Genomic DNA, 225,573 nt, shown 5'->3' with positions numbered 1-225,573 from the left:
ATGTCTTGAAGTATTCAGTCATTCCACCACGCCTGCCTGCCAAATCTCTCTGGGCCGCAAGTCTCGTGAGCGGTGTACCGGCTGTGTTGTGGGTATGAAACACTACGTCACACGGTCCCCAGATTTCCGTCGCAGCCAAGCGTGCGCCGGCGGCTAAGGCCTGCAATCCCAGGTTCTCCGCATCGGGATCGGCCCAGAGCACTAGTACGCGCACTCTTTTTCTATCTTCCATCTGCTGCTCCCGCTGCGGTTTCTGGATTTAGTTGACTGAAATTTTTACGATCTTGTCCCGCGGGGTGCAAAATACCGCCGCTTAAAGCCACTAAACGTACATTCCTGGATTCCCAAACTAGAAATGAGACCATCCCAAAGTAAAACCAAACAATAGACCCGAACTGGGTTATAAGAGCAACCGTAAACAACGCTGGAACGACAGCTAGCAGACTTATAGCGGGCGCCATAGAAGTACGGCGAACGACCCGCCAGATTAGCCATCCACAACCGTATAGAGCCATTGCTGCTATCAAATAGCCAAAACTCACGCCAAGAAGAACGAAGGTACTATCAATCGACTTGAACCCTTGGAAATAGAACTCCCCTTGGGATGGCTCTGTGTATCCTGACGCCAAACCGAGCGGATTCATCGATGGAATCAGATCTATAAGCGTGACTCTGTAGTCAGCAGATATGGTCGCGCCGCGGCCCTCTTTGGCAAACACGGCAAGGATCTGAGGAACCGCAAACCACGCGACCCCGCCGAGGACCAACACAAGCGCAACTTTGCCCCGTGTCCGCTCCCGCTCGGCATAGAACAGCAGCGACAAAACCACGGCTAAGACTGCACTCAACATTCCAGATCGACTAAAGGAAACGACAGTACCTGCCAACAATACCGTTACCATCATGGCGCGATAGCCCGCCCGAATATCACACGCCAGAACGATAGGGATAGCCATCGCCAACGAACAACCCAATGCAATAGAGTGTCCAAATGCCCACTCTGCACGAACAATCCCACCGCGCTCTTGTTCATGGCCCCAAGCCAAGAACTGAGTATTGTCAATCACCCAGCTGTAATACGGGTTCCAGTCCAGCGAAAACTCGATGATTGCACATGCTGCCGCAGCGGTGAATACTATGGCAATCGCCCTGTAGGTGAATTGAACACCAGCGCGCTGGAGCAGCAGTCGACCAACCACGAACGATAGCAGCCATTGAGTCATAACGTTTGTCACATCACCTGGGCGAGACAAACCCACAATCCCGCACACAAGACATATCGCGCAGATAAGAAGAACGCCAATGTCGATACCGGATAGTTTCCATGGATTCTTTGCGAACGCACCCCCAAGTACTAGCAACCCAGCCAGTGAACTGGCAGGTAGATAGAACGGATTGTCTACTCCTACCCAGAAGGGCACGAAGCAACTTATAGTAAGCCACAGCACCATAGCGAATTTAGGGTGCAGCACGGATAGTGAGAATAATCCAACAGCAACAATCAGCACCAGGGCCGCAAGCTGTCCCAAAAATATTGGCACAGCGAAGGTCAAGATCAACACAGCGGCGACGACAAAAATTAGGAACCGCGTCTCTCGCCGACTCTGAACCCGGCGCGACGTTCCCAAGATGTTCATTTCCCGACCGCCGAACTGACCCGAAGAATTTCGCGTGAGTAGAACATGAACCGTTTGTAGTTCGGGTCTGAATTGAAGTTCTCACGTCTTACAACGGCACGTACACCGTGCGCAATAGCTCTTGTGAGCATGCCGACAGCGAAGACGTACTTCCAACCGATGTTCTGAATCCGAGAACTCGCAATATCCGACTTGTAAAGTTCGTAAAGATTCACCATCCACTCAGTACCAGGCGCCTTGTCTGCCACACTACTGCTTTTTCCGAGCCCATGAACGCCAGAACTTTCGGACGACAGCACGACACGGAGTCCAGATCGCCTAACTCGCATGCAAAACTCGACGTCTTCCGCGTACATGAACCATCGTTCGGTTAACCCATTCTCCCTCGTCCACACTGCACGCGGCACCGCCATACAAGCACCCGAGACCCACTCGACGTCCGTCGAGGAAAAGTGATCCCGCCGCAAGACATATAGTCCTCGAAACAAACTGTGTTGAGGAAGAACTCTAGATAGACCCGAATAGTGGCAAAAGATCCGCCACAATGACGGCTGCATACCCGCTTCGCGTACCGAAAGGTTGAGCTCAGGATGCTCTAGCAGCGGCGCGACAACACCGATCTGAGTTGATTCTTTCAGGGTACTATCCAGACTCATGATGCTATCAATGCCCACAATGGCGTCCGGATTCAGGAGAACGATTGTGTCACCCAGCGCTGCCTTTGCCCCGATGTTTACCGCCTTTGCGAATCCCAGGTTGACCACACTCTGTATCAAGAGAACAGAAGGGTAGGTCTTCTTGATATGGTCGGCAGTGCCATCGTGAGATGCATTGTCAACAACGATTATCTGGAACTCACTCGCATCAACCAATGGTTTGAGACTTTCGCTCAGAAGATCTCGACTGTTGTAGGTGACCATCACGACAGAGATGCACCGCTTGGTCGAACTTTCGTTCTCGACTACTGGATATCCAACGTGATTCTCGGTCACGACCTTCTCCCGTCAAAAATTTGGAGAACGCTTGAGCGCCGGGGGGCGACAGCCAACGATGAAACCTCGTGGAGAACCTGAGCCTGATAGCGTTCTACTCCAAAGCGTTCCGCGGCGCTACTGTAGCTATTTTCCGCCATTCGCAATGCCGAGCTCCAGTTATCAATTAATCGAGACACCGCTGTTGCCAGTTCCTTTGCGTTCCCAGGCTGACAAAGGGTGCCGGTCTCGCCGTCAGTCACTATTTCCGACAGTCCTTGAACTCGTGATGCAATCAAGGGTCGGTTCGCAAGCTGGGCCTCAACGGCAACATTTCCAAAAGGTTCGGCAAGTGATGGCACCAGCACGATATCAGCGTCCGCAAGCTTAGCTCGGGCGTCCTTGACGTACCCGGCAAAATGGACTCTACCTGCAAGGTCAGGTCGCGCAGCGCGTTCCCTGAGATCTGCGTCGAACCATTCGTAGCCTGGATAGAAATCGCCATACAGCGTTATAGAGACGTCATATTGTTGAGATATGAGGAGGGCAACGGCTTCCAATGCAATATCGGTACCCTTTCTCGGCGACAAACGACCGACGAGTGCCAGCCTGAAGTGTCCGCCCTCAGGTGCTGCCGACGGGGGTTTTTTGTCATCGTGAGGAATTCCGTTATACACCACTTTCGCACGTTTCTCTAGGCGCGGAAGCGACGTTACAATCACCTCGCGGGACGCCCTACTGTTCACAATGATCGTTCGGCAGAGAGTCAGAGGAAGAAGTAGTGCATACCTTACCGTTCTCTGGTTCGATTGTTCAGCCTCATGGACATGACATATAACCGGGGTTCCGGCTAAAAGTTCCGATAGAAACCAAACTGGAGTAGTCAATGTGTTTGCGTATACAACATTTGGCCTGATTTTCCGAAGAATCCGAAATATCTTGAATGCTGCTACAACACTCTTGAGTATATATACGGGGATTCCCGTGATACTCAGAAGCGATTTTCTGCTTACTGGAAAATCAAAAATCTGTACTGATGCGCCGCGAGCTACTATTCGACTCTCCAGTGGACCCGTTGCGGGGAGCACAACACGCACCGTATGACCGTCAGCTACTAGGGCTTCGACGGTCTCTAATAGCTGGAGATCGGATCCATATAGGTCAGGAGAAGGGTGCGAAATTAATACAGACATGGATGCCTTCATCTCAACGCGCTTTCAAGAGTTTCGCAGGAACCCCACCATAGATAGAGTTGTCCGCGTATCTACCAGCCGTCACGACAGCCCCGGCTGCAATGATACAGCCATCTCCAATTGTCGCTCCATCGAGGATCGTGACACGTGCACCAATCCAGCACCCTCTTCCAATTACGATGCCGCTATGACTAACTCCCTGTTCTCGAATGGGTACATCGAGAGAACTTGCGATATGGTTCTCGGAGTGGAATGAACAAAAGTTTCCGATAATGGTGTCATCGCCGATTTCAATCCCACCAGCACACCCGTAAAAGGAATCGGTACCCAATCCCACGTTGTTTCCAGCAATCAGTCCGCGTCCTAGGTATTTTAGGCTGCCCACGCATTCGATTCGAGTGTACTTGCCGACGGTGGAATTTCTTCCCAGCCGAACTCCATCAGTGGACATTGCGTCGATGTATGCCCCGTCAGCGAACGAGACGCCCTGATGTACGAAGATCTTGCTTTTTGCCCGCAACTTAACGTTTCGTCCGACGAAAGGCGCTGCCGTGGCCCGCCTGAATCGAATTACTCCTCGAACACCCATAATCACTCGGCGGACGAGTTCTCGAAGGAGATAGTCGGATCCTATCCTAGGGTCGACCGTGTACTCTTCGCCTTTAACCTTGGTGATTATTCGACTAGTAAGGCGTTCTGAGATCGTCATGCGTATTGACCGCCACTACTCATTGCCGCAGAGGCCAACGCGGCTTCATATTTCCGACATATGTCCCCCCATGAATAAGATGTCTTCGCCCTTTCGATCGCCGATGCCCCTAGGACTTTCTGTTTCTCGCTGTCTGCAAGCAGCGCGAGTATCGACTTGGCAATTTCGGCGGGGTTTGGCGGGCAGAAGATTCCCGTTGTCCCCATAACTTCTCTGTTATACACGGTATCTCTTGCGACGATCGGCGCACCACACGTCATCGCCTGAACAAGGGCCGGGTTGGTGCCACCCACGCTATGGCCATGGAAATATGCACCGGCGTTGCTCCAAAGAGAGAAGAGTTTACGGTCATCGCTCAAATGGCCGAGCCAATGCACCCGTGGAGACGCTTCAGCGAGCTGGCGGACTCGATCCTCTAATACGCCGCCATAGCCAGAACTTCCGACAATCACGACATCGTGCGTGAGGCTGATAACTTCAGCCGCTGAGATGAACTCTGCAACAGTGTTTTCAGGTACAAACCGTGCAACCATGAGCGCGTAGCTTCCTGGTTTGTAACCGCCAATATCGTTTCGCTCGGCCGGCACGTCACCGCCATATGGAATAAACAGGCCTTCGCGATCAAACTCTTTATGCCATCGACGCTTTATTTCGAGTGAGTCACAGATTATTTCGTCCGCGAACCGTCCTGTAAGCCTCGCACCATTGTAAAATACTTTTTTTGCAGACGGGCCCCACTTCTCGCGCTCCCACTCCATACCGTCGACATTGACAATGGTGCGGATACTCCGGGCTTTGAGGGCCGGGAGGAAGTAGCCATTTGCCACATTCAATATTAGTGCAACGTCGGGACGAATCCATGCAGCGTGCGCACTCGCGGTAAGTCCACTGGACAGAGTAGATAGCGATTTTGACTCAACACCCGGGGTGATTATTGATCGTACACGTGTGTCAAGGGACGGGTCGTCAGTTCTGGTTGCGCCCTTTCTGCCGTACACCGACACCTCCCATCCCTGTTGAGCTAGGTGAGGTGCAAGACGCCGGACGAGCGTCTCGAACCCGCCATAGTAACTTGGATAGCCACGAGTCCCGATTATGGCAACGCTTTTCGAGGTCATTCTTGTACCTTCATGCTGTTGAAGCCTGGGTTTGGCCAGCTGAAACTGGGCGAGCCGATGGATACGTAGCACTGTTCAGTAAGCGCCGTCGCTTCCTGCGACTGCCTTCACCGTTTTCATAATTATCAGGAGGTCGCCCACCATTGACCAATTCTCAACATAAGAGAGATCGAGCCGCACTGTTTCCTCCCAAGATAGGTCGGATCTACCGCTAACCTGCCACAAGCCGGTGATTCCTGGCTTTACGAGCAGTCGACGACGCACTTCGCCGTCGTATGTTTCTACTTCACGACGAAGCGGCGGCCGCGGGCCCACCACACTCATCTCGCGCCTCAAAACGTTGAAGAATTGTGGCAACTCATCGACACTAAAACGCCGCATGAACTTTCCGACCTTCGTGACCCTCGGGTCATCACGCATCTTGAACAGAACTCCGCCTTCGCTCTCGTTCTGGGCGAGCAAGGACGTTACCTGCCTGTCGGCGTTCTGAACCATGCTGCGAAACTTAATCATCGCGAAGGGCTTACCATCAATGCCCATACGTTCCGATAGGTAGAAGACTGGGCCACGGCTCGTCAGCTTAACGGCGAGTGCGGTAACCAGCAGGATCGGTGAAATCACTAGCAAGACGGCCAACGCGAATACGATGTCAAAGGCAGTCTTGCTGAAGCGCTTCGCTCCGTTGTATTGCGGCTTCTCGACATGGATCAAGGGAAATCCGGCTACCGGTCGCATAACCAATCGCGGGCCTGCCACATCGACGACACCGGGGGCGACCACGAGATCAACGCTCTTCTTCTCCAGGTCCCAGATCATTTTGCGAATGCCCTTGGTACCGAGATGTTCTGTGGCCGTCACGGCGACCGTGTCCGCTCCGGAGATCTCGATGGCCTCGACGACGCTGTACTCGTCACCCAGTACTGGAATCTCAGACCCATCGAGGAAGACTGCGTCCCGGTCCGGTTCGTATCCAGGCAAGCACATGCCGACCACGCTGTACCCAGCAGCTGGTGAGCGCTCAAACTGTTTGGCCATCGACACCGCCGCCTTGCGGCTTCCCACGATCAAGACCGCGGTTTGATACTTGCCATTACTGCGCTGCTTGGAGACGCCCTTACGCCAGAGCCAGCGACTGGTCAACAGTCCCACCAGACCGACTGGAAGGGCGATTGCGAGATACAGCCTCGCGATGTCGACCTTGAAAAGCAGCGAGAGGATTGCGATAACGCCGAACAGACGGAAGGTCGCAGAGACGATGCGGCGGTACTCCTCAGCGCCGTTTCCGATGACACGTGGCGAACGCGTCCGAAAGATTGAGAGAAACGCGATCCAGAGGAGAGCCAATGCCAGCGAGACGCCGGAGTAGCCAGCAAACGCTTTGGCGCCGTCGACCTGAAGCTCACCGAAGCGGATGAACTGAGCAGCCGCAACCGCGCCAATCACGACAACTACATCAGTGACCCTGAGCCTGTCGACGTATTGACGCTCCCACACCCGTCGCGAAGTAAGTTGGTTGTCTCTCTCCGCGGGCTTCTGGGCCTTGTCAGTACGACCCCCGCGTGGAGTCTGCTGCACCGTTCCGATGGTTGCCACCAGCCCCCTCCTCACTTCTGCCTTTGAGCTTGTGTCGACTGCCTCTGGTCCATGAACTGTGGTCACGACACGTCGTCACTGACATGAGGGACCCGGTTGCAACTTCGTCGCGGCTCAAGCATTCAAATTTTCGCATGCCATCTGGAAAGCGACTCGCCGAGTGGGTCACATCACAAAATGATTACACCGACCCAGTTTGTTTACCACACTCACGATCGACCCGTGGGGTTGCGCATGAGAGTTCCCGCGACGGAGTGAATCGACAATCATTCGACCTTTGTTGCCGATCGATGGGGTGACCCCTACTTCTTTGTCGAATCTAACTGCGTTGCAGCTGATCTCTGCGTTCACATCACAGTCAGTTGCTACCCGCCCGGAGCAGTAACACAAGCGAAACATTCATTCGTGATTGGTTTTATGAAGTGTAAACATAATTTCACGAAGGTCAATCCCACGGACGCTCTGACGGGATCAATCGGTGATTTTCCCCGGTTTGATACGGCTTCACAAACTCGAGGAAAGAAATCTGTAGTTCAGTTGAATGACCGCAATAATCGGTGCGGCTGCCTGCGCGCACAATTGCCTGTGTCCTGCCGAATCAGTCACTGAGACTGGTTACGGACGGCCCAACCCGCGATAGGTCCAACCAGCCGCCCGCCATTCCTCCGGGTCGAGGCAGTTGCGGCCGTCGATCAGGGTTTTGGCCCGAACCACTCCATCGAGGTCCGCAGGCTTCAGCGCCTTGAACTCTTTCCACTCGGTGAGCACCAAGACGACGTCCGCGCCCTGACACGCGTCGAGCGCCGACGTGCTGTAGCCGAGCGTCGGAAAGAGGGCCCGCGAGTTGTCCATGGCCTTCGGGTCATAGACATTCACGGCAGCGCCCTGAAGCTGGATCTGACCAGCGACATTGAGAGCAGGCGAGTCACGGACATCGTCGGAGTCTGGCTTGAACGCGGCACCCAGGACGCCGACGCGAGCACCGAGCAGCGAGCCGCATGCTTCCCTGGCCAACTCCACCATCCGGGTTCGTCGGCGCATGTTAATGCTGTCGACCTCGCGAAGGAACGTCAACGCCTGGTCCGCGCCCAGCTCGCCCGCACGGGCCATGAACGCACGGATGTCCTTGGGGAGGCAGCCACCACCGAACCCGATACCTGCGTTCAAGAACTTGCGCCCGATACGGTCGTCATGACCGATCGCGTCGGCCAGGATCTTCACATCCGCGCCGGACGCCTCACAGACCTCGGCGATGGCGTTGATGAACGATATCTTGGTTGCCAGGAATGCGTTGGCGGAGGCCTTGACCAGCTCGGCTGTCGCCAGATCGGTCACCAGGAATGGGATGTTCTCGTCGAGGAGCTGCGCGTAAACCTCACGGGCGAGCGCTTCCGCACGACCTGGCCTGTCACGATCTACCCCCAGAACCAGTCTGTCGGGATGCAGGGTGTCCTGGACGGCAAAGCCCTCGCGCAGGAATTCCGGGTTCCAGGCGATCTCGACATCATCACCCGCAGGCGCGAGCTCGCGAGCAAGCTGTCCCAACCGGGCAGCGGTACCGACGGGGACGGTTGACTTGCCGAAGACGACGGCCGGCTTGGTGAGCAACGGGGCGAGGGTCTCGATGACGGAGTCGACATAGATCATGTCGGCCGCGAATTCGCCCTTTTTCTGTGGCGTTCCTACGCCTAGGAAGTGGACGTCAGCGAACTCCGCGGCCTCTTCGTAGGAAGAAGTGAACCGGAGACGTCCTGCTGCGATGTTCCGCTGAAGAACCTCTTCGAGCCCAGGCTCGTAGAACGGGACCTCGCCCGCTTCGAGCTTCGCGAGTTTGGCCGGGTCGACGTCCACGCCAAGCACCTTGTGGCCCAACTCGGCCATACAGGCAGCGTGAGTCGCACCAAGGTACCCGGTTCCAAACACTGTCACGTTCGTCATAGCCATTCCTTACTGATAGGCGCGACCGCGCAGAACTAGCTACATATCCGGAACACCGACTGCCAACACATACGTTTGAGCCCCGCCAGGCTCGGTGTGCTTGCGCCCATGGATCCCACAGCAACTTCACTACACGGGCGGGCACGGTCTGTGACGAGAACATGGACGTGTGGCTAATTTGCGCGGTCGAGACGACGAAATCGGTTATGAAGAATCATCACGATCAAAACAGTGGACATCCTTCGGCTCACGTCTGAAAATGGGCTTTCCAACCGGAAGAGGTGACACCGTGTCCGATGCTCAGTTCAACCAGATCGATGACGAGGTCCGTACCCTCGTTCGGCTCTGCGGGTACTCACCAGAGCGTGCACGCGCAGAACTCGCTGCTCTGTCCTACCGCGAGAAGGCCGGGTTGATCCCCGCCGCCCACGCGCTCCGAATCCTCGTACGAACTGCGAGTGCCCCCGACGAGCCCGAGGCACTCGCAACAAACCGTCAGCGGTGGCGCGAGATCCTTCGGGATTCAGAGAACTGGTCCGAGCCGCTCGCTGCCTGACTCTGTTCTCGGGTGACCTGCCCACTGTCGGCAGCGCCACCTCCTAGATTGGCCGAAGTTCGCCGCCAAGCTCGCATGTATTCTGCGGCAATGCCTCGCGTCTCCCTCACCCAGCTGACTGCAGCACTTCGCGAGTCTTGGGGCCCGGACACCTGTGCGCCCGAGGACGTCAGCTCCTGGACCGAGGCAAACCCGTCGCGCGGCCAGTGCGCGACCACCGCAATCGTTGTCCATGACTACTTCGGCGGCGACCTCGTTCGCGGCGAGGTGCACGTCGGTGGTGTGCAGGTCGACTACCACTGGTGGAACCTGTTACCCGATGGAACGGATATTGATCTGACCCGTACCCAATTCTCCTCGGATGAAAAGGTGACAGGCCGCGTTGTCATCCCCCGCCCAACAGGGGCGACTCGGCTCGATCGCGAGTACGCCTTCCTCGCGAACCGCGTCGCGACGAAGATTTCGTAGCTCTTTCTGGGATGAGCGTTGAACTACCCTCCCGGTTCCGGGGTCACCAACACGTTTGCTCCGGTGCTCGAAAAGAGTCACGCCGAATCTGACTAAGCCCGATCGTGTTGCTCCCTGCGTGCCGTCAGGGTCTCCGTTCTGGTGCGCCCATCGGCTGCAACGGGTCCTCAGGGTGTCGAGAACTTGGATCCGGGAGCTTCCAAACGATTTGCCCATCGGCGGAGATCTCGGGAGTCGGTTCCACTCGATCGCATTCAGGAATCTGACGGCTCTTCAACAAGTCGACCCACTTGTTGTAGTTCGGATTACGAACCGCACCTTCCGCCCTCTCGGTCCGCCGCTCACGTGAGACGTCGGCGATTCGGATGGATGGGTCACCGCTTTCGTTGCTACTTGTCGTTTCGAGAACGCGGAACCCGTTCCTGAACTTTCCCGTCAGCCTGCTCTTCAGACGGAGTTTTTCCCGCGTCCAACTGAACGCATTGAGGATCTTGTGCCCCAAGGTCAACGTGTTGTGGCGAGGATCTTCCCTGCACAGCTGCAGATTCTCGACGATCGAACTGTCGTTGATTCTCATCCCGCGCAATTTCGCTTCGTTGAGCATCCACAGGAGCGTGCGATCCGAGAATTTACTTTCGGAATATCCGCCCCCGATATCACTGTGTACGCCGTCGAACCACACCTGTTTCAGATCGTCGTGTTTCTTACCCTTCTGCGACCATACGGCAGGCGTGTATGCCCGACGACGCTCATGCAGAGCGAGTGCTTGCCGCGCTGTGTGCACCCGTATCGAACTCGGCATCGCGACGCAATGGAATCGATGTTTGCGCCTGGTTATTCCTGGAATCCCCAGTGCACCAACGGTATCGAATACTCCTAGAAATTCGACCGTAACCTTATCGAAGGGGTGACAATTTTCTCGGAACTTCTGGACCAGTTCCTCGGCAGGCAAGTCGATCTCGCCAGGATGCGCTCGTCCGCGGTAGACGCTGATCGCCTCGCGAAGCTTGTTCTTCCCCACCCCCTCAGGGGTAAGCAAACCGATGGTGTCGATCATTCCCACAAGGCTCCGCGCTGTGTAGGCACCTCGACTGAAACCGAAGATGAAAATTTCGTCACCCGGCAAGTAATTGAGGGCGAGAAAACGATAGGCCCCGATCAGCGAAATGTTGAGACCGAGCCCCAGGGCGCCACCCAACCCGCGTTCCATGACAGTCGCGCCGGTGCCAACTCCCGCGGTGTAGTGAACAACCTGAATCGGCTTTCCTTGCGTGGGCCTCGTGTCGATCGCACGGGCAATCTTCTCGATGTTGGAGACGTCTCGGTCGTCGGACCGCTTCCAGGTGCCATCGCAGCACACGATCAATCGCTTGCTGGTGTCGCCGAGTGACTCAGCCATAGTGCCTCCACCCATTCCCTTTACGCGCGTACTCGGCAACCCCGGTCAGCGATACCGATCACCGACGCGAGGCCAAACCCGACTGCGTAGAAAATGTGGATGAACGCGCTTCGGGCTCACCGGTTGGACACGGTCCCAGACCGGTTCGTATCCGATCTCGGACGCTGTACAGCAACAACAGATCTCACATCATGGAGCTGGGCAACTCTTCGCCGCAGCATCTCGGCTATTCATTAGACGCTCCGCTTTGGAAGATGGCAATCAAGGTTAGACGGGCAAACAATGTCGGCCGGTGCCCCTTGATCAGCTCGAGCAGACACGCGTGCTTCGGTATTTGCCCGGGGTGAGACCGAACTCCCTGGTGAACGCCTGATGAAGCCCGATGGTGCTGCCATAGCCGACTGCCCGGGCGATTCTCTCCAGCGAATCGGTACTGCTCTCGAGGAGCCTCCGCGTTTCCAGCAGCCTCCGATCACGCAAGTACACGGCCGGAGTGCGGCCGATCGTCGTCGTGAACTCACGCGCAAACGTCGACTGCGGCAATCCACTCAACTCAGCGAGAGAGCGCACGGTCCACGGCTTGGCGTAGTCCATATTCATCGTGATCAACGCCCTACCAAGCCGCGGGTGACGCAGCGCCCTCCCAACATGAGCGTCGACGTCGTCGTTCAGCGCAAGCCGCAGTCCGAGCAGATATGCGAGCTCGAACGATCGAAGCTGCACAGTCTCCGTCCCATTCCCCGGAGCATCCGTTTCAGCGAGGATTCCGCGCAGAAGGTGTCCGAGCAACGGCTGCTCGACAACCCGATCGCGCCGTACGATCATCACATCGGGCAACATCCGATACAGCAGGTATTCCGCGGACACGTCGTAATCGAGCCCGCCACAGAGCATTCGGCCGATCTGCGGAGTAGAATGATCACCCAGCGTGAGAGCGGCCGTCGTGCCGGGGCCACGTGCTGGAAGCAGATCGCTGATGTTCACCGCCGTCGAAGTTGCTTCGCCGGAAACGATATGGGCTGCACCACGCGGAAAGATCGCCAAGTCTCCCGCGGCGAGGTGATGCTGAGCATCGGCTCCGAGCGAGACCACGGCGTTGCCATCGAGCATGTAGTGGATCAAGGCACGCGGTTCTTGCGTGCCTCGCAATGCCCAGCCCTGATGCAGACGGCAGTCCGAGTGGTACACCCCGCGAAGCCGCAAAGGCGAGAGAATCGAACTCAGAACATCCGCACCAGCGTCGTTGACTTCCGACATGAGTGAAAATCATAACACCCAGGATGATTCCTTCATTGTTTCAACGCTAGCGGTACGCCACCGTTGCACTATGACTACACAGAGCACCATCCAAGTCGCGGTCCTGGGATCGACCGGTGCCCAGGGCGCCGCAATCGCCACAGCGCTCGACAACGCCGGCGTCGCAACCCGCCGCATCTCACGTTCCGGCAGTGACTCGTGGGCCGCGGACTTCCACGACACCGATGCCTTGACGGCATCGCTCGCCGGCATCGATGTCGCGGTCTTCACTCAGCCACTCGACTACTCCACGGCGGCAAACCGTTTCGCGCACAATGTCACTGACGCTGCAGCCGCTGCCGGTGTCCGGCGCATCGTCTTCAACACCAACATCCGAATCCCCGATGAAATCACGGACGCTTCCGGATTCGAAACACGACGCGCGGCACGAGCGGCGCTCGAGGCAGGCACAGTCCCGGTGACGATCGTCGAACCTGCTGTGTACCTCGACAACCTCCTGGCACCCGGAGTTCTGACCCCCTCCCCGGCCGGATACGTACTCCGGTACCCAATTCCCAACGATCTTCCTATTTCCTGGCTCGCCTCAGCGGATCTCGGCCGTACCGTCGTCGCCGCATGCCAGCATGGAGAAGGCGGACAGGTCCTTCGACCTGGCCTGACATCATTGACGCCTGCGGACTTGGCCGGTGAAATCGGAGACGCGATCGGTGCCGCCGTGCGCTTCGAATCACTCGACCCGGCGCTCTTCGAGAGCGGCCTCGCTCACGTCGCGGGCCCAGCGGCCGCAGCTGGGGTTGCATCGATCTATCGCTGGCTCAACGACAATCCCGCCAGCACGGTCATGGCAACACCGACCGAGCAACCGGACTGGATGCCCGTGCCGACCGCTGTCTCGGCATGGGCGGCAGAATTTCTCCAGCCTGCCGTTTCACGAGTCTGAACCGTCTGTCAGGCGCCGGATCACAGCGTCAGCAGTCGGCCGGTCGACTGAGTCATGCCCAGGTGTTCGTGGCTACTCCTCGCACATGTAGTCAGCGGCCGAAACGACCCGTCACGGTCTGGGGCGCCCTTCCACGCCAAGCCACCACGGCAGCACGTGATTGTCGAGCCACGCCCCAGACCGCCGGCGAGCGCCTGAAGCAGGTACCTCAGACCCCTCCAACATGAAGACGATTGTCAGCCTCGCCACGAACGTCGCCGCAAACCTGACGTGATCGCCTCCAGGTGGGAAATGTTAGAGGTGGCTGTGCGGAGCGACGGTGATTCCGCTCGATCGCAAGCACGAATCTGACGGACTCAGACGTTGTCGCCACCATCTGGGCATGGGCGGCCGCATTCCTTCCCCCCTCCCCGGCAAGCATCCCACCTACGGATGATCCACTTTTTCCTGAATACAGAATTTGATGTACCGTTGGTGCATGGACCTCCTGACTCGCGTTTCGGTGCTGTCGAGATTCGGCCACGCGCTGTCCGACGAAACCCGAACCCAAGTGCTGCTGGCGCTGAAAGACGAGCCCAGGTATCCGGCCGAACTCGCCGACGCACTGGGTGTGACGCGTCAGAAATTGTCGAACCACCTCGCCTGCCTGCGCGGCTGCGGCTTGGTCGTTGCCGTGCCGGAAGGTCGACGCACTCGATACGAGCTGGCGGACAACAACATCGGTCAAGCATTGGACGATCTTCTGAAAGTTGTTCTGGCCGTCGATCCGACCTGCTGCCCGGCATCGACGGCCGAGGACTGCTGCTGATGTCCGCCGAACCGAGTACACAGTCGATGTCGAATTCGCCCTCAGCCGAGCGACGCGCTGTGCTGTCCAAGCGCATTCGCTGGTTCGTCGCGGCGACGATTCTCTACAACGCGATCGAAGCAGCCATCGCCATCACCGAAGGTGCTCGGGTCTCGTCCACCGCGCTGGTCGGGTTCGGTCTGGATTCGATCATCGAAGTGTCCTCGGCAGCGGCCGTGGCATGGCAATTCTCGGCCAAAGATCCCGAGAGACGCGAGAAGGTCGCCCTACGAATCATCGCGTTCTCATTCTTCGGCCTGGCTGCGTACGTCACCGTCGACGCACTGCGTGGACTGTTCGGTCTCACCGCCGCTGAGCATTCGACAATAGGAATCGCGCTCGCTGCAGTCAGTTTGGCGATCATGCCCACGCTGTCGTGGGCCCAACGGCGGGCCGGACGCGAGTTGGGTTCCGTCACCACCGTAGCCGACTCCAAACAGACCTTGCTGTGCACCTACCTGTCGGCGGTTCTCCTCATCGGATTGCTCCTCAACAGTCTTTTCGGTTGGTCGTGGGCCGACCCCGTAGCTGCCCTCGTCATTGCCGGTCTGGCCACGAAAGAGGGACTGAACGCTTGGAAGGGTGACACGTGCTGCGCACCGATACCCGCGCCTGGCGAGTCAGATGGGCACCGCTGCGACTGCTGCGTTTCGTAGTGTCCACCAACGATATCCGAATACACTCCCTCGAACCAGACTTGCTTCAGTTCGCCGTGTAGCTCGATGTTCTGCGACCAGACCGACGGCTCCCAGACTACTTCTCTGAGAATGGGCTATGTCGTCGGCGGAGCAGGAATTCGCCATCTCATCAGGGTTTGCGGGCGAGTATCGATTGCATGTCGTGGGTCTCGAGGAGTTGTTGGTAGTTTGCGTCGGGCATCGCGTTGATCAGTAACCGTCCACTGATGTCCGCTTTGATGTATTCGACGGCGAGGAGGCCTGTGACTGGGTTGGTGGTCAGAACTGCTTCCGCAGGTGAGCGGTCGCCGAATTCGGCCACCACGGTGTCGATATCGTCGGCGACGGCCACAGCGAGGCGCCGACCGGACAGCCTCAGTCGTGCGCTCGCTCCGCATTCGGAGAGGTCGTAGACCTTCGGGCCGCGCAAAGTGCGTGGTCCGTAGATCGCGACATGTGTATCGACGCCGCGTCTCGCTGCTTTCTCCAGGCAAGGCCCCAGAGCGTCGATTTCTTCGTCCCAGATTCCGGCGAATAATTGTGTGTGCGCGGCATCGATGACGCGTAGAAATGCGTCGAGGATCGATTCTCGGGTGTAGAGCGACCACACCAGACCAGCGCGGTCGCCGGCGGGTAGTGCATCGAGTTCGCCGATCGCTGCCGCGACATCGGCCTCATATCGTGCCGCTAGCCCGGTCAACAGGTCGCGGTGTGGGACAGCGCCGTACAGAACAGGCTCTGACCTGTTCACCACAACCGCACCCTTGGTCTCGAGGCGGGCGAGAGTCTCGTACACCTTGGACGGCGGCATACCTGCTCGCTTGCTGACTTCGCTGCCGTTCATCGGAGACTGCCCTACCAAAGCGGTGTACGCCTTGGCTTCGTACGGGGAAAAGCCGAGCCGCACCAACGCCGACTGCAGTTTCGATGTCGGTGTTTCGATCACAGATGCACTCTAGCTCGTTTGCCGATTCATTCACTACCCTGGTAGTAATGGTGTTAACTACCGGAGTAGTGAATCGGGGAACGATGCAGACACGCATTCCATCCGGATCACCGTGGGAACCGCCCACCACGCATCCGCCCGGTAGCCACATGACCCTGACCATGAACCCGATCAGCCCCACCGGGACACACCACGCGTACCGGAAACCCGGGCTTCTTCACTCGCGACAAAGACTGGAGCGTCAGCATGACTACTTGGTATTTGAACCGAGAATTGCGTACCGAGGCCGGCGCAGTGCGATGGTCCACCTTCGGTACCGGTGAGCCCATTGTCCTACTTCACGGAACACCGTCCTCGTCGCTGATCTGGAAAGACATCGCACACGGTTTGGCCCTGACCCGGCAGGTGTATGTCTGGGACATGCTCGGGTTCGGGCAATCCGACAAGAATGTAGGCCAGAATGTCGGGTTGGCGAAGCAAGCCGAGATCTTCGTTGAACTGCTCGACGAATGGGGCCTACGGAGCCCCAGCGTGGTGGCCCACGATGTCGGGGGTGCTGTCGCACTCCGAGCAACCCTGTTGGGAGGAAGGGATTTTCGTGATCTCACACTGGTCAACGCGGTCAGCGTCGACAGCTGGTCTTCCGGGGGATTCTTCAGCGCGGTAAAGAACAACACTGCAGCGTTCTCGGCGCTCCCCGAGTACGCACACAGGGCATTGGTGAGCAGCAAGATCAGCGACGGAAGTTATGTCGGCCTCAGCGCAGGTGTCCTCGATACGTTCGTCGACCCATGGACCGGGAGTGCGGGTCAGGGTGCCTTCTACCGGCAGTACGAGCACGCCGACGAAACCGACACTGACGAGTTCCAAGAACGACTGGGTGATCTCACTGCCCCGACAACGATCCTGTGGGGCCGACATGATCGATGGCTCGACGCCGACTATGCGCTGAGAGTCCGTGATCGACTGCCTCATACCGATTTTCACTGGATCGAAGACAGCGGGCATATGGTGCAGCATGATGCCCCCGCTCTGCTTCTCGCGCACCTACTGGCGCCGCCGGGCTTTCCAGCGCAATTACAGTCGCGAGATAAATGATCGCTGATGCAGTGCGCACCAAGGCATTCGTGGGGATTCCGAGCGTTGTCGTGGCGTTGAATCCTGTCGTACGGTCGAGGACGACGAGCTTCGCCGCTGCCGCAGTGAGGCTGGTTCGGACGCAGTTCTGGCGAGCAGTGAAAGTCGGTCACCGCGTTGGTGTGAACGCGGGGGCGAGCGTTGCCATGGCCAGCTCGAACGCGGCGTCGACGCGGTCGACGTCGCCCGTCGCAACGAGGTCGAGGTGCAGTCCTCTGAGAACCGCCAACACCAGGGTTGCTGCGTGGCGCGCAACAGCGGGATCGAGTCCTTCGCCGATCAAGGGGGCCTCGATCTGCGGCAGCCAGTCGGTGACGATCGAGTCGGTGAACCACCGATACTGCTCGGGGTGATGGGAGGCCAAGCCGAACAACTCGAACATCACCCGGAACTGCCGACCCTGCGCAGGGTCCAGCCATCGCCGCCACAGGGTGCGCAGTGTCTCCACTGGGGTTGAACCCACGAGCTCGGGGTCTTCGCGAAGGGTGGCGAGCAGGTCCTCGTTGATGGCGCGAGTGATCTCCTCGACGAGCGCTTCCTTCGACCCGAACTGACGTACCACCGTCGCGATGGTCACCCCCATCGCTGAGGCCAGGGGCCGCAGCGTGAGATCCGAGACGCCGCGGTCGAGAACGTAGCGGGTGGCGGCGGCCACCAATTCCGGTCGACGGTGTGCCCAGCGGGCGGCGCGGCCGTCGACCGACGCGTTGGGCTCGTCGTCTCCTCGATCCATACGGTCACTCTAACGATGGATATATCCGAATCTACCGATTGCCAAATCGACCGATCCGTGTAGATTGACGGGCATGTCCAATCGCCACGTCGTCCTTGTTCACGGCACCTGGGGCCGGGGTACCCCCACATGGTGGGGCTCTGCCTCGCAGGCCTTCACCGACCGCGGGTTCACCGTCCACACTCCGACCCTGCGTCACCACGAACTCCCCCGCGAAGAAGGTGCGCCACTGATCGCGGGCCTCAGTCTGCTGGACTACACCGACGACCTGGTCGAGCTGTGCCGATCCCTGGATTCCCCGCCGCTGGTGGCCGGGCTCTCGATGGGCGGACTGCTGGTGCAGTTGGTCGCAGCGCGCACCCCGACCGCAGGTGTCGTCGCCGTAGCGCCGGCGCCTGCGGCAGGTATCTTCGCTGTTTACCCGAGCATGATTCGCCTGTTCGGGACCCATTTCCTCCACCCCAGTGCGCCATGGCGGCGACCGCTGATGCCCACCATGACCCGCTTCAAGGTCATCGCACAGCACCAGCCGCCCGAGCACGTCCGCGAACTCTTCGACGACGCAGTCGCCGAATCGGGCCGAGCGTACTGCGAGATGAGCTTTCCTTATCTGGACCGGCATCACGCGGCAACCGTCGACTTCGCCGCAGTCACCGCCCCTGTACTCGTGATCGGAGCCGAACAAGACAGGGCCGTGAACGCGAGAATCCCCCGCGCTACCGCACGGCGATACTCCGACGCGGACCATGTCGAGATCCCAGGAGCCGATCATGCACTGTTCGACCGCCCGTTCCTCGATCTGACCATGACCGCTATCGACAACTGGATGACCGAAAGGGCGGTCTACGCCTGAACACCGGTCCGACAACGCTCTGGGCGACCTCACAGAGCGGAGCATCGTCAAGTGCAGCGATGTCGACCGGCGTACCGGTCAGAGCTTCAGGGTGCGAGCGTGCCGTTCCGGCGTGGGGTTCGGTCGGCCGGCTCTGTACCCCACCGGCTCGCCAGGCCAATGTTGCGGGGTAGTTCAGGGCGTTTGTTCAGTGTTCATCTGTCGGTTGCTCTTTGGATGCTTGCCGGGACTGCGAAAGTCGATGGGCCGGGTGAGACTGCAGTCATGCCGCCGACACCCGACACCCTGCGCGAGCGCGATCGGATGCTCGCGTTCGCCGTCCAGTGGATGCCCTACGGCGGCGGCGACGACGAAGACATCATGATCGCGTTCGGGATCCCGTCGGAGACGTATTTCCGCAGGCTGAGGCACCTGTTAGCCGGCCCGGGACGGCCCGTCGACCTCGACGCGCAGACCGTGGAAGCGTTGCTTCGGCTGTGCCGTGGCCGCCTCGAACACAGCGCAGCATCCGTCGGCCGCCCACAGGTCGGGCAATGACCACCGCGCGCGCAGTGGGCACTGCCACGGCGTCAGCGCAGTTCATCACGTATTCACTTGGGATGGAACACTCTTCACGTTCCGATGACCGGAAGATGAACGCATCCAGCACGAAGCCAACGTCATCGACCGCATCACGGAGAGGGCCCGACAGCTCCGATCGTGCGCAGGCGCAGATCTTCGCTGCGATGTTGACCGCTGAAATCGACGCCGTCTCAGCGCTCGTCGACGAAGCCGAACTACTCGCCCACAAAGCCAGGCGAGTCGGCCAAGGCACCGCCCGGCTCTGGCACAACGAAGAAGCCCGTTCGCAGCGAAAGATGTTGTACGAGCTGCACCGCCAACTCGACGCCCTCCACACGCGGTTTCCCGATGTCGCGGGGTAGGCACCGACGGCACGACCCCGAGACAGCGCAGGACCCCCTGTTGACCTCACCCCGAGCAGAGCGCATGGTTGAACTCATGACGACCACCACCGAACACGAGCACATCGACGCCGTCCGTGATCGCCTCGAAGCCCTGTTTCCCGACGTGCCGCGGTCAGTCATAGATGAGACCATCGCCGCAGAGCACGCCCGCTTCGACGGCAACTCCATCCGCGACTTCGTCCCATTGTTCGTCGAGCGCAAAGCCCGCAAAGCCCTCCAGACCCACTAGCGGCCCGGGACAGTCCGCAGAGACCCGCCGGTTCAGGCCGAAGGAACACCCTAGTGAAGCCACGAACTCTGCCCGTGCTCGGCAGCAAAATGAGCTTCACGGATGCGGGCTCCGGTCCACTCGTACTCTTTCTGCACGGCAATCCCACCTCGTCCTACCTTTGGCGCAACATCGCGCCCGCCGTCGCAGCACATGGCTACCGAACGATCGCGGTCGATCTGATCGGAATGGGAGCTTCAGGCGCGTCCAATCGAGGCTATCGTTTGGTCGATCACCTCGCCTACCTCGAAACTTTTCTCGACGCGCTCGCGGTCAACGAGCTCACGCTCGTCGGTCACGACTGGGGAGGCGTCCTGGCGCTTGCCCTCGCTCGGTCGCGACCCGATCAGGTGCGCGGGGTCTCGATCCTCGAGGCACACATCCACCCGATCGACAGTTGGTCGGATCTCCCCCAACCGGATCAGGAGATGTTCTCGAGACTTAGGGCCGAGGGTTCAGGAGAGCAGGCGGTCCTGGAGGACAACATTTTCGTCGAAGTCGTTCTCCCCTCTGGCATCGTTCGCAGCCTGAGCCAAGAGGATCACGATCGTTACCGAGCACCCTTCCAAGATCCCGCGTCTCGTGCGCCCATTCTGCAGTGGGTGCGCGAGATCCCCATCGCGGGTAACCCGCCTGACGTCGCCCACGTGATCCGCGAGAACCTCGATGTCTTCCGCGACCCCGATATGCCCACGCTCCTGATACACGGCACGCCAGGCGCCCTCATCGGCCCCGCCGAGATCGCATGGTGCTCCGCTCATGGCCAGAGCATGACGTTCGCAGCCGTCGGAGCCGGAACTCACTTCCTCCCCGAAGATCGCCCGAGCGAGATCGTGACCGCTCTCGCAAGTTGGCTCACCGCCGTCTCCTAAGTCCATCGTCAAGGGACCGAGCGCGACAAGCGTCGTCGCGGACCCGCGCACCGTTCGGGGTTGCAAAGGAAGCACTCGAGTTTCACGCATCTCGCGAACCGCGTCGCCGCAAAGATCTCATAGCTGACCCCGATGGTAGGCCTCAACTGCGTGGGTATTTTCGGACCGTGGATCAGAACCCAAGATGCTGGCCAACTCGCCAGAATCAAAGCCGGTCGGTAGCTCACATACCGCCACTGGCGTCGAAGGCTGAATCGTGGCGAGAACGACGCAGACCCTGACTTCGACGGTCGAGTAGTGCGCCGACGGTCTTACGTCCCAGTACATTTGGCCTTCGTTATTCGTCGATGACGGCACGGCACTAGCCGTTGACCGCTCGACGTGTTGCGCGAACTGGGACTTTTCTACGTAACCACCAGCCACACCACTACGCCACCCACGTTCCAAAACTCACCGGGATTGTTCTGTGCCGCGGCAAAGACCTCACCAGCCTGCGCACCGGTGAGTTGACCGGACGTCCCAGCAGGCGGATTCGGCGCGAGGAATTCCGAAGGGTCTGGGCCGGGCCAAACCGGTAGGTCAGCAGCACGTGCGTCGGTGTCGACGAGAGCCGGCTGCGTGACAGTCACCCGGACTGGGAGTTGATTACGTCGGCCATTCGAGATCGCGCCGTCACTGCCAGAAACACTGGCAACTACCGCGGCGTTCGTCGTCTCAGCCACTTCACTCCCCCCGGCGGTGCCGCAGCCCGCCGCAACCCTCTCTGCCAGGATCAAGTGAGACACTTACAGCAAACGAAGTGCACACCCTGAGGGCATGACTGGAGCATCACCGATGAGCAGCGCGAAGCCCGTACCGCCGGACAAGTCGATCGACCCCGCACCGAAAGCAACCCGCCGTACTTTCACCACCGAGTACCGCAACAAGATCATCGACGAATACCGCGCAGCCCCGTTCGGCGAGAAATCGGCGGTTCTACGCCGCGAAGGCCTCTACCAGTCGCAGCTGCGTGAATGGTCCGCTACCCGAGACAACACCACGCCTGCAGACACGACTGAGCGACGTAAAGACAAGAGTCGCAATACTATCGACGCAGCCGACCGCAAAGAATTCGACCGACTCAGCAGACGTAACGCGCACCTCGAGAAGCAGCTGACGCAGACGGAGGCCGCGCTGGAGATCATGGGAAAACTGCATGTGCTCTTGGAGTCGATCTCCGAGAGCACGGGCACACCGATGCCGCCGACCACGCCCTTGACACCACCTTCGACGAACTCCGTGCCGCCTCGGTCCCGACGAGAACGGCGTGCACGCTGATCGGTCGCTCCCGCGCCACCCACTACCGCCGCCGGCAACCACCTGTTCTGGGCCCCAAGCAACGCCGCAGCGTCCCCGACAACGGGCAGGCACTCACGGCCGCTGAACGCGCACAGGTGTTGGCGGTGATCAACTCCGACAGCAATGCTGACCTCGCGATCTGTCAGATATACGCCCGCGAACTCGACGAAGGAAACTACTGGTGCTCAACCTCGACGATGTACCGCATCGCCTCCGCTGCCGGGCAGAACCGTGAACGACGACGCCTGGCCACACACCCGCCGAAGGTCAAACCCGAACTCCTCGCAAACGGACCCTCGCAGGTCTGGTCCTGGGACATCACCAAGCTACGAGGACCATCCAAGGGCGTCTGGTTCCACTTGTACGTCCTGATCGACATCTACTCCCGCTACACCCCGTCCTGGATCGTCTCATCCCACGAAAGCGCTGATCTAGCTGAAGAATTCATCGCCGAAGCTATCGAACGCAACGGCGCGACACCACACACCGTCCATGCCGATCGCGGAGCGTCGATGACCTCGGGTCTCGTGTCGGAACTACTGACGTTTCTCGGAGTCGTCCGATCCCATTCACGACCCAGAGTGTCCAACGACAATCCGTTCTCCGAAGCCCAGTTCAAAACGTTGAAGTATCTGCATGACTTTCCGAAATCGTTTGCCACCCTTGATGATGCCCGAACTTTCCTGGAGGGATTCTTCAACGAGTACAACCACATTCATCACCACTCCGGCATCGGATGGCATACCCCGGCATCGGTACACTTCGGGACCGCGGAGGCGATCGACGAAGCCCGCCAGATCACACTCACCGCAGCATTCGCCGCCAACCCTGCCCGATTCTCGACTCGGCCGACACCACCGAAGATCCCGCACGTCGTCTACATCAACGAACCAGCACTCGAAATCCAGATCAACTGAACGCCCGGTGTCTCACTTGACTTGATTTATTCCGCAACTGCACACGCAATAACGGCGAACGCAAGGCTTATCGGTGATTGACGGTTATGCACTCTGACTCCTTGATCGGGGCGGAGGATTCTACGTTTGCTCGCGACGTTACGGACGAACGGAGTGCTAGGGGCTGAGAAGGCGCGCGCGTTCGTGGATCAGTAGACAGCCGGATCCCAGAAGTAAAGATTCGAGGCGAACGCTCCGACCACACCCGATGGGGCTTTGAGATTATGCTTTCACGCCCTGCGAATCTAGCTGGTACACAGACGTCCATCCGTGGAACGAGACGCAATGGATGTTCTCGGTTCCATAGGGGCTGAACGTCACTTTGTGCGTGCCGTTCCAGGCATCAAGCTCCCACGGGAGTGCAAAGTCGTCACTGCACGGATATTCGCGGAGACCTATGTCTTGCGCGGCAGCAGTTGGAGCGCACACTGCACCCAGTCCGATAGCCAAAGCACATGCAGCAATTATTGTCTTGCTCTTCATAGAACCTCCGGTGACGACTACCTGGCATGTCCCCAGTGAACGGAGCCATCTCGTTTTAGAGTCTTGTTGCCCATGAGCTGGGCGGATAGGACGATGGAGAACATGGCTGGACGGAAACGCAACTCTGCCGAGGACATCGTGCGCAAGCTGCGCCGTGCCGACGAACTCACTGCTGCGGGCAAGACGCAGGAGGAGATCGCGGCGGAGCTCGAGGTGTCGGCGGCGACGTTGTACAACTGGCGGCGTCAGTACGGCGGGATGGACACCGATGCCGCGAAGGAACTCAAAGAGTTGCGCGAGCAGAACGGCAAGCTCAAACGCCTCCTCGCCGAGGCCGAGCTCGAAAAGGACGCACTGCGGGAGGTAGCGAAGGGAAAATTCTGAGCCCAGCCGCCAAGCGCCGCGCCGTCGACATGCTCGTGGACACGATGAGTGTGTCGAAACGTCTGGCGTGCAAAGCTGTTGGGCTTGCCCGCTCCACCTATGCACGTACTCCGATTGCCGAAACACCTGCGGACCCCGACGCTGCTCTGAGGGCCGCGTTGCGGAAATACGCAGGCTCGCATCCACTGCACGGCTTTCGTCGCGCCTGGGCGCATCTGAGGCACGACCAGGGCGTGGCGGTGAACAAGAAGAAGGTGCACCGGCTCTGGAAGGAGGAGGGTCTGCAGGTTCGGATCTACCATCCGCGCAAACGCGCCGGCGTCAGTTCCTGCCCGCAGATCGAAGCCGATGCACCGAAAGTGGTGTGGGCTCTGGACTTCCAGTTCGATTCGACCGTCGATGGGAAGGCGATCAAGATCGCGTCGATGATCGACGAACACACCCGGCAGTCCCTGTTGAACATTGTGGAGCGTTCGAGCACCGCGCAGCGGCTGACCGACGAGCTCGACAAGACGTTCGCGCTGTGGGGTGGGCCGCCGTTGGTGCTGCGGATGGACAACGGTCCGGAGTTCATTTCCCATGTGCTGCAGCAGTTCTGCCGCGATCGGGTCGGCATCTCCTACATCCCGCCGGGGACGCCGTGGAACAACGGACATATCGAATCGTTCAACAACCGGTTACGGAAGGAGTGCCTGAACCGCAATCACTGGACGAGCCTGCTCGAAGCGAGGGTGGTGATCGAGGACTTCAAAGACGACCACAACCATCGACACCGGCACTCATCACTGGGCTACCTCACGCCGTCCTGGGGGTCCCTCCCGCTTGCGGGGGCGTACGCTGCCCACTGCACCCACAGCCACCAACCGGTCGAGGGTTGCGAGATCGACTGAAATCAATCACACCGTGGCTCTAGAACACGGTGGCCCGACTATCGGGGACCAGCCATACCTACTGATTGCCTATAGAAAGCATGCAGTGCAGCGTTACTAGAGGAGGCGCTTCCCCACAGTGGACTACTGGGTCCCCACGGCTCCGCCAGATCTTCGCAGAGACTCTCTCTGGACACGTGTCCAATGGACAACCTGAAGCCAGGCTTGGGCGCGTTTGTCGGCCACGATGCGTTGGCGGACGGTCAGGGCGACGCCGACGATCAGGGCTACCCAGGCTTGAGCGGGCATCAGGGGCGTTACTTCCAGGTGGTGGGGGTTGGCCGCCCCTGTGCCGTTGAGTGCGGCACCGGGGCGAGTGCTCAGGCGTGAGGTTCCGCGTACGAGGTCGCCTTCGATGTAGGTGAACCCGCCTCCGCGGCCGTCGCGGAGTGCGAAGCGGTAGTCCGCTGCGCCCCAGACGATAACGAAGTGCCCGGCCTCGGTGAGGGTGCCGAGTAGGGTCTCGGTCTGCGCCGTTGGAGAGGAACGCAACCCGAGACGAGGGCGGGTAGTACCGGTTAAGGATATCGATCAGAGCTTCGACGCTACTGCACCTCGAGAGCGTTGCCGGTGGGCCGGAGCGCAGCGGAGTTCGGTGCGCGGGACGCCTGCGGGGTGGCAACCTCCCACCTGTGGAGTGCGTAAGGATCTCAATGCGGGAAGCAACATGCAGGCGGCCTCGACTACGAACGTCTCAAGTCCCAGACCTTGTTCGGCCTCGCGAATGCATCTCCTCTGAGCAGGCGTTGGACGCACCAGTTAGCGGGTGATTCGCTCGATCCGACCGTGCGCTATCGCGACGCGGCATCTACCATTGGCCGCAGAGCACGGAAACCCGGGCGAGGTCGGTACGTAGACGCGCAGTCTGTGCGATGACCACCGCATCACGAGCGCCGGTCTTGCCTTCGCCGGCAAAAGCGCCAGTCATACTGTGGACGACCCGGCCAGGCACATACCGCACCTGCTGGCGGTGCGAGTTCAGCACGCCACGGAGCAAGGCCGACTCGGGCGCGGTCATGTCAATCGCCCACACCACTGACTCGACATCTGCGACTCGTTCGAGCAGTGTCTCGATCTCTGCATGGTCGTTGCGAACTCGGCGTGACCACAGCACAACACCGCTGTCGTCGACTGCGGCGGCGTGATGTGCGTGGCGTCCGACATCGATTCCAACCCAAACCTTTTCGACCATATGCACTCCCTTTCGGACACGTGGGGCTCGTCAGGGCTGTTTCGCCGGCACACCTTTACACAGCGACATAGTTCGCGAACACATCTCAATCAGCGGCCGAAACGACCCGTCACAGTCCGGGGTGGCCTTCCACGCGAAGCCACCGGGGCAGCAGGTGATTGTCGAGCCACGCCCCGAACCGCCGACGAGCGCCCGAAGTGGGTACCTCAGGCCCCTCCAACGTAAGGATCTCAATGCGGGAAGCAAGATCAAGTCCCTGCAACTAGACTGGTCATCTCATCCCGACAAGGAACTCGCCCCTGCTGGGGCCTCGAACACCATCCTGAACTCGGTCACCTGGTAGTTCGCCCGCTTGAACGCCGCGGCCATGGGCTTGTTGGGCACGTCCGTGGTCGCGGTGATGCGAGTGGCGCCATCGGCTGCGTGAACGCGGGTGATCTCGCGGAGAATGTCGTCCACGTAGCGGTGACCACGCTGTTCGGGCACTACTCCGAGGTATCCGACGTTGCGGTGGTAGGGCGTCGCGGACGGGATCGCGAAGCCGACCAGCGTCCCGTCCACGGTCTCCGCCAGCCGCCACCACGATCGTTCGCCGGGGCACGACCGGTAGAACTCGAGATCGTCCCGGGCCTGGCTGACAATGTCCGTGGCCGCGATGCCTCGTTGTGTGGCGACGTCCAGGCTGCCGACAGCGACCCTCTGGAACACCGCGAGGAACTCCTCATCGGAGGCGGGGCGGAAAACCAGACGCTCGGACGGGTCGGGTACACCGGCCGCAGGCGTCCACTCGAAACGCAGTCGCTCGATGATCTCGGTCAGTCCGGCCGCCTGGGCCGCCTCGCGACGCCAGGACACGGCTTCTGCGACGGCGACATCCGCATCCTGCCCAGCGGTCGGCACGACCAGTACATACTCCGGCTTCGCGTGGAACTCGTTGTGCGCCCGCGACATGAGTTCGGCGGCAAGCGCAGCACGATTCGGCACGTCAGCCACTACGTGCAAGAAATCAAGGGCGAGCGGACGTTCGCTGTCCTCACGCCCCCACCACAGGGCACGCGCGACGATCCTGGAGCCGTCAACGGCGAACCAGCTCCATTCCGGACGAAGCCGTCCGGCCGCCACGTCTTCCTGGAACGCGTCAGCGTCGACGAACCCGACCGGATCGTCTACCGCGAACCCCACGGGTTCTTCCAGCTCGGCCCGTGTCGCGGGTCGGATCAGCACCAATACTTCCCTTCATGACGCTCTATAGACGACTGGTTCCGACATAGAGATCGGGACTTGGCGACGAGTACGCGCCGGTCCCAGCCGAACGGTTCACGCCCAACTGTCTGACATCTCGCCAAACTACCGCGCGGTTCGTTCGTTCTCGTAGCAATTCCTCCTCTATGACGACGAAACTGAGCCCTCACCGAGTACGCCACCGCCGTCGTCGCCAAGCACGGTCTCGCTCGGACCGCTCTCCAACCGTAGAGGCAATGCCGGCGCTGTTTTCGGTCAACCTCGCGATTTCACGCTGGTAGACGAGCACGGGATGTCAGAACGACAGAACGCGATGGAATCGATGGTGACACTAGCGACCGGCGAGAACGTCGACCAGCTTGGTCGACATCACCTGATCCCATCCTCGCGCAAAAGCATTGCGGGCCATCATCTGACGCTTGTCCTCGACGTCGAAGCCTGTGTGAGTGACCGTCAGTCGTGTCCCGCGCCCATGCGCATGCACCTCCCACGTCACAGTCCACCGAGCCGGAGGCGACGCACGCAGATCCATCCAACTCCAGGTCATTGCTTCGTTCGGAGTCACTGCCACGACTTCGCACGCGATCTCGGCTGATTCACTCCTCGGGACAGACAGGAGAAAGTGCGTTCCAACGACCGCGCCCACGAACCCGGTCGATGGCATCAGCCAGCGCGCGAGCAGAGCCGAGTCGGTGACCGCTCGCCACACGACGTCGGTGGCGTAGGGGTAGAACCGACCGACTTCGACCCTCGACGGATCAGGTTCGCGACCGGGTTCGGTGCACATCTATTTGTCCGCGCTGCCGTCGTACTTCGTCTTCAATTCCACTGCCAGTTCGGCATTGTCGAGCTCCATCCGTTGGACGTAGTCGACCGCATCCCCTACCGACTTCAAGTTGGATACCTCCTCATCAGGAATGCTCACGCCGTACTTGTCTTCGAGTTGCACAGCAATCTCCACCATCGACAGCGAGTCGATGTCCAGGTCGTCGACGAACGACTTCTCAAGGGTCACCTCAGCGGCATCGATGCCGGTCACCTCCTCGATGATTTCGGCGATACCCGCGATGACCTGTTCTTCTGCGATTGCCATGTGTAGTTCACTCTCGTTTATGGGACCAGGTCCGACTGAATGGCGACTGAGACTCGAAGCCTCTTCATGAGACACACTTGTCTCATGAAGAGAGGTTATCAGCTCACTTCGGGTCCCGATAGACTTGCGGCGTGACCAGACGGCCCGCACTACGCGATCACGTCGCGACGATGATCATGTCGCGTGCGGCAGCAGTACTTGCAGAGCGCGGTGACGGTGTCAGCATGGCTGACATCGCGAAAGCAGCCGATGTCGGACGGGCAACCATCTATCGGTACTTTCCGACCCGCGATGCCCTGATCACCGCGATGGGTGAGGCCGCACTCGAAGACCTCGGGGCCCGCGTCGCCGAAGCAGGTCTCGAATCCGTCCCTGTCGCAGAAGCGATTGCGCGGATCACCCGAGCATTCATCGGAAGCGGACAGTACGCAGCGCTGGTGCGTGGACAGCGCGGCGGATGCCTGGATAGCGCCGAGATCAATCGTCGAATTTCCGATCCGATCCGCGAGCTGCTTCAGCGAGGCATCGACAGCGGTGTCCTGCGGAAGGACATGTCGGCCGAGGTGATGCTGACACTGTCGGGCGGTCTGCTGCAGGCTGGAATGACGTTGGCTACCAGCATCGGTGGCGAGCAAGCCAGCGCAGCGATCACGACGGTGCTACTCGACGGCGTCCGCAGTCGGTCGGCCGATTGAGGCACAGACGGGGTCACCCGTCCGACGGGTGCTCGCTCATGCAGAAGGTCCACATTCCGTCCTCGCGAACAAGTGAAAGGGTGACAGTGGACAGCGGACCAGTGCCGATCGCCATGGTGACCGGCACAGTCGCCACGTCACCGGTGACCGTTGGGACGCCGATGTCGTCCACGACTGTCTCCAGCGTCGGCGGCACCGCGACTTCACGTTGCGCTGAGGAGCACGACGTCGCATTCAGTTCGTCCACATCACCAGCGTTGTAGGCGTCGAAGTAGCGCCTCACAGTATCTGGGATCGCCTCGATCTCGGCAGCGATGCGCTCCGGACTCGACGTGGCCGTGGGCACGTTCTCCGCGCAGCCGACGATGCCGAATGATGCTGCAGCGCAGACAGCGATCAACAACACCCGCCTGTATTCGCCGCTCAGCACCACGCCAACACTACTCGTGACCCGACTCCACGCCAGACGATCCCGCCGCTCTGACACACGACCGACCGTCAAAGTCCTGTCTGATCGACTCCGTACTGTGCTTGCTCGTAGGTGAAGCCTTCGTACACCAGCTGGTCGATCAGGCCCTGTCGCGAGAATGACGTGTAATCCAGATAGCCTTCCGCTGACTTCGCAGCCTGCTCGTTCCAGTCCGGCGCTACGTAATCCACGGCAAAGGTCGCATCCTCTGTCGAATAGTCCTCGAATTCCAGCTGTTCGATCAGCCCCTGACGTGAGAATGACGTGTATTCCAGATAGCTGTTCGCAGATCTCACTGCGTTCCTTTGCCCACCTGTCATGCCGGACTGCGGGGCGGCCGGTTCCACGGGTTGGGCAGTCACGGGCGGTGCCGGCGCAGCCGTTTCGATGCTTACCGGCGGTGGTGCAGGTGCGAGAGAAGCAGTCGCCGTTGTGGATGGAACCGTCGTTGTCGACGTGACCGGAGCTCGTTCCGGCGTTGCTCGCACCGTCGTTTCCTGCACCGCCGCAACATCGGACGCGTCATCTCCGGAAGTCAACGCACCGATGATTCCGATGAGCACCAGGACTCCGACGAGACCGCCGACTACCCACGGCCACTTCTTACTCGGCTGCCCGCCGGACTGTTGACCGTTCGGAGTCTGCGCCGAATACGGCGGCGGCTGCAGCGACGACGTCCATTGCTGCCCGTCCCACCACCGGAGTTGCCCGGAGCCTTCCGGGTCTGCATGCCATCCTGCGGGCATCGTCATGGGCGTTCCTTGCTCTCGACTGCAGTGGCTACCGACGCCCGGTGGGTGTCCGGTCTGCAATTCATACCACCTGGTTGGTCTGCAGTTTCGAGGAATCGGCGCGATCGAGACGGACTCGACCATTCTTGTCGGTAGGCGGTTGTACATTCCCTGGCATGCAGAAGTTGGGGGACTTCACCACAGCGCACACGCTGTCCGACCAGGACATCGTGACCGGCCTCGCGCACATCCACACTGCCGAGACGCAGCTCGCCGCATCACGACTGGCGATGCTCACCGAAGCAGATCGGCGAGGACTCGCACTGCAACTCGGGCACTCCTCCATCAAACGCTGGTACGCCAAAGCGGTGCGGCTCCCCGAGGGGAACATCGCCCACCAGATGGCACTCGGAAAGTGGCTGTGGCACAACCCCACCGTCGCCGAAGCCCTCACCGACGGCACTATCCACTACCTGCACGTCAAAGCCATCGCCGACGGGATCGCCACCGTTCTCGCGGCCGACCCCACCCTCACCGAGTCCAGGCAGACGGACATTATCGCGGTACTGCTGGACGTCGCCACCCGCGGCCTCGCCAAAGACGTGCACGACCGCGGCCAAGAACTGGCCCAGCACGCCGCCAACGACGCCCGAGCCCGCCACGAGGCCGAACGGCAGCGCAGGGAGCAGGAGCGCCGCGAGGAAGAACGGCGTAAGTCCGAGCGAAGCAACAGCCCCGACGACTCCGTGGACGATGAAAATTCCGACGACAAAGATTCCGACCACGAACATCCCGGCCTGCACGATGACACCCGCCGACACGACACACCGCAGCCCCCGCCGCCGCTGCCGGTATCCGAGAACAGGGCCCTCAACCGACTCGGCATCTACCCACTGGCCAACGGCCGCAGCAAGATCGAAGGCAACCTCGACAAACTGACCGTCGAGAAGCTCAAAACTGCCCTGTCACCGCTGACCGCGCCCAAACCCGCACCCGACGGCACCCGTGACCCGCGCACACCGGACAGACGCAACGCCGACGGCCTCAGCGAACTCCTCGACCGCTACTTGCACGCCCGAACAGGCACCGGATCGGGCGGAGTCAATGTCAACTTGACCGTGTCACTTGCCGACCTGCTGAAGAAACCTACCGACGCGGAGAATGCTAGCCGTCACAACGCAACTCAGCGGCACGATCGTCCGAGTCCCAGTGACAGTGACTGGCCGTTCTGGCTGGACTGGACCGGGCCCATCAGCCACAAACTCGCCGAATTCCTCTCCTGCGACGCCGACCTCACACCGGTGATCGTGGACCACCACGGAGTCCCCCTCGCACTCGGCCGCAGCTTTCGGCTCGCATCCAACTCTCTACGCGAGGCGGTCATCATCCGTGACCGCTGTTGCGTGATGTGCGGGCGCCCAGCACAATGGTGCCAAGTCCACCACGTCATCTACTGGAACGACGATGGCCCAACGAATCTGAACAACCTCGCCCTCGTGTGCACCGAATGCCACCGCGACATACACAACACCGGCTGGAAACTCGCCATGGGCGACGACGGGCACCCGTACGCCATTCCGCCCGCGGAAGTCGACCCCGAGCGTCGACCCGTCGCTAGCTACCACCGGAGACGAAAACACTCCGCCTAGCCTCGGCCGAGGCGCCGCGCTCGAAGCGCCGGATCACCACATCGAAGGCCAGCATGACTACAGGATGCGGCTCAGAAACTGCTGCGTGCGTGGATTCTTGGGGTTGTCGAAGAACTCGTTGGGCGGCGCTTCCTCGACGCTCTTTGCCGTCGCTCATGAAGACGACTCGATCGGCGGCCCGCCTTCGCGAAGCCCATCTCGTGGCTCACCACAACCATCGTCATGCCTCGTTGCTCAAGGAAGCCCCAGTGCGACCGCGAGTGCCTGGTTCAGCTTGATCACGGTAGCGGGCGAGAGTGCTCCCGCAAGCCTGCTCGTGGCAATCTCGTCGTCGAACAGCTGAATGAGGTCATCGGCCAGAATCGATCCGACGAGCGGGTCAGCAGCCCCAAGTGGAACAGCAGTCGGGATCCCAGGTTTCGGCGTAGTGGTCACCCGTGCCGCGAGGACGGTGTTCAGGGCGCGATTGCGAACATTGTTGGAGACCACTACCCACGGCTTCTCGCCGTGCCCCATATCGAACCAATAGATCTGCCCTCGAAGCGCAGTCGTCATTCGCCGTAGGCCCGATCGACACGCTCGGCGTAGCGATCGCGCCGGGCGCGCTGCTCGCCAAGCGCGTCCGCCTGGTCCTTGGCGAGCGCGGCGTAGCCGGTTTCGAGCGCCTTCTCGCGAAGTGATTCCGCACCTGCACGCAGCAACGCACGCACGATCCCTGATTCGGAATTGTCACGGACAGTGATGTGATTCTGCTGCGCCCACTCGCGCAGGATGGCTGATTCGAGGCGGTCCGGGTCTGAAAACACGGCCACCTCGGCTTGGTCGTCACTGTCCAGCGTGACAGGTAAACGCTTCACATCCATAGTTCACATTGTGACTCACTTTCTGGATCATGGCAATGATCCCCTTTGGCGCCTTCCGTTCGGATGTTCGATGTCAAAGCCGCGCTCACACCTCCGGCGGATCGTATTCCCCGTACAACCCACGGCGCTCGCCTCGGAGGAAGGCTTGATGCTCGGCGTCTGCTCGGGACCGTAGGTCTGCGCGTCGTTGCTCTTCCAGATCATGGCGGACCTGCCGCTGCATTCTGCTGTCGTGGATCAACCACACTGCGATGGCGATAATCACGACCGCGAGAATCAACACCCAGAATCGCACCAGCACGCCCACGAGCAGCAGAATTCCCAACCCGACGCCGATTGCCGCCATGCCGTTGCTCGCGCACCAACGTCGTCGCCCACCACCCTGGTAGGAGCCGTCGTCGATGGTGCTGCCGCCCATGAATCAACGATACCGCCACAAACCGGACACGGGGTCGAGCCTTCACTGTTGTCTGTAACAGGGTGTTGCACTAACGTAAGTGAGACAACCTGTCCAATGTAGATGTTTGGGCGATCGTCTCGCTCGGAAGGACCTCGTCACCATGACTACGAGCACAACACGAATCGCGTACGAGCAGACCCTGCAGACGCTCTCCACCGCCTCGGTGCACAAGCATTTCGACGCTTTCGTCGACATCCCGTGGGATGACCCCGACTACGCGGTGATTGCCGACGACCCACGCTGGGTCCTGCCTATATTCGACCCGCTCGGCTCCACCACGTGGTACCGATCGCTGCCTTTGCAGCGGCAGATCGAGATCGGCATGTACACGCAGGCCAACACCATGAAAGTCGGTCTGCAGTTCGAGCAGATCCTCATCAGCGGCCTCATGCACTACGCGCTGTCACTGCCGAACAATTCACCGGAGTTTCGCTACTCCACGCACGAAGCGACCGAGGAGTGCCACCACACCCAGATGTTCCAGGAGCTGGTCAACCGCATCGGTATCGACGTTGCCGGCGGACCGCGCTGGTTCCGGAAACTCGCGCCGATCATGCCCCTGGCCGCTTCCCCGCTTCCCTTCGGATTCTTCGTCGGAGTTCTCGCCGGCGAGGAACCGATCGACCATGTTCAGAAGACCATGCTGCGCAGCGGACACGAGCGTCACCCACTGGTCACCCGCATCATGCAAATTCACGTGGCCGAGGAAGCACGGCACATCGGTTTCGCGCACCAATATCTGCAGTACAAAGCACCCAAGCTGAGTGCGCGTCAGCGGGCCATCATGGGCGTCGCAACCCCGATCGTCATGCGCGTATTGTGCGATGCCATCCTCAAACCTTCTCGAAAGATGCAGCGCGACCTGGACATTCCCAAAGAGGTCGTCGACGAGGTGTGGTGGGACGGCGAGCATTCGAGCAAGGTTCTGCGCGACATGTTCGGTGACGTGCGCATGCTCTGCACCGACCTCGGACTGATGAATCGCTTCTCGCGTCGAGTGTGGAAGGCAATGCGTATCGACGGTCGGCCTTCGCGCTATCGCAGCGAACCTGCCACCCGGGCTTCCTGACCTGGCGCGGCGCTAGGAGTAGATGACCGGATCGCTCGGTCGAATCTCGATGCCTGCGTGCTTGGCCACCCCGTCCAGCACTTGCCAGATAGACAGATTCAAGAACTCGGCCAGCTGCTGCTCGTCGATGGTCCGTTCGGGGCTGGCGAGCCACCTGTTGACGCTGTGGTCGATCAGTCCGATCAACCCGAATGCCACAGTTTCGGCCAGTGCCGGATCGGCGTTCCGGGCGCGGAGATTCATATCGAGCACGGCCGCAACCTTGACCGCCACAGCGGTTTTCGCACCGGTCACCGTCCGCGATCCTGTAGTCCGGCGACTCGCCGAGCCGATGCCCAGAAACAGGTGCAACTGCGGAAACTCGACCACCCAACTCAGGTAGCTGTCCACTCCGTCGGCGACGGCTTCTCCGATGGTTCCCATCGGGTCCATGGCCAGGCGGTCGAGCAGAATCCCCAGAATCCGAATGCGTAGTTGCTCATCGAGATCAGAACGATCTTCGAACACTCGATACACCACGGACCGTGGAACGCCGGCCCGTCGCGCAATCGTCGCAACCCCGACGTCGGGGCCCTCCTCGCCGACGACAGCGACGGCGGCGTCGAGAATTCTCACGCGGCGCTCCGCCTTGTGATCCGCCCATCGCACGGTACGTCCGTCTACCGCGGACGCGGGCTGATCACGTTGGTTGGCCATGGCGAACACGATAGTCAGCAGTCGAAATGCTGGACTGTGCGAGACACAGTGTCTAAGGTATCTGCAGCGGCGCAGCCTTTCCGCTCCTCACCTCGCCCCAGCGGCCGATCAGGTGGGACACGCTTATCGGAGACCGACGGGAAACGAATGAAACGAACACGTTCCGTGCTCACCTGTGTGCTCGCCGCGACGATGTTGGCGTCGATAGCAGCTCCTGCGTCCGCACTTCCCCCGGACGGTGGAGACTCCGGACGGCAGTGGACCGCCACCGCCGACGCTCCCCCGACGCATCCGGGCGTCGCCGTCGAGTGGGACGTCCCCATCACCATGTCCGACGGCACCGTCCTCAAAGCGAATGTCTATCGCCCAGCCGACCATTCAGGCGCACCTATTGCCGAACCCACTCCGGTCGTGCTGAACATGACCCCGTACACCAAGCTTGTCGGCGCCATCGCATCACAAGTCATAGACACACCAGGCGTCAGCGACACCCTCGACATGCTCGCCCGCGCGCTCAACCTGGGCGGCACACCACTCAGCGGCCTGGGCGACCTACTGTCTGCGGTACCCGGAGGGGCACTGCGGTCCTTCGCAGTCGACGGCGATCTGGTGCGAAACGGATACACCCAAGTAGTCGTCGACGTGCGCGGCACCGGCTTTTCGCAGGGCGTGTGGAACGTGCTGCAGGAACGCGAACAGCTCGACACCGTCGAAACCATCGACTGGGTCAGTCGCCAACCCTGGTCCGACGGAAACGTAGGCATGTCGGGTATCTCGTACTCGGCTATCAACCAGGTCCAAGCAGCCTCGGCCAACACGCCTGCACTCAAAGCGATTCTTCCCGTCGAAGCGGGCGGAGACCTCCTGCGCGACGTCATCGCCCCGGGGGGCGGCGTCGGAATCGGGTTCCTTCTGCCGTGGTTGACCGCAGTCAATGCCCTCAAGCTCGTCCCGGACGTGCAATCCCTCGCACACGGCACGTTCGATCAACAGTGGCTACGGAGTCGACTCGAGCACCCCGCCGTCTTCTTCGACCTGCTCATCGCAGCACTGGTCACCGAATCGATCGACACCGTGCCCCCGGAACTCGAGGCCGTTCTCACCGAGGACTCCTCCATACGAACCGATCTCGTATCGCATCCAGAGAACATCGGCGTCCCGACCATGCTGTACGGAGGCTGGCACGACATCTTCACCAACAGCCAACCCCGGATGTACAACGCCATTCCACTGCCACCCGGGCACAAGCAACTGATCATGGGCGACACGTACCACCTGAACCCGGCTGCCCAGTTCGGAACACCAGGTGCACCACCACGTCTCGACGTCCTGCAGCGCGCGTGGTTCGACCACTGGCTCAAAGGAATCGACAACGGAATCGACAGCTACGGCCCGGTCACTGTCAAGCAGCAGGGCGGACCGTGGGCGAGCTTGCCCACCTTCCCTCGTCCCGGCATGACGTATCAGCGGATGTACCTCGACTCCCAATCGAGTGGCACGAGCCCTCATTCGGTACACGACGGCAGCCTTCTGACCGACACCCGCAGCGCCGGCACACTGACCGTCGCACCGGGACTGGCGACGCTGTGCTCACAGGACAGCGCACAGGGATTGGCGGGTATCACCGCGCTTCTGGACGCCTGCGGCAAGGACAGCCGCATCGCCGAACATTCGGCCCTGACATTCACCAGCGCACCGACCGACACGGCCACCCAGATCTCCGGGCCCGTCAACGTGCACCTCGAAACGATGCTCGACACCACCGACGGCTACTGGACCGCCACGCTCAACGACGTTGCACCCGACGGCACTTCCACCGCTCTCACCTCAGGACAGCTCGCAGCCTCGGTCCGCAAGACCGATGATGCCCGCAGCACCAGGTTGCCGAACGGTGACTACGTAGATCCGTTCCACCTGCTCACACTGTCCGACCGCCAGGCCGTCGTCCCCGGCCAGATCACCACGCTCGATGTCGGCCTCACCGCAACCGACGCCGTACTCCAACCAGGACACAGGCTTCGAGTGGACATCTTCGCCGGCAACTTCCCCAAGGGTCTGATCCCGCGTCCCTTGCTCAACGAATCACAATTGGCCCCACAACATCTCGTCCTCGATCCCCAGCGGCCGAGTTTCGTCACCGTGCCGACCGACGTCCCCCTCTCCTGAGGCTCGCTCCACCCGGCCGCGTCACTCCGCTGCAGCGATGAGTGCGCGGAGGGCGGCGAGTTCGGCGGCCAACGCAGCACGCCCGGGGGCGGTGATGGCAATCCATGTCTTCGGACGGCCCTTCCCCGTTGCCCGGGTGGTGGTGATCAGGCCTGCCTCCTCGAGCACCTTGAGGTGCCGGTTGAGGTTGCCGTCGGTGAGATGAAGCGTGTCGCGCAGAATGCCGAATTCCATCGACACTCCACTGTCGAGCAGGGCCACGATTCCCAACCGCGTGCGCTGGTGCACTGTGTCATCGAGCCCGACCGTCGGGTGCAATTCCTCGCTCATGCGTGAATGGTGTCATCGCGGATCAGTTCGACGAAAACCGCAACCGCAGCCACAAGACCGACGACGAGCGCGACGAGCGCGTATCCGACGTCGAGGTCGGCCAGTGCAACCGCGGTCGCAGACACAAGCGACGCAACCGCGACCAATGCCGTGGTGATCGACCGCCAAACCAGCGCGAAGATACCCAGACCGATACCGAGCACGAGCCATGGGCCGACTGCCGCCACCGGGCCGCCCAGGATCCAGACCAGAGCCATGGTCGCCACCAGCATCACCGCGCCGGTCAGCAAGACGACAACTCCGAGTTTGACCGGCGGTTGCACGCGGCGGGTAGCGAAGAACCATCCCGACGCGATGGCGGTTGCGGGTGCCATCACTGCCCAGTACAAACCGCTTCTGCTCTCACCCAGCACGATTGCCGCCGGAACTGCAGCAAGCACGGCCACCGCCACACAGAGCAGCGGAAACCACACCGGCGAGGACATTCTGCGCCCCTGATTCGACCACGTTTCGATATCACCGACCAGCTGCCGAGCCTCGTCAGCGCTGGAGTTACTTTGCGATGCAGAGTTCATGCAATCAACTTTGCATCGCAAAGTCACTGCTGTCAATGCGCGGCTCAGGCGTAGTCGTAATCGTCGAGCGGGAAACTGCTTGCCTGGCGGTACGTGCTGAGCGTGGAACTCGGCCGGAGCAGCGTCGCTTCACCGTGCTGGTTGAAGTAGTAGCTGTTGGCCGTCGAACATTGCCCGAGAGCGAAGACCGAGTCACCGACCTTCGCCGTCATCCGATCCAGGAAGTCGTCGTTGGCGTGGTGGGTGACCTCGAAGACCGTTGCGTTGCGTCCCTTCATCGCAGTGAACAGTCGGTCGATGTGCCTCATCTGGGACTCGATGGTCGTGAAGTACGACAGTCCGGAGTAGGAATACGGACTGTTGAGGGAGATGAGGTTGGGAAACTCCGGAATTGCGACTCCCTCGTAGGCCTGAAATCTGTTCTCACGCCACCAAGTACCAAGGTTGCGTCCGCCACGACCGATGATCTCGATCGCCGGGAAGTTGACGTCCCACAGGTTGAATCCGGTGGCCAACACCAACACGTCGATGTCGCGTCGGGTGCCGTCGGCGGTACGTATTCCGTCGGCGTCGACGCTCACGATCGACGAGGTCTGCAGGCTCACATGCTTTTTCGTGAACGTTCGGTAGTAATCGTTGGAGAAGGTCGGGCGCTTGCATCCGAAGGAGTAGTCCGGGGTCAACTTTCGGCGAAGCTCTCGATCCCGCACCTGACGGGAAAGATGGGCCCGGCACCAGAGTTCGCCCAGCTTGTTCACCAGCGGCAACTGTTTGTAGTGCAGTACGCCGGAGACCATCATCATCTCCAGAATGGATGTGCCGATCATCCGTACGAGTCGCTGCGTCAACGGCAGTGCTGCAAACGTTTTCTGCACGACGGTAGGGATGGAGACGTCGGGTTTCGGACTGACCCAGATCGGCGTGCGTTGAAAGACAGTGAGTTCGGTGGCTTTCTCGGCGATCTCGGGGATGAGTTGGACTGCGGTGGCGCCGGTACCGATGATCGCGGCGCGCTTGCCGGTCAGATCGTAGGTGTCGTCCCAGTCGGTGGTGTGGATGACTTTGCCGGCGAAGGTATCGATGCCGTCGACGTCGGGCACCTTCGGCTGGGACAGGAACCCGGTGGCAGTGAAGAGGTACTTCGCGGTCAGCTGCTCACCGCCGCGGCACCGCACGGTCCAGTGTGCGTCGCCTTCGTCCCATTCAGCGCCGTCCACGACGGTGTCGAAGCGCATGAGCCGACGCAGGCCGTATTTCTCGGCGACGTGACATGCATACTTCTTGAGCTCTGCGCCCGGCGCGAAGAGCCGCGACCAGTACGGATTGGGCTCGAAAGAATACGAGTACGTGGACGAAGGGATGTCGACGGCCAGTCCTGGGTACCGGTTGACGTGCCAGGTTCCGCCCAAATCCGACTCTCGTTCGAGGATGAGCAGGTTGTGGTAGCCGAGCCGGTTGAGCTCAATTGCGGCGCCCATTCCGCCGAATCCGGCGCCGATGATGATGGCGTCATAGTCCGTGACCATGAACATCTCCTAAAGATCGAGGTGGGCGTACCGGTCGGGTGTTCGATGTCGCGAGCAATCTCGGCCACCACCTACACGTCAGTATCTGACGTCACTTTCGGAACCGTATGTCAGTTTCGTGTGCGATGCAATAGGCTGAGCCCATGACAGTGGGTTCACCTCTGACTCGTGCCGAGCGGAAGAAGCAGGAGTTGCGACGGGAAATCGTCGAAGCTGCCTTCGAGTGCTTCACGGAGCGTGGCTATCACGCCACCGGGATCGCCGACATCGCCGCGCGACTCGGCATCGGCCACGGCACGTTCTACCGGTACTACGAGAACAAGCGCGACATCGTCGACCACGTCATCACCGATCTCTTCGAACGAGTCGTTGCGTCGCTGACAGCGGAGAACGCCCCCGACGCCGCGAGCAGCCTGGCCGACTACCGTCGCCAGACGGCACGAATCGGCGACGCCCTCACATCGGTCTTCGGCTCGGATCCGAGGATCGCACGCTTCCTCGTCCTCGAAGCCGCCGGTATCGACGCCGACATGCGCGAACGGGTGTTGGATTTCCACGAAGTCGCTGTTGGACTGACTGCCGCGTACCTCGTACACGGCGTCGAGATCGGCTATCTACGAACCGATCTCGACATCGACTCCACTGCCCGAGCCATCAACGGCATGATCCTCTCCGGGGTTCTCGCCGCATTGCGCGACCCCGACCCGGCAACGCAGGAGCGCATGGGCACCGCCATCAGACGGGTCATGTACGACGGGATCTCCGCGCGAGCGTGACGATCAGTCCTCCGATGCGGAATTCTTGCGCCTGCTAGCGGTGAAGCGCGCCTTCTTCTGCCGGTTGCCGCATGTGTTCATATCGCACCATTTGCGGGTTCGACTTTGGCTGGTGTCGAAGAAGGCGGCTCGGCAGGTCGGCGATGCGCACAAAGCCAATCTCCCATCTCGTTCGCCCGCGATGATGCTGATCGCGTCGGCGGCAATGACGCTCAGGGCATCCACGACGCCGTCGGGCCCTGACCTGAGCTGCCAGCGCCGACCGCTCTCGGGTGTCAGGATCGCCGCGGCCCGACCCTGACTGCTGCAGTCATTGATGACGCGGACGGCCGTTGCGGGGAGAAGCTCTTCGGTCGCGGCCGCCGTCGCGGCGGCGTGAATCGATTCCCTCAGTTCCCGAGCATGCTCGAGCTGTTCAGCGGTGCAGGACTCGACGGTAAGGCCAAACACGGCCAGCCAATCGACGAGTCGCTGCGGCGTCGGGATGCGTTCGACAGCGTCGCCACGACGCTCGGTCAGAGTCGCCGTGAAGCTCGTCGCCAGCACGGTACCGAGGCGAAAGTCGGGGTGGCGAGCATCCATGGAACCACCTTAGCCGGTTGCCAGGAGCGCAAGGACCTGTTAGAACCGTCTTAGATGGTTCTAACGAAGGAATGTGAATCCCATGACCGCCGATGTATACCCATTCGAAGCCCATGCACCTGACGCTGACCTCGACGATCTTCGCGCGCGACTAGCCGCGGCGCGGCTGCCGGAAGCCGAGACGGTCTCCTCGGCCGAGCCCGGCCCTCGCCGATGGGAACAGGGAGTTCCTCTCGCCGACCTCGTCGATGTCGTGAACTACTGGCGCACCGAGTACGACTGGCGGTCTTTCGAAGAGCGCCTCAACCGGATCGGCCAGTTCCGCACGGTTATCGACGGTCTGGGAATTCACTTCTTGCACTGCCGATCCGGGCGCGCAGATGCCACTCCTCTGATCTTGACGCACGGCTGGCCGGGCAGCATTGTCGAGTTCACCGATCTTGTGGACGAACTGGCGAATCCGACAGACACGGACGCGCCGGCCTTTCACGTCGTGGTCCCGTCGCTACCGGGCTTCGGTTACAGCGACAAGCCGACCACGACCGGATGGGGAACCGAGAAGATTGCGGCCGCGTGGGTGGAACTGATGGGAAGGCTCGGATACAGCACGTTCGTAGCCCACGGTGGCGACTGGGGCGGTGTGATCACGACGATCCTCGGTGGCAGGTTCCCGGAGCACGTTCTCGGCATCCACACCACGCTTGCCCAGGCGCCCCCTGGGTTGTCGACGGACGGACTGACGGTGGCCGAGCGCGAATGGACCGAGGAATCCCGCGAGTTCTGGCACCATCGCGCGGCGTATGCGAAACAGCAGGCGACCGGGCCGCAGACCATCGGCTATTCGCTCGTCGACTCACCCGTCGGGCTTCTCGCCTGGATCCTCGACAAATTCGCGGAGTGGACAGACACCGAAGACAGCCCGTTCGAAGCGATTTCGATAGACCGCATCCTCGACAACGTCACCCTGTACTGGCTGACGCGGACCGGCGCGTCGTCGGCGCGAATCTACTACGAGAGCCACAACTCACTCGATCCCGAACTTCGGGTCGACGTCCCGTCGGCAGTAACCGTATTCCCACGCGACATCGAGAAGTACCCGCGCGCTTGGGCGCAGGAGCGATTCCGACAGATCGTCCGATGGAGGACACCGGAAACCGGAGGACACTTCCCGTCGCTGGAGGTTCCCGAGTTCTTCGTCCAGGATCTGCGGGAAGGCCTCGCGGCGGTGCTTGAACGGTGAGACGTGGAACGGATTCCGTCCGAATGCGCTGTGCTGTAACGAATACAGCTCGACAAGAACCTCCGAGTGCTGACACCATGGCGTCATGGGCCTTACCGTCTCCGTACTTGCCGATAGACCCGACCTCGCCGACGCCCTGTGGAGCATGCCGAACTCGTGGCCCACATTCATGACGCGAGATCCCATCGCGAGGATGTACTACACACCCGACGTCGTCGAACTCTTCGCCGACTACGTACTCGTATGCCAGGACGAGACGGGCACCGTCGTCGGGAAGGCATATTCGATCCCGTTCCATCTCCCCGACGGAGACGAGCTGCCGATCGACGGCTGGGACGGCGCTATTCGACGCGGCATCAGCACCAGGCTCACCGGCAGTGCGCCGAACACCGTCAGCGCGCTCGAAATCGCTGTGGCACCAGAGGCGCAACGGCGTGGACTGTCGTCGGCGCTGCTCGTCGCACTCAGAGAGAACACGCGCAGGCTCGGTTTCGACGAACTTATCGCTCCGCTGCGGCCCAACGGCAAGACCGACATCAACGAACCGATGAGCACCTACGCGTACCGAACACGGTCCGATGGGCTACCCACCGACCCGTGGCTGCGCGTGCACGTGCGCGCCGGGGGACGCATCGACAGCGTCGCTCCTCGATCGATGGTCATCCCCGGAACTCTCGACGAGTGGAGAAGCTGGACCGGCCTGCCGTTCGACAGATCCGGCCCGGTAGAGGTTCCGGGAGCCCTCACGCCGGTGCTCAGCGACCTCGCGCAGGGAACGGCGGTGTACGTCGAGCCGAACGTGTGGGTTCGTCACCGGGCATCGATCTGATAGTTCGATGCCCGGCCACAAGGTATTCGCCTCTACCAGAACATAGTTGGACGGGAGTCGGTCAGGTAGTTGCCTCGGCAGCGAGTCGGCTCAGTGTGGTGTCCAGCTGATCCGGCGTGACCAGCGGAAACTTCACCTTCTCGAGCAGTTTCTTGTCGGTGACCTTCGACCAATCGTAGGTGTGCCGGACCAACGTCTCATTGGGGCCCTGAGACTCCAACTCCCACAGCCATTCCCACCCGGGAGGCTCGGTGCCGGCAGGCGCCGTCTTCCAGGCCAGCAGCTTGTCCTTCGCATAGCCGGACACGTGGTTGTCGGTTTGGTACTCACCACCCATGTGGTCACCCTGCATGTTCATCGTGAACACTTCGCCGACCTTCTGGATGCGATCGGCGTGGTCCACACCTCGGATGAACCCGGACCCGTCGAGTGATTGGTGTCGCTCCGGATTGGAAAGAACGTCGAAGACTGCGTCTACGGGCGCCTCGATGGTTCGTTCTACGGTGACCTTCGTGGAATCGCTCATAACTCCACCCTGCCTGTACTTTGCCGAGTCGGCAACGTTGCGGCCAAAATATCGGGTCCAGTAGCAACCCAGCGATAGTGACCGCGTCAAGCTCTCCGTCGTTGCGCGCACCCTGGCGGAAGCGAAGAACTGATCGTTGGGGCGCGGCCGGTAGTTGATTTCGCGCCGTCGAGGGGTCAAGGTGAATTCAGCCGAGACACCCGACACCGATGGGGACAAAATTCCATGTCATCCATCGCCGAGCCCAGGGACATGTCGATGTCGAACAACAGCACAGACGACGGGTCGGGCAGCTCCAACGAAGAGTTCAATTCGCGGCGCCGCGGCGAAAGTCCAGAGCAATCGTTGGATCGAAACTGGATGAGTCTGCTCCAAGAACTCCGAGTGGTCCAGACCGGCATTCAACTGTTGACCGGGTTTCTACTCATTCTCCCGTTCCAAGCCAGATTCGCCATACTTCCCACCTACGACAAGGCGATCTACATGGTCGCGGTTCTTTCTTCGGTGACCGCAACAATATTGTTGACCTCTCCAGTCGCCATGCACCGACTGCTGTTTCGGCAACATGCACTCGCAGACTTGGTCTCTGCGGCGCACCGGGCCGCCCTGGTGGGGTTGATGTTGCTCGGCGTCGCGCTCACCTGTGTTGTCGTGTTGATTACCGATGTCGTCATCGGACCGGTAGCGGCGACCATAGTGGGAAGCGCGGCAGTGTCCGGCTTCTTCGGAGTCTGGGTGATCCATCCGTTGCTGCTGCGTCGCCGTAGGTCCGCAACCGCCGAGAAAGACCTGCACAACCACTCGGGTGACGCCAACGGTTAGGCTACCCTCGTGAAAAGTGGACGGTCTTCCAAGAAACCCGTGGTGTTGGCTGCGTCGATGGCTGCGTTCGTCGCGATATTGACCGGTTGCGGCCAAACCACGCCCGATACCGACCAGACAGCTGGAAGCGACGAATCGACCTCGAGAACGGTCCAGCATGCGTTCGGTGAGACGACCGTTCCCTCGGACCCACAACGAGTTGCGATCCTCGACGGGGACCGCACCCTCGAAGCTGCCGTCGCCCTCGGCGTCGACCCCATCGCCGCAGTCAAGCCGCCGCTGACGGGCGATTACTCTCCGGCTGTCCTCGACGAGCTCGACACCGAGCCCACAGACATCGGTACCACTGATGCAGCGGTCAACATCGAAGCGCTCCTGGCAACCGAACCTGACCTGATCATCATGCGCACGACCGTCGAGGACAGCCGCGCAGTCTACGAGCAACTTCAGTCCATCGCCCCCACCGTCGTCGTCGAATACACCGACGCAGGCTGGAAAGACACCCTCCACCAAGTCGCAGACTTTCTCAACGAATCCGATCTCGCAGACAGCCTGATCAGTGACTACGACGCCGAAGTGGCGCGCGTACGCGAGACCCTCGATACCGACGGGGTGACCTTGACCGTGGCCAGGGTTCGCACCGACTCCGTGCGCTACATGACCCAGAACGGATCATTTCCCTACTCGGTACTCGCCGATCTCGGCTACCGCGCTCCCGCGCAACAAGATCCAGGATCTGCAGAGGTATCGACGGTCGACGTCAGTCCAGAACTCATCGACGTCCTCGCTGCCGATCGACTGATTCTGCTCACCGACGCCGGTACAGACGACGCCGCCTCCGCGCTACAGCAGAACCCCTTGTTCGCGGGCCTTGGAACCGAGGTCACCGTGCTGCCGTCCAAGGACTACCTCTTCGGGAGTGTTCTCACCGCACATCGTCTGATCGACACGCTCTCCGAACAATGACTGGCATCCGTGCCCCCGGTTGTGCAGCGATCTCTCGCGCAAGTGGTGAATCGCTGCGCGGGACCGCTGCCGTGGCGGCCGGTTGGCTGCTGGTCGAACACCCGGGACCGTGGGGTGCAGCACCCTACCTCTCGGATGGGCCACTCGGTGAGGTCGGCGTCGAACTGCAGCGACGATGCGCGCCACTACGAGTCCGCCTTCAGCTGATACGAGATCCGCACCGACCACGGACCGATACTTCCGAACGTCGAGCATTCTTGGTGCACTCCGGACGCATCGGGCCCTGGATCACCCGTCACCACTATCGATATCCGAACGAGCTCCTCGATCTCGATATCGCCTCCGCAGTAGCCGATACCCTGCCAGAGTCCGGTGAACCGGTTCTCCAGCCTCTGTACCTGGTGTGTACGCATGGAAAGAAGGACCCGTGTTGTGCAGTGTTCGGGCGCCCGATCGTCCGTGCTTTGGCCGACTCGCGCTCGCAGGTCTTCGAATCCACGCATGTGGGTGGTGACCGCTTCGCCGGCGGAATGGTCGCCCTACCCGACGGCAGCTACTACGGCCATCTCGAGCCGAGCACCGCCGAAGAAATCATCGAACGACACGGCGCCGGCCACCTGACGCTGAACCATTACCGTGGTCGGTGCACCGACACTCCTGCGGTTCAGGTCGCTGAGCACGGCGTACGAACCTTGCGAACGCTCACCGGAATAGGCGATGTGCTCCCCCGAGGAACGACATCGGCCGACCAAGACACCGCAGTGGTATTCGAGACGCCCGGCGCAGCCGTCACAGTCCATGTGACACCCGCGCCACAATCGGCGCGAAAAACTACCTGTAATGCGGCCGAACCACACTCCGCCGACCACGGCAAAATCACGTCCATCCACATCAGCAGTCTCGATTGACGATCCGACGTCCACGCTCGGGCGGTGCTGTTCGACGCCGGCAACGAACAGCGCCTATCCGGGTCACACTCGATACTTGAGCTGCGGTTGGCCACTGTCGAACTGCGCGCGGAGGTCAAGGGCCGACCTGTAGGTGGGCTCGAATTCAGGAGCGAGATTCTCCACCGACTCGAACAGTTCGATCGATCGTGTGAGCAAGGGCAACGAGCCATCTGGGCTTGCCAGCCAGTGGGCCTTGACAGCAAGTGCCGCGGCTAGCCTTGCCGTGAACAGACCCGAGTGTTCCGCTTCAGCCTCCTCGATCGTATCGACCGCGGCGTCGAGAAGCGCGAGAGCCCGAGTCTCGTAGCCGAGTTCCTTTGTGCAGTGAGCTATCCGAATCTTGGAATCACACCGCATCTTGCACGCCAATAGAGTTGACCCGCCAGTGTCGAGCGTCCGCAACTCATCCACTGCCCGCTGAAATGCATCGATTGCTTCTGTGTAGCCAGCGGGACTCAACGAGGACATGCGCGCGGCGCCCAGGCTGCACAAGGCGCTCGATAGGTTTATCCGAAACCGATGTGCATCGGTTCGACAAAGCCTCCAATAGATCGCAACCGATTCCTGTGATGCTTCTACTGCGTCCTCAGACGATATCCGCGCTGAAACCAGACTGAATGAATAGTTCAGGAGCGCCTGCGCAAGAGCAATATCGAAGATTCCGGCGTAACTATCCGCGTAGTTCCGCGCGATTTCGACTGCATCCTGGGCGTACGCCACCTCACCCTCGCGGCGGTCAGGGAGCCTTCTAGCCAGAACAACGCGACACTGCAACGACTCGAGGTAATCACTGATATCGAAAACCTCGCCTGATTGGGCCAGACTTCGATTCATCGAGATGACATCTTCGAGTTCTTCGAAAAGCGATTCGCCTTCGTGCCCATGGTTAGTCAGAGCCCGCACCCGCAGCGTACGAACGCGCGCCAGGGCTCCCGCTTCTTGTTCGGACTCCGTTTGCGGCCGACGTGTCAGAAGGTCCAACGCCTCGTTTATCGCTGAGATCCCACCGTCGATGTCACCGTCGTCGATGTCCAGCCAGCCACGGGTGGCTCGAACCATCGCCAGGCGTCCCACCATGTTCTCACCGACATCGGCGTACAGCGCGCGATATCCGGACTCGGACTTTTCGAGGTACGAACGCGCATCGCTGTAACGGCCGCGCTCGTACAACGCCTTTCCGACGTTCATTGCGGCCTGCGCAGCGCGCTCCCTTACGGAGACCGTCGAGTTTTCGGCGCACAGCACCTCGTACAGATCGAATGCCTCCTTCACCGATTCCAACGCGGCTCCAGAATCTCCCGCAACTCTGGAAGCCATGTGCAGGTCATCGAGCGCAAGCGCCAGTTCGTGCAGGTCTCCGCTTTGCCGAGCACTCGACACCGTGTTTCCGGCTACTGCCGCTCGCGTCACCAGCATTCGATGCCCAATGAGTGTCGACAGCATCGCGATGGTGGTCTCACTGATTTCGACCTCGCCGCCCGCAACAGCCTGAGCCACCGCACGATCCACATCGATGGGTCTCTGAGTGAGAATTGCTGTGCGGACGGCATCCGGAAGGTTTTCGCCTACAGCGGAATGCAGCAGATTCGACACAGCACCAGCAAGGTGCGGGAATGTGACAGAAGCAGGAATCAGCACTGCCAACGCTCGGGCAACCGCCGTTTTCGGCAAGCCAGGATGCGCCGACATCGAGTCGATGACGCTCGAGTCGATCGATCCGCACACCGCGTGCTGCAACGACGGCGGTTCGATGTGACCGACAAACTCAGTATCAGCGGCTCCGGGGTAGAGACGACGTATCCAACGCGCCAGTTCGTACCGCCTTTCGAGGCGTGCGTCCGCCAGTTCCGGCACTAGGCGGAGCAGATCCACCGCGGCAAGTTCCGAATGTGCACCGAACAACGTCAACGACCCGATACACGCCATAGCCGTCGCAGGATCGATCGACGGCGAGAAGCCAGGTCCACCGGCACGCCACGCGGCGGCTTCACTGCTGAGCAGCGCACCACCAATCGATTTCCGATCTGCACTGATATCACCCAGTATTGAAGCCACCACGGTTTCGTTGATGGACCTGAAGGTGCACGGCGCGGCCAATTCAGGGAGCGGCGCTTCCTGAATATTCAGTTTCGCCCGTAAGTCAGCGTGAGCCCTGCGTATCCGCCGGACGACGTCGGCATCGCCGTCGCAGATCGAGAGGGTATGAGAAGCGGCCGTTTCGAGAAGCAGTCGACCCTGCGTGTCGACCGACGCGCGTAGGTGTTCGATCATGGCCTCGGTGCGAATTTCGATGATCAGTCGGATCTTTCGACCAGAAGAGCGCGCCAGGTCGTTGATGAGCGAGTTCAGCTCGGGTCGAGGAAATGTCAGATCGACTACTAGCGCGACAGACTTATCGAGAGCGTTCGCGTCACCGACAATGGATGCTTCTGTTCCCGGACGGACTCGGAGTACCGCCAAGTCCGTCCTCTGCGCCGCCCACTCGATCGTCAAGCGAGTTTTTCCGGTACCGGTGCTGCCTTTGAGGAACAAGATGGGCGCCGACAGTTCGTCGTCTGCCCACGCACTCAGCGTCGCCCGGTCCTCTCGATGGTCGATGAACTCGATGACGCGGTTGTCAGCTGCGAGCAGAGACGACGGCCGACGGTCGACCGGCCTGGTCGGCATCGGCAGTGTGTCGGTGACTTTCGCCAGACGTTGTTTGGCCTCGCTCCGAGCTGCGTATTTTCGTTGAAACCACCAGTTGATCCACGGAACGAACACAGCGATCACCGTGCCAACGGCAGCAAAGATCCAGGAATACGCTCCAGCCCAACCGGTCTGAGACAACACGACGAATCCCAATCCCGCTAGCGCCGAGTGGGTAGCCACAGCCGCCCCCAGCCATGACCGACTGAGAATCCACCGAAGCGCCACCCGGATTTCGCTGGAATTCATGAGACCCCCCTCCCCCAATATTGCCGGCAACGGTACCCTGAGAGTGGACCTATCGGCCAGCGGTGCTTACGGACCGCAGACCGGTATTACTCGTCGACCCGGTTCATATCGAAGATCACCGGATCTGTACGCGGTGGGTGAGGCCACGTCCACCTCGATCTCACGATCCGTCAAGTCGCCGAAGTACTCGAGCATCCGATCGATCGCCGTCCGCTCCCCCTCGGATTCGATCAGGGCGTGCCTTCCTCGGACGGTTCACGTGAGTGTTCTCGTCCGGCACAACAAAGCCACCGCCGTTGGTGTTCAGCGCGTTGTGTAACCGCCGTTGGCGAAGATCGTCTGTCCGGTGATCCACCAACCCTCGCTTGCGAGGAAACGGACGATCGGTGCGATGTCCTCGATCTGCGTCAACTGGTTCTTCAACGCCTGCGACTTGTGAAACTCGACGCGCTCGGGCGTTTCCTGGCCGTAGAAAAACGGGGTGTCCATCGGACCGGGCGCGATGTTGTTGACCGAAATCCCGCGCACACCGAACTCTTTTGCCGCAGCGCGGGTGAAATGCTCCACCGGGCTCTTGCCGCCCGCGTAGGTGGAGTACCCGTCGGTCAACGCCGCAAGGAGGGCCGTGACGATCGTGATCACTTTGCCGTCGTCGTTGATTCGTTTGCCTGCTTCCTGAATGAAGAAGTAGGCAGCCTTGCTGTTGATACCGAACATGGAGTCGTACTCGTCTTCCGTCGTCTCGACGATCGGCTTGCGTAGGACCTTGCCGACGGTGTTGACGGCGATATCGACGCCACCGAAGGCGTCGACAGCCGTGTCGAACAGCTTCACGATGTTCGCTGGACGCGTGAGATCTCCTTGGAACTTCACGGCCTCGACTCCGGCTGCCCGCGCGGCATCGACTGTCCGGTCGGCGTCGGCCTCGGTGCTGTCGCTGTTGTAGTGCACTGCAACGTTGACGCCCTCCTCGGCAAGTCTTGTGCTGATCAGACCACCGAGGTTTTTCGCCCCCGCAGCTACGACCGCTGATTTGCCCTGTAGCGAGTGTGTCATCTGAATCTCCTGTCGCGTTGGTGTCGATCTCGAAACCAACGGTAGGGTCATCAATCACAATTGAAAAACACAAATACTGCGTGCTTGCACAACCAATGCTTGTGGAAGGAAATCGATGACGCTTCAGCCGACCCCGCAGCTCGACCTCCGTCGTCTGCGTCAGTTCGTTGCCGTCGCCGATACCGGGTCGCTGACTGCCGCCGCGGCAATGCTGTTCGTTTCACAACAGGCAATGAGCAGCGCCATGCGTCAGCTGGAGAAGGACGTGGGGGTACGACTGCTCGAGCGACACGGTCGTGCCACCGTCTTGACCGCGGCCGGCCACGAACTCCGTCAAGGCGCGTCGATGCTCCTCGCTGCTGCCGATGCATTGGGTGCGTCGACTCGACGGGCAGCACTGGGTGAGGCGCCCCCGTTCGTTGTCGGACACACTCCTGCAATCACATCCGAAGAAGCATTCAGCAAGATCGAACCGATACGCGCATCGATGCCAGAGAGATCGGTGACTGTCCGGCAGACGTTCCCGGACCAAATACACGACGCACTCGTGGACGGGACCGTCGATGTCGTGTTGCGACGCGGAGTCATGACACCACCCGACCTGGCCACGGCCATTCTCCATTACGACCCACTGAATCTCGCTGTCGATTCGAAGCACGTCCTCGCGGGACACACGGACATCTCACTCCCGGACATCGCCGACTGGCCACTGGCGGTATGGGCACCACCCGGGAACTCCTTCTACACCGACTTCCTCGTCTCTGCCTGCAGACGTGCGGGTTTCGAGCCAACGCTGAGTGTGAACATCATTCAGGGAACACCGCCGGTGACGGCCGTCGTCGGAACAGACCGAGTCGCGCTCGTCACTGCGCATGCAGGCCCCGCATTGAACGGTCAAGTTCGGGTATTGAACCTCGCGGACGCGCCGCGTGTGCCCGTTCAGGCAGTGTGGCTGCCACACACCATCTCCCACGCCCGGACTGCACTGCTCGAAGCCGGGAAGCCGTGACTACTCGGGTAGGAGCACGCCAAACTGGTACGGTGCCTTCGTGTCCGAGGATCGACGAGAGTTTCTACGCCGCAAATATCTCTCACTTGGCTTGGGCGAATTGGCCGCGGCAGTGGTGTTTGTTGTGGTCGCGTTCACCGTCGCGATTCCTCGGCTTGTCGGCGCCGACGATCAGGCGGCGTTGTGGTCGGCACTCGTACCGTTGTCGGTAGTACTGGTACAGGGAGGCGCGTACTGGCTATCGGCCCGCGCCTGGGTTGCGCGTGCCTCGATGCCGACATCGTTGGCCACGCTCTACCGCGCTTTTCGGATCGTCGATGTCGGCCTACTGGGAGCCGGCCTCGTCGGAATCGTTCTCTTCCTGCCAGATAGCCGCGGTGCGACGTTGTTCGTCGTCTTCATATGGCTTTTCGGCGTGATCGAGTACGTCAACTACTTCGTGTTTCGTCTCTCCTATCCTCTCCGACAACTGCCCTCGCGACTCACGCAATGGCGCACGCCCCGACTCGTCCAAGACCTGAGGTCAGCGGGGCCCTGGCAGACGGGGCCGTAGACCGCTACGACGACCATTTCAGCCTCGTGACCGAATGCAGTCGCCGCTATGCGGTCCGAGAGACCTGGCGATCAGGGCCCCTCGGCTGCCGCTGCCCATCGGTCAGAGATCCAGCTAGAGCGTGTTGACCCAGCCAATCTTGTCCGTAGAGAAGGAGAATGCCTTCTCGAACAGGAGCACGTACATTCCGGGCGTGTTGCCAGTGGGAGCATCGAAGCAGACAGCGCCGGTACTCGTTCCGCCATGGTCCTAGCGGAACACGCGCAGTCGAGGAGTGATTCGAAGTATGACTCGGACTCCGCCAACTAGGACGTGACTGCTCTTACATTCGCTGTAAGCGCCGACGGCCGCGGCGAGGCGGAGTTTCTTGTCGGTAGTGGGTTGTAGCTTTCCTGGCATGCAGAAGTTGGGGGACTTCCAGAGCGCACACACGCTCTCCGATCAGGAGCTCGTGTCCACACTCGCGCACATCCACACCACCGAATCCTCCCTCGCCGCATCGAAACTGGCGATACTCGCCGAATCCGACCGCCGCGGCCTCGCCCTGAAACTCGGCTACTCCTCCGTCGCCTACTGGCACGCAAAATCCACCCGAACCCGCGAAGCCCAGTCCACCCACCAGATCCGCCTCGGCTACTGGCTCACCGACCACCCCACCGTCGCCGACGCCCTGACCGACGCCACCATCCACCACGCACACGCCAGCGCCATCGCCGACGGCCACACCCTCATCCACACCGCAGACCCCACCCTCGACAACACCGCCCTCGACGCCCACATCGCGACCCTCCTCGACGTCGCCACCCGCTCCCTGGCCTCCACCGTCACCACACGCGCCCGCGAACTCGCCCACACCGCCGCAGCCGACGCCCAAGCCCGCCACGACGCCGCCCGACGCGAAGCCGCAGCACGGCAAGCACGCGAAGAAGCCGCCCGACGCGCCGCGGAAGAGGAAGCCCAACGTCGCGGCACACCTGATCCCGCACCACGCCCCGATGACACCGGAGATCCCGCTCCGGGCGGCGATCCCGCGCTGGATCTGCCTGACGGTCCCCGCCCACCAGCAGCATCAGAGAACCCCGCCTTGAACGTCCTGAAGATCTTCCAACTTCCCGACGGACGGAGCCGCGTCGAAGGCAACCTCGACACCCTCACCGCCGAGAAACTCCGCACCGCCCTCTCCCCACTGACCGCACCGACACCCGGACCCGGCGGGGCCCTCGACCCACGCACCCCCGCCCGCCGCAATGCCGATGGTCTCGCTGACATCCTCGACCGCCACCTCGCCGGCGGACGCGGGTCACCCTTCACCGCACCCGCGCGGGTCAACCTGATCGTCCACCTCGCCGACCTCCTGAAACGCCCCTGCAGTCACCACACCGCGGGGGAAGGCAGTCCATTGGATGGGGAGTGGCCGTTTCAGATGGAATGGACCGGACCGATCTCCGGGCACCTCGCCGAACTCCTGACCTGCGATGCCGATATGACGCCGATCATCGTCGACGGCGCCGGAGTGCCCCTGGCGATGGGCCGAACAATGCGCCTCGCCCCACCCGAACTGCGGAACGCGGTCATCGCGAGGGATCGATGTTGCGTCATGTGCGGACGACCCGCAGGCTGGTGCCAAGTCCACCACCTCGTGTACTGGACCGACGGAGGACCAACCGATCTGACCAACTCGGCGTTGGTCTGCGGGCGATGCCACCGCTCCATCCACCACGGAGACTGGGAACTCGTCCTCGGCGACGACGGACACCCACAGGCCATCCCACCTGCCACCATCGACCCACACCGACAACCCATCCCCAGCTACCACCGCCGACGACAACGCACCGCCTGACCGCAGGGGCACCTCGCCCATGCCGAGATCGAAGCTACGCACCCCCAACCAGCAACAACGACGCACAACTTCGATCTCGGCGTGGTCCGACAAAACAGGATTGACGCCAGGCCCTAACAATCGGTCAAAAGTGCTGTTCAGCTCCGGGTTACGCACCTTCACCGAACCTCGGGCTTCCCGGTCCTGCCCTCCCGACCGGCAGCGTTCGAACGGCGGTTCTGTCGACTCGCACCGGCGACCACCGATGTAACGTCAACCATCACGTTAACGACCTACTGGACATCGACGCCGAGGGAAGGCCAGCCATGCCAGCAGGCACTACGTCCGCACACGGGTTCGTCGATGCTTGATCACGAGGTAGTCGAGGCGACACGTCCGTCGCGATGGTGGACTTGGTTGACCGCGATTACAGCGTTGCTAGAGCGTGTCTCTTAAATTGGGTCCGTTTTCGTTTTCATCGCCGGGCGGTGGTTGTGGTTGCGGGAGTGCAGAACTGCCGCGCACAGGACAACGCCCCCGAGGAATGTCATGGCGTACTTGTCATATCGAGTGGCCACACCACGCCACTGTTTGAGCCGCCCGAAGCCACGCTCGACGGTGTTGCGGTGCTTGTACATCGTCGGATCGAAACCCGGTGGACGACCACCGGCGGACCCCTTGTCGGCCCGTCGCTGCTTCTGGTCGCTGCGCTCGGGAATGGTGTGTTTGATCTTGCGGCGACGCAGTTCGGTGCGGGTACTGGGATGGGTGTACGCCTTGTCGGCGAGCAATCGGTAGTCCTGGTCCCCACCGGCAGCTCGGTGGGCATCGAGCAACGGCACCAACTGTGGATTGTCCCCGGCTTGCCCACCGGTCAGCAGCATCGTCACCGGCGAGCACGTCAGGTCGGTCAGTGCATGGATCTTCGTGGTGAATCCTCCGCGAGATCGACCCAACGCGTGGTCAGCGGGTTCGTCGACGGATTTCTTGTAATTCGACAAGGCCCCCTGTGAGAGTGTCGGCTCGCGCACCGGCCGCATGCTGATGCGCCCGGACGCTGGTCGAGTCGATCGAGAGCACCGCCCCGATATCGCCGTCGAGTTCTTCCGGGTCGAGACCGAACACCTCGGCCACCGCGGCAAGCATCTCGTCGTAGGTGCCATCGAAGGACCATCGGTGGTGGCGTTTCCACACCGTCTGCCACGGACCGAAGTCCTCCGGCAGATCTCGCCACGGACACCCGGTACGGAATCGGTATGCGATGCCCTCCAGAATTCGCCGGTGCTCGGCGAACCGCCGCCCACGTTTTCCCACGTCGGTGGGTATCACTGGCTCGACGATCTCCCAGAACTCGTCACTGATCACTCCCACGCGCGTCATCGAAATATCATCGCTGACAGCACCTCTCAAATTTGGGAGACACGCTCTAGACCCTTGGCTCCCGCCCGTGCCACGAGCATCCGGTCGATTCGTTGTCACCGTCACCGATGGATCCTTCCTCTTCAGGCGCTGCTCGCTGTTGCTCGCGCACAGCACCATTGGTCGCCCTTGTGGGACGACACCGTCTCCGAAAAATTGTGTACAACTATCTTGGCACTCGCCGAGCGAGAGTGCTAATTTTGTTATCGCACAGTGATGAGGAGCAGCCCGCCACAGGGGCGGGCGCATCTTGAAGCAGGAGGTGGTTGCTGTGCTTCGTTTCGATTCGACCGATTCGGCCCAGAGCGAGACCGTGGTGTGGCCCGACGCTCCCGATCGTGAGCAGTGGTGGCGACGCACACTCGGCATCGACAGCGGAGTGCAGGAGTTCGATACGGCGGACTTCCTCGAGCAACAGCAGGAAGTGCCGCTCGACGACGACCTGTACCCGGCCACTCCACACGCCTCGCCGGCGGCTGCTTAGCCGATACGCGGTCTGTTACCGGGACGGAAGCGGTTGCGGCGCAGCGGGTCCGTCGTAGCGCGCGATCGGCCGGATGATCTTACTGTCGTGTGACTGTTCGACGATATTGGCGCACCACCCGACCATGCGGCTGCATGCGAAGGTCGGCGTGAACATCGATCGTGGAATGCCACACAGTTCCATCAGGACACCGGCGTAGTACTCGACGTTCGCGTACAGCTTCCGATCCGGTTTCAGATCGGCCAGAGCAGCAGCGATGACCTTTTCGACCTGGACAGCCTTGTCGATCAGCTCGCCGCCCAGCTCCTGCGCGGTGTCGCGCAGCATCACCGACCGAGGATCCTCGGTGCGGTAAACCGGGTGTCCGAATCCCATGATCCGTTCGCCTGCGGCGATTTTGGCGCGAGCCCACGAATCGGCGGATTCGAGGTCGGCGATCTGGTCCAGGCCTTCGAGTGCCCTGTCCGGCGCCCCACCATGCAGTGGACCGGCGAAGGCTCCGATCGCTGCGCACACCGCGGATGCCACATCGGACCCTGTCGACGCGACCACTCGCGCCGTGAACGTCGACGCATTGAACCCGTGATCGATGGTCGCAGTCAGGTAGCGATCGATAGCGCGAGCGCGATCGTCCGCGGGTACGTCACCGGTGATCATGAACAGCCAGTTCTGAGCTGTCGTCAGATCCTCCCGCGGCTCGATCGGTTCCAGGCCTGCCCGAATCCGATACACAGCTGCCAAGATGGTCGGTGTCATCGCGCACAGTCGTAGGGTGATCGACCGCGTGTCCGACTCCGACGATTCGTAGAGCGGTAGCGAATCGAGCAGACCGGACAACACCGTCCGCAATGCGAAGAGCGGTTGCTGCGGCCCTGTTCGAGCAACCGTTGCGACGGCCGCTCGTACGTCGTCCGGCAGTGTCCGCAGCGGTTCGATCGTCTTCATGAACTCCGTGCGCTCGGCCCGACCCGGGAGATGCCCCTCGACCATGAGGAACCATGCGTCCTCGAAGGTCAGGGCTCGCGCGATGTCGATCGCCGAGTACTGGCGGTAGTGGTAGAAACCTTCGTCACCTCGCACGTCACCGATCGACGTAGTGGTGACGACGACGTTGTGCAGCCCTCGCGGGGCATCGAGAACGCTCATGACAGGACTCCTTTGTGCTGGTCAACCCCTACGATCCGCGCTAACATTGATTTTTGTCAATGTTGATTGGATCAATATGAACGACGGTCGAGATCTACTCACGACAGCACAGGCCGCGGCGCGGTTGGGCGTCAAGCCCGAGACGGTGTACGCCTACGTCAGCCGGGGCATGCTGACCAGCACTCGCCTGCCCGGCGTGCGAGGAAGCATGTTCGACGTCGACGAGGTGGAATCTCTCGCCGGACGTGACACCGCGCGTCGAACCGATATCGGTGCAGTGGAACGCATTCGGACTCGAACCACATTGCTCGATCACGACACCCTCTACTACCGAGGACGCGACGCCGTCGAGCTCAGCTCTCGTACTTTCGAGTCCATCGCCCAGTTCATATGGACGGGCGACCTCGATGACGATGTTCAATTCACTGCGGATCCTGTCGTCGTGCAGCGATGCCAAGGAGCGATAGCACTGATGGCGCCGGACTGCCGGTCGATCGACCGAATACGCATTGCCGTCGACATCGCCGCGACGTATCGGCCGATGCGATTCGACATCGGCGCGAAGTCGGTGATCGTAGAAGCCGGACATCTCTTGGCGACGATTGGTGCATCGCTCGGCGCATCTTCGACGGAACAGTCAGTGGCAAAGCTGATTTGGGACGGCTTGCAGTCCGAGACGTCGGATTCTCGAGGACTGGTGATACTCCAGGCCGGGCTGAACCTGATGGCCGATCATGGACTTGCCGCGTCGACCCTCGCCGTTCGAGTAGCCGCCAGTACGCGTGCACATCTTTATTCTGTCCTCTCGGCAGGACTCGGATGCATCGACGGCCCTCTTCATGGTTCCGCCGCCGAGCCTGCGTATCGGTTCCTGATGGCTGCACGCGAGGATCCGATTGCTGCTCTGGCGCAACAGCTCAGGTCTGGAACCCGAGTCCCTGGATTCGGGCACGTCATCTACACCGATCGTGACCCCCGTGCCGAAGAACTGCTTCGGCTGCTCCGGGACCCCGCCCTCGGCGCCGACCCCGCAGTAATTGCGGCGTCGGACGTCGTGATCGAGGAGATGAGCGACCGATTCGATACCTTTCCGAATTCAGATTTCGCCCTTGCCACGTTCACCTGTGCGTACGGATTACGTCCCGACGCGCCAGAGGCTATATTCGCGATCGCTCGTATCGTGGGATGGACCGCACACGCACTGGAGGAATACGACGAGGAGCCCCTGCGCTTCCGAGTGCCGGGGATCTACACGGGTATTCGTCCAGTGAGCTGAATCCGATGGTGACTCCAAGGCCCCTTGACCTCGAGTAAAGTTGAGGTCCTACTGTCGCTCCCATGTCGACACAACGAGCAATGCAACCGCCCGAAAATCAACCCCTCGGCTTCTGGACTGTGCGCGCCGGGGAGGCCATTGGTGCGCGCACTCGTGGCGCACTACGCGATATCGGTCTCTCGCAGCCCGAATGGTGGCTTCTGCATCAAGTCTCCCTCGATCCGGAGGGCGTCGACCGCGACGCCACCATCGAGAAGATCGGCCACAACTCCACTCCCGAAGCGATTGTGGAGGCAATCGATTCTGCGATTGCGAAAGGGTGGGTGCAGCAGACTGATTCGCAGCTGAAGTCGACCAGCCTGGGCTCCGAACTCTTCGAACGGGCAGCCGCACTGCAACAGGATCTACAAGCAGAACGCATGCAGGAAATCAGCAAGGATGACTTCGCGACGACCATTCGAGTGCTGCAGCGGACGATCGACAATGTCGGCGGCGAGGCGTGGCATTGGTAGCGAAGTCTGTGAACGCAACGAGCGCCACGCTGGTACCGACAATCACACCCACGGAACTCGCCGCTCCCACCAGGGGAATGTCGCAGGGGCCGAAACTTCGACGGTCGCATCGCGATAGCGCTCGTCGAGTTCGGTGACAGCGACTCGCAACCGATGAGCATGCCGACCGTCACGGCGCATGAGTCGTTCCAGTCGGTCGCGAGCGCCATCGCCGAAGAAGTGCCCATCGCACATGGGACAGCCAGTGAACCCGAGCAGTAGCGGCACCCCATTGTCGAACGGGGATCTCGATCCGACGCGTACTCGCCGCTCGACCGATTCGACGCGCTGACGCCACTGTGCGAGATAGTGCAGTGCCCAACCATCTTTCCGCGCCCGACGCGGTCGATTGGGGTTCACCGGACAGAAAGGGTCGTCGCCCTCTCATCGAGAAGTGTCATAGTGTTCGCCATGTCGGAGGCGGGGCCGGTGAGTGGATCGGCAATTCGGTTTCACTGTACCTCGATCTGTGAGGCTGACAACTCTCCAATTCGCACTTATGCAGGCAAAAGCGCCGTCATCGTCTGCATAAGTGCGAACTCGAGCGGCAGTCGAGGGCTACGGTGAAACCCATGGTTTCTGCATCCGCAGCCGGCACGATCGCCTTCGTACTCTTCGTTGCAGCTCTGGTGTCGATCACCCGTGATCCCATTCTGGGATCTGTCGCCAAGGTTGCGTGGGCGTTCGTTGCATTCGTCCTGCCGATCGTCGGGCCGATCCTCTGGTTCGCAGTGGGGAAGCGTTACCCGTACGGAGCCGACGGCGGCAATCGAGGGCGGTTGCTCGCCACCGAGGAACGCGGATGAACAGGTCGACCGACCAGCCCGGTGTACTGGGTAGCCGAGGACTCTCCAGAGTCTCTCGACATCGAAGCGTCAGGGCCGCCGCATGAAACCAGAACAGAGGACGAGGCCAAGCGCGTCGCGCACATGCTGCTGCGCAGGCGGACGCGAAGCACCCTCACTGTGACCTTCGAGCCCGTGGACGGTGAGCCGTACGTGGTCAGCGTGCTCGACCAGGACGGTTGGCGCTAGTCGCCACCCTGCTGTGACTCCGGAGTGGGATCACTTAAGTCGATTCTTCAACGAGAGCAGATGTGATCGGCTCAGTTCTTCGGCCCTCGATTCGTCGTGGTTCGCGATGGCATCGGCCAGCTGAACGTGGGCATCGTGATCGCTGTCGCTGCCGAATTCCTGATGTATGCGCAACATTTCGATCATCGACTGCCGCACACGCGGGGTGAAACTGTCGAAGAGTTCATCGAGGATGGGGTTCTGCGCGGCTGCGACGACGTAGCGATGAAAGGCGATGTCGGCGTCGACGTGTTCTTCGATCGCCGATCGTCGTATCTGCCGTTCGGCCAGGGCACGCTTTATTCGCTTCAAATCCGTAGCCGACCGACGCTGGGCCGCCAGCCCTGCCGCCGCCGTTTCGATTGCGTTGCGCGCTTCGATCACCGCGATGATGTCAGCACGCTGCAGCACAGTGTCCCAATCGTCACGAACATCGAGGGCCGCTACGAACACTCCCGCCCCTTGGCGAGTAGTGAGCACGCCACGCCCGGCCAGCTGGCGGATTGCCTCGCGGACAGTCGATCGCCCGACACCCAGCTGAGGCGCAAGCGTGGTCTCACCTGGGAGTTTCTCCCCGAGATTCCACTCTCCAGACGTGATGCGACCGAGCAACAACTCTGCCGCCTGGTCTGCCATCGTGACTCGTTGTATGCCCACAACCAACACCTTACTTCTCTACTTGTCTGAGGAGTTCTGCTACCGTCTAGTCATACCCACCATCGGGCTACATCATCTCAGCCGAGACGGCGAGGCCCAGCAGAAGCAAGGACAAGTCATGACCTCCGCATCGTCGCACCGCGTGTCTTCACCCGCCGGCCCAGTGCCCGAGCATGCGCCGACCTGGAACCGGCAGCGCCACTCCCAGATGCCGTCGCACCGCTACTCCGACGTCTACTCCCGCGTCGAGGTTCCCCTCACCGACCGCGTGTGGCCGACTCGTCGCCTCACCCAAGCCCCACTCTGGGTACCGGTCGACCTGCGAGACGGCAATCAGGCCCTCGCTGAGCCGATGGACCCACCACGCAAGCGACGGTTCTTCGAGCTGATGGTTCGAATGGGCTACAAGGAGATCGAAGTCGGATATCCTTCTGCATCGCAGACCGACTACGACTTCGTCCGCCTCATCGCCGACAGCGACATCGCACCCGACGACGTGACGATCGTCGTATTCACCCCTGCCCGCCGCGACCTGATCGAACGAACCGTCGCGTCCATACGCGGCATCACCAATCCCGTCGTCATCCACATGTACACCGCCACCGCGCCGACCTGGCGAGATGTGGTCCTGGGGCACGATCGAGCCGACCTTCAGGACCTCATCGTCGCGGGCGGACGAGACGTACTGAAATATGCGGGCGACTTGCCCAATGTCCGCTTCGAATTCTCACCCGAGGTCTTCAATCTCACCGAGCCCGACTACGTATTGACGATCTGCGACGCCATGACGGACTTATGGGACGCCAGCCCGGAGCGTCCGGTGATCCTCAACCTGCCGGCAACCGTCGAGATCGCCACGCCGAATGTGTACGCCGATCAAATCGAGTACATGCACCGCAACTTGTCTCGCCGCGACAGCGTCATCCTGTCCGTGCATCCGCACAACGACCGTGGCACCGGGATCGCGTGCGCCGAACTTGCCGTCCTGGCAGGCGCCCAGCGAGTGGAAGGCTGCATCTTCGGGAACGGCGAGCGCACCGGGAACGTGGACATCGCCACTCTCGCGCTCAACCTGCACGCACAGGGTATCGACCCGATGATCGACTTCTCCGACATCGACGAGATCCGACGAACCGTCGAGTACTGCAACCGAATCGAGATTCACCCGCGTCATCCGTACGTCGGAGACCTCGTTCACACCGCGTTCAGTGGCACCCATCAGGACGCGATCAAGAAGGGGTTTGCCGAGCACCGGGCTCGCGCCGCCGCAGAGGGTCGATCCGAACGGCAGCTGGAATGGCGAGTGCCGTACCTGCCCATCGATCCGGCAGACATCGGTCGAAGCTACGACGCCGTCATCCGGATCAATTCCCAATCGGGCAAAGGTGGCATCGCGTACCTGCTCGAGTCCGAGTACGGCATCGAACTGCCACGGCGCTTTCAAATCGACTTCGCCAGGCACGTTCAGAATCACACTGACGACACCGGCACCGAAGTGGCCGCAGGAGATCTGTGGGGGATCTTCCAACGAACATACTTGCCGCACAGCGACATCGCGCGCACGGTCTCGCTCGCAGGTTACGACACATCCGAGGCGGCCGGTCGGATTCGCACGGACCTGACACTGAAGGTCGACGACGCCGAAGTGGCCAGTGCGCATGTCGGTGTCGGGCCCGTAGAAGCACTGACAGACGCCCTCGCCGCGCACGGCACCCATGTCGACGTTCTCAGCCTCCATCAAACCAGCGTCGATACCGGCAACGACAGCGACGCATTGACCTTGCTGGAATACCGCGTCGGTAACGTCGTTCGATGGGCCGCGGGACAGGAACGCTCCGTCCTGGCCGCAAGCATGGCTGCGGTCGTCAATGCTGCGAATACCGTGCGACACGCGAACCAACGGGACACCGCCGATCTCACTCGCTGATCGGAGAGCTGCGCAATCGGTTCAGCTTCGTTCCTGGTGCCGCCTGAGGAGGTGGGATTGCTGCGGCCAGAACCTGCAACGCAGTCTCATCTCCAGCGAGCGCGAGTCGAGCCGATCCCACTGCGTCGACGACCGAGATACGCCCTGCAACAAGGGAAGCCAGCGTACCGGAATCGGTGGTGATCACTGCGTCGGCCCGACCGAGAGCAGGTCCCGTCGTCACAGACGTTGCCTTGTCCGCCACCGTCACGTGCGCAATGTCGCCGTCGATGTGAAATTCGTAGATTGCATCGACGTCCACTGTAGAGCCCGCATTCAGTAGTCTCGCCAGAACGGCGAGACTCCATTCCGGCGTGAAACCTTGACCGTCTTGGCGCTGCGGATCGAGCTGATGGCGAGCACCCCACACAGCCAGCGGGACAAGAGCATCCGCGAGTTCCCATCCGACCGAAGTCAGCTCGTAGACGGTCGATGCGGCCGGCGGAGGAAGCACTCGACGAACCACTACGCCGTCGGCTTCGAGCTGCTTGATCCGTACCGCGAGCAGGCTGGTACCGATCCCGTGCAACGACGAGGCCAAGTCTGAGTACCGCTTCGGGCCGCCCATGAGGTCGCGCACGATGAGCAGCGTCCAGCGCTCACCTACCGCGTCGAGAGCGCTGGCCAGTCCGCAGAACTGGTTGTAGTCGCGTCGGGACATGGACGCCATGATATCAGTGCACATACAAAACTAGAGCCTCTCTACTCCTTTTTTGATTGATTACTTCTAAATCTTATGTACTATCAATTCAAGTCCGTGAGACCCCAAGGAGTGCAGCATGAACGTCCTCATCGTCGGCGCAAGCGGCTACAACGGGGCTCGCGTTGCGAGGCGGTTGACCGAGCAAGGGCATCGAGTTCGCGGGTTGGTCCGCGATCGAAGTCGGGCCCCGCTCGACCTCGATGAGGTTGTAATTGGGGATGTTTCGACCGGTGCAGGACTCACCGAAGCGCTCGCTGACATAGACGTCGCGTACTACTTCGTGCACTCACTCGATGCCACCGACCAAGATGACCGCGACTTCGCTGCAGCCGGCCACTTCGTGACTGCCGCACGGGCTACCAAGCTCGCACGGGGCGTATTTTTCACGACGCTCACTGCGCCCGCCGGTGTCGAGCCTCCGCGATACCAGAACAACAGAATCATGGTCGAGAACGAACTGCTCGACGGTATCCCGGGAATGACAGCGGTGCGTGCCGGAATGGTTCTCGGCGCCCGGTCTCGTGGCATGCGTCCATATTTGCAGCTGATTCAGCGTGCCCCGGTCATCCCGATGGGACCCTGGCGCCATCACCGAATGGCCGTCGTCGACATCGACACCACAACGGACTGCTTGGTCGAGGCCGGTACCTCGGATCAGCCACTCGGCCGGATCGTCGACATGCCTGCCTCGGCCGAACCCACCCACGAAGAGCTGATCCGCGCAATCATGAAAGCGCTGGGCACCTACCGGCCGATTGTGCGTTTGTCGTGGAGCAATCCCACATTCGATGCACTTCTCACTTCACTGTTCACCGAAGACTCGTTCCACTTCAGCCGCCACTTGGCGAGCATCAACCGCTATGACTACGTGGTGGACAAGGCTCGTTCAGCGCCATTCAGCCACATCACGGCTCTTCCGCTCGACGACGCACTGCAGTTGGCTGTATCAGTCGACACTCGCCGCTGACGCTAATGTCGATGGATGACGTGTTCCCCGGTCACCCGCTGGTCGTGCATAGCGACTCTGCTCGCGTTCTGCGTGACCGGATGCGGAGCTCCGACCGAGCCTTCCCCCGAGGAAGTCGAGATCGGCACCGCGTACAGCTATGAGATGTACACCCATTGTGGCGCGCTGGAGGCGAAGTTCGCGGGTGAGTACTGGGAGGTGGATCCGCCCCATGCTCGCCAGACCAATTCCTCGACAAGCTGGGACGATCCATACCAAGAGGGCACTATGACGCGCCTGTCGGAGACTGCGGCAGTGTTCGAGGCCGAGGGGACACAGAAGCACTTTCGACTGCGCCCAGAAGCGGAGGGATTCCTCCAAATCTGTTCTTGATCAGACTAATTGGAGATTTTGGACAGGTCAGCGGTGAACTTGCTGCGAGCTCACGAACTTGTGCGCCTCCTCTACCAGGGTGAACCACAAGTCAGCTGTCGAACGCGGGCTCGCCAACAGAGCGATTTCTGCCCATTCACGCATGGTGCGTCTGCCCATCGTGACTTGTTCTGCGGCTCCCTCACTGGCTAGCTCGACGATGCGGGCGTGCGGCAGTTTGACGATGAGGGCCCCATCGAATCCAACGAACGCAAACACCTTCCCGCGGCATCGCAGAGCGGGGCTACGGAACATCGTGCCCACGTCTGCGTCCAGATTGTGAGCGCGACAGTGCTCGAGTAGATCGTCGATCGACGGCCGAGGCTCCATGAATACAGTCTTCCACTGCGTGGGGAAAAGGGTGCACATCTCGGTGACCGAATGTCTCATTCGGTCACTACCCGAGCTGAACGCGCACCTCCCAGCCCAGGCACAAGTTGCAACCTGCGCGCTCGCTGCAACCTGCGCAGCAAACCAGCCGACCCCCCAGTGACCGAATGAGTCATTCGGTCACTACCCGAGCTGAACTCCCCCGCTATCCTCGACGCATGGACGCTCCCACGATCGACCTACGTCGCCCCGCGCTCGTAGTCGTCGACGTACAAGCCGGGTTCGACGACTCCGAGTTCTGGGGTCCGCGCGACAACCCAGCCTGCGAGAGCAATATCGAAGCGCTCGTGAACTTTTGGCGAATGAACTCCTGGCCTATTGTGTTCGTCCAGCACGACTCCGACAACGCGCTCTCTCCATTGTCGCCGTCGAGCCAAGGGCACGCATTCAAGGATGTCATCGAAGGTGCACCGGATCTGTTGGTTCGCAAACGAGTCAACTCCAGCTTCTATGGCACACCGGATCTCGACGCATGGCTGCGCGCCGAGGGCATCGGCCAAATAGTGATCTGCGGAATCACGACCAATCACTGTTGCGAAACCACAGCGCGAATGGCCGGAAACCTCGGCTATGACACGTACTTCGCGATCGACGCCACGCACACCTTCGATCGTCTCGCCCCCGACGGAACGACCGTACCCGCGGCAACCCTGTCGTCCATCACCGCGACGAACCTACATGGGGAGTTCGCGACGGTGGTCAGCACGGCCGGCCTGCTCGCGGACTGAACTGCTGTGCACGACGAGCGGCCTGACTCCACCATCGAATATCGCACCCGATTTCCAGTCGACGACACCGAACTCTCACAGCTTCACCACGATGCGTTCGGTGGACACTATGAACTTGTCTCGTGGCGTTCCCAGTTGGAGCGGGATAGCAAGTCGTGGGTTGGAGCGTTCACTGACGGAAGGCTCTGCGGGTTCGTGCATGCGGTATGGGACGGAGGTCGGCACGCGTTTCTACTCGACACGGCAGTCGACCCACGACTACAACGAAAAGGCGTAGGTAGCACTCTGGTGTCCACCCTGGTCACGGATTTGCGTTCAGCCGGGATCGAATGGTTGCACGTCGACTACGAACCACACCTGACGCAGTTCTACACCGTCGCATGCGGTTTCTCGCCGACAAGTGCGGGGCTGTTGCGGTTGTAGGAACCTCAGTAACCATGCCGATTCACGGGCACGGACGTGTTCTGATCACAACCGATGAGCCATTTCCGGTTCTTTCGCAGGTTCAGACCAGATTCATCGCTGCGGCCAGCATGTCCTCATATGTAGCACCATGCGTCCGTTGCCTTCCAGGCGGAATCAGCAAATACACCGCCGCGCCCGTCAGTACAACCAGTGGCGAGTCAACACAGCGCCACGACCATCGCTGCTGTTCCAAGACCCGCATCGTCCTGTACCACCACGACGCACCAGCTACCACCATCAGACCCATGAGTAGCAGTCCTGTCAGCATCTCGTCCGGCGCGGTCATACCCGACAGAGTGGCAGGAACGTCGTACCGCATTGCCAGCAATCCGAGTACGGACATCGCCGTCATCGTCAGCGTTCCGAGCCCGGGTGGACGGGGTATCCCACTTTCAGCGCGACCCATGCAACCACAGTACTGATACCTTTCGGTATGAGTTTCATCAAGGACAACGTCCCAGCCCGACGCGTGGCGCAGTTCCTCGGCCTCGTAGGGATCGCCGTCGGAATTGTCGCCGTGTCCGCGATGTTCACCACCGCGCCGATCAATCCGCTGATCGCGATTGCGTCGTTCGTTCCGCTGTTTCTCGTGGTCACCGGCCTAGGCCTGCTGGTGTCCCTGGTTTTTCGACGCTGGATCCTGTTGACGGTCTCGGTTGTCGTCGTAGGCGTCGCGACGGTGGTTGTCGCACCCCTGTACGTGGCCAACAGCGATACCGTCGACGGACCGTCGCTACGAATCATGCAGGCCAACCTGTTGTTCGGCGCTGCAGATCCCGCCAGCTTGATCGAGACCGTGCGTGAACGCGACGTCGATGTCCTCACAGTCCAGGAACTCACAGAAACGCTTGCGACGAAACTCGAAGACCGCGGACTCGAACAGCTGTTGCAGTATCAATACATGATTCCTGACGAACGCGGCGGCGGTGGTGCAGGAATCTACAGCCGCTACCCGCTGACCGACACCAGAGAGCTCGACGGTTATGGACCGACCAATCTGGTTGCCACCGTGGGGTTCACGACGCCATTCACCCTCGTCGCAGTGCATCCTGGCCCGGCCGTTGTCACCCCACCCGACATATGGACCCGAGAGCTCGACAATCTGCGCCACCAGCTGGCCGCGTTCGCTGCTACCGACAGCCCCGTCGTCGTCAGTGGAGACTTCAACACCACCTATCTTCACAAGCAATTCCGCGATCTACTCGACGCCGGGTACACCGATGCGGCCGACCAACTGGGTTCCGGCATCGTACCGACGTACCCGGCGGACAAGCAGTTCCCCGCCATCATCGGAATCGACCACGTGCTCACCAAGGACGCCCGTGCGCAGTCCTTGGAGCGCGTGACGATCGAAGGTTCCGACCACCACGGTCTGATCGTCGACGTCGCGATCGGATAGCCGCGCGCAGAATTGCCAGATGCGCGGCCAGTTGCTAGCAATCCGGCGCGCACCTGGCAATTAGGTGCGCATCTGTGGTTCGCAACCGGACAGAACGTCGATACCGGCGGCGGCCAACGCCTCGAGGGCGGCGTTGTGTGCACTCAGCGATGTCCCAGCGCATCCGTCCGACCTCACTGTCACGCGATAGCCGAGGCGGTGCGCGCCCCGGGCAGCCAGATCGACGCCGAACTCGGTGACCAAGCCGTCGACGACGATGTGCTCGATACCGCTCAGTTGCAACTGAAGATGAAGGTCCGGATTGCTCCAGATATCTCGATCATGTTTAGTTGCAACGAGATCCCCGGGCTCAGGCAGCATAGTGAGGTGAAAGCGCGATCCTTCACTGTCAGGATCGGAGCGTATCGAATCGCTCGTGTCCAAGCTCAGATAGCGGGTGCACACCACCAGCGATCCTCGCGCCCGGTACTCCTCACGAATGCCGTGTGCCCGACCGAGAACGTCGGGATCGTGCCCGAGCGCGATGATCCAGGGTTGAAAGTCGACCTCGAGCAGTGCTGTCTTCGAGCCGATCATGTCAGTAACGGGTACCGATTGCGGACGGCGCATTGTTCAGGATATCGAGGTCCTCGGCGGTGAGCACCAGCTGTGCGGCAGAGAGATTGGCGTCGAGATGTCGGATCTTGGTGGTGCCCGGGATCGGGATGATGTGCGGCCCCTGAGCAAGAACCCACGCCAATGCGATTGCGGCGGATGTGGTCTCGTGTCTCCGCGCCACTTCCGCAACGGCCTCGACGATAGCTTGATTCTGTTGCGCCGCTGCACCGTTGAACCTGGGCAGAGTGGACCGAAAATCGGAGGACGAGAGATTCTCGGTGTCCAACTCGCCCGTCAGGAATCCGCGACCAAGTGGAGAGAACGCAACGAATACAGCGTCGTGGGCGCGTGACCACTCGACGATGTTCCCGTCTTCGGATGCGTCGGGAGTGGTTCCCTGTCCCAACGCATCTCGGGTCCACACCGACAGCTCGGACTGCACAGCCGCAACCGGATGGATGGCATGAGCTGTGTCGGCTTGGGCGATAGTGACCTCGCTGAGCCCGAGTGCTCGAACCTTGCCTGCTTCGACGAGTTCCGACAGGGCTCCCCACGACTCCTCGATGGGCACCTGCTCGTCGACGCGGTGCAAGTAGTACAGATCGATCGTGTCGATTCCGAGCCGACGAAGGCTGTCGTCGCAGGCCTGACGGAGATGCTCCGGACGACCGTTACGCGTGACCGTCGGCGTGCCGTCGACGATGGATCCGATGAGTCCCCCCTTCGTTGCGACGATCACGTCCGCGCCGGCCAAAGCTTGTCCGACGACGGTCTCGTTCTCCCCGGCGGCATAGGCGTCGCTGGTGTCGAAGAAGTCGATACCGGATTCCAGCGCGTGCGCAAGTACCTGCGATCCTGCGCGGGACGATTCGGGATTGACGGTCGAGTAGGCCCAGTTGATGCCCATGCAGCCGAAACCGACAGCAGTGACGTCACGATCGAGCGCGGGAATCCTACGAGTTGGGTGTGTCATTGCAGCTCCTGGTCCTGTTCGTCTATCGCGGTTCCATTGCAGTCGAGGCCACGCGAAATCAGATCTTCGTAGTGGGAAATCTTCGCTTCCAGGGCGTCACTGGCCTCGGTCAGAAGCCGTTGGCGTTCGGCTATACGCTCGCGATGTCTGGAGAGAAGTTCGATCCTCGACTGATGAGTGCCCGCACCGCCGTCGACGAGTGTGGCGAATTCGCGCATATCGGCCGTCGGCATGCCCGTCGATCGAAGTCGCGACAGCAATTGCACCAATGCAACCATTCGGGGTGTGAACATCCGACGGCCGTCGGACGCGCGAGCAATGCCGGGAATCAGTCCCTCGCGCTCGTACCACCGCAGCGTGTCCTGGCTGAGCCCCGAGCAGGCAGCCATCTCGGCGATTCCGATGCCGTCGTCGATGGCGGTGTTAGCTATCCGTGCACTCATGACAGCGACGCTACGTCTTCGAGTGCACTCCAAGACAAGCCATAACTTCACAACAGCGGAGTGGTCTACATCACCCCGCCTCGAGTGATCAGTCGACCTGAGTTCGCCCGCTCTACGCTCGTCCGATCGCGAGCGCGACGTTGTGTCCCCCGAACCCGATGGACGTGCTCAGGGCATAGTCGATCCTCTGATCTCTGCGCTCGGATACGACGTCGAGATCGATTGCTGGATCCTGGTTTTCGAGGTTCAGCGTGGGCGGGATCTGCGATTCGCGGATGGTCAGCATCGTGAGTATCGCTTCGAGTGCACCGACCGCGCCGATGGAATGGCCGAGCGCAGATTTAGGCGCATACACCGACGCATGCGGGGTGACGGCTGCGATGGCCGTCGCTTCCGACACGTCGCCGATCGGGGTAGCCGTCGCATGGGCATTGACGTGGCCGATGTCGCCGTCGGTGAGGCCAGCTGTGCCGATCGCCTTGCGCATGGCCTTCCGAATTCCGTTGCCCTGTGGGTCCGGTGCCACGATGTGGTAACCGTCGGAGGTGATCCCGGCGCCCAGGAGTCGGCCATGAATGCGTGCTCCGCGTGCGCGGGCGTGGTCCTCCGATTCGATGATCAGCAGAGCCCCGGCTTCACCGAAGACGAACCCGTCGCGGTCACGGTCGAACGGCCGCGATGCGCGACTCGGTTCGTCATTGCGCGTGCTCATCGCTCGCATCATCGAGAAGCTGGCGATCGGTACTGCGTCGATGTGCCCTTCGACGCCACCTGCGATCACGACGTCCGCCTCGTCGGTTTCGATCAGTCTCCAGGCATGCGCAAGTGCCTCCGAGCCGGAGGAGCACGCCGACACCGGTGTGAATACACCCGCTTTGGCACCCACTTCCAGTCCGATGTGAGCGGCCGGCCCGTTGGGCATCACCATCGGTACCGACAGCGGCGAGACTGTGCGGTAGCCGCCGGTCCGCATGGCGTCGACCGCGCCGATCAGAGCATCACCGCCGCCCAACCCGGTACCGACCGCGACGGCCAACCGATCCGGATCCATGTCGTCGAGTCCGGCACCCGCCCACAGTCTGCGTCCGAGGACGACCGCCAACTGTTCGACGAACGACATTCGGCGTTGCTCGACTCTGGTCAGCGATGCCCCAACCGAACACTGAAGTACACCACCGATCCGGACCGGCAAGTTGTACTCCGCGACGAAGCTGTGGGTGAGCGGGCCGATGCCGCTGTGGCCCTGAAGCAAACGCTCCCAGGTCTGGTCGGCGCCGTCCGCAAGTGCTGTGGTTGCCGTATAGCCGGTGATGACCGCAGATCGCGACCGAGTTTGTGTAGCGACCGTTTCACTCATGATGTTCATGAGTACATGTAGCGACCGGTACAGTCAAGCGAATGGCACGCCCACTCGACCACGACAAGAGAGCAGAACTCCTTGGCGAAGTCTGCGACTACATCGGTTCGCATGGCCTGGACGACCTGACGTTGCGGCCCCTCGCAGCCGCGCTGGGCACCAGTTCGCGGATGCTGATCTACTACTTCGAGTCCCGAGAGAATCTGATCGTGCAGGCGCTGACCAGCCAGCGACCGGCGTTCTCGGATATGTTCGGCGACGTCGAGGATGCACCGGCATTCGAGAGTCGACTCGGCGAACTGTGGCGTTCCATGACGGTCGGCGAGGATTCGGTCAGCTCGCGAATTCTGATGCAGGTGGTCGGAATCGCGTCGATCAAGACCGGGGTGCTGGGGGAGTTCGCCGGTGCGACCGTCGCGTCGTTGAACGAAGCGCTGTCCGCCGCGTTCGAGCGATGCGGATTCGGCGACGAGCAATCTGCCATGCAGGCAACACTTCTGGGGGCCGGATTCCGAGGGTTGCTGCTCGATCGGTTCGTCACGGGGGATGCCGACCGCACCGACGCGGCGGCCGCGACGTTGTTCAGAAGTAGCGTGAGTCGTTGACTATTGTTCGGCGTGCCTCGACGCCGAAATGGGGTGGGCCGGATACTCGCGAAGGACGATCGACGTGCTGACCGGCCCCAGGCGTCCGATGGCGTCGATCACTGTCTCCAAATTCTCGGGAGTGGCGGTATGGACGTCGAGAACGAAGCAGTCTTCACCGGTCACGCGATAAATGCGGTGGATCTCCGGACGAGACCCGAATAATTCCAGCGCAGCAGCGATCTGCCCGTGCGTTGTCCGCAGCCTGATGACAGCATGCGTACCCAGTCCCAAACGAGCAGGCGACACACTCGCGGCATAGCCGGAAATATATCCGGCGTCTTCGAGCTTCCGGAGTCTTGCCGATGCGGCTGGCTGCGACAGGTGGACGTGCTCTGCGAGCGCGGTCATCGTGATCCTGCCGTCGAGTTGCATCACGTGAATAATCTCGTGATCCACAGCGTCCAAGGAATCCAAAGCGTTTCACTCCCTCGACTTATGGAACAACTGTTCTCAACCCTACAACCGCCATGTTTTGCCATCAGGTGCCACAGTGAGAGCCGTATGCCGCAACTAAACGAAGGAAATCAATGCGCAGAGTGATGGTACCGGGCCTCGGCGGTTCAGATGAATCACATTGGCAATCCCACTGGGAATCGGAAGGCGAGGCGTGGACGCGCATCGAACCCGCCTCCTGGGATGCGCCGGATGTCGATGATTGGACCGAGGCGCTGCACCGGTCCGTCGGAGATACGGTGCCGATCCTCGTTGCCCACAGCCTCGGCTGTCTGGCGGCCGTCAAGTGGAGCCACCTGCACAACCAGCGCGTGGCCGGACTGTTTCTCGTAGCCCCACCGGACCCGCATGGCGACATCTTTCCAGCCATCGCCGCACAGTTCGGTGACGACCTCGACGAACCCATACCTGTTCCAACACTTGTCGTTACCAGCTCCGACGACCCCTATTGCGCGCCAGAGCGTGCTCAGTACTTCGCGGTCCGATGGGGTGCGGCACACGTCGACGTTGGGTTGCATGGCCATCTCAACTCTGCCAGCGGACTCGATGGCTGGACTGAAGGACGAAATCTGTTCACTGCATTCGCGGCCGGAATAGCACAGTGATCCCATACCGCCCGACGAGTTCGCACTTGTGCAGGCCGATCGACGGCTTTCGTCTGCACAAGTGCGAACTCGGCCGCACCTACCGGACAGGTGCGGTCAGCGGATCCGGCGCGCGGCGCCCACGACCTTCGTCGCTCACGGTTGCGAGGCCTTCACGGGCCCAGTACTCGAACCCGCCGATGAGTTCTCGGACGTTCGTATAGCCCAGGTTTGCCAGGATGAGGGCGCCGCGCGTGCTGCCGTTGCATCCCGGGCCCCAGCAGTAGACGACGATGGGCGAGTCCCGGTCACCCGCGAACTCCGAAATTCGCTTGTCGAGGTCAGCGTTCGGGATGTGCACAGCCCCGGGGATACGGCCCTGACTCCACGACGCCTCGGAGCGGGTATCGATGACTGTTACGGGAGCACCGGCGGCTCGGTCGGCGGCGAGGTCCGCCGGGTCGATCTCGTACGCAAGTTTCGCGGCGAAGAACTCGGCCGCCGACAGTGATGGCTTCATGCCGATCATTAGACAGCTCGCCCGAACTGAAGAGAACTACTAATCCACGGAAAGAACCACACTTCTGCAGCACATTCCACGGTATGTTCTCACCCGTGCAGTCGAAACCACGGTTGGACCTCGATTCGACCGATCACGCCATCATCGAGCTCCTGCAGCAGGACGGGCGCGCCAGTGTCGCGCAACTCGCGCGCGCAATCAGTATGTCGCCCAGTGCAACAGCCGATCGGGTTCGACGACTCACCGACGGCGGCGTAATCACGGGTTACTCCGTCACCGTCGATCCCGAAGCGCTCGGGTACACCGTCACCGCGTTCGTGCGGTTGGCCTACCCGACGGGCAACTACAAGCCGTTCCACGATCTGGCCGACTCGCTTCCCGAAGTCATCGAGGCACATCACGTCACCGGCGCGGACTGCTTCATCATCAAAGTGCTGGCACGGTCGATGCGCGACCTCGAACGAATTACCGGACGGCTCGCCACGCTCGGTGGCATCACGACCAACGTCGTCTACTCGAGCCCGGTTCCATCCAGGCACATAACCCCGGCCTGACCAGCCGATCTTTCCAGATCAGTGGCGCGTGCCACATGTTCCCCACGACGTGATGCTGACGGCAAACGGGTCACTCCGTGTGGACAACTTACTCGCCGGTAACCGATGCTCGCTTGCGTCGCCGCACTCGTGGCCGACGCAACTCGTCGGGCGAGGGTGGAATCATGAGCATGAACCGTCGAAATTTTGTCAGGGCGGCTGGAATCGCAGGAACAGCTGCCGCTGCATCACTTCTCGGCAGTACCGCTCACCGCGCTGCTGCGGCACCGGTTCTCGACTCGATGTACGCGCAGTTCGTGCCCGAAATCTACGGCGCGGTTCCGTCCGCACCGGACCACTCGGACGCCATCGTGGTGGGGTCCGGGTTCGGTGCGGCCATCACCGCACGCCGTTTGGCTGACGCGGGCGTGACGGTCACCATCGTCGAACGCGGATCACGTTGGCCCAGTCACCCGTTCCGGCAGGTCTTCGCCAACGACTTCATGCCAGACGGTCGCGCATTCTGGCGAAGCCCAGGCCTCGCACCACTGACGGGCCTGCCCACCGTTCCCACCGACTCGTTCGGCGGAGTCTTCGATGTGTCCGAACACGGATCCATCGACGTGTGGCGAGCCGCAGGTGTGGGCGGTGGGTCGCTTGTCTTCACCGGCGTCATGATCGCCCCGGAACGCCGCTACTTCGACGCTGTGTTCGGGTCCACGCTGTCCTACGACGAACTGTCCTCGGTGTACTACCCCCGAGTGCGATCCGAACTGCGATTGTCCGCCATGCCGGACGACGTCTACGCTTCCGCTCCGTTCACGCACTCGAGGGTGTGGGACGCGCAGGTCCGCCGCGCCGGGTACACCCCGTCCCGCATCGACGGAATCTGGAACTGGGACACCGTCCGCGCGGAACTGAACGGCAGATCGCGACCATCGGCCATCCTGGGCGAATCCAATCTCGGGAATTCCAATGGCGCAAAGTTCGATCTGACGCAGAACTACCTGGCAGCGGCGGAAGCGACCGGTCGATGCACGATCCATCCTCGCCACGAGGTCACCACCGTCACGCAGGAGCCGAACGGAAGGTACGCCCTGACCGTGTCCATCCTCGCGGCCGACGCCTCGGTGATCGATCGACGCACCATCACCTGCGACAGGCTGTTCCTCGGCGCAGGTTCCATGGGCACTTCCGAGCTGTTGGTTCGCGCTCGCGACACCGGGTCGTTGCCGAACCTCGACGAGCACATCGGCGAAGGCTGGGGCACCAACGGTGACGCAGCTCTGGTGCGCGGCATGAGTCCAGAGGGCGTCGGCGTCGTACAGGGCTCCCCCTCGGCGACGCGCATCACGGACGAGTCGGGTACGCCGCTGACATTGGAGAATTGGTACGTACCCGGCTCCCCCGTCGACCTATCTCTCCTCGGTTCACTCGGCATGGTTCTCGACCCCACTCGTGGCCGGTTCGTCTACGACCGAGCATCCGACGCTGTCAATCTCGAGTGGCCGGACCAAGGCAACCGATACGTCGAGGAAGCGCTCCGAGCGGTGCACAACACGATCGCCGAACGGTCGAACATCGGCACTGGATATCCGCCATTGGGTGTGCGGGATGTCAACGCGACGTTCACCGCTCATCCGCTGGGTGGCGTCGTACTGGGGAAGGCGACCGACGGATACGGCCGGGTGAACGGTTACGACGGCTTGTACGTCGTCGACGGTTCACTTGTGCCCGGCAGCACCGGGATCGTCAATCCGTCGCTGACCATCAGTGCATTGGCCGAGCGCAACGTCGAAGCAGTGCTACGAGCGCGCGGCTGACACGCTGCTCGTCACGGAGTCCAACATCGCGAATGCGGCCCGGAGCTGACCACGCGCGGCGTCGATCTCGTCGACGTTTCCAGCGAAGTGGTGCAGCAGCGCCCGCTGGAAGATGCCATCGAGAAGGATGTAGGCCGACGCCCGGTCCATTGTCGGCGTAGTTCCCAGGAGATCGCAGTAGCGAACGACCACGCGCCAGATCATGTCCTCGCGACGCGCTTCGATGTCGAGAACGTCGGTGCGGAACAAGCCGTCGAACAGGGCCTGGTTCCGCAGGTCGTACCACAATCGGTGTATTCCAGCGTCCGCGACCAGCGTGCCGAAGTACTTCTCGGAGAAGTCGGAGAACAGGTGCTCGGCGTCGACAGCGCTTGCGACCACCTCGTCGTAGCGGGTGACGCAGATGGCTTCGTATTGACGCACCGCATGGGTGATGAGGTCGAGCTTGTCGGTGAAGTAGTAATGCAGCACGCCGTGTGAATACTCGGAATTCTGCGCGATCTCCCGGAGCGATGTGCGTGCATATCCGAGTTCGGCGAGCGTGTGCAGCGTCGCCTCCGCCAGCTCGGTCCGTTTGGCCTCGAACTTGTTGCGGGCACGCTCTTCGATTCGTGCGCGCGGATCGGCAGTCTGCGTCATTGTCCGTGTCCTTTCCGCGCGCTCGTCGTAGGTCAGTGTAAGCCCGACGTCATATTTTCAAACTTTGGGCAGTCGTCAAGAAAAATCTTGACGTCTGTACAGATTCTCCCATAGTGTGATCGGCAGCACACCTCGGGAGCGCGGACGTACACCCTCCCGAAGAAGGTGCCCCGGTTCCAACCCACCTCGGTCCGCCGTGCTGGCAGACCGTTCACGAGAGGACCTTTCCATGCCAACCGACAAGCGCGTCGTCGTTTATGGGGCGTCGGGATACACCGGTCGACTGATCTGTGAATACCTGCGGGAGTACAACATCCCATTCCTTGCCGCCGGCCGTAACCATGGCCGAGTGAAGGGCATCCTCGACGCGGTACCCGGGATCGACACCGTCGAATACGAGGTCGACGAGGTCGAACACACCAAAGATGCTCTGGTGGAAGCATTCCGAGGTGCAGACGTCGTTCTCAACACCGTAGGCCCGTTCTCTCGATTCGGGCACGAAGTGGTCGAGGCATGCCTCGAGATCGGTGCGCACTACACCGACACGACCGGCGAGCAGGACTGGATGATCGACGCCGAGAAGAAATACGGCGCGGACTTTGCCTCCCGAAACATCGTGCTCACACCAGGTTTGGCCCAGATGTACAGCATCGGGGAGATCGCTGCGAACATCTGTCTCGAGACACCCGGTTTGGACACGCTCGATATCGAGGTCTTCTGGAAAGGCCATCCGACTGTCGCGTCGACCAACACCATCCTCACCAACGCCGCATTCTCCAAGGCCTTCTACCTCGAGCAGAACGAGTACGTCGAGTGGCCGGTCGACGACGGGGTCTTCCAGGTCGTGGTGCCCGGTCAGCACGAACTCGGCCTAGCGCTGCCGTGGGGCGGGACGTCCCACCCTGTGTGGTTCAAGAACGATCCGCGGGTCGCGAATGCCAAGGCCTACGGCGGAGTGATCAACAAGCCGCTGATGCTGGCTGTGCCCCAAATCATCTCTGCTGCACTGGCACAGATGGAAGGCAAGTCGGATGCCGAGAAGTACCAGATCATCGACACAGTGTCGGCCTCGGTCCGTAGCGAGACTCCGCCTCGCGAGAACCCGCGGATCAACACCTCGCTCGATTCGGTGTACGCGTCGGGACCGCTCGGACGGGTGCACACGGTCATCCACGGCAACTGCAACTACAAGCAGACCGCGCTGCTCAACGCATTCGCGGCTGCGCACCTGCTGCAGGGGCCACCGAAGAAGGTCGGATTCGCGTCCAGCTGCCAGGCATTCGGTCATCGAGAACTACTCGGCGTGCTGCGCGCGTTCGGACTTGTACTCGACCCCATCGTCACCGCGCACAGCTGAGGACAGGGCCGATGAGGCTGTCCGACTACCTCGACAAAGGGGTATCCCTGGGCCGAGATGCACCGTGTCTCACCATCGATGACCGAACTCGAAGCTATGGGGAGGTATACGACGACACGGTCAGAATCGCCAGCGCACTGCAACACACCGGGATCGATACAGGCGACCGTGTGGCGGTGTTGTCCGCCAACGATCCGCTCGCGCTGACGTGCGTCTTCGCGATCTCGCGAGCAGGTGCCGTGTGGTGCCCGATCAATCCGCGCAACGAGGCAGACGAGAACCGGCAACTGTTCGACTTGTTCGGTTGCCGATTCCTGTTCTTCCAGAGCGCTTTTGCCGAACTCGTTGCTCGCATCCGCGACCAATTGCCGCAACTCGAATGGATCGTATGTCTCGACGGGGAGGTGCCCGGCGCACTGTCCTACGAGCAGTGGCTCACCGAGCAGGGATCCGGCTCGGTCGTCGACCGACGGCCTGCCGATGGGCTGTGCATGATCGCCGGAACCGGTGGCACCACCGGCAGACCGAAGGGTGTGCGCCTGACCGAGGAGAACATGATGACCTCCACGGCGACGGCGTTGATGAGCTATCCCTTCGGCGAACGTCCTCAGTATCTAGCGCTCGCGCCGCTGACTCATTCGGCGGGAGTGCTGACATTCCCCGTTCTCAGCCTCGGGGGTCATGTGGTCGTCATGCCTGCCCCCGACGTCGGGAAGTTTCTGTCCCTGATCGAACAGCACGGCATCACACACGCATTTCTTCCTCCGACGGTCATCTACGGTGTCCTCGACCATCCAGATCTCGACGGAACGGATCTGTCGTCGTTGCGATGCCTCTGGTACGGCGCTGCACCGATGTCGCCGACGCGGCTCGAGGAGGCACTGACCCGAATCGGGCCCGTTCTCGGACAGCTTTTCGGACAGACCGAGGCACCCAACATGATCGCCACGCTCGCACCGGCCGATCACTTCCGCAGCGACGGCTCCATCGCCGTCGAGCGGCTGACCTCGGCCGGCAAGCCGACACCACTGACGACGGTCGCGATCATGAACGACGAGGGTGCGCTGCTCGGGCGCGGCGAACGCGGCGAAATCGTCGTCCGCGGCCCTCTGGTGATGCAGGGGTACCACGAGAATCCCGACGCGACAGCCGAAGTGGGCGCGCATGGCTGGCACCATACCGGTGATATCGGTTATCTCGACGACGACGGCTATCTCTACGTCGTCGACCGGGCAAAGGACATGATCATCACGGGTGGCTTCAACGTCTACTCGGCCGAGGTGGAACAGGCGTTGTTGTCTCACCCCTCGGTCAAGGAAAGTGCCGTCGTCGGGCTACCCGACGCCAAGTGGGGAGAACGGGTCACCGCCGCCGTTCTTCTTCGTCCCGGACGCGAAGCGTCGACCGAGGAACTGATCGACTTCGTGAAAGCGCGAATTGGAAGCATCAAGGCGCCCAAACAGATTCAGATATGGATCGACCTTCCCCGGTCGAAGGTCGGGAAGGTCCTCAAGACCGAAGTGCGCACCACCATGTCACTCTCCGCATCATCGAAAGGAAGCACACCATGACCGAGTTCGAGGGCAAGCGAGTATTCGTCACCGGCTCCGGCGCCGGCATCGGAAAAGCCATCTCCAAGATGTTCATCGAGCGTGGTGCACGCGTCGTCGTCAGCGATGTCGACGAGGGAGCGGCAGCCAAGGCCGCCGAGGAGATCGGTGCCGCGGGCGTCGCGAACTGTGACGTCTCCGACGAGGCCCAGGTACAGGCCGCCGTCGCGCAGGCCGTGGAGGTTCTGGGCGGACTCGACATCGTCGTGAACAACGCCGGTATCGAAATCTCGTCGCCGTTGCTGCAGCAGTCGACGGAGAGCTTCGACAAGATCTATGCGGTGAACGTGAAGGGCCCGTTCCTGGTTATGAAGGCCGCGATCGGTCCGCTGGTCGAGTCGAAGGGCAACATCGTCAACATCGCCTCGCTCGCCGGCGTCGGCGGTAGCCCGCTACTCGGTTCCTATTGCGCCACAAAGGCTGCAGTCATCCAGCTCACGCGTGTCGCGGCCATCGAGATGCGGGCCTCGGGAGTCCGGGTGAACGCCGTATGCCCCGGCTTCGCCGACACTGCAATGGTCGATCGACTGGTCCCGGACTTCGAAGCCGCTACGCAGATGCCGTTCGGCGATCTCGTCGCCGCCAAACAGGGACGGTTGGGAACACCCGAGGACATCGCGGAAGTGACGCTGTTCCTCGCGTCGAACGACAAAGCGTCGTGGATCACCGGAAGCCACTACATTCTCGACGGGGGCTTGTCGGCGTCGCTCGTCTAGGGTCCTCACTCACCCGCGAACAACGGTGACAGGAAACGACGTTCGTAGCGCCTGATGCATCCCGTGGTCCGGGCAAACCGGAATGCCTCGATGCAGTCCGGGTCGACGGCGGAGTCCTGTCGGTACTTCTCGTAAGCCGCAAGTGAGTCGAAGGTGAACAGCGCGAACGCTTCGTCGCTGTCACCTTCGCTCGGCAGGAAGTAGCCGTGATGTCGGCCGCCGAACCGCTCGACGAGAGGAATCCATCGACGTCCGTACTCGCGGAAGTCGTCGAGTCGATCGGGGTCGATCTCGTACCGCAGGTGTATGGAGATCATCGTTCATCCTTCGGCAGGTAGTGCAGTGGGCTGGTAGTGCCATTCTGACGGATCCGACGGTGCAATCGATATCCAGTTCCTCAGACGTGGTCCGAACCCCCGTCGGCACGAACGCCAGCAAGACAGTCCCGGCCCACCGGCCGAGCGCTTGGCCATCACCGTCTCGGCCCCGGTCGGGATGGGTGGGCGCCGCACAGTCGTCACCACCCACTTACTACGCCCCTCGCAAGGGCGCCAGCGCCTGTGACCACGCCACCACCTGGCCCAGCATTTTGGTCAGGGTCGACTGATGGTGACTACCCGGGGCGACAGTCCCGTTGTCGTCGAAGTCGTCGAACAGAGACAACGCAACTTGGTCTCGAACGCCGGCCAAGTGCAACTCCGCGGTGACGAGACGGAGCTGTTCGACTGCGCGGGTGCCGCCTGTGGTCCCGTAGCCGACGAATCCGACGGATTTGTCACGCCATTCGTGGTACAGGTAGTCGATTGCATTCTTCAGCACTCCCGGAGGACCGTGATTGTATTCAGGGGTGACAAAGATGTACCCGTCGTAGGAGTCGATCGCAGCGGACCAGCGAATCGTGTGCTGGCCCAGATACTCCCGGCTCATCGCCGCCGCCACCGGCTCATCGAGATGAGGTAGGTCGAACTCCGTGAGGTCGACCAGCTCGTACGTGGCATCGCCTCGCTGCATAGCAACTCGATGAACCCACTGGGCTACCGCCTTGCTCTTTCGGCCTGGCCGAGTGCTGCCGGTGATGATCCCGATGCGGGTCATATCATGCTCCTTCGTACCTGCGTAGGTTGAGATTTCATTGCTTCTTTTCGTTGTTCGAGGGCCAGCCAGACCGCCGCTCCCAGCGCAACCGTCGCAGTCGCGGCGAGCCACCAGAACGCTGCACGAAACGCGTGGAGCGGAATCGTCTCGGCAACTCCATCATTCATGAGGATCGATACCAACAGTGCGCTACCGAGTGCACCTCCGACGCGCGAAAATACATTTACTTGCACACTGGCGTCGGCGATCTCGTGTGTGCGGACTGCCGCCAGCGCCGCCGACACTCCCGGGGATCCTGCCAGCGCCAATCCAACTCCCCGGGCGACCTGCAGAAATTCGAGCAGCACCAGATTCGGCGTCTCGGGCAGTAAGACCATAGGAACGGTTCCAGCGACAGTCACTGCGAGCCCGGTCGCTGCAACCAGACCGCCGCCGAATCGATCACTGAGCCAACCAGCGGGTGGAAACGTCACCGCAGCAGCGAGGCTGAACGCCATCAACAGAAGTCCCGCATCCACGATCCCTACGCCCAGTTGAATCTGGAAGTACAGCGGCATCACGATCAGCCCGCCGAACAGTGCCGCACCCGCGAAGAAGACTTCCATGGACGCTGCCGCGAATCGCCTGTTGCCCAGTAACCTCAGATCGACGAGGGTTCCGTTGCCGTGTAGCGACCGCCATCCGAATGCGCTCAGCGCGACCACACCCAAAACAAGCAGAATCCACGGGAAGCTGCCATCGCCGACTGTGCTGATGCAGTAAACAGTTAGGGGAAGTCCCAACGTGACCAGCGCCAAGGACACCAGATCAAGAGAACCTGCGGCTTCACGCCGCCCCGGTGGAAGTAGACGCACGGCCAGCACAGTTCCGAGCGCGCCGATCGGCACGTTGATCAAGAACAGCCATTGCCACGACAAGGCAGAAATGAGCAGCGCACCCAACAACGGACCGAAGGCCGGTGCCACAATCGCCGGCACCGTCGAGATGGCGATGACCCGCCCCATGCGCGCCTTGCCCGCCACCTGACCGAGAATCGTCATACCCGCGGGTATCAGCAGGCCGCCTGCCAGTCCCTGCAGAACCCGTGCCACGATCAACATCTCGATGTTCGGCGAAGCAGCACACAGCATGGACGTGACGGTGAACGCCACTAGCGCCCAAATCCACAGGCTCCCTGCGCCGTATCGTCGGCTGAGCCAGCCGGAGATCGGCAACGACGCGGCCAACGCGAGCAAATAGCCGCTGTGTATCCACTGCACCCGCGTCAGAGATGCGCCGACGCTGTCGCCGATGGCGTGCAGTCCGAGATTGACCAAAGAGGTGTCCAGGCCTGCCATCAGAGACCCGAAGGCGAGCAGAACCGCCATCCGCCACACGTTCGGATGAGTCTCTTCGGACTCGTTCTCGTCGATCGCCATCCAGCTCCCCCTCGAAAGTCGTTGGACTCCCAACGGTAGCCGATAGTCGTTGGAATGCCAACGGCTTGGTTAGTATTGCCCGGTGACCGACCCACTGTTGCCACCGAGCGTCGACCTTCCGGCTCGCCTCCTACGGCAGACCTCGCTGCTGCTCAATCACGCGTCTGCCCGTGCCAATCGCATCGTCTCGCAACACTTCGACGGCCCGGGTGGCCGAATGCACTACGCGATCCTGGCGGGCCTCAGTGAGTTCGGAGCAGTAGGCCAGGCGGAGATGTGTGATCGCCTCGGTATCGATCGCGGAGACGCCGTTGCGGCTCTGACCGCGTTGCAAGCCAGCGGATACGTGCAACGAACTCCCGACCCAGGCGATCGTCGACGCAACATCGTCGACATCACCCACGCGGGCGAGGAGAGGCTCGGAGACTTGGACTCCATGGTCGATGCCGCCCAAGACGAACTTGTCGCTCCGCTATCGACCGAAGAGCGACAGCAGCTCAACAGGCTTCTACGTCGCTTGATCGAACGCCCTGGAGTGACCTGACGACAGCGTCACCCTCACCGGCCGGAACAGAGGCGGCTCCGCCGCCCACCTCGTCAGTTCGCTAGCTCGTCAGTTCGTTAGCCTTTGATAGGGTCGGCCGCCATGGGGGACACCAGTTCTGAATTCACGACGACTCGACGAAAATCGGACTTCCGCCGAGCCCGCATCGTCGCCGTCGCAGCCGCAGTCATCGGGATCCTCGCAGCCATCTCGATTCCCTTGTTGCCGGTACACCAGACCGAGGCCCGCATGTCGTGGCCGGAAGGCAACTCGGTCCAAGCGGTCACAGCGCCGCTGGTCTCCTACACACCGACGGCCTTCGATATGACGATTCCCTGTTCCGCCATCGGGGAGTTGGCAACCACGGGTGGCGGCGTCGTGGTGTCGACCGCTCCGATCGGTGCAGCAGAACCGGATCGATGGGCGTTGTCCGCACGCGTGCAGGCCGATCGGTTCGAAGTTGTCGCACGCAATACTGTTCTGTTGTCCACTCAGATCGACCCCGACGCCGGGTGCGCAGTCACGGTATCCTCCACGCCCAGACAGACGACCGTCGCAGTGACCGGTACTGCGGGTAGCGACACCGAGCAGGTGCTCGAGCAGGATCTGCGCCCCCAGATGGTCGGGGTGTTCTCAGATCTATCCGGCGCCGCTACACCGGAGGGCCTGCGCGTCGACGCGACCCTGGATACCCGTTTCACTACGTCACCGACGGCCGTCAAGCTAGTGGCGATGATCGCCGCCGTTGTCGCGACGGCGATCGCCCTGCTTGCACTGCACCGCCTCGACTCCGCCGACGGTCGTCGCGCGCGCAGATTCCTTCCATCGTCGTGGTGGAGTTTCACCGTGAAAGATGCTGTCGTAGTCGGCGTTCTCGCACTCTGGCATGTCATCGGCGCCAACACGTCCGACGACGGCTACCAGCTCGGCATGGCACGAGCCGCCGGTGAAGCCGGCTACATGTCCAACTACTTCCGATGGTTCGGAGTGCCGGAATCTCCCTTCGGCACACCGTTCTACGACGTCCTGGCCCTGATGACTCATGTGTCGACGGCGAGCGTCTGGATGCGGCTTCCAGCGCTCGCGGCCGGCATCCTTACGTGGTGGCTGATCAGCCGAGAGGTCGCTCCTCGTCTGGGCGCAGCAGTTCGGCGCTCGTCGTTGCCGCTGTGGACCGCCGCGTTCGTGTTCCTCGCGTTCTGGCTCCCCTTCAACAACGGCCTGCGACCGGAACCGATCGTTGCTGCCGGGGTTCTATTGACCTGGTGTTCGGTCGAACGGGCCATCGCGACCCGACGTCTGCTTCCCGCGGCCGCCGCTATCGTCATCGGCGCGGTCACCGTGACGGCGGGCCCATCCGGCATCATCTGCTTCGCTGCTCTGATCGCCGGAGCGCGGCCGATAGCCCGAATACTCGCCGATCGAGCTCGTATCACCGGATACCCCGCACTCCTGCTACCGATGCTCTCCGCCGGCCTGGTCATCCTGGTCGCCGCGTTCGCCGATCAGACATTGGCGGCTGTCCGTGAAATGCAACGGGTTCACGTCATTTCGCCCAGCGAGCCGTGGTTCAACGAGTATCTGCGGTACCAGTGGCTATTCCAGGACGCGGTCGACGGCTCGCTCGGGCGCCGATTTGCTGTCTTCACCATGATCCTGTGCCTGGCAACTGTCGCGTTGACGATTCTTCGGCGCGGCGGCCAGATCCCGGGTACCGCGCGGGGACCGGTTGCCCGGATCGTCGGGATCACCGTCGGTGCGATGGTGTTGATGATGTTCGTCCCGACGAAATGGACGCACCACTTCGGAATCTACGCGGGCCTCGCTGCATCTCTGGCTGTTGCTGCGGCAATAGCAGTCGGACCGATGGTCCTTCGATCACGTCGAAACCGTGCATTGTTCGCCGCGGCGGTGGTAGCCGCCGTATCCGTTTCCTTCGTCGGAAGAAACGGATGGTGGTACGTATCGGCTTTCGGCGTTCCGTGGCGAGACAAGGCACCATCCATTGCAGGACATGGATTTGCCGTCGCACTACTCGCTGTCGCAGGGCTGTTGCTCGCGGTTGCCGCGTGGCACCACATTCATCCGGTTGCCTCGAAACGCACGGACACGCCGTCTCGCATCTGGCACGTACCGGTTCTGACAGTGGCGGCCGCGGCGATGGTCGTCTTCGAGATACTGTCGCTGGCCAAGGGAGCGGTGTCGCAGTATCCGGCGTACTCGGTCGCCCGTTCCAACATCGACGCCCTTGCCGGTTCGCCGTGTGGCCTCGCACAGGATGTTCTGCTGGAGACGGACGCCAACGAGTCCATGTTGCAACCGATGTCGGCAAACCCCGCCGATGCACTCTCGACTCCCGGTGGGTCTGGGTTCACACCCAACGGAGTCGCCGACGATCTGACACCCGATGAAGAGGATGTCGCGTCGGGAACGGCGAACAGCGTCGACCGCACCAACGCGGACCAGAGCACTCCGGGTGGCACGGCCGGAACCGGTGGCGGCACCGGCGGAGAAGGCATCAATGGCAGCACTGTCGCCCTTCCGTTCGGATTGAACCCGGCGTCCACGCCGGTCATGGGAAGCGTCGGCGCTCAGGATGCGGCCACGGCAACGTCCGACTGGTATCGCCTCCCCGATCCCGATTCCGACGGTTCTCGCGGTGACATCGTCTCGATCGCAGCGGCCGGACGCATTCGGTCTGTCGATGCTGACGGAATCGAGACGTACGGGCAAAAGCTCGAAGTCGAGTACGGCACGACGTCTTCCGACGGCAGTGTCTCCCTCCTCGGGTCCGCCGTTCCCATCGACATCGGCCCTACTCCGTCGTGGCGCAATCTTCGAGTACCACTGGCAGATTTGCCTGTTGAGGCGGACGCGGTCCGTATCGTGGCCGCCGACTACGACATTCGCGGCGAACAGTGGGTCGCGTTCACTCCACCGCGGGTCCCTGTCACGCGCACACTTCAGGACGTCGTCGGCCGCGAATCCACAATCCTGCTGGATTGGGCAGTCGGTCTCAACTTCCCGTGCCAGCATCAAATGCTGCACGCCAACGGTGCTGCGGAAGTCCCCGAGTACCGAATCTCCCCCGATCGACCGCTCGCGGTGGTCACCGGGTTGTGGCAGGACCACTACGGCGGCGGGCCGCTCGGCTGGACGCAATTGCTGCTGGGCGCGCGGACGATACCGTCGTATCTGGCCGACGACTGGGACCAGGACTGGGGATCGATCGAGCAGTTCGTGGCGATCGACAAATCGGCACGACCAGCAGAACTGCAGCTCAGCACCGAAACTCGATCCGGACTATGGACGCCAGGACCGATCAACATCACCTCATGAGCCAATACGGTACCGATCGGTATTGATTTTCGGGCCGGTCACCGCCACAGTGGACGCGTGACCAGTACCCGTTGGAACCACAACATCCACTACCACCGTCTGATCCTCGATGCAGTCCCCGCCGCCGCACGGACTGCTCTCGATGTCGGAACGGGAAACGGACTGCTGGCTGCAGAACTGCACCAGAACATCCCCGTCGTGACGGCCATCGACGCCGATGCCGAGGTGCTCGACTCAGCTCGGCAAGAAGACTCCGGAGTCGAGTGGGTACTCGGGGACGTTCTCACGTACCCGTTCGAGCCGGAATCGTTCGATGCCGTCGTGTCCGTGGCAACGCTTCACCACTTCCCTAACCTCGCCCAGGCCCTGAGTAGGCTTGCGAACCTGACGGCCCCGGGGGGAGTGCTGGCCGCCGTCGGCCTGGCACGAAGTACTCGCCCAACCGATTTCATCCGCGACGTCGTCGGCGTTGTCGAACATCGGCGACACAAGCGCCGGTTCGGAGAATGGGTCCACACGGCACCCGTCGTGTGGCCGCCCCCGCACAGCTACACCGAGGTGCGCCGCGCTGCATCTGCGGTTCTCCCCGGCGTGATCTGGACGCGGTTGGCGATGTGGCGCTACGCCCTTGTATGGAACAAGCCGACGGCCAAGTCGCTAACCGAGGACTTTCGCTGACCAAGGTTCGGCAGCGAACTGACGCCGAAACTCGGTCGGCGTGACGCCCATGAGACGACGGAAGTGATGGCGCAGGAGCGGAGCCGAACCGAATCCGCTCCTCGCAGCAACTTCCTCGATCGACCACGAATTCAGTTCCAGCAGTTCCTGAGCTCGTGCAACGCGTCGTTGAGTCAGCCAACCATGCGGTGTGACACCGACTTCGGTCGAGAAGCGTCGCATCAGGGTTCGCGTTGAGACACCTGCAACGCGCGCCAGATCCGTGATGCTCAGCGGATCGGTCAGGTGATCGTCGATCCAGTCGATGACCTCTTGAAGGTTGTGATCCGGTCCGAGACCCACTGGGGTGTCGACGAATTGGCGCTGATCGCCACGACGATGAGCGGGCACCACCATGCGACGTGCAATTCTGTTCGCGACGGCCGGCCCGTGGGCCGTCCGTATCAGATGGAGGCAGGCGTCGATTCCAGCGGCAGTACCCGCGCTGGAAACGATCGGACCATCCTGGTGATAGAGCAGGTCGGCGTCGACGACAACGCTCGGGTGGCTGTCGGCGAGGTGAGCCGCATGACGCCAGTGGGTGGCGACACGCCGTCCGTCGAGAACACCGGAGTGAGCCAGGGTGAACACTCCAGTGCATACCGACAGCAGTCGCGCCCCTCGTTCGTGTGCGCTACGCACGGCCCGAAGAACCGCATCCGAGGGAGGCCGATCGAGCGGCGCGGAGGGTAGCGCCACCAGGTCGGCATCGTCTGCCGCGGAGAGGGGCAACGACGCGACGACGGCAGTTCCCGTGCCCGAGGCCAAGGGAGTCTCCGGGTCTTCCGTGCAGACTCGAAAGTCGAAGGCAGGCACCCCGTCGTCCGTGCGATCCACACCGAAGATTTCGGTGAGTACACCGAGCTCGAACACAGCGACAGGTTCCAGCAGGATCACGGCGACGGTCTGCAGCACGCGCTCAATAGTGTCCCGGTGGCGGGATCTTGTCTATAGGTGTCATATTTGCCAATCGTGTCGGGTGGTCGGTTCGAGCATCCTGGTCCCATGACGAACCACGATCTCTCTCCGGAAATACCTGAATCGATGTTCGCGTGGCTCACCGACGGTCGCGGAACAGACGCCCTTCGACGGACCGCTATGGCTGTGCCCTTCCCTGGCGAGCACGAGATTCTCCTTCGGATGCGTGCATGGTCACTCAACTATCGCGATCTCCTCGTCATCAACGGTGAGGACGGATGGAGGCCGTCACGTCCCGTCGTACCCTTGTCCGACGGCGTCGGTGTCGTCGTAGCGCGCGGGGACGGTGTGACAAGGTTCGATCTCGGCGATCGGGTTTCGCCGATGTTCCTGCCGCACTGGCAGAACGGTGAGCTCAACGATGAGAAGTACGTCTTGCCCGTCGGTGGTCCGGTCAACCGCGGCGTGCTTGCGGAATACGTTGTCGTCCACGAGGACGAGGCATCCGAACCGCCGCGAACACTGACCACAGCAGAGGCGGCGACACTGCCCGTCGCAGCTCTCACCGCCTGGCACGCGGTGGTGGTCCGAGGGCAGGTCGAGGCTGGGCAGACCGTGCTTGTGCACGGCACCGGAGGCGTCGCACTCCACGCGATCCAATTGGCCACAGCCCTCGGCGCCCGCGTGGCTGTGACTTCGAGCAGCGAGAAGAAGCTGGCACAGGTACGAGCGCTCGGGGCCGAGCACACGGTCGACTATCGACTCGACGACGTTGCGCAGAGCGTTCTGGACTGGACCGGCGGGCGCGGCGTCGACCATGTGGTCGAGACCGTCGGTGGGGAGAATCTCAACGTGTCTCTGAAGTCGGTTCGAGTCGGCGGCAGCATCAGTTTCATCGGTTTGATAGCCGGCCTGTCGGCGTCGATCAACACCTACGACTTCGTGACCCGCAATGTCACGATCCACGGAATCGAGACGGGTTCACGCGAGATGTACGAGCAGCTGGCAACTTTCGTCGACGAGCACGGTATTCGGCCCGTGGTCGATTCCGTGTCCCTTGCGACTTCCGAGACCGAGGTTGCAGAAGCCTTCCGCCGGTTGGAGAGCGGTGGGGCGTTCGGAAAGCTGGTGTTGTTTGATGCGTGATTATCCCGCCCGCCTGTTTCAGGGCCTGTTGTTCGAGGGGAATCCTGTCCAACGAAGTTCGGAGGGAAGATGACTCATATCGTTGAACATCACCAATCCTGGCGGTAGGCCGGGCCGGTGTTCGATGACAGTGAGCGCAGCGTTGGCGCTGTCGAGGCCGAGCCAACGCGCGTGGGGTGCGTCGAGAGCGTCCCGCAGAAGCCACGCAATGGGGTACGCATGAGTGATCAAGAGTTCGTGGACGTCTCCCTGGTCACCTTGGTCGGCGCCCGAGCCGAATCGTGAGATCAGGCTTTGGGACGTCGCATACCCGGCGGCCGCTTCCGCCGCGTCATACCCGTCGAAAAACGGCACCCAGGTCGGCGGCGTCTCGTCGGCGGTAGGCACATATGGGATGTGATCGATGAGTTCGGTAGCCTCCGCGATCAGCACTCCGTGGGCAAGACGAGCACTGAGTTCATGAGCAGTAGCGGCGGCGCGAGCAAGTGGGGAGTGCCAGACCGTAGCAAGGGGCACGTGCGCGAGGCGTTCTCCGAGGAGCCGCGCTTGTTCTCGACCGATGTCGGTCAGATCCCCGAAGGCATCTGCGTCGCCATGTCGGGCAATGTAGAGATATCTCGTTGCCATGAGTGCCTTTCGAGTTGAATGTCGTCAGCGTGACGTGATGGCGATATGCCCGGTGAAGCCGTCGATGGTGATGGAGTCGGCGTCACGGAGTCGACTTGTGGCGTCCGCGACGCCGAGGATCGCAGGTATGCCGTGCTCACGGGCAACGATCGCGGCGTGGGAGAGGGCACCCCCGGTCTCGGTGATCACGCCCGCTGCGATGCGAAACAACGGCGTCCAGGCTGGGTCTGTGAACGAGCACACGAGAATATCGCCAGGCCGGACTCGGGAAAAGTCGGAGGGGCCATGCAAGATTCGTGGCGTGCCAGTCGCGATTCCTGCACTGCCTGGGGTTCCCACCAAGCCAGGTCGTTCTGCCCCGAATGCGCTGGCACGAAGCGGCGGAAGCGCGGCAGTGATCGGTCGAGCTTGAAGAATCCACATCTTTCCGTCGTCGTCCACTGCCCATTCGATGTCCTGCGCGCACCCGAGCACATTCGCGACCGCGATTCCAAGTGCCCCGAGCTCGGCTGCGGCGCTCTCACTGAGCGCCGGAATCAGCTGTTCCTCCGAAGCAACAGATGTGGTCGAAAGCTTCCCGCCGCGACTGTCGGTTCGCGTCGCTTTGCCACCGATCGATCGCGTGATAGCACCATTCGGCGCGATCACATATGTGTCAGGCGTGACAGCTCCGTCCACGACGCTGGATCCAAGCCCCCACGAGGCCTCGATCCTGATGCTCTCATTCGGGTGCACAGGCGTGAACATCACTCCCGCCGCTTCTGCATCGATCAAACGTTGTACCAGGACTGCCATTTCAGCATCCGGTGCAGATGAGTGGTTCCAATAGCTTGCCGCCCGTGCCGATCCGAGCGATCCTCGACAAGCTCGAATCGCCTCCACTACAGCATGATTGCCGTGCACACCGAGGAAGCTGTCGTACTGGCCTGCAGCCGAGCTTTCAGCGCCGTCCTCATTCGAGGCAGAGGACCGCACTGCCACGACCGGACTACCGAGCGCGGCGAGGTACCCCACGACTGCATCGAGAAGCGGCTCGTGATCATGATGGACGACGAACCCGTCCGGCACCGGAATTCCCTGTCGCATAAGCATCGCGAGCGTCGCAGCTTTGGCTCCGCAGGTTGGCGACACCGCGTCTATCAGTGGTGTGATCACTTCATTTCCTCAACATTTTGTTGACATCACTGTGGCGATGTTGCCATGATGGTCGAGTGAAAGGCAAGCACAACCCGAACCAGGCGCCGAATGGCGAAGAGAATCAGATGGACCGCGAGCGGCACGCGCATCAACAGCTTCTCGCCGCTGGTGCCCATGCAATCGACGCTCGCCCATGGCGCCCTGCACCCATTCCGATCTCGGATGTCGATTTCGTGCACTTCGCGATGTGGAAGTCAGCGGAACTGGGTGACGAGGAACTGCTCAGTGCCCTTGCTCTGATGCCTGCAGCTCGGGCGGAAATCGACGCCGTCGAAGCGGGCCTGCTGTTCGTGGCACGTTCGGCTGGGCTTACCTGGACTCAGATCGCCGACGCGATGGGCTTCCGATCCAGACAAGCATGTCAACAACACTACGAGCGGCTTGCCGCCAAAGGAACCGACAAGCCATGACTCTGCAGTCGAGTACAGATTTGCTGGTCCTACACGCCGTTCGGCTACTGGGATTCGCCGACGCAGCAGCGACTGCCGGGTTCTACGATCTCGACCCCCAGGACACGACACGGATTCTTCTCGAAGGCGCAGGCAGCGGATGGCTGCAGTACCTCGATTTTGACGGGCTTGCCGGGTGGTCGTTGACCGACGAAGGTCGGCTGGAGAACGAACGTCGCCTCGCCGACGAACGCAAGGTCGCCGACCCCGATGACGAGATAGGGGCGTCGTACAAGGCCTTCTTGCCTCTGAACGCAAGACTTGTACGAGCCTGCACGGACTGGCAGCTCGGGCCCACCGCGGACGGTGCGCTGCGATCGACCGACCACCGCGACGCGGACTGGGACGACCGTATCCTCGACGAGCTTTCCGATCTGTATGCCGCGCTCGTCCCGATCGTCGGTCGACTTACCGGTGTGTTGAACCGCTTCCGCGGCTATGACATTCGTTTCTGCACAGCACTTCAACGAGCACACCATGGGCATCGCGACTGGGTAGACAAGACCGACGTCGACTCCTGCCACAAGGTCTGGTTCCAACTGCACGAGGACCTGCTTGCCACTCAAGGAATCGATCGCCGAACCGAACACTGAATCGGCACACGAGAAGGAGCGGGAGGAGTGCTGAGAATGCCAGACCAATCGACTCGCCGACTCGTCAGATGGCAGCGTTACTTGGAACTCGCAGTCCGCTACCTACGACAAGCACATGACATTTCTCGATCGTGTTCTCTTTCAGGACACCAGATCTTGGATCTGTAGGGGCGACGGCTACTCGAAGGGACGAACGGTCTAAAGCACGAACAGCATTCATGAGCACAGCGGCTCCGCCGCCAGTGGCACGGTTAAGTGCATTCCAACGCACTTTTTCGTGCCACTGCGGCGGAGCCGCAGGAGATTCAGCGTCCCACACTCACTGCCATCCCCATGTAGAACACCATGAATGTCAGAAGAATCCACCCGGCGCCCTGCCAGATCGGCCACGCTCCGCCCTTGCGCCACACCCGATAGGTCTGTACGAACGCGCCGATCCCGCCTGCAAGCAGGAGCGCCGGAGGAATGGTGACGAGAATTGTTCGCTCAGGATCTGCGCATGCCACAAATGCCGCGTCATCGCATGCGCCCGCATTCGTACCCCACGCCGCCCACATGATGCATGCCACCAGTATCGCCACGGCCGCGACAATCACTCCGACGGTGTATCGCGCGGCGTTTCGGAAGGCATCGGGATCATGCCACCGCTTTTCGATGTCGTTCGTCATGGATTGGCCTCACTGTCCTCTGGGTCGATCTCGTGCCGCCACGACTCGCTCAGATCTTTCGGCAACCGCGCGCTACATCCAGGTGACCCGTGTAGACCTGCACTTACCCAGGTGGCGCACCGGGCAAACGAGGCTCGAGCTCTTTTCGCGCACCATCACTCACTGAGCGATCTCCCCGGAAGTCCACGGATGCCGTATGTTTCGAGTGCTGCACACCGACCGAAGCGTCAAATGCCCTGCAAACCGGACGATTCGGCCAAACTACCGCCTCCGTGAACGAAGGAACCACCATGACCACCGTGTTCGCCACAGTCGCACTCGTCTTCGGTGTGGTGCGCCTTGCGCTCTTCGTCGCCTTGCATGTCGTGAAGAGCGAATACAACATCGTCGAACACGCCGTCAGCGACTATGCCGTCGGTCCCACTCGGACGTTGAGTTCGACCATGACCTGGGTCACTGCGGGCCTCTGGGGCGCTCTTGCACTCGCCGTGATCACGGGATTCCCCGACTGGGACGATCGCACCAAGGTCGCCATCTTCCTGGTCGTCCTCGCCTCCATCTTCGTCGTGCTTCCGTTCCTGCCCACCGACCTGGAGGGGCAGAAATCCACCGCCGTCGGTCGACTTCACTATGTGGCCGCGATCGCCTGGTTCGCACTCAGCTACGCGTGCATGAGCAACTTCGTGAACCTGCTGCGCCCGATCACCGACGAACCGCTGGGATCGATACTCGTCGTCGTCTCATGGATAGCACTCGTCTCGCTCGTTGCGCTCGTCGCAGCCCTCGTCGTTCGTCCGCTGCGGCGCTATGCGTTCGGCATCTCCGAGCGAATCTTCATCCTCTCGGTCAACGTCTTCTACATCACAGTCGCAGTCGGCCTTCTGATTCGCCAGTCCTGACATTCAAACGACGTACTAGTACGGAATGCTAGCGTGGGGGAATGGCAGGCAAAGACCGGGCTGGTCGACGCGAATCCATCCTCGCCGCGGCGTCGTCGATCGCGGATAGCGACGGTCTCGACGCCGTCACCGTTCGAGCTACCGCCGACAAAGCAGGTGTCGGAGTCGGCACCCTTCGGCACTATTTCCCTACCCAGAAAGAGCTGTTCGACGCCATCGTCGCACGGCGGGTCGACACGATAATCGACGATTCCGTCGTGCTCGACACCTCCGCGTCACTGGATGCTCGCATCTGAGCATGGTCGCGCAGTTCTTGCCTGCTGATCTCGACGAGTATGCGGCACTTCGTCTCTGGTTCACCGCGTATTCCTCCGCACTGGGGCCCAGCCCTGCCGAGTCCAACCAAAGATTGCTGGCCGCCGCGGCAACCAGATCACACGAGCACATGCGTCGATGGCTGACGCATTTCGTGGAAGAAGACCTCCTGGATGCGGACTCGGTAGACGACGTTGCAAACACCGCCATAGCACTGACTGTGGGTATCGCAATGGAGGCGCTCACACCCGGGTCGCCTGCCACAGTGCCCGATGGACGACGGCTGCTCGCCCGGCACTTCGCGGGCGTTCTCGGAAGCCATCGCGGATGAGCAGCGACCGACGAAGTGCGCGCCTACGCAGGACTGCGCTCGAGGCTCCCGGGCTTCGGACTCTCCGACGGCCGGCGACGGACGCCGGTCCGGCATTCGACCTTGCCTACACACGCACCGGCCCGAGGTCTGCGGTTCCCGTCGTCGTACTACCGGGCGGGCCAGGTCTGGCATCAGTTCTGCCTTACCGCCGGTTCCGCGCGCGAGCGAGAAAGCTCGGCATCGACACCCTCATGATCGAACATCGGGGAATCGGACTCTCTCGCAGCGACATCGACGGGAACGATCTCCCGGTCGCTGCGATCACAGTCGAGGCCGTGATCAGCGACATCGCCGCCATCCTCGACCACGAGGAGATCGACGCCGCCGTGGTCTACGGTTCGTCCTACGGAACCTATCTGGCGTGCGGTTTCGGGATCACGCACCCGAATCGTGTGGCGGGCTTGGTGCTCGACTCGACGGTGATGTCGGCACACGATCACCACGTCGTGCGGGCGCACGCGCGGTCACTGCTGTGGGACGGAGACGAACCGGCGCTTGCGGACTGCGCTCGGATGCTCCGCGACCTCGTCGACGGCGGCGTCGACCAGGACGAAGCATGCGATGTCGTGCGAAAAGTCTACGAATTCGGAGGACCAGCACTACTGCGCCGACTCCTCGCCCTCGCTCGTACCGGCGACGCACGACGCACCTGGACGTTCGTCGCACAACTCGGTCGCAGCGAAGCCGCCGACGACACAGCCATGCCCTACTGGATGGAATTCGGTCCGGTCAGCGCAATCGCGTTCACCGAACTCAACTACGCTCCGCCACCGAATGGTCAGCCATTCGATCCTGCACCACAATTCGTAGACATCGCATCGAAGTATCCCCCCTTCGCCTCCGAGCCGTTCGACATTGCCACGCATATGCCCGACTTCCAGTGGCCCACCGCCATCATCTCCGGCACTCGTGATCTGCGGACTCCCAGACCTGTCGCCGTATCCGCCGACAGCCTCATTCCCAATGCACATCTCGTGACCATCGACAGCGGCCACAGCGCACTCGACACCCACCAGTTGGTCGCATTGCACGTCATCGAACGAATGACCGGCGGTCAGGCTGCGCGACTGACGACTGCATCGGACTCGTCGAAAATCCAGTCATTCGCCGTCCGCGGATCGCCGACGCGTTTCCTGCCCCACCTCATCGCCACCACCCTGGCATGGGACACGGCGGTGGGGGCCTTACGCCGACGCCTTCGCACAGTAGTGTCGCGGAACAGACGTTGAGAGGAAAGAGCAGAACAATGAATCCCACAGTGCCACTTGCATTCGATCTCACCTGGACGGCGATGGTACTGATCTGGCTGATTCTCTGCGGTATCGCATGGGGGTCGATTCTGCGGACCTCCCACGCCAGGCAGGGTGGGAAGTTCTGGTGGTGTGTGCTGGTACTCGCCATACCAGTTTTCGGAGCGCTCGCCTGGTTCTGGGCTCGCCCCAAGAGTGCCGAGCAGTGAGACACCGGGACTAACACGTGCGGGAATCGTAGGTTCGGCGCGCCCGCGCAACCTCGTCCATGTTGGCATCCGACCACCGTTTGAGCTGGAGAAACACATCGACCAGGGAGAGGCCGAGAGCAGTCAATTCGTACTCCACGGTCAGCGGGATGGTCGGGGTGCCCATGCGAGTGAGTAGTCCGTCTCGTTCGACGTTCCGCAAGGTCTGAGTGAGCATCTTCTGATTTGCCCAGCACAGAATGACGACGGGTACTCAGCACTCGCCAAAAGACGATGACAGCAGGGACATCCAAACCCTGAAAAAAGCCGGTGCGCGATTGCCGGTCCACTGCTACCGTGGCGGCATGCATTTGATCTTCGAGTGACGGACAGTTCCGGTCATCCGTGAACCTCGGACCCCCTAGGGTCTGCCGTCAACTCACGCGCGCCCTCATCCAACACCGTTTGCCTTGGGTGACGCGCGCACTTCTGGAGAAAAATGCCTGACTCGACGCTTGTTCCTGCGCGCTCATCTGCGCAACTCATCGCCTCCGACATTTCTGTCACCTACAACGACACCCCTGTACTCAGCGGTGTCGACCTCACCGTCACGCCGACGTCACGCTGGTGCATCGTGGGTGAAAATGGCCGCGGCAAATCCACTTTGCTCCACGTACTTGCGGGGACGCTCTTGCCGGACTCCGGCAGCGTCTCACGCGTGGGCACCCTCGGTCTCGCCGAGCAGGAGCTACGCACCACCGACGATCGAACGGTGGGTCAGGTAATCGCCGATTCCATTGCCCAATCACTCTCCGCCCTCACTGAATTCGAATCTGCGACGATCGGTCTCGCAGCAGGACAGCCGGGCGCCGACGAACGCTATTCGTCAGCGCTCGAGCAGGTGGAGACCCTCGGGGCGTGGGACGCAGAAAGGCGAGTGGACATCGCACTCGACGGTTTAGGTGCCGAATCCGATCGGTCACGGCTCTTGACCGAACTATCCGTGGGACAGCGCTATCGTGTTCGTCTGGCGTGCCTACTCGGTGCACAGGACGACTTCTTGCTGCTCGACGAGCCGACCAATCACCTCGACCGGGCAGGTCTGGACTACCTGACCGAACGACTGTCGACAAGAGCAGGCGGAGTCGTCGTCGTCAGTCATGATCGTGCACTGATATCCGATGTTGCACAACACATACTGGATCTCGATCCGACGCCCGATGGTCGTCCTCGTACCTATGGAGACGGCTACACGAGCTATCGGTCAGGGCGAGAGTCCGAAACGACTCGGTGGGAGCAGGAATACGAACAGCAGCGCGCGGAGACGACGAAGCTACGCGAGGATCTCAGCAACGCACAGAATCGCCTTGTCAGTGGATGGCGGCCAGGGAAAGGTACGGGAAAGCACCAACGTGCGACCCGAGCCGGCAGTCTCGTTCAGAACGTGCGTCGTCGCCAATCGGCGTTGCAGTCTCAGTTGTTGCCCGTCCCCGAACCCCCACAACGATTTCGGTTCCCCGAGCTGCGGTCTCGGAGCGGCGTGTCGCTGCTCGATGCCGAGGAAGTCACCGTCGACGGCCGGTTGAACATGCCAGTCTCACTGACTCTGCACTCTCGTTCCAAATACGTTGTGACCGGGCCCAATGGATCCGGAAAGTCCACGCTGCTAGCCGTATTGGCAGGAGAGTTGCACCCGACGACGGGACGACGTCACACACCCCACGGGACACGGATCGCTCTGCTCCGCCAGGAATCATCTCTTCCCGCAGAACGCAGAGCAGGCGACTACTTTCGCTCGCATGCGGACATCTCAGCGTCCTTGTCCTCGCTGGGGATTCTGCGCTCGAGGGAAGTCGATCAGCGGATCGGTGAGCTGTCCATGGGCCAGCAGCGCAGACTGGACCTCGCAGTCGCACTGGCTCACCGACCGCATGTGCTCCTGCTGGACGAGCCGACGAATCATCTGTCCATCAGGTTGGTCGACGAGTTGACTCAGGCGCTCGACGCAACAGAAGCAGCGGTGGTGGTGTCCACCCACGACCGGCAGATGCTCCGCGACACGGAGTCGTGGAACACCCTCGATCTGGCAGGTGGGCGATGCCCCTGAGGAGAGAGTCCTACTCCGATTCGGTGGTCGGCCAGTTCGGTGCCCTCCGGCGTGCGCGGTGGGCATCGTGCATCAGGGTCAGCAATTCCGATCGCTCGATGTGCAGTCGGACGCCTCCGACGATATCGGTGATCTGAACGGTATTCGCCTCGTCCTCGTTCGGCCCGACCACACCGATGAGGTGATCCCCACGTGCACGCGCGTCACGGATTCGCGAACCGAGCGAACCGCCGTGGTCGATTCTCACGCGAAGTCCTGCCCCGATCGCATCGTCGGCGAAGGCGCGCACCGACGCGTCCTGTTCGGTGCCGACGGGCAGCAGCGTGATCTGAGTCGGAGCCAACCAGAACGGTAAACGGCCTCGATAGTGCTCGAGAAGGTGCGCAGTGACACGTTCCATGGATCCGACGGTTCCCCGGTGAATCATTACGGGCCGGTGAAACTTCCCGTCCTGGCCTTTGTATTTCAGGTCGAAACGTTCTGGTTGGGTGAAGTCGAGTTGCACGGTGGCAATGGTATCTTCGTTTCCGCGCCCAGCCCGGGACTGGATGTCCAGCTTCGGCCCGTAGAACGCTGCCTCCCCGGCTACTTCGACAACACCGAGCCCGTGCTCCTCGGCGACCGGGATAGCGGCAGCCCGCAGGTCACCCTCGCTTTCGGACCACTGAGCAGCACTGCCCAACCACGAGCCGGAGTCGTCGCGCTTCGACAGTCGTACGTAGTCGATGGGCAACCCCAGAATCTCTTGCGCGCAGAGCGGACCGAAGCGCTCGTTGCACTTCCGCCAAAACCTGGTCCGGCCTGCAGAACACATGCGTATCGTCGAGGTTGATCTGCCGTACCCTGCTCAGTCCGGAGACTACACCCGAACGTTCGGCGCGAAACATCGAAGCGAGCTCGTTCAGCCTGATCGGTAGGTCGCGGTAGGAACGATTGTCAGCAGCGAAGATCAACGCATGATGCGGGCAATTCGCAGGTCGCAACATCAGGTCGTCCTCACCCAATTGCATTGCGGGAAACATATCTTCGCTGAACTTGCTCAGATGCCCGGAACGCGCATAGAGGTCCCGCTTTCCGAGAACCGGCGAATAGACGCTGACACAGCCATCGGCGTGAGCGAGCTCTCGCGCCAAGCGTTCGAGCTCGTGGCGAATGGCGGCGCCCGACGGCAGCCACATTGGCAACCCCGAGCCAACCTGGGGGTCTGTTGTGAAGATCGACATATTTCGATTGAGGTCGCGGTGGTCGTGGTCCATAGGGTGCTCCTGGATCGATGAATCCGACACAGACCCCAGGAATGCATAAAGCCCCGGAGCTGTTCCGGGGCTTGGGTTGGACCGAGCTCAGTCAGTCCGTCGCAATGACACCGGCATCTCCCGGCGTCGTCGTGGATGAACTGAATTCGATCATGCAAGGGAAAGTACAGGACGAGACAGAGATGCGCCACCCTGTTCGATCGGCATCGGCACTGCTGCGCAGGATCGAATGCGGTGGACATCGCCGAGCGACATTTGCTACGTTCGCAACTGTGTCCAGCCCGAAGGCGTCCAGACTCTAGCCACCGGAAGTAGTCCGGTGGCCACATCTCGTTGCGCTCGAACTCCGCACCAACCGCGGTCGTTCTCTTCTCGTGCGCAATCGGTGGCACACCTTTACCTTCCGAACTTCGAGTAGAAAATTCGGCTGCGCACATTCATACGGTGACGCACGTCGTGTCCTCAGCCTCGCGGGTCATGCGCCCGCGAAGTCTCTCGCGATCTCGGATTGAGAGTTTCACGGTGCCATTCGCTATCTACATCCTCGGGCTTGCTGTATTCGCCCAAGGCACATCAGAATTCATGTTGTCCGGCCTTATCCCCGGCATGGCCAACGATCTACAAGTATCAATGTCCGCAGCGGGACTGCTGACCTCCGCTTTCGCCGTCGGGATGATCGTCGGCGCACCGTTGATGGCTGTCGCAAGCATTCGATGGCAGCGCCGACGTGCACTACTGACTTTCCTGATCACATTCATGGCGGTACACGTAATCGGCGCACTCACAGGCAGTTTCGAGGTGTTACTGGTCACCCGCATCATCGGCGCACTAGCCAACGCCGGGTTCCTGGCGGTGGCCTTGAGCGTGGCTATGTCGATGGTCCCCGCCGATATGAAGGGACGGGCGACATCAGTGCTCCTCGGGGGTGTGACCATCGCCTGCGTAGTCGGGGTGCCCGGTGGCGCCATTCTCGGCGACTTGTGGGGCTGGCGCGCCGCGTTCTGGGCGATCGTGGTGATTTCCGCGCCCGCAGTCGTAGCAATCATGCGTTCGACACCGTCGGATCCACCGACACGATCCATCCCCAACGCCAGAGCAGAATGTGCAGCGTTGCGCCGCCCGAAGCTCGTTCTCATGCTGATCCTCGGAGCGCTGATCAACGGTGCGACGTTCTGCTCGTTCACTTATTTGGCGCCGCTGTTGACGGATATCTCGGGGTTCGACTCCCAATGGTTGCCTGTGCTTCTCGGGCTGTTCGGGCTCGGATCGTTCATTGGAGTAGCCGTCGGAGGCAGGCTCGCCGACACACGGCCCCTGGCGCTTCTGATCGTCGGGGCGGTGGTTCTGCTGGTGGGCTGGATCCTATTCGCCTTGGCCGCTTCCCATCCGGCCGTGACGCTGGCCTTGTTGTTCACGCAGGGAGCGCTCTCCTTTGCGGTCGGCTCGACGTTGATCTCACAGGTGCTCTACGCCGCCGATGACGCCCCGACGCTCGGTGGCTCGTTCGCGACCGTCGCATTCAATGTCGGTGCCGCTCTGGGTCCTGCGCTCGGAGCGGCCACGATCGGAATGGGCCTGGGCTACCGGGCGCCACTGTGGTCGAGCGCCGCTCTGGTGGCGATCGCACTCATGGTCGGTGCGGCGGCATGGTCGCGACGATACCGCCACGTAATTTCCCGCGCGTGAACTACGCGACCACTCGATCGGGTTTCGGCGCTGCTGTCACGTGGGCGGCGATGAAGGACGGCTTCGACCGTGGTGCGGACACCGCGGTTCTTCAGGCGACCACTCCTGGCTATCCAATGTACACCGGCATGGGGTTCACTACGATTGCCGACTACCGCTTGTGGGATATTCCTGCCCGCTGACGCTTGGCGTGCTCGGAGGTCGTCAGCTCAGCCGTCCGGACATTCTGAGGGCGCTCTCCCACACCGCATCGACATCTTCGATCGACTGATCCTCGAGTGTTTTCAGTATTCGAAGCGCCACCTGCAGCGGCGGGTGAAAGGTCAGCCCCATGGCATGGGCCAAATCCCAAGTGTGGATGACTGTTTCGCTGACCTGCTGGTCGTATATTGCGCCAGCCTCCATCTCGACGCCGTCGATTCGGCAACGCAGATCAGCAGCGGAAACGGACGCAAAGGCATCCTCCATCTGCAACGCTGTTCGGCGATACCGCTCTTCGAAGCCACCGCCGTACACGTTTACCGACGCATCGAGCGTCGATCGACTCGTGGCGCCGGCCTGCGAAGGCGCACTTTCAGGCAGAAGAGCTGCAGTGACGGTGGTGTTCTGATCGATCAGGTGCAGGTACAGGTCGCCGATATCTCTGCCCGGCACCGGCGTTGATTGTCCGAGATCTCCCTGGGTCACCTCGGATAGGTATTCAGCAAGGCATTCGGTCGCGGTATGCAAGACGGATACGTCCATAGAGGGCCCATTTCCGGTACGGCCAGCACACCCGACGCACGCTGTCGCGTCGGGTAGTCGCAAAGACTGGCAGGGTGTGACTTAACGTGAGATGCACAGAATCGAGACTCGATCATCTACCAAGGTAGATGATCGAACCGTCTACCAAGGTAGATGATTATCGGAAGGTTGTCCATGACCGATGCTGACAGTCCGCCGCCCGGCGAGCAGGACCTGGCTGCAGTCATGTTTCGGATATTGCCGCGATTGGGCGCGTTGGAGGAGCCCATCCTCCGCGAAGCCGGACTGTCGATGTGGGAATACGCAATCCTGACCGAGGTCGCCTCGGGTGCCGCCGTATCTCAACGCGAGCTCTCCCGTAGGACCCGCCGTGATCCCACTCGGCTCGGTCGACACCTGGACGAGCTGGTCAAGCGAGAGCTCGTCAGTCGAGACCGGCCCCAGGACCAACGCCAACGGACTGTTGCCATCACCGAGAGCGGGCAAGCACTGCTCGACGGAGTCCGCAGGAACATCAGAGAGGTAGAGGACAAGCTCCTTCACACTGCATTGACGGAGAGCGACGCCAGAAATCTCCGCCGACTACTCGACCGAGTCGCCGCCGCCTGCGAGTCGGACTGAGACGCAACCCCGCCCGGCTACTGGTGCATGTCGTTCAAGACAAATAATCTTCGCCGCCGACATAGAAGGTATGTCCCGACTCGACCTGCGCGAGTGACGCATCGACCACTACCGACGCGAACTCCTCGATAGTCGGCAATGCTCCGTGTTCGCGCCGACCGGAGACGGCATCGGGATCTCGACGCTCGAGCAACCGGACGATGATCGTCCCGTCGATCATGTCGCCCGACACCACGGTCAGCGTGATGCCACGCTCGAGAAGTTCCGGAATACGTTCTCGCAAGGCGTCTTCGCCAGCCCGCTTACTCTGTGCAATGGGCTCGTAGTCTTCCGGCACTGGCTTCTGCCCGTAGAAGTGCGATTGGTGACTGGTGACGAACACGACCCGACTGCCCGGCTTCATCAGCGGAATGGCCAGTTCCACGAGACGCACCTGGGCATCACGATTGAGACGCATCGCGTAGTCGGGATCAGCCCCGCGTTCCAACCCTCCGGATGCATTCAAAATGAGCACATCGAGACGACCGAAGGTGCGTGAGATGTCGTCGATCATCGCCGACGCACTCTTGTCGTCCGACAGGTCGGCGCCGATCGGAAGAGCCCGGCCTCCAGCGCGTTCGATCTCTGCCGCCACCGCGATCGCACGCGGGCGCTTCTCGCGATAGTTCACCACGACCGCATCGCCAGCGGCGCCGACGAGTCGGGCTATTTCGGCGCCGATCCCACGTGATGCACCTGTCACGAGACTTACGCGACCCGAACCGTCCTGGTTTACCGCCATGCTTGCCCCTTACCGTCACCGAACGCTTCTGAAACAGAAGTGAGTATGGTGCTTCTGAATGAGAATCTTCTGGGTCAGAAGTGGAGTTTGCGAATCCTGTGGGAACTCGAAGCCGGCCAGCTCGGGTTCCTGGAGCTCAGACGACGAATGGACAACTGCTCGTCGAGCATGCTTGCAGAACGACTCAGACAACTCCAGGATGCCCGACTGATCGAGAAGAGCCCCTCGCGGACGTACGAGCTAGCCCAGGCAGGTGTTGCACTCAGCGCGGCACTCGAACCACTGTGGCAGTGGTCGGCGGAATGGGCTGCGGCGCAGTCCGATGATCCGCTACCGCCGAGGCCGGATTCGAATACCGACTCCTAGACCAGCACCGACCAACTCGATACTTCTGCGTCCCGACGCCGCCTCCGGCGGCTCCTGAACTATCTTCGGTGCATGGATAACGTCGAGGCCTCGTACGCCGACCGCGCCGAGGAGTATGTGCGCGTCGTGGGTTCGATGGAGATGGTGCACCCGTCCGACAAGCAACTCGTCACCGATTGGGCCCGGTCGATCGCTGGCCCTGTCATCGACGTCGGCTGCGGGCCTGGACAGTGGACCAACCACCTCCACCTGCACGACGTCGATGTACGTGGAGTCGACCCGACACACACCTTCGTCGAACATGCACGCACCACTTACCCGAGCTGCCGGTTCGACGACGGCCGGGCCGAAAATCTCGATGCGCAGTCCGGTTCCGTCGCCGGGATACTCGCCTGGTACTCGCTGATTCACCACGACCCGGGCGATATTCGATTTGCGTTCGAAGAATTCGCGAGAGCGCTCAGACCCGGCGGAAAACTCCTGATCGGGTTCTTCGAGGCCCCCACCCTCGAACCATTCGATCATGCGGTCATCACTGCGTACCGGTGGCCCGTCAGGGAGTTGAGTGCGCAACTCGACGGTGCTGGATTCACGATCATCGAGACCCACACCCGCACCGGACTTGGGTACCGGCCACACGGCGCCATTCTGGCCGAACTCACGAATTCGGACGACAACTCGCGGCAAGAATAGTCGAGACTCGACACCGCGCCCGCCCCTATCGTTTCGATCAGAACGAAGGAAGGTTTACACGCGATGCTCGAACGATGGAACGCCGCACTCGATTACATCGAGGACAACCTCGACGGTGAGATAGACCCAACCACCCTGGCGCGGATCACCCTCTCGTCCGAATACCACTTCAGGCGGGTGTTCTCGGCCCTGGCCGGAATACCGTTGTCGCAGTATGTCCGAAGCCGTCGAATGACGTTGGCTACAGCGGAAATTCTCGACGGCACCGGCATACTCGAGGTCGCCGCGAAGTATGGGTATTCGTCGGGCGATGCATTCAGCCGAGCATTCCGGCAGATGAACGGCATGACCCCGTCGCAGGCCCGTCGCCCTGGAGCTGTCCTTCGTTCGCAGCAAGCCGTGTCATTTCAACTCACCATAGGAGGGCGGCGCACCATGCGATACCGCATCGTAGATCTACCGGAGTTTTCAATTGTCGGCAGGAAGACCCGAATCCCACTGAAATATCAGGGCGAGAACCTCGCCATGACCGAATTCCATCGAAGCCTTCCCGCGGGAACTGGGACACAGCTACGCATGCTTGCCGATATACCGGATCTGCCTGAAATCTTGTTCGTCAGCACCGGATTCGAGTCCGAGCGTGAGGACGGAAGCCTTTTCGACTACTACTTCGCCGTGGCGGCCAGCCACGCTCACGATGACTGGGACAACCTGGCGGTGCCTGCATCGAAGTGGGTTGTGTTCGAAGCCACCAGTCAGGAAAATCTCACAGACGCACTGCAACGGTTGTGGGCAGACGCGTTCAGCGAGTGGTTCCCGTCCAATCCATACCAAGTGGTGCCGGGGCCGGAGCTGCTGACCATCACCGAGAAGTCCGAGGACTGGAGCTCAGGGAAGGGCGAGCTGTGGATTCCTGTGGAGCGTAACTAGGGACCGCGGTCTCCATCCGAGGTGTCGCAGGCAATTCCCAGCCCTGAACGCAGAAGCTGCAGGTTCCACCCCGACCTCTTGCGTTATATGCACTCAGTATGCAATATTCGCAAATGAGCCAGGCACCCGCCGCACTCATCGCCGAGGAGGACTGATGATCACAGTGACCAGCGCTGCGGGCGGAGTCGGACGTCTACTGATCCGACAACTCGCAGTACAGAATGTGCCCATTCGCGCAGTCGTGAAGAATGCGGCCCAGGCTGCGACCACCCGGCAGGACGGAGCGACCGAGGTGGTCGTAGGAGATCTAAGGTCGGCCGAGACCCTCGATACCGCCCTGACGGGGGCTGACGTCTTGTACCACGCGGCACCGACTCAGATCATCGACGAACGACCGATCATCGATCACCTGATCGCGTCAGGGCCTCCAAACGGGCTGCAGCACATCGTATTCCACTCCGTTATCCATCCACACCTGCATCAACTGACCCACCATCACCAGAAGGACATCGCCGAAGGCCTGCTGCGTGAAAGCGGAATCCCCACCACGGTGCTCAGACCGTCGCACTACATGCAGAACTACCTAGAAGTATGGGAATTCCTGCAGGCGGGCGTCATGCCGTACCCGGTGTCCCCGGACAGCGTCATGGGTGTTGTCGACGTCGCCGATGTCGCAGAGGCCGCGGCGAACATCCTGATCGATCCGCGGTCACACACCGGTCGCACCTACGACCTCTCCACGGTAGAACTCACACGCCACGAGATGGCACAGATCTGGTCGCGCGTGCTGGGCCACCGGGTGACTGCCATCCGGATTCCCCCGTCATCCCTGACGAACTCACTCAACGTGTTGCCTGCACTCGCCTCGGTTATCGGGCATGCTGTGCGATCGACGAAGCTGCACTCGGTCGGCCACCTCGCTCGCGGCGCTCAGGCCGCGTCGAACCCTCGTGACATGAAGAACTGGCCGCCAGATGCACGCGAGGCGTACCGCACGATGATGACCTACTACGACGGTCACGGTCTACCGGCAGGAGATCTGACGACCCTCCCGGCTCTGCTCGGGCATGCACCCACCTCGTACGAAGAGTTTGCACGCCGGTCCAGCGCAGAGCGTGGTCGCACGCCCGTGGACTTACACCGATGATCCGCGCCAGCCCACGGTACCTGCCTGGGCGCTCGCTGGTCACCGGCGCGAGTTCCGGAATCGGTGCCGAGTTCGCCCGAACGCTGGCCGCCCGGGGCTCCGATCTCGTGCTCGTCGCACGACGGGAAGACCGACTGACGACCCTGGCGGACGAATTGGAGCGAACTCACGGCATCCATTGCCGGACAGTCGCCTGGGACCTGTCGGTGGAAGCGAGCGGACGCCGGCTACGGGAGGTCGTCCCCGAGCGCATCGATCTCGTCATCAACAACGCCGGATTTGCCGTTCAGGGTCCGTTCGTCGACGGCGACGCCGACGACTTCGCGCGCCTAATCGCCGTCGACATCCGCGCCGTGGTGGACGTCTGCTCGGCATTCCTCCCTGACATGATCGCTCGCACGAGCGGGACAATCATCAACGTTGCCAGCACGACTGCGTTCCAGCCTGTCCCGTCACTCGCGGTGTATGCCGCCGCCAAAGCATTCGTCCTGAGTTTCAGCCAGGCCCTGTGGTTCGAATCGGCCCAGCATGGAGTCAGAGTGTTCGCACTCAACCCTGGCCCCACCCGCACCGAATTTTTCGACGTCATCGGAGACACCGCTGCAGCAGCCGGAAGCTACCAAACACCGACCGACGTCGTGTCCACTGCAATGCGTACACTCGACGCCAGACGGTCTCGCCCGCAGGTGATTTCGGGCCGACGAAACACCATTCAGGCCATCGCGGCGGGTCTCGTCCCCGCGCGAGTTCTACTGCCCGCCCTCGACCGGATGCTCCACTAGGTCCGAGCCGGACGCGACACCGTCCAGGCACCTCCAAGGAATGTAGTGTCACGAGCATGGCCAGGGTCTCCAGATTCACACTCGCTGATCGGCAGGAAGCCGTCGCACGTGCTTTCGGCGGTTCCGAGAGCCCGGCGACCGTGGCGAGCTCACTGGGCATCCACACCACGACGCTCTATCGCTGGGCCGGGTCGTCGGCTACCGACGAACCCGGGCCCGCAGCGACCCGACTGATCGAGGCCACACAGGAACTGCTGCGGGATGCCGATTACGCGGATATCACGATCGAAAGCGTTTCTCTCCGATGCGGTCTCGCACCGAGAACCGCATTCCACCACTTCCCCACCAAGCGTGAACTCTTCCAGGCTGCCGTCGACGACGCCGCGACCGTGCTGATAGACCGCATCCACGAGAAATCGACAGCAGCCACCTGGCCGGGCACCCCACTCGAACAGCTGCAGACATTTCTTCGTATCGCGGCAGCGAGCATCTACGACACCCCGAGAACCCACGTACTGTTCCGCAATCTCGGGGTACCGAAATCAGAGGGCTCAGCCGAACGTTGGCATGACAGCTTCGTAGATGCGATCGCCCAGCTGCTCCGTGCTGCGACCGAAGCGGAGCAGATCGACGGTGATACAGACGTATTCGCTGCAGCACACCTCCTCACCGGGGCGATGCGCGGCATTCACACAGCAGTATTCGACGGCGCCGATGCCAACACCGCACTGGGGCTCGTCGAAAGAGTGCACCTGCTGATCCCGCCTTCGCGACCTGTTGGTGCATCTCACGGAAGGAGGCCACCGCGGGGCCAGATCAGTTGACAATTCCAATGGAGTGAAACTAGGGACCGCGGTCTCCATCCGAGCTGTCGAACGCCAGCCACACGCCCAGCCCGCAATGCTGCGAGCCTGCACCCCCGTCCCAAGCAGTGGCGCATCCACCGCGTCGAGCTTGCGGACGCCTCCCCTGGGTGACGGACGTCCGCGACCAGCGAAATAACCGATCCCGACCAGTATCAAAAATCTATGGCAGCGGGAGTAGACATTCGGGATCGGTCTGATTATAGTTCCTTCGGTAAGGCAAAGAGAGATCGCAAGGCGCGGGAGAGAACGAACTGCCCGCGAGCAGTACGCAGGACGACGGCAGCACCATCGCCGTCGAGCAGGTGTAACTGGAAATTGGAAGAAGGAAGGAGTTGCGTATCGTCAGTTCGCCCGCATAGACAAGATTTTCGGGGCGAACATTGCAGTTGCTTCAGGCAAGTGGAAACAGATGGTAGTAATTCCCCCCAGGGCCCCGGTGCTTCGGCACCGGGGCCCTCCGACTTTTCTGCAGCCAGGTCGACCGGCCACCCAGGTCGGCTGTCAAACCTCGGTGCCGGGAGCCTTCGCTCGATTGTCGATTGCCTTTTGCAAGTCGGAGTTGCGGCTTCGCGCGTCGGCCAATTCATCTTCCAGAAGCACTATGCGACACGCAGCGTCGAGGGCCATACCGTCGTCGAGTAGATCCCGAACGCGCGATGCGATCCTGAGTTGATACCGCGAATACCGCCGGTGACCACCCTCGGATCGGTGCGGAGACAGAAGTTTCGCCTCGTCGAGGCTACGCAGAAAACCTGGCGTCGCACCGAGCATTTGCGCGGCCGTGCCGATGTTGTAGGCGGGATAGTTTTCGTCGTCGAACTTCTCGCTGGCCGAATCCTCGCCAGCTGTACTGATGTGCGAATCCACAATGCCCTTCGGGTGCTTCACGCTCGAACTCGAGACCGGCACGAGGAGAGCTGCTGCAAAGAACACAGCACCGAAGTGCCACCGACTCCCGGCAGTTCGAGCGGACAGCATCAAGCGCTGACCGAGCGTCGGTCCGCGAAAATAGTACCGTCGACGCAGGCCTGATGTCTACTGCAGCCACGTGAGATTCTTGTGCGGGTTACGTACCCTTCACCCATGCGTGCACTCGTGTTGTTGCTCATGGCGCTCGGCCTCGCGGTGGGTCTCCTGCCGATGCTCTCGGACTTGATCCAGGAGACCTTCTTCGCGCCCGAAGTCGACTACAACGGCGTCTACGAACCATTGCCCGGCGCAGCAATGAGCAGAGCATACGAGACAACTACGGACATCTCGTTCGAGGTTCGCACCGGGCTCATCTTCGACTGGTGGGCGAGCATCCTCCCCCTTGTCGGTGCAGGCCTCGGCGCCGCACTCGGAGTCGTTTTGGGCAGCAAAGGCTTCCGCCTTACACGCGAACCGAAGGCCTGACCGGCCCAACGACGATATGCCTACCCGCTCCACCCCCAGTTGTACGGGTTCACCACGATTCGGTACCAGACATCGGTGTTCGGCACATTGGTGCACGGCACCAGAACGATCGACTGCGACGCCTGCTCGAGCGACTGGGCTTTGTTGCAGAGATACTGCCCACCTTCACCGGAAGATTCGGCTCGATAGACAGGTCCGTAGTGCCAAGGATCGGCATTCGCGGTCGCCGCACCGACTGTGGCCCCCGCTGCGATCGGCAGCGCCATCATGCCCGTGAGGACCGCAATTCTTCGGCTGACATTCTTCATGCTCGTCACACCCTTCGTCGACTGTCGTAACTGTCACGTCGGGCAAAGAGAGACGGACGTTACCGGCGCCGAAGAAGCGGGGCGGTGACCATGGCCCGCCCAGCTTTCGGATCGGCGCCGGCTCGACCGGATCAGTTCGCTGCTTCGTATGCCTCCACGATCTCTGCAGGGATACGGCCGCGATCGTTGATGTCATATCCACTGTCGGCTGCCCACTGACGAATTGCGCGCGTCTGCGCAGGGTCACGCTTCGTCGAGGCGGCAGGTTGCGCGGGAGCGCTGACGACGGCTCCTGCCGATGCAACCTTGCGCTTGCGTCCACCTACGCGCGTGGCGAAACCGACGTAGTAATCGAGCTTCTTGCGAAAATCGTTGGCGTTCTTGTTCTTCAGATCGATGACATAGTCGACGCCGTCGAGTGAGAACTCGATCGACTCGCCTTGGCCCTCGTCGATCGAGGTGCCGTCGATGTCATCGACCAATTCATAGATGACTTGCTTAGCCACGGTGCGAGGCCTTTCGTGTCGAGGGAATTAGTACCAGGTTAGCCAACTACCGATTGAGCCTGAATTCCGGGGAGTCCTCCTGTCACATTCTTCTGATTCCGATATGGGCACAGCCGGTCTACCCACATTGGCTTCGATTAATTCGATATTCAAACCCAACGGTCCATTTATCGGTCGAAGATTGTGAAAAGGCTGAGAATATCCTTGACGGTTGAACTACAAGGACTCCCGAAGTCGTCCACGACTATTCGACGACGAAGTGATCGGCATGCGACAAGCTCGGGCTCTAGGCTCGGCGGTATGCAGTACTCGGATCCGGCAGATGCTGTCTATCGAGCACCAATGCCAGGCGGCGTCGAGCGTGCCCTCACCTACGGACTCTGCGGTATGTCGGTAACTGACGAACGCTCGCTGCGACGGGTCGCGTGCTTCGAGAAGGTTCCGGAGCAGGCCGTACCTTCGGCAACGCTGCGCACGTTCGCCCGCGGTGGTCGCAATTTTCAGCAGACCCACGACCCGCGGGTCGGTGCCGAGTCGGCTAGCGTCTGGCGAGCGCGCAATCACTGACCTAGGGATCGACCTGCACGACGAGCGGGTCCGAGCACTGCAATCGCGTCACAAAAGTAATAAATGTATTAATTAGATGGATTGTTGGTTACAGTGAGCCCGTGACCGACTCACCTGAGCCTGACTTCTGGTCGTTCATCGACACCGCCAACACCACGCTGGCCCGGGACTACGGCTTCGCGCATCAGTTGTCCACCGAGGTTCTGCTGACACTCAACCGGGCGTCGAATATCGTCACCTACGACTTGGAGGCGACGGTTCATCGCCCGAGAGGCTGGTCATGGTCGTCGTTCCGCCTACTGTTCGTCACATGGCTCGCGGGTCCGATAGAGCCGAGAAGGGCCGCTGAGCTGACGGGCATGAGCCGCGCAGCCGTATCGAACCTGTCCAAGACCCTCATCGCCAGCGGCCTTCTCGCCAGTACGCCTGACGAGTCGGACGGTCGTTCGGTGCGCCTCACCCTCACCGAACAGGGTCACACCGAGATGGTCGAGACCTTCACGGAACAGAACGAACGGGAGCACGCGTGGACGAGCGTTCTCACCGAGCCCGAGCAGCGGATCCTGGTGATGCTGTTGACCAAACTCATCACCAACCGCAGCCAGTTCGACGTCCGCGGTCGCAATTGACGGTTGCGCAGATCACACTCAACTAATTAAGCTATTAACTACTAGAAGCAACAGGAGTGATCACGTGGCCTACTACCGGCAGCTCGGATCGGTTCCGCCGAAGCGGCATACGCAGCACCGCACTCCCGACGGCGGCCTGTTCTACGAGGAACTGATGGGAGAGGAGGGTTTTTCGTCGGACTCGTCGCTGCTCTATCACCGCCACATACCGTCGGCCATCGTCGATGCCACGGTTTGGGAACTGCCCGATCAATCGACCACCCCGAATCACCCCCTGATGCCGCGGCACCTGAAGCTGCACGAGCTGTTTCCGGATTCCGTCGTCGCAGACACCGACGTCGTCACCGGCCGACGCCTCGTTCTCGGCAACGCCGATGTTCGACTCTCCTACGTCGTCGCATCGAAACCCTCACCGCTGTATCGCAATTCGATCGGCGACGAGATGATCTACGTCGAATCCAGTTCCGCGACGGTGGAAACAGTGTTCGGAGCGCTGCAGGTACGGCAAGGCGACTACGTGCTCATTCCACGCGCGACGACTCACCGTTGGATTCCCGACGGCACCCTGCGCGCCTACGCCATCGAAGCCAACAGTCATATCGCACCGCCAAAGCGCTTCCTGTCGAAATTCGGGCAGCTACTCGAGAACGCTCCGTTCTGCGAACGCGATCTGCACGGTCCGATCGATCCTCTACTCGTCGACGGAAGCGACGTCGAAGTGCTAGTCAAGCACCGCGGTTCGACGGGCATCATCGGAACTCGGTACGTGTATCCGCACCACCCGTTCGACGTGGTGGGGTGGGACGGTTGCCTGTACCCGTACACGTTCAACATCTCGGACTATGAGCCGATCACCGGCCGCGTACATCAACCGCCGCCGGCGCACCAGGCGTTCGAGGGTTCCAATTTCGTGATCTGCAATTTCGTTCCACGCAAGGTCGACTACCACCCGCTGGCAATACCGGTGCCGTACTACCACTCCAACGTCGACTCCGACGAGATCATGTTCTATGTCGGCGGCGACTACGAGGCCCGCAAGGGCTCGGGCATCGGGCAGGGATCGATCTCGGTGCATCCGGGTGGTCACGCTCACGGGCCACAACCCGGTGCATACGAACGCAGTATCGGTGCCGAGTTCTTCGACGAACTGGCTGTCATGGTCGACACGTTCCGCCCCCTCGAGCTCGGCGAAGGTGCGCTCGCGTGCGAGGACACCGGGTATGCGTGGACGTGGGCAGGCCGGGGACCGAACCGATGATTCCTCCGTTCTTCCGTCGACTGTGTGACGACGCCGCCGTCTTTCCTCCCGGCAACGCGCCGCTCGATGTCGCTGTGCGACAACACCTCGAGTACCGAGCAAGTTCATTCGCCGGCTTGGTTGGCCCGTTGATCGTTCCCATGGATCGCGTGACCGAGCTGCACCTGGGGGCTCGGATGGAAGTGGCATTGACCGCGCCTGCCGGCCCCGGCAGCGTGGAGGCCGGACTGCGTGCCGCCGACCGCACAGCCGGGGTGACGGTCGTTGCCATCGAAGTGGCAGTCCCCGACGGCACGAACATCGATGCACTGCGCAACATCACCCAGGACATCGACATCTATGTCGAGATTCCCCGAGACTCTCGAAGAGGCGACATCTTCGACGCCGTCGACGAGTTCGGCTATCGCGCCAAGTTCAGGACCGGCGGTGTCACCGCCGACCTGTACCCGAGTGAGCAGGAACTCGCGTCGGCAATCTACGAGGCGGCGCAGCGGGAGGTTCACTTCAAGGCCACTGCAGGCCTGCACCACGCGGCCCGTAACACCGATCCTCACAGCGGCTTCGAGCAACATGGCTTTCTCAACGTGATCCTCACGGCGCAGGCCGCACACAGCGGTGCTCGCGTCGGTGAGCTCGAGAAGGTACTGGCAATCCGAGATGAGGAGGTCCTCGCCGGACACCTTGCCGGAATCGCGGCCGAACGCGTGTTCGCATCGTTCGACACGTGCAGCATCCGTGAACCCCTGGACGATCTAGTACGCCTCGGACTCCTCCCACCCCAATGATCAAGGAGCGCCGTGCATGACGCACATCGAGATTCCCACTGACTCCGAATTCGGAATCGACAACCTGCCGTACGGCGTATTCAGCACCCCCGGCACACCCGCGCGTGTCGGAATTCGGTACGGCGACAGCGTGATCGATCTGCACGTTGCTGTGGAAGATCCGGACTTCGCATCGCCGAGCCTCAATGCGTTCATGGGCCGTGGGCGGAGTCGGTGGGTGGAGGCACGCGAGTCGGTCACCGAGATGCTCACGGGCGGCACGGTGCCCTCGGAAGCGGTCCACTCCGTGAACTCGGTGACGATGCACCTGCCGTTCGAGGTTGCCGACTACGTGGACTTCTATGCCTCCGAGCACCACGCCTCCAACCTCGGCCGCCTCTTTCGCCCCAATGTCGAACCGCTGCTACCGAATTGGAAGCACCTGCCCGTCGCGTACCACGGCAGGGCAGGCACGGTCGTCGTCTCCGGAACCGACATCACCCGGCCTCGCGGCCAACGTAAGGCACCCGACGAGCCGTCGCCCACCTTCGGACCGAGCCGACGGCTGGACATCGAAGCCGAGATGGGCTTCGTCGTCGGCGTTCCGTCCGACGGTCCCATATCGCCGGATCAGTTCTCCGAGCATGTGTTCGGGGCCGTCATCGTCAACGACTGGTCTGCCCGCGACATCCAGGCCTGGGAGTACGTGCCGCTCGGGCCGAACCTCGGCAAGAGTTTCGCGACGTCCATCTCGCCCTGGATGGTCCCCTTGCTCGCTTTGGAGCAGGCGAGGGTCTCGACGCCGGTACAGGACCCCGAGCCGCTCGAGTACCTCCGCGAATCTCGCTCCTGGGCTCTCGATATCGATCTGACCGTGTCGTGGAACGGGCACGTCGTTTCTCACCCGCCCTACAGTACGATGTACTGGTCGCCGGCTCAGATGCTGGCCCACGAGACCGTCAACGGCGCAAGCAGTAGAACCGGCGATCTGTTCGCCTCAGGCACCATCTCCGGACCCGAGAAGAACCAGCGCGGCGCGTTCATCGAATTGACCTGGGGTGGCGCCGAACCCGTGACGCTAGGATCGGAGACCCGCACCTTCCTCGAGGACGGCGACGACGTCGTCATTGCCGCAAGTGCGACGGGTCCCAACGGATCTCGCATCGGATTCGGCGATGTCCGTGGTCGTATCAAACCGGCCTGAGGGCACCTACTCGCGCGTTCGCCGGTAGGCAGGGGCTTTCGGTGTTCGATCTGGCTCGGCGGTGTTCAGCAACGGCATCGCTCGAAACTCCACCAACTCCGAGAGCACGACCACACTGGTCGACCGCGCAATTGTACGAGATTGGTTGAGTACGATCAGCGTTCGCTGCAGATCGTCGTGCGAGGCAGCAGCCACCCGACACAGCACATCTCCGGCCCCGGTCGTCGCGAATGCCTCCAACACCCCGGGTATCTGCTCCAGAACGGCGACGACGTCACCGAGCGCGCCCTGAGCAATCTCCAACGTGACGAACGCCTGAACCCCATAACCGGCTGCAGCCAACCCGATTCGAGGCTGATAGCCGGTGATGACGCCGGTGTCCTCGAGGCGCTGCAACCGGGCCGACACCGTCGCGCGTGCCACCCCGAGCGTTCGCGACAGCTCGAGCATGCCAATCCTCGAATTGTCATGCAGCGCAGCAAGCATCGCTCTGTCCAACTCGTCCAATGCGGATTCCATCATGCACCTCCAGTTTTCTATACAGATGGTATAGCAATAGTTGCCTTGACCTGCCCTATCTGTACAGCATGGATAGCAGTTATCCGACCGATTGACACCCTGTCGCCTCGATGTTGGGCTCAATCGAACAGTTCGCCCAACTTGGATCCAATCAGGAGACTTCATGAGCCTCGACAGCATTCTCAACGATGACGAAAGACTGGCCGATCTCGACGCCGATCAGCTTCGACAGCTCGTCGGACTCGTCGAGTACGACGACAAGCGAGATCCCTTTCCCGTAAGTGGCTGGGACGCCATCGTATGGGTGGTCGGCAACGCGATGCAGACCGCTCACTTCTTCCAGTCCGCGTTCGGCATGGAACTGGTTGCGTACTCCGGTCCGACGACCGGCCAGCGTGACCACCACGCATACGTGCTCAAGTCCGGCGCAGTGCGTTTCGTCATCAAGGGAGCCGTCGATCCGAACAGTGATCTGATCGCCCACCACAGCCGGCACGGCGACGGCGTCATCGATATCGCCCTTGCGGTGCCGGACGTGGACCGATGCATCGAGCATGCGCGAGCTCAGGGAGCGCGAGTGCTGCAGGAGCCGACCGATACCTCCGACGAACACGGCACGGTACGGACAGCCACGATTGCGACGTACGGCGATACCCAGCACACGCTGGTCGACCGCTCCCGATACACCGGCACGTACCTGCCGGGTTATGTGCCGCGCGCGTCGACGCTGCAGCGACCGGAAGGCGCTCCCAAGCGCATTTTTCAGGCACTCGATCATGTCGTGGGCAACGTCGAACTGGGCAAGATGGACGAGTGGGTGGACTTCTACCACCGCGTCATGGGATTTACGAACATGGCCGAATTCGTCGGTGCCGACATCGCAACCGACTACTCGGCGCTGATGAGCAAGGTCGTCTCCAACGGCAATCATCGGGTGAAGTTTCCATTGAACGAGCCGGCCATCGCCAAGAAGCGCTCACAGATCGACGAGTACCTCGAGTTCTATCGTGGACCCGGCGCGCAGCATCTGGCTCTCGCCACCAACGACATTCTCTCCTCGGTCGATGCGCTGCGCGCCGCCGGTGTCGAATTCCTCGCCACCCCGGACTCGTACTACGAAGACTCCGAACTGCGCGCACGGATCGGCAACGTTCGAGTACCGATCGAAGAGTTGCAGAAGCGCGGCATCCTGGTCGACCGCGACGAGGACGGGTATCTCCTGCAGATCTTCACCAAGCCACTGGTGGACCGCCCGACGGTATTCTTCGAGCTCATCGAGCGTCACGGATCACTCGGCTTCGGTATCGGCAACTTCAAGGCACTTTTCGAAGCCATCGAGCGTGAGCAAGAGGCTCGCGGGAACTTCTGACTTGGTGGGATGTCAGTGCGGAAGCGTGTAGACCGCGGATATCACCGCCCACCGAATCTCTGACGGTACGCCGAGGGAGTGAGCCCGGTCTCTCGGCGCATCAGAGAACGCAGCGTCGTGGTGGTACCCACACCCGTGGCCGCCGCGATCGCAGTCAGGTCTGCATCGCCGCGTTCGAGCAGCCGACATGCCATCCGCACGCGCTCGCGAGTGAGCCACGCGTGCGGAGTCGTGCCGAGTTGGGCGATGAATCGGCGATGCAGCGTCGCAACGCTGACGTGAGCCTGACGAGCAAGGTCCGCCACCTGGATCGCGTCGCTCAGATGCTCCACTGCCCAGGACGTGAGCGGACCGAGCGACTCCGACGACAGAGCCGGAACCGGCCGTTCGATGAATTGCTTCTGCCCGCCGTCCCTGTTGGCCTCGAACACCAACCGGCGGCTGACCGAGTTCGCAACCTCCGCACCGTGGTCGCGCCGAACCACGTGCAGCCCCAGATCCAATGCTGCGGCGCTCCCAGCTGCGGTGAGGATATCGCCGTCGTCGACGAACAACACGGCCTCCTCGAAGATGACCTGCGGGAACCGTCTGCGAAATACATCCGACCACTGCCAATGGGCAGTGGCCCGACGACCGTCGAGCACTCCGGCCTCGGCGAGAGTGAATGCGCCGCTACAGAATCCGATGAGCCGAGCGCCACGGTCGTGAGCTCGCCGCACCGCGTCCAACACCTCCCGTCGGCGCGGCACCTCGGTGTCCGGCCGGTTGGGCACTATCAGCGTATCCGCGGTGTCCGCAGCCCCAAGATCCTCGACCGAAGTCAACGAGAAGAACCCGTCGCGCATTCTCGTCGTCGGTTCGGGGGCACACAGCCGAAAGTCGTACAGCTTCCCACCAAGCTCCGGCCGATCCAGACCGAATACCTCAGTAGCGCAGCCTAACTCGAACGGATTCGAGTTCTCGTCGACGATGACCACCACGCGATGATCTCGCGATCGGTCGGGTGAGTGAGAGTTTTCTTTCGACACGTGCAATTTATAGCACTCACTTCCATGGCCAGGCGCCAACCAGAATCGGATCCATGACAACGCAACCAGTGGAACTCCACCGTGCCCTCGACACGTTCACCGATGAGTGGAGCCCGCACATCGTCACCCGCGTCAACGATTACGACGTTCGAGTCGTCAAAGTCCGAGGCGAGTTCGTCTGGCACCGCCATGTCGACACCGACGAGTTCTTCCACGTGCTCAGCGGCGAGCTCGACATCGCACTGCGCGAAACACCGGGACATGAACGCATCGTCCGCCTCGCCGCCGGATCGGTGTAAACCGTTCCGCGTGGGGTCGAACACAAGCCCTCGTCTGCCGATGGCGCATCCGTTCTTCTGTTCGAGCCGTCGAGCACGGTCAACACCGGTGATCGCAGCGGCGACATGCCCGCTCATATTCGTTCGACGACCGGCCGCGACATCACGCCCGCGTAGCACCCTCCCGCGCATGGGTCATTGCGTCGGTTGTCGCGCAGCGGGATCGACGATGTATGGGTTCTCAACATCGGCGTTGTCGACGACGAAGGTCGCCCGATCCCACGGCCTCACCTCTTCGAAGTAGATTCGCTGTCCGCCGACGTATCGTTGCGTAGTCTCGTGCTCTGCATCGGGGTTGGTGCCGTCCCGCTCGGACAGACGTCGAACCATCTCCTCGACTGGAACGCCGAGGAAGATCGACAGATCCCAGACGTCTACCAGCTCTGCGCGATGAAGGAACAGACCCTCGACCAATACGATCGCATCATCGGGCGCGTGCACGGCGTCGGCGAGCTGCACAGCATCGGTCTCCGGGTCGTACGACGCAGGCCGGTACCAGCCGTCACCGCCGCGCCGCAGAGGGTTCAGGGCGACGGAGTAGAACGACTCGTAGTCATACAGATCCAGCCAGTGCCCTTGCGGTGACCAGCGTCCCCTGGCATGTCGTGTTGCCGCAGGATTGAGAAAGTTGTCGACATGGAGCACGACTACGGGCCGGCCGACAATCGAATGGGCCAGGTTCGACGCAAAAGTGGTCTTGCCGCTACCGTCGACACCGTCGATTGCGACAAGTGCCCGGCCACGGGGCACGGCCCGGAGCACCTGCTTCGCGATGACGTCGATCATGACTCTCCTTGCCGAGGGCTTCGCGCGCACAAAGTCTAGAACCCACGAGGAATCTACGCGGCCCCGCCCGAGATCAGTTCTATCAAGCCGTAGGGAGCGCGATCACCGAGGCACCGATCCAGCGTCTCGTGCGCCTCGACGGCTACTGCCGCACTTCGCGAGAACAGGGCGCATTCGTACTCTGCGAGGGCGGTTTCGATGTCACCGGGATATTCAGCGATCACCCTGCCGAGTTCGGCGCCGTCGAACATCGCCAGGTTCGCACCGTCCCCCGACGGTGGCATCAGATGCGCGGCATCACCGACGAGCGTCACCCCGGGCACACGATCCCAACGTTGGTCGTTCGGGAGTGCATGAATCATCCGCGCAACGGGTGCGGTATCAGCAGCGGTGATCAGCGACGTGAGTTCGGTTGCCCAACCAGCGAATTCGGCGGCAACGTAGGCTCTCGCGGCAGCAGCATCGGTGGAACTGACACCATCGACCCATTCGGCGGGACGGTTCACCTCGACGTAAGCATGCAGGACGCCCCCTGCCTCACGGTGCGCAGCGATTCCCATACCGGGACTCATCGCGAACATCGCTCCGCTGCCGACTGCCGCCGATGCGGCGGGGTGCCGCTCGTCGACGTCGTAACAATAGGTTTCGACGAAGGTGACCCCGACATATTTCGGCGTCGCCGAGGACACCAGCGGACGAATCTTCGACCATGCACCATCGGCACCGACCACGAGATCGGAGATCGCCGCGGATCCATCGGCGAACGTCAGGCCGTGCCTGCCGTCGCCGAGCGGCTCGACGCCGATCAGCTTCTTGCCCCACCTGACCGTCTCGGCCGGTAGGGAGTCGACCAGAATCCGCCGTAGATCCCCGCGCAGCACCTCGGGGCGTCCGCCTGTGCCGTCGTCGGGTTCGTCGAAGAGGACGGCACCGGAGCTGTCGAGCACGCGAGTCGCCTCCGCGCCCTGGTGGATTATGGCCCGAAACTCCTCCATCAGTCCCGCCGCAGCGAGCGCAACTTGGCCGTCGATCTCATGAATGTCGAGTTGGCCGCCTTGCGTGCGCGCCGCAGCGGACGCCTCGGCCTCGTACACCGTTGCGTCGATGCCGTGGACGTGGAGGACTCGGGCGAGGGTGAGGCCACCGAGGCCCGCACCGATGATGGCAATCTGCATGATGATCTCCTGACTGGAACGTTGTTCCACAATCTTGGAACAACGTTCCAGTATGTCAAGATGAACGAATGGCACGCAAGAACGAACGACGGGCCGACGCGCTCTCCCACGAGCGGATCGTCGACGCAGCGATCGAGATCCTCGATACCGACGGCGAGAACGCTCTGACGTTCCGGGCGCTCTCGACGCGACTTGCCACGGGAAGCGGGGCAATCTATTGGCACGTCCGAAACAAGAGCGAACTGCTCGGCGCTGCCACCGATGGCGTGGTGACCCGGATCCTTGCCGACACAGCAGACGAGGCAAGCCCGCGCGCGTCGATCACGACGACTGCACTCGCACTTTTCGACGCCATCGATGCGCGCCCGTGGATCGGTGCTCAACTCGCCCGCGAGATCGGGCAGATGGCGACCGCGAGGATTCTCGAGGTCTTCGGTACCCAGGTTCGAGCGTTGGGTGTGCCCGACCGGGCGCTCTTCGACGCGACTTCTGCGTTGGTGAGCTTCGTCCTCGGCGCCGCCGGGCAGAACGCGGCGAACGCAGCGAACGCCCGACTGCACGGGAACGAGACCGACCGAACAACGGCCCTTGCCTCGGTCGCACACCGGTGGACCGAGCTGGACCCCGCACGTTTCCCTTTTCTTCACCGGATAGCTGCGCAAGTGCCCGGGCACGACGACCGCATGCAATTCCTCGCCGGCGTGGACTACCTCCTCGCCGGAATCGAGAGCCGTGTTTCACAACAACGATGATTGGTATTCGGGCGTCCGGGGAAACATTCTGTCGCCGCGCGGCGATGACACCGTGACGGATGACAGCGAGGTCTCCCGATCGTTGTGACCTGACACGATACGACGTGGCCCAGCTCGATGCACTGATGCCGTGTGGATACGAACGGATGGCCTATGCCCGACCCAACGGACGACCCCGCAATTCTGCGGGGACTACTCGAGCTGTCCCCTGACCTTGTTGCCCTCTCCGAGTTCGAGGGAGAAGTCGTCTACGTCAATCCCTCCGGCCTGGCTCTCGTCGGTCTCGACAAGCTTCCCACCAACCCCCCGATGACCACTGCGCAGTTCTTCACCGCACGCGGCCTGGAGGTGGCACGCGAGGTCGAGAGCGCGTTGCGCGACGACGGTTTCTGGCGAGGCCGCAGCGAGCTACGGCATCACGTGACCGACGCAGGCATACCTGCCGCCGTCTGCTGTTTCATCGTCCGCCGCGCGGAGGGTCGACCAGATCTGATCGCGTCGATCATTCGCGATCGCACCGTCGGACATCGACGAGACGCCGAACTGGAGGCAGCCGCGGTCACAGCTCAGCATCACGCAGCCGAACAGGAGGCCTTGGCCGAGCTCAGCCGGATGGCCGTCGACGCCGACCTCCCGGAACTCCTGTCCGCCGCAACAGCAGCTGCCGGTTCTCTGCTCGGTGTCGAATCCGCCGTGATCTTTCGTCACCACACCTCTACCGACAGCACCCTGCGTGTCGACGCCGTGACCCGTGTGCTGGGAACAGATGCCGTTGTGCGCGCCGGTGACGAATCGTTGGCCGGGTACGCGCTGAAGCACAACACACAGGTGGTCTGCGCCGACGTAGACGGGGAGACGCGATTCCAGACGACAACGATGACCGGTCTCGGGCTCCGAAGCGGCGTCGCAGTGCCCATCTCGACAGCAATACTGTGGGGTGCGCTAGCGATCTACTCGTCGGACCGGCGCGACTATCGAGAGTGGGAAGTCTCTTTCCTCACTGCGATCACAAGCATCGTGTCGACAGCGCTCACCCGTATCGACCTCGACAGTCAGCTACGTCTACGCGGAATGCACGATGCCCTCACCGGCTTGCCGAACCGCACACTTGCCTACGAAGTGATCGACGACGCGTTGGCCCGCGCCCGCGAGGACTCGTCATCAGTGGCACTACTCCTGCTCGACATCGATGATTTCAAGATCATCAATGACAGCCTCGGGCATGATTCCGGCGACCTCGCGCTAATCCGGTTCACTCGGAGACTCACCGCGGCAACTCGCGAGCAAGACACCGTCGCACGGCTCGGTGGCGATGAATTCCTGGTCATCTGCGAGGGCATCGACAGCGTCGCCCACGCCGAGGAACTTGCCCATCACATCGAGACAGCGATTGCGGCACCGCTGTCCTCCGGCGAAGCACCCACCCCGCTCAGCGTCAGCATCGGAATCGCTGTGTCGGAACCAGGGACGACACGCCGGGATCTGATCCACCGTGCCGACCTGGCCATGTATCGCGTCAAAGACAGCGGCTCCGGTGGCTACGCGGTGTTCGACACCGGCGACATGTACGACGCCGAACGCATTCGGTTGCTGTCGACCGACCTCCGACACGCTCTCGGCCACGGCACATTGACCCTCGACTATCAACCGCTCGTCGACATCGCGTCCGGCGACGTCGTCGCAGTCGAGGCGTTGGCACGCTGGGATCACCCGAAATTCGGACCCATCTCGCCCGCGGAGTTCGTTGCCGTTGCCGAACGAACCGGACTGGCAACAGCTCTCGGCTCCTGGGCGCTGCAGACGGCGTGCCGTCAAGCAGCACAGTGGCGTGCTGAGTGGGACATTGCGATCAGGGTGAACGTCAGCGCCCTGCAGTTGCGCAGCTCGGCATTCCCAGCCGACGTCGCTGCAGTGCTCGAGGAAACCGCCCTACCTCCCCACGCTCTCGGACTGGAGATCACCGAAACGATCTGGGTCTCCGACACCGCACGGGTCGCCGACACCCTCACTGCGCTCCACGAGATGGGTATCGCGCTGCTTCTCGACGACCTAGGCAAGGGCCACAGCTCGATCTCGTACCTCGACCGCTACCCAGTGTTCGAGTGCTTCAAAATAGACAAGTCCTATATCGCCGCGCTGCCCAATCCACGCGCGCAAGCGGTGGTAGCGGCAATCGTGGCTCTGGCCAAAGCTTTCGACGTCACCGTTGTGGGCGAGGGCGTCGAAACGCAGGCACAGTTCGACTCGCTCGTGGCCACAGGATGTGATCTCGCGCAGGGTTATCTACTCGGTCGTCCGGTGAACGCCGAACTCCTTACGGACCTGCTGCAAAACGCTCGAGTGAACAGGTTCGCGCGCCCGTAGCCGTCGGAACACCTGCGCGCATCAATTGCGGTTTCCGTTGCCGTTGTTTCCATTGCCGTTGCCGTTACTGCCGTTCCCGTTACCGCCGTTCCCGTTACCGCCGTTCCCGTTACCGCCGTTCCCGTTGCCGTTGTTTCCGTTGCCACTGTTTCCCGGAGCGCCGCTGTTCGGGTTCGCGGTTTCCACAGGCACGGGTTCTGGGGAGAGGGGAACGACCGGCGCCGGAACGACGACAGGGGCAAGCGACACCGATTCCGGCGCCGACTCGACAGTGGCCTGCGCGGTTGTCTGTGCCGGCAGAATCTCCGAGGTGGACGGCCCCGCCGGCTCGAGGACAGGAGACTCGTCGGACTCGAATGCCGACCAACCGAGCGCGAGGGCGAGCAACAGGGCGGCCACGGCGGCGATCGGCAGAACCCAAGCGCGAGTTGGTCGTCGACCGTCATCGCGTTCGAACGGGACGACAGCTGGGACGTCGGCCGGGATCTTCATCACCGCGGTTGCCGACGGCGAACCGGTGTCGACCATCCGCAGACGGGACGCAACATCAGCTGCCGACGGTCGATCCTGCGGGCGTCGGGACGTCATGTCGGTCAGTAGCGAGGACCACTGACTGCCGAACTCGACCGGGACCACGGGATCGTGGTGCAACCTGGCCACGGCCGCCGCGACGGCACTGCCCTCGAACACCATTCGCCCGACAAGGCACTCGATGAGCACGAGGCCCAGCGAGTAGACGTCGGACGGTGGTCCGGCAGTGACACCTGTGGCTTGTTCGGGGCTGACGTAATGCGCTGTGCCGACGCTTGTTCCGTGCTCGGTCAGCCTTTCGGCATCGACGATGCGGGCAATTCCGAAATCGGCGAGCTTGACGGTCGGTGCCGCGGGCGAACCACCGAGCAGAATGTTGGCCGGTTTGATGTCGCGGTGGACTACTCCACGAGAGTGTATGTACGCCAGCGCCTGAGCAAGCTCGTGACCGATGCGGGCCACCGCTGCGGGCCGAAGTGCGTGTCCGGACCGGAACGTTCCGAGCGTGTGGCCGTCGACGAATTCCATTACCAGATACGGGCCGCCGGATGCAGTCCCAGCGTCGAACAAGGTGACAAGCCCCGGGTGCGACAGCGCAGCCAGGGTCCGAGTCTCGGCGTCGATGCGAGGTGCACTCAGCGGCTGACCGTGTCTGAAGATCTTCACTGCGACCGAGCGGCCGAGCACCTGGTCGTCGGCGCGATACACGTCGGCCATCCCACCGCGGCCGAGCACCTCACGGAGCCGATAGCGGCCTGCGAACAGATCTGTACCGAGATCAGGCTCCCCGCCTGCCATCGTGAACTCCCGTTCGTTGCCCGACGCGTAGTCGGAACTCTATAACCCGACTCTGCGCCCGTCCCCACCAGCGGGGCATGATGGTGCGAGCTGGGGGGCTGTCGGGAATCCGTTCTAGAGGGAAGGCGCCACGTGAGCCAGCCACTGCCGCTGACGCCGCTGACGGTGGGGATCGAGCCGGTTTATCAACCTGTGGTCGCGCTCGACAGCCGCGCTGTCGTGGGCTACGAAGCGCTGACCAGGCCGTGTGCAGACAGCCCATGGGCCAGCCCGATCGAATTGCTCGAGGCCGCCCACACGATGAACGCGACGGTCGCCTTCGATTGGCGGTGCAGACTCGCAGCTCTGCGCGGGGCACTCGACGCCCATATGCCTCCCGAACTGGCCTTGTTCGTCAACGCAGAACCGGTCGCACTTGACGCTCCGCCTCCGGCTGACTGCGCGGACCTGCTCGCTGCGGCCGGTGCCTTGTCGATCACTGTCGAAATAACCGAGCGCCACTTGATGCGCAACCCAGCGGGTCTGCTCCGAGCCGTCGAGCACGCTCGTCACCTCGGGTGGCGCGTAGCGATCGACGACGTCGGTGCCGACTCCTCCAGCTTGGCTTTGCTGCCTCTCATTCGCCCGGACGTCATCAAGCTCGATATGAGAATGGTCCAGGGCAGATCGACGTCAGAGACTGCGGTAATCGTCGCTGCAGTAGCCGCGGAATCCGATCGGACGGGTTCACGCATTCTCGCCGAAGGGATCGAGACCGAACTGCACGAGCGCACGGCGCTGGACATGGGTGCAACCGAGGGACAGGGCTGGCTGTACGGCGTCCCTGGACCGTTGCCCAGCTTCACGCAGACCCGCACTGTTCATCGCCCCGCCCACCCGGAACCGGCAGTGACGGTCCGCGTACCGACGGCAGTGACGCCGTACGGAGTGGTCAGTGCTCTCGGAGCGCCACGGCGCAGCGATCGGTCGCTGTACGACGAGATGGAGATCGGACTGCTGCGCACTGCAGCCGCGATGGGGCCGTCGACTATCGTCATCGCCACCCGCGGGCCTGGTCACGGCGACCGAAGCTCCTTCGATGCGCTCCTCGACGAGTTGGCAGCTCTTTCAGCGCTGACGGCAGTGTTCGAGCCGTATCCGGCCAGAACCACTGTGCGCTATCGCGCCGTCACCGTCGATGCATCCGATCCACTGGCCTTGGAACGGTCTGTCATCGTCGTTGCCCCGTTCCAGACGGCAGCGTTGGTCGGGTTGGACCGCGGTCCGGGCGATAACGGACGGCACACCTACCACTACCGGCTGACCTACGACCGAAACGTCGTGCTCGACGCAGCAACCGTCCTGCTACATCGATTGGGTCTTTAGCGCCTGTACGTACGCCGCAGCGAGGCCGGGGACAATGCGGCTGTCCCCGGCCTGCCGACGCCTACGACGCTTCGATGGTCCGTCTGGACTCGGCGTCGTCGGACCGCGCGATCTCGATCCTGCGCGGCTTCGCCCGCTCGGCGAGCGGAATGGTCACCGAGAGCACACCGTTGTCGTACGAGGCAGAAATTCTCTCGGTGTCGATTCCCTCCCCGAGCGAGAGCTGACGACGGTACGTGCCGGCGAATCGCTCGGAGGAAATCCACTGCACACCTTCACTACCCGGAGCAGTTCGGTGCGCTGTCAGCGTCAGGGTGCCGCGATCGACGTCGACATCGATCGATCCAGGGTCCACGCCGGGCAGGTCGGCGCTCAGAACGTAGTGGTCATCGACCTTGTACAGGTCCATCGGCATGAAACGTGGGGCACGGTCCGAACCTGACGACGCACCGAGCATCCCTGCAGTGAGGGTATCGAGGTCACGAAACGGATCGAAGCGAAGCACAGCAACCACCTCCTGTACTGACGTTGCACCCGCCCCTGTAGCGGGCTGCTACTTCACTGTGCAATGAAGAAATTAGCACTCTCACCGGTCGACTGCCAAGTGCTTTCCGAGAGAATTTTCGGGCGAATAGTGCTGCCCGACAGCAGGTCCGAACCTCACCCTGAGCACTGACAGGGGCGACGCATGAACCACCCCGCTTGCTATTGATAACGGTTGTCATTACTGTTCACGCGTGGATGCGTTGGGGAGCGGAGGACATTGGTGACACACCTGTTGATGGTGGAGAGCTGGGTCGGCGCGATGGGCACACTGCTGCCCAGGGCAGTAGCGGATGCGGGGGTCGAGTTCACGTTCCTGACGAGGCGACCGGAGCACTACCCGGAATCCTTGCCGGACGGATCGCCGCACCCCCTGCGCCGGGGCCGGGCCGTAGTCACAGCGGAAACCAACAATCCGGACGCGGCCGTCGACGCGGCACGCCGGATCGACGCCGAGGCGCCGATCGCGGGAGTTCTGACCAGCTGCGACTACTACCTGCCCACCGCAGCGAGAATCGCAAGGGCACTGGGGCTTCCCGGTCCAGAGCCGGAGGGGGTCGAGATCGCGTGCGACAAGTCACGTACCCGGGCGAGGTTGGATCGGATGGGGATTCCGGGGCCGCGCCACGCGACCGCGCCCGTCGCCGACCTGAATCGCCTCCGTGCGGCGGCCGAGACTGTCGGATACCCACTGGTGGTCAAGCCCACGGATCTGTGCGCGGGAATGTTCGTGCGCCGCGCCGATGATTTGCCGACGGTGGAGGATGCGGTCGCCGAGTTGCGGGGGTTCGCGGTGAATGCGCGCGGGCAGCATCGCAGCCCAGTGGTGCTGCTCGAGGAATTGCTCGACGGCCAGGAGTTCAGCGTGGAGAGCTGGATTCGACACGGCGATATCCACACGGTGGGGGTGACCGACAAGAGCCTCGGAGGGGTGTCCGGTTTCGTGGAAACGGGGCATATGTTCCCGGCCGACCTGCCTGCCGGGGACCGTGCAGTATTGGTCACTGCCGCCGAGGCTGCAATCAGTGCGATCGGACTCGATCACGGGGTAGTACACACCGAGCTGCGCTTGACGACCTTCGGTCCGCGGATCATCGAGATCAATCCTCGTCCGGCCGGCAATCAGATCACCGAGTTGATCAAGCACGTCACCGGAATCGACCTGCCGCGAGTGGCTGTCGAGCTCGCACTCGGACGTGATCCCGCCGCTGTGATTTCGGAGCTCGAGGACGATGGCGCACGACCGCGCAGTGCCGCGGTGCGCATGCTGATACCCGAAGAGTCGGGAATCGTCGCGGAACTGCACGGGTTGGATGCGGTCGCGGCGCATCCAGCGGTGGCGTCGTCGGTGTTCAAGGCAACTGGTCATCACACGGGCGCCGGGGTGGACAACAACAGCTACCTGGGTAGTGCCATCGTCGTTTCTCCCGATGTCACCGGGGCCCGGCCACTTGCCGAGGAACTGTTGTCGTCGATCTCGGTCACCTACAGCGAGGTTTCTGCGAGATGACCATGAGCGCCGAGGCGAATGCCGGCACCATTGCTGCGCTACTGGATCGGTATCGTACCGATCCTGAGCTTGCTCCGGCCGATGACATTGCAGTGTCGGTCGCCTTCACCACCTATCAGGGGGTTCGGCACGACGGGCGCAGCGGCGGTTATCGCAACCAGGTGCTCAGCCTGCGAGTGGGTGCGGCAACCGGCTCGTGCGCGGTAGAACCTGGGTCGATGGACCCAGAAGTGGTGCACGCCTGTGCAGGGGTGCCGGTCACCGATCTGCTCCACCACGAGGATTCGGCCGTTCGGGTGGCTGCTCTCGACGCATATCTGGCCCATCTGTGTCCCCACTCCAGCGATGCCCGCGCAGAGACGGTGCAGGTACCTGCAGGCGATTCTGTGCAGCGATCACTAGCCCGCGCATGGGCAGTAACTGGGCTGGTCGATACACCGCAGAACGGGCGGGTGCTGGTGATCGGGGTGGTCAACTCGCTGCTCGCCTGCTTGCGCGATCGCGGTCTGGGCTATGTGCCATGCGATCTGAAGGGCGGGGTCACTGAATGGGGCGAGGCAATCGTCACCGACTTCACCGAGGCGCTCGACGACTGTGATGCGGTGTTGGCCAGCGGAATGATGCTCGGCAACGGCACCTTCGACCGGTTGCACGCCCTGGTAACCGCGTCCGACCGGCCGATTCCGGTCACGGTTTTCGCACAGAGCGGGGCCGCGGTCGCCCGGGAGCTGCTCGGGTGCGGGGTCGACGCCCTCTCGGCGGAGCCGTATCCGTTCTTCTGGCTCACCGGAGATGCCAGCCCGGTCCACCTGTATCGCGGATCGTGTCTGCGATGACCGTGACCGAAACGCTGGCACGGGTCGGGCACAGCCCGCTCGTGCGCATCGACACCCCGGTACCCGGGCCGCATCCGGGATATTTCGCGAAGATCGAGTCGCTCGGCTTCGGCGGCCTCAAAGCTCGGTCGGCGCTGTCGATGCTGGTCGGTGCGCGGCGTCGAGGCGAGTTGCGGGGCGGCGCGCGAATCGTCGAATCCACCAGCGGCACACTGGGAGTGGGATTGGCGTATGTCGCACAACCACTGGGACATCCGGTCACCTTGGTGGTGGACCGCGAACTCGAACCCGCTATGCGCAATCTCCTGAAGGCACTGGGCGCGACCCTCGAAATCGTCGAGACACCCCATCCCACCGGTGGATGGCAGCAAGCTCGCCTCGATGTCCTGCAGCGCATTCTTGCAGCAGAACCGGGCGCGTACTGGCCCAACCAGTACGACAACCCCGACAACGCCGCCGGCTATCACGGATTGGCCGACGAAATCGTCGAGGGCCTTGCCATGCACGGAATCGATCGGGCCGACGCACTGGTGTGCAGTGTCGGGACCGGCGGTCACAGCAGCGGCGTCGGTCTCCGGTTGCGGCAAGTATGGCCGGATCTGCGGATCATCGGGGTCGACGCGGTCGGATCGGCTATTTTCGGTCAGCCTGCCGCCAACCGGGTCATGCGTGGTCTCGGCAGCAACGTGCATCCGGGCAACGTGCAGTACGGGATGTTCGACGAAGTCCACTGGGCGGGCCCGCGCGAGGCCGTGCACGCTTGCCGAGCCCTGGCTCGCGGCGGCTTCCATACTGGCGGCTGGTCCACCGGTGCGACCGCCACCGTCGCCGGGTGGGCCGCCGCGAGGTGGCCCGGCACTGTGGTCACCATCTTCCCGGACGGCCCAGACCGCTACCTGCGCAGCATCTTCGATGACGACTGGTGCCACCGGCACCGCTTCCTCGACCCGCCACGCACATCACCACACGAAATCGAGGACTGCCACGACCCCACCGGGTGTTGGACCCGATGCCAATCGGTGCAGGCACCGGACCCGATCATCGACACGGCGGAGGCATCGACGGCATGAAGTTGACCTGGACCGTCCATACCCTCGTCTTGGCCACCCCATTCCGGATCAGCCGCGGGGTCATGTCCACTCGCGATGCCATCACGGTCACCGCGACCGACCCCGCGACGGGGTTGTGCGGCCACGGTGAAGTCGTCACCTCGGTATACGCGCGACTGGATGTGGCGCGTATCGACACCGAACTCCGTGCAGTCGGCGTGCGGGGCGACGACTCGATCAGCCTGGACGACGCTCTTGCCCACACGCATCCGGCGGTCGCGGCAGCGGTGTGGTCCGCGATCACCGACCTCCGATCGTGTAGGGACGGAGTCTCGGTCGCCACCTACCTTGGATTGCCGCTGCTCGCTCAGGTGCCGACCGCCCGCACCGTCGGGATCGGGACACCGGAGGAGATGGGCGCAGAGGCCGCCGATCTGGTCGGGCAAGGATTCGGCCTGTTGAAGGTCAAGGCGGACAGCGACGCGTCCGAGTCTGTGCGGCGGCTCATCTCGGTCGCCGCGGCGGCACCCGGGACCGAACTGATAGTCGACTCGAACGAAGCTTGGACCGCGGAAACCGCCCTCTCGGTTCTCGCCGACATACGTGGGCTGCCCGTCGTAGCGCTCGAACAACCGCTGCCCGCCCACGACCTCGACGGGATACGAGACCTGCGTAGCCGCAGCGAGATTCCGATCATCGCAGACGAATCCATCCACACGCTGTCCGATCTCGACGGGCTCTGCGGTCTGGCGGATGCGGTGAATATCAAACTACCCAAGTGCGGCGGCATCTACCGGGCCTACGAACTTGCCACCGCGGCCCGCGACCGCGGCATGGACGTGATGCTCGGCTGCCTGGTGAGCAGCTCGCTGAGTATCGCGCCAGCGGTGCACCTGGCATCGCTGGCGAGGTGGTGCGATCTGGATGGGCACCTGCTGCTCGCCCAGGACCCGTGGACTGGGTTAGGCGGCGAAGATGGCGTCTTGCACCCGAGCGGGCGAAACGGGCTGGGCGTGCGCCGCGCATGGAACGAGGTGTCGTGATGACCGAAACACATTCTCGGGCAGGAACACTCGCGCTCCTGCGCAGCTTTCCCCGCTCTGTGCAGCTACTGGTGCTCAACCAGTACGGCGTAAACACCGGCTTCTACATGCTGGTGCCCTTCCTGTCGATGCACCTGACCGGGAATCTGGGCCTGTCCCTGGCGATCACCGGCCTCGTCCTGGGTGTCCGCACCCTCAGCCAGCAAGGGTTGTTCCTGATCGGAGGCACCGCTGCCGACCGGCTCGGACCGCATCGGGTCATCATCGTCGGCTGCGCCCTGCGTTCGGTGGGCTTCGCGGTGTTCGCCTTCGGCACCAGCGTGCCGCTGTTACTGCTCGCCTCGGTCCTGTCGGGACTGGCTGGGGCACTGTTCAACCCGGCTGTGCGGTCCTATATCGCGGTCGCCGAACCGACCCGGCGGGCGGAAGCGTTTTCGGTGTTCAACGTCTTCGCCCAAGCCGGGGCGCTGTCCGGGCCGCTGATCGGCAGCGCCCTGCTGACAGTAGATTTCCGCACCGTCGCGATCGCGGCGGCCGTGATCTTCGCCGCCCTCACGCTGGCGCAGTTGCGGTTCCTGCCCGCCCACCCGGTCGAACCCGCCGACACGACGGTGCTCCGCGGTTGGGGAGCGGTCCTGGCCAACCGCAGGTTCGTCTTGTTCACCGTTGCCATGCTCGGGATGTTCGCCCTGCAGACACAGATGTATCTGGTGTATCCGGTACTGGCCGGACGCATCACCGACTGGGGTGGTGCGGTCGCGGTGCTGTTTCTGAGCACCACGATCTTCAGCCTGTTCGCTCAGGTTCGACTGACACGTTGGTTCGATCACCGCACGCACCGGGGCATCGCCATCACCGCGGGGCTCGTGTTGATGGGGGCCGCGTTCGTGGCACTACTTCCGGTCCTGTGGTCCGATCGCGGTCACGGCGTCGGTGAAATCGCCCTGGCGCTGACACCGTTGGTGCTCTCCGCCCTGATTCTCGAGGCCGGAATCATGATCGCGCAGCCATTCGTGATGGAACTGATTCCTGCATACGGTAATTCGAATATCTCCGGGACCCTGTTCGGAATGTTCTACCTCGTCTCTGGGATCGCGGCTGCTGGCGGAAACGCCTTGATCGGATACGGTATCGACCTGGGCAACGGCTGGCCCGGCGCGTTGGTGTGCATCGTGCTTGCCTGGGGTTCGGCGGCCGCAGTGTGGTTGCTGCACCGTCGTAATCTGCTCGCCGACCCGGCCGGAACGCCGATATGACAGCAGCCGAGGCGCGGAACCTGCTGACCGACAACCCGGCACTGTACGAGGCCCGCTTTCCCGACCCCGACCACACCGCTGCAAGGTTCGTCGACGACATCCTGCGGGCATATTCACGCTCCGGGGTGCTCGACAAGGTGACCCGCCCGACGTCGGTGCTGGACCTGGGCTGCGGCACCGGCCGCGACCTGGGATACCTAGCCCGAAAGGGGTATCGCTGCCACGGCATCGACCAGTCCTCGGCGATGGTGCGCTACGCGCAGCAGAAGTACGAAGGCGTCACCGCCGCAGTCGGTGATCTGCGGGACTTCGAAGTCGGTGCAAACTTCGACGCCATCACCTGCCTCGACAGTGCCCTGCTGTACTGCCACACCGACAACGAACTGGAATCGTGCCTGCGCTGCGCTCGGTCTCACCTACGCGCCGGTGGGTTCCTGATCGCGGAGATGCGCAACGGCGCCTTCTTCCTCGGCAGCACCGAACTTCTCGGCGCCCCCACCCACTCTTCCTTCACCTGGCAAGGGCACAGCTGGCGGGCGGAGACCACCCTGTGGATCGATCACGCCGCCCAGCTACTGCGCCGCCGCAGGCAGTGGCAGATCCCCGATTCCGTCGAACCGCTCGTCCAGACCTCGGCCTGGCGGTTGCTGTTCCCCGTCGAGCTGACAGGTCATCTGCGCCGCGCCGGATTCGCGGTGCGCGCCATGTTCGACACCCACGGTCCCCGCACCGAGACAGGCTGGCCAGGCCCAACCGCACTCGCGGATCTCAGTGCCGGTGCTAGCACGTTGTCCGGCGACCGGATGCATGTGATCGCCGAGGCCATCTGATCATTCCGCCTACCCCGCTTTCGAATTCACTGCTCAAGGAGAAACCCCCGATGAATCCGATCCCCCGATCCGCACTGCCCCCGCTGCCTCATCTGAGTCGGCGTTCTTTCCTCGGTCTCGGCGCCGCCGTCGGCGGCACCGTGCTGCTCGGCGCCTGCAGTACCGGCGGTGACACCGCGCCCTCGACCGAGGTGCCCCGGGACGGCGGCCGATTGCGGGCGGTATTCGCAGGCGGCGGCGCGCAGGAAGTGCTCGACCCGCACAAGACCAACCTGTACGCCGATGTTGCCCGCTCGAACGCGCTCTACGACAAACTCGTCGAATACGGCGACGACCTCGGCCCAGTTCCCAGGCTGGCCACCGCCTGGCGAGCGAACGCCGACGCCACCGTGTGGACCGTGGACTTGCGCCCGGCGGTGTTTCACGACGGCCGACCGGTGCGGGCCGCGGACGTGCTCTACTCCTACCAGCGGATCCTGGACCCGAAGAACGCGCTGCGTCCGCGGGCGTCGCTCGAAGTGATCGATATCGGCCGCTCCCGTGCCATCGACGAGCGCACCATCGAATTCGTGTGCGCCCGCCCGTGCGGGGACCTGGCGAACGTGCTCGCTGCGTTCGGCGCCTACATCATTCCCGAGGGCACCACCGACTTCAGCCGTCCGGTCGGCTCCGGGCCATTCACCTTCGTCTCGTTCGAGCCGGGCAGATCCTTCGTTGCTGCCCGGTTCGGTGACTACTGGGACGGTGCCCCACGTCTGGAAGAACTGGAGATCCTCACCGCCCCGGACGAGACCGCGCGTATCAACGCCCTGCTCGGCGGACAGGTGGAGTATGCCGACGACCTCGGGGTGACCTCGGCCCGCACCTACGACTCCGATGCCCGGGTGCAGATTCTGCGGTCGCCGCGCAGTGCGATGTCCGGGTTCGCGATGAAGGTGGACCGGCCGCCCTTCGACGATCTGGATCTGCGGCGGGCGATGTTCGCCCTGGTCGACCGCGACGAGCTGGTGTCCACCGTGCTCGGTAGTACCGGGGTAGTCGGCAACGACCTGTTCGGCAAGGATGCCAAGTACTACGCCGGTGATCTGCCCCAACGCACGCTGGACCTGGATGAGGCGAAGGCACTCGTCCGCAAGGCCGGCGCCCTCAACACCGCCATCGAAATTCAGACCACCGGTGCCACCAACGGTTTCGTCGAGGCCGCGAATATCCTCGCCGAACAGGCCGGACGAGCCGGACTGAAAATCGACGTGAAAGTCGGCGAGGGCTCGACATATTGGACTCGAACCCTCGACGAGGGTGTTCTGTCGAGTTTCCGGTCCGGGGCCATGCCCATCGAAACTCATCTAGCACAGCGGATGCTCACGTCGTCGTCGAAGAACTACACCCAATGGCGTCGCCCCGGCTTCGATGCGTTGTTCGCCACCGCAAGTGAAACCACCGACGAGGAAGCCAGGGTCGGCGCGTACCAGCAGATGCAGTCCCAACTACACAGCGAGGGGGGTCTACTGGTGTGGGGGTTCTCCGACGGTCTCCACGGTCTGGCACCGAATCTGGCCGGCATGTCCCCTCATGCTCCCACCAACACCCTCGGATACGCCCGGTTCGACAAGGCCTGGCTGGGGTGATCCTTGCCCGCTACGCCGGAACCCGGCTCGCGGTGGGAGTTGCCCAGGTCCTGGGGGTACTCGTCGTCGTCTTCGCCATCGCCGCCGCGCTTCCGGGTGATGCCGCGGTAGTCATTGCCGGTGACGACGCCGACCCGAAACGGATCGCGCAGCTGCGCGAGCTCCTCGGCCTGGACCGGCCGCTGCCGGTGCAGTTCGGGCACTGGCTGACCGGCATTCTGCACGGTGACCTGGGCACCTCGGCGGTCTCCGGGCGTCCAGTCGCCGACATGCTTGGGGTGGCGCTGGCGCCGACACTGACGCTCGCCGCGCTCGCGTTCGTGGCGCTTGTGCCGCTGGCGCTTCTCCTCGGGGTGGTGGCCGCTGCGCGCCGCGACCGCCCGGTCGACCGAACCATCACCACCCTGGCCGTAGCCCTCTACGCGGCACCGGAGTTCGCGATGGCGATCGTGTTGGTCGCGGTGTTCGCGGTCTGGTTGGGATGGTTCGCACCCACCGCGGTCGGCGCCGGCGGGTCGCTGCTGCTGGACCCACAGTTATGGGTGCTGCCCGTGCTGGTGTTGGTGATCCGGCCGGTGTGCTCGCTGACGCGACTGGTCCGCGCGTCGATGATCACGACGTTGGAATCGGAGTACATCCGGCACACCCTCCGGCTCGGGGTACCGATGCGCCGGGTGCTCTGGCGGCACGCCCTGCCAGGCTCTCTGACCCCAGCCACCCAGCACCTCGCGAGAGTCACCGACTGGCTACTCGGCGGCGTCGTGGTCGTCGAAGCGGTGTTCGCACTCGGCGGACTCGGCCAGGTGCTGCTCGCTGCAGTCAGTAGCCGCGACCTCCCGTTGTTGATGGGGCTGGTGGCGCTGTTCGCGGTGGTCACGGTGACGGTGAACACCGTCGCGGACATTGTGGCCTACCAGCTCAATCCGGTGGCAGGGGTCGCCGGATGAGTGCCCCCGATCGAACGCAGATTCCGGCGCGGATGCTCGTCGGCGTCGGGCTGACCGCGGTCCCGCTCGCGGTAGCGGTGCTCGGCCCCCTGATCGCCGGCGACACCAGCCGGGGTCCGGCGTTCGCCCAAGGTGAGAAGTGGCTACTCGGCACCGATTCCGAGGGCCGCGACGTATTGACCCAGGTACTGCTCGGCGGACGCTCACTGGTGTTGGTGGCCGCGACCGCGGTAGTGCTGACTTATCTGCTCGCCGTTCCCTGGGGAGTTGCGGCCGCGACCGCCCGACGCCGGATCGTCGACGAGATGCTGATGCGGCCATTGGACCTGTTGCTGTCGCTGCCGTCGATGATGCTGCTACTGCTGATCGTCGCGATCACTGACGCCGATCAGGTTGTGCTCGCTGCGGTGGTGGCGATTCTGCTGTTTCCAGATGCCGCGCGTCTGGTGCGGGCCAGCGCATTGCACGGTGCACACACTCCGGCCATGGAAGCGCTGATCCTGCAACGCGAAACCTGGTGGCGCCGCCACCTCGGCTACCTGGGCCGCTCACTGTTGCCGGTCCTCGCCGCAGACGCCGGCCTGCGATTCGTCGGCGCAATCTATCTCGTGGCCTCTGCCAGCTTCCTCGGGGTGAGCGCGGACTCCGCCGGCACCGACTGGGCCGTGATGATCGACCGCAACCGCGCCGGCCTCACCCTCGTCCCTTGGGGGGTGATCGTGCCTGCGGTGCTGATCATTGCCCTCGCGATGGGCGTGAACCTGCTGTTCGACTCCGGGGCCCGCGCGGCCGCCCGCGAATTGCCGACAAGGAAGCAGCGATGACCGACATTCTTCCGGCGGCCGCGTCGGCTCCTGCCCGTGCCACCGCGATCCAGGTGCGCGGGCTCACCGCCCGCACCCGAGACCGGATCCTCGTCGACGGTATCGACCTCGACATCCCCGCAGGTCTCGTTACCGCACTCGTCGGCGCCTCCGGCAGCGGAAAGACCACCACCGCACTCGCCCTGATCGGTGAGCAACGGCCCGGCGTCGAGCTGAAAACCGACAGCGTCCGCATGGACGGGGTGCGGTGCGGGTACGTGCCCCAACAGCCTTCCTCGGTGCTCAACCCGGCGCTGCGAATCGGCACCGTCCTCGGCGACATTGCCCGCGCCGCCCAGCAACAAGGAGACCGGGCGAGCGTCCCTGACGCCCTCGGGCGGGCCGGATTCCCGTCGGATCCGGGCATGCTGCGCCGCTACCCCCACCAACTCTCGGGCGGACAGCAACAACGCCTCGTGATCGCGCAAGCCCTGTTGACCGACCCAACGTGTCTGATCCTCGATGAGCCCACTACTGGACAGGACCCGCTCAACCGGGCAGCCATCCTCGACGAGATCCTGCGACTACGTGGCCAGGGGCTCACAATCGTGCTCGTCACCCACGACTTGGACGCTGTTCGCGAGGTCGCCGAGCACGTGATCGTCATGGCCGAGGGACAGGTGATCAACGCCGGCGGCACCACGATCCTGCCTGCCCTTGCCCTGTCACCGGTCCCACGGGCGGGTGCAACGAAGAACAACACAACCCCGGCCGCCACCCGACTCGAGCTGAACGCTGTCACCGCCGGGTATCGCACAACCGCCGTACTCGAGGGCATGTCGCTGTCGATAGGCACGGGGGAATGCGTGGCCTTGGTCGGCCGGTCGGGGTGCGGCAAGTCCACCGCCGCGCGGGTGGCCGCGGGTCTGCATCCACCCACAGCCGGGCGAGTGCTCCTCGACGGGGTTCCGGTCGCGGGATCGGTGCAGCGGCGTACCCGCGATCAGGTGGCTGACATCGCATACGTCTTCCAGGACGCCAAGGCCGCGTTCGACCCGTACCGCAGCGTGTGGGGACAGATCGTGCGTGGACCGACACGCCTGCGCGGCGCCACTGACCGGGAGGCGGTCGCGGCAGCCCGACGCGCACTCGAACAAGTCGGCCTTGACGAACAGATCGCACACCAGCGCCCCGGGGCCCTCTCCGGCGGCGAGGCGCAGCGCGCCGCGCTCGCCCGAGCCCTGGCAACGACACCGACGGTCCTGATCTGCGACGAGATCACCACCGGCCTCGACGCGATCTCCCAGCGGCACGTGCTCGACGTTCTGACCGATCTCACGCGCAGCCAACACCTGGCGCTACTGGTGATCAGTCACGACACGGACGTGGTGGACTCGGTCGCCGACCGAGTCGTCGACCTACACAGCTGCACGACGACCGCAGACGCCTCCCGGTCGTCGAAACGGCGGAAACCCCGCTAGCTGCTCGATACACGTGCCGACGCGCCGATCCCAGTTGCGGACAGTTTTGGATTCCCTCGCGACGGGCACCCGTCGACTGCGTCCGTCGCACCTCACAACATTCATCCCGGCAGAAGGGGCGAGAACATGGCCACAGTTCGCGAGACCACGGCAAGTTGCGACGAGGTATGGAGCGTGCTGTCCGACGGCTGGAACTATGCGACGTGGGTGGTCGGCGCGTCGCGCATCCGGGCGGTCGATCCGGACTGGCCGTCGGAAGGATCCAAGATTCATCACTCCGTAGGCGTATGGCCGGCAGTGTTGAGCGACCACACGCGGTCGTTGGGCGGTCACGACGGTCGCGAGCTCAACCTGGAAGCCAGGGCAATGCCTTACGGCAAAGCACACATCACCTTGCGGCTCACCCCGCTCGCCGCGGGATGCCGTATCGAGATGATCGAGCATGCGTTGACGCCGCCGTTCAACCTGATCCCCGACTCGGTCCAGCACGTGCTCGTCCATCCCAGAAACACCGAGGCGCTGCGTCGGCTCGCGCTGCTCGCTGAAAGGAGTACCAGTCCGGCCTGACCGACGCGATTGGAACAACTCGGATCGGGTACTACAACGAGGCGTGGTTGAGCAGTAGCCGCAGGCGGAAGGTCACGACCCTCCTTCGAGGGTCGTTCGATTCCGTCCCCCAGCGTTCGCGAACCATCCCAGACGAAAGTTGTCGTCCTATGCCACCGCTCCCTCGGCCAGACCAATCTGCACCCGCACCCGTCGGCCCCACCGGGTCGCACGACAGCCGCGCGCAGTCCGGAGACTTCCTCACCACGGCCCAAGGTGTACGCGTTCCCGACACCGACCATTCACTCAAAGCCGGTGATCGTGGACCGACACTGCTCGAGGACTTCCATCTTCGTGAAAAAATCACCCATTTCGATCACGAGCGAATTCCCGAGCGGGTCGTACATGCACGCGGCGCCGCAGCCCACGGAACCTTCGAGTCCTACGGCTCCGCCAAGACGGTGACCAAGGCTGGATTCCTTGCCAACCGCGGCCGCACAACACCTGTGTTCGTGCGCTTTTCGACAGTTCTCGGTTCTCGTGGATCCGCGGACACAGTACGCGACACTCGCGGCTTCGCCGTCAAGTTCTACACCGACGAAGGCACTTTCGACCTCGTCGGAAACAACATCCCTGTGTTCTTCATCCAGGACGGAATCAAGTTCCCGGACGTCATACACGCGGGAAAGCCACAACCGGACATCGAACTTCCGCAGGCACAATCGGCACACGACTCGTTCTGGGACTTCGTCTCCCTCCACACCGAGGCAACCCACCACGTCATGTGGAACATGAGCGATCGCGGGATTCCGCGGTCGTATCGAACGATGGAAGGCTTCGGCGTTCACACCTTCCGTCTTGTCGACGCCGAGGGCAAGACGTCACTCGTGAAGTTCCATTGGAAGCCCGTCGCCGGTGTGCATTCGCTGGTATGGGAAGAAGCCCAGATCGCGGCCGGCGTCGACCCGGACTTCCACCGTCGCGACATGGCCGACGGCATCAAAGCCGGCGCCCCACTCGAGTACGAGTTCGGCATCCAGGTCATGCCCGACGACGGCACCGACACCTTCCAGGGGATCGATCTGCTGGATCCGACGAAACTCGTTCCGGAAGAACTGGTTCCAGTGCAGCCGATCGGCAAGCTCACCCTCGACCGAAATCCCACGAACTACTTCGCCGAAACCGAGCAGGTCGCATTCCATACCGGGCATCTCGTCCCCGGCATCGAGGTCACCAACGATCCGCTGATGCAGGCGAGGCTGTTCTCGTACCTGGACACCCAGATCACTCGTTTGGGAGGACCGAACTTCTCACAGCTCCCCATCAATCGTCCACACGCACCGGTCAACGACATGCTGCGAGACGGTATGCACCAAACCGCAGTGCACACCGGACTTGCCCCATACCTGAACAACACCGTCGACGGTGGTGAACCGGAGGTGGCAGGGGCGAACGATCACGGCTACGTGCAGACCGAACGCGTCATCGAGGGTCGGGCGGTGCGTGCGAACCCGGCGTCCTTCGACGACCACTTCACGCAGTCGACTATGTTCTACCGCAGCCTCACTGCGATCGAGCAGGACCATGTGGTCGAAGCCTTCACATTCGAACTGGGCAAGGTATTCGAGCAGTCGATCAAGGAACGCGAACTCGCCGTCCTCGCCAACGTCGACACCGATCTGTGCGAGCGCGTCGCCGCAGGACTCGGGCTTCCTGCGCCCGCCGGTACGCCTATGGAAGACGTGTTCGTCTCACCCGCGCTGTCCCAGATCATCGACACCCCGGGACCTATCGCGGGACGAAAGATCGGCGTCATCGCCGATTCGGGATCCGACCTCTCGGGCATCGGCAAGCTCCGCACAGCCGCTGCGAGGCGGGGGGCGACGGTGCACGTCATCGCCGCCGCCGGTGGCGTGCTCGGCAAAGGCGTCAGGACGCAGGTCGTCGAGCGCACGTTCTTGACGGTCCGCTCGATCGAATTCGACGCATTCGTCGTCGCAGGCGGAACGACACCATCGACCGATATCAAGTTGATCGTGTTGCTGCAGGAGGCATTTCGTCACTGCAAAGCGATCGCAGCATGGGGTGACGGTACGGCGATCCTCGAACGAGCGGGTATCGGGACGACAGAACCCGGTGTGATAGTCGGCGACACTGCAGTGAAGGCGTTCAACGACGCGGTGCTCTCCGCAGTCGGGCTGCACCGGGCGTGGGATCGCGCCGCGGCCGTGATGGCGTCGGAGGTCGCGCCTGCGAAGCCGGAGGCCGGGGCTGTCAAGGCCAAGCCGGCGGTCAAGGCTAAGCCGGCGGTCAGGGCGAAGCGGGCCCGAAGGTAGGAAGCTGGCACCCGGTGAGTGAACAGCTACCGCCGAAGGTAGCTACTCACTCGCCGGGCCGAGCAGCGCAGCCATCTCGGGCAATTCGAAGAACTGCGCGATCGCATGCGCCGACCGAACTCCCGCTGCCGGGTCCGCCCCGGCGTCGAGCAGAGCACGAACGATCGACTCGGATCGGCGAAACACAGCCGCTGCCAAAGCAGTCTGGCCGTTGTCGTTGACCCGGTCGACCTCTGCGCCCAGCTCGAGCAGCACCGACACCGTGTCGAGGTGAACGTGATAGGCCGCGAGTACCAACAGCGTGTCACCCTTGTCGTTGGTCAGATCGACCGACCCACCCGCATCGACAAAAGCCCGCAGCCACACGGCATCTCCACTTCGTGCGCTGTCGAACGCGCGATGAAAGACGGCCAGGACTTCGTCGTCCATCACGACGGCCTCCCCCGCGAGACGAAGCCTCGTCGGCCGAACGACCGCACGCGATCAGAGGCCGTTCTCTTCCGCATCGGTGGGCTTGCGGCGTGCGCGCGTTCCCGCATTCCGCGCACCGTCTCTCTCAGCACCTCGGGACCGTCGACGGACGGCGCCCACCCGAGTTCGCGCTCAGCTCGGCCACTGTCGAGCAACGGCGTCGCAAAGGCCAGATCGACCCACCCGGGGTGCACAGGTAATACGTGCACCGCGAACCCTGCTCGCAGCGCAGCCGACAGAACCCGCTGCGATGTGGGGACAATTCGCGCGCTCAGAGCATCTGCCACATCATCGGCGCGGACCGGAGTCGGCGCTGCCAGATTGAACGGCCCACTCGCGCGTCGGTCCAGTATTCGGACGACCGCATCGGCCACGTCGTTCGAGTGCACAGCCGGGACCGTGAACGTCCGGTCGATCGGTAGGACGGGAAGGTGGTCCACAACCGAGGACGGAACGACGTCGGGAAGCGCGTATCTCAGCAGGGCACTACCGAACTCGTACTGACCGATCAGCCCTGGGCGCACCCGGGCCACCGTCACTTCCGGGTGGGCACTCTCGAATCGGTCCAGCACGAGCTCGGCCGCCGCCTTGTCCATGCTGTACGTCGACGTCGGTACTCCTGATCGTGGCCAATACTCGTCGACCTCCACACCGTAGGCGCCGGCAGAGTAGATTCCGCCCGAGGACATGTGGATCAGGTGCGTCACGCCTGCTGCAGCACATGCACGCGCAACCCTGGCCGTGCCACCGACGTTCACTCGTTCGAGATAGCCCCGATCGCGCATCGGTTGAAACGAAACGGCCAGATGTACCACGACATCGACCGTCGAAAAGATCTCTGCCAAAGTACTTTCCGAGTCCGCTGACGCCAGGTCCACCGACGCCCAGCTCGCCCGGTCGTACGGTTCGACGAGGGCGGGAGGGCGACGAACGAGACCGACCACATCCGTCTCGGCGCCGATCGTCCGCAACAGTGCGGTGCCCACATTTCCGGTCGCACCCGTCACCGCTATCCGCACGGTCTCACCTTGTTCTCGCGCTCTTCGACGCCTTCGATTTCATCGTTCTCGCGCTCTTCGACGCCTTCGATTTCATCCTGTTCGGATCCCCGATGCTCGATGCTCCAAACCCTCGATGGTTCAAACCCTGTGTTTCCAGTCGAACCGTCCGGGTATGGACCTGTTGTGAAAGAAAATTCGGCTTCATCCGCACCAGTCGACGCTGATCCCGACGACCCACGCAAGGCCGATTCGCCGACCGACCTGACCAAACCATCGTGGTTGTACGTGTTGAAGAAAACCGTGCGCGAGTTCTCGCGTGATCAATGCACCGATCTGGCTGCCGCGCTGACCTATTACGCAGTGCTGTCGCTGTTTCCGGCCATACTGGCGATAGTCTCACTCCTCGGAGTTTTCGGGCAAGGGCAGGCGACGGTCGACGGGGTGTTGCAGGTAGTCGGAGACCTCGGACCGTCGTCGGCCGTGGACACGTTGCGCGGTCCGATCGAACAGCTGGTCCAGGCCCCCACCGCAGGGTTTGCATTGATCATCGGTGTCGCCGGCGCACTGTGGTCCGCCTCGGGATATGTCGGAGCGTTCGGCCGGGCGATGAATCGAATGTACGAGGTCGACGAGGGCCGCCCGGTGTGGAAGCTGCGCCCGGTGATGCTCCTGGTGACACTGATCGCGTTGATTCTCATCGCGTGTGCGGCCGTGATGCTCGCGATCAGCGGGCCCGTTGCAGCTGCCGTCGGAGACATTGTGGGGCTCGGTGACACGGCGCTGACGGTGTGGAACATCGCCCGGTGGCCGCTCGTGCTCGCAGTTGTGGTCCTGGCCGTGGCCATCCTGTACTACGCCACACCGAACATCCAACAACCGAAGTTCAGATGGATCAGCTATGGCGCCGCAGTCGGCATCATCGTATGGATTCTGGCGACCGTCGGATTCGGCTTCTATGTTGCGAACTTCTCCAGCTACAACAAGACCTACGGATCGCTGGCAGGAGCAATCATCTTCCTGCTGTGGCTGTGGATCACCAATCTGGCGCTGCTGTTCGGTGCGGAGTTGGACTCCGAACTCGAGCGGGGACGCCAGCTACAAGCCGGGATCGTCGCCGAGGAGCGGTTGCAACTGCCGCCGCGCGACACCCGAGTATCCGACAAGAACGACAAAAAGGATGCAGACGTCGTCGAGCAGGGGCGTCGGCTGCGTGAATCCCACGCACCCGAAAGCAGCAAGGAGAGAAGATGAATCACGATGTGAACCAGGACGGTCAAGCCGCCGACATGTCCACAGTGCAGTTGGTGGAACGGCTCACCGAACAGGTCGGCACGCTGGTACGGACGGAAATCAACGCGGGAATGGCCGAAGTAAAGGAGAAGGGCACGCGCGTCGGAATCGGGATCGGTATCTCAGGAGCAGGCGCCGTGCTCGTGTTCCTCGGTCTCGCCACACTCATCGCGACGGCAGTCTTGGGACTGGCAACGGTGCTCTCCGCGTGGCTCGCGGCCCTTGTCGTCGCTGTCGCCGTGCTCGCGCTGGGTGGAATCATGGCTGCCGTCGGCGCCTCGAAAGCGAAGAAGGCAGTGCCGCCGGTTCCCCAGGACACTGCCGCCAGCGTCAGCGAAGACATCGCTGCAATACAGAAGGGAATCCGATGACCGGCAAGCACGCGGACGCATCCGCACACAGCAATCACCCAGAGCCGAGCGTGGAAGAACAACGCGCCGAGCTCGCCGAGACCGTAGCTGCACTCGCGGACAAAGCCGATGTCCCGACCAGGGTCCGCAATGAGGCTGTGGCGCAGGCGTCGAAGGCGTCCGAGGCGGTGAAGGACAATCCGAACATCGTGGCCGGCATCGTCGGCGCGGTCCTGACGGGTGTCCTCGTGACGGTTGTGCTTCGTCGACGGCGCGCGAGGAGGTTCCTGCGATCAGTACCGTGTCCAAAGCCTTCTACAAGCCGCTGTCGCTCGGAATGAGCGTGCTCGGCGGTCTCCTGGCCGGTGTGGTGTTCAAGCAGGTATGGAAATACGTCGGAGACAACGATGTCGAAGCTCCTGATCCGAAGGACCTCAACCGCTCCGTACAAGAGGTTCTCATCGCTGCAGCGATCCACGGCGCAGTCTTCGGTCTCGTCAAGGCGGCTGTCGATCGCGCCGGAGCTACCGGTTACCGTGCGCTCGCGAACGAAGATCCAAAGTAAGGAATCTCCGGTGCTTGATGAGCTCGAGCGATGACATCCCTCAGTGTGATCGGCGTTCCGAGCAGTGCGGGAAGTTACGCCGCAGGACAGGATCAGGCACCTCAGGCTCTCCGTGACGCCGGCGTGTCGACGGCGCTCATCGAGGTCGGCATCGACGTGCACGATCTCGGTGATCTGCCGCAACAGATCTGGGCCCCCGACCCCGCACAGCCAAGGGCGCAGAACGCAATGGATTGGCGCACGCACTGAACCTGCCAGGCGCTCTGTGAGCTGAGCCGTCACGTCCCACAGAATGTCTGGAACCCGGCACTGAAATCCTCGGGTGCGGCACCGGCGTAATCCGACCACGCATCACGACGTTCGAACGGGTGCGTCACGACATCCAACAGCGTCTCGAACGGTCCCAGATCGCCGTCGGTCGCGGCACGAAGCGCAGCGTCGACGCGGTGGTTGCGCGGTATGTACACCGGATTGACGCGGTCCATGGCGTCGGCGACGGTCGAGACATCCTGGCCCGCGAGTTCTCTGCGCCAGCGCTCGAGCCATGGCCCGATGTGCTCGCGCGCTATCAACGAATCGAGCGGGCCCGGATTGCCCCGGAGTTCGCCGGCAAGAGCACGGAAGGTGCCGGTCCAATCGGCTCGGTGGTCCTCCATGATCGTCAGCAGATCGTCTACCAGTGTGCCGGTGTAAGCTCCGAGACCGAGTTTGGCGGCCATCCCGGCCGCGAAGTGGGCGTCGTAGCGCGTGGAGAAAGACTCCAAAACTGCTGTTACCGACGAGATTGCGTCGTCCGGGGTAGTTGCCACCAGCCCGAGAAGAGTTTCGCCGAACCGAGCCAGGTTCCACGTCAGCACTGCAGGCTGATTCCCAAAGGCGTAGCGGCCGCGCTGGTCGATCGAACTGAACACCGCGGCGGGGTCGTATGCGTCGAGGAACGCGCACGGACCGTAGTCGATAGTCTGTCCGGAAATGGTGGTGTTGTCGGTGTTCATGACGCCGTGCACGAAGCCGACCAGCATCCACTGCGCCACCAGCGACGCCTGCGCTTCCACCACCGCTTCGAAGAACGCGAGGTAGCGGTCGGGCCGATCGATCAGCTCGGGGTAGTGACGGGCGATCGCATAGTCCGCGAGTGGGCCCAGGGCACCCTCTCGGCGAACCGCGAACTCGAACGTCCCGACGCGAATGTGACTCGAGGCCACCCTGGCCAGCACGGCACCGGGCTCGACACCATCGCGCAGCACGCCGCGTCCGGTCGCGACCACCGACAGCGAGCGGGTCGTGGGAATACCGAGAGCGAACATTGCCTCGCTGATCAGGTACTCCCGAAGCATCGGACCGACCACCGCATAACCGTCGCCGCCACGCGAGAACGGTGTGCGCCCCGAACCTTTCAGGTGTAGGTCCACGCGCCGTCCCTCGCTGTCGTGCAGCTCCCCGAGTAGCAGAGCGCGACCGTCGCCGAGGAGCGGTGCATACCCACCGAACTGGTGGCCGGCGTACGCCATCGCAACCGGGGTGGAATCTGCCGGTGCAACGCCGCCGGACAAGATCCCAACTTCCTGACGCAGTCGGTCCACGTCCAGCCCGAGTGATTGCGCGAGTTGTTCGTTCACCACCAACAGCGTCGGATCCGGGGCCTCAGCGCCCTGCCAGCGCACGGTGAGTTCGGCGAGCTCGTCGGCGTACGTGCTCTCCAAACCGGACAGGGGGTGGTTCTGCAAAACGGCCATACCCGAGGGTAGCTGCGTACTTGACATGAGCGTTACCCCATGACTTTAATTACCTACAACATTAGTGAAAGGGTGCAGGGTGATCGAATTTCGAATCGACCGACGCTCGGGCATTCCGACGTACGTTCAGCTGGTCCTACAGGTCAAACACGCTTTGCGACGCGGGGACCTCGCTGTCGGCGACAAGCTGCCGACAGCGAAAGACGTCGTCTCGACGCTCGCAATCAACCCGAACACCGTGTTGAAGGCATACAAGGAACTCGAGCACGACGGGTTGGCAGAGGGGCGGCCTGGCCTCGGCACGTTCGTCACCGGCACACTCGTCAAGGCAGGCATGGCCGAAAAGTCAGCGCTCGCTGCAGAACTCGACACGTGGGTGGGCCACGGCGCGAGCGCCGGCCTCGAACGCACCGACCTCGAAGCCCTCTTCGCCGCTGCACTCGACCGTGAATTCCCCGAACCGGAAGGACCACAGACGTGACGGATACAGTGCTCGAGGTCTCGGAGCTCAGCAAGTCGTTTCGCCGTCGGCCTGTAGTCGATCAGTGTTCCTTCTCGCTGCCGCGGGGTTCGATCACCGCACTCGTCGGTTCCAACGGTGCAGGCAAGACGACGCTGATGTCGATGATCGTCGGACTGCTGCATGCCGATGCAGGTGAGGTGACAGTCCTCGGACACTCGGTCGACGACCGCGGGATCGCACCCGGGCTGTCGTATCTGGCTCAGCACAAGCCGTTGTTCGCACGCTTCTCCATCGCCGAAATGCTGCGGTTCGGCCGCGACACCAACGACCGATGGGACGACGCCTACGCCAACAGAATCGTCGAGGAGGCCGGCCTCGACCAGCGCACGAAGATCAAGCGACTCTCGCCGGGACAGCGGACTCGCATCGCGATTGCGCTTGTGCTGGGCCGACTTCCAGAGATCGTGCTGCTCGACGAACCACTCGCCGACCTCGATCCTGTCGCCCGACGCGCTGTCGCACAGCTACTCATGAGCGATGCGGCCGACCGAGGAACAACGATCGTGCTGTCCTCCCACGTGCTGGCCGATCTCGTCGACGTCGCTGACCGACTACTCCTATTACGCAGTGGCCGAATGCAATTGAACGGGAATACCGAGGATATCGTGAACGAACACTATGTCGTGAGGGGAACTACGTCTGCGCCGGATGGGGAGATAGTCGGGGTGATCGGCGGGACCTCAGTCATCCGCGGGCCGCGGCCCGACTCCACAGTCCTTCCAGCCACTCTCGACGACGTCGTACTGGCGCACCTGAGCGGGGTGGAGTGATGTTGTGGGTGACATATCGACAATTCCGCGCCACTCTGCTCGGCGCCCTCGGAGTCGTTGCACTTGTTTCAGTGGTGACTGCGGGATCGTCACTGATTCTTCGGAACTACCCCTACGCAAACAGTTACGACACGTTCTTCTCCTGCTTCGGAGTCGATTCGACTGTGTGCGTGGCGCAGAACGCGTTGACGGGAACGACATTGGTCACGGTCGCCCTTCCCAGCCTCATCGGGCTGTTCGTCGGGGTTACGGTGTTCTCGCGAGATATCGAACGCGGAACGCACGTACTGTCGCTGTCGCAGTCGGTCGGACGCGTGCGCTGGTACTTCTCCCGCGTCCTCGTCCTATTCGTGCCGATCATCCTGGCCATGCTGGTGCACGGCCTCGTGTTCTCGTGGACTCGGTTGCCCGACAGTTCCGGCTTCTGGTCCATATCCGGCGGTACCGGGCGATCTCGCTTCGACTACCCGATCTTCGAAACCGAGGCACTGATGCCTGCCGCCTACACTGCGGTGGCACTGATGATCGGCAGCATGTGTGCGTTGTTGCTGCGCAACACTATCGGGGCAATGGCCCTGACGCTGATCGCGACCGTCGGCCTCTCGGTTCTCGTATCCACCGTGGTCCGCCAGCACTATGCGACGCCGCTGGTGGAGAGCCAGCCGCTCGTCGACCTTGTGCAGTCCGGCGAGTTCATTTCGTACGGTCCCGCGTCCAGGTGGACCATCGGCCAGAACTATGTCGACGTCGACGGCAACGTTGTCGACATCGACTACGCGCTCTGCGCGGAGGACGAGTCGTTCTGGAACGAGATGCAGCAGCGCCCAGAAGAGACCTACGCCGATTGGGAGAGGCGATCCGACGCGCTGAATCAAGAGCAGATCGTCCGCCACAACCAGTGCATCGGACGCCAAGGCGCCGACCGATTCGAGATCGAGTACTTCGAAGACAGTAGCTTCTGGCGCTTCCAAAGCACCGAAGCTGCTCTTGCACTGCTGGTTTCTGCGCTCGCCTGCGCCGGATCGCTGTTTCTGGTCCGCCGACTACGTCCGTGACATCACGCTGGGAGAATGAGAGACTTCCCGGTGGGGCTGACGAAAGGACGTGCACATGCTGATCGCAACGACAGCAGCAGTGCTGGCCGTGGTGCTGCACACGGCAGCCGCGCTGCTCGCTGCACGGGAAAACTACGGCCGTAGACTGCCGACGATGTCAGGGTCCTATCCGGTCAGACCCGCTCGCCGTGTTCGTCGTGTCCAGACAGTGGGGTGGATCCTGAGCCTCGTCTCAGCCGTCCAATTCGGAAACATCTACTGGTTGTCACAGCCGTGGCTTTCCGTCGCAATTGCGATCGCGGTACTGCTGTTCGTCAACGGCGCACCCAGCCTGATCGTGTCCCTGGCCCACAACTACCGGCTCAGTACCGGTGCGGGCCCGGACGTGTCGCCTCTCCGCTAGCCCCGATTGGCCTGTCTCATCAGTACGTCCACTTCGCAACCCGGCGCGGTCGGATCGAAACCGTGCTCGACCAACCAACGGACACCTCTCAAGCTGCGCAAGGACCACCACGCGTGGATGACCTCGCGGTCGACATCTGTGCCATAGCCGGCGATGACATCGTCGAGTTGTTCTGGATGCCCCAGCGTCACTGTGGCGAGATCGTAGAGGGGATCGCCCGATGCCGCCTCGGACCAGTCGAGAATGCCAGTGACCTCGTCGCCGGAGACGAACACATGCGACGCTTGGAGGTCGCCGTGGGTGAACACCGGCGTCCACTGTCTCAGTGCACCTTCGGCAATTCGTCGGTTGTATTCGACGACGGCGGTTGGGACTATCCCGCTCCTGTTCAGCCACGCACATTCGCGGTCGAGTTCACTGGAAAGCTCATCGAGGCTGCGGCCTCGCCATGGCGGCAACGGTGCGTCGTGCAGCTTCCGTATCGCTTGTCCCGCTGCAGCCCACGCCGCTGGTGAGGCTGTGGACGGTTCACCGAGATGGGCAAGGGCAGTACCCCGAACAGCGGCGAGCGCAAGCACCGGCGATTTGCGCCACAGAATCGTCGCAGTCGGGACGGGTGCCCGTCGCATAGCTTCGACCTCGACGTCGGTGTTCGACTGGTCGGCGTCGACCTTCAAGAACACACCGCCGACACGCACCGTCGCACGCTCATCGTGGGCGACGACTACCTCGACCGTTGTCACGTCGGTAAGTATGGCTGCGACGACAGCCGCTGTCGCCGAATTTACGCTCCGCCGAGTGCATCGACGACACGACGAGCTGTGTCGGCCGCACCGATGCCGGATGTGTCGACTACTTCGCCGGCGGCGTGCAGCCACGTCTCGGCTGCATCGACATACGTCTGCAGATGGCTCAGCCGAAAAGTCGACGGCCCCATGATCGCGTCGTCCATGATGCGCTGACGCAAGCTGGCCTCATCGGCGTGCAACACGAAGTGCTTCACGGGAATCCCATGTTCGGCAAGGCCACCGCTGATCTCGTCCCAGTACGCCTCGGTCAGAACAGTCATCGGCATCACCAACACCCCGCCCGTGTAGTCGAGAATCCGACGAGCCGTCTCGATCACCAGCGGTCGCCACGGTGGCCAATGCTGAAAATTGTCTGTCGCCGGCAATCCGGGCTTGATGTCCATCAGTGTCTCCCCGACCTTTTCTGCGTCGAACACTCGCGAGTCAGGAACCAACTGTTGAACCCGCAGACTAGTCGTCGACTTACCGACACCGTGAGTCCCGTTCAACCAGATGATCACTGCTCAACACTAACCGCAGTGCAACGACTACAACGTTCGCTTTCGGCCGATACCCGGGCAGGCGTGAGATCCCTCTCGATCCGAGCCTTTCGTGGCAGCCGTGTACGTAGAGTCAAAGACACCCAACGAAGGGAGCGCCGTGAGCCCGAAAGTCGTGATCCTCGGTGCGGGATACGCCGGTGTCAGTGCCGCCACACGCTTGGCCAAGTCCGATGCAGACGTCACGGTGGTCAACCCTAGGTCCGAGTTCGTCGAGCGGATACGGCTGCACCAGTACGTCGTCGGTGGTCACGCTGCAGTAGTGCCGCTGGAATCGGTGCTACCGGGCGCGGCAATAACAATCGGCACCGCAGTAGCAATCGAACCTCAGGCGCGACGCATTCGACTGGACACCAACGAGACCCTCGACTACGACTACCTCATCTATGCGGTCGGTAGCGACAGCCGCACACACACTATTCCAGGTGCCGGCGCCCATGCTCGCACACTGGGCACTCTCGAGGATGCACGCATTACCCGCCATCGGCTGGAGGAGTTGGCCACAGGTTCAGTGATCACCATCGTCGGCGGTGGATTGACGGGCATCGAGACGGCCGCCGAACTTGCCGAGAGCACACGCCACAGCATCCGCCTGGTCACCGACCAGCAGCTTGCTCCCACCGTGAGCGATCGAGGGCGACGCCGCATCCACGGACACCTCACCTCGAACGGCGTCGAGATCCACGCCTACACGCCAGTTGTCGGCATACACAGCGGACGTGTCGAACTCGCCGACGGCCGTTCTCTTGCCTCCGATCTCACCATTCTCGCTTCGACGGTGGGCGTACCGGAAGTCGCTCGGGCGAGTTCCCTGGACACGGATTCACGAGGCGCCCTGACGGTACACAACACTCTCGTCAGTTCGAGCGATACCGCAATCGTCGGCGCAGGCGATGCAGCAACCCTCACGCAGTCACCCCTGCGGATGAGCTGCCAGGCCGCCATCCCATCCGGCATCCACGCAGCCGAGACTGTCCTGCACCTCATTGCCGCGAGAGACCCGAAAGAAGTCCGTCGAAAATTCGCCGCACAGTGCATCAGTCTGGGGAGAAAGAACGCACTGTTCCAATCGGTCAACTCGTACGACACGCCACGCCCCCGCGCCGTGCTCACCGGCCGCCCTGCCGCACTCATCAAAGAACAACTGTGCTCGTCGACGATGTGGTTCGGCCACCGCGGGCCCTTCAGCTACAGCTGGTCGTGATCATCAACCACAGGGGTGTGCGTTCCACTACTGGTGTGAGGACCCGTGGATCGAGCCCACTCTTCACAACCGAGATGTTCGTTTACAACCCGGATCGACGTTGTAAACGCACATCTCGGTTGTAGGAAGGACCGGGGTCTGCGTCATCGGGTGTAAGGACCAGTGGGCGTGTCGTGATACCCCTTCAGCCCGATTTGTGACGTGAGCGGACTGAACGGCGACTCCCCGCGCTCGAGCTGCGCCAGGGCTGAGGCGAAGTCATGGACGGGCTGCCACCCCAGATCCCGACGAGCCGCGGTGTTGAGATAGATCCGGTCAAGACTCGGAAACATCTGCCACCCCAACTCCTCGTAGATTTGTGCGTACCGAGGGAAGAGTCGCTGCACCACTGCGGGAGCGTCGGCCCTCAATTCGGCGCGGTCCGATTCCTGGAACGGCGTTGTGGCACTGATGATGTACCGGCCGAATCCGATCCGTTGGGCGGACTCCAGCGCGCATTCGTGAGCATCGACGGCGTCGGCGATATCGACCCTCCGATAGAGCAATTCGTTCGTCTTCAGATTCGCGTCCGAGTAAGCCTGTCGAACATCCGGTCGGTCGTCTGCTTCCGGGAAGAATCGCGAAGTCCGCAGCACCACAACCGGGAGGCCGTGATCCTGCGCGAACAGCCGACCCAGGTCCTCCGCTGCAGTCTTGGTCGTCCCGTAGATGTTTCGCGGAACAGGGACGACGTCTTCGGTGATCCACGACGCCGGCGCACCGGCGGGCGGCGTCATCGCCCGGCCGAACGTCGTCGTAGAGCTGGTGAACACGAACCGTCCGACACCTGCCCGCACGGATTCCTCCAGTCCCGACAGCGTTCCGGATACGTTGACGTCGATGAAGTCCTGCCTCGAATGACTGTCGACGTGCGGCTTGTGCAACGTCGCGGCATGCACGACCGCATCGACGCCATCCACCGCATCACGAACCGCCGCACGGTCGGCAATCGACGCGACGTGAGTGGTGGACGGCGACGCCACGATGTCCAACCCGACAACATGGTGGCCGCGCGACCCGAGCACGCGAACCAGCGCCTCGCCTAGATGGCCGGAACTTCCCGTCACGAGAATGCGTAGTCGAGGCGTCACACGGGACACGCTAGTGTGCACTCCGCCGCGCCTGCTACTGATTTCCTCGCCCGGCGACGAAACCACGTGAGCGCACCGACCAGAAGGGCAAGCCCAGCTGCCAACGCTGGAACGATAAGCGCCCGACGGTAGTCGTCGATCTCCAGGTTACCGTCGCCACCTGCCACAAGCACCATGGTGGCCAGTGAAATGCCCAGTGCTGCACCGAATTGGAATCCGGTGTAGACGATCCCGCCCGCAACGCCGTGTGCCGACTCCTCGACACCTTCGACGGACGCGGACGTCAACGGACCGTAGATGAACGCGAATGCCACACCGAGTAGCAACAGCGAGGGCAGAAGGTCTGCAAACCCCGACGTTGCGTCCAGGCGCAGTGACACCAGAAATCCGACGGCAACGGCAACGAGACCTGCGACCATCACCGCGATACTCCCGAACCGTTCGACCAGGCGCGGGGTCAGGACGGGTGCGATCACCAGCTCGATCCCCATGGCCGCAAATGCGAGGCCGGTGTGCAACGGACTCCAGCCCAGCAACTCTTGCAGGTACAAGGTCAATATGAACTGCCATGCGAAGAACGCGCCGATGAACAGCAACCCTACCGCGGTCACCCACGGCAGCAATCCCGAAGTCACTACGCCGGACGGAATCAGCGGGTCGGCTACCCGGCGTTCGACGAGAACGAAGGCCCCGAGCAGTGCGACCGCAAGTACGATCGAACTCAATCCTGCTGTGTTGGCTACAGATTCGCCTAGCGAAACGATGCCGTACACGAGCGACACCATTGCAGCGGTGAGAAGAGCCGCACCGCCGACATCGAATCGACCGCGAGCACGATCGATCTCCTCCCGCGGAATGAAGACCGCTCCTGCGACTAGGAAGATCGATCCCAGAACAGCGGGCGCGAAGAACACGGTCCGCCAACCCCACGAGGTGAGCACGCCACCGGCCACCACTCCGAGCAGAAACCCAGATGCACCGACAGCGCCATAGATCGCCAGAGCCTTGTTGCGAAGTGTCCCTTCGGAAAACGCTGTCGTCAGCAGACTGAACCCCGCAGGCGTCATGAAACCTGCAGTGGCCCCGGTGATGAACCGAGCCGCAATCAGCACCGACGAATCCTGCGCCAGCCCACCCACCACGGAGAACCCGATGAACACCGTCAATGCAGCCAGGAACACCCGTCGCCGCCCTAGTACGTCGGCGACGCGCCCACCCAGGATCATGAAGCCTGCGTACGCCAGCACATAGGCGCTGATAACCCAGTGGGCAGATCCGGTGGACAGTCCGATATCTGCAGCGATGCTGGGAACAGCCACATTCAGCATCGCGATGTCGATACCTTCGAGGAACAGGGCACCCGTCACCACCGCCAACACGGCCCATGCACGTCCGGTTCGATCGAGTTCGACTTTCGGTTCGGTCACAACCCACCCCCTGAAGAAAGAGCTATCGGTTACTTCTTGTAACCGCCCTGAGCGTGGGCCATCATGGAGAGATGGCGCAAGAAGGCACTTCGAAGTCAGTCGATTCCCTCCAAGGAACCGACCAGGTCACAGCCGATTGCTGCCATGGCGGCCGTGACGCGTATCAATGGGACAGCCGCGAGGACTGCGAGGTCCGACAGATTCTGGACCGCATCGCCGACAAGTGGTCACTTCTTGTCATCGCGCTGCTGGACGAGGGCACGCTGCGCTTCGGCGAACTCCGCCGCGAAATAGACGGGATCAGCACACGGATGCTGACTGTCACCCTGCGCAATCTGGAACGCGACGGTTTGGTCGAGCGCCGCATGTACCCGGAGATTCCACCTCGCGTCGAGTACAAGCTTTCGCCACTCGGTACGACGCTTCTGAGTACCATTCAGTCGCTTGTCACGTGGACCGAGCAGCACCGGGGAGCGATCGCACAGGCGCGAGAATTGTTCGACGCGAGCACCTCCGACGTCAGCTAGCGAGTGCGGAGCTCCCGCTCGTACCAGCGATCCGAGTAGCGACAATGGTTGAACGGTTCGACTCGGACGAATCCACCTCGCTCGTACAACCGGCACGCCTCGGTCAGGTCCGATCGCGTGTCCAGCCGAACCGTCGAACACCCGTGCTCGCGCGCAACCGTCTCGAGATGACGCAGCACCGCTGCGCCGATGCCGCTACCTCGGCTTCCAGGAACAGTGAAAAGCTTTGTCATCTCTGCGATTCCGGCGTCGACGAATCGAAGTCCGCCGACACCGACAGGAGTGTCCTCCTCGAACGCGACCACGAGGCAACCGTGAGGAGGGCGAAGATCGTCGACTGGCTCCTCTGCAAGTGCACATTCGACCTCGAACTGCGTTGCGGGTCTCCCGTGCCACCGCGAGACGATGTCGAACATGTATGCCCAGACGATGCCCGACGCCACCGCGCTGTCCGGCCCAATCTGCCGTAGATCCACTCGTTCCATCCTTTTCGTCTCCGCGGGCACGAATCGCGGTCCGCTCGCGTAGGGTCGCTGTGCCTGCGGAGACGTCAGAGTCCTGGGTGACATTCCCGGCTTGGACAATAGTGTCACCGCTCGGGTAAGGGCGTGCTCCGGATAGATCGTCCGCAAAACGATACGCTGCGACGATGATCCGACGGCTGGTGGTCCTGATCCTGGTCGTCGCGGTCGCATACACCGGTTGGAACTATTTTGGTCCCGGTCCGGCACGACCGAACGCCTACGTCGCAGACGCGTCGGAGTTTCGATGTTGGCCGCCGTACCCTGCCGGACCTGCGCCTCCTATCCGTTTGGGGACCGGACGCGTGCCCAAGGATTTCGTCCCGGTAGCCGCAATTACATGCGACCCGTACTTCGGCGACGTAGCTGCCGACTCGACAGCGGAGTATGTCGAGCGAAGGTGGGAGGGCGACTTCGGACCGGCGCTTCGATTGTTGAACGACCGCTCCGAGCCCGAGAGTTGGCCCCTCAAAGTGTGCACAGTGGCGTACAGCGCGGCGATGATCGACGAGATGTGGCTACTCGACGAGCAGGGTCGCGCTGTACGGCCCGGGTATCCCGTGGACGAGTGCGGGATGTCCAAGATCGGCGGCCTCGCAGAGATCAAGAAGCTCGAGACCGTGTCCACCGTTGCTCACCGAGTTCAGCTGGACCCCGCTCTGATCGAACAGGTCAGCGGATGCACCTCACTGTTCGAGCCGCCGGCAGAGGGCAGCACTACCCTCGACTCCGACTTCGTGGCCTACGGATTCTGCCGGTTCTCACTGGAGGCGAGCGGTCCACGGTTCGACGGAAGCTTCGGAGCCGACATCGACGTCGCGGGCCTCCCAGTCGCACCTGATTGTTCTTTTACTGCAACGAAAGTCGCAGTGGGTTCGACGTACCTCGACGGCGATAGGACGGTGCTCATCGAGTTCGACGGTTGCCGGCGGGTGATCGTCGACGGATACGCCGCCCTCGGCGCGTCGGAGGAAATCCTCCAGTCGTTCCCGTAGGACCTACGACCACCGCTTGAAAGGACCACCCACGCTATCTGACCGTATGGATGGACCATTCAAGCGGTGGGGTGCCGACGCGCGCATCGCTTGAAAGGACCGTAGAGGCTATCTGATCGTATGGATGGACCATTCAAGCGATCCGAGCCGGGCGATCCGAGCCGGGCAGCCCAAGCCTGCCGCCCTACGCCAACGTGACCGTCGCAGTCGCGCGGTGACCGAAGATCCGCTTGCCCTCGAACGTGGCGTTGAGAGCGACGACGGCCGTCCGCGACTCGGGGTCGAGCGACTTGATCTTGCCTTCGAACTTGATTTCGGCGGCGCGGTGGCCGTCGACGGGGATCGGCGCGGTGAACCGGACGGTGTAGTCCTTCACCGCACCGGGATCGCCGAGCCACTCGGTGATGTAGCCGCCACCGAGGCCCATGGTCAGCATTCCGTGCGCCAACACGTTGTCCAGGTCGATGAGCTTGGCGAACTGCTCGCTCCAGTGAATCGGGTTCGCGTCGCCGGCGACACCGGCGTAGTTGACGAGATCGCCGCGGGTCAGTCGGAAGGTCTTGCTCGGCAAAATATCACCGACCGACACGCTGTCGAACGTCACCGTGGGCGAGGACGAGGTGTCGACGACGATGAGCGGTGGATGCTCGACCTGCTCGTCATCCTCGTGCTCCGCTGCATCCGCGCGGGCGGCCAGCGACGTTGCGCCCTGCATGACCAGATTCTCGGCTGCTTCGACGATGCCCTTGTCGACGTCACCCTCGCGGCCGATGAGCAGCGTCGTATACGTCGTCTGAACCAGTTCGTTGCGCTGGTTGGACACGATGTTCTTGGTGACCATCATGTCCTTGCCCATGACCTCCTTGTAGGAGTCGAGCGAGACGTCGCAGTACAGATGGTCGCCGGCGACTATGGGCTGGTGGTACTGCAAAATCTGATCGGTCTGCAGCATCTGGCTGAGGTCGAACCCAACCGCGATCTTCTGCAGCAGACGCTTCTGCGCGAGCGTGCCCACCAACGACATGAACGTCAGAGGCGCGACGACGTTCGAGTAACCGAGGGCTTTGGCGGCGTCTCCCTCCCAGTGCACTGGATTGAAGTCCTGCACGGCGCGCGCGTACTCACGCACCTTCTCCCTACCGACCTCGTAGTAGTCCGCGGCCCGGTAGTGACGCCCGACCATGGCTCGCACGTGATCTGCTGGGTCGAAGGTCTCGGTGGCGGTCACATTCTCACTCATTCGTGGCAACCTACCGGGCCGGGCGCCGACAGTACACGCGAGGGACCGAGCTTGTGTCACGTCATAGCGCCGTCCGACGGCTACTCGGTCCTCGACACAGCGTCAGGCGGACCTGTGCCGAGGCACCGAATCGTAGGAAGTGCCGACGAAGACGGGCTGGGCCGGCATCGTCTTGACGGCGACCAGGGGTCGCCTCGATCGGCTTCTAACTTCGTCGGAAGCGAGCAACGCTGCACCGTGCGCAGTGAGTGACTCGGGCATCGCCGGAACCAGAACGGGCAGCCTCAGATCGCGCCGGAATACCCGCCTCAGCAACGGCAGATGGGCACATCCACCGACCATGACGAGGGCGTTCACTGCGTGGGGAGCTTCGACGATGACGCTGGCCGTCCAGCCTTCGACGTAGCGAACCGAGCGCTCGATGATATCGTCGAATGAACTGCGCCACAGCCGAACCGGGCCCCCGACGAATGGACCGGGGACTTCGGCGACGCGCAGGATCGACAGCTGTTCGCGGGCGTAGCCGATTGCGACCAGGAGGCTGTCAAGGGTGGCGCTGGAGATCAATTCGTCCGCGCCGTAGGTGGTCAGCAGGTAGTTCTTGATCGCCTCGTCGCACACGGCCGCGCCGAACGCCGTGGTCCGCTTGGAGCAGAAGACTTGCCCGCTGGCGGGGTCGGCGATCGACACCGTCGTACCGGAGGCACCCACGTCGCACACCGCGACCGTGCGGAGTCCGTCCAATTGCCCGGTCCCTCGAAGAAACCTCAGCTGCGCACCCAGTTCCGACACAATGCCGCATCGATCGGAGCGATGAACCGCGTACGCGGAGTTCCGTACCCGCGACGCCGGATCGTCCGGCACAGCGAGCACCGTGTCTGCGGGTTCGACGTGCTGCGCGGCGGCCATCGACCCCAGCAACTCGAGCGCTGCTGCCACGTGATCGGACGCTTCGAGAGCGCGCGCGACGTTGGCCGAACGGACAGACTCGTCGGCCGAATCGAGGGCAGTCGCACGCGCCGTGGCAGAGCCGACGGACACTCCAAGCACCGTTCTCATGGCTTCCTCGACCTTTACCCCTACCGATTCGACTTCAGTGAATGATAGCGTCGAAATCGAGCATTGGGTAGGTCAAAACCATATTTTGCAGTCTTTTGGTTTGTTTATGTCGACGCGACGCGCACCGGCGGCGGGCGTCAGGCGACGTTGTCGACGCGCGCCACTGGACGCCGCTCGGCGAGCAGTCCGCCCCACTCACGTTCGGTGGCATCCACAGGCAGTGAATCGACTGCAATTTCTCGTGCAGCTGCAACAAGCGAGCGCGCCGAGTGCAACAAGCTGACATCGAACGTGTAACTATGCGAGACCAATTCTTCGAATGCCTGTTCCGGGGAATATCCCCGTAATGCAATGAGAACCCCGACCGCCCAATCGATACTTGTTCGAGAATCGTCCATCGAGCCTACCTGCAATCCTTGAGAGAGTGAATGTGCGTCGGTAACAACAACTTCGAGAATGCGCCGTAGAGAACGATGCCGAGTTACGAACAACGCATACAACACACGTGCGGCTCGAGCCCGGCGGGTAGCCGAGGTCGTTCACCACCGAGGATCATGCGACCGATGGTAGCCCTGTATTCCGCCACCGGGCCACCGGAATTCGGTGACAATTCACTACTCTCGAGATAATTCACACGCGGTTCACACAACCGAATTGCTACGTAATCACGCCACCCGAGACGGGGTAGTGAGGCCTATCGGCAGTACGAACTCACGGGGACCGGCATGCGGTCTATCCCGCGGATTCCGACGGCTCGAGCTCAGGCTCGGTCGTCGGCTCAGGCGTCGGCTCCGGCTCGGTCGTCGGTTTCGGCTCGGTCGTCGGTTTCGGCCGGTCCGGCCTCGTCGGCTTGTCCGGCTCTGTGGTGGCCTCTGCAGTGGTCGACGGATCGGTCGTCTCGATCGGCTCCGACGTGATCTGCACGTCCGACTCCGGATAGCGCTCGAACACGGGCTCGGTAGCGGCCGGCGGCATGACCACGACGTCCGCCGGCATCACGTCGGGAACTGCATCCGGGCGGGTTCGATCCGCGCTGGTGGTCGCGGACACGGCACCGACAGTGGCCGCACTGTCGGTGGCCCCCGGCGCGTCGGAGGTCGGGTACACCATCTCCGACGTCGTGACGAGTTCACCCGCAGGCGCAGGCTGCGACGTCATCGCCCACGCGGTAACGCCTCCCAGGGCCGCCAAGACACAGGCGCCGACCGCGGCGACCGGCCATATCCCCCGATGTTGCTCTCGGTAGACGTGCACTGGCGCAACGACAGGTCCGAGCTGCCCGAACAGCAGGGCTGCCGCCACGTCGGGCGTGAACTCTGCGGACAGACGCTCGTCGAAGATGTCGATCACCGGCGGCGGATCGAGTTCCACCTCGGCGAGTGCGCGGGCGACGATCTCACGCTGCGCCGCGCTCTCGCAGACGACTACTCCGCCGAGGACCGTGAGCTGGTTCTGCATCGCTTGGACCCGCATGAAGCCGAGGGCGGCGGACACCGCTCCGCCGACTCCTCCCGGTGCAGCGGCAACATCGACCGTGCGCGAGCAGATAGGACCGAGTTCGGGGAGGGTGATCTCCACGAGTGACGCAGTGGCCTCGTGCGTACTCACGTGCACGCCAAGCGCAATGTGCATACCGCTCGCACTCCCCTCGGTTGCACGTGAGCTCCGCCCGAATTCGGGCGATCAGTCGGTTTCTCCGGCGATCAGAGTACTCGTCCGCTGAAAAATTCGTACTCCTACGAGTCGGCCGCCGTCATCGCTGCCCGTGCGGCCGCTGCCGCGTGGACCTCTTGGGCGTACAGCAACCCGAACGTGAAGCCGTTCTCACCGGGAGTGACGCCCGCCTTTCGGCCCAACTCCAGCAGCGTCGCAGCTGCCACGACTGCGTCCTGATGCTCTCCCAGAATTTCCTGGACGTTGGTGTAGCGCGCTATTCGTGCTTTCGCTTCCTTCTTGCCGACGATGGGCTTGACCAGCTCCGCGGCATACCGTGCCCGTTTGCCAGCCTTGCGCGCTCGGTGCAATGCCTCGTCCTCCGCGCTCGATGTTGCAGCAGCCACGCGCTTTCTCGCCTTCTTGCCTGCCTTGCGGGCCAGTGCGTCGAGATCGTCGTCGTCGATCTTCGACGCGACAGGAGCGAGCGGAAGACCACGGGCCCATTCGGCGAGTTCTTCCAACAACGCGCGGTATCGCTCCCCGTCGAGTTCGGTAGCCACGACTGCCCGAAATCTGAGCTGCTCGGCGAGGAGATCGTTCTCGATCCGCGCGGCGACCGGTCCCAGCACCAGGTAGTCGGGTAGTTCACTCAACGATTCGGCGAATCGCGCGCGCTGCACCTGACGATCGCGGACCTCACCGAGTAGCCCTGCATACCAGGAGAGTTCGGTGTCCAACACGGACGCTCGGCCCTCGTCGAACATATCCCCGAACACTCGGATCGTGCTTCGGTAGCGCCGAATCGCCACCCTGGTCGAGTGGATTGGATCCATCCCACGCCGGAGATAGACGTCGCCGGCGAAGATGGCCTGCGTCTGCTCGTTCAGATAGTCCGCAACCAACCCGATCGTGCCCGTATGGACGGGCTCCGCCGAGGAGCGCACAGCGCGGTGGAACTTCGACGGATGCGATCCGGGCCGTGCCCCGGCGGCCTGGAGTATTTTTCCGACCTGTTTCAGCACCGATTCCGACCCCGCTGGGCCCAGTTCGACTTCCACCTCCCGCCACGTGTGGCCGTCTGCACCCGGCAGATCGACGGTCACACTGTCGTCAGCGAGTTCGGCCACGACGCCGCCGTCCCGATCCGCCAATACGTGCAGCCGACGCAGCGATGTCAACGTCGCAACCGGACCCAGTTGCTTTCCTAGCGACACACCGACGAGGAGGCCTGCGAGCTCGTCCGGAACGGACGCGTCCTCACCCGATCCGAGCGGAAGACGAATTTCGGTGCGCGCCTTGTCTGCGGGCACTTTCGCGTGCCAGCCGGTGTCGGCGTCACCTCGGCGGCGACGCACGGTGATCCCTCGCTGCAGAAGGTCGAGATCCTCGGTGTCGAAGTAGGTGCTCACGAGCTCCACCTCCGACGTCTCGGCCGACCCTCCATTCGGGACTAGCTGGTCATCCGCAGGCAGGATGAAGTCTGAGTCCACATCGAACTTGTCCTCGCGTTCGGTCTGTATCGAAACCATCCGCCAAGTCTGCCGGACGGACATGAACGCGCGGCAGAAGACGCCAGAGCCGGCCCAGAAAATTCCGCGTCAACCTGGGTGCGATGTGCTCCTTGTGCGGGTCGGCGAGTTCGTGGCCGAGGCAGGCTTGCTCGTCGTGGGCGCCTGGCTTGTCGTGGGCGGTGCCTTGCTTGTCGTCGGAATACTCGGCGAGGTCGGGTTGGTCGGCGAGGCGGAATCGGTGTCTTTCGTCCGCGTCGGCTTCGTGCTGGTCGTTGGGTCCGGTGACGCGGTGGTGGTCGTCTCGTTCCGGCGTCGATCAGTCCTGGCGCTGTCGCTGGTGGGGACGTTCGCCGACGTGCTCTGCGACGTGCTGCCCGATTCGGACTCCGTCGACTCTGGAGCCTCTGTCGTGGTGGTCACAGGAAGAGGTGTGGGTGACGGGGCGACCGTTGGTGCGGACGGGCTCACCTCGGCCTGCGAGGACGTGATGACCGGTGAATAGACGATCCCCGGCGTCGGGTCGGTGTCGCTGCTCGAGGCTGCCGCGATCGACACGCCCACTCCTCCGGCCACCAGGGCGACCATGGCTCCGCCGAGGTATCGCGACCCTCGAATCCTGGTGAGTCGACGCGAGGAGGTATCACTGTGCCGTGGGCGCACAGCGGGGGCGGTAGCGGGAACGGTGGATCGGGCGAAGTCGCGTGCCATCCCCGCGGCCCCCCGCGCGGCGAGCAGTTCGGGCTCGCGAGGGACGAACACCGGCACCGACAAACCGTCGATCAGCGACTGACGGACGATCTGCATGTTCGCACCGCCGCCGACGGCGAACACGGCGTCGACACGCGGGACGTCGGCGATCATCGAGGCAGCGAGCGTGACGGCGTCGTAGACGCTCTCGCGGACGAGCTCGTCCAGTTGCGATCGGTAGAGCACGACACCGCCCGAGATGAACGGACCGGCAATCTCGACAGCGGTGAGTGTCGACAACCGTTCCTTGGCCGAGCAGACCGTCTCGACCAGTAGATCGCGGGCGGTTTCTTCCAACGCCCGCCCCAGGCCGTAGTTGTCCATCAGAAAGGTCGACAGCGCGGCGTCGCATCCATCGCCGGAGAACACAGCGCTGCGCCGCGAGCCGTGCACGTGACCCGTTTCGCGATCCACGATCGACACCGTGACCCCGCCTGCGCCGACGTCGAACAGGGCAACGGTCTGCTCACCGGCCAGTTCGCCGGCTTCCTGCAAAGCACCGATCTGCGCGCCGAGGTCCGAGACGAGTGCCAGCCCGTCGTAGTGTTCGACGCCGTACGCCTCCGTCGGGTTCTTCTCGCGCAGCGCCAGCACGGGCGTCGCGTCCGTGCCGATGCTCTCCCGAGCGAAACGATGAACGGCCCAGGTCACCGATCCCCACGGGTCCGCAGAGGACTCGGGTATCTGAACTTTCGACTCGCTGCTGCGCGGCGGATACACAGTCAGGTCCGTGGACACTGTGCGGATTCCACTCACACCAAGCGATGCGCCGAGAACGGCTGACACGAGAACCTCGCTCCGGTAGGCCCCAACCCACATTCGGCAAGGGACTACTTTAGCGCTGAAACCAGATTCTTGTCGCGGTAACGGGCTATAAACCGACCGATGGACCGATCAGTTCACCGGAGACTGGACGAAGTTCAGGTAAGCCTTCGACGGTGTCGGTCCACGCTGGCCCTGATATTTCGAGCCCACCTGCGCGCTGCCGTAGGGGTGTTCGGACGGGCTCGACAGCTTGAACAGACACAGCTGTCCGATCTTCATTCCCGGCCACAGCGTGATCGGCAGGTTTGCCACGTTCGACAGTTCCAACGTGATGTGGCCGCTGAATCCCGGGTCGATGAAGCCCGCCGTCGAGTGCGTCAACAACCCGAGGCGGCCGAGCGAACTCTTGCCTTCCAGGCGTCCCGCCAAGTAGTCGGGCAGCGTTGTCAGCTCGAGCGTGGATCCGAGTACGAACTCCCCTGGGTGCAGAACGAACGGTTCACTCTCGGCCGGTTCGACGAGCGAGGTCAACTCGTCCTGCTGCTTCGACGGGTCGATGTGCGTGTAGCGGGTGTTGTTGAACACCCGAAAGAGCTTGTCGAGCCGTACATCGACGCTCGACGGTTGCACCATCGATGCATCGAAGGGCTCGATACCCAGGTTGCCGGCGGACACTTCAGCACGGATGTCGCGGTCGGAAAGCAGCACTGCGGAAGGTTAGCGCGCCCGAGCCGTCGACGTACCCGTGGCACCGCGTGCCCGGCCGAAAACGGCGTACACATCGGGAGAACAACAACTTTCGACGCCCCGTTTCCGGTGCTGAGCCCCAATAATGATCTTGATCCATGTCCAACGCCTCACAAACGGGGTGTAAGCAGAGAGACGAATCATGAATTCGACCACCGAGCTCGATCGGGGAGCCGGCGAACCACATCCGCGACCCGTTCGCATCACGTCGGACTCGAGCTACTACGACCCGGAGCTCCGGTGCACAGTGCTCGCGACGACGCCTGCTCATCGACCGAACCTATGGCGGTCGTTCGTCGAGGGGGCACTGAGCAGCTACTCGCACTTCGGTGTGGAGAAAGCCCTGGAGTACGACCGGATAGTCGACGGCTCCACGACGTCGATGTTTCTGGTTGCGCTCGACGACTCCGGCGAGCTCGTCGGCGGTCTACGCGCACAGGGGCCCTACTCGAGACCGAATGAGACACATGCCGACATCGAATGGTCCAGTTCGTGGACCGGGAGGGCTGCTCTGCGACGGATGGTGTCTGCCCGACTCTCGAACGGTGTCGTCGAGATGAAGACTGTCTGGTCCGCGGTCGGCCGTACTCGACACGGTGCGCCCGGTTACTTCGGCGCAATCGGTGCATCCCTCGTCGCCGCAGCATCGGGCTGCCGGCACACCCTCGCTACCAGCGCAGAGCACGCTGTGGGTCCCTATCTCGACTCGGGTGCCGTGATGGCGACCCACATCGATGCCGTCGCCTATCCGGACGACCGCTACAGAACCCGCATCATCTGGTGGGACCAGAACACTGTTCCCCTGTTCGCAACAGCCGAAAAGCTCGCCCAGATCACCTTCGCGGTCGAGTCGCTTCGGAGCCGAGAACTCGCATCGACGGAGGCCGAAGCATCGTGACACATCGTACGCAGCTGGACTGGAACGCACGGGTGCTCGACGAGAACGACCCCGCAGACCGAATAGAACTGGACCGTCTTCGACAAGACCCGGTCATCGAGTTCCTCGATCGACTCGACGAGCAACGGGACGGGCTGTCTCGCCTGACGCCACCGCCCCCACAAGAACTCATCGACGAGCCGATGAGGTGGATCCACTATCCGTGGCGCCGAACCGTCGTCGCGACGCTGGGACCACGCAGCTTCCGGCGCCTCCGCCTCGACCGCAACCGCAACAAGATCACCGCGGAAGAACAGGATCGGTTGGCCGAGACCACGATCGGAATCGTCGGACTGAGTGTCGGCCACGCGATCGCGTACGCACTGGCACTCGATGGCGTCTGCGGCGCACTGCGTCTCGCCGACTTCGACGAGATCGAACTCTCGAACCTCAACCGGATACCAGCCACACTGCTCGATCTGGGGCTGAGCAAACCCGTCGTCGCGGCCCGGCGTATCGCCGAACTCGACCCCTACCTTGCTGTCACGATCGACGACCGAGGGGTGACCGCGGAAACCGCCGACAGCTTCATCGACGGAGTCGATCTACTGATCGAGGAATGTGATTCGCTCGACGTGAAGATCCTGGTGCGCGAACGCGCCAGAGCACTCGGCGTACCGGTCATCATGGAGACGAGCGACCGCGGGCTGCTCGATGTCGAGAGGTTCGACCTCGAGCCCGAGCGACCGTTGTTTCACGGCCTACTCGGCGACGTCCAGTCCAGTGCTCTCGCGAATCTGTCGACGCACGACAAGGTTCCCTACGTGCTCGCTCTACTCGGTGCCGAGGATATCTCTGCGCGAATGGCAGCGTCGATGATCGAGGTGGATCGCACGACAACGACGTGGCCTCAGTTGGGCAGTGAAGTCGGACTCGGCGGGGCCTCGGTTGCAGGTGCAGTACGCAGATTCGGCCTCGGCCAACGTCTCGACTCCGGCCGCGTGCGGATTCACATCGACGAACACCTCGATCTGCTGGCCCCGCCGACCATCCCCGCCGAACCGACGGCACAGAACCGGAGTTCCGACGGACAACCGGAATTCGACAGTCCCCGCTCCGCGATCGTGCACGCCGCAACCCGGGCACCATCCGGTGGAAACGTACAACCCTGGACCGTCACCACGACAAGAGGATCGGTCCGTCTCGCGCTCGATCGCGACCGAACCTCGGGCCTGGACGTCGCCTATCGCGGCAGTCATGTCGCGCTCGGTGCAGCGCTGTACAACGCACGTAGTGCAGCCGCCTACCACGGCGTTCTCGGGGACGTGACCGTCGAAGCTCTCGGCGACTCCGTGGACATCGTCGTCGAACTGGGAGCAGGCACTGATCCGGGCCTGGCAAAGAACTACCACGCACTGCTGTCGAGATCGACGAATCGCACCGTGGGATCGCCACGCGAGGTGAACCCCGAGGTGCTGGCCGATCTCGCTGCCGCATCGGTGCTCGAGGGTGTTCGGGTAGCTCTCATCACCGATCGGTCCTCGATCCAACAGATCGCCGAGATAATCGCCGAATCCGATCGCATTCGCTACCTGACGAAATCGCTTCATACAGAGATGATCTCGGAGCTCAGGTGGCCGGGGCAGCCCGATCCCGACACAGGAATCGAGGTCGCTGCCCTCGCTCTGGATTCGACGGACCTGGTCAAACTGGACGTCTCGCGCAGATCCGATGTGATGGAACTACTAGGAGACTGGGACGCGGGTATCGCGTTGGGGGAAGACAGCTACGACCGCGTGGTATCCAGTTCTGCTGTCGCCGTATCGATCGTCGACGGCAACGCCGCAACCGACTTCGTTCGAGGCGGCGCCGGTACGCAACGCCTCTGGATCGCCGCCGAGTCGCACGGGTTGGCAGTGCATCCGTCGTCGCCGGTGTTTCTCTACGCGCAGAGCCCGTCCGAGTTCGAGCAGTTGTCTGCGCGCTACGCAGGTGCGCTCGCCGGGCTTCGCCAGCGGTTTGCCCGGATAGTCGGAATCGACGTCGACGAATCCATCGCTTTGGTCCTACGCCTGTCGCACACCGACGCTGCGGCAGTGACCAGCAGGCGTCGCACAGGGGCCTAACCGGCCGTCGAGCAGGTACAGTCGCTTTTCGAGTCAGGCAGAGGCATCGAGTCGATGGGGGTATTCATGCGTCGAATTCGAAGTCTCGACCGTTTGGTCACCGACGTTGCATCAGACCTCATGGGGGTCGATGCAGCGTCGGTGTTGCTCGCCTATACCCGCGTACTTCGCTCCCTGGTGGAGTATTTCGGGGTCGATGCCGGCTACCTTCGACATACCGACTACGAAAATCGGTCGACTGTGATGGTCGCCGAATGGCCGGCCCGACTGGACGCGCCGGACCCCGACCCGCTCGGCGTCGTCTACTTTGCCGACGCCGACCCGGTGTTCGCGGCATGCGAGCACCTCGTGCAGCCGAGGGTGTTCCGCCCGTCGACGTCGGAGGAGTCGTATCGCCGACGCGTGGAAGCTGCATCCGGATACTCCGTGACCTCCATGGCAGTGGTCCCGCTCGTCCACGAGCGATCCATCGGTTGGGTCGGATTGGTCAAAGGCGGTGACCGTGACTGGTCCGAGGAGGAAACCAATGCCCTGGTGGCAATCGCATCGATGTTCACCCAGGTTCATGCCAGGATTCTCGCCGAGGAATTGCTTCTCGAAGCAGCCCAACACGACGCACTGACCGGTCTTTCCAATCGACGAGGGGTGACGGAGGACCTGGAACGCCGCCTCGGCGCGGGGTCGGAGGGCATCCCGGTGGCGGTGTTGTTTCTCGATCTCGACAGATTGAAAGCCCTCAACGATTTCTACGGCCACACCGCTGGCGACGCGTATCTCCTTGCGCTCGCCGACACGTTGCGCGAGGTGCTCGACGACGGCACCACGATTGCACGCTGGGGCGGAGACGAATTCGTGATCGTCATGCAGCCTTCCGCAATCGAGGGAAAGCCGACGTCACCGTACGACGTCGCGCTGCGGATTCTCGATGCCGTCGCCACCACCCGCGTCAGCATCGCCGGTGATGCCATCACGCGCACCGCGAGCATCGGCGTGACGACTGCATATCCGGGAGTGGACGGCGTCAACGAGGTGATAGCCAATGCCGACCAAGCCGCGCTCGTCGCGAAGCGAATCGGCGGAAATCATGTGGCGCTGTTCGATTCGACGATTCGAGCTCACAACGCGTTGCGCAACGACGTCGAACTGCATCTCCTTGCAGCAATACAAGGTGGCGACCTGGTGCTGCACTTTCAACCAGAAGTGAACCTCGAGGACGGCACGATCACCGCTGTCGAGGCGTTGGTGCGGTGGCAGCACCCGACGCGTGGCCTGCTGCCACCGGCCGACTTCATCGACATAGCCGAGACCTCCGACCTGGCGACCGCGCTCGGGGCATGGGTTCTGCACGACGCCATCCGCTGCTACCAGGAATGGGTTCGTCATCTCCCTGACCTGGACATCATGTTGCGTGTCAACGTTTCCCCCGCCCAACTCCTGGCAACCGAGTTCGTCGACATCGTCGAGCAAGAACTTGCCTCCGGGCTGGTCCCACCCGGCAACCTGTGCTTGGAGGTAACCGAGAACGCCGTCGTTCAGGACACCGGCCAGGCCGCGAAGGTTCTGAGCATGCTCCGAGAATTGGGGGTACTCATCGCGATCGACGATTTCGGTACCGGATTCAGTTCGTTGGCGCACCTTAAGATCCTTCCGGTCGATGCACTGAAGATCGACCGTGAATTCGTCGAACACCTCGACTCGAATCCCGGTGACCAGGCCATCGTTCGCGCGATCGCGAGTCTTGCGGATGCGTTCGGACTCGACCTGATCGCCGAAGGTCTCGAAACCGAAGCCGCGCAAGCCGCATTGTTGTCCGTCGGTTGCACACGGGCGCAGGGTTATCTGTTCTCCAAGCCCGTCCCCGCAGACTCGATGCAGACATTGCTGACCCGACGAATATTGTCGCCCGCGTCTGCCGAGTAAAGTCTCGATATTCGACGCGTGCGACCTTCAGGCAGGAGACCACACTGAATCGACGCCGAAGGTTGGACATAGTCGTCACGAACGCCGCCACCCTCCTCATGAGTGCCGATGCCTCGAACGCCCCTGTCGTGTACGTCGCACTTCTCCGCGATCTCGTCAACAGCTTCGAACTCGACATCGCTTTTCTGCGCCACACCGACTTCGAGAATCGAACTACGGTATTGATCGCGGAGTGGCCCCCGCGCACGAACGTGGCACACCCCGACCCACTGCACACCGTGCCGTTCGACGGCGCCGACCCGATATTCGCCGCGGCCGAATCGCTCGACAGCGTGCTGACGGTGTGCGTCGACGGTGGTATCGCCGACTATCGCACCCGAGTGGAGTCCGCGTCCGGTTTCGTCCCACAGTCTCTCGTCGCCGTCCCGTTGATCGCCGGTGCCGCCACCGTAGAAGTACTGGGCTTCGGCAAACTGGCGGGACGGGACTGGACCGAGGACGAATTCAACGCCCTGCGAGCAATCGCTGCATTGACTACCCAGGTTCATACCCGGGTCGCCGCCGAGGAGCGATTTCGTTATTCGGCCACTCACGACGAGCAGACCGGACTGGTCAACCGAGGAGCATTGCTCGACTATCTGCGAGGCAGACTTGCCGATCACACATCCGGACCGGTCGCGATCCTATTCCTCGACCTCGGCCGATTCGAGGCATTGAGCAACTTCCTCGGCCACCTGGCAGGCGACGAGTACATCGCCGCTGCCGCACGCGCGCTTACCCGAGACGTGGGGGCGACCGCATTGATCGCGCGCCTCGGCGGCGACGAGTTCGTGCTGGTTCTTCACGGGCCGAGCAACGCACACCACGCTCATCTCACCGCAAGGACAGCACTCGACGCGATCAGACTGCTCGATGTGCCCGGACTCGACCGGTCACGACGAGCCACCGTCGGGATCTCGATCGCCCACCCCGGGCGCGTCGCTGCGGACGAGGCGCTACAACGGGCCGACCAGGCCGCACTGATTGCAAAGGTCAACGGCGACAACGACGTCGTGCAATTCACCGATTCGGTGCAACGCCAGAGCGAGCTTCGCAGCGATATCGAAATCCATCTCCGGACCGCCATCAGGAACGACTCCCTCGTGCTGTACTTCCAGCCTGAGATCGACCTGATCACCAAGCGCATCACGGCTGTCGAGGCACTTGTCCGGTGGCAGCACCCCCACCGAGGACTGCTTCCGCCGGCCGCGTTCATCCCGGTCGCCGAGGCAACCAATCTGGCCGGTGAACTGGGCAGCTGGGTGTTGGAGCAATCACTCCGGACGCTCGGTGAATGGGCCACGTCACTTCCGGATCTGGACATTTCCATGCGGGTCAACGTCTCACCCGCTCAGTTGGTCGGAGCCGGTTTCGTCGACGAGGTGGAGAAGGTGTTGCGTAGACACTCGATCGAGGGTTCCTCACTGTGGCTCGAGATCACCGAAGTTGCAGTCGTACGGGATATCGAACACACAAGGCGGACACTCGCCGGGCTCCGGAGGCTCGGAGTGCGCATCGCTATCGACGACTTCGGGACCGGGTTCAGTTCACTCTCACATCTGAAAGCGCTCCCGGTCGACGCACTGAAGATCGACCGGGCGTTCGTGGCCGATCTGGGGTTCGCCGGTGGCGATCTTGCCATCGTCGACTCCGTCATCGGATTGGCTGCATCCTTCGGACTCGACGTGATAGCGGAAGGCGTGGAGACTCTGGACGCCGCAAACACCCTGATCGACCGCGGATGCACTCGCGCCCAGGGTTATCTGATGTCCCGGCCGGTGTCGGCCGTCGACGCTCTCGCACTACTCCGCGTCGGAACCATCGACATCTGAGCACCTGCTAGAGTAGTTCGGCGCGGGCCTCCTCGGCCCGCCGCGCCGGTGTAGTTCATTGGTAGAATGCGACCTTCCCAAGGTTGAGAGGCGGGTTCGATTCCCGTCACCGGCTCTCCTTCGTTTGCTTACCGGCCCTCGGCCGAAAACAAACCGAAACATGGTCCAGGCTCCGAAAATTGGAGATGCCGACCGTAAATATCTGGGCGTTTCCCAGGACAAGATGCAGATTTATTCGAATTTGCTTCTCGCTATCAAAAGCGTCTCTATCGCCGTGCTAGAAACCTCGTTGTGCATTTGTTTTCCCCCAACAAATTGACATGACAGGAAAAAGCGATGAAATTGATGCCACTTCTGATGGTTCCCCTAATTTGGACTCCATGGGGCCCACCCGCTTTTCCGCCTCAGCCGACGACACCGCCTGCCACCACGACGCCGGCACCTACCACTACGACAAGGCCTCCTACCACGACGCCCCCTCCCACTACGACGACTCCACCGTCGAATCCCGGGCAGGCCACGCTCCTGTGGGAGGACCAGTTCAACTCGAACGGCGCAGTCGATCCCAGCAAGTGGGGATTTCAAACCGGAAGGTGGGGAGCAAGTTCGGGCGAGCAGCAGTACTACACCAATTCGACGAACAATGCGAATGTCGCCGGTGGATCACTGAACATCACCGCCCGCAGGGAGAACCCCCCGGACGGCAAGGGGTCACCCAACAACTTCACCAGCGCTCGGGTGGTCAGCTTCGGAAAACAATCCGTGACTCCACCTGTGCGGCTCGAAGCATCCATAAAGATGCCGCGCGCAGCTGGATTGCTACCGGCATTCTGGTTATTGGGCTTGGAACCAGGAAACGAGTACAACTGGCCGCGGCAGGGCGAAATCGATGTTGTCGAAATACCAGGAACGAACGGTCCATCCTTCAATATGCACGGCCCAGCGAAGAACAACTCGAGCACGGACATCAAAACCGGTGGAAGTATGAATCCACTCTCTGACGGATTCCATACTTACCGTGTCGATTGGTATGCCGACCGCATCGCCTGGTTCGTCGACGGGGTGCAGAGATTCGCGGTGACCAAAGCAGAATACGAAGCCAAGGGCGGCAACTGGACGCCGTTCTCCGGAGCCTGGCCGCACTATGTGCTCTTCAACGTGGCCGTGGGCAACGACTGGGTGGGCAAAGCACCCGCCTCGACCACGTTCCCCCAGACCATGAGCGTGGACTGGATCAAGGCGAGCCGTATCTCCTAGGGCCGACTCGTCCACCTCTGAATTTCCCTGACCCCGATCTCGGGTGGCCCCCCAGCCGCCCGAGATCGGTGCGTTTTTGGGTTTTGTGTTAAATAACAGATGAACTCCGCGCTCGCTGTTACATGCCACAGCATTTGGGCATAGAGTTCGCGGTGTGAGCCCTCGAATCCCGGTGACACTGTGTGGGGCGTGCGTACCTCTCGTGTTCGGTATCGCTCTCGTGTTCGGCGTGGCAGTAGCGACGGCGACGCCGGTGATCCCGGACGTTCCAGGCCCGTCGCAGAGCAACCATGCCGATGCCATCAGATACTCGGCGGAGAACTTCGCTGCCGTACCCCCCGGCGTGAACCAGGCCGGATGCACTCCGTCGCCCGATCACCCCGACCCGGTGATCCTCGTACACGGCACCGATTCGACGGCCTACTCGGACTGGGCGGGACTGGCACCGGTACTGGCTGCCGCCGGCTACTGCACCTACGCACTGAACTACGGCGAATCGCCGGACGGTTCCACCTATGGGTACAGCGACATCCGCGACAGTGCAGCCGAACTCGGGCAGTTCACCCAGAGTGTGTTGGCGTCGACCGGTGCTGCCGCAGTCGATCTCATCGGCTACTCCCAGGGCGCCGCAGTCACCCGCTACTACACCAACCGGCTCGGCGGGGCAGACGCGGTGAACAAGTGGATCGGGATTGCGTCGCCGACGTACGGCGGAACAGCGTACGGCGTAACTCCTGCGCTGCAGGCAGTTCCGAGTGCAACCAAGCTGGTCTCCACCGAGTTCGGGCCCGCCCTGGTCCAAATGATGCAAGGATCCGACTTCCTCGCCGAGTTGAACTCGGGCGGTGACACCGTCCCCGGCGTCGAATACACCAGTATCGCCACCGAAGTCGACGAGGTGATTCAGCCGTACACCAATGCCCTGATGCGAGATTCGGGAGCACGGAACATAGTGGTGCAGGACGTGTGCCCGGAAAACAAGGTCGCCCACTTCGCCTTCACCTACGATCCGACCACGATCGCGCTCGTGCTTGCCGCGCTCGACCCGTCGGCAGCGATCGATCCGCCGTGTGATTCCGTTCCCCTCGGTTCGGGAATCCTCGACGTGGTCATCGCTAGCAACTGATACTCCGACGCTTCAGGACGTACTGACCTCACTGTCCAGTTTGAGTACTCGCTGCCCATCCGACTGTTCGATGAGGTACGCGGGTGTCTCCTTGCTTCCGTTCCGCGTGATCTCGCTGCCCGAGATCGTCCGGGTCACCTTGTCGGTGTGCACCTCGACGATCTTTCCTTCGCCGGTGCCCTGACCCCAGTTCCACTGGACCGTCGTACCTTTTCTGTGTGTCAAGTCGTCAGGACTACCCCGCCGGAGCACAATCGATACGCGCACAGGCCGACGTAAAGTTCGGACGCATGAACCGGGTTCATAAAATCCCGCCCGGTCAGCTCGCCGATCCTGCGCAATCGATACAGCACGGTATTGCGGTGGTAATGCAACCCGTGGGCGGCCTCCGTGGTGGATCCCTTCGCCCGGAACCACGCGTCCAGCGTGCTCAGTAGGCTCGCGCGCTCGCCCTCGGGCAGATCGAGTAGCGGGCCCAGAATCTGCTGCGCCGCGGTGCGCCCCTCCTCCGGACGACCGGCGAGTAGCAGCGGCACCGGGACAGAGTCGTACCGCGTCGGCGACGTGTTATCGACCGGAGCGCACTTCCTGGCGAGACGTGCCTGTTCGACGGCCTTCGGAATTCCTGCCGACGAGAAGAACATCGCGCTGATCCCGACGTTTCCGCCCCCGTCGGCAACACCGTCGAGCACGGTCTCGAGCAGCATGTCGGTCTGCGCGAACAGCAACCCGACCACCCCGTCGACGGCGCTGTCCCATACTGCTTCGACTGCAGGTGTCGCGATATCGGCACAGCGAGTATCGGCGGCCACGACGACGAAACAGCCGCGATCGGGGATTCGGAAGGTCCGCAGCGCGTCGACAACCGATGCCGGGTTCACGACGTGATCGGCGAACAGAGCACGGACCAGCCGGGTGCGCTCGTCGGCGTCATGCTCCGCGCGGGCGTCGACCGTGACGCGATAGGCCTCGGCGGCCGCGTCCGAACACACGTCGACCAGCGCCCACACCTGCGCTGCCATGCCGAGCAGCGTCCTCGGCGCGTCGGTATCGGATCGCGCCATGAGTTCCTCCCAGATGAGGCGGCCGCCCAAACGGAACGCGTGCAGAAGAGCTGCGAGAGGTACACCCTGCTCCGCTTTCAGCCGACCCGCGGCCTTCGCCGACTCCAAGTTCAGGGGACGGACACCTGCCAGGTCCCCGACCAAGTCGGTGATGTTCGCCAGACATGCCTCGCGCAGCTGCATGGGACTGAGAAATGTCGATTCGGAGTAGGCGTTCTCGGCTGCCATTATGCGGCGAACCAACTCATCGGCGAGCTCCGGGGCAACCTCCATCAAGGGCGCGGCAAGCTCGGTGGAGTCGGGAGCGTTGACCGTATCGGTTTCCGGCATCCGCCGACAATATCCGCATCGATGTAACCGGCGCCACACTCGTTTTGTGCGGCGGCCCAACCCCATGCTTGCGTTGGACAGCGTCGGCCTATGGCGTAGACCACACGAAAGGACGACAATCACAGGCACGACCGCTGACCCCACCGAGAGAAGAGCAAGCCGAGTGACCGAACTCAACGCGCCCCACCCACCCGCTGCGGACAACTCCGACACCGAGGTCCACGCTCGCGTCGACACCGCACTCGCCGAACTTCGAGCAGGTGAGCAGACTTGGGGCGCACTGTCACTCGGGCAACGCCGCAAGTTGATCGAGCGTGTCCGTGACCTCACCGTCGAGCACGCGGAGGAGTGGGTCGCGGCGGCAGCGTCGATCAAAGGGTTGGAGTCCACCTCACCGCTGATCGGCGAAGAGTGGATGTCCGGCCCGTACGCGTTCACCGGCGGAACCGCCACGATCGCTCGAACACTGGGCGATCTCGAGCAGGGCAAAGGACCGCTCGAGGGCGCGACTTTCGGAACCGCACCCGGTGGCCGCACCACGGTCCAGGTACTTCCCCATGGGGTCTTCGACCAACTACTGCTCAGCGGATTCAGCGCACAGGTATGGCTGAAGCCAGGAATCGACGCGGCCACCGCACAGCGCACCGCCGGTCTCGCACAACTGACACCCGACCGCACCAACGGCGTCGGCGTCGTTCTCGGTGCAGGAAACATCATGTCGATCGCGCCCCTCGACACCTTGTACGAACTGATCGCCAACAATCGTGTCGTAGCGCTCAAGCTGAACCCGATAACAGATCCGATGCTGCCGGTCTTCACGAAGATCCTTGCGCCACTGATCGATGTCGGTGCCGTGCGCATTCTGACCGGCGGCGCCGAGGTCGGCGGCTATCTCGTCGGACACGATCTTGTCGACCACGTTCACATGACCGGAAGCTCGATCACTCACGACGCCATCGTATTCGGGCCCGGCGAGTCGGGTGCCGCACGCAAAGCTGCCGGCGACCCACTTCTGACGAAGCCGATCACCAGCGAACTGGGCGGAGTGTCACCGACCATTGTCCTGCCCGGCGAGTGGAGCAGCGCCGACATCCGCTTTCAGGCAGAACACGTTGCGACACAACGCCTTCACAACGGCGGATACAATTGCGTCGCCTCGCAGGTGATCGTGCTGTCGTCGGGATGGCCACAGCGCGACGAGTTCCTCGCAGCCGTACGCGACGCACTGGCCGCCGCACCGCAGCGACGGCCCTATTACCCAGGAAGCGACGGACGAGTCGAATCGGCCGTCGAGAGCTACCCCCATGCCCGACGCCTTCCGGGTGGGCGGGTGCTGATCGACGATCTCAACCCAGGCGACGAGACCACCCTGCTCAACACCGAGTACTTCGCACCGGTTCTCGGTGTAGTCGAACTTCCTTACGAGGGTGAACAGTTCTTCGTCAAAGCCGTCGAGACAGTCAACGAGAAGTTCGTCGGCACCCTCGGCGTCAACGTCCTTGCGCACCCGAAGACGATCGAAAGCTACGGTCGGCGGTTCGACGAGCTGTTGGCCGAGCTCCGGTACGGCGCGATCGCCGTCAACGCCTGGACCGCGTTGGCGTTCCTTTCCGCTGCCGCAACGTGGGGCGCCTTTCCCGGCCATACCCTGGCAGACGTTCAGAGCGGCATCGGCATCGTCCACAACGCGCTGCTGATAGACGGGACCGAGCGCACGGTGGTACGCGGTCCGTTCCGGCCGTCGCCCCGATCACTGGGCAACAAGGAGTGGTCGATCTCGCCGAAACCGCCGTGGTTCGTCAGCAACCGCACTGCGGCGACAACCGGGCGTTTGTTGACTGCATTCGCCGGCAGTCCGTCCTGGGCGAAATTGCCCGCCATTTTCGCTTCTGCGCTGCGCGGATAGGGGTCTTTCGTTGCCATCGATCGTCGATTACGTCGTAGTCGGAGCAGGGTCTTCGGGAGCGGTGTTGGCCAATCGCCTCAGCGCCGACCCACGCAATACCGTCGTACTGCTCGAAGCGGGCCCCGAGGACAAGAACAAATTCGCTCACATACCCGCAGCGTTCTCCAAGCTGTACCGAAGCGACGTAGATTGGAACTACGACTCGGAGCCACAGCCGGAACTGAAGGGACGCAGCATCTTCTGGCCACGCGGCAAGATGCTCGGCGGTTCCTCGTCGATGAACGCGATGATGTGGGTTCGCGGCTTCGCCGCCGATTACGACGAGTGGGCGACGCTCAGCGACTCGTCGTGGTCCTTCGAGAACATCGTGCCGTATTTCCGCAAGATCGAGAACATCGAGGGCACGACAGCTCTCGATGCCGGCCGAAGTGGACCGCTGATCGTGTCGAATCAGCGCAGCCCTCGGGCGCTCACAAGCTCGTTCCTCGACGCCGTTCGGCAGGCCGGCTACCCCGTCGAGCCCGCCAACTTGCCTGAGCCCAAGGGCTTCTCGCAGACCATGGTCAACCAGAAGCGTGGCGCGCGCTGGAGTACTGCCGACGCATACCTTGCGCCGATTCGGAAGCGAGCCAATCTCACCGTACTCACCGAGGCCCACGCGTCGAAAGTCGTGTTCGAGGGGTCCGCAGCCGTTGGCGTGGAATACATCTCCAATGGCCAGTCGCACACCGTCCGGGCCGCACGTGAAGTGGTCCTCGCCGGTGGTGCCGTCAACACCCCACAGCTGCTGATGTTGTCCGGGATCGGAGACAAAGCGCAGCTCGAGTCACACGGGATCGCCGTGCGCCATCATTCGCCCCAGGTCGGACAGAACCTGACGGATCACCTGGCGGCATTGATCGGCTGGAGCGTCGAGAACGATTCACTCTTCTTCGCAGAGAAGATTCCAGAGTTGGTCAACTACCTGGCTCGACGGCGCGGAATGCTGACCTCGAACGTCGCCGAGGCATACGGGTTCATCAAGAGTCGCGAGGACCTGGCACTTCCCGACATCGAACTCATCTACGCACCAGCACCGTTCTTCGACGAAGGCCTCATCGCACCCGACGCCCATGCCGCTGTCATCGGCTCGGTTCTGCTGCGACCGGAAAGCCGCGGCGAGATCACACTTCGATCGGCCGATCCGCTCGCGAAGCCGATCATCGACCCGCGCTACCTCAGCGATCCGGACGGTGCGGATCGGCAGGCGATGCTGGAGGGGCTGCGAGTGTGTACCGAGATAGCGTCTCAGCCTGCGTTGAAAGATCTGCTGGGCACCATAGTTCGTCCCAAGGACGCCGGGGACCTGCTGTCCGAAGCACTCGAGCAGAACGCCCACACGCTCTACCACCCCGTGAGCACCTGCCGAATGGGCAACGATCCGGCGAGCGTCGTCAGCCCTGACCTGCGGGTTCGGGGTGTCGACAAGTTGAGGGTGGCGGATGCATCGATCATGCCCTCGATCATTCGCTGGCACACCCACGCGCCGAGCGTCGTCATCGGAGAGAAGGCGGCGGACCTGATTCTCGGCTAGAGATACATCAGGGGGTCGGTCCCGTCGCCACGGGACGGGCCGGATCATTGGACCACTGTGACCACGAACCGGGGAACAGCGCGGCGTCGATACCCGCAATGGCAAGCGCCGCAACTTGATGGGCAGCCGTCACACCCGATCCGCAGTAGACGCCGACCGCGCCCACGTCGCCGAATCTGCGGCGCAGCGCATCGGCCGGGAGAAATCTGCCGTCCGCATCGACGTTCGCAGCTGTCGGAGCACTGATTGCACCCGGGATGTGGCCTGCTTTCGGGTCGACCGGCTCGGTCTCGCCGCGGTAGCGTTCGGCCGCCCGGGCGTCGAGCAGCGTTCCGGACTCCGCCAGAGCTGCGGCCCCATCGGCGGTCAAGACCGGAAGGTGGCCCGCACTGAGCTCGATATCACCGACCCAGGCGGCGCTTTCCTCCCCCGAGGCGGTGTCGTGCCCGGCCGCGATCCACGCCGCCAGGCCGCCATCGAGAAGTGATACCTGTTCGACGCCTGCCCACTTCAACAACCACCATGCCCGCGAGGCCGCCAGATTGCCCGTGTTGTCGTAGACCACGACGGGCACACCGACACTGATTCCCCACCTGCGCGCCGACAACTGCAGGTCCTCGATCGACGGCAACGGGTGGCGACCGAGTTCGGGTGCGCCGTGCCCGGCCAGTTCGGTATCGAGGTCGACGAACACGGCACCGGGGATATGAGCGTCGAGGTAGTGCCGATGTCCGGCAGAGTCGCCGAGGGCCCAGCGGACGTCCAGAACCACGGGTGGGACCAGGCTGCCCAGCGCGGACTTCACATCGTCGACGTCTCGGATGACACTCATCGGGCATGCTCCTTCGAAGGTCGAATCGGCCTCCGCCGTGGGTGGGGCCGCGGGCCCAGCGTAGTGACCGAATGTCTGTTTGAGTCACTCAGAGTGACCGAATGTCTGTTTGAGTCACTCAGAGTGACCGAATGTCTGATTCGGTCTCCGGATGGGAGCGAACGACTCATTCGGTCACTCCAAGGGGCCCCGGGAACCAAACCGAACGCCCGGCTAGAGCCGCAGAAGGCGCCCGAGGTAACGGACGAGACTCAACTCGATCACGGAACGGACACGGGCCTACTACGAGTGTTGAAAACGGACATTCTGGTCACCGAACTGGACAAAAAGGTGAGAGCCTATGTCTACCAACGCGATTTGACGCACGGTTTTCGTGGAACGGAACGCCACCCGCGGCCGACCGCTCCTTTTCCACGCCGAAACGATTCGCAGCCACGAACCCGCTTCGGACCGGAACCAATCCGGATCGACACCGGCGGCGAATCACCATCAACGCTCAAGAGATGAGCAACGAAAGGTAGATCCGACATGATCTCGATCCGTAAAGTCATGGCCGCCACTGCAGTTGGCGCAATGACGCTCGTGCCCCTTGCTGCATGCTCGAGCGACGACTCCTCCACCACGACCGAGAGCAGCACCAGCTCGGCAGCGATGGAGACCACCGAAGCAATGCCTGAGCCTGCTGCCGAGGTCGATGACCTCAGCAACGGCGTCAGCACTGCGGTCGCTCTGGACCCCGGCTTCACCGGCGCACTGACGACCCTCGGCCTCACGCCGGGCGTCATCGGAACCGCCACTCTCGCAGACGGTTCCATCAGCTTCCCGATCACCGGCGGCAACGTCAAGTACTGGGAGCCCGGCACAGTCGATCCCTACGTCCAGGGTGAAATCATGCACGACGGAAGCGGATTGTCGCTCACCGCAGGCGAGACCGTCGTCGAGCTCACCGACTTCGACATCGACCCGGGCACGTCGCTGCTCACCGGCACCGTGTCGGTCAACGGCGAGGTTGCAGCCGAAGATGCTGTCATCTTCGACCTCGACGGCCGCACTCTGAACCCGTTGGCAACCGGCCCCGACAACACGGCCATCCTCCAGGGAACCCAGGTCAAGATCTCGGAGACCGCAGCCGGCCTGCTGAACGACACGTTCCAGACAGACGCTGTCACCCCCGGCCTGCTCGTGGGCGTTGCGACCATCACTGTCGCCACTGCCTAAATGTCCGCAGAACCCGAGCGCGCGAGGTCACCGCGTATGGAGGCCTCGCGCGCTCGGGCGCGTGGTCAGCTCCGCTTCCGCAGTCCCCTGAGAGGCCCGTGGCTCACCTCGGTCTTCGGAGCTGTCCTGCTCGCTGGATTGCCGATAGTCATCGTCACGGGGCTGTTGTCCTACATCGCGTACGGGCCGCAGTTCGGTCAGGCAATGCCTGCAGATGTCGGGTGGCTACGGCTTCCTCAGTTCGACTGGCCCACCGATCCAGCGTGGCTCTACCGACTGACCCAAGGACTGCACGTCGGACTCGGGCTGGTTCTCTTTCCGATCGTCTTGGCCAAGCTGTGGTCGGTCATTCCCAGGCTGTTCGTCACACCGCCGATCCAATCGATAGCCGATGCACTGGAACGCCTTTCACTGATCGCACTCGTCGGTGGGATCCTGTTCGAGATCGTCACCGGCGTACTGAACATCCAGTACGACTATCTCTTTGGATTCAGCTTCTATACCGCCCACTATTGGGGAGCATGGGTCTTCATCGCCGGATTCGTCAGCCATGTGGCCTTGAAGGCTCCGTTGATGATTCGCACCCTGCGTGGACGTTCACTGATACAAGTGCTGCAAGACAAGCAGACCGAGCAGGAGGTCGGAGATTCCGATCTCATCGCCGTCGACCCCGCCGAACCCACGATCAGTCGACGCGGCGCGTTGGCACTCGTCGGTGGTGGCGCGGTATTCCTCGCCGTTCTTACAGCAGGACAGACCACCGGCGGCGTCCTCAGACACGCCGCGATACTCTTGCCCCGTGGACGTTCCTACGGTGACGGTCCGAACGACTTCCAGATCAACCGGACAGCCGTCGCCGCCGGCATCGACGACGTCAGCACCGGCGCGGACTGGACGCTCGAACTCCTCAACGGCGATACCACAGTGACATTCGACCGCGCCGCACTGCTCCTCATGGAGCAACATACCGCCGAACTCCCGATCGCTTGCGTGGAGGGATGGTCGACGGTACAGACGTGGACGGGTGTGCCCCTTCGGGACCTGGCCAGGGCAGCGGGCATCGGGGACCTCGATTCGGCGCTGGTCTCCTCGATCGAAGAGAACGGGCCGTTCCGCCAGGCGGTCCTTCAGTCCAATCAGGTTCTTCACCCGGATTCCCTGCTGGCGCTTCGTGTCAACGGTGCCGACCTGTCGCTCGACCACGGATATCCAGCCCGCATCATCGTCCCGGCCATGCCGGGTGTGCACAACACCAAGTGGGTCGCGGCCATCGAGTTCAGGTCATCGTGATCAGGCGGATGTACGGGGCGAGTCCGCTTCACCTACTCACCTTGGCTTTCGCCTTCGCGCTCGTGGGATATGTGGTGTACGTGGCAGGCATTCAGACGTTCTGGAACAAGGACGTCTGGTGGCAATCGATCGCTGTATGGTTTGCCGGAGCCGTGATTGCACATGATCTGGTGCTGTTCCCGCTCTATGCGATTGCCGATCGATCACTTCGATTCGGGCTCGGCCGAACGCACCGCATGCGCGTATCGCCACTGAACTACGTTCGTATTCCGGCACTCGGGACTGCGCTGACCTTCGCGATGTTCTTTCCCGGGATAGTGCAGCAGGGATCGCACACCTACCGAGCCGCAACCGGTTTGACTCAGGAGCCGTACCTCGGTCGCTGGCTGTTGTTGTCCGCGACGCTGTTCGGAGTCAGTGCCGTCGCCTACGCCATCCGCCTTGCATCCTTCAGGAGAGACACATGACCGTTACGGCTGACGAGCTATTTCGTCGGGCCTCATCCGGCCTCCCATGTTGGATGGGCCATGCCGACGGCTCACGGGAGTCGCTTCCGATCGCACGATGGATGGGCGGCGAAGCGTCGACCGTCGAGGATCGAATCGCCGACTTCTCGATGATCGATCGATGCACGGGGCCTACCCTCGATTTGGGCTGCGGTCCGGGTCGACTCACCGAAGGGCTTGCACGACGCGGTATCTCGGCCTTGGGCGTCGACACCTCCCGCAAGGCCGTCGATCTCACCGTCAACCGCGGGGGTCGAGCGGTATTGCGAGATCTGTTCGAGCCCTTGCCGAACGTAGGCGAATGGGACAGTGTGCTGCTGGCCGACGGCAACATCGGCATCGGGGGCGATCCGGTTCGATTGCTACGCAGGGCCGCTGAGCTGATTCGGCCGGGAGGCTCGGTTATCGCCGAGGTCGATGCACCTGGCGACGATCGGGTCCTCACCCAGACTGTGCGTTGGGAGACCGACACGACGGTCGGCGACTGGTTCGCCTGGGCACGGGTCAGCGTGGATGCGACATCCGGACTGGCACAGGCGGCAGGACTTTCCGTTGTCGACATCGCGGCGATTCACGGTCGGTACTTTGCGCGGTTACGCTCTGCCCCCGCGAGTAGGTAAGTCGTGCATGTACTCCAGTCACCAGTTCGTGAACAAGAGATGATTGATCGCGAGTGCAGCGAGCACCTGCAGCGACAGCCAGAACTTGTGCGTTCGCTGCGGCAGAACGGCCGGAGCGAGCAGCATCCACATCGCAAACGGGAGCCAGATGCGTTCGGTCTCGGCCTTGCTCAGTTGGCTCAGATCTGCCATCACCACCGCTGCGATTGCGCCGATGACCAACAAGTTGATCGGCGCCGCCCTGGTGAAGATGCGTGGGAACGCCGCCGGTACCGCCACTCCAACGGCGCAGAACAACGCGGCGATGTTCGCCCATCCCCAGTACTCGAACGGACGATCCAGGGCGATGCCCTGGTAGTAGCGCTCCTGGACCAGCTCGTAGCCGTCGAACCACCAGAACCCGTACGCGGTGAAGATGACTGTGACCACCAGCGCGCCTGCCACGGCACCGATGAGCGGCCACGCCGTACGCGCTGCGATCAGCACCGCGATTGCGGGCAGTCCCATCAACACGACCCCGTAGTTGAGATAGATCCCGAACCCGAGCAGCACACCCGCTGCGAACGATGCAGGCCACCGGTGCGTCCGGGTGGAAATGGCGAGAAGTGCGATGCCCCACGCCACCACACCCATGTAGAACGCGTCCGCGGACACAGCCACCCAGATGGCCGCGGGCGCCAACACTGCGAAGGGCGCTACTCGACGAGCCATCGTCTCGTCCCCGAGCGCACGAACCGTGACGATGACTGCGGCGGCGGCGCTCGTACCGACGACCACGCACAAAGCCGCAGCCCACGCGCCTCCACTCAACCCGAGCCGATCGAGCCACACGAACGTCAACAACGCCCCTGGCGGATGACCGGAGACGTGCGTCGTCCACGAGTCGGCCTGGTAGTCGAGAATCCGTTCGGAAAAGCCGCGCAACGTCGCCGGGATGTCGGTGACACCGGGCACCTCGTGCAGGTACTCGTCCGTGGACGCAAGCCGCGTGGTGAAACCCCGTCGCCATCCGTCGATCATCGCCAGCGACATCGTCCAGGCGCCCGACGCAGCCCATACCAGGGCAAGGAGTCGGCGCCACGGCAATCTGCGCGCAAGATCCGGACCCCACAGGACACCGGTCACGCCGATCAGGATCGCGAACGGCGTCCCCCAGCCGTAGTGGAACTCACGAAACCCGAAAAGAGGTGCGGCGTCCGCGAAATCACGTACCTGCTGCGGGGTTCTGTTGATGATCGGAGTGACAAGTTCGTTACCCAGGTACGGCACGACGAACGCGACCGCCACAAGCACGAGAGCCACTGTTGCGGCGAGAGACTCTCTCCAATAGCGGATAGCGTTCACCTTTTCCCTAGTGCAACCTACTCTCGAGCCCAGCATAGAAGAGAATGACATCATGACAACAGCACTCACGCCGGGGCATCATCGAGCGGACATCGCCGTGATCGGCGGAAGCGGCTTCTACTCGTTCTTCGGCGACGATGCCGAGAGCATTCGGATCGATACTCCCTACGGACCGACGAGCGGCCCGATCACCGTCGGTGACGTCGCCGGCCGGCCTGTTGCGTTCCTGCCACGCCACGGCGTCGCGCACGAGCACGCACCGCACACTCTCCCGTACCGGGCGAACATGTGGGCCCTGCGGACGATCGGTGTTCAACGCGTGTTCGCGCCATGCGCCGTCGGAAGCCTTGTCCCCGAATTCGGTCCGGGAACCGTCGTCGTACCGGATCAACTCGTGGACCGAACGGCCGGACGCGTGCAGACATACTTCGACAAGGGCGGCGTCCACGTCGAGTTCGCAGATCCGTACTGCGGTGACCTTCGCGATGCCGCCCTGCAGGACGGAGTCGTCGACGGCGGGACGATGGTGGTCGTCGAAGGACCACGCTTCTCCACTCGTGCGGAGAGCCAATGGTTCGCCAGGCAGGGGTGGACGCTGGTGAACATGACCGGACACCCCGAAGCGGTACTGGCGCGCGAACTCGAACTCTGCTACACCCCGATCGCACTCGTCACCGATCTCGACGCGGGAATCGAAGCAGGGCAGGGTGTTCGAGCGGTGGATGTCTTCGCAGAGTTCCAGAAGAACATCGAACCACTGAAAGCTCTGGTTCGAGGTGCGATCGGGTCCGCCCTCATGGGACCGTGCGAGTCGTGCCGCGTCCACAACGGCGTCGAACTACCGATCGAGCTGCCATGACTCGTGTACTTCTCACCGGTGCAGCCGGTTTCATCGGCAGCCATATCCTGACTGCCCTGGCGCCGACATTCGACGTCGTTGCCATCGACGCGATGCTGGCCTCCGCCCACGGGACCGAGAATCGGCTCGACGGTATCGACCGCGTGGACGTTCGAGACCACGACGCCCTCGTCACGTTGCTCGTGAGCACCGATGTCGTGTGCCACCAGGCAGCAGTGGTCGGTGCAGGCGTCGACGCCGCGGACGCTCCGGCCTACGCGAGCCACAACGATTTCGGTACCGCCGTCCTGTTGGCCGCTATGGCCGAAGCCGGCTGCAGGCGGCTGGTTCTGGCATCGTCGATGGTGGTCTACGGCGAAGGTAGGTACCGCAACCCATCCGGACGCATCGTGACGCCGGGCCCCCGAACCAGGCTCGATGCAGGACAGTTCGACAACACCGACCCAGAAACCGGCGAGGTGTTGGATTGGACTCTCGTGAACGAGGATTCGGCGCTGCGTCCACGCAGCACGTATGCCGCGAGTAAATTGGCGCAGGAGAACTACGCGTTGGCGTGGTCGCTGGCGACAGGCGGTTCCGTGACCGCACTGCGTTACCACAACGTGTACGGTCCCCACATGCCGCGCAACACCCCGTACTCGGGCGTCGCGGCGATGTTCCGGTCCTCACTCGAGGCCGGGCAACCTCCCCAGGTCTACGAGGATGGCAAGCAGGCACGAGATTTCGTCCACGTATCCGATATCGCCGCCGCGAACGTGTTGTCGATCTCAGCCGATCTCCCCGGTTTCACAGCATTGAATGTGTCCTCGGGACAGCCGATCACGATCGGTGAGGTCGCACAAGCACTATCCGACGCCTGCGGGGGACCCGCTCCGGAGATCACCGGGAAGTACCGATCAGGCGATGTTCGGCATATCGTGGCAAGTCCCGAACTGGCCCGCGAGACAATCGGCTTCAGCGCGTCGATCTCGCCCGACGACGGTCTTCGCGAGTTCGCGACGGCTCCGCTGCGCGACGCCGAGGGTGCAGGCCCCCCACGTGTCTGACGTGACCGTGATCATCCCGTGCATGAACGAGGCGGGTTCGCTGCCGGGAGTTCTCGCGCGAATTCCCGACGGTTATCGCGCACTCGTCGTGGACAACAACTCCACAGACGATACGGCGAACGTCGCGGAGAGCCTCGGCGCCACAGTGATCCGTGAACCCGTCCCAGGCTATGGCTCCGCTGTCCACGCGGGCGTCGTCGCTGCCGAATCCGAGGTCGTGTGCGTTCTCGACGGCGACGGATCGATGGATCCGCAGGACTTGCCGCTTCTTGTGGCTGCCCTCGATGACGCCGACCTCGCAGTCGGACGACGCAGAGGCGGCAACTCTCCCCTCCATGCAAGACTGGGGAATGCTGTTCTGTCCATGCGACTCCGGACCAAGTATTCGCTGCCGGTCCATGATCTGGGCGCCGTTCGCGCGGTGCGTAGACAAGCCCTTCTCGACTTGAACGTCAGCGATCGACGCTCTGGCTACCCACTGCAACTCCTCGTCCTCGCATCGAAGGCCGGCTGGACCGTCACCGAACTCGATGTGTCGTACAGCCCCCGCACCGCGGGGGTATCCAAGGTGTCCGGTTCGGTCGGAGGGACTGTCGTTGCGGTACGGGACTTCTGGAAGGTATTGAAGTGAAGGTCACTGCACTAGTCGTCGCGAAGGCACCCGTCGCAGGACTCGCCAAGACACGGCTCGCGGCAACCCTCGGTGACGACGCGGCCGCCGACATCGCAGCGGCCGCCTTACTGGACACCCTCGACGCCGTGTCCGCAACCGGTTTCGACACCCGAATCGTCGCGATGACAGGCGATCTCGCCAACGCGAGTCGTCGGGAAGAACTGGAAGCGGCATTGGCGTCGTACACGGTGGTGGAGCAGCGCGGGGAGAGTTTCGCCGAACGGTTGCTACGTGCGCACGAAGACGCCGCGGGCAATCCGGTGTTCCAGATCGGCATGGATACCCCGCAGATACGCCCAGCGCTACTGGAATTTTCGGCCGAGCTCCTCACCGCGAAAGGTCGCACGGTTCTCGGTATGGCCGAGGACGGCGGGTGGTGGGCACTCGGACTACCCGATCCGGTCCTAGCCCGGGCGTTGCTCGGCGTCCCCATGTCGAAGCCGGACACCGGGGCGCGCACGCTGGACGCGTTGCGGTCGCTCGGTGCACAGATCGAACCGCTCCCGGTCCTGCGCGACGTCGACCACGAGAGCGACCTGCACCCCGTCGCGGCCGAGTGCGCGGCGGGCAGTCATTTCCGGGATGCGGTGCTGCGGGCGATCGGGGGCTCCGCCCCAGTGGCACGGTAGAGCGCACTCCAGTGCACTTAATCGTGCCACTGAGGCGGAGCCGATACGGTAGTTTGAGGAACTATGGGGAGTGATTACTACACCGCCGAACAGGTCGCCGAGCTCCTTGGGTTACACGTCCGGACGGTACGCAACTACATCCAGGACGGCCGATTACCGGCGGTGCGGATCGGAAAGCAGTACCGCATCACCCCCGACGGTCTGGCCGCACTCACCGGCGGTGAAGCCCCGACCGCAGCGATCCGGGTAGACGTCACCGCCATCGTCGATGTCGAGAACATCGACGAACAGACCGCATCGCGACTCGCTCTCTTTCTGTCCACATCGGCAACCGGCCGCGGACCCAGCGACCGACGACTGAAGATCGACACCGGATACGACGAGAGTGCAGCCACATTGAAGGTCGTCGTCATCGGCGGCGGAGGCGATACCTCGGAAATTCTCCGCCTGATCGACACCTTCGTCGAGGGCAGCCGATGAAGATCCACTACCTCGACCCCACGGGGCCGCTGCTGGCGTCCGAATCCGACGCGCTCGATCTCGTCGGCGACGCATACGGGATGGACGCCTCCGTCGTCGTAGTTCCCCTCGCACGATTGCATCCGGACTTTTTCGATCTCAGCACGCGGATCGCAGGAGAATTTCTGCAAAAGCTGGTGAACTACCGGATTCGACTCGTAATCGAGGGCGACATCAGCCCGTTCACCAACATCAGCGAGTCCCTTCGCGCATTCGTTGCCGAGTCCAATCGGGGGTCTCACGTCTGGTTCGTTCCCGATCGGTTATCTCTCCACGACCGTATTGCAACAATCCAATAGCCGCTTTTCGCAGCTTTTTCACAGGACAGAGTGCTACAAACGACGTGTGACCGGGGTATTGATTGGCGTAGCGATATGGCTGGCGGTGGCAATGCTCGTTGCTATCGTGCTGGGCCGTGTCTCTCGGCGTGCCGACAGCGAAGAACTAGGCTCGGCGCTGAATTGGGACACCGACGACATCGAAGAGTCCGTCCCACACGATCGTTAGGCCTTACTCGACTCGCTCTACCATTCGAATCAAGATGTCCGACGCCTTGGCCAACGCTCCCCGTTGACTGTCGGTGAGCGATTCCAGTTGCTCGGCGAGCACTCTCTCGCGTTCCGCGACATCGTCGCTGGCAATTCGGCGGCCTGCCTGGGTGAGGGTCAGCAACACTTGCCGCCGATCGGTGGGATGAGGAACTCGCTCGAGCAAGCCCATTTCCACCAGCGCATGCGATGAGCGTGACACCGACGGTGGCTTGATGCGCTCACGGGACGCCAGCTCGCGCGTCGTCATCGGCCCTTCCCGAAAAACGGTCGTCAGGATGGACAGCTGCCCGACGGGAATTCTGTCACTGGTGTGACGCAACCGAAGCCTTCGATTCAGTCGCAACGCCGAGACGGAAAGGTCTCTGGCCAGGTGCGTGTCCGATTCCAAGCTCATTCGAACAGGCTAGCCTGCCACACCATCGACACTTCTTCCCGACGTGCGGACCTAGCAGTCCAGCCGATCTTCCTCCCCGATATTGCTGTCCAAAACAATCTCGTGGGCTACAATTCCGGCGATTCAAGACCGCATGACCGAATTTTGCCTGGGAGGCTTTGTGAAGCGTTCGACGACGACATTCATCACCGTGCTGGTGTCGTCTCTGGTCGTCGCCGGCCCGGCCGTTGCCAATCCCAATGCAATCAACCCAATCCCCGTACTCAACGGGACCTTCGGGGTTCCCCAGCTGAGTGGACGTACGGTCGCCGTCGCCCAGACGACCGGCATGTCGAGCACCAACGAGACGCAGAACTTCAACATGCTCGGCACCGATCTCGGCATCATGTGGGACAACGGGAACGGTGAGGTTCTGACAGCCTTCGGTGACACCGCCGGACTCGGCGTGCCGAACCTTCTGCAGGGCAGTCTCTGGTCATGGCGCAGCAACTCCATCGTCCGCAGCCACGATGGCAATCTCGCCGACGGGATGACGTTCGACAGCATCGTCAAGGATCCGATCGGCCAATCCAAGGAAGTAGTTCCGAGCGCGAAGATCCCGTTCGTCGAGATCAGCCGAATCCCCACCGCGGGCGTCGCAGTGGGACCGAATCAGTTCATGAGCCTGATGTCGGTCAACAACTGGGGCACACCCGGCCGGTGGGAGACCAACTATTCAGGACTTGCGGTCTCGGGCGACAACGGCGAGAGCTGGACGCCCGTACCGGAGACCCAGCGACCGAGCGAAGGCGGGAATCGGAACTTCCAGCAGACCGCATTTCTGAAGGACGGCGGGTTCGTCTACCAGTACGGAACGCCGCCCGGACGCGGCAACCTCGGCCACGTCGCCCGCGTTCCAGAGAAAGACATACTCGATCTCGGCGCGTACGAATACTGGAACGGGCATGAGTGGAAGAAGAACGACCCCGCGGCTGCCGCTCCCATCGTCGGTGGCGTCGGCGAGCTGTCCGTTGCCTACAACCAGCACCTCGGGCAGTACCTGATGCTCACCACCGACCCCTTCGACTCCATCGTCATGCGGCGGTCACCCACCCCGGTCGGTCCGTGGAGTCCGCCGGAGGTTCTCGTCGACACACGTGAACTGCCGAGCGCGTACGCGCCGTTCATTCACCCGTGGTCCACGGGCTCCGACCTGTACTTCCTTGCCACCGTGCACCGCAGCTACAACGTCGTGCTACTCCGAACCACACTGTAGTTTCCTGGGTCGACCCGAACGACCGCCTACTCTTTCTCCATGGATGCCTCGGCCTGGGACGCCAAATACTCCGCCGCAGATCTCGTGTACGGCGCTCCGCCCAATCAGACTCTCGTCGAGTTCGCAACGGCGCTCCCGCGAGGAAGGGCGCTGGATCTGGCCTCGGGCGAAGGACGAAATGCGTTGTGGCTGGCCACCCGTGGCTGGGAAGTAACAGCCGTCGACTTCTCTGCCGTCGGACTCACCAAGGGCCATCGAATCGCGTCGAAGTCCCCGAAGTCCGTTCAGAACCGCCTCACCTGGGTCCAAGCAGATGTGACCACCGCCCTACCTGAGCCCGAATATGACTTAGTGCTCATGCTCTATCTACATCTGCCCCACGCGCAACGTCGCACAGTGATCCACAACGCAATCGGTGGACTGAAACCTGATGGAATCCTCATGATTCTCGGTCACCACTCGTCGAATATCGCCGACGGGATCGGCGGACCTCAGGATCCCGAAATCCTGTACACACCAGAGCAATTGGCATCAGACGTGGGAGGCCACGCCGCGATTCTCAGGTGCGAAAAGCGGATACGAGCCACACCCGACGGCGCCGCGATCGACGCATTACTACTGGCAAGTAGGTCCAGCCTTGGCAGCGGAGCCGAACGGGGGTAATATCCCTCTATGTTACCGACGAGTAGCTAACTTGGGCGGTACTCACGAGACCGCACCACCGACTGGAGAGCGAACGCGCAATGGGCCATTACAAGAGCAACCTTCGGGATCTCGAGTTCAATCTGTTCGAACTGTTCGGACTCGACCAGTCCCTCGCGGGCGAAAATTTCGGCGACCTCGACGGCGAGGCGGCCCGCGACATGCTGCGCGAGGTCGTACGCCTGGCGGAGGGTCCCCTCGCAGAGTCGTTCGCCGAATCGGACCGCAATCCTCCCGTGTTCGACCCCGAAACACACACCGTCACGCTGCCGGACGCCTTCAAGAAGTCGTTCAAGGCGCTGTACGACGGTGAGTGGTGGCGCGTCGGTCTGGACGAGGAGGTCGGCGGAATCCCAGCACCCCGCACGCTCGGGTGGGCCCTCAACGAGCTGCTGCTCGGTGCCAACCCAGCGGCATTCATGTACTCCGCAGGTCCCGGCTTCGCCAACGTGCTGTTCCACAATGGCACCGATGAGCAGAAGGAATGGGCCAAGGTCATCGTCGAGCGCAGGTGGGCAGCCACCATGGTGCTCACCGAGCCCGACGCCGGATCCGATGTCGGCGCCGGCCGCACCAAGGCGATAAAGCAGGACGACGGTTCCTGGCACATCGAGGGCGTCAAGCGCTTCATCACCTCGGCCGTGTCCGACGACCTGTTCGAGAACACGATGCACCTCGTCCTGGCTCGCCCCGAGGGCGCCGGACCGGGCACCAAAGGCCTGAGCCTGTTCTATGTCCCCAACACTCACTTCGACTTCGACAAGGGCGAACTCGGCGAACGCAACGGCGTCTTCGTCACCGGCGTCGAGCACAAGATGGGCCTCAAGGCCTCGACCACTTGTGAGCTCACCTTCGGTGGCCACGGAATCCCCGCGCAGGGCTGGCTCGTCGGCGAGGTCCACAAGGGCATCGCCCAGATGTTCGACGTCATCGAGCATGCACGAATGATGGTCGGCACCAAGGCAATCGCCACACTGTCCACCGGCTACCTCAACGCGCTCGAGTACGCCAAGGAGCGCGTCCAGGGCGCCGACCTGACGCAGATGACCGACAAGACCGCGCCGCGCGTCACCATCACCCATCACCCCGACGTGCGACGCAGCCTCATGACGCAGAAGGCGTACGCCGAGGGCCTGCGCGCGGTGTACCTCTACACCGCCGCGCACCAGGATCCGATCACCGCAAAGCAGGTCTCCGACGCCGACGAGGACATCGCCTACCGCGTCAACGACCTGCTGCTTCCGATCGTCAAGGGCGTCGGCTCGGAGATCGCCTACCGGCAGCTGGCCGAGTCGCTGCAGACGCTCGGCGGGTCCGGATTCCTTCAGGACTACCCGATCGAGCAGTACATCCGCGACTCGAAGATCGACTCGCTGTACGAGGGCACGACGGCCATCCAGGCGCAGGACTTCTTCTTCCGCAAGATCGCCCGTGACCGCGGCGTCGCGCTCGCTCATGTCGCCGGACAGATCAAGTCGTTCATCGACAGTGAAGCAGGCAACGGCCGACTCAAGGCCGAGCGCGCTCTGCTCGCCACCGCACTCGAGGACGTACAGGCCATCGTCACCACGATGACCCAGCAGCTCATGGGTGCACAGGAGCAGCCGACCGAGCTCTACAAGGTCGGACTCGCATCGGTGCGTTTCCTCATGGCATTCGGTGATCTGCTCATCGGTTGGCTGCTTCTTCGTCAGGCCGAGATCGCCATCACGGCACTCGACAACGGCGCAGAGGGCAAGGACAAGTCGTTCTACGAGGGCAAGGTCGCCGTCGCATCGTTCTTCTCCAAGAACGTTCTGCCGGAGCTGACCGCAACCCGCGGCATCCTCACCAACATCGACCTCGACGTCATGGAGCTCGACGAAGCTGCATTCTGATTCCGCACTGACGGATTCCGCACTGACAGTGGCCGCAACCTGCTTGGTTGCGGCCACTGTCGTTTGTGTGCGGGGTCGTTTGTGCGGGATAGACGCTCGCGGAATTGTCAGGTGCTGCCCGAATTGCTAGCTAACAGCTGCGCGTCTAGCAAATCCGCGCGCGTCTAGAGCGTGTCTCTTAAATTGGGTCCGTTTTCGTTTTCATCGCCGGGCGGTGGTTGTGGTTGCGGGAGTGCAGAACTGCCGCGCACAGGACAACGCCCCCGAGGAATGTCATGGCGTACTTGTCATATCGAGTGGCCACACCACGCCACTGTTTGAGCCGCCCGAAGCCACGCTCGACGGTGTTGCGGTGCTTGTACATCGTCGGATCGAAACCCGGTGGACGACCACCGGCGGACCCCTTGTCGGCCCGTCGCTGCTTCTGGTCGCTGCGCTCGGGAATGGTGTGTTTGATCTTGCGGCGACGCAGTTCGGTGCGGGTACTGGGATGGGTGTACGCCTTGTCGGCGAGCAATCGGTAGTCCTGGTCCCCACCGGCAGCTCGGTGGGCATCGAGCAACGGCACCAACTGTGGATTGTCCCCGGCTTGCCCACCGGTCAGCAGCATCGTCACCGGCGAGCACGTCAGGTCGGTCAGTGCATGGATCTTCGTGGTGAATCCTCCGCGAGATCGACCCAACGCGTGGTCAGCGGGTTCGTCGACGGATTTCTTGTAATTCGACAAGGCCCCCTGTGAGAGTGTCGGCTCGCGCACCGGCCGCATGCTGATGCGCCCGGACGCTGGTCGAGTCGATCGAGAGCACCGCCCCGATATCGCCGTCGAGTTCTTCCGGGTCGAGACCGAACACCTCGGCCACCGCGGCAAGCATCTCGTCGTAGGTGCCATCGAAGGACCATCGGTGGTGGCGTTTCCACACCGTCTGCCACGGACCGAAGTCCTCCGGCAGATCTCGCCACGGACACCCGGTACGGAATCGGTATGCGATGCCCTCCAGAATTCGCCGGTGCTCGGCGAACCGCCGCCCACGTTTTCCCACGTCGGTGGGTATCACTGGCTCGACGATCTCCCAGAACTCGTCACTGATCACTCCCACGCGCGTCATCGAAATATCATCGCTGACAGCACCTCTCAAATTTGGGAGACACGCTCTAGCGCCGAATCGCCGGTTTGACCGTGCCGGTGGGCCTCGGCGACCGCTCGGCGCGTGCGCACGCTCCGCGAATTCGTTCGGCTACCTGCTCGAAAGACCACAGGTCAGCCCACGTCCACCGGACTACCGGGTATCCACAGTCGCGTATCGCATCTTCACGCTTCTTCTCCTTGAACACGGCATCACCAGGCTCCTCGCCAGGTCGCAGGTACTTGCCGTACTTGACTTTGCCATCGGACTCGCACACGACCGTCGACGCCACGAGGAAGTCGGTGCGCCCGAGCAGCTTCCCGTGTGCGTCGCGTACTTCCACCTGCAATTCGACGTCATCGAAACCGTTTTGCCACAGACGAATTCGACTCAGGGATTCGCCCACGCTCTCACTCCGCGCATCCAGCCGCTCGACTGCGCGCCGAGCCTTTGCTACACCTTGCCGACGTCGCGCACACGCCAACTCCTCGACGAGTTCCTCGCGCGAAACCCCCATCCGCATTGCGCGGTCTCCTAGCACCACAGCACTGTCCAACGATCGAGTCCGAGCAATATCCACGACGGTCCGCGCGAGTGATGTAACTCGAAGACCGTCGATGATCACGACGTCGTCCAAGGGAAAGCAATGCGTCACGACGGATTCGTTGACTCGTCCGCCGCCGCGACGATTGTGCGTAACGTGGACTGGCCCCAGTTCGACACCGAACAATGGCAGACCATGCACCACCGCGGCCGATTCATGGCTCAACACTGCATCATCCGAAAGTGAGGGCATGATCGCGTTCGCCCTCAGTAGGTGTCTCGCCTCGACATCGAGTGCAGCGGATTCGGCCGCATCGACATACACACCGTTGCCCAGACGCTGCCACTCTCCTCGGCGGTACCGTGCGCGAATCTCATGGTCGACCACACCGAGCGACAAGGCCTCACGACGACGGTGCAACTTCGGAAGGTCCATGAGCACAGCCTGGGCGTTTCGACCGTCGAGAAGTGCACTGATCCAGGATCTGTGGATGAATCCAGGGGGTGTGGATACTTTTCAGTACACCCGTACCACCGTGTGCGCGGAATAGACGCTCGCGCAATTGTCAGGTGCTGCCCAAATTGCTAGCTAACAGCTGCGCGTCCAGCAAATCCGCGCGCGCCTGATGTCATGCTTGCAGTTTGCGGAACTTACTAGCGTGGAAAATGATCGGGTCGATTTCGCTCTGCACTTCCAGGGAGTGGATACGCAGCAGGACGATTGCGTGATCGCCGGCCGGGACCTGCTGTTCGATCGTGGTATCGAGCCACGCGGTCGCGCCTTCGATGAATACTGCACCGTTGTCGGTGGTCTGCAGATCTAGACCTGCGAACCGGTCACCCGTCTTCGCCGCGAGGGTGCGGGCGGCGTCGTTGTGCGCCTCCCCCAGAACGCTGACGCCGATACTGTGCAGGCCCTCGAGCTTGGGCCACGTCGTCGACATGTTCTGAATGCACACAGCGACGAGCGGCGGTTCGATGGACACCGCGACGAAACTGCTCGCCGCAAGCCCGATGGGAACACCATCGATTTCGGCTGCGACGGCAACGACGCCGCTGGGGAACTGCGCATAGGCCTGACGGAGAGTGGCCTGGTCGAGATCGGTGTGTGTGAGGGTCATGCCGGAGTTCCCTTTCGTGCGTCTGTGCAGCTGTGATGACGAGACCTCATCGCCGCGCACAGTCCACGATACGAGTGTCGGTGCCCATTGTGGTGTCGAGCAAGTACAAGGGCATTCTTTTCGAATGCTTCGAGGGTCTACTCCCCATCCTCGGCGGGTGGCGCGGGCTCGTCCTCAGCCGGTTCGTCGCGAGGAGGAGGCTCCGGCGACTCGCATCGGACGATCGGAATGGGGTCGTATTTGACCGTGCGGGTGTTGCGCGAGATCTCGTTGCCCGTCGCGATATCGGTGACGACGCGAGTGTCGCTGGCCGTGAATCCTGAGCCACCACCGGATGCAACACACCCAGGACCCGCGGGGAGGGTGATGGTGTTCGGACTCGTCGGATTCGTACGAGGTCCGGTGACCGACTCGACGTCGACTGTCTTGGTTCCCCACAAGCGCACTGTGACACTGGAGTTCGTGGCGAACGACTCGATCACGATTCCGGTCTTCGTCGGGTTGGTGAACTTCAGGTCGATTGCACCCTCGAACACCGTTGCCTCACGGGCCTCGGGGTATCTGCTGATGTAGTAGCTGTGCTCGGTATGGCCCGCGTCCTCCATGCCACCGAAATACGACGCGTTGTACAGCGTCGTCGCGAACTGGCTGATACCTCCACCGACCGCACGGTCCGGCCGACCGTTGTCGATGATGCCCGACTCCACGAACCCCTGGGCAGTCCCTCGTGGTCCGGTGTACTCGTTGAGCGAGAATGTTTCCCCGGGCTTCACGAGTGCGCCGTTGACGATGTCGGCGGTAAGGCCGATGTTGACGCCCGACGCGTACTCGAAACCGCCGGTCGTGTACTCGGCGACGACTTCGTTGATTCCCAGCGCTTGCGCACCTTCCGTCGTCAACTCGGGCTGGACCGGCTCGTAGATGGCCTCACCGGTCCGAGCGTCCGTCGAGGCGAGCAGAGCCGGCAGCTGCTCCAGCGTCTTGGGCCATTGCACCAGTTCGCCCACAACACCTGGAACTACGGTGGGAGCGCCACCACCGAGAGCGAACGTCGCGTCCTTGGGCTGGGTTTCCGTCGATGCCAGCGCAGGCGCGAGAATACCTGTGGCGGCAGCAGTGTCGAGGCGCGTCGCGAGCGCTCCGTCACCGTCGGGTTCGAACGACAGAATCCGAGCGATTCCACCGGGATCCAATACTGCCTCGGCGTTGTCCTGGCCGGTGAACACCACGGGCGCCGATACCGCGGGCTTCGCGACTTCGGCGAGGACCCGGTCCACCTCATCCTGGTGGATCGCTACGTCGACGGTCTCGACCGGCAGCTCGAGGGCACCGAACGCCCAGTTCGTTTCGATCGTCTCGCGCGCGCCCGCAACGTCCAAAGCCTGCCCTGGGGCTGGAGTGACACCGACCGGGGTAGTGCCCTCGAAGACGACGTCGCCCTCCGCAGGTGCCCGGTCTGTCTGTGCGCGAATCGATTCCACGGCAGCGTCGAGCAGTGCAGGGTCCACCGTCGACTGAACACCGATTTCGCTATCGGTGAAGAACGACGCCAGACGAGTGAACGGATTGATCGGTTGCGAACCCGCACGATCGAGAGTTGCGATCCAGTCGATATCGAGACCGGCGTCCCGTGGAACCAGTTCGAGCTGTTGATCGCCTGCATCGAGATCGACAGCCTGGTCGACGCGGGGTCCCAGCTCGGCCTGAAGCCGCGCCTCGGCGTCGTCGTGACTCAGACCGCCGACCGCGACACCTGCGACCGTAACTCCGCGCGGCACAGAACCGTTGGAGGACAGCATGTCTGCGGCGTAGAACACACCGATGATCGCAACGGCCGCACCTACTATCACTGCAATCTTGACCCGCGAAGACTTGTCATCGGAGACACCGGCGGGCGCGGAATCGTCGACCGTGTGCTCTTCGGGCGCGGATGGTTCCGTCGCTGCCGCAGACTCGACGACGGGAAACGCCACGGTGGCACCGTCATCGATGTTTGTCTCCGGCGCCTCGGTAGCCTGCGCCATCGTCACTGGTGCCGTCGGATCCTCGGCGTCCACTGCGGCCACCTCGGTGGTCGGAGTATCAACAGCATCGCCGACGGTGTCCTGTGACTCCGGCGGGAGAGCGGGCTGCTCCTCATCCAGGACCGATGGAGAATCCACCTCAGCGTCAGCGTCGTCAGCTGGTCGGTCCGCAACCACGTCGGCACCGGTCACGGGGGCTTCCACATCCACGGGTACATCGAGATCCGGGCGCTCGGGCTGCACTGTCTCGTCGAGCTGCACTGTTTCGTCGGGCTGCGCGGTCTCGTCGGGGCCCGCAATCTCGTTGGCATCGACCGTCTGGTCCGGGTGCACCGGCTCGTCGAGCTGCTCCGGCTCTTCTGGCTGCACTGCCGCTGGCTCCGCGGTCTCGTCGTCGAACGCGGGCACGCCACCGGCGGTCTGCCCCGGCGGCGGTTCGTTCGGATCGATCGCGCGCATGACCTCGGTGATCGCCTCGTACGGAGGAACGTCCTCTACGACGGCATCGTCGTCATCGGACATCGCCGCGCTATGCGGCGGATCCGGCACCATTTCGTGCTTACCTTTGCCGTCTCCACCGACGCTCACGTTCTTGGCCCTCCCGACCCCCCGGACATCTGTTGCGACTTCCCAGCCCGAGCTTACGCATCGGCACACCGGACGTCCGTGCTCAGCACCCGAGAAGAGAAGAAACGAAAGAGGCCCCACACCGCTGCCGGGTCGGGGGTCGGGCAGCAGTGTGGAGCCACTACGAGTATCGCGCAGGCTTGTGATGCGTTACAACCGAACTTCGAATGTCCCCTAATTCATTCATTTGAACGAACCGCGGGGTGTCGAACTGTCCCCCTGGCCGACCGCGCGTACCCAATGTCCGGTCTTGACCAGAGCCAACGTGAGCAGGAGTCGATCTCTCGGATCTGCCAGGTCAAGGCCGGTAAGCTCCTCGATCCGGCGAATTCTGTAGATCACCGTGTTCCGATGGCAGTAGAGGACCTTGGCAGCGTTCGTCGGCGATCCGTCGCTTGCCAGAACGTGTGCGAGGGTGCCGAGCAACGTTTCGCGCTGCGGCTCCGGGTGTGTCCACAGATTTCCGAGAGCATGGTGGACGAGTAACTCGGACGACTGCTCGTCGGCCGCCATGATCACTCGCGGCAACCGGTCCGTTGCCAATGCCACACCGCTCACCTCGGTGATGGTCTCGGCCGTCAACGCCGCCAGACGGTACGCAGCGGCGAACGACGACACACCGTCCGGCGAATGCGCGACTCCGACGGGCCCCACCGCACGGGCAGCCAGGGCATCCAGAGCCGAACCTATCGAATTCCACGATCCGCGTGGCAACGCGACAAGCGCAAACTGGTGACCGTCGCGAATGTTCCAGTGCGAAACCGCGCCGATCTGGTCCAGCGCGTCCTCGGGTGCGGACAGTGGCGGTGTCCCATGCTCGTCGAGCGGGCCTACGACACAGGCAATTTCCTGTGATGCGGAAAGCCCGAGGGTGGCACGCGCTTCGATGACGAACGCGGGGTCTCCTCCTCGCCCCGACCGCAGGCCGTCGAGAATCACCAGAACGTTGGCCAGATCGCGCTGTTGCATCCGCACGCTCTCCCGTCGATACGCGTCGACGAGAGTTTCGTACTGACTGTCCAGCGCGCGCCACAGTTGCTGTCCGGCAACGAGCAGCAGATACTCGTCGATGTCGGATCGGTGCTGCTCGCGTTCGAGCACCAGCTCTTCCCACAACGTTCGGCTACCGAGCGTGTATGCCTTGAGCACCAACTCCATCGGTATGCCCTGACGTGCGCGCTCCCGACCGGTTCGACGCCACACTTCGCGGGTGTTGCCATCAGCGGCGGACGCCCCGGAAAGCGTTCTCAGACCTTGCCGGATGTGCTCGCGAGTGCTGCGTCGAATCTCGCCTGCAATGTCCGGGGTCGCACTGACCATGTAAGCCGGTTCCTGTTCGATCAACGCCAGCGTGATCGAGTCGGCGATCGTATCCGCGCGGGAAGACAACCCCGACCACGCCCGCTGAATCCGCACCTGATCGTCGGCTGTCACCGCCCCGCGGGCAGCCGAGCGCGATGACGCGTCGCGAACATCAGGAGCAACCACAGGAACAGTTTTGCGCACTCAGCCCACATGGATGGGCGAATTGACCGGTACTGGTACCGCGGGACCCAAATATTCTGTGCGCTGCGCCCATATCGCCGGTTGTGCGCGGCACCCATAGTGAAGGCACGCAGATTGTGAGGTGCATCACTTGAACTCTCTCAGCGAGGTCACGCCGGTCTTCACGATGACCGACGTCGACGTCTCCTTCGGTGGCATCGTTGCGCTGTCGAACGTCAGCCTCGACGTCCGCCCCGGTGAGGTACTGGGCGTGATCGGCCCCAACGGAGCAGGAAAGACAACACTCTTCAACGTTGCCTGCGGGCTCGTCCACCCTCGGTCGGGAACACTCGGCCGTCACGGCACACCGTTGACGAAGCTTCGGCCGCACGACCTCCCTCGACTCGGGATGAGCAGGACCTTGCAAGGTCTCGGCCTGTTCGATCGCATGACCGTCCTCGACAACGTCATGATCGGTGCAGACCGTACCGCCCGCACCGGGATACTCGCCGGGCTCCTCGGTCTGCCGTCCAGTGCAGCCGACGACGACGCCGTCCGCTCGACCGCACTGGCCACTCTGAAACAACTGCGTATCGATGCCTATGCTCATCGGCTGCCACCCAGCCTGCCGTATGCGGTGCGCAAGCGGGTAGCTCTCGCCCGCGCGTTGGTGAGCGAACCGTCTCTACTTCTTCTCGACGAACCCGCCTCGGGACTGTCGAGTGACGAGATGGACGAACTTGCCCGCGAGATCCGTGCTCTCGCGGAGAAGACATCCGTGATGCTCGTCGAACACCATATGGACCTAGTCATGAGCGTCTGCGACCGCATCTTCGTCCTCGACTTCGGCAAGGTCATCGCTCACGGGACACCGGCGGAGATACGCGAGGACCCTGCTGTACTGGCGGCCTACCTCGGAAACGAAGTGACACATGACAAGTGATGCGACCGAACTGGTCATCACCGATCTCACCGTTCGATACGGACCGGTGACCGCGCTCGACTCGGTATCCATGACCGTCGCTCCTGGCGCGGTCACCGCCGTGCTCGGCGCGAACGGCGCAGGGAAGACGACTCTGCTCCGCACCATCTCGGGTCTTCTCGAGCCCGAGTCCGGGCGTATCGAACTCGCCGGTGTCGATGTAGTCGGCGTGTCACCGGATCGCATGTCCCGCAAGGGTTTGGCCCACGTTCCCGAAGGACGGGGTGTCATAGCCGAGTTGACCGTCGAAGAAAATCTCAGACTGGGCGCGTTGGGACGCAACAGAAGCCACGACGCTGTCACGCTCGACCGCATATACGAGATGTTCCCACCCCTGGACAGTCGTCGTTCTTCGTCGGCGCACACACTGTCCGGCGGCGAACGGCAAATGCTCGTGATCGGTCGAGCCCTGATGGCCACGCCGTCGGTGCTTCTACTGGACGAACCATCCCTCGGACTGGCCCCGAAAGTCGTCGCGCAGATCTTCGACATTCTGCGCACACTCGTCGATGCCGAATCGATGACAGTCGTTCTCGTCGAACAGAATGCGCGAAGCGCACTGTCCATAGCCGAACACGCAGTCGTCCTCGATCTGGGCAAGGTCGCTGTGGAGGGTCCCGCCGACACGCTGGCAGAGGACGACACTCTCCGACACGCCTACCTCGGGTTCTGACCGACGAGCCGAAAGGACGCCAGCCACAGTGCAGCAACTGCTCACCATCCTCATCAACGGCGTGACGACCGGAATGGTCTACGCCGCATTCGCGCTCGCCTTGGTCCTCATCTGGCGATCCACGCGCATCGTCAACTTCGCGCAAGCCCCGATGGCCATGATCACCACCTACGTAGCATTGGTCGTCATCGACGCCGGCTACTCCTACTGGATCGGATTCGGTGTCGCACTCCTCTGCGGTCTCGTACTCGGTGCTGCTATCGAACGACTGGTCATCCGGTTCGTCGACAGCTCGTCGCACATCAACCCGGTCATTCTGACGCTCGGGTTGTTCATCATCATCCACGCGGTGGCGGCCATCGTGTTCGGCAATCAATTCCGTTCCTTTCCAGCACCGTTCGGGCTCACCGGCCAACGAATCGGTGATCTGAACGTCGCGCTCACCGGTTACGACATCTTCAAGATCATCGCGGTCCTGGTCGTTCTCGCTCTACTGGTGCTGCTGTTCCGATTCACCGATCTCGGCCTGAAGATGCGGGCGAGTGCATACGAGCAGGAGGTGGCCAAACTCCTCGGCGTGCGTGTCGGTCGAATGCTCACGCTCGGTTGGGCGCTCGCCGCCGTGGTCGGCTCACTTGCGGGCCTGCTGATTGCCGGCGGGTCACTCGTGCATCCCGGGTACATGGACTCGATCGTCGTATTCGGTTTCGTCGCTGCAGTTCTCGGTGGGCTGGACAGTCCCGCAGGCGCCGTCGTCGGTGGACTGCTGATGGGAATCGGACTCAGCTTCGTCAGCGGATACCTCGGCCAGGATCTGGTCTCGAGCGCAGCATTGATCATCCTCATAGTCGTGCTACTCGTCCGTCCGAGCGGATTGTTCGCAAGCGCAGCGGCGAGGAGGGTCTGACATGAGCACTCGAATAACGTCCACCCCCGTGTGGGTTCGAATTACTGCCACGCCCGTCCGTCGCCATTTCCTCTGTGCGGTGATCGGTCTCGCCGTCATCGTGCTGGCACTGGAAAGCCTGAGCACCTTCCGTCAGAGTCAGCTCACCTCCGTCGCCTACCTCGCCATCGCGGCCGGCGGGCTGACGGTGCTCACCGGTCTCAGCGGACAGCTGTCTCTAGGCCATGGAGCGTTCATGGCCGTCGGGGCGTACACCGCCGCCCTGATGCTGCGGGCCCAGGATTCCGGATGGTCGGTGCCGTTGGTTCTCCTGGCGGCAACCGCTGTGGCAGCTGTCGTCGGACTGGTTGTCGGGGTGGCGGCAGCACGCCTGCACGGACCGTATCTCGCAGGCGCAACCCTCGCGCTCGCCGTCGCGGTGCCAGGACTCGCACTGTATTTCTCGGACTACCTCGGCGGAGAGCAAGGGCTTGTCGTTCCTGCTCCCAAGGTCCCGGACGTCGTCGACAACGTCATGTATTTCGTGACCGGAAACGACATGGACAGTACGAAATTCGTATCGTACGTCAGCTGGATTCTGCTGGTGCTCGTGTTCTTCCTGCTGGCGAATGTCTCGTCGAGCAGGGTGGGTAGACGGTGGCGAGCGGTTCGCGACGACGAGGTTGCCGCAGAGCTCGCCGGCATCGACCTCGGACGGGCACGGATCCTCGCGTTCGTCGTGAGCTCGGCGTGCGCGGGCGCGGGCGGTGCGGTCCTGGCGATGTCGGCGAGAATCGCGGCACCGAGCGGATTCACACTGACGTTGTCGTTGACCTTGCTCTCCGCAGTGGTGATCGGCGGACTCGGAACCCTGTCCGGCGCCCTCATCGGAGCAGCCCTGTTGACCTACATACCTCCGGTCGTCACGAATCTCGGGCTCGACGCCGGATTGAGCAGCCTGCAATCGGCCGAACTAGCACCACTCGTCACCGGAGTCTTCACGGTTCTCGTAATCCTTTTTGCACCACTGGGATTGGTAGGAACATTCCGAAAATGGCGCATCACCAGAAAAGGGGAAAAATGACAAGGTTCATTCTCGACGACCAACGACTTCGACGACGTAGGTCCAGGGCGGTCAAAGTCACCGCGCTCGCAGCCGCGGTATCACTGATCGCGGCATGCGGCGCAGGTGGCCGAGACGAGAGCGCCGAGGCGTCCGAAGGCTCGACGGTCGGCATCACGGACACGTCGGTGAAGATCGGCGCCCACTTCCCATTGACCGGAGTGGCTGCCCCCGGGTACAGCGAAATCCCCACGGGCGCACAGGCGTACTTCGACTACGTCAACGCAGCGGGCGGGGTGAACGGTCGCCAGATCGAGTACGTCGTCCGCGACGACTCCTACGATCCGACGACCACCACCCAGGTCGTCAACGAACTCGTTCTTCAGGACGAGGTCTTCGCCGTGGTCGGCGGGCTCGGCACGGCTACTCACAGTGCTGTGATCGACTTCCTCAACGAGGAGGGCGTTCCGGATCTGTTCGTCTCGTCCGGCGCGATCATGTGGGGCAACGATCCGGAGAAGTACCCGAACACCTTCGGATGGCAGCCCGACTATCAGGTCGAGGGCAAGATCATCGGCGACTGGGTTACGAAGAACCGCCCGGATGCCAAGGTGGGCCTGTTCTTGCAGGACGACGATCTCGGCCGAGACAGCGAAGTGGCAGTCCGTCAGTACCTCGACGACCAGATCGTCGAAGTGGTGCGCTATACCTCGGGCAACACCGACGTCGCGCCGCAGATCGCTGCCCTGCAGGGTGCGGGAGCTGATCTGGTCCTCGGTTTCAACGTTCCGTCGTACACCGCGCTGAGCCAGTTGACCTCGATGAGGCTCAACTACGACCCCGAATGGTTCTACAGTTCCATCGGTTCCGACGTCGACCTCGTCGGTTCACTGCTCGGACGTTTCTCGCAGGGCGCGGTCACGAACGGTGCAGAGTCGCTCGACGGCATGATCTCGCTCGAGTACATCCCCGGCGTCGACTCACCGGAGAATCCGTGGACCCAACTCTGGCAGAAAGTATGGGCGGAGAACGGAACTGGAGATCCGCTGACCAACTACCGCGTCTACGGTCTCAGCCAGGCGTACGCGTTCGTCCAAGCTCTCGAAGCCGCGGGTGAGAACCCCACTCGTGAAGGCATAGTCGCGGCGATCGCGGACGGCGGAATGGACTTCGAGGGCCCACAGTTGGCACCGTTCCGGTACTCCGACACCAGCCATCTCGGCATCTCGGGGGCCAGTGTCTTCCAGATCCAGGGCGGAGTCCCCGAATACCTGACGCCGGTCCTGCAGACGGATATCGGCGACTCTCCCGTTGTCGAATACACAGGCGAGGAGTCGACGCCGCCGGAAAGCGGGATTCCCGGGTAGACCCGTAACGATGAGTGACGTCGAGCGGTGATTGCGCGCGCTCGGGCAGACCAGCCCGGGCGCGCGTAGTTACGTTCAGCGAACGCTGGTGCGCCGCACGGTCGGCAGATCCGTCAACCCCTCGCTGGCGGATCCGCCGACCATTTGCCCCCGATGTCGAGCGCCTGTTTCAGCGCTCGATGATTGCGGTAACGCCCTGACCACCTGCTGCACAGATGGAGATCAGGCCGCGGCCCGAGCCCTTCTCTGCCAGCATCTTGGCCAACGACGCAACGATGCGGCCGCCGGTCGCAGCGAACGGGTGTCCCGCCGCAAGCGAAGATCCGTTGACGTTGAGCTTGCTGCGGTCGATCGAGCCCAGAGCAGAATCGAGGCCGAGACGCTCCTTGCAGTACTCGTCGCTCTCGAATGCCTGCAGCGTCGCGAGTACGACGGATGCGAACGCCTCGTGGATCTCGTAGTAGTCGAAGTCCTGCAGCGTAAGCCCATTTCGAGCCAGAAGACGCGGAATGGCGTACGTCGGCGCCATCAGTAGACCGTCCTCATACCCAGCGTTGCCATGGATGTAGTCGATTGCCGCCGTTTCGGAGTCCACGAGGTGCGCGAGCACCGGCAGGTTGCGCTCGGATGCCCACTCGTCCGAGGAGAGCAGCGCCGCGGAGGCGCCGTCGGTGAGCGGCGTCGAGTTGCCTGCAGTCATGGTGGCGTCGCCGAGCTTCGTGCCGAACACGGGCTTGAGCGTCGAGAGCTTTTCGACGGTCGATCCCGGACGCAGGTTGTCGTCGCGAGTGAGACCGAGGAACGGCGTCACCAGGTCGTCGAAGAACCCCCGGTCGTACGCGGCCGCCATGTTCCTGTGGCTTGCGGCGGCCAGTTCGTCTTGGTCTTCGCGGCGAATTCCGAATTCCTTCGCAGTCTTGGCTGCGTGATCACCCATCGACAGACCGGTGCGAGGCTCCCCATTGCGCGGAATCTCGATGCCGAGCATCGACGGACGCACGTTGCCGAGCAGCTTCAGTCGATCCGTCGTCGACTTCGCGCGATTGAGTGAGAGAAGGAATTCACGCAAGTCGTCGTTGACACCGATCGGTGCGTCCGACGTGGTGTCGACGCCGCCGCCGATTCCCGCTTCGATGCGACCCGACGCGATGGCGTCGCCGACGGAAACGACAGCCTGCAGTCCAGTGCCGCACGCCTGCTGCAGATCGTATGCCGGGGTGTATGGGCTGAGCGCGCTACCGAGAACGGTCTCGCGCGTGAGGTTGAAGTCACGACTGTGCTTGAGCACGGCACCCGCAACGACGAGGCCGAGACGCTCGCCCTGCAGACCGAACCGGCTTACCAGCCCGTCGATGGTGGCGGTGAGCATATCCTGGTTCGAGGCCAGGGCGTACTTCTTGTCCGAGCGCGCGAACGGGATGCGGTTGCCACCGACGATTGCGACCGGTCGTAGCTGCTTGCTTGTCACTTTTCGTCTCCAAACATCGTGGAAAAAGACCCTGGTGGAGATTCATCTTACTGGCGAGTAAGTTGGTTGTCGACACCCGGTCGTGCGCTTCGCACCCGTGAGTGCGTAGTTGGTCGGACAATGACTATGCGCGCATGGGGGGCCGCAGGCGCCAAATTCGAAAGGCAGGACAGTGGCAGCCACCAAGGGAGCCCCAGACCTCTACTCAACGTTCCTCGCGTCCGCGCCCGGAGCCTTCATCGCAAAGCAAGCAGGTCTGCCGCAGCCCGAAAAGCTGCGACGGTACAAAGCAGGCGAACCGCCGCTTGCCGGCCCAGTGTTGATCGGCGGAAACGGCCGACTCGTCGAGCCGTTGCGCGCGCTCCTCGCCGACTACCCCCAGGCCCAGGCACACGATGACAAGTACGGCGCGCTGGTGTTCGACGCCACCGGCATCGGCAACGTCAGCGAACTCGAGCAGCTGTTCCAGTTCTTCCAGCCGGTCATTCGCAACCTCGCGCCATCGGCACGCGTCGTCGTGATCGGCACGACGCCGGAAGAAACCGCAAGCGTCGACGAGCACATCGCTCAGCGGGCGCTCGAAGGCTTCACCCGGAGCGTCGGCAAAGAGGTCAAGCGCGGCGCGACGGCTCAGCTGGTCTACGTCTCCCCGAAGGCGTCGGCCGGGCTCTCCGGCCTCGAATCCACGCTTCGCTTCCTGCTGTCGGCCAAGTCCGCATTCGTCGACGGCCAGGTCATCGTTGTCGGAGATGCCGACTCCGAGGCTCCGACCTCCTGGGACAAGCCCCTCGCCGGCAAGGTAGCCGTCGTCACCGGTGCAGCTCGCGGAATCGGCGCGACCATCGCCGAGGTCCTCGCGCGCGACGGCGCAACCGTCATCGCCGCCGACATCCCCGCCGCGGGCGAGGCCCTGTCGGAGACCGCCAACAAGGTCGGCGGAACTTCCCTCGCGCTCGACGTCACTGCACCCGACGCCGGCGAAGTTCTGTCCAAGCACCTCCTCGAACGTCACGGCGGCGCGGACATCATCGTCCACAATGCAGGCATCACGCGCGACAAGACGCTCGCCAACATGGACGAGAGCCGGTGGAACTCGGTCATCGGCGTCAACCTTCTCGCCCCGCAGCGCATCACCGATCACTTGGTCGAGACGGGTGCACTGAAGGAAGGCGGACGCGTCGTCGACGTCTCCTCCATCGCAGGCATCGCCGGCAACCGCGGCCAGACCAACTACGGCACGTCCAAGGCCGGAGTCATCGGTCTCGTACACGCTTCGGCGCCGGTACTGGCGAAGAAGAACATCACGATCAACGCCGTCGCACCGGGCTTCATCGAAACCGCGATGACTGCGGCCATTCCGTTCGCGACCCGCGAGGCAGGACGTCGCATGAGCTCGCTGCTGCAGGGCGGCGAAACCGTCGACGTCGCCGAGTTGGTCTCCTACTTCGCGAGCCCAGCGTCCAACGCCGTCACCGGACAGGTCGTCCGCGTCTGCGGCCAGAGCCTGCTCGGCGCATGAGCGTCGTCCAGCTCACGGAGCAGCCGAAGACGTCGGAGATCTACACCGCCGCCGCACTCGGAGCGTTGCCGTTCCTCCGGCCGAAGTCGTCGTCGGTGCCGAGCACCGTGTTCGAGCTTCGCGGACTACGCGTGGACGCCGACAACCTCGCCGGGTACTGCCGCGCAACGGGTTTGCGTTTCGGGGACACGCTCCCGGTGACGTACCCGTTCACTCTGGTGTTCCCGACGGTCATGAAACTGATGGTGTCCAAAGGCTTTCCGTTCGCTGCAATCGGTTCCGTGCACGCCGAGAACGTCATCGAACAGTTCAGGAGCATCTCCGCTTCCGAGCCGCTCGACATCCGAGTACACGCGGAGAACCTGCGTGAACACCGCAAGGGCCTGTTGGTCGACGTCATCAGCGAGGTCAGCGTCGGACGCGAACTCGTATGGAAGCAGACCTCGAGCTTCTTGAGCTTGCAGAAAACCTCGCTCTCCGGCGGACCTCGTGAAACACCTCCCGCCGACGAGGTTCCGCCGCCCCCGACGCGCACCCTGCGAGTCGACCAGAAGACCATCAGCAGGTACGCGTCGGTCTCCGGCGATCGCAACCCGATCCACGTTTCGTCGTTGGGCGCCAAAGCTTTCGGGTTCCCGCGAACGATCGCGCACGGAATGTGGAGTGCAGCTGCCGCACTCCAGGTGATCGAGGGCCGTATTCCGGAGAAGGTCACGTACAACGTCAGGTTCGGCAAGCCGATAATCCTGCCCGCGACCGTCAACCTGTACGCCGAGTCAGTCGGTGCAGGCTGGGATATTTCGCTCAAGAATCCGAAGAAGGGGTACCCGCACCTCACCGGGACTCTTCGGTAGGTGGTTTCAGTGCTCCTGGGGTGACCGAATGTCTGTTTCGGTCACCCCAGGAGTGTTTCGCGGCCCTTTCGAGTGACCGAATGTCTGTTTCGGTCACCTCTGGTGAGCGAATGGCTAGTTCAGTCACTCTGAGTGTGCGAATGTCTCATTCAGTCACCGGTGCACTAGCGAATGTCTCATTCGGTCACCGGTGCACTAGCGAATGTCTCATTCGGTCACCGCGGGCGGAGCGAATGTCTCATTCGGTCACCTACAGCCGGAAATCCACGCACATCTGCAACGCGCGGAACACCGGGTCAGACAATCGGCGCGGATTTCTTTCCTGCAAGACCGCGCCACGCGAGGCTTTCCAATAGGTCCGCTGCTGCATCGACTTCGATTTCGCCGCCCGCAACACGGTCCGCGACGGCCTCTCCGGCGCCGACGAGGGCAACGGCCATCAGTGCATAGTTCTGATCGGGTTCCGGATCTTTGGTGCTCATTTCGAGCAACCGGGCGGTCAGCTCGATGAGCCTGTCCCGGCTGCTCTGGACCTGCGACGCAAATGCCGTCTGACCGATCGCCTGGCGGTACAACACCATCCACGACTTCCGGTTTTCGCCGACGAAACCAAGGAAGCCCAGCAGCGCGCGTCTCAGCTGCTCACGCGGGGTCAAGGTGGGGTCGGCGGCAGGCGTGAGAGCTTCGACGAATTTGGCGCCTTCACGATGGATACACGCCGCGAACAATTCTTCCTTGGAACCGTAATAGAGATACAGCATGGGCTTGGAGATCGCCGCCTTCTTGGCGATCGCATCCATCGACGTCTCATGGAACCCGTTGTCGGAGAAGACATCGACCGCGGCGTCGAGCATCTGCTGCTCTCGGACGGCACGGGGCAATCGTTTGGTGCCGCCGGCCATGTGTCCTCCAAAACAACGTAGGACCAATGATCTTACTCCACGGTAAGGAGGCCTGCGTCACTACCGGTTGCCGCGTCGAGAAATCTAGCAGGCTCCCTTGAAGCCTGCGACGGTGGCTGCCGACCGATCGACCTGCGCCGCATCGAGCCGTCCCGTCGCGACAGCGTCTTCCAGATTGTCCAAGACCTGCGGGACGTCGTCGGTCGTCAGCCACAGGGCGACGTCGGCACCTGCAACCAGGGCCGCCTCGACGGCAGCGACGATCCCAAGTCGATTGGTGATGGCCGCCATACCGCTGAGATCGTCGGTGAATATCGGACCCGTGAACGGCGCCGCTCCGTAGCCGACCCCGTCGCGCAACAACGACATGACAGCGGGGCTGATGCTTGCCGGCTCGCCCGGTGCCGTGAGTCCAGGCACGTCCAGGTGCCCGACCATGACGCCGACTCCCGTCGTCGACAATTGTGCGAACGGAACGAGGTCCGTCTGAATCAGCTGTTCGACGGGAGGCGTCGTGACAGCACCGGTGTGCGAATCACCTGAACCCGACCCGTGGCCCGGGAAATGCTTGATGACGGGTTGGACCCCGGCATCACGCAGGCCCTGCGCGTAGGCACCCGCGTACTGGACGACGACAGCTGGATCGTCCGAATACGAACGATCGCCGATCACCGAGTCGTCGGGCTGACTGCTGACGTCTACGACCGGCGCATAGTCGACGGTCACGCCGAGCCCCCGCAATCCACGGCCTCGCTCGAGCGCCATCTGATAGGTCTCGTCCACCGTCATCGTCTGCGCCGTCTCGCGCGCAGACGGGTCCGTTCCGAGCAAATCCTCGACGCGCGACACCCTGCCGCCCTCCTCGTCGATCGTGACCATGGGCGGTACCGCGGCGGCGTCGTTGATCTGCGGTACCTCGCCGTTGGCCAACGTCGTCGAATCGGTCCAACTGCCGATGAAGATTCCGCCGACCTGTTCGCGCGCCATGATGTCGATCGCATCTGCGGTCCCGGTGACTCCGACGGTGAGGAGTTGCGCGAGGCGCTGGCGTTCGGTCAGCGAGTCGACGAACGTCACACATGCATCGACCGGGGCAACAGGCGCGGCCTCGGGAGTCGACGCGGCAACAGTCGTCGTGACATCGGAGGACGTGGCTACAGCGGCGGTTTCCGTGCTGCCGCCTCCGCACGACGCGGTGAACCCGACGCCGATCACCAGGGCTGCGATTCCTACGGGCGATCGGAAGTTGCTCATGGAATCCGACGGTAGCCGAGTACCCGGTAGCCACGCGATTCGCCGTCCTCCCGCGATAGCATTGGACAAAAGCGACATCAGGAGGGACACACGATGCCTGCAGACTTGATTCTCATCGCCTATGACGGCTCCGACAATGCCAAACGCGCCATCGAGTACGCAGGCCGATTCCTCACCACGACGCGGGCCGTCGTCGTGACCGCCTGGGAGCCCATGGTTCGCCAAGCAGCCCGAATGTCCGGACTGTCGGGCGTCATGGCGCCGGAGTGGATTCCCGACGACGAAGCGGAGGATGTTGCGTTCACTGACGCCAAGGTGACCAACGACGAAGGCGTCAGGCTCGCCGAAGAGGCGGGTTTGCGGGTCGAAGGGCACTGCGCCGAATGCACGACGGCAATTTGGAGTGCCATCGTCGAAAAGGCAGATGATCTCGACGTCGACATCATCGTCACCGGCACCCGAGGGACCACAGGACTACGTTCGCTGCTTCAGAGTTCGGTCGCCGACCATGTGCTTCGGCACAGCCATCGGCCCGTGCTGATTGTTCCGCCAGGCAAATAGCAGCGCGTGTACCCGGCGACAAGCGTCACGGGTGATAGCGTGATCCGCGCACGGGGGATATCGACGCCTCGCGCCCGTCGACGAAAGTGGAGATCGAGAGATGAAGTTCGCTGTCCCGGGAGTTGTTGCTGCGGTAGTCGGTGCGGTACTCGGCGCCGGAGTTGTGTTCGGAGTGACTGCGGCGGCGTCGGACAACACTCGTCCCGAGATCGATCGCTCCGGCAATGCTGATTCTTCGCTGCTGAACCAGGTTGAGTACGGCAGTCGCTGACGCTTCCGACTCGATCTCTTCCGAACCACTCGGTCGTAGGTGGCTTCTCGGCGTCTCTACCCTTGCTGTTCTCCTCTCGTTTCTGCAGGTTCCCGGCTATACCGTCGCGGATACCAAATACGATCTGACGCAGAATCCTCTTGGATTCCTTGCGCGTGCCTCGCACCAGTGGACGTCACAGGCGCCGCTCGGGCAGGTTCAGAATCAGGCGTACGGCTACTTCTTTCCGCACGGAGCGTTCTTCGCGCTCGGTGATGTGCTGTCCGTACCCCCGTGGGTCACTCAGCGTCTTTGGTGGGCGCTGCTGCTGATCGCGGGCTTCTGGGGCATCATCCGGCTCGCCGAGGCACTCGGCATCGGCAGCAGAACCTCGCGCATCATCGCTGCGATCGCGTTCGCGCTGTCACCTCGCGTCGTCACGACGCTCGCGTCGATCTCGTCGGAGACGATGCCGATGATGCTCGCGCCGTGGGTGCTCATCCCCATCGTGTGGGCCTTCGCCCCCGGCCGCTCCGCCACTCCCACCGCAGGCGCCTCCGCCACTCCCACCGCAGGCGGCTCCGCCGCAGTGGCACGGTTAAGTAGACCCAGGGGCACTTATCCGCGCCACTGGGGCCGAGCCCCCCAAGGCCACTGGGGCCGAGCCCCCCAAGGCCACTGGGGCGGAGCCCCACCGGGTGTCCGCATGCTCGCAGCCCAATCCGCCGCCGCTGTTGCACTCATGGGTGCTGTCAACGCCGTTGCGACGGCGGCAGCCGCCCTCGTCGGCGTGATCTGGATCCTGTGCCACCGACCGAACCGACGGTGGTTCGTCTTCAGCGGCTGGTGGATCGGTTTTCTTCTACTCGCGACGCTGTGGTGGATCATCCCGCTGTTGCTGCTGGGATCCGTCAGCCCGCCGTTCCTCGACTACATCGAATCTTCCGGTACGACGACGCAGTGGGCCTCACTCACCGAAATTCTCCGCGGCACCAGCAGTTGGACCCCGTTCGTCTCTCCTGAACGAGTAGCGGGTGCTGTCCTGGTGACGCAGCCGGCGGCCGTCGTTGCGACGGGTGTGATCGCCGCAGCAGGTGTGGCGGGGCTCGCAATGCGCTCGATGCCTGCGCGCGGACGCCTGACGATCATGCTGTTCGTCGGCATCGTCGGACTCACCGCGGGATACGTCGGCGGACTCGGTTCGCCCGTCGTAGACTCGGTTCGACTGTTTCTCGATTCCGTCGGCGCGCCTCTGCGCAATGTCCACAAACTCGAACCGGTCGTGCGAATTCCGCTTGTACTCGGGCTCGCGCACTTGCTCGCGAAGGTCCCACTGCCGGGCTCGGTGCCTCGCGCCAGATGGAAGCACGCTATCGCGCACCCCGAACGCGATCGGATGGTCGCCCTCGCCGGGCTGGTGCTCGTCGCACTCACGTTCTCCACTTCCCTTGCCTGGACCGGAAAGCTCGCCCCGCGCGGTGCCTACGAGAGCATCCCCGAGTACTGGCACGAGGCCGCCGACTGGCTCACCGACCATGCGTCGGGAATTTCACCCGACGGGTCCGACGCCGAACGCGCGCTCATCGTGCCCGGAGCACCGTTCGCGCTGCAGACGTGGGGCCTCACGCGTGACGAACCACTCCAGGCTCTCGCGACTACGCCGTGGGCCGTCCGCGACTCGGTACCTCTGACGCCACCGGGCGCGATCCGAGCACTCGACTCCGTACAACGCCTCATAGCCGACGGTAGGCCATCCGCCGGGTTGGCGGATACCCTTCTCGGACAGGGGATCCACTACGTCGTCGTACGCAACGACCTCGATCCCGAGACATCACGATCGACGCGTCCGGCGCAGGTACACGCAGCCCTCGACGGGTCGCCGGGGCTGAACAAGGTCGCGGAATTCGGTGAGGAGATCGCACCGGGCATCGTGCAAGGCTTCACCGTCGACGGGGATCTTCGCCCGCCGTATCCAGCCGTCGAAATCTACGCGGTGGAATCTTCGGCAGCCGTGTCCGGGCCTTACACCGTCGATCTCGACCGCGTTCCGTTTGTCCAAGGCGGTCCCGAGTCGATTCAACGATCGAACGAACAGCGCCGCAACGGAGTACCTGATCCGGTTCCGGAGGGACCGGTGATTCTCGCTTCCGATGCCGAGGCCGCGGGCATTCCGGTGCCCTCGGTGACGGTTACCGACACTCCGATGAACAGGGAGACCGATTTCGGGCAGGTCGACAACCACAATTCTGCGCTCAGATCCGCCGACGAACCACGTCGATCACTGAACGAAGTCGCCGACTATCCGGTGTACGGCGCCGACACTGTCGACGGAGAGTGGGAGGGCGCGCGCATCACCGCCTCGAGCTCGGCGTCGGACTCGACGCAGATCGGCGGCACCAAGCCTGGAAGTGGAGTCGCCGCAGTGGTCGACGGCGATCTTGCCACCAGTTGGGTGAGCAATGGAATCGAAAGCGCAGTGGGACAATGGCTTCAGCTCGATTTCGACAAGCCCGTCTCCGGCGGCCTCCTCGAGCTGCGCACCAGCCCCGGCACCATCGGCGACCCAGTCAAATGGTTGGAGATCACCACACCGAACGGTAGTACCGCCGCCCGCATCGACGAGCCCGGTGACCTGATGACGGTATCGCTACCCGGCGGTTCGACGCCATGGGTTCGCATCACCGCAAAGAACACCGTCGACGGCACCAGCGGCAGCCAGTTCGGCATCAGCGAGCTGTCCGTCCAGGACTACTCGAATCGTGATGCACCGCAGCAAGTATCGATCGTCCACCGAGCGGTTCTCCCCGACGTCCCCACCGGCGCGAGCGTGGCGGCGTGGGACCTCGGACAGGAATTCCCCGGACGATCCGGATGCCTGGACACCGGGGATCGAATCCGCTGCAGTAGTGGACTTTCCGTTGCCCCAGAGGAACTGGGGCGCTTCTCGCGCACCCTGTCCGTGCCCGAAGGCACCGCTGTGCTGCCCGAGCTGACACTTCGTACCCGCCAGAGTCCCGAGCTCGAGGCGCTGCTGTCTCAGCCCGGGCGCCCGGTGGCGTCCGGGGCATCCGACGTCGGCGATCTCTCGGGGTCGCCGTTCTCCGCCACCGACGGTGACGATCGCACCGCGTGGACCGCCCCGGAGAAGAGCATCGAGAAGCGCGCGGGCACCCAGCCGACCCTGACGATCACCCTCCCGGAGCCGACCCTCGTCGACGCGCTCACGTTGTCCCCCAGCCTCGGCCCTCTACCTGCGCATCCGACGTCGGTGGCAGTCGATCTCGGTTCGGGGCCTCAGGTTCGCGCGGTCGACCCGAACGAGCCGACGACGATCGACCTGTATCCGCAGGTGACCGACCGTATCGTGCTGTCGATCACCGACTGGGACGACGTACTCGACAAGAACTCGCTCGGCTTCGTGGTCCCGCAACCTCCTGGTCTAGCCGAGGTGACCGTACTGTCCGGTGGCCGCGAGGTAGGCACGCCACTCGACGAAGATCGTCCGATCACCGTCGCCTGCGATGTGGGACCCATCATGTCGATCGCGGGCCTGACCGTCCGCGCATCGGTGACCGCGACACCGGCGCAGCTACGTTCGGGTGCACCAGTGCAGGCCACGATCTGCGAGGGTCCGTTCCCTGTACCCAACGAGACGCTGAACCCTATTCCGGTACCGGAGGGCAGTCAGGACATCGTCGTCGACCCAGGTGCAGCGTTCGTCGTGGATGGAGTTCGTCTGCGCACCATGCCCGTTCCGGCAGTCAGTCCAACCAGCTCGGCGCCACGAGCCGCGGACACCACCGCATGGGGTGCAGATCACCGGGAAATCACGGTGACCGAGCACGACGGCGATCAAGTCCTGGTCGTACCTGAAAGCAACAACAGCGGTTGGCACGCAACATCTCCCGACGGTGCCGAGCTGAAACCCGTCGTCGTGAACGGCTGGCAGCAAGGGTGGATCGTCCCGGCAGGGACATCGGGCACGGTGAGCCTCGACTATCCGTCGGACAAGTGGTATCGACTCGGCATATTCGGCGGCCTCTTCCTCTTGATGCCGTTGACGTTCTTCGCGTTTCGACGAAGCCGAAGCCCTACCGGCGATTCCCCTGCCCCTTGGCGCAGCAGAGCACTCGGCTGGGGCCTACTGTCACTCGCCGTCACCGTGATCGCAGGCGTCGGCGGAATCCTCACGGCGGCAGCAGTCACCGCCGTATTCCTGGCGCTGCAGCGGCGATTCGGCGACGCTATCGCCGCGAGGACCATGGTCTGCATGGCCGGCCTCGGCACACTGCTCGCGACGGCGATGTTGTCGAAGGGTCCGTGGCGTGCCAGTGACGGCTACATCGGTCACTCGTCGCTGATCCAACTGGCTGCGCTGATTGCCCTCGTCGCAGTAGCAGTGAATGCGCTACGAACGTCTTCAGGTCATTCCGCGCGTGAATGACCTGTGGCGCGAAACCGATTGCGCAACGCTCGTCCTGCAGGTTCCTCGACGAGCGCGTAGCTTGCGGCTGCGACCGGAATCGACAGTGCAACAGTCACCGTCAAGATGAGAAGGAAATGACCGGTGAACGGGATGACCCCGAAGACCGGGAAAACCATCGCGAGAATGACCAGGTGCCAGATGAAGATACCGTAGGACCATCGGCCCAACGCCAGCGTCACCGGATGTTCGAGGATCGCGTGTCTACGATGTTCGCCGGCGAGAACCAATGGAGCCAGCAACGCCATCGCCAGGACCGCTCCCAGCGCGATCTTGACCTCGAACTGCCACGGTTCCGGCCGGACCAAACCCTGCGGCCCCGCTAACGGCGTCACCGACGCAACGAATGCGGCAACCGCGATCGCACCGATCACCCGCGAACGGGCCGCCAATCGATGGAGCCACGTCTCCTGTCTCGTCGAGTATTCGGCGAGGATCATTCCCGCCGCGAACCACGGGATGTAACCCGGCAGCCAATTGTCGTGGTGGATGGCGTCAGGCGTCGAAATCGGTATGAAAGCCCACGACAGACTCAGGATGGACGCCGTCAGCAAGACTGGAATGCGGTACCGCGCGGCCTCACCGCGCAGGCCTGCCATCAGCAGTCCCACGACCGGCAACATCAAGTAGAACGCCACCTCGACCGACAGGCTCCACATCTGAGTCATGCCCTCGGTCAACGTCAGCGGAACGAACACCTGCGTCAACGTCAAGTTCGACGCCCAGACCCGCCAGCTGCTACCGGCGTTCGGCAAGAAGAGAAGAACGAGCGTCACGACGACCCAGTACGCCGGGAGAATGCGGACGGCGCGGGAGAAGAGATACCTCGTCACCGGTGGGGCATGCCCCTGCCCTCGTGCCTGCGCAGCGTGAGGCCGCCACAGCAGAAAGCCGGACAGCGCAAAGAAGATGGCAACGGTCAGATCGAAACGTCCCCAGATTCGGCCCATGATCGGCGAACTCGCTGCACCGGTCTGAAACGCGACGTGGGTGACGATGATACCGATCGCAGCGAACGCACGCATTCCCTCGAGGGACGGAATGAACCCACGGAGAGGTACGACGGAGCGAGGCAGCGACTCGGTGGGCGCAGTCGATTCGGGGGGCGTAGTCATTGCATATCCAGTGAAGCATCCCGCTGTGAAACTTGACCATCGTCGGGCGTGCCCGCGACCACAAAGCGTGATCACTGTTACTGTCACCTGCGACGTGGCGATACCAATCGGACACTCCAGGAACGGGCTCTGCACTGCCCAGACCTGTCGGGGGTGGAAGCAGTGGGGCGCCAGGAACACGACTAAGGAGATTCTCACATGGCGGAGCGCTCAGGGCCGAGCCGGATTCTTGCCCTCGTACTTGTAGGCTTGGGCGCATTCCTGCTGGTGGCAGCGATTCTCATCCCGACGTACACGGTGCCCCGCCTCGAGAAGACACCGCTGGATCTCGAAGTGACCACGGTGTCCACCGGAACTGGCAGCGTGCTCAACGCAGCGTCCCTCGCATCAGGCCAGGCCCAGGTCGACCAGAACGTCCCCATGGTGTCGCAGCGATTCGTCACCGTCGAGGACCCGTCGAACGCCGACGAGATCACTCTTCAGGCCGGACAAACACTTCGCCGCAGCGACAAGCAGGGTGACAGCGGACTTCTCACCGCAAGCGTCGACCGGGTGACCATCGACCGCGTCACGTCGATGCCCGTCGAGAATCCCGTCGGCACCATCCAGGTTCAGGGCGACAAGCCCGCCGAGGAAGTTCCGCACACCGGACTCCAGTACAAGTTCCCGTTCAACTCCGAGCAGAAGTCGTACCCGTACTTCGACGTCAACGCCCGCGCTTCGAAGGACATCGACTTCGTCGAAGAGACCGAGATCAACGGTACGAAGGTCTACAAGTACGAGCAGACGGTCGGCCCGGTCGACCTGTCCGGTGTCGTCAACCTCCCGACCAACAAGGTGACTCTTCCGGCTGCTACCTGGGGAGTCGAGGGCGGCGACACTCCCGTCACGATGACTCGCTGGTACGAGAACAACCGCACGGTGTGGGTCGAACCCGAAACCGGTGTGGTCGTCAAGGGCGAGGAGCAGATCCACCAGTACTACTCGCGCACCGCAGGCGAGGCCGAGGTCGATGTACTGAAAGCGCCGATCACGTTCGACGAGAACACCGTCGAGTACCAGATCCAGCAGGCCAAGGACGGCCAGGACAAGATCTCGCTGTTCGGACGCACGATCCCGATCATCGCCGGCATCCTCGGTGTCATCGCATTGATCGCCGGTGTGCTTCTCGGACTTCGCGGCGGCACCGGCGGACCCCGCCATCCCGCACGCACCAGCGGAACGCGTCCGACGAACGACGGCGGCGGTGCAGCACCGGCCGAGCCCCGCGATCGCGACTGGACGACGGATCAAACCGAAGTCATCCCAAGGACGAACCTCTCCAAGGAATAGCCCGAACGGTCGACGAATGGCGCGGCCCTACGGGGTCGCGCCATTCGTGTATCGGGGGGTGCACGCAGCGGGCTGCGTGGCTACCGGCGATCCGTCAACGCCACCACGCACACCACTGCGGTGGTCGCGGCAGCTACCGATACCGCAATGACGACGAACTGCTCCAGCGTCGACGCCACCAGCGTCAGCAGCGCGACCTCGACTGCCAAGCCGAGCCACGCGACGAGTGCGAGCATCGTCCGTTCGCCTGCGATAGCCCACAGCAGCGCACCCTGCAGCACGGCGAGGCACGCGCCCTGCATAGCGAAGATCCACAGGTAGCTCTGCACGGCCGCGTAGTCCTGTCCGGCTAGCACCGTGACCAGACCCGAGGCCACCGCAGCACCGAGGACGAGTGCCGCGCCGATAGCTGCGACGACCGCCAGCGCCGAACGCAAGGCGCCCGCAGAGTGATCGGGATTCGCCATTCGCGGGTAGAGCACAACCCCGACAGCCTGCGGCAGCCAGAATGCGGCCTTGGTGGCCACGGCACCGAGCGCGTAGATCCCGGCATCGCCCTCGCTCAGCCCGGCGCGCGCGAGGATCAAGTCGACCGAGGAGAGCAGAATCAGGACCAGCTGTACTTGCGACGCCCTCAGTACGGTTCCGACGCCTATGCGGACATCTCCTGTACCGACAGTTGCGCCTCGATCGAGTACCCGCGCACCCGCTGCGACCACTCCGGTGCCGACCGCACTCGCCGCCAGGACAATTCCTGGTCCACCGCCGAGGAAGAGCACCAACACGGCCGGAACCACTTTGCCGAAGCCTGCCGACGCGAGCACGACGCTCAAACGACCGAACCGACCCGCTCCCTGCAACAGCCCTTGTTCCGTCGCGAGCAGCACCAGAAGAGGGGCTACGACGAGGGCCGACATCGTCGCCAGCACGCTCGTGTCGAGTGCGAATGCCGCCACCGGCGACACCAGCACCGCGAGCACGGCAACCACCGCCGCACACCGGTAACCGAGAGCGCGCAGCGCGCGACGACTGCGCCCACGCACGAGCTCACGTGCGACGACCGATTGCAATGCCAATGCAGGCACCGCCAGTACCAGCTGGGCCGCGAGGAGACTCGCGAACTCGCCGTAGCGCTCGACGCCCAGGATCCGACTTGCCGGCAGGTGCAACAGGTACGACGCGATGTTGGCCGTCATGGATCCGATCGTCACCATGGTCATCCCGGCCACGGCAGAGACGGAGACGGCGCGAGTCGGCATGCGCCCACGGTATAGGGTGCCGATCATGGCGTCGTCGAGGTCCGGGTGGGCGGCGCCCTTGTACAGCCTGATGTTGTCGATTCTCGTCCTCGGCCCACTGCTCGGTCCCGGGTATCTTCTGCTGCGCGACGCCGTCAGTACCCCTCGGTCCTACTTCACGGATTCGGCATTGGGGACCACCGACGCTGCAGCGCGGGCGGTACCACAGGATGCGCTGATCGCTGCACTGTCGACGGTGTTCGACGGTGGTGTCGTCGTCAAAGCGATTCTGCTCCTTGCGTTGTGGTTGGCGGGCTGGGGAGCTGCACAGATCTCGCGCACGCTGCTCCCGACGGCCGGCACACCTGCTCCGCTGGTTGCGTCGACGGTCGCCATCTGGAACCCGTATGTGGCCGAGCGTCTCTTGCAGGGGCATTGGAGTCTGCTCGTCGGTTACGCAGCTCTTCCGTGGACTGTGGTCGCCTCGGTGACGCTACGACGCACCGGCCGATGGGGTTGGCTCGCAGTGTGTCTCGCAGCAGCAGGGATCACGCCGACCGGCGCTATTCTGGCCGCGATCACCGCCCTGATGTGCGGCATTGCCCTCCGTGCGCGCAGAGCTTTCGTCCTACGTGACTACGCGCTCATCGGGTTGATCTTGGCCGCCTCGTCACCGTGGCTCGTCGCGACCGCCGTGTCGGGAAGCGGTGCGACCGGCACCGACCCTGCCGGCGTCACTGCTTTCGCCGCACGCGCCGAACCAGGTCTGGGGACGCTCGGCAGCCTCGCTGGGCTCGGCGGGATCTGGAACTCCGACGCGGTCCCCGCCACTCGGACAACCGTGTTCGCGGCCTTCGGGACCGCACTGCTCCTTGCTGTCGTCGCACTCGGGCTCGCGCCGCTGTGGCGACGACGACGCAACCCGATCATCAAAGGCACGGCGCTTCTCGCAGCCGTCGCGATCGCAGGACCTGCACTCGCCGCCACCGGCCCAGGACTCGCTCTCGGCGAATGGGCCGCGGTCGACGTTCCCGGCGCTGGGCTTCTTCGCGACGCCCAGAAGTGGGTTGCCCTGGCGATGCCGTTCTACGCCCTCGCCGCGGCTGCAGGCGTCGCGTGGGCAGGTGCGCGGCTGCGCAACCGCTGGCTCCCGGCAGTCGCGGCGGCCCTCGCCGTGGTCATTGCACTCCCAGACTTGATCTGGGGCGTCGGCGGCCAGTTGAAGCCCGTCCAATATCCAAGTTCGTGGTCGGCCGTCGCAGCCGAACTGGAGGATGCCGACGGGGACGTCGCAGTTCTCCCTGCCGGGATGTTTCGAATCTTCCCGTACAGCGGCGCATCCCCGGTACTGGACCCATCTCCGCGAATGCTGCCGCTCGACGTTCTTCAGACCGGAGAACTCGTCGTCGCAGGCGGTTCCGTTCGGGGTGAGGGGACACGGGCAGAAGCCGTCGAGCAGGTTCTGATGGCAGGCGGAAGTGCCACGGAACTGGCAGATCTCAGCGTCGGTTGGGTACTGCTCGAACGCACGACACCGGGCGAGCTGGGCGCGTCGGACACATCGTTGCATCAACTGTCCGTCGCGTACGTCGACGACGAACTCGCGCTCTATCGTGTACCCGGCGACATCCAGGGCAGCGAACCGACGAACAATCTGGCCGTCGGCGCGGCGCACCTTCTGTGGATCGCGCTATTGGTGGGCGGGCTGGGCTGGGCGATATTCCCTCGGCGATACAAGCCCTGAGACGTGCGTTCCCGCGACCGATGCCGCCAGGACTCGTTGCACACCGTGGGCGGTTTGGTCCCACGAGAACTCACGCGATCGAACCCGCGCCTTCTCGCCGAGATCGGCACGCATGTCGTCGTCGAGCAACAGCTCCGCCACTGCATCGGTCAGCGCTTCGACATCACGATCCGCGGCCTCCGAGCCCACCAGAACACCCGTCACGCCGTCGATGATGGAGTCGGTCAAGCCTTTCGAACTGCGATAGCCGACCGTGGGCACCCCGTGCTGTGCGGCCTCGACGACGGCGAGTCCCCACCCCTCTTTACGGGACGGCATCACGTGCACCCAGGAGCGGCCGAGCAATTCGTGCTTGCGAGCCTCGTCGACGTGGCCGTGAAAAGTCACGGCGCTGGCGATGCCGAGCATCTCGACACGCTCTCGCAGATTGTCCTCCCACCAACCGCCACCGATGATGTCCAGGTGTAGGCCGGGCACCACGAAGCGAAGCGATGCGACAGCCGCCAGCGCATCCTCGATCTGCTTGTGCGGAACCAACCTCGACAGGACCGACAACGAGGGATGCGGAGTCCTGCGATCCACGACGGAAGCCGTCGGTATGGCGTCGGCACCGTTCCGTACCACGGCAACTCGTTCCCGATCGACCCCCAACGCGACCAGCTCGTCCGCCGACGGCAACGACACCGTCAAATACTGGCTACGACGATGCACTCGCGGAGAGACAGTGCTCTCGAGCCACCACCCGAGCTTCGCCATCAGCGGCCCCGCGACGGGCCACTGCTCGCGGTGACAATGGTGTACGAGGAGGGTCACCGGCGCGCCCGCAACGAGGCGCGAGAAGAACGGGATGCCGTTCTGGGTGTCGACGACCGCATCCGGACGAATTCCACGGAGAGACCCGAAGCCGAGGCGCCCCGCGGCGATCGCAGCCAAAGCTCGCGGATAGACACTCAGCCGCCCGCCGGCCCGACTGATGCGAATACCGTCGACGACTTCTTCGGCAGGCGCTCCCGGATACGACGCCGTGCGCAGAGTTACCTTCACGCCACGGGCGGCCAGGCCAGCACCGACCTGCTCCAGATAGCGTTCGCTTCCACCGCCTTGAGGGTGGCCGGTATCGCGCCAGCAGAGCAACAGCACCTCGCGCACGCTTTCGTCCCCCATCACAGCAATGAACATGAACTTCGAGACACCCTAGCGGTTCATCCGGCCCCACGGCGCTCCGACATGTACCGCTCGCCTACTCTTCTTCCTCGTGCGACTAGCGTGGAATGGCTCTACTGGCGGCAGCTCCGCCGTCACCAAGCTATTCGGTAGGCGCGCCACGCTGCGCAGATCCGTCAGCCTGCTACGCGACTTCGGCCACGAACAGTCCGCGCCCGACATCTTCTACGGCGCCCTCGCCCGCGATTCCGTCGAACTCATCGGCGACCTCTTCCGGGGCCTGACGGGCGAGGAACTGCAGGGCCGCGTCGTGCTCGACGTCGGCGGTGGGCCGGGTTACTTCGCCGAGGTATTCCACGACAGCGGCGCACGCTACGTCCCCGTCGAACCCGATGCCTCGGAAATGCACGCCGCAGGCCTGTCGGTCCATGGAAGTGTGCGCGGTTCGGGGATGGCGCTTCCGTTCCGAGACGACAGCGTCGACGTCTGCTTCTCCTCCAACGTCGCCGAGCACGTCCGCGAGCCATGGGTCATGGCCGAGGAGATGCTCCGAGTCACCCGCCCCGGCGGAATGATGGTGTTGTCCTACACGCTGTGGTGGGGCCCGTTCGGTGGCCACGAAACACGCCCCTGGCACTATCTGGGCGGCGAGTACGCGGCCAAGCGATACACCCGCACCCACGGCCACGAACCCAAGAACCGATTCGGCGAATCCCTCTTCGATATCGGCGCCGGTGACGGATTACGTTGGGCACGAAACACTCCCAACGGAGAACTGCTCGCCGCATTCCCGCGATACCACCCGCGCTGGGCATGGTGGATCATCAGAATCCCAGTACTCCGCGAACTCCTCGCAAGCAACCTCGTACTGGTCTTCCGCGCCCACTGACACAGCCCATTCCACAGGCTCCACTCCCGGGTACGTTGGAACGATGACAGCGCTGGCACTGGATATCGGGGGAACCAAGATGACCGCGGCCGTCGTCGGCGACGACGGCAGGCCCGGGGAACCCCTGACCGTCCCGACGCCTGAGCGCGGAGTGTGGAAAGCGTGCTCGGAACTGCTCGGCGCAGTAGCAGTCGGCACCGACATACAGGGCGTCGGCATTGCCTGCGCAGGCCCGGTCGACACCACCGCAGGGGTAGTCGCGCCGATCAACATCCCGGAGTGGAAGGACGGCTTCGACCTGAACGGTGCCGTCGGCAAGCTCTTTCCCGACGCTTCGATCAGCGTGGCCATGGACGGTGGATGCGCCGCGCTCGGAGAGCACAAGTTCGGTGCTGCAGTCGGCGTCGACGACGTCCTGAGCTTGGTTGTTTCGACTGGGATCGGCGGCGGACTCGTGTTGGGCGGCGAGATCGTGGGCGGTCGAAGCGGCAACGCCGGCCACATCGGCCACATCGTCGTACCCGGTTCGACGACGCCATGTACGTGTGGCGGACTCGGCTGCGTCGAGACCGTGTCCAGCGGCCCCTCTGCCGTCCGCTGGGCACAGGAACAGGGTTGGACCGGTAGCACCGGTGCCGAACTGGCGCTCTCCGCGAGGGAGGGTGACGTCGTGGCGATCACCACGCTGCAGCGGGCAGGCGTTGCGCTCGGGCAGGCCATCGCGTCGGCCGCCGCACTCGTCGACGTGAATCTCGTCGTCATCGGGGGAGGATTCGCGCAGGCCGGGCCGCCGCTGTGGGATCCGATCCAGGAGTCCGCGGCTCTCCATGCGCGCCTTCGATTCCTCGATGGCCTCGAGATCGTCCCGGCGAAGCTCGGGGCTGTCGGAACCCTCACCGGGGCGGCCATCCTCGCCGTGGGTGCGGCTTCACCACCGTAGGTTGCGGTGGCCGGTCCGCATGAAACTCCTTCCCAATTTCTGGAACGTGTTCTAGTCTCGTTCCATGACGGACTTCGACAAGTTGTTCATCGGCGGCCACTGGTCAACGCCGTCGACCGAGGAGACCCTGGAGGTCTTCTCCCCCGCCACGGAAGAGCGGGTCGGCAGTACCCCGGTCGCCGCTCCGGCCGACATCGACGCCGCTGCGACCGCAGCGCGTGCGGCCTTCGACTCGGGTCCATGGGCCCGCACCACTCCCGCCGAACGAGCACAAGTTCTCGCCCGCGCTGCCGGATTGATCGAAGCGCGTAGCGCAGAGTTGACCGCGGTGATCTCCGACGAGATGGGCGCCCCCTATTCGATGGTGGGGATGCTCCAGCAGACTCCCGCGCTCGCGGTACTCAACTACTACACCGAGCTCGCCGGCACGTTTCCATGGAAGGAGACCCGGGTCGGCGCATTCGGCCAGACCACGGTCACTCGCGAACCCGTCGGCGTCGTCGCCGCCGTCATCGCCTGGAACGTCCCACTGTTCCTTGCCGTCAACAAACTCGCACCTGCTCTGCTCGCCGGCTGCTCGGTACTACTCAAGCCCGCACCGGAGACACCGCTCGGCGCGAACCTGCTTGCCGACATCTTCACCGAAGCAGGCGTCCCCGAAGGCGTCCTGTCGGTTCTCCCCGGCGGCGCCGAGACCGGCGAATACCTGGTCTCGCACCCTCTCGTCGACAAGGTGACGTTCACGGGAAGCACCGCAGTCGGACGATCGATCGGAACCATCGCGGCTCAGCAGCTCAAGCGTTGCTCCCTCGAACTGGGAGGAAAGTCTGCAGCCATCCTGCTCGAGGACATGGACATCCCCTCGACCATGCCGATGCTGTTGATCTCGGGTCTGATGAACAGCGGGCAGGCATGCGTCGCGCAGACGAGAATCCTCGCGCCACGGTCACGGTACGACGAGATTCTCGACGCCATGGTCGCGGGTGCCGGCTGGATGAAGGTCGGCGACCCGAAGGATCCTGCCACGCAGCTGGGTCCGTTGATCTCAGAGAAGCAGCGCACGCGCGTCGAAGGCTACATCGCGAAGGGCAAGGCCGAAGGTGCGCGCGTCATCCTCGGCGGCGGACGGCCGGAAGGCCTGGACACTGGGTGGTACGTGGAGCCGACTATCTTCGCCGACGTCGACAACTCGATGACCATTGCTCGCGAGGAAATCTTCGGACCGGTACTGGCCGTCATACCGTACGACTCGGAAGACGAGGCCATCAAGATTGCCAACGATTCCGACTACGGCCTCGCCGGTTCCGTCTGGACCACGAACATCGATCACGGACTCGAAGTAGCCGCGCAGATCCGCACGGGGACCTATGCGATCAACTGGTACGCCTTCGATCCGAGTTCACCGTTCGGCGGGTACAAGAACTCCGGCATCGGACGCGAAAGCGGCCCCGAAGGTCTCGACGCCTACTGCGAGCTCAAGTCGGTCCTCATGCCTCCGGGGTATGTGAGCTGATCCAGCTCGTCAGCTCCACGAAAGCCCTTGACAACACTGACGCCGCCGCCCAAATCGATCGGGCGGCGGCGTCAGTACTGGTAGCGCTTACGCGCCCAAACGCTGCTTCAGCGCGTCGAACTCATCCTTGATGCCGGTGGGGAGCTTCTCGCCGACGAACTCGAACCACTCCTCGATCAGCGGGATCTCGGCCTTCCACTCGTCGACGTTCACCGCGAGTGCTTCTGCGACATCCTCGACCGTGGTGTCGAGTCCGGAGATGTCGAGTGCATCCGCCGTCGGAACGACACCGATGGGCGTTTCGACGCCTGCAGCCTTGTGCTCGATGCGCTCCACGATCCACTTCAGGACGCGTGAGTTCTCGCCGAATCCGGGCCACAGGAAGCGCTTGTCGTCGCCGCGACGGAACCAGTTGACGTAGAACACCTTCGGCAGCTTCGAATCGTCTGCATTCTTGCCGAGGTCGATCCAGTGCTGGAAGTAGTCACCGACGTTGTAGCCGAGGAACGGCAGCATCGCCATCGGGTCGCGGCGGATGGTACCGACCGTGCCCTCTGCTGCTGCAGTCTGCTCGGAACCGACGGTAGCGCCCATGAACACGCCGTGCTGCCAGTCGCGTGCCTCGGTGACCAGCGGGACGGTCGTCTTGCGGCGTCCACCGAACAGGATCGCCGAAATCGGCACACCCTTCGGGTCGTCCCACTCGGCCGCCATCGACGGGCACTGAGCCATCGGCACGCAGTAGCGCGAGTTCGGATGCGCTGCATCGGTACCCGACTCGGGTGTCCAGTCGTTGCCCTTCCAGTCGATCAGGTGATCGGGAGTACCTTCCAGGCCCTCCCACCACACGTCACCGTCGTCGGTCAGACCGACGTTGGTGAACACCGAGTTGCCCTGATCGATGGTCTTCATCGCGTTGGGGTTCGAGTCCCAGTTGGTACCGGGTGCGACTCCGAAGAAACCGAACTCGGGGTTGACGGCATACAGGCGCC

At 62.6% G+C, this 225,573-nt stretch carries 234 protein-coding genes, 1 tRNA gene and 3 pseudogenes (2 of these 238 only partly in view); 139 read left to right on the top strand and 99 right to left on the bottom strand.

The features are described 5' to 3' along the window. From WDS16_RS25545 to WDS16_RS25515, 8 genes are all read right to left on the bottom strand, one after another. Positions 1–232: the beginning of a polysaccharide pyruvyl transferase family protein gene (locus WDS16_RS25545; RefSeq protein WP_338888766.1), read on the bottom strand. It extends 893 nt beyond the left edge of the window; the window shows 232 of its 1,125 coding nt (coding positions 1–232); the start codon lies at positions 230–232; the stop codon falls past the left edge of the window. Next, positions 222–1,637 (bottom strand): hypothetical protein, encoded by a 1,416-nt coding sequence (locus tag WDS16_RS25540; protein ID WP_338888764.1) that lies wholly within the window; start codon positions 1,635–1,637, stop codon positions 222–224. The genes WDS16_RS25545 and WDS16_RS25540 overlap by 11 nt, the downstream gene beginning before the upstream one ends. Further along, positions 1,634–2,629, bottom strand: coding sequence for a glycosyltransferase family 2 protein (locus WDS16_RS25535; RefSeq protein WP_338888762.1), 996 nt, complete (start codon positions 2,627–2,629; stop codon positions 1,634–1,636). The genes WDS16_RS25540 and WDS16_RS25535 overlap by 4 nt, the downstream gene beginning before the upstream one ends. Further along, on the bottom strand, positions 2,626–3,801 hold the full coding sequence (locus WDS16_RS25530) for a glycosyltransferase family 4 protein (protein WP_338888760.1): 1,176 nt from the start codon (positions 3,799–3,801) through the stop codon (positions 2,626–2,628). The genes WDS16_RS25535 and WDS16_RS25530 overlap by 4 nt, the downstream gene beginning before the upstream one ends. A gap of 13 nt (positions 3,802–3,814) precedes the next feature. Next, positions 3,815–4,252 (bottom strand): acyltransferase, encoded by a 438-nt coding sequence (locus WDS16_RS28265; protein ID WP_422395865.1) that lies wholly within the window; start codon positions 4,250–4,252, stop codon positions 3,815–3,817. Between the two features lie 254 nt (positions 4,253–4,506). Further along, positions 4,507–5,628, bottom strand: a complete 1,122-nt coding sequence (locus WDS16_RS25525) for a DUF1972 domain-containing protein (protein WP_338888759.1) — start codon at positions 5,626–5,628, stop codon at positions 4,507–4,509. A 75-nt stretch (positions 5,629–5,703) separates the two neighbouring features. Then, entirely contained in the window at positions 5,704–7,212 is a 1,509-nt protein-coding gene (locus WDS16_RS25520; RefSeq protein ID WP_422395864.1) for a sugar transferase, read from the bottom strand. 624 nt (positions 7,213–7,836) lie between these two features. Next, a complete protein-coding gene (locus WDS16_RS25515) occupies positions 7,837–9,159 on the bottom strand; it encodes a UDP-glucose/GDP-mannose dehydrogenase family protein (protein ID WP_338888757.1) in 1,323 nt (440 codons plus the stop codon). Positions 9,160–9,448: 289 nt separating this feature from the next. Here WDS16_RS25515 and WDS16_RS25510 point away from each other — a divergent pair, with 289 nt between their 5' ends. Next, positions 9,449–9,715, top strand: coding sequence for a hypothetical protein (locus WDS16_RS25510; protein ID WP_338888756.1), 267 nt, complete (start codon positions 9,449–9,451; stop codon positions 9,713–9,715). 90 nt (positions 9,716–9,805) lie between these two features. After that, positions 9,806–10,183, top strand: coding sequence for a YunG family protein (locus WDS16_RS25505; RefSeq protein ID WP_338888754.1), 378 nt, complete (start codon positions 9,806–9,808; stop codon positions 10,181–10,183). Positions 10,184–10,307: 124 nt separating this feature from the next. On the opposite strand, the gene WDS16_RS25500 is transcribed toward WDS16_RS25505, so the two are convergent. Next, positions 10,308–11,582 (bottom strand): DUF2235 domain-containing protein, encoded by a 1,275-nt coding sequence (locus WDS16_RS25500; RefSeq protein ID WP_338888752.1) that lies wholly within the window; start codon positions 11,580–11,582, stop codon positions 10,308–10,310. 303 nt (positions 11,583–11,885) lie between these two features. Next, positions 11,886–12,839: an AraC family transcriptional regulator gene (locus WDS16_RS25495; protein WP_338888750.1), complete on the bottom strand. Its 954-nt coding sequence runs from the start codon at positions 12,837–12,839 to the stop codon at positions 11,886–11,888. 70 nt (positions 12,840–12,909) lie between these two features. Here WDS16_RS25495 and WDS16_RS25490 point away from each other — a divergent pair, with 70 nt between their 5' ends. The 3 genes from WDS16_RS25490 to WDS16_RS25480 all read left to right on the top strand — a co-directional run bounded on the left by WDS16_RS25490 (position 12,910) and on the right by WDS16_RS25480 (position 15,282). Then, positions 12,910–13,779, top strand: coding sequence for an NmrA family NAD(P)-binding protein (locus tag WDS16_RS25490; RefSeq protein ID WP_338888748.1), 870 nt, complete (start codon positions 12,910–12,912; stop codon positions 13,777–13,779). A 478-nt stretch (positions 13,780–14,257) separates the two neighbouring features. Beyond that, positions 14,258–14,587: a metalloregulator ArsR/SmtB family transcription factor gene (locus WDS16_RS25485; protein WP_338888746.1), complete on the top strand. Its 330-nt coding sequence runs from the start codon at positions 14,258–14,260 to the stop codon at positions 14,585–14,587. Further along, entirely contained in the window at positions 14,587–15,282 is a 696-nt protein-coding gene (locus WDS16_RS25480) for a cation transporter (RefSeq protein WP_338888745.1), read from the top strand. Before WDS16_RS25485 ends, WDS16_RS25480 begins: the two co-directional genes overlap by 1 nt. A 151-nt stretch (positions 15,283–15,433) precedes the next feature. On the opposite strand, the gene WDS16_RS25475 is transcribed toward WDS16_RS25480, so the two are convergent. Continuing rightward, positions 15,434–16,249, bottom strand: a complete 816-nt coding sequence (locus WDS16_RS25475; protein WP_338888742.1) for a TrmB family transcriptional regulator — start codon at positions 16,247–16,249, stop codon at positions 15,434–15,436. A gap of 246 nt (positions 16,250–16,495) precedes the next feature. On the opposite strand from WDS16_RS25475, the gene WDS16_RS25470 reads away from it, so the two are divergent. After that, the gene (locus WDS16_RS25470; RefSeq protein WP_338888741.1) at positions 16,496–17,347 is read left to right on the top strand and encodes an alpha/beta hydrolase; all 852 of its coding nucleotides are present in this window, start codon (positions 16,496–16,498) and stop codon (positions 17,345–17,347) included. Positions 17,348–17,495: 148 nt separating this feature from the next. Here WDS16_RS25470 and WDS16_RS25465 read toward each other — a convergent pair whose 3' ends face one another. Then, positions 17,496–18,119 (bottom strand): TetR/AcrR family transcriptional regulator, encoded by a 624-nt coding sequence (locus tag WDS16_RS25465; RefSeq protein WP_338888740.1) that lies wholly within the window; start codon positions 18,117–18,119, stop codon positions 17,496–17,498. A gap of 73 nt (positions 18,120–18,192) precedes the next feature. Between WDS16_RS25465 and WDS16_RS25460 the strand changes: the two genes are divergently transcribed. The 5 genes from WDS16_RS25460 to WDS16_RS25440 all read left to right on the top strand — a co-directional run bounded on the left by WDS16_RS25460 (position 18,193) and on the right by WDS16_RS25440 (position 21,077). Further along, entirely contained in the window at positions 18,193–18,972 is a 780-nt protein-coding gene (locus tag WDS16_RS25460; protein ID WP_338888738.1) for an alpha/beta hydrolase, read from the top strand. 264 nt (positions 18,973–19,236) lie between these two features. Continuing rightward, positions 19,237–19,509, top strand: a complete 273-nt coding sequence (locus WDS16_RS25455) for a DUF3263 domain-containing protein (RefSeq protein WP_338888736.1) — start codon at positions 19,237–19,239, stop codon at positions 19,507–19,509. Between the two features lie 95 nt (positions 19,510–19,604). After that, complete coding sequence (locus WDS16_RS25450) at positions 19,605–19,895, top strand: hypothetical protein (protein WP_338888734.1); 291 nt, start codon at positions 19,605–19,607, stop codon at positions 19,893–19,895. A gap of 76 nt (positions 19,896–19,971) precedes the next feature. After that, positions 19,972–20,166: a three-helix bundle dimerization domain-containing protein gene (locus tag WDS16_RS25445; RefSeq protein WP_338888732.1), complete on the top strand. Its 195-nt coding sequence runs from the start codon at positions 19,972–19,974 to the stop codon at positions 20,164–20,166. 53 nt (positions 20,167–20,219) lie between these two features. Next, entirely contained in the window at positions 20,220–21,077 is an 858-nt protein-coding gene (locus WDS16_RS25440) for a haloalkane dehalogenase (protein ID WP_338888730.1), read from the top strand. A gap of 404 nt (positions 21,078–21,481) precedes the next feature. Here WDS16_RS25440 and WDS16_RS25435 read toward each other — a convergent pair whose 3' ends face one another. Next, a complete protein-coding gene (locus WDS16_RS25435) occupies positions 21,482–21,799 on the bottom strand; it encodes a hypothetical protein (protein ID WP_338888729.1) in 318 nt (105 codons plus the stop codon). A gap of 94 nt (positions 21,800–21,893) precedes the next feature. Here WDS16_RS25435 and WDS16_RS25430 point away from each other — a divergent pair, with 94 nt between their 5' ends. The 3 genes from WDS16_RS25430 (at position 21,894) to WDS16_RS25420 (ending at position 25,128) form a co-directional block, all read left to right on the top strand. After that, positions 21,894–22,394, top strand: a complete 501-nt coding sequence (locus WDS16_RS25430; protein WP_338888728.1) for a hypothetical protein — start codon at positions 21,894–21,896, stop codon at positions 22,392–22,394. 125 nt (positions 22,395–22,519) lie between these two features. Further along, positions 22,520–23,332, top strand: a complete 813-nt coding sequence (locus WDS16_RS25425; protein WP_338888726.1) for a DDE-type integrase/transposase/recombinase — start codon at positions 22,520–22,522, stop codon at positions 23,330–23,332. A 624-nt stretch (positions 23,333–23,956) separates the two neighbouring features. Continuing rightward, a protein-coding gene (locus tag WDS16_RS25420; protein WP_338888724.1) for an IS3 family transposase occupies positions 23,957–25,128 on the top strand; the annotation gives its coding sequence in 2 pieces (ribosomal slippage) (positions 23,957–24,224 and positions 24,224–25,128; 1,173 coding nt in all). A 123-nt stretch (positions 25,129–25,251) separates the two neighbouring features. Here the strand turns inward: WDS16_RS25420 and WDS16_RS25415 are convergent. From WDS16_RS25415 to acpM, 5 genes are all read right to left on the bottom strand, one after another. Beyond that, a complete protein-coding gene (locus tag WDS16_RS25415) occupies positions 25,252–25,659 on the bottom strand; it encodes a hypothetical protein (protein WP_338888723.1) in 408 nt (135 codons plus the stop codon). A gap of 316 nt (positions 25,660–25,975) precedes the next feature. Continuing rightward, a complete protein-coding gene (locus WDS16_RS25410) occupies positions 25,976–26,359 on the bottom strand; it encodes an IS110 family transposase (RefSeq protein ID WP_422395719.1) in 384 nt (127 codons plus the stop codon). A gap of 276 nt (positions 26,360–26,635) precedes the next feature. Next, positions 26,636–27,583: a GNAT family N-acetyltransferase gene (locus WDS16_RS25405; RefSeq protein ID WP_338888722.1), complete on the bottom strand. Its 948-nt coding sequence runs from the start codon at positions 27,581–27,583 to the stop codon at positions 26,636–26,638. Between the two features lie 349 nt (positions 27,584–27,932). Further along, positions 27,933–28,388: an SRPBCC domain-containing protein gene (locus WDS16_RS25400; RefSeq protein WP_338888721.1), complete on the bottom strand. Its 456-nt coding sequence runs from the start codon at positions 28,386–28,388 to the stop codon at positions 27,933–27,935. Then, a complete protein-coding gene (acpM, locus tag WDS16_RS25395; RefSeq protein ID WP_338888719.1) occupies positions 28,389–28,694 on the bottom strand; it encodes a meromycolate extension acyl carrier protein AcpM in 306 nt (101 codons plus the stop codon). 131 nt (positions 28,695–28,825) lie between these two features. Between acpM and WDS16_RS25390 the strand changes: the two genes are divergently transcribed. Further along, positions 28,826–29,389 carry a TetR/AcrR family transcriptional regulator gene (locus WDS16_RS25390; RefSeq protein ID WP_338888717.1) on the top strand — a complete coding sequence of 188 codons (564 nt, stop codon included), beginning with the start codon at positions 28,826–28,828 and terminating at the stop codon, positions 29,387–29,389. A 13-nt stretch (positions 29,390–29,402) separates the two neighbouring features. Here the strand turns inward: WDS16_RS25390 and WDS16_RS25385 are convergent, their stop codons facing one another. Continuing rightward, entirely contained in the window at positions 29,403–29,819 is a 417-nt protein-coding gene (locus tag WDS16_RS25385) for a hypothetical protein (RefSeq protein ID WP_338888715.1), read from the bottom strand. Positions 29,820–29,887: 68 nt separating this feature from the next. Continuing rightward, positions 29,888–30,610, bottom strand: coding sequence for an Ltp family lipoprotein (locus WDS16_RS25380; protein ID WP_338888714.1), 723 nt, complete (start codon positions 30,608–30,610; stop codon positions 29,888–29,890). Positions 30,611–30,765: 155 nt separating this feature from the next. On the opposite strand from WDS16_RS25380, the gene WDS16_RS25375 reads away from it, so the two are divergent. Beyond that, complete coding sequence (locus WDS16_RS25375) at positions 30,766–32,238, top strand: HNH endonuclease (RefSeq protein ID WP_338888712.1); 1,473 nt, start codon at positions 30,766–30,768, stop codon at positions 32,236–32,238. Positions 32,239–32,295: 57 nt separating this feature from the next. Here WDS16_RS25375 and WDS16_RS25370 read toward each other — a convergent pair. From WDS16_RS25370 to WDS16_RS25355, 4 genes and pseudogenes are all read right to left on the bottom strand, one after another. Beyond that, a pseudogene (locus WDS16_RS25370) lies at positions 32,296–32,477 on the bottom strand (ectoine/hydroxyectoine ABC transporter ATP-binding protein EhuA); the annotation flags it as partial. Further along, the gene (locus WDS16_RS25365; protein ID WP_338888710.1) at positions 32,473–32,793 is read right to left on the bottom strand and encodes a type II toxin-antitoxin system PemK/MazF family toxin; all 321 of its coding nucleotides are present in this window, start codon (positions 32,791–32,793) and stop codon (positions 32,473–32,475) included. The gene WDS16_RS25365 and the pseudogene WDS16_RS25370, both read right to left, overlap by 5 nt. Further along, positions 32,790–33,101 carry a hypothetical protein gene (locus WDS16_RS25360; protein WP_338888709.1) on the bottom strand — a complete coding sequence of 104 codons (312 nt, stop codon included), beginning with the start codon at positions 33,099–33,101 and terminating at the stop codon, positions 32,790–32,792. The genes WDS16_RS25365 and WDS16_RS25360 overlap by 4 nt, the downstream gene beginning before the upstream one ends. Before the next feature lie 85 nt (positions 33,102–33,186). Continuing rightward, on the bottom strand, positions 33,187–33,519 hold the full coding sequence (locus WDS16_RS25355; protein WP_338888708.1) for a hypothetical protein: 333 nt from the start codon (positions 33,517–33,519) through the stop codon (positions 33,187–33,189). A 142-nt stretch (positions 33,520–33,661) separates the two neighbouring features. Between WDS16_RS25355 and WDS16_RS25350 the strand changes: the two genes are divergently transcribed. Next, on the top strand, positions 33,662–34,630 hold the full coding sequence (locus tag WDS16_RS25350) for a diiron oxygenase (protein WP_338888706.1): 969 nt from the start codon (positions 33,662–33,664) through the stop codon (positions 34,628–34,630). Positions 34,631–34,642: 12 nt separating this feature from the next. Here the strand turns inward: WDS16_RS25350 and WDS16_RS25345 are convergent, their stop codons facing one another. Next, complete coding sequence (locus tag WDS16_RS25345) at positions 34,643–35,326, bottom strand: TetR/AcrR family transcriptional regulator (protein ID WP_338888704.1); 684 nt, start codon at positions 35,324–35,326, stop codon at positions 34,643–34,645. Between the two features lie 147 nt (positions 35,327–35,473). Here WDS16_RS25345 and WDS16_RS25340 point away from each other — a divergent pair, with 147 nt between their 5' ends. Continuing rightward, on the top strand, positions 35,474–37,492 hold the full coding sequence (locus tag WDS16_RS25340) for a CocE/NonD family hydrolase (protein ID WP_338888703.1): 2,019 nt from the start codon (positions 35,474–35,476) through the stop codon (positions 37,490–37,492). 21 nt (positions 37,493–37,513) lie between these two features. Here the strand turns inward: WDS16_RS25340 and WDS16_RS25335 are convergent, their stop codons facing one another. The 3 genes from WDS16_RS25335 to WDS16_RS25325 are packed head-to-tail and all read right to left on the bottom strand — an operon-like array spanning position 37,514 to position 39,923. Then, positions 37,514–37,822: a transcriptional regulator gene (locus WDS16_RS25335; RefSeq protein ID WP_338888702.1), complete on the bottom strand. Its 309-nt coding sequence runs from the start codon at positions 37,820–37,822 to the stop codon at positions 37,514–37,516. Next, complete coding sequence (locus WDS16_RS25330; protein ID WP_338888701.1) at positions 37,819–38,397, bottom strand: hypothetical protein; 579 nt, start codon at positions 38,395–38,397, stop codon at positions 37,819–37,821. The genes WDS16_RS25335 and WDS16_RS25330 overlap by 4 nt, the downstream gene beginning before the upstream one ends. A gap of 44 nt (positions 38,398–38,441) precedes the next feature. After that, the gene (locus tag WDS16_RS25325) at positions 38,442–39,923 is read right to left on the bottom strand and encodes an NAD(P)/FAD-dependent oxidoreductase (RefSeq protein ID WP_338888699.1); all 1,482 of its coding nucleotides are present in this window, start codon (positions 39,921–39,923) and stop codon (positions 38,442–38,444) included. A gap of 143 nt (positions 39,924–40,066) precedes the next feature. Between WDS16_RS25325 and WDS16_RS25320 the strand changes: the two genes are divergently transcribed. Further along, positions 40,067–40,699 carry a TetR/AcrR family transcriptional regulator gene (locus WDS16_RS25320; protein ID WP_422395718.1) on the top strand — a complete coding sequence of 211 codons (633 nt, stop codon included), beginning with the start codon at positions 40,067–40,069 and terminating at the stop codon, positions 40,697–40,699. A 3-nt stretch (positions 40,700–40,702) separates the two neighbouring features. Here WDS16_RS25320 and WDS16_RS25315 read toward each other — a convergent pair whose 3' ends face one another. Then, on the bottom strand, positions 40,703–41,281 hold the full coding sequence (locus tag WDS16_RS25315) for a CGNR zinc finger domain-containing protein (protein WP_338888698.1): 579 nt from the start codon (positions 41,279–41,281) through the stop codon (positions 40,703–40,705). Between the two features lie 82 nt (positions 41,282–41,363). Between WDS16_RS25315 and WDS16_RS25310 the strand changes: the two genes are divergently transcribed. Both WDS16_RS25310 and WDS16_RS25305 read left to right on the top strand, forming a co-directional pair. Then, positions 41,364–42,521 (top strand): epoxide hydrolase family protein, encoded by a 1,158-nt coding sequence (locus WDS16_RS25310; RefSeq protein ID WP_422395717.1) that lies wholly within the window; start codon positions 41,364–41,366, stop codon positions 42,519–42,521. Between the two features lie 85 nt (positions 42,522–42,606). Beyond that, positions 42,607–43,350, top strand: a complete 744-nt coding sequence (locus WDS16_RS25305) for a GNAT family N-acetyltransferase (RefSeq protein ID WP_338888694.1) — start codon at positions 42,607–42,609, stop codon at positions 43,348–43,350. A gap of 61 nt (positions 43,351–43,411) precedes the next feature. Here the strand turns inward: WDS16_RS25305 and WDS16_RS25300 are convergent, their stop codons facing one another. Beyond that, a complete protein-coding gene (locus tag WDS16_RS25300; protein ID WP_338888692.1) occupies positions 43,412–43,876 on the bottom strand; it encodes an SRPBCC family protein in 465 nt (154 codons plus the stop codon). A 258-nt stretch (positions 43,877–44,134) separates the two neighbouring features. Here WDS16_RS25300 and WDS16_RS25295 point away from each other — a divergent pair, with 258 nt between their 5' ends. From WDS16_RS25295 to WDS16_RS25285, 3 genes are read left to right on the top strand one after another with little or no spacing between them, the layout of a single operon-like run. Next, entirely contained in the window at positions 44,135–44,698 is a 564-nt protein-coding gene (locus tag WDS16_RS25295) for a DUF6328 family protein (protein ID WP_338888690.1), read from the top strand. A 9-nt stretch (positions 44,699–44,707) separates the two neighbouring features. Further along, positions 44,708–45,664, top strand: coding sequence for an ABC transporter substrate-binding protein (locus WDS16_RS25290; RefSeq protein WP_338888688.1), 957 nt, complete (start codon positions 44,708–44,710; stop codon positions 45,662–45,664). Further along, on the top strand, positions 45,661–46,572 hold the full coding sequence (locus tag WDS16_RS25285; protein WP_338888687.1) for a sucrase ferredoxin: 912 nt from the start codon (positions 45,661–45,663) through the stop codon (positions 46,570–46,572). The genes WDS16_RS25290 and WDS16_RS25285 overlap by 4 nt, the downstream gene beginning before the upstream one ends. A 63-nt stretch (positions 46,573–46,635) precedes the next feature. Here WDS16_RS25285 and WDS16_RS25280 read toward each other — a convergent pair whose 3' ends face one another. After that, positions 46,636–49,551 carry a hypothetical protein gene (locus WDS16_RS25280; RefSeq protein WP_338888686.1) on the bottom strand — a complete coding sequence of 972 codons (2,916 nt, stop codon included), beginning with the start codon at positions 49,549–49,551 and terminating at the stop codon, positions 46,636–46,638. 303 nt (positions 49,552–49,854) lie between these two features. After that, the gene (locus tag WDS16_RS25275; protein ID WP_338888684.1) at positions 49,855–50,607 is read right to left on the bottom strand and encodes an SDR family oxidoreductase; all 753 of its coding nucleotides are present in this window, start codon (positions 50,605–50,607) and stop codon (positions 49,855–49,857) included. A gap of 115 nt (positions 50,608–50,722) precedes the next feature. Here WDS16_RS25275 and WDS16_RS25270 point away from each other — a divergent pair, with 115 nt between their 5' ends. The 3 genes from WDS16_RS25270 (at position 50,723) to WDS16_RS25260 (ending at position 54,009) form a co-directional block, all read left to right on the top strand. Continuing rightward, positions 50,723–51,616: a LysR family transcriptional regulator gene (locus tag WDS16_RS25270; protein WP_338888682.1), complete on the top strand. Its 894-nt coding sequence runs from the start codon at positions 50,723–50,725 to the stop codon at positions 51,614–51,616. Positions 51,617–51,656: 40 nt separating this feature from the next. After that, positions 51,657–52,169, top strand: a complete 513-nt coding sequence (locus WDS16_RS25265) for a hypothetical protein (protein WP_338888680.1) — start codon at positions 51,657–51,659, stop codon at positions 52,167–52,169. A 397-nt stretch (positions 52,170–52,566) separates the two neighbouring features. Further along, positions 52,567–54,009 carry an HNH endonuclease gene (locus WDS16_RS25260; protein WP_338888679.1) on the top strand — a complete coding sequence of 481 codons (1,443 nt, stop codon included), beginning with the start codon at positions 52,567–52,569 and terminating at the stop codon, positions 54,007–54,009. Positions 54,010–54,440: 431 nt separating this feature from the next. Here the strand turns inward: WDS16_RS25260 and WDS16_RS25255 are convergent. Next, positions 54,441–55,368 (bottom strand): annotated as a pseudogene (locus tag WDS16_RS25255) (IS5 family transposase). A 310-nt stretch (positions 55,369–55,678) separates the two neighbouring features. On the opposite strand from WDS16_RS25255, the gene WDS16_RS25250 reads away from it, so the two are divergent. Next, entirely contained in the window at positions 55,679–55,891 is a 213-nt protein-coding gene (locus WDS16_RS25250; protein ID WP_338888678.1) for a hypothetical protein, read from the top strand. A 15-nt stretch (positions 55,892–55,906) separates the two neighbouring features. On the opposite strand, the gene WDS16_RS25245 is transcribed toward WDS16_RS25250, so the two are convergent. Further along, positions 55,907–57,037, bottom strand: a complete 1,131-nt coding sequence (locus tag WDS16_RS25245; protein ID WP_338888676.1) for a citrate/2-methylcitrate synthase — start codon at positions 57,035–57,037, stop codon at positions 55,907–55,909. A gap of 76 nt (positions 57,038–57,113) precedes the next feature. Between WDS16_RS25245 and WDS16_RS25240 the strand changes: the two genes are divergently transcribed. Together WDS16_RS25240 and WDS16_RS25235 are read left to right on the top strand one after the other, a co-directional pair. Then, a complete protein-coding gene (locus tag WDS16_RS25240) occupies positions 57,114–58,313 on the top strand; it encodes a citrate synthase (protein ID WP_338888674.1) in 1,200 nt (399 codons plus the stop codon). Between the two features lie 62 nt (positions 58,314–58,375). After that, positions 58,376–58,825 (top strand): hypothetical protein, encoded by a 450-nt coding sequence (locus tag WDS16_RS25235; protein ID WP_338888672.1) that lies wholly within the window; start codon positions 58,376–58,378, stop codon positions 58,823–58,825. 42 nt (positions 58,826–58,867) lie between these two features. On the opposite strand, the gene WDS16_RS25230 is transcribed toward WDS16_RS25235, so the two are convergent. Further along, entirely contained in the window at positions 58,868–59,224 is a 357-nt protein-coding gene (locus WDS16_RS25230) for a hypothetical protein (RefSeq protein ID WP_338888671.1), read from the bottom strand. A gap of 212 nt (positions 59,225–59,436) precedes the next feature. Between WDS16_RS25230 and WDS16_RS25225 the strand changes: the two genes are divergently transcribed. Together WDS16_RS25225 and WDS16_RS25220 are read left to right on the top strand one after the other, a co-directional pair. Then, positions 59,437–59,670, top strand: coding sequence for a PLD nuclease N-terminal domain-containing protein (locus WDS16_RS25225; protein WP_338888669.1), 234 nt, complete (start codon positions 59,437–59,439; stop codon positions 59,668–59,670). Between the two features lie 21 nt (positions 59,671–59,691). Further along, positions 59,692–59,898 (top strand): hypothetical protein, encoded by a 207-nt coding sequence (locus tag WDS16_RS25220; RefSeq protein WP_338888667.1) that lies wholly within the window; start codon positions 59,692–59,694, stop codon positions 59,896–59,898. 30 nt (positions 59,899–59,928) lie between these two features. On the opposite strand, the gene WDS16_RS25215 is transcribed toward WDS16_RS25220, so the two are convergent. After that, positions 59,929–60,573, bottom strand: a complete 645-nt coding sequence (locus WDS16_RS25215; RefSeq protein ID WP_422395863.1) for a FadR/GntR family transcriptional regulator — start codon at positions 60,571–60,573, stop codon at positions 59,929–59,931. A gap of 139 nt (positions 60,574–60,712) precedes the next feature. Here WDS16_RS25215 and WDS16_RS25210 point away from each other — a divergent pair, with 139 nt between their 5' ends. Continuing rightward, positions 60,713–62,521: a 2-isopropylmalate synthase gene (locus tag WDS16_RS25210; protein ID WP_338888665.1), complete on the top strand. Its 1,809-nt coding sequence runs from the start codon at positions 60,713–60,715 to the stop codon at positions 62,519–62,521. Here WDS16_RS25210 and WDS16_RS25205 read toward each other — a convergent pair. Next, positions 62,511–63,221 carry a winged helix-turn-helix transcriptional regulator gene (locus WDS16_RS25205; RefSeq protein ID WP_338888664.1) on the bottom strand — a complete coding sequence of 237 codons (711 nt, stop codon included), beginning with the start codon at positions 63,219–63,221 and terminating at the stop codon, positions 62,511–62,513. The genes WDS16_RS25210 and WDS16_RS25205 overlap by 11 nt on opposite strands. 118 nt (positions 63,222–63,339) lie before the next feature. On the opposite strand from WDS16_RS25205, the gene WDS16_RS25200 reads away from it, so the two are divergent. Next, positions 63,340–64,230, top strand: a complete 891-nt coding sequence (locus tag WDS16_RS25200) for an NAD(P)H-binding protein (RefSeq protein WP_338888663.1) — start codon at positions 63,340–63,342, stop codon at positions 64,228–64,230. Between the two features lie 15 nt (positions 64,231–64,245). Next, the gene (locus WDS16_RS25195) at positions 64,246–64,602 is read left to right on the top strand and encodes a hypothetical protein (RefSeq protein ID WP_338888662.1); all 357 of its coding nucleotides are present in this window, start codon (positions 64,246–64,248) and stop codon (positions 64,600–64,602) included. 27 nt (positions 64,603–64,629) lie between these two features. Here the strand turns inward: WDS16_RS25195 and WDS16_RS25190 are convergent, their stop codons facing one another. Then, complete coding sequence (locus WDS16_RS25190; RefSeq protein WP_338888661.1) at positions 64,630–64,971, bottom strand: hypothetical protein; 342 nt, start codon at positions 64,969–64,971, stop codon at positions 64,630–64,632. A gap of 218 nt (positions 64,972–65,189) precedes the next feature. Between WDS16_RS25190 and WDS16_RS25185 the strand changes: the two genes are divergently transcribed. Together WDS16_RS25185 and WDS16_RS25180 are read left to right on the top strand one after the other, a co-directional pair. Then, positions 65,190–65,759 (top strand): cysteine hydrolase family protein, encoded by a 570-nt coding sequence (locus WDS16_RS25185; protein ID WP_338888660.1) that lies wholly within the window; start codon positions 65,190–65,192, stop codon positions 65,757–65,759. Positions 65,760–65,765: 6 nt separating this feature from the next. After that, positions 65,766–66,182, top strand: coding sequence for a GNAT family N-acetyltransferase (locus WDS16_RS25180; protein WP_338888659.1), 417 nt, complete (start codon positions 65,766–65,768; stop codon positions 66,180–66,182). 82 nt (positions 66,183–66,264) lie between these two features. Here the strand turns inward: WDS16_RS25180 and WDS16_RS25175 are convergent, their stop codons facing one another. After that, positions 66,265–66,630, bottom strand: coding sequence for a hypothetical protein (locus tag WDS16_RS25175; protein WP_338888657.1), 366 nt, complete (start codon positions 66,628–66,630; stop codon positions 66,265–66,267). 27 nt (positions 66,631–66,657) lie between these two features. Here WDS16_RS25175 and WDS16_RS25170 point away from each other — a divergent pair, with 27 nt between their 5' ends. Continuing rightward, complete coding sequence (locus WDS16_RS25170) at positions 66,658–67,623, top strand: endonuclease/exonuclease/phosphatase family protein (RefSeq protein WP_338888656.1); 966 nt, start codon at positions 66,658–66,660, stop codon at positions 67,621–67,623. Between the two features lie 60 nt (positions 67,624–67,683). On the opposite strand, the gene WDS16_RS25165 is transcribed toward WDS16_RS25170, so the two are convergent. From WDS16_RS25165 to WDS16_RS25150, 4 genes are all read right to left on the bottom strand, one after another. Beyond that, positions 67,684–68,199: a cysteine hydrolase family protein gene (locus WDS16_RS25165; RefSeq protein WP_338888655.1), complete on the bottom strand. Its 516-nt coding sequence runs from the start codon at positions 68,197–68,199 to the stop codon at positions 67,684–67,686. Between the two features lies 1 nt (position 68,200). Beyond that, positions 68,201–69,193, bottom strand: coding sequence for an aldo/keto reductase (locus WDS16_RS25160; RefSeq protein ID WP_338888653.1), 993 nt, complete (start codon positions 69,191–69,193; stop codon positions 68,201–68,203). Continuing rightward, complete coding sequence (locus WDS16_RS25155; RefSeq protein WP_338888651.1) at positions 69,190–69,636, bottom strand: MerR family transcriptional regulator; 447 nt, start codon at positions 69,634–69,636, stop codon at positions 69,190–69,192. Before WDS16_RS25155 ends, WDS16_RS25160 begins: the two co-directional genes overlap by 4 nt. Positions 69,637–69,748: 112 nt before the next feature. Beyond that, positions 69,749–70,993 carry a KasA/KasB family beta-ketoacyl-ACP synthase gene (locus tag WDS16_RS25150; RefSeq protein WP_338888649.1) on the bottom strand — a complete coding sequence of 415 codons (1,245 nt, stop codon included), beginning with the start codon at positions 70,991–70,993 and terminating at the stop codon, positions 69,749–69,751. Positions 70,994–71,034: 41 nt separating this feature from the next. Here WDS16_RS25150 and WDS16_RS25145 point away from each other — a divergent pair, with 41 nt between their 5' ends. Further along, positions 71,035–71,598, top strand: a complete 564-nt coding sequence (locus WDS16_RS25145; RefSeq protein WP_338888647.1) for a TetR/AcrR family transcriptional regulator — start codon at positions 71,035–71,037, stop codon at positions 71,596–71,598. Here the strand turns inward: WDS16_RS25145 and WDS16_RS25140 are convergent, their stop codons facing one another. Continuing rightward, complete coding sequence (locus tag WDS16_RS25140; protein WP_338888645.1) at positions 71,599–72,036, bottom strand: Lrp/AsnC family transcriptional regulator; 438 nt, start codon at positions 72,034–72,036, stop codon at positions 71,599–71,601. 131 nt (positions 72,037–72,167) lie between these two features. Here WDS16_RS25140 and WDS16_RS25135 point away from each other — a divergent pair, with 131 nt between their 5' ends. After that, on the top strand, positions 72,168–72,698 hold the full coding sequence (locus WDS16_RS25135) for an RBBP9/YdeN family alpha/beta hydrolase (RefSeq protein ID WP_338888643.1): 531 nt from the start codon (positions 72,168–72,170) through the stop codon (positions 72,696–72,698). Positions 72,699–72,777: 79 nt separating this feature from the next. Here WDS16_RS25135 and WDS16_RS25130 read toward each other — a convergent pair whose 3' ends face one another. After that, positions 72,778–73,197 (bottom strand): rhodanese-like domain-containing protein, encoded by a 420-nt coding sequence (locus WDS16_RS25130; protein WP_338888641.1) that lies wholly within the window; start codon positions 73,195–73,197, stop codon positions 72,778–72,780. A gap of 83 nt (positions 73,198–73,280) precedes the next feature. On the opposite strand from WDS16_RS25130, the gene WDS16_RS25125 reads away from it, so the two are divergent. Both WDS16_RS25125 and WDS16_RS25120 read left to right on the top strand, forming a co-directional pair. Then, positions 73,281–73,751: an Lrp/AsnC family transcriptional regulator gene (locus WDS16_RS25125; RefSeq protein ID WP_338888640.1), complete on the top strand. Its 471-nt coding sequence runs from the start codon at positions 73,281–73,283 to the stop codon at positions 73,749–73,751. Between the two features lie 170 nt (positions 73,752–73,921). Beyond that, positions 73,922–75,553 (top strand): GMC oxidoreductase, encoded by a 1,632-nt coding sequence (locus WDS16_RS25120; RefSeq protein ID WP_338893611.1) that lies wholly within the window; start codon positions 73,922–73,924, stop codon positions 75,551–75,553. Here the strand turns inward: WDS16_RS25120 and WDS16_RS25115 are convergent. Further along, a complete protein-coding gene (locus WDS16_RS25115) occupies positions 75,536–76,192 on the bottom strand; it encodes a TetR/AcrR family transcriptional regulator (protein ID WP_338888637.1) in 657 nt (218 codons plus the stop codon). The two genes, WDS16_RS25120 and WDS16_RS25115, sit on opposite strands and share 18 nt — an antisense overlap. Positions 76,193–76,421: 229 nt before the next feature. Here WDS16_RS25115 and WDS16_RS25110 point away from each other — a divergent pair, with 229 nt between their 5' ends. From WDS16_RS25110 to WDS16_RS25100, 3 genes are read left to right on the top strand one after another with little or no spacing between them, the layout of a single operon-like run. Next, positions 76,422–77,549 carry a DUF5938 domain-containing protein gene (locus WDS16_RS25110; RefSeq protein ID WP_338888635.1) on the top strand — a complete coding sequence of 376 codons (1,128 nt, stop codon included), beginning with the start codon at positions 76,422–76,424 and terminating at the stop codon, positions 77,547–77,549. Between the two features lie 11 nt (positions 77,550–77,560). After that, positions 77,561–79,120 (top strand): long-chain fatty acid--CoA ligase, encoded by a 1,560-nt coding sequence (locus WDS16_RS25105; protein WP_338888633.1) that lies wholly within the window; start codon positions 77,561–77,563, stop codon positions 79,118–79,120. Next, the gene (locus WDS16_RS25100) at positions 79,117–79,875 is read left to right on the top strand and encodes an SDR family NAD(P)-dependent oxidoreductase (RefSeq protein WP_338888632.1); all 759 of its coding nucleotides are present in this window, start codon (positions 79,117–79,119) and stop codon (positions 79,873–79,875) included. The genes WDS16_RS25105 and WDS16_RS25100 overlap by 4 nt, the downstream gene beginning before the upstream one ends. A 5-nt stretch (positions 79,876–79,880) precedes the next feature. Here the strand turns inward: WDS16_RS25100 and WDS16_RS25095 are convergent, their stop codons facing one another. The 3 genes from WDS16_RS25095 to WDS16_RS25085 all read right to left on the bottom strand — a co-directional run bounded on the left by WDS16_RS25095 (position 79,881) and on the right by WDS16_RS25085 (position 82,388). Then, positions 79,881–80,192: an NIPSNAP family protein gene (locus WDS16_RS25095; protein WP_338888631.1), complete on the bottom strand. Its 312-nt coding sequence runs from the start codon at positions 80,190–80,192 to the stop codon at positions 79,881–79,883. A gap of 214 nt (positions 80,193–80,406) precedes the next feature. After that, the gene (locus WDS16_RS25090) at positions 80,407–80,970 is read right to left on the bottom strand and encodes an NAD(P)H-dependent oxidoreductase (RefSeq protein WP_338888630.1); all 564 of its coding nucleotides are present in this window, start codon (positions 80,968–80,970) and stop codon (positions 80,407–80,409) included. Further along, complete coding sequence (locus WDS16_RS25085) at positions 80,967–82,388, bottom strand: DHA2 family efflux MFS transporter permease subunit (RefSeq protein WP_338888629.1); 1,422 nt, start codon at positions 82,386–82,388, stop codon at positions 80,967–80,969. Before WDS16_RS25085 ends, WDS16_RS25090 begins: the two co-directional genes overlap by 4 nt. A gap of 82 nt (positions 82,389–82,470) precedes the next feature. On the opposite strand from WDS16_RS25085, the gene WDS16_RS25080 reads away from it, so the two are divergent. The 3 genes from WDS16_RS25080 to WDS16_RS25070 all read left to right on the top strand — a co-directional run bounded on the left by WDS16_RS25080 (position 82,471) and on the right by WDS16_RS25070 (position 86,949). Then, positions 82,471–82,932, top strand: coding sequence for a MarR family winged helix-turn-helix transcriptional regulator (locus WDS16_RS25080; RefSeq protein WP_338888627.1), 462 nt, complete (start codon positions 82,471–82,473; stop codon positions 82,930–82,932). 102 nt (positions 82,933–83,034) lie between these two features. Next, complete coding sequence (locus WDS16_RS25075) at positions 83,035–86,271, top strand: arabinosyltransferase domain-containing protein (protein ID WP_338888626.1); 3,237 nt, start codon at positions 83,035–83,037, stop codon at positions 86,269–86,271. 57 nt (positions 86,272–86,328) lie between these two features. Then, on the top strand, positions 86,329–86,949 hold the full coding sequence (locus tag WDS16_RS25070) for a class I SAM-dependent methyltransferase (protein ID WP_338888624.1): 621 nt from the start codon (positions 86,329–86,331) through the stop codon (positions 86,947–86,949). On the opposite strand, the gene WDS16_RS25065 is transcribed toward WDS16_RS25070, so the two are convergent. Continuing rightward, positions 86,929–87,903 carry a GlxA family transcriptional regulator gene (locus WDS16_RS25065; RefSeq protein ID WP_338888621.1) on the bottom strand — a complete coding sequence of 325 codons (975 nt, stop codon included), beginning with the start codon at positions 87,901–87,903 and terminating at the stop codon, positions 86,929–86,931. The genes WDS16_RS25070 and WDS16_RS25065 overlap by 21 nt on opposite strands. Before the next feature lie 90 nt (positions 87,904–87,993). Between WDS16_RS25065 and WDS16_RS25060 the strand changes: the two genes are divergently transcribed. Beyond that, positions 87,994–89,052, top strand: a complete 1,059-nt coding sequence (locus WDS16_RS25060; protein WP_338888619.1) for an NAD(P)-dependent alcohol dehydrogenase — start codon at positions 87,994–87,996, stop codon at positions 89,050–89,052. An 18-nt stretch (positions 89,053–89,070) separates the two neighbouring features. Here the strand turns inward: WDS16_RS25060 and WDS16_RS25055 are convergent, their stop codons facing one another. Further along, on the bottom strand, positions 89,071–89,679 hold the full coding sequence (locus tag WDS16_RS25055) for a histidine phosphatase family protein (RefSeq protein WP_338888618.1): 609 nt from the start codon (positions 89,677–89,679) through the stop codon (positions 89,071–89,073). A gap of 24 nt (positions 89,680–89,703) precedes the next feature. Continuing rightward, positions 89,704–90,834, bottom strand: coding sequence for a PEP/pyruvate-binding domain-containing protein (locus tag WDS16_RS25050; RefSeq protein ID WP_338888616.1), 1,131 nt, complete (start codon positions 90,832–90,834; stop codon positions 89,704–89,706). A 56-nt stretch (positions 90,835–90,890) separates the two neighbouring features. On the opposite strand from WDS16_RS25050, the gene WDS16_RS25045 reads away from it, so the two are divergent. After that, on the top strand, positions 90,891–91,286 hold the full coding sequence (locus WDS16_RS25045; protein ID WP_338888614.1) for a hypothetical protein: 396 nt from the start codon (positions 90,891–90,893) through the stop codon (positions 91,284–91,286). Continuing rightward, positions 91,283–91,918 (top strand): hypothetical protein, encoded by a 636-nt coding sequence (locus tag WDS16_RS25040; protein ID WP_338888612.1) that lies wholly within the window; start codon positions 91,283–91,285, stop codon positions 91,916–91,918. The genes WDS16_RS25045 and WDS16_RS25040 overlap by 4 nt, the downstream gene beginning before the upstream one ends. 305 nt (positions 91,919–92,223) lie before the next feature. On the opposite strand, the gene WDS16_RS25035 is transcribed toward WDS16_RS25040, so the two are convergent. Further along, positions 92,224–92,586 (bottom strand): hypothetical protein, encoded by a 363-nt coding sequence (locus WDS16_RS25035; RefSeq protein WP_338888611.1) that lies wholly within the window; start codon positions 92,584–92,586, stop codon positions 92,224–92,226. A gap of 290 nt (positions 92,587–92,876) precedes the next feature. On the opposite strand from WDS16_RS25035, the gene WDS16_RS25030 reads away from it, so the two are divergent. Genes WDS16_RS25030 through WDS16_RS25010 form a run of 5 tightly spaced genes read left to right on the top strand, consistent with a single transcriptional unit; the run spans position 92,877 to position 95,632 of the window. Continuing rightward, on the top strand, positions 92,877–93,485 hold the full coding sequence (locus WDS16_RS25030; protein ID WP_338888610.1) for a DUF998 domain-containing protein: 609 nt from the start codon (positions 92,877–92,879) through the stop codon (positions 93,483–93,485). 41 nt (positions 93,486–93,526) lie between these two features. Beyond that, a complete protein-coding gene (locus tag WDS16_RS25025; protein ID WP_338888609.1) occupies positions 93,527–93,781 on the top strand; it encodes a TetR/AcrR family transcriptional regulator in 255 nt (84 codons plus the stop codon). A gap of 2 nt (positions 93,782–93,783) precedes the next feature. After that, entirely contained in the window at positions 93,784–94,131 is a 348-nt protein-coding gene (locus WDS16_RS25020) for a TetR family transcriptional regulator C-terminal domain-containing protein (RefSeq protein WP_338888608.1), read from the top strand. Next, positions 94,128–95,402: an alpha/beta fold hydrolase gene (locus WDS16_RS25015; protein WP_338888606.1), complete on the top strand. Its 1,275-nt coding sequence runs from the start codon at positions 94,128–94,130 to the stop codon at positions 95,400–95,402. Before WDS16_RS25020 ends, WDS16_RS25015 begins: the two co-directional genes overlap by 4 nt. Before the next feature lie 17 nt (positions 95,403–95,419). Then, a complete protein-coding gene (locus tag WDS16_RS25010) occupies positions 95,420–95,632 on the top strand; it encodes a PLDc N-terminal domain-containing protein (protein ID WP_338888604.1) in 213 nt (70 codons plus the stop codon). Positions 95,633–95,642: 10 nt separating this feature from the next. Here the strand turns inward: WDS16_RS25010 and WDS16_RS25005 are convergent, their stop codons facing one another. Then, positions 95,643–95,849, bottom strand: a complete 207-nt coding sequence (locus tag WDS16_RS25005) for a helix-turn-helix domain-containing protein (protein ID WP_338888602.1) — start codon at positions 95,847–95,849, stop codon at positions 95,643–95,645. 261 nt (positions 95,850–96,110) lie between these two features. Here WDS16_RS25005 and WDS16_RS25000 point away from each other — a divergent pair, with 261 nt between their 5' ends. Further along, positions 96,111–97,718, top strand: coding sequence for an ABC-F family ATP-binding cassette domain-containing protein (locus WDS16_RS25000; protein ID WP_338888600.1), 1,608 nt, complete (start codon positions 96,111–96,113; stop codon positions 97,716–97,718). A gap of 10 nt (positions 97,719–97,728) precedes the next feature. Here the strand turns inward: WDS16_RS25000 and WDS16_RS24995 are convergent, their stop codons facing one another. Beyond that, positions 97,729–98,451 (bottom strand): aminoacyl--tRNA ligase-related protein, encoded by a 723-nt coding sequence (locus tag WDS16_RS24995; RefSeq protein WP_338888598.1) that lies wholly within the window; start codon positions 98,449–98,451, stop codon positions 97,729–97,731. Further along, a complete protein-coding gene (locus WDS16_RS28260) occupies positions 98,363–98,704 on the bottom strand; it encodes an aminoacyl--tRNA ligase-related protein (RefSeq protein WP_422395862.1) in 342 nt (113 codons plus the stop codon). Before WDS16_RS28260 ends, WDS16_RS24995 begins: the two co-directional genes overlap by 89 nt. Before the next feature lie 792 nt (positions 98,705–99,496). Here WDS16_RS28260 and WDS16_RS24990 point away from each other — a divergent pair. Then, positions 99,497–100,660: a Cmx/CmrA family chloramphenicol efflux MFS transporter gene (locus tag WDS16_RS24990; RefSeq protein ID WP_338888597.1), complete on the top strand. Its 1,164-nt coding sequence runs from the start codon at positions 99,497–99,499 to the stop codon at positions 100,658–100,660. Continuing rightward, complete coding sequence (locus WDS16_RS24985) at positions 100,657–100,842, top strand: hypothetical protein (protein WP_338888596.1); 186 nt, start codon at positions 100,657–100,659, stop codon at positions 100,840–100,842. Before WDS16_RS24990 ends, WDS16_RS24985 begins: the two co-directional genes overlap by 4 nt. Positions 100,843–100,864: 22 nt before the next feature. Here WDS16_RS24985 and WDS16_RS24980 read toward each other — a convergent pair whose 3' ends face one another. Continuing rightward, positions 100,865–101,404, bottom strand: coding sequence for a maleylpyruvate isomerase family mycothiol-dependent enzyme (locus tag WDS16_RS24980; RefSeq protein WP_338888594.1), 540 nt, complete (start codon positions 101,402–101,404; stop codon positions 100,865–100,867). A 174-nt stretch (positions 101,405–101,578) separates the two neighbouring features. Between WDS16_RS24980 and WDS16_RS24975 the strand changes: the two genes are divergently transcribed. Then, positions 101,579–102,025 carry a MarR family winged helix-turn-helix transcriptional regulator gene (locus WDS16_RS24975; protein WP_338888592.1) on the top strand — a complete coding sequence of 149 codons (447 nt, stop codon included), beginning with the start codon at positions 101,579–101,581 and terminating at the stop codon, positions 102,023–102,025. A 34-nt stretch (positions 102,026–102,059) separates the two neighbouring features. Here the strand turns inward: WDS16_RS24975 and WDS16_RS24970 are convergent, their stop codons facing one another. Next, entirely contained in the window at positions 102,060–102,806 is a 747-nt protein-coding gene (locus WDS16_RS24970) for an SDR family oxidoreductase (RefSeq protein WP_338888591.1), read from the bottom strand. A gap of 45 nt (positions 102,807–102,851) precedes the next feature. On the opposite strand from WDS16_RS24970, the gene WDS16_RS24965 reads away from it, so the two are divergent. The 6 genes from WDS16_RS24965 to WDS16_RS24940 all read left to right on the top strand — a co-directional run bounded on the left by WDS16_RS24965 (position 102,852) and on the right by WDS16_RS24940 (position 107,548). Next, on the top strand, positions 102,852–103,172 hold the full coding sequence (locus WDS16_RS24965) for a helix-turn-helix domain-containing protein (RefSeq protein WP_338888590.1): 321 nt from the start codon (positions 102,852–102,854) through the stop codon (positions 103,170–103,172). A 72-nt stretch (positions 103,173–103,244) separates the two neighbouring features. Further along, positions 103,245–103,865: a class I SAM-dependent methyltransferase gene (locus tag WDS16_RS24960; RefSeq protein ID WP_338888589.1), complete on the top strand. Its 621-nt coding sequence runs from the start codon at positions 103,245–103,247 to the stop codon at positions 103,863–103,865. 63 nt (positions 103,866–103,928) lie between these two features. Next, the gene (locus WDS16_RS24955) at positions 103,929–104,795 is read left to right on the top strand and encodes an AraC family transcriptional regulator (RefSeq protein WP_338888587.1); all 867 of its coding nucleotides are present in this window, start codon (positions 103,929–103,931) and stop codon (positions 104,793–104,795) included. Between the two features lie 154 nt (positions 104,796–104,949). After that, positions 104,950–105,942, top strand: a complete 993-nt coding sequence (locus WDS16_RS24950; protein WP_338888586.1) for an SDR family oxidoreductase — start codon at positions 104,950–104,952, stop codon at positions 105,940–105,942. Further along, positions 105,939–106,724 carry an SDR family NAD(P)-dependent oxidoreductase gene (locus WDS16_RS24945; protein ID WP_338888584.1) on the top strand — a complete coding sequence of 262 codons (786 nt, stop codon included), beginning with the start codon at positions 105,939–105,941 and terminating at the stop codon, positions 106,722–106,724. Before WDS16_RS24950 ends, WDS16_RS24945 begins: the two co-directional genes overlap by 4 nt. A gap of 56 nt (positions 106,725–106,780) precedes the next feature. Next, positions 106,781–107,548 (top strand): TetR family transcriptional regulator, encoded by a 768-nt coding sequence (locus WDS16_RS24940; protein WP_338888583.1) that lies wholly within the window; start codon positions 106,781–106,783, stop codon positions 107,546–107,548. Positions 107,549–108,091: 543 nt separating this feature from the next. Here the strand turns inward: WDS16_RS24940 and WDS16_RS24935 are convergent. Further along, positions 108,092–108,478 (bottom strand): MerR family transcriptional regulator, encoded by a 387-nt coding sequence (locus tag WDS16_RS24935; protein ID WP_338888582.1) that lies wholly within the window; start codon positions 108,476–108,478, stop codon positions 108,092–108,094. Between the two features lie 195 nt (positions 108,479–108,673). On the opposite strand from WDS16_RS24935, the gene WDS16_RS24930 reads away from it, so the two are divergent. After that, the gene (locus tag WDS16_RS24930; RefSeq protein WP_338893642.1) at positions 108,674–108,985 is read left to right on the top strand and encodes a hypothetical protein; all 312 of its coding nucleotides are present in this window, start codon (positions 108,674–108,676) and stop codon (positions 108,983–108,985) included. Between the two features lie 20 nt (positions 108,986–109,005). Here the strand turns inward: WDS16_RS24930 and WDS16_RS24925 are convergent, their stop codons facing one another. Both WDS16_RS24925 and WDS16_RS24920 read right to left on the bottom strand, forming a co-directional pair. After that, positions 109,006–109,293, bottom strand: coding sequence for a hypothetical protein (locus WDS16_RS24925; RefSeq protein ID WP_338888581.1), 288 nt, complete (start codon positions 109,291–109,293; stop codon positions 109,006–109,008). Positions 109,294–109,424: 131 nt separating this feature from the next. Continuing rightward, a complete protein-coding gene (locus WDS16_RS24920; RefSeq protein WP_338888580.1) occupies positions 109,425–109,799 on the bottom strand; it encodes an Lsr2 family protein in 375 nt (124 codons plus the stop codon). Between the two features lie 300 nt (positions 109,800–110,099). Here WDS16_RS24920 and WDS16_RS24915 point away from each other — a divergent pair, with 300 nt between their 5' ends. The 5 genes from WDS16_RS24915 (at position 110,100) to fahA (ending at position 114,221) form a co-directional block, all read left to right on the top strand. Continuing rightward, on the top strand, positions 110,100–110,366 hold the full coding sequence (locus WDS16_RS24915) for a hypothetical protein (protein WP_338888578.1): 267 nt from the start codon (positions 110,100–110,102) through the stop codon (positions 110,364–110,366). Positions 110,367–110,467: 101 nt separating this feature from the next. Continuing rightward, positions 110,468–110,995 carry a MarR family winged helix-turn-helix transcriptional regulator gene (locus WDS16_RS24910; RefSeq protein ID WP_338888576.1) on the top strand — a complete coding sequence of 176 codons (528 nt, stop codon included), beginning with the start codon at positions 110,468–110,470 and terminating at the stop codon, positions 110,993–110,995. A 64-nt stretch (positions 110,996–111,059) separates the two neighbouring features. Further along, on the top strand, positions 111,060–112,253 hold the full coding sequence (locus WDS16_RS24905; protein ID WP_338888574.1) for a homogentisate 1,2-dioxygenase: 1,194 nt from the start codon (positions 111,060–111,062) through the stop codon (positions 112,251–112,253). Next, on the top strand, positions 112,250–113,038 hold the full coding sequence (locus tag WDS16_RS24900) for a hypothetical protein (RefSeq protein ID WP_338888572.1): 789 nt from the start codon (positions 112,250–112,252) through the stop codon (positions 113,036–113,038). The genes WDS16_RS24905 and WDS16_RS24900 overlap by 4 nt, the downstream gene beginning before the upstream one ends. A gap of 16 nt (positions 113,039–113,054) precedes the next feature. Further along, positions 113,055–114,221, top strand: coding sequence for a fumarylacetoacetase (fahA, locus tag WDS16_RS24895; RefSeq protein WP_338888570.1), 1,167 nt, complete (start codon positions 113,055–113,057; stop codon positions 114,219–114,221). A 6-nt stretch (positions 114,222–114,227) separates the two neighbouring features. Here the strand turns inward: fahA and WDS16_RS24890 are convergent, their stop codons facing one another. Continuing rightward, positions 114,228–114,743 (bottom strand): Lrp/AsnC family transcriptional regulator, encoded by a 516-nt coding sequence (locus tag WDS16_RS24890; RefSeq protein WP_422395716.1) that lies wholly within the window; start codon positions 114,741–114,743, stop codon positions 114,228–114,230. 160 nt (positions 114,744–114,903) lie between these two features. Here WDS16_RS24890 and hppD point away from each other — a divergent pair, with 160 nt between their 5' ends. Continuing rightward, positions 114,904–116,109, top strand: coding sequence for a 4-hydroxyphenylpyruvate dioxygenase (gene hppD / locus WDS16_RS24885; RefSeq protein WP_338888569.1), 1,206 nt, complete (start codon positions 114,904–114,906; stop codon positions 116,107–116,109). A 41-nt stretch (positions 116,110–116,150) separates the two neighbouring features. Here the strand turns inward: hppD and WDS16_RS24880 are convergent, their stop codons facing one another. Continuing rightward, complete coding sequence (locus tag WDS16_RS24880) at positions 116,151–117,086, bottom strand: GlxA family transcriptional regulator (protein ID WP_338888567.1); 936 nt, start codon at positions 117,084–117,086, stop codon at positions 116,151–116,153. 104 nt (positions 117,087–117,190) lie between these two features. On the opposite strand from WDS16_RS24880, the gene WDS16_RS28255 reads away from it, so the two are divergent. Further along, positions 117,191–117,436 carry a hypothetical protein gene (locus WDS16_RS28255; RefSeq protein WP_422395715.1) on the top strand — a complete coding sequence of 82 codons (246 nt, stop codon included), beginning with the start codon at positions 117,191–117,193 and terminating at the stop codon, positions 117,434–117,436. A 174-nt stretch (positions 117,437–117,610) separates the two neighbouring features. On the opposite strand, the gene WDS16_RS24870 is transcribed toward WDS16_RS28255, so the two are convergent. Both WDS16_RS24870 and WDS16_RS24865 read right to left on the bottom strand, forming a co-directional pair. Further along, positions 117,611–118,261 carry a uridine kinase gene (locus tag WDS16_RS24870; protein WP_338888566.1) on the bottom strand — a complete coding sequence of 217 codons (651 nt, stop codon included), beginning with the start codon at positions 118,259–118,261 and terminating at the stop codon, positions 117,611–117,613. Positions 118,262–118,314: 53 nt separating this feature from the next. After that, positions 118,315–119,436: an FAD-dependent oxidoreductase gene (locus tag WDS16_RS24865; protein WP_422395714.1), complete on the bottom strand. Its 1,122-nt coding sequence runs from the start codon at positions 119,434–119,436 to the stop codon at positions 118,315–118,317. Positions 119,437–119,504: 68 nt separating this feature from the next. Between WDS16_RS24865 and WDS16_RS24860 the strand changes: the two genes are divergently transcribed. Continuing rightward, positions 119,505–120,188, top strand: coding sequence for a TetR/AcrR family transcriptional regulator (locus tag WDS16_RS24860; RefSeq protein WP_338888565.1), 684 nt, complete (start codon positions 119,505–119,507; stop codon positions 120,186–120,188). A gap of 153 nt (positions 120,189–120,341) precedes the next feature. Beyond that, the gene (locus WDS16_RS24855) at positions 120,342–122,552 is read left to right on the top strand and encodes a putative bifunctional diguanylate cyclase/phosphodiesterase (protein WP_338888564.1); all 2,211 of its coding nucleotides are present in this window, start codon (positions 120,342–120,344) and stop codon (positions 122,550–122,552) included. A gap of 21 nt (positions 122,553–122,573) precedes the next feature. On the opposite strand, the gene WDS16_RS24850 is transcribed toward WDS16_RS24855, so the two are convergent. After that, positions 122,574–123,881 carry a serine/threonine-protein kinase gene (locus WDS16_RS24850; RefSeq protein WP_338888562.1) on the bottom strand — a complete coding sequence of 436 codons (1,308 nt, stop codon included), beginning with the start codon at positions 123,879–123,881 and terminating at the stop codon, positions 122,574–122,576. Positions 123,882–124,013: 132 nt separating this feature from the next. On the opposite strand from WDS16_RS24850, the gene WDS16_RS24845 reads away from it, so the two are divergent. Further along, positions 124,014–125,246, top strand: a complete 1,233-nt coding sequence (locus WDS16_RS24845) for an EAL domain-containing protein (RefSeq protein WP_338888560.1) — start codon at positions 124,014–124,016, stop codon at positions 125,244–125,246. A gap of 61 nt (positions 125,247–125,307) precedes the next feature. Here the strand turns inward: WDS16_RS24845 and WDS16_RS24840 are convergent, their stop codons facing one another. After that, entirely contained in the window at positions 125,308–125,751 is a 444-nt protein-coding gene (locus tag WDS16_RS24840) for an Hsp20/alpha crystallin family protein (protein WP_338888558.1), read from the bottom strand. Between the two features lie 261 nt (positions 125,752–126,012). Here WDS16_RS24840 and WDS16_RS24835 point away from each other — a divergent pair, with 261 nt between their 5' ends. The 12 genes from WDS16_RS24835 (at position 126,013) to WDS16_RS24780 (ending at position 140,054) form a co-directional block, all read left to right on the top strand. Continuing rightward, positions 126,013–127,299 (top strand): ATP-grasp domain-containing protein, encoded by a 1,287-nt coding sequence (locus WDS16_RS24835; RefSeq protein WP_338888556.1) that lies wholly within the window; start codon positions 126,013–126,015, stop codon positions 127,297–127,299. Next, a complete protein-coding gene (locus WDS16_RS24830; RefSeq protein WP_338888554.1) occupies positions 127,296–128,135 on the top strand; it encodes a hypothetical protein in 840 nt (279 codons plus the stop codon). Before WDS16_RS24835 ends, WDS16_RS24830 begins: the two co-directional genes overlap by 4 nt. Next, entirely contained in the window at positions 128,132–129,205 is a 1,074-nt protein-coding gene (locus WDS16_RS24825) for a PLP-dependent cysteine synthase family protein (RefSeq protein ID WP_338888552.1), read from the top strand. The genes WDS16_RS24830 and WDS16_RS24825 overlap by 4 nt, the downstream gene beginning before the upstream one ends. Continuing rightward, positions 129,145–130,227 carry a dipeptide epimerase gene (locus tag WDS16_RS24820; RefSeq protein WP_338888550.1) on the top strand — a complete coding sequence of 361 codons (1,083 nt, stop codon included), beginning with the start codon at positions 129,145–129,147 and terminating at the stop codon, positions 130,225–130,227. The genes WDS16_RS24825 and WDS16_RS24820 overlap by 61 nt, the downstream gene beginning before the upstream one ends. Next, entirely contained in the window at positions 130,227–131,483 is a 1,257-nt protein-coding gene (locus WDS16_RS24815) for an MFS transporter (protein WP_338888548.1), read from the top strand. The genes WDS16_RS24820 and WDS16_RS24815 overlap by 1 nt, the downstream gene beginning before the upstream one ends. Further along, entirely contained in the window at positions 131,480–132,313 is an 834-nt protein-coding gene (locus WDS16_RS24810) for a class I SAM-dependent methyltransferase (protein WP_338888546.1), read from the top strand. Before WDS16_RS24815 ends, WDS16_RS24810 begins: the two co-directional genes overlap by 4 nt. A 50-nt stretch (positions 132,314–132,363) precedes the next feature. After that, entirely contained in the window at positions 132,364–133,941 is a 1,578-nt protein-coding gene (locus WDS16_RS24805; RefSeq protein WP_338888545.1) for an ABC transporter substrate-binding protein, read from the top strand. Further along, on the top strand, positions 133,938–134,888 hold the full coding sequence (locus WDS16_RS24800) for an ABC transporter permease (RefSeq protein ID WP_338888543.1): 951 nt from the start codon (positions 133,938–133,940) through the stop codon (positions 134,886–134,888). Before WDS16_RS24805 ends, WDS16_RS24800 begins: the two co-directional genes overlap by 4 nt. Beyond that, positions 134,885–135,712 carry an ABC transporter permease subunit gene (locus WDS16_RS24795; RefSeq protein ID WP_338888541.1) on the top strand — a complete coding sequence of 276 codons (828 nt, stop codon included), beginning with the start codon at positions 134,885–134,887 and terminating at the stop codon, positions 135,710–135,712. The genes WDS16_RS24800 and WDS16_RS24795 overlap by 4 nt, the downstream gene beginning before the upstream one ends. Next, positions 135,709–137,172 carry an ABC transporter ATP-binding protein gene (locus WDS16_RS24790; RefSeq protein WP_338888540.1) on the top strand — a complete coding sequence of 488 codons (1,464 nt, stop codon included), beginning with the start codon at positions 135,709–135,711 and terminating at the stop codon, positions 137,170–137,172. Before WDS16_RS24795 ends, WDS16_RS24790 begins: the two co-directional genes overlap by 4 nt. A 126-nt stretch (positions 137,173–137,298) precedes the next feature. Then, positions 137,299–137,739 (top strand): SRPBCC family protein, encoded by a 441-nt coding sequence (locus tag WDS16_RS24785; RefSeq protein ID WP_338888538.1) that lies wholly within the window; start codon positions 137,299–137,301, stop codon positions 137,737–137,739. A 149-nt stretch (positions 137,740–137,888) separates the two neighbouring features. Next, entirely contained in the window at positions 137,889–140,054 is a 2,166-nt protein-coding gene (locus tag WDS16_RS24780; RefSeq protein WP_338888536.1) for a catalase, read from the top strand. Positions 140,055–140,096: 42 nt separating this feature from the next. On the opposite strand, the gene WDS16_RS24775 is transcribed toward WDS16_RS24780, so the two are convergent. Beyond that, positions 140,097–140,483 carry an ankyrin repeat domain-containing protein gene (locus WDS16_RS24775; protein WP_338893608.1) on the bottom strand — a complete coding sequence of 129 codons (387 nt, stop codon included), beginning with the start codon at positions 140,481–140,483 and terminating at the stop codon, positions 140,097–140,099. Further along, positions 140,483–141,544: an NAD-dependent epimerase/dehydratase family protein gene (locus tag WDS16_RS24770; RefSeq protein WP_338888534.1), complete on the bottom strand. Its 1,062-nt coding sequence runs from the start codon at positions 141,542–141,544 to the stop codon at positions 140,483–140,485. The genes WDS16_RS24775 and WDS16_RS24770 overlap by 1 nt, the downstream gene beginning before the upstream one ends. A 165-nt stretch (positions 141,545–141,709) precedes the next feature. Here WDS16_RS24770 and WDS16_RS24765 point away from each other — a divergent pair, with 165 nt between their 5' ends. From WDS16_RS24765 to WDS16_RS24745, 5 genes are read left to right on the top strand one after another with little or no spacing between them, the layout of a single operon-like run. Further along, positions 141,710–142,777 (top strand): YihY/virulence factor BrkB family protein, encoded by a 1,068-nt coding sequence (locus WDS16_RS24765; RefSeq protein ID WP_338888532.1) that lies wholly within the window; start codon positions 141,710–141,712, stop codon positions 142,775–142,777. After that, positions 142,774–143,187: a phage holin family protein gene (locus tag WDS16_RS24760; protein WP_338888530.1), complete on the top strand. Its 414-nt coding sequence runs from the start codon at positions 142,774–142,776 to the stop codon at positions 143,185–143,187. The genes WDS16_RS24765 and WDS16_RS24760 overlap by 4 nt, the downstream gene beginning before the upstream one ends. Next, positions 143,184–143,507, top strand: coding sequence for a DUF3618 domain-containing protein (locus WDS16_RS24755; protein ID WP_338888528.1), 324 nt, complete (start codon positions 143,184–143,186; stop codon positions 143,505–143,507). The genes WDS16_RS24760 and WDS16_RS24755 overlap by 4 nt, the downstream gene beginning before the upstream one ends. After that, on the top strand, positions 143,459–143,731 hold the full coding sequence (locus tag WDS16_RS24750) for a DUF4235 domain-containing protein (protein WP_338893607.1): 273 nt from the start codon (positions 143,459–143,461) through the stop codon (positions 143,729–143,731). Before WDS16_RS24755 ends, WDS16_RS24750 begins: the two co-directional genes overlap by 49 nt. 30 nt (positions 143,732–143,761) lie before the next feature. Beyond that, the gene (locus WDS16_RS24745; protein ID WP_338888526.1) at positions 143,762–143,980 is read left to right on the top strand and encodes an arginase family protein; all 219 of its coding nucleotides are present in this window, start codon (positions 143,762–143,764) and stop codon (positions 143,978–143,980) included. Between the two features lie 29 nt (positions 143,981–144,009). On the opposite strand, the gene WDS16_RS24740 is transcribed toward WDS16_RS24745, so the two are convergent. Continuing rightward, positions 144,010–145,494, bottom strand: coding sequence for a protein adenylyltransferase SelO (locus tag WDS16_RS24740; RefSeq protein ID WP_338888524.1), 1,485 nt, complete (start codon positions 145,492–145,494; stop codon positions 144,010–144,012). A gap of 52 nt (positions 145,495–145,546) precedes the next feature. Between WDS16_RS24740 and WDS16_RS24735 the strand changes: the two genes are divergently transcribed. Genes WDS16_RS24735 through WDS16_RS24720 form a run of 4 tightly spaced genes read left to right on the top strand, consistent with a single transcriptional unit; the run spans position 145,547 to position 148,218 of the window. Beyond that, complete coding sequence (locus WDS16_RS24735) at positions 145,547–145,948, top strand: GntR family transcriptional regulator (RefSeq protein ID WP_338888522.1); 402 nt, start codon at positions 145,547–145,549, stop codon at positions 145,946–145,948. Next, the gene (locus WDS16_RS24730) at positions 145,945–146,760 is read left to right on the top strand and encodes an ABC transporter ATP-binding protein (protein WP_338888520.1); all 816 of its coding nucleotides are present in this window, start codon (positions 145,945–145,947) and stop codon (positions 146,758–146,760) included. Before WDS16_RS24735 ends, WDS16_RS24730 begins: the two co-directional genes overlap by 4 nt. A gap of 8 nt (positions 146,761–146,768) precedes the next feature. Then, entirely contained in the window at positions 146,769–147,815 is a 1,047-nt protein-coding gene (locus WDS16_RS24725; RefSeq protein WP_338888518.1) for an ABC transporter permease, read from the top strand. Between the two features lie 55 nt (positions 147,816–147,870). Next, entirely contained in the window at positions 147,871–148,218 is a 348-nt protein-coding gene (locus tag WDS16_RS24720) for a hypothetical protein (protein WP_338888516.1), read from the top strand. Here the strand turns inward: WDS16_RS24720 and WDS16_RS24715 are convergent. After that, positions 148,215–148,961: a phosphotransferase family protein gene (locus WDS16_RS24715; protein WP_338888514.1), complete on the bottom strand. Its 747-nt coding sequence runs from the start codon at positions 148,959–148,961 to the stop codon at positions 148,215–148,217. The genes WDS16_RS24720 and WDS16_RS24715 overlap by 4 nt on opposite strands. 41 nt (positions 148,962–149,002) lie before the next feature. Beyond that, positions 149,003–149,527, bottom strand: coding sequence for an AAA family ATPase (locus tag WDS16_RS24710; protein ID WP_338888512.1), 525 nt, complete (start codon positions 149,525–149,527; stop codon positions 149,003–149,005). Between the two features lie 139 nt (positions 149,528–149,666). On the opposite strand from WDS16_RS24710, the gene WDS16_RS24705 reads away from it, so the two are divergent. Next, positions 149,667–150,770 (top strand): NAD(P)/FAD-dependent oxidoreductase, encoded by a 1,104-nt coding sequence (locus WDS16_RS24705; protein ID WP_338888510.1) that lies wholly within the window; start codon positions 149,667–149,669, stop codon positions 150,768–150,770. 143 nt (positions 150,771–150,913) lie between these two features. Here WDS16_RS24705 and WDS16_RS24700 read toward each other — a convergent pair whose 3' ends face one another. Together WDS16_RS24700 and WDS16_RS24695 are read right to left on the bottom strand one after the other, a co-directional pair. Beyond that, positions 150,914–151,900 carry an NAD(P)-dependent oxidoreductase gene (locus tag WDS16_RS24700; protein ID WP_338888508.1) on the bottom strand — a complete coding sequence of 329 codons (987 nt, stop codon included), beginning with the start codon at positions 151,898–151,900 and terminating at the stop codon, positions 150,914–150,916. After that, positions 151,897–153,327 (bottom strand): MFS transporter, encoded by a 1,431-nt coding sequence (locus WDS16_RS24695; protein WP_338888507.1) that lies wholly within the window; start codon positions 153,325–153,327, stop codon positions 151,897–151,899. The genes WDS16_RS24700 and WDS16_RS24695 overlap by 4 nt, the downstream gene beginning before the upstream one ends. Before the next feature lie 71 nt (positions 153,328–153,398). Here WDS16_RS24695 and WDS16_RS24690 point away from each other — a divergent pair, with 71 nt between their 5' ends. Then, positions 153,399–153,854, top strand: coding sequence for a helix-turn-helix domain-containing protein (locus tag WDS16_RS24690; RefSeq protein ID WP_338888506.1), 456 nt, complete (start codon positions 153,399–153,401; stop codon positions 153,852–153,854). Here WDS16_RS24690 and WDS16_RS24685 read toward each other — a convergent pair. Continuing rightward, positions 153,851–154,330, bottom strand: a complete 480-nt coding sequence (locus WDS16_RS24685) for a GNAT family N-acetyltransferase (RefSeq protein WP_338888505.1) — start codon at positions 154,328–154,330, stop codon at positions 153,851–153,853. The genes WDS16_RS24690 and WDS16_RS24685 overlap by 4 nt on opposite strands. 173 nt (positions 154,331–154,503) lie before the next feature. Here WDS16_RS24685 and WDS16_RS24680 point away from each other — a divergent pair, with 173 nt between their 5' ends. Next, on the top strand, positions 154,504–155,370 hold the full coding sequence (locus WDS16_RS24680; protein ID WP_338888504.1) for a hypothetical protein: 867 nt from the start codon (positions 154,504–154,506) through the stop codon (positions 155,368–155,370). Between the two features lie 184 nt (positions 155,371–155,554). Here the strand turns inward: WDS16_RS24680 and WDS16_RS24675 are convergent, their stop codons facing one another. The 7 genes from WDS16_RS24675 to dcd all read right to left on the bottom strand — a co-directional run bounded on the left by WDS16_RS24675 (position 155,555) and on the right by dcd (position 163,056). Next, complete coding sequence (locus WDS16_RS24675; protein ID WP_338888503.1) at positions 155,555–156,610, bottom strand: fused (3R)-hydroxyacyl-ACP dehydratase subunits HadA/HadB; 1,056 nt, start codon at positions 156,608–156,610, stop codon at positions 155,555–155,557. 102 nt (positions 156,611–156,712) lie between these two features. Continuing rightward, positions 156,713–157,669: an Hsp70 family protein gene (locus WDS16_RS24670; RefSeq protein WP_338888502.1), complete on the bottom strand. Its 957-nt coding sequence runs from the start codon at positions 157,667–157,669 to the stop codon at positions 156,713–156,715. A gap of 137 nt (positions 157,670–157,806) precedes the next feature. Then, entirely contained in the window at positions 157,807–158,067 is a 261-nt protein-coding gene (locus WDS16_RS24665; RefSeq protein WP_338888501.1) for an ANTAR domain-containing protein, read from the bottom strand. A gap of 334 nt (positions 158,068–158,401) precedes the next feature. After that, complete coding sequence (locus tag WDS16_RS24660) at positions 158,402–159,277, bottom strand: hypothetical protein (RefSeq protein WP_338888500.1); 876 nt, start codon at positions 159,275–159,277, stop codon at positions 158,402–158,404. A 128-nt stretch (positions 159,278–159,405) separates the two neighbouring features. Then, the gene (locus WDS16_RS24655) at positions 159,406–160,854 is read right to left on the bottom strand and encodes a CYTH and CHAD domain-containing protein (RefSeq protein ID WP_338888498.1); all 1,449 of its coding nucleotides are present in this window, start codon (positions 160,852–160,854) and stop codon (positions 159,406–159,408) included. 69 nt (positions 160,855–160,923) lie between these two features. Next, positions 160,924–162,369 (bottom strand): Hsp70 family protein, encoded by a 1,446-nt coding sequence (locus WDS16_RS24650; protein ID WP_338888497.1) that lies wholly within the window; start codon positions 162,367–162,369, stop codon positions 160,924–160,926. A gap of 108 nt (positions 162,370–162,477) precedes the next feature. Further along, positions 162,478–163,056 carry a dCTP deaminase gene (dcd, locus tag WDS16_RS24645; RefSeq protein ID WP_338888495.1) on the bottom strand — a complete coding sequence of 193 codons (579 nt, stop codon included), beginning with the start codon at positions 163,054–163,056 and terminating at the stop codon, positions 162,478–162,480. Between the two features lie 181 nt (positions 163,057–163,237). On the opposite strand from dcd, the gene WDS16_RS24640 reads away from it, so the two are divergent. The 7 genes from WDS16_RS24640 (at position 163,238) to WDS16_RS24610 (ending at position 172,272) form a co-directional block, all read left to right on the top strand. Continuing rightward, positions 163,238–163,993 carry a hypothetical protein gene (locus WDS16_RS24640; RefSeq protein WP_338888493.1) on the top strand — a complete coding sequence of 252 codons (756 nt, stop codon included), beginning with the start codon at positions 163,238–163,240 and terminating at the stop codon, positions 163,991–163,993. Then, complete coding sequence (locus WDS16_RS24635; RefSeq protein WP_338888492.1) at positions 163,990–166,098, top strand: Rv1355c family protein; 2,109 nt, start codon at positions 163,990–163,992, stop codon at positions 166,096–166,098. Before WDS16_RS24640 ends, WDS16_RS24635 begins: the two co-directional genes overlap by 4 nt. A 66-nt stretch (positions 166,099–166,164) precedes the next feature. Then, entirely contained in the window at positions 166,165–168,018 is a 1,854-nt protein-coding gene (locus WDS16_RS24630) for a bifunctional diguanylate cyclase/phosphodiesterase (protein ID WP_338888490.1), read from the top strand. A 98-nt stretch (positions 168,019–168,116) separates the two neighbouring features. Beyond that, on the top strand, positions 168,117–169,889 hold the full coding sequence (locus tag WDS16_RS24625; RefSeq protein WP_338888488.1) for a bifunctional diguanylate cyclase/phosphodiesterase: 1,773 nt from the start codon (positions 168,117–168,119) through the stop codon (positions 169,887–169,889). Positions 169,890–169,933: 44 nt separating this feature from the next. Beyond that, positions 169,934–170,004: transfer RNA gene (locus tag WDS16_RS24620), tRNA-Gly, on the top strand. Positions 170,005–170,225: 221 nt separating this feature from the next. Further along, on the top strand, positions 170,226–171,146 hold the full coding sequence (locus tag WDS16_RS24615; RefSeq protein WP_338888486.1) for a glycoside hydrolase family 16 protein: 921 nt from the start codon (positions 170,226–170,228) through the stop codon (positions 171,144–171,146). A 154-nt stretch (positions 171,147–171,300) separates the two neighbouring features. Then, positions 171,301–172,272: an esterase/lipase family protein gene (locus WDS16_RS24610; RefSeq protein ID WP_338888484.1), complete on the top strand. Its 972-nt coding sequence runs from the start codon at positions 171,301–171,303 to the stop codon at positions 172,270–172,272. Between the two features lie 12 nt (positions 172,273–172,284). Here the strand turns inward: WDS16_RS24610 and WDS16_RS24605 are convergent, their stop codons facing one another. Together WDS16_RS24605 and WDS16_RS24600 are read right to left on the bottom strand one after the other, a co-directional pair. Beyond that, a complete protein-coding gene (locus tag WDS16_RS24605) occupies positions 172,285–172,497 on the bottom strand; it encodes a DUF2945 domain-containing protein (protein ID WP_338888482.1) in 213 nt (70 codons plus the stop codon). Next, the gene (locus WDS16_RS24600) at positions 172,494–173,666 is read right to left on the bottom strand and encodes a helix-turn-helix domain-containing protein (protein ID WP_338888480.1); all 1,173 of its coding nucleotides are present in this window, start codon (positions 173,664–173,666) and stop codon (positions 172,494–172,496) included. Before WDS16_RS24600 ends, WDS16_RS24605 begins: the two co-directional genes overlap by 4 nt. A gap of 163 nt (positions 173,667–173,829) precedes the next feature. On the opposite strand from WDS16_RS24600, the gene WDS16_RS24595 reads away from it, so the two are divergent. Beyond that, positions 173,830–175,572, top strand: a complete 1,743-nt coding sequence (locus WDS16_RS24595; protein ID WP_338888478.1) for an aldehyde dehydrogenase family protein — start codon at positions 173,830–173,832, stop codon at positions 175,570–175,572. 10 nt (positions 175,573–175,582) lie between these two features. After that, positions 175,583–177,145, top strand: a complete 1,563-nt coding sequence (locus tag WDS16_RS24590; RefSeq protein WP_338888477.1) for a GMC family oxidoreductase — start codon at positions 175,583–175,585, stop codon at positions 177,143–177,145. Positions 177,146–177,152: 7 nt separating this feature from the next. On the opposite strand, the gene WDS16_RS24585 is transcribed toward WDS16_RS24590, so the two are convergent. After that, positions 177,153–177,977: a sulfurtransferase gene (locus tag WDS16_RS24585; RefSeq protein ID WP_338888476.1), complete on the bottom strand. Its 825-nt coding sequence runs from the start codon at positions 177,975–177,977 to the stop codon at positions 177,153–177,155. 528 nt (positions 177,978–178,505) lie between these two features. Here WDS16_RS24585 and WDS16_RS24580 point away from each other — a divergent pair. The 4 genes from WDS16_RS24580 to WDS16_RS24565 are packed head-to-tail and all read left to right on the top strand — an operon-like array spanning position 178,506 to position 181,611. Next, entirely contained in the window at positions 178,506–179,195 is a 690-nt protein-coding gene (locus tag WDS16_RS24580; protein ID WP_338888474.1) for a hypothetical protein, read from the top strand. Between the two features lie 36 nt (positions 179,196–179,231). Further along, complete coding sequence (locus tag WDS16_RS24575; protein WP_338888472.1) at positions 179,232–180,485, top strand: molybdopterin-dependent oxidoreductase; 1,254 nt, start codon at positions 179,232–179,234, stop codon at positions 180,483–180,485. A gap of 8 nt (positions 180,486–180,493) precedes the next feature. Further along, complete coding sequence (locus WDS16_RS24570; RefSeq protein ID WP_338893606.1) at positions 180,494–180,952, top strand: hypothetical protein; 459 nt, start codon at positions 180,494–180,496, stop codon at positions 180,950–180,952. Next, positions 180,949–181,611 (top strand): class I SAM-dependent methyltransferase, encoded by a 663-nt coding sequence (locus WDS16_RS24565; RefSeq protein WP_338888471.1) that lies wholly within the window; start codon positions 180,949–180,951, stop codon positions 181,609–181,611. Before WDS16_RS24570 ends, WDS16_RS24565 begins: the two co-directional genes overlap by 4 nt. A gap of 18 nt (positions 181,612–181,629) precedes the next feature. Here WDS16_RS24565 and WDS16_RS24560 read toward each other — a convergent pair whose 3' ends face one another. Further along, the gene (locus WDS16_RS24560; RefSeq protein ID WP_338888469.1) at positions 181,630–182,991 is read right to left on the bottom strand and encodes a hypothetical protein; all 1,362 of its coding nucleotides are present in this window, start codon (positions 182,989–182,991) and stop codon (positions 181,630–181,632) included. Positions 182,992–183,007: 16 nt separating this feature from the next. Between WDS16_RS24560 and WDS16_RS24555 the strand changes: the two genes are divergently transcribed. From WDS16_RS24555 to WDS16_RS24525, 7 genes are all read left to right on the top strand, one after another. Next, positions 183,008–183,814 (top strand): S-methyl-5'-thioadenosine phosphorylase, encoded by an 807-nt coding sequence (locus WDS16_RS24555; protein WP_338888467.1) that lies wholly within the window; start codon positions 183,008–183,010, stop codon positions 183,812–183,814. Beyond that, positions 183,811–184,860: an NAD-dependent epimerase/dehydratase family protein gene (locus tag WDS16_RS24550; protein WP_338888466.1), complete on the top strand. Its 1,050-nt coding sequence runs from the start codon at positions 183,811–183,813 to the stop codon at positions 184,858–184,860. Before WDS16_RS24555 ends, WDS16_RS24550 begins: the two co-directional genes overlap by 4 nt. Further along, on the top strand, positions 184,853–185,491 hold the full coding sequence (locus tag WDS16_RS24545) for a glycosyltransferase family 2 protein (protein ID WP_338888463.1): 639 nt from the start codon (positions 184,853–184,855) through the stop codon (positions 185,489–185,491). Before WDS16_RS24550 ends, WDS16_RS24545 begins: the two co-directional genes overlap by 8 nt. Continuing rightward, positions 185,488–186,162, top strand: coding sequence for a TIGR04282 family arsenosugar biosynthesis glycosyltransferase (locus WDS16_RS24540; RefSeq protein ID WP_338888460.1), 675 nt, complete (start codon positions 185,488–185,490; stop codon positions 186,160–186,162). The genes WDS16_RS24545 and WDS16_RS24540 overlap by 4 nt, the downstream gene beginning before the upstream one ends. A gap of 63 nt (positions 186,163–186,225) precedes the next feature. Then, positions 186,226–186,642, top strand: coding sequence for a helix-turn-helix domain-containing protein (locus WDS16_RS24535; RefSeq protein WP_338888458.1), 417 nt, complete (start codon positions 186,226–186,228; stop codon positions 186,640–186,642). After that, positions 186,639–186,980, top strand: coding sequence for a DUF4180 domain-containing protein (locus WDS16_RS24530; RefSeq protein WP_338888457.1), 342 nt, complete (start codon positions 186,639–186,641; stop codon positions 186,978–186,980). Before WDS16_RS24535 ends, WDS16_RS24530 begins: the two co-directional genes overlap by 4 nt. Before the next feature lie 46 nt (positions 186,981–187,026). Further along, on the top strand, positions 187,027–187,188 hold the full coding sequence (locus WDS16_RS24525; protein ID WP_338888455.1) for a hypothetical protein: 162 nt from the start codon (positions 187,027–187,029) through the stop codon (positions 187,186–187,188). Between the two features lie 3 nt (positions 187,189–187,191). Here WDS16_RS24525 and WDS16_RS24520 read toward each other — a convergent pair whose 3' ends face one another. Further along, positions 187,192–187,626 carry a MarR family transcriptional regulator gene (locus tag WDS16_RS24520; protein WP_338888454.1) on the bottom strand — a complete coding sequence of 145 codons (435 nt, stop codon included), beginning with the start codon at positions 187,624–187,626 and terminating at the stop codon, positions 187,192–187,194. Positions 187,627–187,759: 133 nt separating this feature from the next. On the opposite strand from WDS16_RS24520, the gene WDS16_RS24515 reads away from it, so the two are divergent. The 3 genes from WDS16_RS24515 (at position 187,760) to WDS16_RS24505 (ending at position 191,460) form a co-directional block, all read left to right on the top strand. Then, a complete protein-coding gene (locus WDS16_RS24515) occupies positions 187,760–188,881 on the top strand; it encodes a DUF4185 domain-containing protein (protein ID WP_422395713.1) in 1,122 nt (373 codons plus the stop codon). 39 nt (positions 188,882–188,920) lie between these two features. After that, positions 188,921–189,544 (top strand): class I SAM-dependent methyltransferase, encoded by a 624-nt coding sequence (locus WDS16_RS24510; protein ID WP_338888451.1) that lies wholly within the window; start codon positions 188,921–188,923, stop codon positions 189,542–189,544. An 80-nt stretch (positions 189,545–189,624) separates the two neighbouring features. After that, entirely contained in the window at positions 189,625–191,460 is a 1,836-nt protein-coding gene (locus tag WDS16_RS24505) for an acyl-CoA dehydrogenase (protein ID WP_338888449.1), read from the top strand. Between the two features lie 178 nt (positions 191,461–191,638). Here WDS16_RS24505 and WDS16_RS24500 read toward each other — a convergent pair. From WDS16_RS24500 to WDS16_RS24480, 5 genes and pseudogenes are all read right to left on the bottom strand, one after another. Next, positions 191,639–192,566, bottom strand: a pseudogene (locus WDS16_RS24500) (IS5 family transposase). Positions 192,567–192,612: 46 nt separating this feature from the next. Then, positions 192,613–193,563 (bottom strand): hypothetical protein, encoded by a 951-nt coding sequence (locus WDS16_RS24495; protein ID WP_338888447.1) that lies wholly within the window; start codon positions 193,561–193,563, stop codon positions 192,613–192,615. Positions 193,564–193,756: 193 nt separating this feature from the next. Next, positions 193,757–194,248, bottom strand: a complete 492-nt coding sequence (locus tag WDS16_RS24490; RefSeq protein ID WP_338888445.1) for a flavin reductase family protein — start codon at positions 194,246–194,248, stop codon at positions 193,757–193,759. A gap of 137 nt (positions 194,249–194,385) precedes the next feature. Further along, positions 194,386–196,860 (bottom strand): VanW family protein, encoded by a 2,475-nt coding sequence (locus WDS16_RS24485; RefSeq protein WP_422395712.1) that lies wholly within the window; start codon positions 196,858–196,860, stop codon positions 194,386–194,388. Between the two features lie 222 nt (positions 196,861–197,082). After that, positions 197,083–198,387, bottom strand: a complete 1,305-nt coding sequence (locus WDS16_RS24480; RefSeq protein ID WP_338888443.1) for a helix-turn-helix domain-containing protein — start codon at positions 198,385–198,387, stop codon at positions 197,083–197,085. A 184-nt stretch (positions 198,388–198,571) separates the two neighbouring features. Between WDS16_RS24480 and WDS16_RS24475 the strand changes: the two genes are divergently transcribed. The 5 genes from WDS16_RS24475 to WDS16_RS24455 are packed head-to-tail and all read left to right on the top strand — an operon-like array spanning position 198,572 to position 203,355. Next, the gene (locus WDS16_RS24475; protein WP_422395861.1) at positions 198,572–199,327 is read left to right on the top strand and encodes an ABC transporter ATP-binding protein; all 756 of its coding nucleotides are present in this window, start codon (positions 198,572–198,574) and stop codon (positions 199,325–199,327) included. Continuing rightward, on the top strand, positions 199,317–200,039 hold the full coding sequence (locus tag WDS16_RS24470) for an ABC transporter ATP-binding protein (RefSeq protein ID WP_338888439.1): 723 nt from the start codon (positions 199,317–199,319) through the stop codon (positions 200,037–200,039). The genes WDS16_RS24475 and WDS16_RS24470 overlap by 11 nt, the downstream gene beginning before the upstream one ends. 28 nt (positions 200,040–200,067) lie before the next feature. Further along, the gene (locus WDS16_RS24465) at positions 200,068–200,946 is read left to right on the top strand and encodes a branched-chain amino acid ABC transporter permease (protein WP_338888437.1); all 879 of its coding nucleotides are present in this window, start codon (positions 200,068–200,070) and stop codon (positions 200,944–200,946) included. Between the two features lies 1 nt (position 200,947). Continuing rightward, entirely contained in the window at positions 200,948–202,009 is a 1,062-nt protein-coding gene (locus WDS16_RS24460) for a branched-chain amino acid ABC transporter permease (protein ID WP_338888435.1), read from the top strand. After that, complete coding sequence (locus WDS16_RS24455; RefSeq protein ID WP_338888432.1) at positions 202,006–203,355, top strand: ABC transporter substrate-binding protein; 1,350 nt, start codon at positions 202,006–202,008, stop codon at positions 203,353–203,355. The genes WDS16_RS24460 and WDS16_RS24455 overlap by 4 nt, the downstream gene beginning before the upstream one ends. Before the next feature lie 169 nt (positions 203,356–203,524). On the opposite strand, the gene WDS16_RS24450 is transcribed toward WDS16_RS24455, so the two are convergent. After that, complete coding sequence (locus WDS16_RS24450) at positions 203,525–204,823, bottom strand: acetyl-CoA C-acetyltransferase (RefSeq protein ID WP_338888430.1); 1,299 nt, start codon at positions 204,821–204,823, stop codon at positions 203,525–203,527. 172 nt (positions 204,824–204,995) lie between these two features. Between WDS16_RS24450 and WDS16_RS24445 the strand changes: the two genes are divergently transcribed. After that, the gene (locus WDS16_RS24445; protein ID WP_338888428.1) at positions 204,996–206,342 is read left to right on the top strand and encodes a 3-oxoacyl-ACP reductase; all 1,347 of its coding nucleotides are present in this window, start codon (positions 204,996–204,998) and stop codon (positions 206,340–206,342) included. Then, entirely contained in the window at positions 206,339–207,196 is an 858-nt protein-coding gene (locus WDS16_RS24440; protein ID WP_338888426.1) for a MaoC/PaaZ C-terminal domain-containing protein, read from the top strand. The genes WDS16_RS24445 and WDS16_RS24440 overlap by 4 nt, the downstream gene beginning before the upstream one ends. Before the next feature lie 296 nt (positions 207,197–207,492). Here the strand turns inward: WDS16_RS24440 and WDS16_RS24435 are convergent, their stop codons facing one another. After that, entirely contained in the window at positions 207,493–208,098 is a 606-nt protein-coding gene (locus WDS16_RS24435) for a TetR/AcrR family transcriptional regulator (RefSeq protein ID WP_338888424.1), read from the bottom strand. An 84-nt stretch (positions 208,099–208,182) separates the two neighbouring features. Further along, entirely contained in the window at positions 208,183–209,352 is a 1,170-nt protein-coding gene (locus WDS16_RS24430) for a glycoside hydrolase family 3 N-terminal domain-containing protein (protein WP_338888422.1), read from the bottom strand. A 93-nt stretch (positions 209,353–209,445) separates the two neighbouring features. Between WDS16_RS24430 and WDS16_RS24425 the strand changes: the two genes are divergently transcribed. The 3 genes from WDS16_RS24425 to WDS16_RS24415 all read left to right on the top strand — a co-directional run bounded on the left by WDS16_RS24425 (position 209,446) and on the right by WDS16_RS24415 (position 214,607). Further along, the gene (locus WDS16_RS24425; protein ID WP_338888420.1) at positions 209,446–209,913 is read left to right on the top strand and encodes a universal stress protein; all 468 of its coding nucleotides are present in this window, start codon (positions 209,446–209,448) and stop codon (positions 209,911–209,913) included. A 100-nt stretch (positions 209,914–210,013) separates the two neighbouring features. Further along, entirely contained in the window at positions 210,014–210,184 is a 171-nt protein-coding gene (locus WDS16_RS24420; RefSeq protein ID WP_082897675.1) for a DUF2613 domain-containing protein, read from the top strand. After that, positions 210,165–214,607 carry an alpha-(1->3)-arabinofuranosyltransferase gene (locus WDS16_RS24415; RefSeq protein ID WP_338888415.1) on the top strand — a complete coding sequence of 1,481 codons (4,443 nt, stop codon included), beginning with the start codon at positions 210,165–210,167 and terminating at the stop codon, positions 214,605–214,607. The genes WDS16_RS24420 and WDS16_RS24415 overlap by 20 nt, the downstream gene beginning before the upstream one ends. On the opposite strand, the gene WDS16_RS24410 is transcribed toward WDS16_RS24415, so the two are convergent. Next, the gene (locus WDS16_RS24410; protein ID WP_338888414.1) at positions 214,589–215,761 is read right to left on the bottom strand and encodes an acyltransferase; all 1,173 of its coding nucleotides are present in this window, start codon (positions 215,759–215,761) and stop codon (positions 214,589–214,591) included. The two genes, WDS16_RS24415 and WDS16_RS24410, sit on opposite strands and share 19 nt — an antisense overlap. A 198-nt stretch (positions 215,762–215,959) precedes the next feature. Between WDS16_RS24410 and WDS16_RS24405 the strand changes: the two genes are divergently transcribed. Beyond that, positions 215,960–217,093: a DUF3068 domain-containing protein gene (locus WDS16_RS24405; protein WP_338888412.1), complete on the top strand. Its 1,134-nt coding sequence runs from the start codon at positions 215,960–215,962 to the stop codon at positions 217,091–217,093. Between the two features lie 80 nt (positions 217,094–217,173). On the opposite strand, the gene WDS16_RS24400 is transcribed toward WDS16_RS24405, so the two are convergent. Beyond that, positions 217,174–218,352, bottom strand: a complete 1,179-nt coding sequence (locus WDS16_RS24400) for a polysaccharide biosynthesis protein (protein WP_338888410.1) — start codon at positions 218,350–218,352, stop codon at positions 217,174–217,176. 25 nt (positions 218,353–218,377) lie between these two features. Here WDS16_RS24400 and WDS16_RS24395 point away from each other — a divergent pair, with 25 nt between their 5' ends. After that, positions 218,378–220,075 carry a hypothetical protein gene (locus WDS16_RS24395; protein WP_338888408.1) on the top strand — a complete coding sequence of 566 codons (1,698 nt, stop codon included), beginning with the start codon at positions 218,378–218,380 and terminating at the stop codon, positions 220,073–220,075. Here WDS16_RS24395 and WDS16_RS24390 read toward each other — a convergent pair. Beyond that, positions 220,022–221,224, bottom strand: coding sequence for a glycosyltransferase family 4 protein (locus tag WDS16_RS24390; RefSeq protein WP_338893604.1), 1,203 nt, complete (start codon positions 221,222–221,224; stop codon positions 220,022–220,024). The genes WDS16_RS24395 and WDS16_RS24390 overlap by 54 nt on opposite strands. Positions 221,225–221,330: 106 nt before the next feature. Between WDS16_RS24390 and WDS16_RS24385 the strand changes: the two genes are divergently transcribed. The 3 genes from WDS16_RS24385 to WDS16_RS24375 all read left to right on the top strand — a co-directional run bounded on the left by WDS16_RS24385 (position 221,331) and on the right by WDS16_RS24375 (position 224,581). After that, the gene (locus tag WDS16_RS24385; protein WP_338888406.1) at positions 221,331–222,128 is read left to right on the top strand and encodes a class I SAM-dependent methyltransferase; all 798 of its coding nucleotides are present in this window, start codon (positions 221,331–221,333) and stop codon (positions 222,126–222,128) included. A gap of 43 nt (positions 222,129–222,171) precedes the next feature. Further along, a complete protein-coding gene (locus tag WDS16_RS24380) occupies positions 222,172–223,068 on the top strand; it encodes an ROK family protein (protein ID WP_338888404.1) in 897 nt (298 codons plus the stop codon). A gap of 64 nt (positions 223,069–223,132) precedes the next feature. Then, the gene (locus WDS16_RS24375) at positions 223,133–224,581 is read left to right on the top strand and encodes an aldehyde dehydrogenase (RefSeq protein ID WP_338888402.1); all 1,449 of its coding nucleotides are present in this window, start codon (positions 223,133–223,135) and stop codon (positions 224,579–224,581) included. Between the two features lie 87 nt (positions 224,582–224,668). On the opposite strand, the gene WDS16_RS24370 is transcribed toward WDS16_RS24375, so the two are convergent. After that, positions 224,669–225,573, bottom strand: the end of a protein-coding gene (locus WDS16_RS24370; RefSeq protein ID WP_338888400.1) for a phosphoenolpyruvate carboxykinase (GTP). Its footprint extends 928 nt past the window's final position; 905 of the gene's 1,833 nt are visible here — the last part of the coding sequence; its start codon lies off the right edge, out of view; the stop codon is at positions 224,669–224,671.

Source organism: Rhodococcus sovatensis (genome assembly GCF_037327425.1).
Lineage (GTDB): Bacteria > Actinomycetota > Actinomycetes > Mycobacteriales > Mycobacteriaceae > Rhodococcoides > Rhodococcoides sovatense.
This window is presented reverse-complemented; position numbering and strand designations above follow the sequence as displayed.

What these genes read in the sequence shown, in the direction of transcription:
- WDS16_RS25015 (WP_338888606.1), top strand. Translation starts at nt 94,128, where the DNA reads ATGAGCAGCGACCGACGAAGTGCGCGCCTACGCAGGACTGCGCTCGAG.
- WDS16_RS25400 (WP_338888721.1), bottom strand. Translation starts at nt 28,388, where the DNA reads ATGTGCACCGAACCCGGTCGCGAACCTGATCCGTCGAGGGTCGAAGTC.
- WDS16_RS25450 (WP_338888734.1), top strand. Translation starts at nt 19,605, where the DNA reads ATGAACGCATCCAGCACGAAGCCAACGTCATCGACCGCATCACGGAGA.
- WDS16_RS24855 (WP_338888564.1), top strand. Translation starts at nt 120,342, where the DNA reads ATGCCCGACCCAACGGACGACCCCGCAATTCTGCGGGGACTACTCGAG.
- WDS16_RS24860 (WP_338888565.1), top strand. Translation starts at nt 119,505, where the DNA reads ATGGCACGCAAGAACGAACGACGGGCCGACGCGCTCTCCCACGAGCGG.
- WDS16_RS24680 (WP_338888504.1), top strand. Translation starts at nt 154,504, where the DNA reads ATGATCCGACGGCTGGTGGTCCTGATCCTGGTCGTCGCGGTCGCATAC.
- WDS16_RS25275 (WP_338888684.1), bottom strand. Translation starts at nt 50,607, where the DNA reads ATGACACACTCGCTACAGGGCAAATCAGCGGTCGTAGCTGCGGGGGCG.
- WDS16_RS25130 (WP_338888641.1), bottom strand. Translation starts at nt 73,197, where the DNA reads ATGAAGCCATCACTGTCGGCGGCCGAGTTCTTCGCCGCGAAACTTGCG.
- WDS16_RS25060 (WP_338888619.1), top strand. Translation starts at nt 87,994, where the DNA reads ATGACGAACCACGATCTCTCTCCGGAAATACCTGAATCGATGTTCGCG.
- WDS16_RS25525 (WP_338888759.1), bottom strand. Translation starts at nt 5,628, where the DNA reads ATGACCTCGAAAAGCGTTGCCATAATCGGGACTCGTGGCTATCCAAGT.
- WDS16_RS25005 (WP_338888602.1), bottom strand. Translation starts at nt 95,849, where the DNA reads ATGCTCACTCAGACCTTGCGGAACGTCGAACGAGACGGACTACTCACT.
- WDS16_RS24630 (WP_338888490.1), top strand. Translation starts at nt 166,165, where the DNA reads ATGCGTCGAATTCGAAGTCTCGACCGTTTGGTCACCGACGTTGCATCA.
- WDS16_RS25430 (WP_338888728.1), top strand. Translation starts at nt 21,894, where the DNA reads ATGACTGGAGCATCACCGATGAGCAGCGCGAAGCCCGTACCGCCGGAC.
- WDS16_RS24930 (WP_338893642.1), top strand. Translation starts at nt 108,674, where the DNA reads ATGCGTGCACTCGTGTTGTTGCTCATGGCGCTCGGCCTCGCGGTGGGT.
- WDS16_RS24980 (WP_338888594.1), bottom strand. Translation starts at nt 101,404, where the DNA reads ATGGACGTATCCGTCTTGCATACCGCGACCGAATGCCTTGCTGAATAC.
- WDS16_RS25235 (WP_338888672.1), top strand. Translation starts at nt 58,376, where the DNA reads ATGTCGACACAACGAGCAATGCAACCGCCCGAAAATCAACCCCTCGGC.
- WDS16_RS24755 (WP_338888528.1), top strand. Translation starts at nt 143,184, where the DNA reads ATGACCGGCAAGCACGCGGACGCATCCGCACACAGCAATCACCCAGAG.
- WDS16_RS25195 (WP_338888662.1), top strand. Translation starts at nt 64,246, where the DNA reads ATGACGTGTTCCCCGGTCACCCGCTGGTCGTGCATAGCGACTCTGCTC.
- WDS16_RS24570 (WP_338893606.1), top strand. Translation starts at nt 180,494, where the DNA reads ATGTACGGGGCGAGTCCGCTTCACCTACTCACCTTGGCTTTCGCCTTC.
- WDS16_RS24825 (WP_338888552.1), top strand. Translation starts at nt 128,132, where the DNA reads ATGACCGTGACCGAAACGCTGGCACGGGTCGGGCACAGCCCGCTCGTG.
- WDS16_RS25020 (WP_338888608.1), top strand. Translation starts at nt 93,784, where the DNA reads ATGGTCGCGCAGTTCTTGCCTGCTGATCTCGACGAGTATGCGGCACTT.
- WDS16_RS24575 (WP_338888472.1), top strand. Translation starts at nt 179,232, where the DNA reads ATGGAGGCCTCGCGCGCTCGGGCGCGTGGTCAGCTCCGCTTCCGCAGT.
- WDS16_RS28265 (WP_422395865.1), bottom strand. Translation starts at nt 4,252, where the DNA reads ATGTCCACTGATGGAGTTCGGCTGGGAAGAAATTCCACCGTCGGCAAG.
- WDS16_RS24785 (WP_338888538.1), top strand. Translation starts at nt 137,299, where the DNA reads ATGGCCACAGTTCGCGAGACCACGGCAAGTTGCGACGAGGTATGGAGC.
- WDS16_RS25110 (WP_338888635.1), top strand. Translation starts at nt 76,422, where the DNA reads ATGCCAACCGACAAGCGCGTCGTCGTTTATGGGGCGTCGGGATACACC.
- WDS16_RS24530 (WP_338888457.1), top strand. Translation starts at nt 186,639, where the DNA reads ATGAAGATCCACTACCTCGACCCCACGGGGCCGCTGCTGGCGTCCGAA.
- WDS16_RS24740 (WP_338888524.1), bottom strand. Translation starts at nt 145,494, where the DNA reads ATGTCAAGTACGCAGCTACCCTCGGGTATGGCCGTTTTGCAGAACCAC.
- WDS16_RS25495 (WP_338888750.1), bottom strand. Translation starts at nt 12,839, where the DNA reads ATGTCGGAAGTCAACGACGCTGGTGCGGATGTTCTGAGTTCGATTCTC.
- WDS16_RS25490 (WP_338888748.1), top strand. Translation starts at nt 12,910, where the DNA reads ATGACTACACAGAGCACCATCCAAGTCGCGGTCCTGGGATCGACCGGT.
- WDS16_RS24395 (WP_338888408.1), top strand. Translation starts at nt 218,378, where the DNA reads ATGGCGTCGTCGAGGTCCGGGTGGGCGGCGCCCTTGTACAGCCTGATG.
- WDS16_RS25160 (WP_338888653.1), bottom strand. Translation starts at nt 69,193, where the DNA reads ATGACACACCCAACTCGTAGGATTCCCGCGCTCGATCGTGACGTCACT.
- WDS16_RS24890 (WP_422395716.1), bottom strand. Translation starts at nt 114,743, where the DNA reads ATGATGGAATCCGCATTGGACGAGTTGGACAGAGCGATGCTTGCTGCG.
- WDS16_RS24820 (WP_338888550.1), top strand. Translation starts at nt 129,145, where the DNA reads ATGCCAATCGGTGCAGGCACCGGACCCGATCATCGACACGGCGGAGGC.
- WDS16_RS25355 (WP_338888708.1), bottom strand. Translation starts at nt 33,519, where the DNA reads ATGGGCGGCAGCACCATCGACGACGGCTCCTACCAGGGTGGTGGGCGA.
- WDS16_RS25055 (WP_338888618.1), bottom strand. Translation starts at nt 89,679, where the DNA reads ATGGCAACGAGATATCTCTACATTGCCCGACATGGCGACGCAGATGCC.
- WDS16_RS24970 (WP_338888591.1), bottom strand. Translation starts at nt 102,806, where the DNA reads ATGGCGGTAAACCAGGACGGTTCGGGTCGCGTAAGTCTCGTGACAGGT.
- WDS16_RS24665 (WP_338888501.1), bottom strand. Translation starts at nt 158,067, where the DNA reads ATGGACGATTCTCGAACAAGTATCGATTGGGCGGTCGGGGTTCTCATT.
- WDS16_RS25485 (WP_338888746.1), top strand. Translation starts at nt 14,258, where the DNA reads ATGGACCTCCTGACTCGCGTTTCGGTGCTGTCGAGATTCGGCCACGCG.
- WDS16_RS25340 (WP_338888703.1), top strand. Translation starts at nt 35,474, where the DNA reads ATGAAACGAACACGTTCCGTGCTCACCTGTGTGCTCGCCGCGACGATG.
- WDS16_RS24580 (WP_338888474.1), top strand. Translation starts at nt 178,506, where the DNA reads ATGATCTCGATCCGTAAAGTCATGGCCGCCACTGCAGTTGGCGCAATG.
- WDS16_RS24945 (WP_338888584.1), top strand. Translation starts at nt 105,939, where the DNA reads ATGATCCGCGCCAGCCCACGGTACCTGCCTGGGCGCTCGCTGGTCACC.
- WDS16_RS25155 (WP_338888651.1), bottom strand. Translation starts at nt 69,636, where the DNA reads ATGAGTGCACGGATAGCTAACACCGCCATCGACGACGGCATCGGAATC.
- WDS16_RS25175 (WP_338888657.1), bottom strand. Translation starts at nt 66,630, where the DNA reads ATGGGTCGCGCTGAAAGTGGGATACCCCGTCCACCCGGGCTCGGAACG.
- WDS16_RS24975 (WP_338888592.1), top strand. Translation starts at nt 101,579, where the DNA reads ATGACCGATGCTGACAGTCCGCCGCCCGGCGAGCAGGACCTGGCTGCA.
- WDS16_RS24940 (WP_338888583.1), top strand. Translation starts at nt 106,781, where the DNA reads ATGGCCAGGGTCTCCAGATTCACACTCGCTGATCGGCAGGAAGCCGTC.
- WDS16_RS25035 (WP_338888611.1), bottom strand. Translation starts at nt 92,586, where the DNA reads ATGACGAACGACATCGAAAAGCGGTGGCATGATCCCGATGCCTTCCGA.
- WDS16_RS24745 (WP_338888526.1), top strand. Translation starts at nt 143,762, where the DNA reads ATGACATCCCTCAGTGTGATCGGCGTTCCGAGCAGTGCGGGAAGTTAC.
- WDS16_RS24380 (WP_338888404.1), top strand. Translation starts at nt 222,172, where the DNA reads ATGACAGCGCTGGCACTGGATATCGGGGGAACCAAGATGACCGCGGCC.
- WDS16_RS24950 (WP_338888586.1), top strand. Translation starts at nt 104,950, where the DNA reads ATGATCACAGTGACCAGCGCTGCGGGCGGAGTCGGACGTCTACTGATC.
- WDS16_RS24810 (WP_338888546.1), top strand. Translation starts at nt 131,480, where the DNA reads ATGACAGCAGCCGAGGCGCGGAACCTGCTGACCGACAACCCGGCACTG.
- WDS16_RS25135 (WP_338888643.1), top strand. Translation starts at nt 72,168, where the DNA reads ATGCGCAGAGTGATGGTACCGGGCCTCGGCGGTTCAGATGAATCACAT.
- WDS16_RS24470 (WP_338888439.1), top strand. Translation starts at nt 199,317, where the DNA reads ATGACAAGTGATGCGACCGAACTGGTCATCACCGATCTCACCGTTCGA.
- WDS16_RS24410 (WP_338888414.1), bottom strand. Translation starts at nt 215,761, where the DNA reads ATGACTACGCCCCCCGAATCGACTGCGCCCACCGAGTCGCTGCCTCGC.
- WDS16_RS24900 (WP_338888572.1), top strand. Translation starts at nt 112,250, where the DNA reads ATGATTCCTCCGTTCTTCCGTCGACTGTGTGACGACGCCGCCGTCTTT.
- WDS16_RS25025 (WP_338888609.1), top strand. Translation starts at nt 93,527, where the DNA reads ATGGCAGGCAAAGACCGGGCTGGTCGACGCGAATCCATCCTCGCCGCG.
- WDS16_RS25280 (WP_338888686.1), bottom strand. Translation starts at nt 49,551, where the DNA reads ATGAATTCCAGCGAAATCCGGGTGGCGCTTCGGTGGATTCTCAGTCGG.
- WDS16_RS24915 (WP_338888578.1), top strand. Translation starts at nt 110,100, where the DNA reads ATGCAGTACTCGGATCCGGCAGATGCTGTCTATCGAGCACCAATGCCA.
- WDS16_RS25145 (WP_338888647.1), top strand. Translation starts at nt 71,035, where the DNA reads ATGGCACGCCCACTCGACCACGACAAGAGAGCAGAACTCCTTGGCGAA.
- WDS16_RS28260 (WP_422395862.1), bottom strand. Translation starts at nt 98,704, where the DNA reads ATGTTGCGACCTGCGAATTGCCCGCATCATGCGTTGATCTTCGCTGCT.
- WDS16_RS25530 (WP_338888760.1), bottom strand. Translation starts at nt 3,801, where the DNA reads ATGTCTGTATTAATTTCGCACCCTTCTCCTGACCTATATGGATCCGAT.
- WDS16_RS24430 (WP_338888422.1), bottom strand. Translation starts at nt 209,352, where the DNA reads ATGAGCAACTTCCGATCGCCCGTAGGAATCGCAGCCCTGGTGATCGGC.
- WDS16_RS24520 (WP_338888454.1), bottom strand. Translation starts at nt 187,626, where the DNA reads ATGAGCTTGGAATCGGACACGCACCTGGCCAGAGACCTTTCCGTCTCG.
- WDS16_RS25245 (WP_338888676.1), bottom strand. Translation starts at nt 57,037, where the DNA reads ATGAGCGTTCTCGATGCCCCGCGAGGGCTGCACAACGTCGTCGTCACC.
- WDS16_RS25295 (WP_338888690.1), top strand. Translation starts at nt 44,135, where the DNA reads ATGTCGAACAACAGCACAGACGACGGGTCGGGCAGCTCCAACGAAGAG.
- WDS16_RS25360 (WP_338888709.1), bottom strand. Translation starts at nt 33,101, where the DNA reads ATGGATGTGAAGCGTTTACCTGTCACGCTGGACAGTGACGACCAAGCC.
- WDS16_RS25300 (WP_338888692.1), bottom strand. Translation starts at nt 43,876, where the DNA reads ATGAGCGATTCCACGAAGGTCACCGTAGAACGAACCATCGAGGCGCCC.
- WDS16_RS25165 (WP_338888655.1), bottom strand. Translation starts at nt 68,199, where the DNA reads ATGATCGGCTCGAAGACAGCACTGCTCGAGGTCGACTTTCAACCCTGG.
- WDS16_RS25190 (WP_338888661.1), bottom strand. Translation starts at nt 64,971, where the DNA reads ATGGAGCCTCGGCCGTCGATCGACGATCTACTCGAGCACTGTCGCGCT.
- WDS16_RS24600 (WP_338888480.1), bottom strand. Translation starts at nt 173,666, where the DNA reads ATGCCGGAAACCGATACGGTCAACGCTCCCGACTCCACCGAGCTTGCC.
- WDS16_RS24955 (WP_338888587.1), top strand. Translation starts at nt 103,929, where the DNA reads ATGCTCGAACGATGGAACGCCGCACTCGATTACATCGAGGACAACCTC.
- WDS16_RS25465 (WP_338888740.1), bottom strand. Translation starts at nt 18,119, where the DNA reads ATGGATCGAGGAGACGACGAGCCCAACGCGTCGGTCGACGGCCGCGCC.
- WDS16_RS25345 (WP_338888704.1), bottom strand. Translation starts at nt 35,326, where the DNA reads ATGGCCAACCAACGTGATCAGCCCGCGTCCGCGGTAGACGGACGTACC.
- WDS16_RS24830 (WP_338888554.1), top strand. Translation starts at nt 127,296, where the DNA reads ATGACCATGAGCGCCGAGGCGAATGCCGGCACCATTGCTGCGCTACTG.
- WDS16_RS25210 (WP_338888665.1), top strand. Translation starts at nt 60,713, where the DNA reads ATGACCTCCGCATCGTCGCACCGCGTGTCTTCACCCGCCGGCCCAGTG.
- hppD (WP_338888569.1), top strand. Translation starts at nt 114,904, where the DNA reads ATGAGCCTCGACAGCATTCTCAACGATGACGAAAGACTGGCCGATCTC.
- fahA (WP_338888570.1), top strand. Translation starts at nt 113,055, where the DNA reads ATGACGCACATCGAGATTCCCACTGACTCCGAATTCGGAATCGACAAC.
- WDS16_RS24585 (WP_338888476.1), bottom strand. Translation starts at nt 177,977, where the DNA reads ATGAGTGTCATCCGAGACGTCGACGATGTGAAGTCCGCGCTGGGCAGC.
- WDS16_RS25335 (WP_338888702.1), bottom strand. Translation starts at nt 37,822, where the DNA reads ATGAGCGAGGAATTGCACCCGACGGTCGGGCTCGATGACACAGTGCAC.
- WDS16_RS25225 (WP_338888669.1), top strand. Translation starts at nt 59,437, where the DNA reads ATGGTTTCTGCATCCGCAGCCGGCACGATCGCCTTCGTACTCTTCGTT.
- WDS16_RS25240 (WP_338888674.1), top strand. Translation starts at nt 57,114, where the DNA reads ATGAACGACGGTCGAGATCTACTCACGACAGCACAGGCCGCGGCGCGG.
- WDS16_RS25215 (WP_422395863.1), bottom strand. Translation starts at nt 60,573, where the DNA reads ATGGCAGACCAGGCGGCAGAGTTGTTGCTCGGTCGCATCACGTCTGGA.
- WDS16_RS24535 (WP_338888458.1), top strand. Translation starts at nt 186,226, where the DNA reads ATGGGGAGTGATTACTACACCGCCGAACAGGTCGCCGAGCTCCTTGGG.
- WDS16_RS25375 (WP_338888712.1), top strand. Translation starts at nt 30,766, where the DNA reads ATGCAGAAGTTGGGGGACTTCACCACAGCGCACACGCTGTCCGACCAG.
- WDS16_RS25320 (WP_422395718.1), top strand. Translation starts at nt 40,067, where the DNA reads ATGACAGTGGGTTCACCTCTGACTCGTGCCGAGCGGAAGAAGCAGGAG.
- WDS16_RS25380 (WP_338888714.1), bottom strand. Translation starts at nt 30,610, where the DNA reads ATGACGATGCCCGCAGGATGGCATGCAGACCCGGAAGGCTCCGGGCAA.
- WDS16_RS24475 (WP_422395861.1), top strand. Translation starts at nt 198,572, where the DNA reads ATGACCGACGTCGACGTCTCCTTCGGTGGCATCGTTGCGCTGTCGAAC.
- WDS16_RS25115 (WP_338888637.1), bottom strand. Translation starts at nt 76,192, where the DNA reads ATGACGCAGACTGCCGATCCGCGCGCACGAATCGAAGAGCGTGCCCGC.
- WDS16_RS25260 (WP_338888679.1), top strand. Translation starts at nt 52,567, where the DNA reads ATGCAGAAGTTGGGGGACTTCCAGAGCGCACACACGCTCTCCGATCAG.
- WDS16_RS25090 (WP_338888630.1), bottom strand. Translation starts at nt 80,970, where the DNA reads ATGACCCGCATCGGGATCATCACCGGCAGCACTCGGCCAGGCCGAAAG.
- WDS16_RS25470 (WP_338888741.1), top strand. Translation starts at nt 16,496, where the DNA reads ATGACTACTTGGTATTTGAACCGAGAATTGCGTACCGAGGCCGGCGCA.
- WDS16_RS24690 (WP_338888506.1), top strand. Translation starts at nt 153,399, where the DNA reads ATGGCGCAAGAAGGCACTTCGAAGTCAGTCGATTCCCTCCAAGGAACC.
- WDS16_RS24870 (WP_338888566.1), bottom strand. Translation starts at nt 118,261, where the DNA reads ATGATCGACGTCATCGCGAAGCAGGTGCTCCGGGCCGTGCCCCGTGGC.
- WDS16_RS24510 (WP_338888451.1), top strand. Translation starts at nt 188,921, where the DNA reads ATGGATGCCTCGGCCTGGGACGCCAAATACTCCGCCGCAGATCTCGTG.
- WDS16_RS25075 (WP_338888626.1), top strand. Translation starts at nt 83,035, where the DNA reads ATGGGGGACACCAGTTCTGAATTCACGACGACTCGACGAAAATCGGAC.
- WDS16_RS24655 (WP_338888498.1), bottom strand. Translation starts at nt 160,854, where the DNA reads ATGGTTTCGATACAGACCGAACGCGAGGACAAGTTCGATGTGGACTCA.
- WDS16_RS25000 (WP_338888600.1), top strand. Translation starts at nt 96,111, where the DNA reads ATGCCTGACTCGACGCTTGTTCCTGCGCGCTCATCTGCGCAACTCATC.
- WDS16_RS25095 (WP_338888631.1), bottom strand. Translation starts at nt 80,192, where the DNA reads ATGATCTCCATACACCTGCGGTACGAGATCGACCCCGATCGACTCGAC.
- WDS16_RS25185 (WP_338888660.1), top strand. Translation starts at nt 65,190, where the DNA reads ATGGACGCTCCCACGATCGACCTACGTCGCCCCGCGCTCGTAGTCGTC.
- WDS16_RS25445 (WP_338888732.1), top strand. Translation starts at nt 19,972, where the DNA reads ATGACGACCACCACCGAACACGAGCACATCGACGCCGTCCGTGATCGC.
- WDS16_RS25325 (WP_338888699.1), bottom strand. Translation starts at nt 39,923, where the DNA reads ATGGTCACGGACTATGACGCCATCATCATCGGCGCCGGATTCGGCGGA.
- WDS16_RS25200 (WP_338888663.1), top strand. Translation starts at nt 63,340, where the DNA reads ATGAACGTCCTCATCGTCGGCGCAAGCGGCTACAACGGGGCTCGCGTT.
- WDS16_RS24965 (WP_338888590.1), top strand. Translation starts at nt 102,852, where the DNA reads ATGGTGCTTCTGAATGAGAATCTTCTGGGTCAGAAGTGGAGTTTGCGA.
- WDS16_RS24375 (WP_338888402.1), top strand. Translation starts at nt 223,133, where the DNA reads ATGACGGACTTCGACAAGTTGTTCATCGGCGGCCACTGGTCAACGCCG.
- WDS16_RS24675 (WP_338888503.1), bottom strand. Translation starts at nt 156,610, where the DNA reads ATGAGTGAGAATGTGACCGCCACCGAGACCTTCGACCCAGCAGATCAC.
- WDS16_RS25515 (WP_338888757.1), bottom strand. Translation starts at nt 9,159, where the DNA reads ATGACGAACGTGACAGTGTTTGGAACCGGGTACCTTGGTGCGACTCAC.
- WDS16_RS24565 (WP_338888471.1), top strand. Translation starts at nt 180,949, where the DNA reads ATGACCGTTACGGCTGACGAGCTATTTCGTCGGGCCTCATCCGGCCTC.
- WDS16_RS24925 (WP_338888581.1), bottom strand. Translation starts at nt 109,293, where the DNA reads ATGAAGAATGTCAGCCGAAGAATTGCGGTCCTCACGGGCATGATGGCG.
- WDS16_RS24420 (WP_082897675.1), top strand. Translation starts at nt 210,014, where the DNA reads ATGAAGTTCGCTGTCCCGGGAGTTGTTGCTGCGGTAGTCGGTGCGGTA.
- WDS16_RS25505 (WP_338888754.1), top strand. Translation starts at nt 9,806, where the DNA reads ATGCCTCGCGTCTCCCTCACCCAGCTGACTGCAGCACTTCGCGAGTCT.
- WDS16_RS24865 (WP_422395714.1), bottom strand. Translation starts at nt 119,436, where the DNA reads ATGCAGATTGCCATCATCGGTGCGGGCCTCGGTGGCCTCACCCTCGCC.
- WDS16_RS24435 (WP_338888424.1), bottom strand. Translation starts at nt 208,098, where the DNA reads ATGGCCGGCGGCACCAAACGATTGCCCCGTGCCGTCCGAGAGCAGCAG.
- WDS16_RS25305 (WP_338888694.1), top strand. Translation starts at nt 42,607, where the DNA reads ATGGGCCTTACCGTCTCCGTACTTGCCGATAGACCCGACCTCGCCGAC.
- WDS16_RS24760 (WP_338888530.1), top strand. Translation starts at nt 142,774, where the DNA reads ATGAATCACGATGTGAACCAGGACGGTCAAGCCGCCGACATGTCCACA.
- WDS16_RS24615 (WP_338888486.1), top strand. Translation starts at nt 170,226, where the DNA reads ATGAAATTGATGCCACTTCTGATGGTTCCCCTAATTTGGACTCCATGG.
- WDS16_RS24625 (WP_338888488.1), top strand. Translation starts at nt 168,117, where the DNA reads ATGAGTGCCGATGCCTCGAACGCCCCTGTCGTGTACGTCGCACTTCTC.
- WDS16_RS25085 (WP_338888629.1), bottom strand. Translation starts at nt 82,388, where the DNA reads ATGGCGATCGACGAGAACGAGTCCGAAGAGACTCATCCGAACGTGTGG.
- WDS16_RS25040 (WP_338888612.1), top strand. Translation starts at nt 91,283, where the DNA reads ATGACTCTGCAGTCGAGTACAGATTTGCTGGTCCTACACGCCGTTCGG.
- acpM (WP_338888719.1), bottom strand. Translation starts at nt 28,694, where the DNA reads ATGGCAATCGCAGAAGAACAGGTCATCGCGGGTATCGCCGAAATCATC.
- WDS16_RS24775 (WP_338893608.1), bottom strand. Translation starts at nt 140,483, where the DNA reads ATGGACGACGAAGTCCTGGCCGTCTTTCATCGCGCGTTCGACAGCGCA.
- WDS16_RS25105 (WP_338888633.1), top strand. Translation starts at nt 77,561, where the DNA reads ATGAGGCTGTCCGACTACCTCGACAAAGGGGTATCCCTGGGCCGAGAT.
- WDS16_RS25010 (WP_338888604.1), top strand. Translation starts at nt 95,420, where the DNA reads ATGAATCCCACAGTGCCACTTGCATTCGATCTCACCTGGACGGCGATG.
- WDS16_RS25460 (WP_338888738.1), top strand. Translation starts at nt 18,193, where the DNA reads ATGTCCAATCGCCACGTCGTCCTTGTTCACGGCACCTGGGGCCGGGGT.
- WDS16_RS24555 (WP_338888467.1), top strand. Translation starts at nt 183,008, where the DNA reads ATGACAACAGCACTCACGCCGGGGCATCATCGAGCGGACATCGCCGTG.
- WDS16_RS25480 (WP_338888745.1), top strand. Translation starts at nt 14,587, where the DNA reads ATGTCCGCCGAACCGAGTACACAGTCGATGTCGAATTCGCCCTCAGCC.
- WDS16_RS24515 (WP_422395713.1), top strand. Translation starts at nt 187,760, where the DNA reads ATGACCGAATTTTGCCTGGGAGGCTTTGTGAAGCGTTCGACGACGACA.
- WDS16_RS24780 (WP_338888536.1), top strand. Translation starts at nt 137,889, where the DNA reads ATGCCACCGCTCCCTCGGCCAGACCAATCTGCACCCGCACCCGTCGGC.
- WDS16_RS24805 (WP_338888545.1), top strand. Translation starts at nt 132,364, where the DNA reads ATGAATCCGATCCCCCGATCCGCACTGCCCCCGCTGCCTCATCTGAGT.
- WDS16_RS25410 (WP_422395719.1), bottom strand. Translation starts at nt 26,359, where the DNA reads ATGGTCGAAAAGGTTTGGGTTGGAATCGATGTCGGACGCCACGCACAT.
- WDS16_RS24405 (WP_338888412.1), top strand. Translation starts at nt 215,960, where the DNA reads ATGGCGGAGCGCTCAGGGCCGAGCCGGATTCTTGCCCTCGTACTTGTA.
- WDS16_RS24720 (WP_338888516.1), top strand. Translation starts at nt 147,871, where the DNA reads ATGCTGATCGCAACGACAGCAGCAGTGCTGGCCGTGGTGCTGCACACG.
- WDS16_RS24550 (WP_338888466.1), top strand. Translation starts at nt 183,811, where the DNA reads ATGACTCGTGTACTTCTCACCGGTGCAGCCGGTTTCATCGGCAGCCAT.
- WDS16_RS24400 (WP_338888410.1), bottom strand. Translation starts at nt 218,352, where the DNA reads ATGCCGACTCGCGCCGTCTCCGTCTCTGCCGTGGCCGGGATGACCATG.
- WDS16_RS25330 (WP_338888701.1), bottom strand. Translation starts at nt 38,397, where the DNA reads ATGAACTCTGCATCGCAAAGTAACTCCAGCGCTGACGAGGCTCGGCAG.
- WDS16_RS24960 (WP_338888589.1), top strand. Translation starts at nt 103,245, where the DNA reads ATGGATAACGTCGAGGCCTCGTACGCCGACCGCGCCGAGGAGTATGTG.
- WDS16_RS25285 (WP_338888687.1), top strand. Translation starts at nt 45,661, where the DNA reads ATGACTGGCATCCGTGCCCCCGGTTGTGCAGCGATCTCTCGCGCAAGT.
- WDS16_RS25205 (WP_338888664.1), bottom strand. Translation starts at nt 63,221, where the DNA reads ATGTCCCGACGCGACTACAACCAGTTCTGCGGACTGGCCAGCGCTCTC.
- WDS16_RS24790 (WP_338888540.1), top strand. Translation starts at nt 135,709, where the DNA reads ATGACCGACATTCTTCCGGCGGCCGCGTCGGCTCCTGCCCGTGCCACC.
- WDS16_RS25030 (WP_338888610.1), top strand. Translation starts at nt 92,877, where the DNA reads ATGACCACCGTGTTCGCCACAGTCGCACTCGTCTTCGGTGTGGTGCGC.
- WDS16_RS25100 (WP_338888632.1), top strand. Translation starts at nt 79,117, where the DNA reads ATGACCGAGTTCGAGGGCAAGCGAGTATTCGTCACCGGCTCCGGCGCC.
- WDS16_RS25310 (WP_422395717.1), top strand. Translation starts at nt 41,364, where the DNA reads ATGACCGCCGATGTATACCCATTCGAAGCCCATGCACCTGACGCTGAC.
- WDS16_RS24460 (WP_338888435.1), top strand. Translation starts at nt 200,948, where the DNA reads ATGAGCACTCGAATAACGTCCACCCCCGTGTGGGTTCGAATTACTGCC.
- WDS16_RS25170 (WP_338888656.1), top strand. Translation starts at nt 66,658, where the DNA reads ATGAGTTTCATCAAGGACAACGTCCCAGCCCGACGCGTGGCGCAGTTC.
- WDS16_RS25350 (WP_338888706.1), top strand. Translation starts at nt 33,662, where the DNA reads ATGACTACGAGCACAACACGAATCGCGTACGAGCAGACCCTGCAGACG.
- WDS16_RS24495 (WP_338888447.1), bottom strand. Translation starts at nt 193,563, where the DNA reads ATGGACCTTCCGAAGTTGCACCGTCGTCGTGAGGCCTTGTCGCTCGGT.
- WDS16_RS25500 (WP_338888752.1), bottom strand. Translation starts at nt 11,582, where the DNA reads ATGGCTGAGTCACTCGGCGACACCAGCAAGCGATTGATCGTGTGCTGC.
- WDS16_RS24815 (WP_338888548.1), top strand. Translation starts at nt 130,227, where the DNA reads ATGACCGAAACACATTCTCGGGCAGGAACACTCGCGCTCCTGCGCAGC.
- WDS16_RS24455 (WP_338888432.1), top strand. Translation starts at nt 202,006, where the DNA reads ATGACAAGGTTCATTCTCGACGACCAACGACTTCGACGACGTAGGTCC.
- WDS16_RS24560 (WP_338888469.1), bottom strand. Translation starts at nt 182,991, where the DNA reads ATGCTGGGCTCGAGAGTAGGTTGCACTAGGGAAAAGGTGAACGCTATC.
- WDS16_RS25120 (WP_338893611.1), top strand. Translation starts at nt 73,922, where the DNA reads ATGAACCGTCGAAATTTTGTCAGGGCGGCTGGAATCGCAGGAACAGCT.
- WDS16_RS24640 (WP_338888493.1), top strand. Translation starts at nt 163,238, where the DNA reads ATGAATTCGACCACCGAGCTCGATCGGGGAGCCGGCGAACCACATCCG.
- WDS16_RS25125 (WP_338888640.1), top strand. Translation starts at nt 73,281, where the DNA reads ATGTTCTCACCCGTGCAGTCGAAACCACGGTTGGACCTCGATTCGACC.
- WDS16_RS25315 (WP_338888698.1), bottom strand. Translation starts at nt 41,281, where the DNA reads ATGGATGCTCGCCACCCCGACTTTCGCCTCGGTACCGTGCTGGCGACG.
- WDS16_RS25540 (WP_338888764.1), bottom strand. Translation starts at nt 1,637, where the DNA reads ATGAACATCTTGGGAACGTCGCGCCGGGTTCAGAGTCGGCGAGAGACG.
- WDS16_RS24440 (WP_338888426.1), top strand. Translation starts at nt 206,339, where the DNA reads ATGAGCGTCGTCCAGCTCACGGAGCAGCCGAAGACGTCGGAGATCTAC.
- WDS16_RS28255 (WP_422395715.1), top strand. Translation starts at nt 117,191, where the DNA reads ATGACAACGCAACCAGTGGAACTCCACCGTGCCCTCGACACGTTCACC.
- WDS16_RS24505 (WP_338888449.1), top strand. Translation starts at nt 189,625, where the DNA reads ATGGGCCATTACAAGAGCAACCTTCGGGATCTCGAGTTCAATCTGTTC.
- WDS16_RS25455 (WP_338888736.1), top strand. Translation starts at nt 19,237, where the DNA reads ATGCCGCCGACACCCGACACCCTGCGCGAGCGCGATCGGATGCTCGCG.
- WDS16_RS24670 (WP_338888502.1), bottom strand. Translation starts at nt 157,669, where the DNA reads ATGAGAACGGTGCTTGGAGTGTCCGTCGGCTCTGCCACGGCGCGTGCG.
- WDS16_RS25365 (WP_338888710.1), bottom strand. Translation starts at nt 32,793, where the DNA reads ATGACGACTGCGCTTCGAGGGCAGATCTATTGGTTCGATATGGGGCAC.
- WDS16_RS24425 (WP_338888420.1), top strand. Translation starts at nt 209,446, where the DNA reads ATGCCTGCAGACTTGATTCTCATCGCCTATGACGGCTCCGACAATGCC.
- WDS16_RS24795 (WP_338888541.1), top strand. Translation starts at nt 134,885, where the DNA reads ATGAGTGCCCCCGATCGAACGCAGATTCCGGCGCGGATGCTCGTCGGC.
- WDS16_RS24490 (WP_338888445.1), bottom strand. Translation starts at nt 194,248, where the DNA reads ATGACCCTCACACACACCGATCTCGACCAGGCCACTCTCCGTCAGGCC.
- WDS16_RS25150 (WP_338888649.1), bottom strand. Translation starts at nt 70,993, where the DNA reads ATGAGTGAAACGGTCGCTACACAAACTCGGTCGCGATCTGCGGTCATC.
- WDS16_RS25270 (WP_338888682.1), top strand. Translation starts at nt 50,723, where the DNA reads ATGACGCTTCAGCCGACCCCGCAGCTCGACCTCCGTCGTCTGCGTCAG.
- WDS16_RS24850 (WP_338888562.1), bottom strand. Translation starts at nt 123,881, where the DNA reads ATGGCAGGCGGGGAGCCTGATCTCGGTACAGATCTGTTCGCAGGCCGC.